Genomic DNA, 229,014 nt, shown 5'->3' on the forward strand with positions numbered 1-229,014 from the left:
GTGCATGATGATGCCGATCGGCCTTGTCGCCATGAGTTCTTCCTCCCGTAAATAACTATATAGTTACATAACTGACATGGCTGAGCAACGCTGTCAACGGCCCATCATCAATGGCCGCAGCGACAGTCGGGCGCGATCGCTGAACTTAAAGCTTCGGAGGTTTAAGGGCGCAGATAGGCGAAGATCACATCGACGATATGCTCGCCCCAGGCGTCGATTTCGGCCTTGTCGGAAAGATTGCGCCGGAAGATCGTCGACAGTGTCCAGCGGTTCGTCAGGAAGAACGAGCCGAGTGCCGCAATGCTCATGTAGATCTTGACCGGATCACAGTCCTTACGGAACACGCCCGTTGCGGCGCCGCGATCGAGCAGGCCGGAAATTTCGGCGACCAGCGGCGAATGGAGCTCGAAAATACGCGCCGAACGCTTCAGAAAGCGCGCCTTGTGCATGTTTTCCGTGCTGAGAATCCCGAGGAATTCGGGATGATCCAGAAAATACTGCCAGGTGAAGACGACCAGCTCGCGCATGCCCTCGGCAGGCGAGCGGTGAGAGAGATCGAGCCTCGCCTCCGCTGAACGAATGGCGATGTAGCTGCCTTCCAAAACAGCGACATAGAGCGCGTCCTTGCCGCCGAAATAGTGGTAGAGCATCCGCTTGTTGATCTTGGCGCGCTCGGCTATCGCATCGACGCGTGCGCCGCCATAGCCGCGCTCGGCAAATTCCTTGGTTGCGGCAGCGAGAATCGCCTTGCTGGTCCGTTCCGCATCCCTGAGACGGGGCCGTTCCGGGGCTGCGCGCGCGGAGGTTTTTTCTGCATTCGCGAGATCTGCACTCTTTGCACTGCGCTTCACGGTTTTGACTTCCGACATCATCGCTCCCGGCGGCATTTCCAAAGGCTTATGCAGCCTTCCCAAAGTCGATAAGTAACCGATCATCGCATAAGTTGACAGCCCCGGGTAAAACGAGGGGCATAGTAACCATATGGTTATATCGATTTAAATGTGGATATGGCAGGATTGGCCCCCCGAAACCCTGCTTGCCGCTCCCGCCGGAAGCCGTTTGGATCGGTAGTCCCAATAGACCGGGACATTGCGCTAACCTTGCTTTCCGACTCGATCCGGCCCTAAAGAGCAATAGGCAAGCGGCACCGGAAAACCATGGCAGAAAAGCAAATTGCAATCATAGGCGGCGGGCCCGCGGGGCTGATGGCGGCAGAGACCTTGTCCCTGCGCGGCCATCGCATCACGGTCTACGACAGCATGCCGACAGTCGCACGCAAATTTCTGCTGGCGGGAAAATCCGGTCTCAACATCACGCATTCGGAAGACTACGGCCTCTTTGCCGGTCGCTTCGGCGCGGCCTCGGCGCGATTGCGCGCGGCGCTTGATGGCTTCAGACCCGACGATGTCAGGGCGTGGGCCGAAGGACTGGGAACCGAAACCTTCGTGGGCTCCTCCGGCCGCGTGTTCCCAAAAGCAATGAAGGCGTCTCCGCTTCTCCGAGCATGGCTTGCGAGGCTGGAGGCGCAAGGCGTCGGCATCCTGACGCGGCATCGCTGGCGCGGCTTCGATGATCGCCGGCTGGTCTTCGAGACACCACAAGGGCGCGAGGTTGCCCGATACGACGCCGTTTTGCTCGCACTCGGCGGTGCAAGCTATGCCCGGCTCGGCTCGGATGCCGCATGGGTAAGCCGGCTTCGCGACAAGGAGATCGATATCGCCGCGTTCCAGCCGGCCAATTGCGGTTTCGATGTCACCTGGAGCGCGGCATTCAGCGAGCGTTTTGCCGGCGAGCCCCTTAAAGCCGTGACGGCGACATCGCCAGCAGGAACCTTCCCCGGCGAATTCGTCGTCTCGAAAACGGGGATCGAGGGTAGCCTCGTCTATTCGCATGCCGCCTCGCTGCGCGACCGTTTGGCGACAAGGGGAGAGGCATCCCTCATTGTCGATCTGGCACCGGGGCGAAGTGTGGAACGCCTGGCAAGCGACCTCGCACGGCAGGATCCCAAGGCCAGCTTTTCCAATCGCCTGCGCAAGGGCGCCGGCATCGAGGGCGTCAAAGCCGGTCTGCTGCGCGAGCTTGCAGATCCCGCCTCTCTCTCGCACCCGGATCGCCTTGCGGGCCTGATCAAAGCCTTGCCCATTCCATTGCTCAGACCAAGGCCGATCGCCGAGGCTATTTCGTCTGCCGGCGGCATCCGTTGGGACGAGCTCGACGACGGATACATGCTGAAGAAGCTCCCCGGCATATTTGCTGCCGGAGAGATGATCGATTGGGAGGCGCCGACCGGCGGCTACCTCCTGACGGCCTGCCTTGCGACGGGGCGCGCCGCAGCCAAGGGCGTGGATAGCTGGCTGAAGGATCGCTGATCTCGGCCCGAAGCTCGGGCGGTCAGCCGATCCGGCCTTGCTCCATCAGCCATGCAACCGATTCCTGAACGGCCTGCAGCGACGTATAGCGGGGCCGGTAACCGAGCAGCCGCTCGGCCTTGGCAATCGAGCAATTCGGACTTCTGGCTATATGTTCCCAGGTTGCCTGCGCGTCCTCCGGCGCCTGGTCTTCCGCCCAGGTCTCATAGGGCATGAATTCCAGCTTAGGCTCATGACCGAACCAGCGCGACATGGCCTCGGCATAGCCTCTGAGCGTCAGCGCACCGCTTGAAACCGCATGGAAAGCCTCCCCCGTCGAAGTCCGCCAGTTGGCAATCGCGCCCGTGAACATTTGTGCGACGTCATCCGCGTGGACATGATGAACCGTCTCCAGACCGAAATTCGGCAGCACGAGCGTTTCACCGCGCGCCAATGTCGAGAAGGCCGACAGATTGAAATGCCCGGCCGGATTAAGGGGTGCCCAGCCCGGACCGACGATATGGCCGGGATGGATGAGGGTTGCCGGAAATCCGCTGCGATGGGCTTCCTCCAGCAGATGCGCTTCGATGTCGGCCTTCTGGATGCCGTATTCGCCAAACGGCCGCTTCGGCGCCTCCTCCAGCGTCGGAACGATGGCGGAAAAGCCATGCGTCCAAATTGTACCCGTGTGCAGGAAATGGCCGACGTGACCGATAAGCGTCTCCGTCAGATGCCGTGCACTGTCGAGCGTGAAGCAGATCATGTCTATGACGATATCCGGCTTCAATGCACGGACGGCCGGACCGAAGCTGCCATCCTTCTCCATCGCGGCGCGATCCATCGCCAATGTCTCGACGTCGTTCCAGGCCTTGTTTGGCAAATAGGGTTTTGCCTGTCCGCGGCTGATTGCCACGACGTCATGTCCCGCCTCGACCAGCCGCGGCACAAGATAGGTGCCGACATGGCCGGTCGCACCGATAACCACTACGCGCGCCATAACATCCTCCCAACGATCGGGATCGAGATCGAACTCGACCGCGAACAAATTTTACGAAATGATCTGACGGTGAGAATAGTAGAGCGAGCGGCTTTGTCACCACCCAACGGGAGGAAGCGTCAACGTCCTCATGGTTGCCCGGCGGCGCGCTACTTCGATGCCGCCGGCTCCTCGGCCTTATCCTCCGAGCGGATATAGACCTGCAGCGTGTAGCCGATATGCTCGGTCATCAGCGCCTTGGCGCGTTCCATGTCACGATCGAGCGCTGCTTCCATCAGGGCGGTGTGATGCTCGATCGCCATGGCATCCTGCAGGGCTGCGGCCGCCTTTTCATAGCCTATGGAAAGGCCCGCCGCGGCGCGCTGCGTCGGCGCCAGGCCGAGAAAGCGATGATGACGCCGGAGCTGGTCGGTGATGGTGGATTGGAAACGCAGGAGCCAGTTCGAGGTTGCCGCGCTCACCAGGGCAGCATGAAAGGCGGTATGCTTCTCGTCCCATTCGTCCGCCATTTCCTCGGAGGCGGAATCGGGCGCGATCTTGCAGCGCGACAGGCGGTAATGCGCCGTTACGACCGCCGATTCCCAATCCGGGCCGCCTTTCTCGATCGATTCCATGAGCAGCGGCAGCTCGACGAACATGCGGGCTCGCGTCAGATCCTCCAGTTCGGCGCGCGATACCGGAGCAACCGCAAAGCCGCGATTGCTGATCGCAGTGACAAGCTTTTCCGCCTCCAATCGCGACAGCGCCTCGCGCAACGGGGTCCAGCCGACACCATAGGCGTCCCGAAGGGCGCTGAGCCGCAAGGACGCGCCGGGCCGCAGCCTGGTATTGAGGATGTCGCGTCGCAAGAGCCAATAAGCTGCTTCCGTTTTACTCAAGGCGTCCTTGTCCTGCATGTGGGCTTCCCAATCCTCCCCGAGCTTAAATTATATATAAAATCGCTGTAGCGGGAAATTATATATTAAAGCTCCTCCCGGTGAATATCATATATCACAAATTGACAGGCTTGCAGTAGTCGCTATGATCCCTCCCCAAGAGAGCCTGGGGAACATGGCTCCTTGTGACATTCGGGAGGAAAACATGCGCAGATCTATGTCTAAATGGCTGTCCGGCCTCGTCGTCGCCAGCGCCTTCGCAGCAAGCGTCGCCACGGCATCGGCCGAGCCCATCAAGATCGCAATCGCCAATTTCGGCGAACATCCGCAGCTCAACGCTTCGATTGCCGGCTTCAAGAAGGCGCTAGCCGACAATGGCTTCGTCGAAGGCAAGGACGTCGTCTACTCGGAAAGCAACACCAGCTTCGACGCCTCGCTCGTCCCGCAGATGATCGCCAAGCTGCAGTCCGAACATCCGAAACTGATGTATACGGTCACGACGCCGGTGTCGCAGATCGCCAAGAAGGCGCTCGCCGGCTCCGGTATCCCGATCGTCTTTACGGCTGTGACCGATCCGGTCGCCGCCAAGCTCGTTCCCTCCTGGGACGCAGGCGACGTCGGCATTACCGGTTCGAGCGATCTGCAGGATATCTCCGCCATCCTGACCTTCACCAAGAAGCTGTTTCCGAACGCCAAGCGCATCGGCGTGCCCTACAATCCAGGCGAGGCCAACGACGTCGCGCTGATCGACAAGGTCAAGGCGGCCGCTCCGGCTGCCGGCTTCGAAGTCGTGCCCGTCGGCGTCGACAACGTCAACGACATCCAGCAGCGCATCGCGTCGCTCGCCGGCAAGGCAGACGTGATCTACACGCCCGCTTCGAACCTGCTGCAGCCGGCGATCCCCGCCGTTGCCGCCGCCGCCCGCCAGGCGCAGATCCCGATCGTCAACTCCGACGACGCTGCCGTTCGCAACGGCGTCGTACCGGCAAGCTTTGCCGTCAACTACGAGCAGGTTGGCGAGAATGCCGGCAAGATCGCCGCGCAGATCCTCAAGGGCGCCGATCCCAAGACGATCAAGCCAGCACTTCCGGCCTATGAGGACCATGCGCCGCTGATCAACAAGACCGTGCTGAAGGCCTTCGGTGCCGAAGTGCCGGCATCGCTTGCCGATTGCAATTGTTTCACAAAGTGATCGGCGGCATCGTCTAGGGATCAATCCGATCCCATGGCGGCGTCAAGGGCGCCGCCATTTCATAACCCTATACTGCAGGGGAGGCACGGATGCTGGATATCAAATCCGCGCGCAAGGTTTTCTACAGAGGCCAGCCCGACGAAAAGATCGCGCTGAACGGCCTGACGCTCTCCCTCAAGACAGGCGAATTCGGCGTCGTCATCGGCTCGAACGGTGCGGGCAAAAGCAGCATGCTCAACGCGATTTCCGGCGCTCTCAGCCTGGATTCAGGCCAGATCCTCATCAACGGCAACGACGTCACGAACATGCCGGTCCACAAGCGCGCCGCGCGCCTGGCCCGCGTGTTCCAGGATCCGATGAAGGGAACCGCCGCCAGCATGACGGTCGGCGAGAACATGCTACTGGCGGAACTGCGCGGCAAGACGCGGGGATTTCGGCCCGGGCTGAACGCCGCCCGTCTCGCCGCCTACAAGGACCGCCTTTCCGTTCTCGGACTGGGTCTCGAGAACCGGCTGGACACCAAGGTGGAACTGCTTTCGGGTGGCCAGCGCCAATCGCTGTCCCTCATCATGGCGGTCGGCGGTTCGCCCGACGTGCTGCTGCTCGATGAACACACGGCCGCGCTCGATCCGCGCACCGCCGATATCGTCATGCAGGCGACGGTTCGCACCGTCGAGGCCCTGAAGCTGACGACATTGATGGTGACGCACAACATGCAGCATGCGGTCGATTTCGGCGACAGCATCATCATGCTCGATGCCGGCCGCGTCCATCTGGAAATTTCCGGCGAAGGCAAGCAGCGCATCACCGTGCCCGAGCTGATCGGCCATTTCTCCGTCAAGACCGACCGAATGCTGCTGGTGAGCTGACATCATGATGGATTTCATTCAGACAACCGTTTCGAGCTTCATCTCGCTGATCCCGGTCACGCTCGCGCAGAGCTTCATTCTGAGCTTCGTCGTCCTCGGCATCATGATTCCCTTCCGGATGCTGAGCTTTCCGGATCTGACCAGCGAAGGCGCCTTTCCACTCGGCGGCTGCGTCTGCGGCATATTGCTCGCCGCCGGGGTCGCCCCGCCGCTCGCCATCATCGCGGCCTTCGTCGTCGGCCTCGCCGCCGGCTGCTGCACCGCCTTCATCCACCTGCGGTTCCGCATCCACACGCTGCTTGCCGGCATTCTGATGTCGACCATGCTTTACAGCATCAATCTCGCCATCATGGGCAAGTCGAACCTGTCCGTCTTCGGCTCTCCGACCGTCTTTGACTGGGTGCCGTTCACAGAGGCCGGCTTTCCCGCCAGCAAGATCGTCATTGCCGGCCTGATCGCCCTTATCGTCCTCATCGCCCTCAACCTCTATTTCAAGACGGAGAAGGGCACGGCCATGCGCGCCGTCGGCTCCAATCCCGACATGGCCGAGGCACAGGGCATCAATGTCTGGGCCGCCACCATCGGCGGCGTCGGTATCGCCAGCGCCTTTTCTGCCGCGGGCGGCGCCCTGATGGTCCAATCGCAGGGTTTTGCCGACGTCAACATGGGCATCGGCATCCTCATCAACGGCCTTGCCGCGCTGATGATCGGTGAAGCCTTCACCGGCAAGCAGACAGTGCTGCGGCAGTTGCTCGCCCCCTTCGTCGGCTCGATCATCTACTATCAGCTTGTGTCGCTCTGCCTTGCCGCCGGCATGCCGCCGCCGAACCTGAAGCTCGCCACCGGCCTTTTCGTGCTCATCATGCTGGCGCTGCCAAGCATCCGCCGCAGCCGTGGCGGAGCAGCGACCAGAGAAACCATTCGCGAATAAGTTCAAGAGGCAAGAACATCATGAATAGCCTACCCGATCTCGCGGCCGTTGAGGCCATGGACGAGACAGATCCTCTGCGCGCTTTCCGCAGCCGCTTTACCCTGCCGTCCGATGTCATCTATCTCGACGGCAATTCGCTCGGCGCAGCCTCGCAGGAGGTTTTTGCCGAAGTGCGCCAGGCCGCCATGGAGGAATGGGGCAACGGCCTGATCCGCAGCTGGAACAGCGCCGGATGGTTCCACCTGCCGGTCGAGCTCGGCGACCGCATCGGCCGCCTGATCGGCGCCGCCGAAGGCCAGACCGTGGTCACCGATTCCACATCGATCAATATCTACAAGACCCTGCATGCGGCTCTTGCGATGAGGCCCGGCCGCAACGTCATCGTCGCCGAGGGCGACAGTTTCCCGACCGACCTCTACATGGCGGAAGGGGTCGTTTCGACGCGCCCCGACCTGACACTCCGCCTTGAGGGCCGCGATGCCGATACCGTGGAGGAGCTGATCGACGACAGCGTTGCCGTCGTTCTCGTCAATCACGTCAACTACAAGAGCGGCGAGCTGCGCGACATGGCCGCGCTGACAAAGCGCATCCAGGCAGCCGGTGCGCTTGTCATCTGGGATCTGTGCCACAGCGCTGGCGCCCTGCCGGTGGATCTCGACGGCGCCGGCGCCGATTTCGCGGTCGGCTGCACCTACAAATATCTGAATGGCGGCCCCGGCGCGCCTGCCTTCATCTATGCGGCAAAGCGCCATCACGCGTCGATCACGCAACCGCTCAGCGGCTGGTGGAGCCATGCCCGTCCCTTCGCTTTCGAACGCAGCTTTGACGGTGAAGCCGGCATCAGGCGCTTCCTTTGCGGCACGCAGCCGATCCTGTCCTTGCGGGCACTGAGAGGCGCCTTGTCCATCTGGGAAGACGTGGACATGAACGCCCTGCGCCAGAAGAGCATCGCGCTCACCGAGCTTTTCATCCGGCTCGTCGAAGCCAAGTGTGGTCAATATGGCGTCGAACTGGAGACGACCCGCGACAGCGAAAAGCGCGGCAGTCAGGTCTCCTTCAAGCACGGCAATGGCTACGAGATCATGCAGGCGCTGATCGAACGCGGCGTCATCGGCGACTTCCGGGCACCTTCGACATTGCGCTTCGGCTTTACGCCGCTCTATGTCGGCTATCGCGACGTCTGGCAAGCCGCAACCGTGCTGGAAGAGATCCTGAGCAGCGGATCGTGGAAGGAGCCACGCTTCGCCGTGCGCTCGGCCGTGACCTGATCCACGGGTATCGGCAGGCAGAAGGAGGGAGCCGGGCATGAGCTATTTCAAAGTCACCGATTGGGAAAGCGCTTATACCAACAGCGCCTATATCGTCGACGGCGATCGTTGGCCGTCGGCCTGGGCGGAGCCGGCCCAGGCCTTCCGCGACAGGATGACGGCGGCCGGACGCGCGCGGCTCGACCTCGCCTACGGCCCGGCCGAACGCAATCGCTTCGATCTTTTTCTGCCCGAAGCACAGCCAAAGGGCCTCGTAGTTTTTATCCATGGCGGCTACTGGCTGCAGCTCGACAAAAGCTACTCGTCTCACTTCGCCGCCGGCTCGATTGCCGCCGGCTATGCGGTGGCGGTCCCGTCCTACACGCTCTGCCCGGAAAACCGCGTCGGCGGAATTGCCCGAGAAATTGCAGCGGCGATCACGGCAGCGGCCGAGCTGGTGGGCGGGCCCATCGTCTTGACGGGACATTCCGCCGGCGGCCAGCTTGCCGCCCGCATGATGACGACAACCTCGCCACTGGGCGAAGTCATCCTCAAGCGCGTCCGTCATGTCCTCGCCATCTCCGGCGTGCATGATCTGCGCCCCATCATGAGGCGCAAGATGAACGAGGATCTTCGCATCGACGCCGAGGAAGCAAGGAGCGAAAGTCCGGTCTTGCTCGAACCGGTCGACAGCATTCGCCTTACCTGCTGGGTCGGCGGCGCGGAGCGTGCCGAATTCGTCCGACAGAACGCGGCGCTCGCCAATATCTGGACCGGGCTCGGCGCCGCGACGGAAGTGGTGGTCGAGCCGGACAAGCATCACTATTCGATTCTGGACGGCCTCGAGGACTCCACGCATTCGCTGACGCGAACCCTGCTCGCGGAATAGAGATTTTGCAATCGCACCAGGAATAGGCCCTCGACGCGTTCCTTGCGCCGAGGGCCTTGTTTCGTCAGGCGTTGACGGGCTCGTTCATCGCCCAGGCGACGCCGAACGGATCGCGAAGCTGGCCCCAGCGATCGCCCCAGAACATCACCTGCGGCTCGACGACGACTTCAGCTCCGGCATCGACCGCACGCTTCCACCAGCCGTCGAGGTCATCGACGACAAGCTGCATGGTGAAGGACTGCGGCTTTTCCAACGCGTGGCCGTACTCCGGAAAAGCATCGCCAAGCATGACCGAGCTGCCATTGATATAGAGGTGGACGTGCATGGTGCGGCCTTTTTCATCGACCGGGAACGTGAAGGCCTCTTCCGCGCCGAAGGCGCGCTTGTAGAATTCGGCCGCCTTCACGGCTCCATCCACCGTCAGATAAGCCACCACCCCACCGTGAACGGGTACACGGGGCTGCTGGGATTGCGACTGTTCTGTTGCATCGGTCATGTTCGTCTCCTTGGGAACGTGTCACGTTTCGCGCCCTTCATGATGGGCTGCCCCAAGGACGTTGGTCGATCATGAATCCCGACAACGGGAACCGAATTTTTCGATTATTTTTGCGCCGCTGCGCGCTCAGCCTTTTGGCGCATCATCCATGCATCGGCTTTCGCGCGCGCAGAGCCTGCGTGGGATAGGCTTCGCTGAGAATGCGGGCCAGAGCGTCCTCGCGCGGCATTGGCCGACCGAGCAGGAAACCCTGTCCCTCGTCATAGCCTTCAGCACGCAATTTCGCCAGCTGCCCCTCCGTCTCGATGCCTTCGGCCAATGTCACGGCCTTGAAACCGGACGCGATGCCGACCACGGCCCGGACGATCGCGAGATTGCCGGGATCCGCGTCCATGCCGGCAACGAAGCTGCGGTCGAGCTTGATCTTGTCGAAGGAAAAGGAGCGCAGATAGCTAAGCGACGAATAGCCGGTGCCGAAATCATCGATGGCGATGCGGATGCCGAGCTCCTTCAGGGCACGCAGCAGCGACAGGCTTTGCTCGACCTCTGAGAGCAGGATGGATTCCGTGACCTCGATCTCAAGACGCCCGGGGCAAAGACCGGTTTCATCCAGCGCCGAGACGACGGTGGAGAGCAGGCTCGCATGACGGAACTGATAGACGGACAGGTTGATCGCGACCTTCAGGTTTCCCGGCCACTCCCGCGCAGTCCGGCAGGCTTCCCGCAGCACCCAGTCGCCGATCGCCACGATCATTCCCGTCTCCTCGGCAACGGGAATGAACTCGGCTGGCGCAATCAGGCCCCGTTTGGGATGGCGCCAGCGGATCAGCGCTTCGAAACCGGAGAGAGCATCTGAGTCCAGCCGGACGATCGGCTGATAGTGGAGTTCGAATTCATTCTTCTGCAGGGCTTCGCGAAGCTCCAGCGTGAGCTGGTGGCGCCGTTCCGCCTCGAGCCGCATTTCGGTCTGGTAGAAACGGTAGGTGGACCGGCCGCTGCCCTTGGCCGCGTAAAGCGCGAGATCCGCATCCCTCATCAGGACATCGGCATCGCTGCCGTGCTCCGGCGCCATGGCGATACCGATGCTGCAGGTCACATGCTCGCGGACGCCATCGAGATCGAAGGGGGCGGAAAGCGACAGCAGCAGCAAATCGGCAAAACGACGGGCTCGCCCGGCATCCGTCATCCGCAGCACAAGCGCGAATTCGTCGCCGCCCAGGCGCGCGACCAGATCGCTCTTCTCCGCAAGCTGCTGAAGGCGCTCGGCGACCTGGCGCAGAAGCGCGTCGCCTGCGGCATGACCCTTGCTGTCATTGATGTGCTTGAAATGATCGACATCGATGTAGAGTAGCGCAATCGGCTTTTCCGGAGTCGCGGCGGCCACCTGCCGCACGATGCTTTCGGAGAAGAAGGCGCGGTTGGGGAGGCCGGTCAGGGAATCGTGCATGGCAAGATGCGCAAGTCTCGCCTCGACGCTGCGCTCCTCGGTCACATCCTGGGAGATACCGAGAACGTAGCGCAGCGCTTGGCCCGTCGGTGCGGGAAGCGCCCGCTTTGCCGTCTTCAGGATACGCGTGGCTCCATCCACCGTCAGGATGGTTTCCTCAAAGTAAACGGTTGCAGCGGTCTCGAAGGCAAGCTTGTCCTGCTCGCGGAAAATCGCCGTCTGCTCGCGGGAGAACACGGCTTTGTCCGACTTGCCGATGACATCCTGCGCCGCCTGCCCGACGATGCCGCCGCATGCCTCGTTGAACAGGATATAGCGGCCATCCTTCTCCATATCCTTGACGAAGACGCCCACGGGGAGGTTGTCGACGATGCTGTCGAGCAGCGACTGGGTTGCATCGACCTGCCGTTGCGCCGCATTGACCTCGGTGCGGTCCTGCACGATCGCGAGGATCGCCACCTTGCCGTCGAAGCGGATCTCGCGCCCGTAGGTCAAGACCTCGATCGTCCGGCCATCGGCCTTCAGATGCGTCCAGCGTTGCGCCGTCTCCATGTCGGTACGGTGATGCAACGCGTCGAGCATGCGTTCACGCTCCCCGGATGGCCGGATGTCGAGCACGGTCATCACATCGAAATCGGCGTGACTGTAGCCATAAAGATCACGCGCGGCGTCATTGACGATCAGAAACCTCAGACTTTGCGGATCATAGACCCACATCGGCGACGGATGTGTTTTGAAAAGCGACCGAAAATCGTCGTTCGGGGCGTCGAGCCAAACGGAATTCATGGACAGGTCGACCTTGCCAATTCGAGTTGAGAGATCAGCGAATTGGACATTGATAGATGAGAAAACTAAATAAAATCAAAATTGTAACAAGGTTAAACTTTAGGCAAAAGCCTACGGAATATGCAGTAGGCTTCATTGTGTCTAAAGGGCCACGATCTTGAACGACAGCGCGCACCACGAGGTTCAAAGCCCGGCCTTGCCGATTGCGTGAAGGACGCCATGCAACTCGCCGAGCCCCTTCAAGCGACCGATGAGGGAATAGCCGGGATTGGTCAGCTTATCGATGTCGTCGCCGATGAGATGTCCGTGGTCTGGCCGCATCGGGATCAGATGATCGCCGCGCCCCTCGTTGCGACGCCGCGCCTCTTCGGCAAGCAATGTGCGCAGGATGGCGTATATGTCGCTTCGCCCCTCCAGATGCGCAGCTTCCACGAACGACCCGTCCGGTTCGATCGCCACGTCGCGCAGATGCGCGAAGTTGATGCGCGAAGCGAATTCGCGCGCCATCGCCAGGACATCATTGTCGGCGCGGGATCCGAGCGAGCCGACGCAGAGCGTCAAGCCGTTGGCCGGATGGTCGATGCTCCCGAGGATGCGGCGAAGATCCGCCGCCGTCGAAACGACGCGCGGCAGGCCGAAAAGCGAAAGGGGCGGATCGTCGGGATGGATCGCGAGCCTGGCGCCAAGCTCCGCCGCCACCGGCACGACCTCCCGCAGGAAGGCATCGAGACTGGCCTGAAGATCGTCTTCGGTCATTCCGTCAAAGAGGGCTATGGCGGATCGGATGGCTTCACGGCCATAGCTGTCCTCGCCGCCGGGAAGGCCGGCGATGATATTGTTCTCCAGCCGCTGCGCGGCCTCCGGCGTCAACCCCGCCAGCCTCGCCTCGGCACGCCGCACCAGCTTAGGTGCATAGTCTTCCTCGGCTCCTTTCCTGCGCAGGACGAAAACATCGTAGGCGACGAACTCCGCCATGTCGAAACGCAGGGCAAGCGCAGTGGTCGGCATTTCGAAGCGCAGATCCGTCCGCGTCCAGTCCACCACGGGCATGAAATTGTAGCAGATGGTCTCGATGCCGGAGCGAGCCAGATTGGCCAGGCTGTCCTTCCAGACGTCGATCGCCGCTTTGGCGCCCGCTCCCCCGAGCTTGATGGCGCTTGGAACCGGGATCGATTCACACACGCTCCAGCGCAATCCCGCCGCCTCCACCAGCGCCTTTCGCGCCTCGATCTCGCCCGGCGTCCAGGCGCGCGCATAGGAAACCTCATGGAGCGCCGTGACGATGCCGGTCGCCCCGGCCTGACGGGCGTGCTGGAGCGGAACGAGATCTTTCGGGCCAAACCAGCGCCAGCAGCTTTCCATGAGAACATCTCCTCTATTTGTCGGTCAAAATATCGCTGAATAGCGAAATGTCTATCCTGTAGCCGCGCTTGACATGCCTTATTGACCAACAATATGCTTTCGACAGTGGAGGAACAATGGTGGTGGAGACCGCTGATATCGACGATAAGGGTTCGGCGGTCGATCAGGTGGTCGATGCGCTGCGGCGGCTGATGCGCGAGCGCAATCTCGGGCTGGGAGACGCCCTGCCCTCGGAAGCGGACCTTGCCTCCATGTTCAATTCAAGCCGAAATACCGTCCGCGAAGCGATCCGTATCCTGAAGGCCTATGGCGTCGTGGAAAGCCGCCAGAAGGTCGGCGCGGTCATCACGGATCGCCGCCAGCAGGCGTTGATGGAGCTCTTCTCCTTCGCCATCGACATCTCGGCCGAGAATTTTCTCGATATCCAGGGATTCCGTCGTCTCATCGAGATCAATCTCAGCGATCTTTTGTTCGAAACTGTCGACGAAGCAGGGATCGCGACACTGAATTCGATCAACGACCAGATGAAATCCGCGCCGGAATTGGCCAAGGCCGCAGAACTTGATTTCAGGTTTCACGCCGCCCTCGTGGGCTTTGCCGGCAATCAGACCCTGTCACAAGTCTATGGCATTCTGCAGCCATTGTTGCAGAGGCTCATGGAGGCGGGAAAACGCTCCCGCGAGGCCGTTGACAGCGCCTATAATGACCATCGCGATATCATCGGGGCGTTGGAACAACGCGATCGAATCGCCTACGCCTATCACATGAACCGTCATCTGCAGGCAGGCCTGCAATTCATCGCGCCAAAGGCTGTTTGAGACATCCATTTCATAACGGACACATGACATGAAAAGACAGACGCTCGACACCGGCTGGACCATTTCGCGCCTTCGTGCGCCCTCCACCGCACCGGCCCTGCCCAATTCGATCCAGGCCGCCGTGCCGGGCAACGTGCATCTCGACCTGATGGCGGCCCAGCTGATTACCGATCCCTATCTCGACGTCAACGAGATCTCGCAGGATTGGATCGGCCGCTCCGCCTGGCGCTATCGCCTGGCCTTCGACTGGGACGGCGAGGACGCCGAGCGCACCGATCTCTCCTGCCTCGGCCTCGATACGGCCGCACGCCTGGAACTGAACGGCACACTCCTTGGCGAAACCCGCAACATGCACCGGAGCTACCGCTTCGCGATCGAAGAGCATCTGAAAAGCGGCCGCAACGAATTGATCGTCGATTTTCAATCGGCCTACGAGCATGGCGAGGACGTGCGCAAACAGCTCGGCACCGCCGCCGATATCCCCCAGAATTATCCCGGCCCGAGCAACCTCATCCGTAAGATGGCCTGCAATTTCGGCTGGGATTGGGGTCCGAGTGTCGTCACCTCGGGCATCTGGAAACCGATCGCCGTCGAGAGCTGGTCGAAGGCACGCCTTGGAACCATCCGCCCGGAAATCACGCTGCAGGGCAGCCAGGGCGTGGCGCGCCTGCATGTCGAGATCGAATGGGCGGAGAAGGGCACGGATAGCGTGGCGCTGGTCTTGTCCGTCGGCGGCAAGCGCGCGGAGGTTCGCGTCGCCCAGGGAGAGACCCATGCGCTGATCGAATGCCGCATCGACAATCCGCAGGTCTGGTGGCCGCATGGCATGGGCGGTCAGCCGCTTTACGATCTCGACCTGCAGCTCCTCGGCTCGGACGGTGCAGCACTCGACGGCTGGAAACGCCGCGTCGGATTCCGTTCCGTACGGCTCGATACGACGCCGGATGAGATCGGCTCGGCCTTCACGCTCGTCGTCAACGACGTGCCGGTCTTTGCCCGCGGCGCCAACTGGATCCCCGACGATTGCTTCCTGCCGCGCGTGACGCGCGAGCGCTATCGCGACAGGATCGCCCAGGCCCGCGATGCCAACATGAACATGCTGCGCGTCTGGGGCGGCGGTATCTACGAGACCGATACGTTCTACGAAGAGTGCGATGCCGCCGGCATCATGGTCTGGCAGGATTTCCTGTTTGCCTGCGCCACCTATCCCGAAGAGGAACCTGTCTACAGCGAGATCGAGGCGGAAGCGCGCGAAGCGATCACGAGGCTCATGCCCTACGCCTCGCTGGTCATCTGGAACGGCAACAACGAGAATATCTGGGGCTATTTCGACTGGGGCTGGCAGGATGTGCTCGGCAATCGACCCTGGGGGGCCGGCTACTATCTCGATCTCCTGCCGAAGCTGGTGGCCGAGATCGATCCGACGCGGCCCTATTGGGCGGGCAGCCCCTATTCCGGCTCCATGGAAATCGCGCCGAACGCGGACGAGCATGGCTGCAAGCATATATGGGATGTCTGGAACGAGGTCGGTTACGAGACCTACCGCAACTATATCCCCCGCTTCTGCTCCGAATTCGGATGGCAGGCGCCGCCGACCTTCGCAACGCTCGCCCAGTCCATTCGCGAGAAGGACCGGGCCGCGGCCTCGCCGGGCGTGCTGCACCATCAGAAGGCAACCAGCGGCAACGACAAGCTGCTGATGGGGCTGGAAGGCTGGTTCCCCCACCCGCAAAATTTCGACGACTGGCTGTTCGTCACGCAGCTCAACCAGGCGCGGGCGATCAGCTTCGGCATCGACCACATGCGCTCGCATCGCCCCACCTGCATGGGAACCATCGTCTGGCAGCTCAACGACTGCTGGCCCGTCACCTCCTGGGCCGCCATCGACGGTGCCGGCAGGAAGAAGCCGCTCTGGTATGCCTTGAAGCATAGCTACGCGCCGCATCTCCTGACCATCCAGCCGCGCGGCGATGGCCTGGCTGCCGTTGCGGTCAATGACGCAACGCTGTTCTGGCGCGTGCCCTTCACCGTCGAACGCTTCGATTTCAACGGCACGCTGCTTGCCCGTCACCACGTCTGGCGCATTCTGTGCGATCGCTTCGAAAATACCGATATCGATATCCCGGCCGATGTCGCGACACCGGCCGATCCGCGCCGGGAATTCCTGCGCGCCCGCCTCGGCGATGCCGAAGCCTGGTGGTTCTTCGAGAAGGATATGAAGCTGCAATATCCGCAGCCTCGCTTCGACGTCGAGAGTGCCCAGACGACGGACGGGATCACGGTCACCATCACGGCGCAGTCTTTCCTGCGCGATCTCTGCCTGTTCGTCGACCGGATCGGCCCGAATGCCGAAGTCGACGACATGCTGGTCAATCTCGCGCCCGGCGAAAGCAGGACCTTCAGGATAAGAGGCATCTCCAAGGAGGCCTTCGACGATGCCGATCTTCGAACCGTCGTGCGAACGGCCAATCAGGTCGCCGAGCCTCCACATCACTGAAAACGAGGATCGCTTCGCACAGGATATCCGGCGCATCGCGCCGGATCGGCCCTCATATCTACAGTAAACCGTTACGAAAGATTGCGGGCGGGAATGGCGTGATGCCTCCTATGATCGGGCGTCGCCTTGTGATCTAGTGCCACTTTATCCGATCCATGAATCAGCGAGACACGGCTTATGTCCTCGGACTCCCATCGCAGCTTTCAGACGCCTCGTCGCGAAGAACTCGGTCTTATCACGCTTGGCAATAGCGTCGGTCTTTCGGCATCGGTGTTGCCGAACGGCACGCTGTTTGCCATCGACTTCGCCGACCAGCAGGGCGGCATCATGATCAATCAGGTGCTCGGCTCGCCTGTTTATGGCGGGATCGGCAGGCTCTACCTGCGCGTCGGCGGGACAAAGCCGACGACGGCCGAAATCGTCGGTCCGAAGGCTGCGGTGCGTTTTGGCCACGGCGATGGCGGTTTCTCCTGGAGCGGAGAGACGGCCGGTATCAAACATACGGTCAGCCTGCGGCTGCATCCGAGCCAGACCGTGTGGTTCTGGCAGGTCTCGCTGGAAAACAGCACCAGTGCGACGCTTTCCGCCGATCTCGTTCTCATCCAGGATGTCGGTCTCGGCGATCGCGGATTCCTGATGAACAGCGAAGCCTACGCCTCGCAATATATCGATCATCACATTGCCGGCCATGCCGCCTTCGGTCCCGTGGTGATGAACCGCCAGAACCTCAAACAGGGTGGCGGGCGAAATCCATGGCTCGCGCAAGGCTGCCTCGAGGGTGCCGCGGCCTATGCGACCGACGCCATCCAGCTCGTCGTGCCGTCCAAGGGCGGCGACGGCGTCATGGTGCCGGCTTTTGGCAACGATCTCCCGAGCTTACGCCGCCAGCACGAGGTCGCCTGCCCGGCTATCCAGTCAAAACCGCTTTCGCTGGCGCCGAGCGCGGCTGCCAGCGCCACTTTCTTCGGCCTTTTCATCGCCGATCATCCGGCGGCCTCCAGCGATGCCGATCTCGCCCGTCTCGATGCCTTGTCGAAGCTTCAGAGCGAGCTGGCGGCAGACACGATATCAGCCGCAGAGCCGGCGCGCAGTCTCGTGCAGGACGCACCTCTTGCCGAGAGCGAAGAGCTCGATAAAGCAACCGTCGCTGCGCTCTACCCCGAGCGCATGCTGGAAGAGCATGCCGATGGAAAACTGCTGTCCTTCTTCGTGCCGGACGGGGCGCACAACAGGCATATTGTGCTCCGCGAAAAGGAGCGGCTGGTGGCCCGCCGTCACGGCGCCATCGTCCGCAGCGGGCAGAATATGCTGCTCGATGACCAGACCCTGGCCGCGACCTGCTGGATGCAAGGCATCTTTGCCGCACAGCTGACCATCGGCAATACATCGTTCCACAAGCTGTTCTCCGTCTCGCGCGACCCCTACAATCTGACGCGGGCAAGCGGCCTGCGCATTCTCGTCGATCTCGGCGATGGCTGGCGCCTGCTCGGCGTGCCCGCGGCATTCGAGATGGGTCTTAACGACACGCGTTGGATTTACCGGCTTTCCGGCCGCACCGTCTCGGTCTCTGCCGTCGCATCCGGCGACGATCCGGCCATGCAGTGGAGCGTGTCGGTCGAAGGAGCCGCCTGCCGCTTTCTCGTGTTCGGGCATATCGTGCTCGGCGAGCGCGACTACGAAGCGGTGGCAAACATTGCAGTCGATACGGCGGCCAAGCGCCTCTCCTTCCGGCCGCAGCCGTCCTGGCTCTGGGACCGCTATCCGAAGGCCGGTTATCACCTGGTCACCTCGACGCCGGATGCGTTCGAGGCCTTTGGCGGCGACGAACTGCTCTATAGCGATGGCATCGCCCGCAACGGCCCGTTCATCGCGCTGAAATCGCATCCGACCAGGGACTTGCGCTTTGCCGTCACCGGCTCGATGACCGATCCGGATGCGGCCGAAGCCTTTGCCTCGCGCTACAGCGCCGGTGTCGAAAGCGAAGAGATGCTCGCGCCGGCGCGACGCTTCTGGAGCCACGTAACGCGCGGCGCGCATGTCGAGGGCGATGGTCGCGATGTCGCGGCACAGGCGGTCATGCTGCCCTGGATCGCACATGACGCCATCGTCCACCTGAGCGTGCCGCATGGGCTGGAGCAATATACGGGGGCCGCGTGGGGAACGCGCGACGTCTGCCAGGGACCGATCGAATTCCTGCTGGCCTACGAACATGACGACGAGGTCCGGCAGATCCTGAGCACGCTCTTTTCCGAGCAGTATCGGGATCGTGGCGACTGGCCGCAATGGTTCATGCTGGAACCCTACGCCAACATCCGCGCCGGCGAGGCGCATGGCGATATCGTCGTCTGGCCGCTCAAGGCACTCTGCGATTACATCGAGGCGACCGGCGACATCACCTTCCTAGCCAAAAGGGTGCCGTGGCGTGCCGACGACACCATGCAGCAGACCTCGGAGCATGCGACGATCTCCGATCACGTCGAAAAGCTGCTGGAGACCGTGCGCAGCCGCTTCGTACCCGGCACGAGCCTGATCCGCTATGGCGAGGGCGACTGGAACGACAGCCTGCAGCCGGCCGATCCGCACCTGCGCGACTGGATGGTCAGCAGCTGGACGGTGTCGCTGCTTTATGAGCAGCTGGTGCGCTACGCCGGCATCCTCACGCTCGCCAGCCGCAATGAAGAGGCACAGTCACTTCAGGCAACCGCCGTTGCCATGCGCGCCGACTTCAACCGGCTCCTGATGCGCGACGGCATCGTCGCCGGCTACGGCGTCTTCGATCCGAGCCATGACGGCGTCGAACTGCTGCTGCATCCCGAGGACACGCGGACCGGCCTGCATTACTCGCTGATTGCGATGACCCAGCCCATGATCGGTGGCCTGTTTACGCCCGATCAGCGCCACGCCCACATGAAGATCATTCGCGAGAACCTGCTGTTCCCGGATGGCGTGCGGCTGATGGAAAAGCCGGCGACCTATTCCGGCGGCCCGGAAAAGCTCTTCCGCCGTGCCGAATCCTCGTCTTTCTTCGGTCGCGAGATCGGGCTCATGTATGTGCATGCGCATCTGCGCTACTGCGAGGCGCTGGCCCTCGACAACGACGCGGAAGCCGTATGGCAGGCCTTGGCGCTCGCCAACCCGATCGCCGTCAGCGGGCGAGTGGAGCATGCGTCGCTTCGTCAGCGCAACACCTATTTCAGCAGCAGCGATGCGGCCTTTGACGACCGTTATCATGCCTCTTCGGACTGGGGACGCGTCAAAGCCGGCGATATTGCCGTCGATGGCGGCTGGCGGATCTATTCAAGCGGCCCCGGCCTCTACACCAAGAGCCTGATCGGCAATATTTTCGGCTTCAAGCGGCAGTTCGGCCAGCGCATCCGCAAGCCGCTGTTGCCGGCCTCGATCGGCGCCTGCGAGGTCAAGCTGGACTTCAAGGCCTGAACCATTCACATGCGCAAGGGAGCCGCCGAAGCGGCTCCCTTGTCTACAGGGTCTATTGGATCGTGAGCGTCAAGCCGCTTCATCCCAGACAGGCGCCAGACCGTCGGGGCTGACTATGCGCCCGCCCGGCTGTGCAAGAGCGTGGGTTGCAGCCATCTCATCCTGCGAAAGCGCGAAGTCGAAGATGGCGGCGTTTTCCGCCGCACGGCTTTCGGATACGGTCTTGGACAGGACGATCAGCCCCTGCTGAACGATCCAGCGCAGAACGACCTGGGCGATCGACTTGCCATGCAGGTTTGCGATCTCCTTCAGCACCGCGTCCGAAAGCACCTTGCCATCGGCCATGGCGTAATAGGCAGTCACCGACATGCCGAGGCTGGCGGCGGTTTCGATGACGACCGACTGGTCGAGATAGGGATGATATTCGACCTGGTTGGTGACCAGGGGCAGATCACTGAGCCGGGCAGCCTCCCGCATCAAGGCCTGGTTGAAATTGGAAACGCCGATGTGGCGGACCTTGCCTGCCTTTGCCACCTCATTCAGAGCGCCGATCTGCTCGGCAAGCGGCACGCCGTCGTTCGGCCAATGCAGAAGCAGGAGATCGACATGGTCGGTCTTCAGCTTCCTGAGGCTTTCATCCACCGACGCGATGAAAGCGCCGTGCCGATAGTTTTCGACCCAGACCTTCGTGGTCAGGAACAGGTCGCCGCGGGCGATGCCCGAACGGATGATGCCGTCACCTACTTCGGCCTCATTGCCATAGATCTGCGCGGTATCGATATGGCGATAGCCGTTGCCGAGAACATGCGCGACCATGCGCTCCGTGTCGGGGCCTGGCATGCGGAACGTGCCGAAGCCGAGCGAGGGAATGGATGCGCCGTTAGCGCTGACGATTTGCATGAATGATCCTTTCGATTGCAAAGGTTGGTCAGGCGGCGCAGGAGACGGCCTGTGCCGCGGAAGACGAGCGGCGGTCGAGAGCGCCGCTCCAGAGGGTTAGCACCAGGGCCGCGACGACCAGGATCGCACCGACCCAGGGCGTGGCGCCAAGGCCAAGAGAGGATTCGACCACCAACCCACCGATCCAGGCGCCTGCGGCGATGCCGAGATTGAAGGCGGCGATGTTCAGTGCCGAGGCGACATCGACGGCGGCGGGGCGAACCTGGCGCGCAAGCTGAACGACATAGAGCTGCAGCCCGGGTACGTTGGCAAAGGACAGGAAGCCGAGGGCGGCGAGCGTCGGGAGGGTCAGCCACGGCGAGACGGCCGTGAAGCTGAACAGTACGAGCACGAGAGCCTGGGCGGCGAACAGCCACGTCAGCGCACGAACCGGATTGCCGTTGGCGAGACGTCCGCCGACGATATTGCCGATGGCAATGGCGATACCGTAGAGCACCAGGATCAGGCTGACGGCGGAGGCGGCAAAGCCGGTCACTTCCTGCAGGATCGACGCCAGGAAAGTGAAGGCGACGAAGGTTCCGCCATAGCCGAGCGCCGTCATGGCAAAGACAATAAGCAAGCGCCCGCTCGCAAGCACGCGGGTCTGCTCACCGATGCTCGCCGGCGGAGCCTTCTTCAGGTTGGAGGGCAGAAGCAGGGCAATTCCGGCAAAGGCAATGATGCCGAGTCCTGCGACGGCTGCGAACGTCGCGCGCCAACCGAAGGTCTGGCCGATAAAGGTGCCGAGGGGAACGCCGGTGACGATAGCGACGGTCAGGCCCATGAACATCATGGCGATCGCGGAAGCACGGCGATTTTCCGGGACGAGATCGGCAGCGATGGTGGAGCCGACCGAGAAGAACACGCCGTGGGCAAAGGCCGAGAGCACGCGCGCGACGAGCAGCGGAGCATAACCCGGGCTGAGGGCCGCCATGCCGTTGCCGACGATGAACAGCGCCATGAGGCCGAGCAACAGCGGCTTGCGCTCGATGCGGCCCGTGAGCGCCGTCAGGATCGGCGCGCCGAAGGTGACGCCCAGCGCATAGACGCTGACGATGAGGCCGGCGAGCGGCAGGTTGATATGAAGATCGTTCGCCACGGTGGGCAGCAGACCGACGATGACGAATTCCGTTGTTCCGATCGCATAGGCCGCGATCGTCAAGGCAAACAAAGCGAGAGGCATGAGATCACCCGATCAAATGGCACCCGGCGGCGCCGGATACACCAGTTCTTGTTCGGAGCAGAATATGGCGCCGCGACATTCAATCGATAATCGGCTATATAAACGCAACACTTGTGAATTGAATTCAAAACGTGAGCTGAAACATGGACAATCGCGCCGGCGAGATGGATGTCTTCGTTCAGGTGGCCACACTGAGGAGCTTCTCGGCGGCCGGCCGCAAGCTGCGCCTTTCGCCCTCGGCCGTCAGCAAACTCGTCACCCGGCTGGAGGAGCGGCTTGGCACCCGTCTTCTGGTCCGCACCACCCGTTCGCTGCAATTGACGCCTGAAGGAGAAATCTATCTCGAAAAGGCGCGGGCGATCCTCGCCGATATTCACGAGGCGGAGCGGATCGTAGCCGCCGGGGGCGCCATGGTGCCGCGCGGCCTGCTGCGCGTCAGCGCCTCCGTCGCCTTCGGAGTCCACTCGATCGTGCCGATCATTCCTGATTTTCTGGAGCGCTATCCCGAGATCCAACTCGACATATCCCTCACCGACAGCGTCATCGATATCGTCGGCGAGCGCGCGGATGTCGCCATCCGCGCCGGCGCCTTGCGGGACAGTTCGCTCAAGGCCCGCAAGCTGATGGAAAGCCGCCGCGTCATCGTCGCGTCCCCTTCCTATGCTGAACGAAACGGCTTGCCGGCAACGCCGGACGAACTGGACCAGCACAATTGCCTGACCTTCAACTTCCGCCCGACCGCGGAGGGCTGGCCCTTTCGCGATCCACAGAGCGGCGCCCATTTCATGAGAACCGTGCAAGGGAACTTCCAGGCCAATAACGGGCCGACGGTTCGCAGCCTCTGTGTCGCGGGCGTGGGCCTTGCCCGTATCGGTCAATTCCACGTCCAGCCGGATATCGACGCCGGCAGGCTCGTGACGGTTCTCGAAGACTTCAACCCGGAAGATATCGAGCACGTTCACGCCGTTTACGCCGGCCATGAGCATCTGGCCGCCCGCATCCGCGCCTTTATCGACTTTCTGGTTAACCGAATCGGATAGAAGTGGCCGGAAATTCAAAGGCCGGAGGCGGATTTGGAAACAGCGCTCTATCTCCCGATCAAGTCATTTCTCGAAGCCGCCGGCTATACCGTGAAGGGCGAGATCGGCGGCTGCGACCTCGTGGGATTGAATGCTGGCGAGCCACCCGTCGTCGTCATTTGCGAGCTGAAGATGAGCTTCAATCTCGAGCTGATCCTGCAGGCCGTGGATCGTGCCGCAGCCAGCGACGAGGTCTGGATTGCCGCTCGCGTCTCGGCAAAAGGCAAGGGACGCGAGGGCGATCGCCGTTTCCGCGACCTCTGCCGCCGGCTGGGCTTCGGCATGCTGGGCGTATCGGACAATGACCTCGTCGACGTCATCGTCAGCCCCGTCTCGCCGATGCCGCGCAAAAATGCACGGCGCCGATCACGCCTTGTTGAAGAACATCGCCGGCGCAAGGGCGACCCGGCGCTGGGCGGCAGTACCCGCAAGCCGATCATGACCGCGTACCGGCAACAGGCGCTTGCATGCGCGGCGGCGATCGAGAATGGTATCCAGCGCCCCAAGGACATGCGGGCCGCAGCGCCGAAGGCCCCGCAAATTCTGAGAGATAACGTCTATGGCTGGTTTGAGCGCATCGACCGCGGCATCTATGCGCTGACGGAGCTCGGCACGGAGGCTCTCAAGAGATGGCCGGCACTGCAAAGCTAAATATGGAAAAATTCCGGCCGATCAACATTAAATTCATGTAATATCTTAATTTTTTGCAATAAAAACATGATCAATATTTAATTTGTAAAAGTCAATTGGCGGATCATATTAACAAACAGCGCCAGTTCGATTTTATACTTTCCTTCCTCCAGTAATGACGGAAAGAAAGGCTCCCGCAACGAATTGACGCGACCCCATTCGACGCCTGTCCCTGAGATGGACAAGACGCCAATTCGCCAACGATCTCGCAAGGGACTTTTGCCATGTCATCTCTTCTCCGCAAACACCGCACTGCCGCCATCGTCGGGGCAGCCATCATTGTCGGCGCGGGCGCATTGCCCTTTGCCTTCAGCACGTCCGCCACCGTCGCCGCTGCCGCCGAACCGGCCGGCATCATAGCGCCCGGCGGCTCCTTCGCCCCCATCGTCGATGCCGACAAACCGGCTGTCGTCACCGTTACCACGACCATGAAGGCAACCGATACGAGCGACGACGGCAGCAATTCGCCGATGGACGAGCAGTTCCGCCAATTCTTCGAAAATCAGGGCATCCCCTTCCCGAAACAGGCGCCGCATCAGCAGCAGAACCAGCGCGCCATGGCGCTCGGCTCCGGCTTCATCATCAGCCCGGATGGCGTGATCGTCACCAACAACCATGTCATCCAGAATGCGGTCGACATCAAGGTAACGCTTGATGACGGCACCGAAGTCCCCGCCAAGCTGCTCGGCGCCGACGCAAAATCCGACCTCGCCGTTCTGAAGATCCAGGCACCAAAGGCGCTTCCGACCATCGCCTGGGGCGACTCCGACAAGCTGAAGCTCGGCGACCAGATCCTGGCGATCGGCAACCCCTTCGGCATCGGCACGACAGTCACCGCCGGCATTGTCTCGGCTCGCGGCCGCGACCTGCATAGTGGCCCCTATGACGACTTCATCCAGATCGACGCCCCGATCAATCACGGCAACTCCGGCGGACCGCTCGTCGATCGTGAAGGCAATGTCGTCGGCATCAACACCGCCATCTATTCGCCGAACGGCGGCAGCGTCGGCGTCGGCTTTGCCATTCCTTCCGACGAGGCCAAGTCCATCGTCGCCAAGCTGGAAAAGAACGGCTCCATCGATCACGGCTATCTCGGCGTCGCGATCCAGCCCGTAACCTCCGATGTCGCCAACGCCGTGGGCCTGTCGCAGGCCGAAGGCGCACTGGTTGCCAGCGTCAACGACGATACGCCGGCCGCCCGGGCCGGTATCAAGAGCGGCGATATCGTGACCGCCGTCGGCAACGAGACGGTCAAGACGCCGAAGGATCTGTCGCGGCTGGTCGCCGATCTCTCTCCCGGCGACAAGCGCTCGGTCACGCTGTGGCGGAACGGCAAGAACGTGGACGTCAGCGTCACCATCGGCGGCAATGACGACAGCAAGCAGGCCGCAAACGACAGCGGCGACGGCAAGGTCCAGCCGTCCAACCAGCCGAGCATCGGCGTCGGTCTCGCCAACCTCACGCCCGATGTCCGCCAACAGCTGAACCTGCCGCACGGCGTCGAGGGTGCCGTCGTTGCCAGCGTCAATCCGGACAAGCCGGCGGCCGCTGCCGGCATCCAGACCGGCGACATCATCGTCTCGGTCAACGATCAGCCGGTACGCAATGCCCATGAGGTCCAGGCGGCCGTCGCCCAGGCCGGCAAGGATGGCCGCAAGTCCGTGCTGCTGCTGATCGAGCGAGATGGCAACAAGACCTTCGTTGCCGTCCCCTTCTCGGCCGCCTAAGAGCCTGAAATGCCCTGCAATCGGCCCGCTTCCTCCGAGGGAGCGGGCCGATTGTCGTTGTATCACCAGCAGGCCCTGCCGCTCGGGCCAACCGCCTTGCCCAGCTCTGCCGGCTCAAACAGGCACGCTCGACCGCCTTCCTCGACAGGGCGATCCGAGGTCACGCATTTCCACAGAAGAGGCAGTTCGCCTTTGACACATGTCGCTTTTTGTCCAAACTCTGCCTTGGTGATGGTACAAATAGCGCCGGAACCGATTGAAACAGGCCGGCGGCACGTTTAAACCCGCCGGCAAGATCAGCGGCAAAAGGCCCTGGAAGCAGGAATAGGCGGCGGCAGGAGTTGGAGTGACTGATCCATACGATATACTCGGCGTTGCGCGCGATGCGAACGAAGAGCAGGTCAAGGCGGCTTATCGCAAGCGCGCGAAAGCAGCCCATCCGGATTCCGGCGGCGATACGGATGCTTTCGCCCGTTTGCAGAAAGCCTACGAGTTGCTTCTCGATCCCGTGCGCCGCAAGGTGTTCGACGATACCGGCTATGACGTCGAATTGACCGATGCCGTTGATCTTCAGGCTCTGGTCGCCATCGAAAAGCTCATTACCGAGATGGTGCTGGACGAGCGCGAGCCCGGAACCTTCGATCCCGTCGCCAAGATGCGCGCGAGCCTTCTCGAAGACATTCGCAAGGCGAATTTCAGCAAGAGCGAACTCGAACGGCATTCCAATCGCATCGGCCTTCACCTCGAGCGACTTGGCAAGCGGCCCGGCAAGGATGTGGTCGGCCACATGCTGCGCGCCCGTATCAAGGCGATCGCTACCGCCATCAGCGAAACGGAAGCAAAGATCGGCGCGAGCGAACGTGCCTGCGACATGCTTGAAGGCTATCTCTATGAACTGAACGAGCTGCAGGATGAGGCGAATGCAGCTGCCGAAATCGAATGGGATGAGCCGCGGATTCGTTCCGCCGCGCAATAGTGACGGCATTTCCGGCCGCATTAAGGACACGGATTTCGCGTCTGCCTTGATCGCGCAATCATTTTCAGCAACGCAATGTTGCAATGCAACAATCCTCCCTAGACAAATCGAAGAGCTGGCCTAGATCAAGCATCCGACAAGCCGTCACGCCCGTCGGGCGAATTGCGGCGCGAGCGGATGCCGGAACTCGGCATACGACGACAATCTGGATGGCGAGGTGTGCGTTTGCTGGTTTCCGAAGCCGATGAAATCGTCTTTGAACATCTGAGCGAAAACCGGTCGCGGGCTGCGCTGAGAGGCGCCTTCTGGTCGGCGCTTGACACGCTGATCCCCACGGCGCTCAACAGCCTGGTCTTCGTCGTCACCTCCCGCTTTCTCCTGCCGCAGGATTTTGGCCTTGTCGCACTCGCCTTCGCCATCGTCAGTTTCGCCGCCGGTTTTGGGCCGACGGCCTTCGGCGAGGCCTTGATCCAGCAGAAATCGATCCGGCGCAGCCATCTCGATACCGTCTTCTGGCTGTCCTTCTTCTCGGCGGCAATTCTCTATGCCGCGCTGTTTGTCCTTTCGCCGACGCTTGCCCATTGGGTGGGCCATGACGAGATCGTCAGCCTGTTGATGATTATCGGGCTGAAAATCTTCTTCGACATGATGATTATCGTCCCCAATGCCCTGATCGGCCGGACGATGTCCTTTCATCTTGCAGCCGTACGCACCGCGATCGCCACCTTCGTCTCGGCGACCATCTGCCTTTCGCTGATTTTCGCCGGCTTCGGACTCTGGGCGCTTGCGATTGCCCAGATCGCCGCGCCAGCCGCGGCCTGCATCGCAGCCTTCTGGGGCGCACGGTGGCTGCCGGGTTTCAGGATCAAGCTCTCCAGCCTGCGGGAGCTTCTGCACTACGGCATCTTCGCCTCGGGCAACCGCTTCCTGCAGACGATGAATCTCGACCAGCTGATTATCGGCACCCTGGTCAGCCCTGCCGCTCTCGGCATCTACAATTTCGCCCGCCGGCTCTATGAGATGCTCAACAACGTGGTGGCTGGCGGCCTGACGTCGGTCAGCCATGTGCTGCTCTCCTCCCTGCAGCACGACCAGAACAAGGTGCGCGAAGCCTTCCTCATGGCGACCTTCGGCTGCTCTCTCGTGTCCTTCCCGGCCTTCATGGGGCTTGCAGCCGTCGCCGACGACGCCATTCCCCTGATCTTCGGACCCCATTGGACGGCAGCCATCTGGCCCGTTCGTTTCTTCTGCGTGATCGGCCTGATGGCCGGCATCGGTGTCATCCAAGCATCGCTGATTACCAGCCAGGGCAAGTCCGACTGGTGGTTCTACTATCAGCTGGTACGCAACATCGTCGCCATCCTCACCGTTCTCCTTCTTCACGAGTACGGCGTCGCAACCGTCGTCTTTGGGCTGATGCTGGGCGTGATCCTGCTATGGCCGGTAACGCTTTGGATGGTCTCGAAACTGATCGGGCTCAGCATCGCGGAATATTTCGGCCAGTTCCTGAGGCCGATCGCCGCTTACCTCGGCATGCTCGTCGCAGTGCTGGCAACATCCTCCGCCCTTGGCGACTGGTCCCTCGCCACGCGCCTGGTCTGCGAAATTCTGGTCGGCGGCCTCACCTATTCGGGCCTTATCCTGCTTCTATGCAGGGAAAGGATCCTCTTCCTCGTGCGGACGACGCTGCAAGGTCGCCGCGCAAAGGCACAGTAGCGGCCGTCGCGACCATGGGATCTGGAGAGAGCAAATCCCCCATTGCCTCCCTGATCCCAGCGACAGCAACACCAAATGTCAGAAAGGCGCATCATGACACTGGTTACGTTTATCATTCCCGTTCGCCATCAGGCCAACTCCAATGACTGGCCCTCGCTGAAAAGGCGCCTGGCTCAGACCATCGCTTCGATTTCCGGGCAGTCGAACGGCAATTGGCGCGGCGTGATCGTTGCCAACGAGGGGGCCGACCTGCCCGAGCTGCCGCCGAATTTCTCGGCCGAGCGCGTGACGTTCCCGCCGAACCAGCTTCACGACATCGATGGCGCCGACCGAGAGAAGGTCTACGACGCATTCCGCCTGGACAAGGGCCGGCGCGTTCTGAGCGGCATGCTTTCCGCGCGCGACACGCGCTTCTTCATGATCGTCGACGACGATGATTTCGTCAGCGCCAATATCGTCGATTTCGCCGCCCGAAACAGCGATGCCAACGGCTGGAAGATCGACCGGGGTTATCTTTGGAACGAAGGCGGCCGGCTGCTGCTGCATCACAACGACTTTGCCAACTACTGCGGCACGTCGCTGATCATCCGGTCCGATCTCTACCGGCTGCCGGCGACCTTCGAACAGGCGGACGTCGACTACATCAAGTCCATGCTCGGCAGCCATGTGCGCATCGGCAAGCTGCTTTCCGAGGCAGGCTCCCCGCTCGGATCGCTTCCCTTCCGCGGCGCGATCTATCGGGTCGGGCATAGCGGCGCCCACAGCAAGTCGTCCAACCTGCTTCGGACCCATTTCCTGAACCGATCGGTGCTGACGCATCCCCGCCAGCTGCTGGGCAACCTTTCGCGGGTACGGCCGCTCGATCGTAATCTGAAAAGCGAGTTCTTCGGAATGCGCGCCGCCGGATAGCTCACGCACACACCCTTTCGCTCAAAGAGGTTTCGATCGATGCCGGCCGATACAACGAGACATAGATATGCCGCCCTCGACGCAATGCGCGGGCTCGCCGCATTCGCCGTCGTCGTCTATCACCTCGACAGGCCGTATGCGCCATCGGCCTACATCGCCGTCGATTTCTTCTTCGTGCTCAGTGGGTTCGTCATCGGCCGGGCCTATGGGGAAAAACTCGCGGGCGGCATGACCGTTCTGGCCTTCATGAAGGCACGCTATGCACGCCTCTATCCGCTCTTCCTCATCGGCAGCGTCTACGGCCTTGTGCAATTGCTGCTGCATTGGAAGGCATCAGGCGTCGGACGGGCCGACCTTGGGGCAAGCATATTATCGACGGCTTTCATGCTGCCCTCGCCGAGTTTTCTCACCCGGTCGGCGGGAGACATCCTGGCGCTCTATCCCTTGAACGGCCCCGCCTGGTCGCTGTTTTGGGAACTGCTCGCCAACCTGGTGTTCGCGCTCGGGCTGTTTCGGCTGAAAACGCGAAGCCTCATTCTTGTCGCCGCGGCGTCTCTCGCGCTTCTCATCGCCTCGGTCTTCTATCACAAATCGCTCGATCTCGGCTGGGAATGGCGTTCGGGGGATGGCGGGTTTGCCCGCGTCTTCTTCTCCTTCACGCTCGGAATGATCCTCTATCGGCTGCGAAGCAATACAGTGTTCGGCCGGACCATGAATAGCTATGCGGCCCTCCTGCCGATCGCGGCAATCTGCGTCCTGCTGCTGCTTCCGACCTATTCGCTGAAATATGCGCTGATCTTCTGCATCCTGATTTCGCCGCTGATCGTGCTGGCCGGCACGATGCTCGAATTGCCGGCCAGGCTGCAGCGGCTCGGCATATTTCTTGGCTATCTCTCCTATCCGATCTATATGTGCCATCGCGGCTTTACCGAGATCTACGCGCAGCTGATGCACAATATCCAGCTGCCGCAGCCGATCTATATCGCAATCTATCTTGCTGTGGTTTCCGTCATCGCGCTCATCTCGGCAAAACTGGCTGCGGTGCTGGTTCGATTTGCCGGCTTATGGAGAAACTCGACCAACAGCGTGGAGGCACGCCAGGGCGGCTAGCCCTCACAGATCACGTATGCACGGCAGCCAAGGCGATGGCATCCGCGACTTCCTCAAGCCGTTCGGAAAGCGTCGCCGTCACGACGCGCAGGTGGCTACTGGGCAGAATGGAAAATTTAGCCCCGGGACTGACCGCTATGCCGCGCGCTGCAAGCGTCACCATCGCGAACGGTTCGGACGAAATCGGTATCCACGCGCATAAGCCGCCGCCATGCTGCGCGGGGACTCCGCGCTCTGCGAGCGCGTCGATCAGGCCGGCGCGGCGCTCCCGATAGATGCTGCGAGCGTGATCCAGGCAGGCCTCCGTCGTGGGATCCCGCAGCAGCCAGGCGACCGCGGACTGCAGAATACGACTGGTCCAGCCGGAGCTGAAACTGCGGTAGGACTGGATTTGATCAACTATGGCGCGGGAGCTCGACAACACCGCCAGACGCAGATCCGGCCCATGCGTCTTCGAATAGGAGAGAATATGGATGACTCGATCGGGGTAGATCCGGCCCAGCGAATGCCGCGGCGCCGTCGAGATAGCGCCAACACCGTCATCCTCCACGATCAGCGTATCCCTGTCCCGCAGGATTTCCGCGATGCGCGCCATGCGGGCCGCACTCACGCTCTGACCGGTGACGGAATGCAAACGCGGCTGGAAAATAAAGGCGACCGGGCGGTATCTCAGTGCCTCTTCCAGCGAAGACGGCAGCGGCCCTTCCTCATCGCATTTGACCGGAATGATGCGAGTGCCGCGATCCTCGAGGATATCCAGAAGCCGCATGCCGGTCGGATCCTCGATCGCGACGGCGGCGCCGGGCATGACGAGGGCGTTGACCAGGGTATAGACGGCATTGTAGCCGCCATTGGTCGCGAGGAACGCCTCCGGCTCGTAGGGCCAGGTCTTCCTGACCGCCGTCTCCAGCTCCGGCAGGATACGGCTGCGCTCATAGCTGTTCAGGTTCTCCGCCGATGCGCCATGCGCCATCGCCGTCTCCAACTTCGGAAGCAGCCGAACATCCGGGCCGGCTGACGTCAGATCAAGGACATGATCGCCATAGTGGCCGGCGCTTGCAAGCCGCGCCGGCTGGCTGATGAAGCGATCGCCGCTGACCCAGGTGCCGTTGCGACCCCGGCCGCTGATGATCTTCTGGCGCCTGAGTTCGCTCCAGGCTTCCGAGAGGGTTGCAGGGCTGATACCGAGCGCAAAAGCGAGATCGCGGATGGGCGGCAATTTGGTGCCGACCGGCAGGGCGCCGGCCCGAATGAGCGCGCTCGTCTCCAATGCGATGCCTCGGATCGACCGATCGTTCAATTTTTCGGCAAACCAGTTCGCGTCTCCAGTTTCGCTCATTTATGCGCCATTTTTAATGTTCAATAACGTAATAACATTTGATCGAGCCATTTTGAACATTTAATCATTTGAAAAACAAGTTATCCCGCGAGTGAATTTCATGCCCCTAACTCTTCGCCTTGCCCTTCGCGATTGGGACTACATCACGCCATTGGTCCTGGGCGATGTCTCCTCCCCGAAACTCGACATCAGGGTGGACCGGGTCGGCACGCTGATTTCCCATGTCGGCAAGAGCGACGCCTACGACGCCGCCGAAACCTCGTTCAGCCGCTATACGCAGATGCGCATCGATGGCGATGAAAGCGTGGTCGGCATCCCGAACTTCATCATGCGCGGCTTTCGCCATCGATGCGTCGTCACCGCCAAGGACAGCCCGATCACGAGCTTTGCGCAGCTGGCCGGCAAGCGCATCGGCGTTACCGGCTGGCGCGATTCCGGCAATACCTGGACACGCGCGGCCCTCCGGCGCGAAGGCGTCGGCGTCGAGGACGCCATGTGGTATGCCGGTCGCCTCACCGAAGCGCATCCGATCGCCGACCGCCTCGACGGGTTCGGTCGGCCCGGCCGCATCGAGGCTGCACCGGGCGAAAGGCCGATGGTGAATCTTCTGAAGGAAGGCCAGCTCGACGCGATCTTTACGCCCTTCATGCCGGACGGCTATTTCGCCGGCAATTCCGGCTTCCGCCAGCTGCTGCCGGATTTCCGCGCCGCCGAGCATCGCTACTTTGCCGATGTGGGCTATGTACCGGGTATGCATCTCATCGGCTTCAAGGCGGAATTCGTCGCCGAGCATCCCTGGGTCATGGCGGAGCTGAATGCCTTGCTCGATGAATCGCAGCGCCTCTGGCTGAACAAGCGGCGCAAATATGCCGACACGACGCCCTTCATGCTCGACGAGCTGCTGAAATCGGCCGCCGAGCTGCCCGAGGGCTGGGATGCGAGCGGCTTTGCCGCCAATCGCAAGATGATCGCCGATTTCGCCGGGGAACTGCATGTGCAGGGCATTTTGCCGCGCTTGATGACGCCGGAAGAACTCTTTCCCTTCGACGTCGACGGCAGCCGGACGAACACACTCTGAGCATCAACCGAAATTCAAGGACGCAAAGCAAAAGGGGAATGAGCATGTCATTGAAAAAACTAACTTATATCGTTGCTGCAAGCCTGATGATTTCAGGCTCGGCCTTTGCTGAGGACGCCGGCCTGCCGAAACTTTCGGTCAATGAGCAGCTGCGCGCCAAGTTGCCGGAAAGCATCCGTACGTCAGGCAAGATGGTGTCCGTCAACAGCGGCTCCTTTCCGCCCTATGAGATCGTCAACGGCGCCTCCGACGTCACCGGGGCAAGCGCGGAATTGACCAAGGCAATCGGGCAGATCCTCGGCGTCGAGATCACCCATGCGACAGTCGGTGGATTGCCGGCGCTGCTCAGCGGCATCAATTCGGGCCGCTTCCAATACGCCGAGGGTCCGGTTGGCGACTTCGCATCGCGCGAGGATGCCAATGACTTCGTCGACTATGTGCAGGAATTCGTCGTCTTCGCTGTCGAAAAGGGCAATCCGAAGGGCATTACCACGCTTGATAGCGCATGCGGTCACCGCATCGCCGTCATGGCGGGCGGATCAGCCGAAAAAGTCATCAAGGCCCAGGCGGAAAAATGCACGAAGGACGGCAAGCCGGCACTGCAGGTCCAGTCCTTCACCGACCAGCCGACATCGATCCTCTCCGTCCGCTCCAAGCGTTCGGACGCGTTCTTCTCGTCACAGGCGCCGCTGACCTATTTCGTATCCCAGGCGAACGGCCAGCTGGAACTTGCAGGCGTCGGTCAGAAGAACGGCTTCGATGATCTGTTCCAGGGCGCCGTATTGCCGAAGAATTCGCCGCTCAGCCCCATCTTGCGTGACGCCATCAAGGAACTGGTCGATAACGGCACCTATGCCGCCATCATGAAGAAATGGGGGCTTGAGAACAACATGATCAAGGAGCCGGGCATCAACCTGGCTACGCAGGCGAACAAATGACGGACGCGAACAAGGAGAATGCACCGCCGCCAGGCGGCGGTGCAAACGCCGCACAGCGCGATGTGGCGAATGCCCATACGCCATTCCCGGCAGGCCGTGTCGCGGCCTGGGCCGTAACGCTGTTGATCGCAGCCTATTTCGCCTGGTCGGTCGCTCACAATGAGAACTTCGGCTGGCATGTCGTCGCCCAGTATTTCTTCGATCCCGTCGTTATCGACGGCCTCTATGTCTCGCTTGGCCTGACGGTCGTCGCCATGGCCTTCGGCATCGTGCTCGGCCTGCTTTTGGCGGTCGCCCGTCTGTCGAAGGATACGCTGGCAAGCACCCTTGCCTCGCTCTACATCTGGTTCTTCCGTGGCACGCCGCTGCTCGTGCAGCTGATCTTCTGGTACAATCTCTCGACGCTCTTCCCGACGCTGTCGATCGGTATTCCCTTCGGGCCGACCTTCGTCAGCTGGGACACGAATTCGGTCATCAGCCCGATGACGGCTGCGATCGCGGGCCTGGCGCTCAACGAAGCCGCCTACATGGCCGAGATCATTCGCGGCGGCCTGCTCTCGGTCGACAAGGGTCAGTTCGAAACGGCGGAAGCCTTCGGCATGACGCGCATTCGCGCGCTGCGCCGCATCATCATTCCGCAGGCCATGCGCTCCATCGTGCCGCCGACGGGCAACCAGCTCATCAGCATGATCAAGGCGACCTCGCTCGTCAGCGTCATCGCCATGGCCGACCTGCTCTACTCCGTGCAGTCGATCTACAACCGCACCTTCGAAGTCATCCCGATGCTGCTCGTGGCCGTCATCTGGTATTTGCTGATTACGTCGGTGCTGAATATCGGCCAGAGCTACATCGAGCGCCACTATAGCCGCGCCGACCGCCGTTCCGGCACGACGAAGGCCGCAAAGGACACTACGCCGGCGCTCGTGCCGGCACAGGAGGCGGGCCAATGAACGCCCCACTGAAAACCAACGCCAACATGCCGCCATTGGTGCATGCGCGCAATGTCCACAAATCCTTCGAAAATCTCGAAGTGCTGAAGGGCATCGACCTCGATGTGGCGCCGGGCGAAGTCGTCGTCATCCTCGGGCCATCCGGTTCCGGCAAATCGACCTTCCTGCGCTGCATCAATCATCTGGAATCGATCAACCGCGGATCGATCGAGGTGGATGGAGAGCAGATCGGCTACCGGCTGAACAAGGGCCGACTGGTGAAACTGTCCAATCATGCGATCGCGCTGCAGCGGCGCAAGATCGGCATGGTCTTCCAGCAGTTCAATCTCTATCCGCATATGACGGCGCTGCAGAACGTCATCGAGGCGCCGATCGGCATCCATGGCGAAAGCAGGAGGCAGGCGACGGAAAATGCGCGTGCACTGCTCGACCGCGTCGGGCTTTCGGCCAAGGCCGACAACTATCCGCGGCAGCTCTCCGGCGGCCAACAGCAGCGTGTGGCGATTGCCAGAGCACTGGCGATCAAGCCGAAGCTGATGCTGTTCGACGAGCCGACCTCGGCGCTCGACCCCGAGCTGGTCGGCGAAGTGCTCGCCACCATGCGCGACCTCGCCAGCCAGGGCCTGACGATGATCGTCGTCACCCACGAGATCGGCTTTGCCCGCGAGGCGGCCGACCGTGTCGTCTTCATGGACGGCGGCAAGATCGTCGAGCAGGGCAAGCCGGAGGATGTGATCGGCAATCCGCAGCACCCCCGCACCAGAAGCTTCCTGTCGCGCTTCATCTAGCGCGGCAGCCCCATCATCAGTGAGGCCTGCACGCTTTATGGCGGATGGCGGCTCAAGCGAACCATTGGAACAGTCATGACCCTCGACAACGATTTCGCCCGCCTGTCGGACTTCGAGCCGATGAAGGCGGAACTGACCGGCATCCGCCAGCACCTGCACGCCAATCCCGAACTTTCCTTCGAGGAGGCGGAAACCGCGCGTTTCGTCGCCGAGAAGCTGGAAGCCTGGGGCTATGAAGTTACCCGCAATGTCGGCGGCCACGGCGTCGTCGCCCGGCTGACGGTCGGGGCCGGCAAGAAGAGCATCGCGATCCGCGCCGACATGGACGCCCTGCCGATCGTCGAGCAGACCGGCCGTCCCTATGCCAGCAAGGTGCCCGGCAAGATGCATGCCTGCGGTCACGACGGCCACACGACCATGTTGCTCGGGGCCGCCGAATATCTTGCCCGCACGCGCCGCTTCAACGGCACAGTGAACCTGATCTTCCAGCCGGCCGAAGAGGCGGGCGTCGTCAGCGGTGCGCAGGCGATGATCAAGGATGGCCTATTCGAGCGCTTCCCCTTCGACGCGATTTTCGGGCTGCACAACCATCCAGGCGCGCCGGAAGGCACCTGGCTGGTGCGCTCAGGGCCGCTGATGGCGGCGGCCGATACCGTTGAAATCACCATAACCGGCAAGGGCGGACATGCCTCGCGGCCACATCTGACCATCGATCCCATCGTCGTCGCCTGCAATCTCGTGGTCAGCCTGCAGACGGTGGTTGCCCGCAGTATCGACCCCACGCAAACGGCCGTCGTGACGGTCGGCACCATCCACGCCGGCGAAGCATCGAACGTGATCCCCGAGAGCGCGAAGATGGCCCTGAGCGTGCGCTCCTTCGATCCGAAGATACGGGAATTCCTCGAGGCAAGAATCCGCAAGCTGGCGCAATCCGTCGCGGAAGGCTATGGCGCCAGTGTCGAGATCGACTACATCCACGGCTATCCGGTCGTCGTCAATTCGGACAAGGAAACCGAATTCGCACGCATGGTGGCAGAAGAACTCGTTGGCGCCGACAAGGTCGGCATATGCAATCTCATTCCAGGCAGCGAGGACTTCTCCTATTTTCTGGAACACAAGCCCGGCAGCTTCCTGCGCCTCGGTAACGGCGTCGATTCTGCGGTCCTGCACAGCGCCAGATATGATTTCGCCGACGAAAGCCTGACCGTCGGTGCCGCCATGTGGGCGCGGCTGACCGAGCGCTATCTCGACGCCTGATGAATGTCGGAGCCAATAGAGCCTTTCCGCTTTTCTTCGAATCGCGAAAACGCTCTTTCCTTTTATTCTTATGCAATTCCGGACGGAAAACCGCCATCCACATTTCCTGGAATTGCTCTGGCTGAGCTTATGCACGGCCAGCCCGCACGACAAGCGACAGCCCCTGGCTGAAGGCAGGGGCTGATCCGTTCTTCGGTGCTGACGGAAACGGGAGGAATGCCGGTGATCATCATTGCCCAGGCGTGACAGCCTCAGAGGGCGGTGCGATCCGGTTTGCCAAAGTGATTACTTTTCGAGCGGGCCAAGGCTGTCGGATGCTGCGGGCCTATCATTTGCAGGAGTATCTGTCCGCAACCCGATCTTCGGCTCGGAGCCCTGATCCTGCATCACGCGCCATTCATTTTCCAGGCGATCAATCACATACGTAGGAATTTCATCTCTTACGTTTTCAAACTCTCGCATCACGACCTCCATTGTCATGCATCAATGGCATGACATGGAAGAGTTTCTTTGTAAATCAAGGCGTTAAACTATTTAAACGATTAAAATAGTTTCAATCGTTTGAATTATTCGCGCCTGTGGAAAAATTTCGGACAGCGTTAATATGAACGGCCGGTGACAATCAGCCCAAGGCAGGATCATCGCCCGCGCCAAACGAAACACTGCTGCCAGTGCGACCGCTTATGGGCCGCAGCAGCCGGGCATTGAACTCCAGATCTTGCGTGCGCCAGATCGAATCATGCTGTTCGCGCATCGCGTCGGCGGCCTCCCGCACAACTTCGGAAATCTGCTGCAGCTGTTTGGCCAGCGGGCTCGTCTTGCGCCAGATCATGCCAATCGTCCGCGAAGGCTGCGGGCTTTGGAAGCGTACCGTCGACACCGAGGCGGAACGGGTTTCCACCGCCACAGCCATCTCCGGTATCAAGGTGACACCAATGCCGGCGCTGACCATCTGTACCAGCGTCGACAGCGAGCTGCCGTCCATCAGCTCGCGCGGAAGCGCCGACTGTATATTGCAGAAAGAAAGCGCCTGATCGCGGAAGCAATGCCCCTCCTCCAACAGCAGCAATCGCATTTCGCGAAGCGCCTCCCGGTTGGGGACCGGCTTGCCTTCATCCTCGCTCGGCCTTACCAGCACGAAGTTTTCGGCAAACAACGGCACTTCCGTCAAGGACGATTCCGAGATGGGCAGGGCGACGATAGCCGTATCCAGGCGCCCTTCCTCCAGTTCTTCGACCAGTTTCGACGTCAAGGTTTCGCGCACATGGATATCCAGCCCGTCATATATGCGGGTCAGATTGCCGATGATGCCCGGCAGCAGGTAGGGCGCGACCGTGGGAATGACACCGATCCGCAACCGGCCAACAGGTTGATTGTGGGATGCGCGTGCGAGGTCGCCGAGCTCGTCAACAGAGCGGAGGATATCGCGGACGCGGATCGCGAACGCCTCTCCGAAATTCGTCAGGCGGACCTGGCGTGCGCTTCTTTCGAAGAGCTCCGTGCCCAGCTGCTCCTCCAGTTCCTTGATTTGCATCGATAGCGCCGGCTGCGAGATAGCGCATACATCGGCGGCACGACCGAAGTGGCCGTGCCGCGCCAATGCTTCGAAATAGCGCAACTGTTTGAGGGTAAGGTTCGTCATAAGTTTATCTTATCGCATCAATCAGGAAATCCAACTTAAATTAATGGATGGCCTTGGCTATAGTGCCGCAGCAGAAATGAGATGCGGCCGCCTGTCACATGCAGCTCCCATCGGGAGTATCGACAGCGCTCAATTCATCCATGCGCGGATCTGCTGGGCAACGAGGCAAAAGCATGCCTTTTCCCGCCGATCCGTTTCGCGCGAGGCCAGAACAACGAGAGATTTCATGCGTCTGACATGCTGCCGTCACGCTCGTCATAGAAACGGACCCGTTCCCGTGGGGCTTGCAAAGCCCCTCCTCCAGCCGTCACAGTTCAAATCATCGTAAGGGAGACAATTATTATGGATACAAAAGTCGAAAATGCCGGCAAGTGTCCGTTTCCGCATGGAAACACAAGCGTTTCGGCCCGTTCGAACCGCGACTGGTGGCCGAACCAGCTGAACCTCAAGATCCTTCATCAGAATTCTGCACTGTCCAGCCCGATGGGCAAGGCATTCAACTATGCCGAAGAATTCAAGAAGCTCGATCTCGATGCCTTGAAGAAGGACCTCTTCGCCCTCATGACGGATTCGCAGGATTGGTGGCCGGCCGACTTCGGTCACTACGGCCCGCTCTTCATCCGCATGGCCTGGCACAGCGCCGGCACCTACCGCACGGGCGACGGCCGCGGCGGCGCCTCTTCCGGCACGCAGCGTTTCGCGCCGCTCAACAGCTGGCCGGATAACGTCAACCTCGACAAGGCACGCCGCCTGCTCTGGCCGGTCAAGCAGAAATACGGCAACAGCATCTCCTGGGCCGATCTGTTGATCCTCACCGGCAACTGCGCGCTGGAATCCATGGGCTTCAAGACCTTCGGCTTCGGCGGCGGCCGTGAAGACGTGTTCGAGCCGGAAGAAGACATCTACTGGGGCGCGGAAAACACCTGGCTCGGCGACAAGCGCTACAGCGGCGACCGCGATCTGGAAAACCCGCTCGCAGCCGTGCAGATGGGCCTCATCTACGTCAACCCGGAAGGTCCGAACGGCAATCCGGACCCGCTCGCCGCAGCGCGCGATATTCGCGAAACCTTCGCCCGCATGGCGATGAACGATGAGGAAACCGTCGCCCTTATCGCCGGTGGCCACACGTTCGGAAAGACGCACGGCGCAGGTGACGCAGCCAATGTCGGCCCTGAACCGGAAGCAGCCGGCATCGAAGAGCAGGGCCTCGGCTGGAAGAACAGCTTCCGCAGCGGCAAGGGTGGCGACACGATCGGCAGCGGTCTCGAAGTCACCTGGACCTCGACGCCGACCAAGTGGAGCAACAACTTCTTCTGGAACCTGTTCGGTTACGACTGGGAGCTGACGAAGAGCCCGGCCGGCGCCCATCAATGGATCCCGACCCATGGTGCCGGCGCAGGCTCGATACCGGATGCGCACGACAAGTCCAAGCGTCACGTTCCGTCGATGCTGACGACGGACCTTGCCCTGCGTTTCGACCCGGCCTACGAGAAGATTTCTCGCCGCTTCTTCGAAAACCCGGACGAATTTGCCGATGCCTTTGCCCGCGCATGGTTCAAGCTGACCCATCGCGACATGGGCCCGCGCGCCCGCTATCTCGGCCCGGAGGTTCCCGCGGAGGAGCTCATCTGGCAGGATCCCATCCCGGCGATCGGCCATTCACAGATCGACGCCAACGATATCGCCGCTCTCAAGGGCGAAATCGCCGCATCGGGCCTCACCATCCCGCAGCTGGTTTCGACTGCCTGGGCTTCGGCTTCCACCTTCCGCGGCTCCGACAAGCGCGGCGGCGCAAACGGTGCCCGCATCCGCCTTGCTCCCCAGAAGGACTGGGAGGCCAATCAGCCGGCACAGCTCGCTTCCGTGCTGCAGACGCTCGAGGGCATTCAGCAGAAGTTCAACGATACGCATAAGGGAGGCCAGACCGTATCGCTTGCCGATCTTATCGTGCTCGGCGGCTCTGTCGCCATCGAGCAGGCCGCCAAGAAGGCCGGCCATGATGTGATCGTGCCCTTCGCTCCCGGCCGCGCCGATGCATCGCAGGAACAGACCGATGTCGAGGCTTTTGCCGTTCTCGAGCCGATCGTGGACGGGTTCCGCAACTATCAGCGGCAAGCCTACACCGTCTCCTCCGAGGAGTTGCTGATCGACAAGGCGCAGTTGCTGACGCTGACGGCCCCGGAAATGACGGTTCTCATCGGCGGCCTGCGTGCGCTGAACGCCAATGTCGGCCAGACCCAGCACGGCGTCTTCACCAAGCGTCCGGAAGCCCTGACCAACGACTTCTTCGTCAACCTGCTCGACATCGGTACGGAGTGGAAGGCGGTTTCGGATGCCAAGGACGTGTTCGAAGGGCGCGACCGCGCAACCGGCGACGTCAAATGGACGGCGACGCGCGTCGATCTCGTCTTCGGCTCCAACTCGCAGTTGCGCGCGATCGCCGAAGTCTATGGCCAGGCCGACGCGGAACAGAAGTTCGTAAACGACTTCGTTGCAGCCTGGACCAAGGTGATGAACGCCGACCGTTACGACATCGCCTGAAATTGAATGACATCGGACGCGACCAATCCAGGTCGCGTCCGTTTTAACCGGCTTTCAACGCGGCGCCTTGCCGCTTTCCCTCATCCATCCATGCGTTCAGTCGCATGCGGGCCGGTTGCTCGATCAAATGGTAACTTAGCAACGCGAAGCCGATCCCCAGAGCCAGTGCGATGAGCCGCGGCAGCAAACCCTGCTGGGCCAGAACCTGAAAGGGCTGTTGCCACAGGTAGAGTGAAAAGGACATCCGCCCCACCCGTTGGATGACAGCGCCTTCGAACAAGGCGGCGGAAAAGCGCACAGCGCGCTCCAGCCCACAAACGGCAACTGCCAGCAGCAGGGTTTTCGCGCCGAAGAACAACCAGGCGGCGTCCGCGAATAGTCGCACGACCAAGCCCAGAGAAAAGGCCAGCGGCACCAGCCACTCCATGGACGACCGCTTGCGATGCTGGCCGACCAGCAGGAAGAATGCGGCCGAAACCAATATCGGGGCGGCGCCCACCTGCGTGGGCCAAAAGACGATGAAGGGGTTCTGCCCGTAAACGTCATACTGCAAAATGCCGTTTACCAATGCCGCGAGACCTAGCGCCAGGATGACAAGTCCGGCGAACCGCATGTCGACTCCGCGAAACGCCAGCGCAAGCAAGCCGAGCAGCAGATAGCTGTGTTCCTCCACACACAATGACCAGATATGATCGAATATCGGTATGAAGGCACGGCCCTCGATAATGACGTAGTTCAACGTGAAGGAGAGCGCGGACAGCGCCCCCAAAGGGCCCGGCGTCACCGGCGTTGGCAGAAAAATGACGGAACTGATCACGACAAAGGCGAACAGGGCCGGATAGACGCGGCTGAAACGACGGAAGAAAAATATCCCGAGAGGCATTTTCCGCACAAACAGGATCTCAGCCATAAGACGTCCGGAAAGAACGAAGAACAGATCGACGCCGGCTGATCCGAGATGCGGGAGGTATTGGTCCCCACCAAAATGGCCAATCAGCACCAACAGGACGGCGAGCCCACGCCAACCGTCGAGCGCAGGTATATGAGGCTGCTTTTCAGCTCCGATATCGATGGCCATAGGTGTACTCTCCCGAAGCCACCATCTTAAGGTGCATTCATTAATGAAGTCGATACTTCTAATGCAATCAATGAGAGAAGTCGCTGAACATGAGGGGCGCCCGCTCAGAGAAGGGTGAAGGGGCCTCATAGGACGCAGCTTGGAGAACAAGCATGTCGTGTGGATGTCCACCCGTGAAGAGCTGAGCCGCTCCCGGGCCGTCGATCAGCTAAATGTCGATCGTCTTGCAGACAATACTACGTAGCCCCCACCGTCTCCGGTGCGGCTGCACTATTGCCGGAAAAGACCCAGTTCGCGGTGGCGGCAAACGGCGTTCCTATGGGCAGTGGCGCCGTCGCCGAGCGACGCGTCAGCTGGCAGGACGCAATTGCAAGCGTGAAACACCGGCTGCGACATTCAGGCCGGTTCCAGCCTCAGCGCTCAACGGCTGCAGGGCGAAATTCTTGGAGTTGCCGCCGACGAGAGCGTTGGCTCCGAGGCCGAGGCCGACGGAAGCACCTGCGGATGCGCCGACATAGGTTCCTGCCAGAGCACCGTCACCGACGCGGGTGGGCGCGGTATTGACGACGACCCAGCTCAGATAGGTCTTGCGGGTGACCCCGATGTCGATCCCGAGCTTGCCGATCGTACCCGTATAGCGCTCGACCCTGCCGGTTCGCTGCTTGAAAGTGCAACTGACCTGCTTGTTGGAGCCGATAATCATGCCGACGCCGCCGGCAACTTCGCAGGAAAGCGTGCCAAGGCGCTGCTTCGGCTCGGACGCGACCTGCGCCGACTGCTTCTTGGGATGCTGATGAGTGCTGGCGGCGGAAGCCGCAGAACCGAAAGCCACGGCAATGGCCGCGGCCGCAATAAGGGTCTTTTTCATGACGTCTCCTTCGGCGGTTTGAGCGCCGCGGTCACTCCGGTCGGCGCAGGGGAGCTCGATAGGTCGATCTCGGGATGGAGGGGCAGCCGATGATCGTCCGGTATAGCGATATTGCTGATGACGCGGGTTCCGGCATATTCGCCGGCAATGGCAATGGCGCGCTGCCGAGCGTCATCGGTCGGCGCGGTCCCCGACAAGAGGATGGCGCCGTCCGCGACGGCGACCTCGATGCGGCAATCTTCGAGGCCTTCGGCGTAGGCAATCAGGCACCGGATCGCGGCACAGGTGGCGCAGCGATCCGGTGATGTCGTCATCGACGAAAGTTTGGCCAGGAAAAGCATCGGAACCTCGAAGATCACAAGAGCAAAGATATCGCCTTATGGCGTCAGCTAAGCGTCTTCTTGATGGCATCCTTGGCCTTGCCGATTTGCGTCTGGATCTTGCCTTCGGCCTTTTCCGCAGCTCCCTCGACCTTGAGCTTGTCGTTGCCCGTCAACTTTCCGGCGGCTTCCTTGAGCGAGCCGCTGGCTTCCTTGACTGCACCTTTGACGCGATTTTTGTCCATGTCTTATCTCCTTGTGTTTCCAGAAGAGGAGGCATCGGCCTTCGACCGAAGCCATGAACAATCAAGTAGGGCGGCAATACGGATGCTTGCAGAGCAGAAACTACTATTTGTGCTGGTAGAAAATAGCCTTTTTTAGGCTGGATGCATATATTTTCCGTTACATGCGGCTGTTCGATCCAAGGAGTGCCGCCGCTATTTCGGTTTCCGGCCTTTCGGTATGGCGGACATGCCGGTAAAGCCGCGCTCGCGAGCCCATATCACGGCAGCGGAACGACGGTTCACGCCGATCTTTGCGTAGAGCGACGCGACATGATTACGGATGGTGTTTCTGGAAAGATGCAGCGTCTCACTCATCTCGGCATCGCTTTGGCCACGGCAGATCAAGGCAAGAATTTCCCTCTCGCGGTCGCTGAGGTCGAGAAGCTGGGCGGACGGCACCTTGCCGTCGGATACCTGCCGCAAGGTCGCAAGCCGGTCGACGATGGAACGACTGAACCACGAGGTATCGGCCATCACGCTCTCGATCGCTTCGACGAGTTCGGCCTCGCTGCGCATGCGCTCCGTGACATCCTGCAGTGACCAGATGACACACTGCTGATCATTGATTTCGACGCGCTCGGCGGAGACGAGGCAATCCGCATTCCCACCGTTCTTCTGCTTCATCCGCATGGTCTCATCGCGAAGCGGCGTATTGTCGATCAGCTTTCGTTCCATCGCTCGCCGGGCGGCGACATCGCCCCACAGCCGCAATTCGCTGGCTGTCTTTCCGACAATTTCTTCAAGGCTGTAGCCCGAAAGTACGACAAAGGCGTCATTGACCTCGGTAAAGACGAAATCATCCAGACGGGAAATGGCGGCTGGCGCCGGCGACAGCCGGAACGACTTGGAGAAGCGTTCCTCGCTTTGCCTGAGCGCATTCTGTGCCTTTCGCCGCGCGTCGAGATCGGCAAAGGTAAAAAGCATACAAGGCTCCTCGCCGACGGCGATCGGCTCACCGGCGATGATGACGAGCCGGTCGCCACCGGCGGGAAGCGGAATCAGCGCCTCGCGCTGACGGATCAACCGACCTTCCGCGAGCTTTGCCAGCGCGTCTTCGCCGCTATCGCAATTGGCGAAAAGTCCTATGTCGTCGACGGTCTTTCCGATCACGTCTTCCTTGGCATAGTTCGTCATCTCGACGAAACCCTGATTGACCCGGATGAAGCGAAGGTCGTCGAGGCGGCAGATCAGACCGGGTGCAGGATTGGCGTTGAACGCCCGCTCGAAGCGCTCCTCGGCCTCAAATAGCGGCGTCTCGTCCCGAATGATGAGCGCAAGCACGTCCAGACGGGCGCCGGCATCGGCGATGATGAGGCTGCGAACGGTATGAACCCAGATGAGATCGAGATCGGCGGCGGGCGATATTTCGACCGTTACCTCATCGACGGTCTCACCCTTCAGCAGGCGTTCGATGGGATACTCCCCTTCGGCGAGCAGATGGTTGTTGCGGTAACGAAGCGTGAAAGCCTGCCGATAGCCGGCGGCATCGCCTCCCAGCTCTTCGATCGTCGAAATCCGGTGCATCCGCAGCGCAGCGCTGTTCGCCCAGGAGATCGTACCGTCCGGATCGAGCAGGACGATACCGTCGCTCAGTCCTGAAACGAGCTCGCGCAAGACATTCCGATTCACATTCAGCGGCTGTAACCCATCACTCATATGCTGCCTCATTCAACCCTGGCAGCTTAGATAGGAGTGCGGGCAGAGAAAAGAAGCCATGCAACCGACAGCGGAGCCGGCATCGGCAGGGATCAGAGGTCGCGGTTCAGTCTACACAGCTCAAAGGCGCGGCGTTCCGCAGAAGCAGCGGCAGGGAAAGAGAAGGGTTGGGTATGGTGAGCGCGTCGAGCGTCTCCGTCTGTTCGGGAGAAAGCTGAACCTGGAGCGCACCGATATCCTCGTCAAGTTGCTCCAGCGTATGCACGCCAATGATCGTTGACGATACCGCCAGCCGCGCCATCGCCCAGGCAAGAGCCACGCGGGCAGTCGTCGTGCCAAGTTCGGCTGCGACGCGGAACAGGGCATCGACGATTTCGAGATCCTGCTCGTCTGGCCGTTGCGCCAGCTGCACCGTATGACCGGCCCTGTTGTTGGCGCGCGTATATTGCCCGCTGATGAGGCCGCCGCTCAACGGCGAATGTGCGACGACGCCAAGCCCCAATCCTCGCGCCATCGGAACGAGTTCAACCTCAAAGAGCCGGGCCGCCAGGGAATATTCGATCTGCAGGCCGATGAACGGAGCCCAGCCATTGCATTGCGCAAGCATGTGCGCATGCGCGACCTTCCAGGCCGGCGTGTCGGCAATGCCGAAATAGCGCAGTTTTCCCGATTGAGTGAGATCGTGAAGGGCGCCCAGCACTTCTTCAAGGGGAGCCTGAATATCCCAGTTGTCCAGCCAGTAGACATCGAGATAATCGGTACGCAGGCGCCGCAGAGTCTGCTCGACACCGGCCGTCAAGGCACTGCGACTGAACTCCTGCCCATGCCGGTCGATGCCGAACTTGGCGGCGATCACAAGCCGATCGCGTTGATGGGACCGCTGCGCAAAATAGTTGCCGACAACCGTCTGCCCACCCGCTTTCAGGTCTCCACTGCCGGTATCGAGATAATTGCCGCCAAGTTCGAAATAGCGGTCCAGAATTGCCGCATGCCTGTTTTCACGCAAATACCAGCTGGAATCCGCATCGAAGGTCATCGTTCCGAGCGCAAGCGGACTGACGCGCAACTCCGAACGTCCGAGTGCGGCATAGTCATCAAGGTGCATGCATGGTCCCCCGACCGGCTTACGTCCACATATATCCTATCTCATATGTAAGTTCGTCAAACAAAGGAATTAGGCGCGGATTCACGATTTTAGAATTCGTGATTTCGGATAATGGTTCCATCACCGGCCAGCCTGACGCTTTCGATCGCATCCTGTCGCATACCATTCATGGTGGACGGAGATGATGACGAACACGATCGCCTGTCTTAACGTTGCAGCCGGCGTCGGATAGATTCTCTCCCGATGATCAATCGGCGTGCAAGAGCGCTCCACGACATAAAAGGCGGACGAAACATGAAGACCATTGGCTATGCGTGCACCTCGGCGGAGACTCCGCTGGAGCCCTACTCTTTCGAACGGCGCGCACCGCGCCCGAACGACGTGGTGATGGAGATCGTCTATGCCGGAATCTGCCACTCGGATGTCCACATGGCGCACAACGATTGGGGCTTTTCGAGCTACCCTCTGGTCCCGGGCCATGAAATCGTCGGCCGCGTGATCGAGGTCGGCAGCGATGTCACCAAATTCAGGATCGGCGACCACGGTGCGGTCGGCTGCATGGTCGACAGCTGCCAGCATTGCGATCAGTGCCGGCGCGGCGAGGAGCAGTTCTGCCGCGAAGGCAATACGGGCACCTACAGCGTTCCCGATCGGATCGACGGATCGATCACGAGAGGCGGCTATTCGAAGCATATCGTCGTGCGCGAGGAGTTCGTCTGCACCGTGCCCGAGGGTATGGATCTCTCGCGCACCGCTCCGATCCTTTGCGCCGGCATCACCACTTATTCGCCGCTTCGCACCTGGAATGTCGGTCCGCATAGCCGCGTCGGCGTCATCGGCATGGGCGGCCTCGGCCACATGGCCGTCAAGCTGGCAGCTGCCATGGGCGCCAAAGTGACGATGATCTCGCGCTCGCCGGACAAGGAAAAGATTGCCCGCGAAATCGGCGCCGACGACTTCCTGATCTCAACCCATGCTGCGGCCATGAATGCCGCTGCCAACGCCTTCGACCTGATCATCGACACAGTTCCCGTCAAGCATGATCTCGATGCTTACATGCCCCTGCTGGATATCGACGGTACGCTGGTCGTGGTCGGGCAGGTCGGCCCCTGGGGTGAAGTGAACGGCCTTCCTTTCCTTATCGGCCGGCGCCGGGTTGCCGGATCGCCGATCGGCGGAATGCGCGAAACGCAGGAAGTGATCGACTTCTGCGCACGCAAGGGCATTCTTCCCGAATGCCGGATCATCCGCCCGGAAGAGATCAACGACGCTTTCGCGACACTGCAGCGCGCGGACATTCCCTATCGCTTCGTGATCGATATGGCCTCGCTTTCGGTGCCGGGCGCAGCTTGAGCGAGCCGGGGCGCGGCTTGTCAAACTGAGCCTTTCACGGCAACTCTTTGCCGCTGGCGGACGAGCAGGTTCGCCGTTCAGACAATTCGGGAGGGCCAGGGATTGCGACCCTCCCGCAGCCATGAAAGCGTATCGGTCCAGAAACTGTCCGTGTAACGGTCGTGGAACAGGCCGAAATGGCCGATCGCACCCTGGCCGAAATCAGCCGGGTGCAGCAATACCGACGTGCACTGCGCACCGGTATAGTAATCGAGCGCGCGACGAATGGCCGGCAGCGTTCCCAGTTCATCGTCGGAAACCGCGACTGCGAGAATGCGTGCCCTGGCAGCCGCCATGCGCCTCAGTGCATCCTTCCTCTCGCTTCTCGGATGGCTGCGTTCAAACCGCGGCCCGCGAAAGCTCCATTCGTTCGCCACGCCGGACGGCAGATCTTCCAGCCAGCCGAGCCGGCGGCCTGGAAAATAGCCACAGGCCGCCGTCAGCGCCGGCATGGCGACGTGCCATTTGAGAAACAAGGCAGCCCGCCGACGCGGCATGTAGTCGCCCCACCAGGCATATTGAGCCCCGACCGTCAGCATCCTGTCGATCTCAGGCGCGCTTTCGGCCAGTCCCGGCAGGAAGCCGCCGATGCTATGGCCCACCACCATGAGCGGACCGCTACGCCGATCGGCCGCCAACCACCGTAACGCCGCCTCGAAATCCTGCTCGCCCCAATCCCGCCAGCGATATCCGGACCCGCGCAGCTGCTGCGGACGCGATCGGCCGATGCCGCGATAATCGAAGGTCAGGACGTCAAATCCATGTCGCGCCAGAAACTGCGCATAACGGTGATAGTAGCGCGCAAGAACGCCCGTAGCGGGATTGATGATCACACTGCCTTCCGGCCTCTTGGTCTCCGCCGGCCAAAGATGGCCGCCGAGAACGACGCCATCCCGGCAACGAATGGAAATCGCCAGGCTGCTTGTGTTCGAAGATGGAAAGGGTTGCTCGCTCATGGCCGACAAGATGAGACGACGGCCTCATTGTGTATACTCACTACCCGGTATACATTGAGCCATGAAAGACAGCCCGCCGCCGACACGCGAACGCATTCTCCAGGCCGCCGGAAAACTCTTCCGGCAGGATGGAATCCGCGCGATCAGCGTCGACGCCATCGCCGAAAAGGCAGGCCTCACCAAGCGCACCCTCTACTATCATTTCCGCAGCAAGGACGACCTGATCGCTGCCCATCTGCAGGCTCGCGACGAACCGAACCTCTCCCTCTTCAAGCGTTGGTTCGATGAGACGGAAGGCGATGCTGCCGAGAAAGTTGCCGGCATCTTTCGCCATCTGGCCCAATCGGCGCGGAACGCCAAATGGAAGGGTTGCGGCTTCCTGCGAACCTCGGTGGAACTCGTCAACCTTCCCGGCCATCCGGCCCTGGTCGCAGCCCGAGCCCACAAGAAGCGTGTGGAAGACTGGCTGGGATCGGTCTTCATGAAAGCAGGAGCGGATGGCGATGCCTCGTTACTTGCGCGCCAGGTCATGCTGCTTCTCGACGGCGCCTTTGCGGTCGTCCTGCTCCATCGCGACCCGAGCTATATGGAAACTGCAGCGGAAGCGGCGGCTGATCTTATCAGAGGCCGCCTCCCCGGCTCAAACGACCCCGGATCGAGAGCCGCACGCCGGACGACCTGATCGCAGACAAGCCCGAATGTTCCCCAACCCACTGCGCATGCGACAGATCGCGAGCTTTCACTCGCGATAGCAAGAGTGTCAGGACAGTTCAGCGTAGACCGGTATCGGCTGCTGATCCCGCCTCGCTGGAAATTGCCTCTCGTACGGCCAACTCGGCCATGGCAAGAGCTGCCTCGCGCGTCCGGGCCGCGGCGATGAAACGGCCGTTGTGGCAAAAGCTTGCGCCCTCCACGCCACAAGCTGCCTCCAGATCGCCATTGGTCAGACCGGCCCAGGCCATTGGCAGATCGGCGCGAAGCTCAAACCCCTCCTCCGCGCGCCGGATGCCGGTCAGGCACCAATCCTTTTCGCGCGGATGGACGACAAACAGCAGGTGATCCGCGCCCGCCTTCATGATGGCGGGACGGAACGGCATTCCCATCGGCAGCTCCAGAACTCGCCCCTTGCCCGTCTCCACGATTGCCTGGTGTACAAGTGCCTCGGCCCGCAATTTTGCAGCGCTTTGGCCTATCCTTGCCTCGACGAAACTACGGGCGATGGCAAGCGCTGCGTGGAAACAGCGATCGTCGGCCTCAGGGTCCGTCTCATCGAAGACCGGTTTTAAGGTTTCCAGCAGCGCCGACAGCGTGAGCCCGGCCAGCGGCCCTGCAATCGAAGGACTAAGCGCACCATTGTCCACCAGATCGATTGGCAGCACAAAACTCGTGTCGAAAGAAACGTGAACCGTATCTATATGGGCTTCCGGAAGACCGAGCGCGGCAAGATAATCACGACCATAATGTCTCCAGATCAATCCGAACGAGCTGTACGGCTGGCCATCGTCCCGTAGCGGCGCCCCGCGCTGATGGTGATCGAATATCCGCTCAGCTGCGTCATATTTCCCGCCGACATCATAGATGATCCGATCTGCGCCGGCCGTGATCCATTCCGGAGCCCTGCTGCGAACGAGGCGGGCCTGCGGGAAAAGCCGGGTCAGGATGACGCTCGACAGCAATTCGTCCGCATGGAAGCCACCGGAATGGGTGACGAGGAAATCTGGAATCATGACGGCATCACCTTTTTGTTCACGAAGAGCCCTCTTGGGCTCGGCACCCAGATAGCGGCTGACCGAACGTATCTCAACCCGCCATTCGTTTTGGGGCGAGTACCCGCAGCCTTATGGACTGGAGATCTTCGACGATCCCGTCGGAACCGTGTAGGAATAGTGGCCGGCTATCCTTGGCCATACTTATACGGTTCGCGGACTGTGCCTTGGGATGAACCTCTGGTCACAGGCTCGGCTTCTTCACCGGCCGCCATTGCGCAATTTGACGACAGCGGACGCATCATTCCAAAGTCCCGGCCAACGTCGTGACGAGCAGCTCTTGCCGAAGCCGGCTTGTCAGAGCAGATTGCAACGACAACGGAGATGAACGCATGACTCAGGACGATACTTCGGGCGTTGGTGCGGGGGGTATCGCTCCTCGCTGGACATCCAGTGCGAAGAGCGGGGTGGGCACGGCGCTCTCGCCGGCGTGCCGCATTTGGTTCACGCTCAGCCACGGCATCCTCAATGAAGTTTATTTTCCGCGCGTCGATTGCGCCTGCACACGCGACCTCGGTTTGATCGTTACCGGTCCGGATGGCTATTTTTCCGAGGAAAAGCGTGATGCCGAAAGCGTCGTCACAACCGTCGAAGATGGCGTTCCGGCCTATCGGCTCGTCAATACGGCAATCGACGGGCGCTACCGCATCATCAAGCGCATTATCGTCGATCCGGCGCGGAACAGCCTGCTTCAGCAAATATCGTTCGAAGCGCTGCACGGGTCGGTTCACGACTATCGGCTATATGTGCTGGCCGCTCCGCATCTGGTCAATGCCGGCAGCGGCAATACGGGCTGGGTCGGGGATTACAAAGGCACGCCGATGCTTTTTGCGACCGGCAAGGGTGGCATCTCGCTGGCGCTCGCCGTCAGCGGCGGATGGCGATCGGCCTCGGCTGGCTATGTCGGCATTTCCGATGGCTGGCGGCAGTTGCAGGATACCGGAGAATTGGACCCGCGCATCACCCATGCCGCCGACGGCAACGTCGCACTGACCGGTGAAATCGACCTTGCGGCCGGAAGCGACACCGTGCTTCTGTCGCTTGGCTTTGGAAACCGTCCCGAGGAGGCGGCCTACAACGCACTCGCCAGTCTGCAAGCCGGATACAAGGATGCCGAGCGCAGCTATGTCGCCGACTGGCGGAGATGGCAGAGCACTCTGCTGCCGCTGGATGAACCAAGGGCGCCGCCGCCCGAACTCAATCGCTATCGGATATCGACGGCCGTTCTTGCAACGCATCGGCCTCTGTCCTTCGAGGGGCCGGCAGTCGCCTCGCTCTCCATTCCCTGGGGCTTTGCCAAGGGCGACGAGGATCTCGGAGGCTATCACCTGGTCTGGCCGCGCGATCTCGTCGAGACGGCTGGCGGATTTCTTGCGGCCGGCGCACCGCAGGACGCACTTCGCATTCTTGCCTATCTACGCGCGATCCAGGAGGCGGACGGACATTGGCCGCAGAACGCCTGGCTCGACGGCGAGCCCTACTGGACCGGCATACAGATGGACGAATGCGCCTTTCCCATCCTGCTTGCCGACGCACTCCGTCGCGAAGGAGCCCTCACCGGGGATGCGCTCTTGTCCTACGTTTCGATGATCGAGAGAGCGGCGTGCTATGTGGTTGTCAACGGCCCCGTCACCGGCGAGGACCGCTGGGAAGAGGATGGCGGCTTTTCTCCCTTCACGCTCGCCGTCGAGATCGCCGCGCTGCTCGCCGCCGCCGATATTCTGGAAATTGCCGGCCACGATCACAATGCCGACTATCTCAGGCAGACGGCGGATGCCTGGAACGACCAGATAGAGCGCTGGACCTATGTCGACGCCGATGCTGCCAGCGCCGACCTTGGGGTCAAGGGCTATTATGTGCGCATCGCCCCGCCCGATATCGCCGATGGCGCATCACCCGCCGACGGTTTCGTGCCGATCAAGAACCGACCGCCTGCGGACTCCTATCTGCCGACAGCCCGCGTCGTCAGCCCCGATGCCCTGGCGCTGGTTCGGTTCGGATTGCGCGCCGCCAACGATCCGCGCATCGTCGACACGGTGAAAATCATCGACGCGCAGCTCAAATGCGACCTGCCGCAGGGGCCGCTCTGGTATCGCTATACGGGCGACGGATATGGCGAACATGAGGACGGCAGCGCATTCGACGGCACCGGCATCGGTCGGCCGTGGCCGCTGCTCGCCGGCGAACGGGCCCATTACGAACTTGCTGCCGGCAGGCCGAAAGCGGCCATGGCATTACTCAATGCTCTTGAAGGATCGGCCGGCCCGGGTGGCCTTTTGCCCGAACAGGTCTGGGATAAGCCCGACATGCCGGAGCGAGGCCTTGTTTTCGGCGAGCCCTCCGGCAGCGCCATGCCGCTTGTCTGGGCCCATGCCGAACATATCAAGCTGCTGCGTTCGCTGAGAGACAATGCCGTTTTCGACATGCCTCCGCAGGGTGTCGAACGCTATATCAAAAACAAGACAACGGCGCCCTTCGTGCTCTGGCGCTTCAACAACAAGACTTCGCAGGTTCTCATCGGCAAGCGTCTCAGGATCGAGGTTATGGCGAAGGCCGTCGTCCGCTGGAGCTCCGACGGGTGGACGAGCGAAAGCGATATCGAAACCCGCAAAAACGGCTTCGGCATCGACGTTGCGGAGCTTGCGACGGAACGGCTGCCCAAGGGGGCCTTGGTCACCTTCACATTTTATTGGCCCGATACCGACCATTGGGAAGGGGTAGACTTCTCCGTGGCCGTGGCCGACGGCGCTCGCTAGACCTTACTGACAACAGACGCACCTGGAGGAGAGATCCATCGTGAATACAAGGCCAAAAACTCCGAAGCAACCGACGTCCAAAGCGTCGAAAGATCTCGTGGTACTGGCAATCGATCTTGGCGGTTCGCACGTCAAAGTCCGCCTGAGTTCGGGCAGCGACCGGAGAGCAGCCGTCTCGGGCGTGGCGATGTCGGCCCAGCAGATGGTCGAAACGGTCAAAAAGCTTGCAGGCGACTGGCAGTACGACGTCATCGGCATGGGGTATCCCGGGCCAGTTGCCGGCAATAAGCCGGCGCTGGAACCGCACAACCTTGGCCCCGGCTGGAAAGACTTCGATTTTTCGGCCGCTTTCGGCAAGCCCGTCAGGCTTGTCAACGATGCCGTCATGCAGGCAATCGGCAGCTATAACGGCGGTAATATGTTGTTTCTCGGGCTCGGCACCGGGCTGGGTTCGGCAATGATCGTCAATCACGTATGTTTGCCGATGGAACTCGCGCATCTGCCCTACAAGAAGAATGAAACCTTCGAGGACTTCGTCGGCGAGCGCGGGCTCGACAAGTACGGGAAAAAGAAATGGCGCAAATCGGTCGAGAAGGTCGTGGGCAGGTTGCAAGCGGCGCTCCTGCCGCATGAAACCGTCATTGGTGGCGGCAACCTCGAAAAACTCGAGACGCTCCCTCAAGGCTGCCGCGCCGGTGACAACGAGAATGCCTTTCTCGGAGGTTTTCGCCTGTGGACGGACGAAAGCTTGAGTTTCTAAAACGTGTCGCAACTGACCGGATTCAGGATTCCCATTTGGCCTGATCTGTGATTCACTTTGCTCATGGAAGGAGATGCACCATGGGCAAGCCGCATCCCATCGAGTTGCGTGAGCGTGTCGTTGCCTTTGTGAATGAAGGACATAGCAATCGCGAAGCGGCTCGGCATTTCCGGGTTTCGCCTCGGTTCGTCAACAACATGATGATGCTGCATCGGTCATCCGGTTCTCTGACCGCCGCCAGGCAGGGCCACCCGCCTGGTGGTGCGAAGCTTCTGGCTCATGCTGATTGGGTCCGCGAGCGGATGTCCGTCCGTGGCGAAACGACTTTGGACGAACTGTGCGTTGCGCTCGCGGAACGCGGCATTGAAGTCCACCGCGTCACGGTCGGACGGTTTCTGCACCGGCTCGGGTTGAGCAATAAAAAAAAGCCTCAAGGCAAGCGAGCAGCGCAGACCGGAGATCGCCAGGGCGCGTGATCTTTGGATCAATCGCCGAAAGCGGTTCTTCAACAAGGCCTTGTCGCGGCTCATCTTTATCGATGAGACCTCAACGAACACACGTCTGACGAAACGCACTGGATGGTCTGCAAAAGGCAGGCGCTTTGCCGCCTATGCTCCCTTCGGGAAATGGAAGACACAGACCTTCATTGCCGGACTGCGCTACCATGGCCTGACCGCGCCATGGATCGTCGATGCTCCGATGAACAACCGCATCTTCGAAACCTGGATCGAGACACAGCTTGTGCCGACACTGTCGGCCGGCGATATCGTCATCCTCGACAATGTCGGCTTCCACAAAAGCCAGAGGGCCGAGCAACTGGTCAAGGCGAAGGGCGCATGGCTCCTCTTCCTGCCGCCCTATTCGCCGGACCTGAACCCCATCGAGATGGCCTTCTCAAAACTCAAAGCGCTTCTGCGAAAGCGAGCCGCACGCAGCTTCGATGCCATCACCAAAGCCCTTGGCGATATCATCAGCCTCTTCTCCATCAACGAATGCCGAAACTTCTTCAAGGCTGCCGGCTATGAGGCTGAATAAATGCGACACGCTTTAGATGCAATGAACGGCCGGGCGATGGCGGCGGCGTGCCGCTCCCATCGCGATCCGGGCCATGTGGAAATTACCGTGGATGCAGCGGCCGATCTTATCGGAGATGGCCTCGCCGGCCTACGCAAGCTTGGGCCAAAAGGCTGCAGCTACTTGACTGCAGAGAGACCATAGAGGCCATCCGGCCCGACAATCGCTTGCTCGATGGTCTTGTTTTCGTCATCCGCTCTATGCGATCAATGATATTTCAAACGCTCCCGCCCCAGGATGGCAGGGGCGTCGACACCGGCGATCGGCTGGGAAAGATCTCGCGAAATGTCGCCGGCAAGCTGCAAGTCGATATAGCGCGCGCAGCAGACACGCAGGAACGACGTGAAATTGCCGAGATCGTGGCCGGCGTCGATCGATTCATGGTGCAGCTTTGTAATCAGCTGCACCACGTTCATGCGGTCGCGCCGTGCGATTTCCTCCAGCTTCGACCAGAAAAAGTTCTCCAGCCTCACACTGGTCACCATGCCGTCGATGCGCAGGGAACGCGTGGTGCTTTCCCAGAGCCTGGCATCGGCCTTGATGAACAATTCGCACATGCGCGTCCCCTTTCTTCTGGTTCAGGCGGCGTTTGCCTGCGACAACGCGTTGGCGTCAAGCACGGCCATGAACTGGCGCAACCATGACGGATGCGCCGGCCAGGCCGGTGCGGTTACGAGCTTGCCGTCCGCGACGGCGTCGTTGATGGCGATATCGGCGTAAGTGCCGCCTGCAAGCTCCACTTCGGGCCGGCAGGCGGGATAGGCCGAGCAGGTGCGTCCCTTGAGAACGCCCGCAGCGGCGAGCAATTGCGCGCCGTGGCAAATAGCGGCAACCGGCTTGTCCGCCTCGAAGAAATGCTGCACCGCCTTGATGACGTCGGGGTTCAGACGGAGATATTCCGGCGCACGGCCGCCCGGAACGACGAGCGCATCGTAATCCTCGGCACGGATGCTGGCAAACGTTGCGTTCAACGCAAAATTATGGCCGCGCTTTTCGGAATAGGTCTGGTCGCCTTCGAAGTCGTGAATGGCCGTCGCCACCGTCTCACCGGCATTCTTGCCGGGGCAAACGGCATGAACCGTATAGCCGCAGGCAAGCAGCGTCTGGAACGGCACCATGGTTTCGTAGTCTTCGGTGAAATCACCGGTAATCATCAGGATCTTTGCTGCTGGCATGTCTTCCTCCCTAAAAACCAACGTCTGCACTTTAGCAAAGCACCGCAGGGCGCGGGTATTAGGCGAATACTACACGCCGTTTACAACGTGATTTATGGCGCCGGCGGCCGGCGAATATCCGGTACGGCACAAGCCTCGCCGCCGCTAAAGAGGCGGGAGCGGGTAAGAAAACGCTTCTCCCGCCCATTGTCGAGGGAAAACATGCCGCCGCGGCCGGGAACGACGTCGATGATAAGCTGGGTATGTTTCCAGGCCTCGAACTGGCTGCCGCTGATATAGACGGGCACGCCGCCGATCTCCCCGAGCTTGACGTCGTTGTCGCCGACCATGAATTCGTTCGTCGGATAGCACATCGGCGAAGAGCCGTCGCAGCAGCCGCCCGACTGGTGGAAAAGGATGTCGGGATGGTCCTGCTGTATCTCGCGGATCAGCTCGAGCGCCTTGTCGGTCGCCAACACCCGCGGCTCTAAGCCATTGTCGTCCATGACCATCCTCCAATCGTCTCAGTGCAAATGCTTGAAGGCCCCCAGCTTCCGCTGGGAGCCTCATTGGCTTTGTTGGGAGGTCTCAGAAGAAACCGAGCGCCTTCGGGCTGTAGCTCACCAGCATGTTCTTGGTCTGCTGGTAGTGATCGAGCATCATCTTGTGGTTCTCGCGACCGATGCCGGATTGCTTGTAGCCGCCGAAGGCCGCATGCGCCGGATAGGCATGGTAGCAATTGGTCCAGACACGGCCGGCCTGGATCTCGCGGCCGAAGCGATAGGCGCGGTTGCCGTCGCGGGTCCACACGCCGGCGCCGAGACCGTAAAGCGTGTCGTTGGCGATTTCGAGCGCTTCCTTCTCATCCTTGAAGGTCGTCACCGACACGACCGGGCCGAAGATCTCCTCCTGGAAGATGCGCATCTTGTTGTGGCCCTTGAAGATGGTCGGCTTGATGTAGTAGCCGCTCGCCAGCTCCCCACCGAGATCGGCGCGTGAGCCGCCCGTCAGGACTTCGGCACCTTCCTGTCTGCCGATATCGAGATAGGAGAGGATCTTTTCCATCTGCTCGCTCGACGCCTGGGCGCCGATCATGGTCGCGGAATCCAGCGGGTTGCCCTGCTTGATCGCTTCCACGCGCTTGATGGCCCTTTCCATGAAGCGGTCGTAGACCGATTCCTGGATCAATGCGCGGCTGGGGCATGTGCAGACTTCGCCCTGGTTCAGCGCGAACATCGCAAAGCCTTCGAGTGCCTTGTCGAAGAAGTCATCGTCTTCGGCCGCGACATCGGCAAAGAAGATGTTCGGCGACTTGCCGCCGAGCTCGAGCGTGACGGGGATAAGGTTCTGGCTGGCATATTGCATGATCAGCCGGCCAGTCGTCGTCTCGCCGGTAAACGCGATCTTGGCGATACGCGGGCTGGTCGCCAGCGGCTTGCCGGCCTCCAGGCCGAAGCCGTTGACGATGTTGAGAACGCCCGGCGGCAGGAGATCGCCAACCAGCTCGGCCCAGACCAGAAGCGAGGCCGGCGTCTGCTCGGCTGGCTTGATGACGACGCAATTGCCGGCCGCGAGTGCCGGGGCAAGTTTCCAAGCCGCCATCAGGATCGGGAAGTTCCACGGAATGATCTGGCCGACGACCCCGAGCGGCTCATGGAAGTGATAGGCGACGGTATCGTGGTCGATCTCGCCGATCGAACCTTCCTGGGCGCGGATGCAGGAAGCGAAATAACGGAAATGATCGATGGCCAGCGGAATGTCGGCAGCCATGGTTTCGCGGATCGGCTTGCCGTTGTCCCAGCTTTCCGCCTGCGCCAGCACCTCGAGCTTGTCTTCCATGCGCTGGGCGATCTTCATCAGGATGTTGGAGCGATCGGTCGTCGACGTCTTGCCCCACTTGTCCTTTGCCGCATGGGCGGCATCGAGAGCGGCATTGATATCCTTCTCGTCGGAGCGCGGAATTTCGCAGATCTTGCCGCCTGTGATCGGCGTCAGGTTGTCGAAATACTTGCCGCCGATCGGGTCGCGCCACTCGCCACCGATATAGTTGCCATATTTCAGCTTGAACGGAGATTCGACGATCTTCTGATGCAGCATGCCATCCTCCCTTGGTCGGCAGGTCCGGTAAATGAACCCAATGAGAGAAGTGTGAGTGCATATGCCTTCGGGCGGTAGGGTCGGCGCCTCATGCTGCAGCGCACAGTGTCGCAACCATGCGACATCTGCCCGACGGAATGTGTCCCTGGCGGCAATTCAGTGCAGATTGAGCCGCTTCATCTTCCGATGCAGCGTCGAACGGCTCATCCCGAGCGCGGTCGCTGCCTGAGAGACATTGCCGTTGGCGCGCGAAAGGGCCCGCAGCAGCGCCGCGCGTTCGACCTCCAGAAGATCCTCGCTCGCAGCCCCCTGCTCGCGCAGAACATCGGAAGCGGGAATTCCAGCGGCAATGCGATGATCGTCGAGCCTCAGCGCAAGACGAGCCGCTCGCGTTGCGCCGAGCACGAGGTCGTTGCGGTCGACTGCCAGCAGCGCGGAAGTGGACGCCGTATCCGTCGGCACCATGACGAAACGGGCACCGGCAAAGGCACTCCGGAACAGATTGAGCTCGATGCGCACCGCCGCGTCACGCACCGTCTGCGACAGGATCATCAATGTCGCGTCGTTGACATCCTCGCGGCAGGTGGAAATGTCGAGCGCGCCGGCAAGCTGGCCGCGATGATCGCGGATCGGGGCCGTGGTGCAGCTCAGGTCGATATTGGAGCTGAAGAAATGCTGGTCGCGAAAGATCGCGACGGCCCGCTCGTCGGCAAGCGCGGTGCCGATACCATTGGTGCCGATGCTGGCTTCGGTCCACACCGAACCCGTCCACAGACCAAGGTCGTGAAACTCCTTGTCGTCGGCGATCGCGCCACGCCGCTCGAGCGCAATGCCGTCACGATCGGTCAGCAACAGGCAGCAGCCGGCCTTCCCGACGGCAAGGAACAGACGATCCAGCTCGTTCGAGGCTTCGGCAACCAGTCGTTGCGACCGATCGAGCGCCGCCTGGAATTCCTGACCCGTCAGCCGCATCGGCAAACGCTTGTCCTCCGGCGCAAGGCGATGCATCGTCATGCAGCGTCTCCACGAGGCGACGACGGGCGAACTTGCCGCCGCAGATTGCGCCGACGCATAGACCTGATCCGCATGCGCGGAATATTCGTGCATTAGGCTCCTCCCACGGAACGCTGCTGCAATTGTCGCTAAAAAAGCCGGCTGTGGCAATCCTCCCAGCGCCTTTCGCCCGAGAATACCGGATTCCGCCATTATCCCATTGGCGATAAAGTCTTTTTCGGCGCCGCCCATCCCACCGCTCCTGCCACAGCCGCAGCATTTCGGAAAATGAATCCGCGCCGACCAATGTCGAACGCCGCGGGCGGTGGAAATTGCGGGCGGGCCAACGCCAAAAATCGCCGGGTTTGCAGCCTTTCAGGCGGCTGTCAGCGAGTCGCTGTAGCAGCCTTGCCTCAAGGAAATGAAGAGAAAATCCGTGTTCGCAAACACCGGCTTCATGGATGAGTGATCGACGGCAACGGAAAGTCGGCTTTATGCGGGCATGGCGGCGAGGCCAAAGGGCTGTGAAAAAAGCGCTGGAGCGATCTGCCGACACCGGTTGCAGACGCGTGGTCGCCGGACTTCGCTGCGTCTTCAACGCGCCTGTGGTTGCGCCTCCGGCAAATCGCGCATTTCTCGAGCGGCCACTGGCCGTCATCGCCATTTTCCTCGTCCTGTCATTGTTCGTCATGTGGGCAGCCGATTATCCGCTGGGCATCTGGATGACGTCGTTTCCTCAGCAGTTGCGTGGCATGGCCAAATGGATCAGCAGTCTCGGCACCGGGCTGCTTGTGCTCTCATTCAGCGGCGCCCTGCTGATATTCGCCATCCTCGCACCGGCGCAAACGTTGCGGAAATCGATACGCACAGGCACGGATCTCATCGCTGCCGCGGCGGCGTTCGTCTTCCTGGCGGTTGCCGGCGGCGGCATTGTCGATTCACTTGCCAAGAACGTCATCGGCCGCGCCAGGCCGGAGCTCCTGCAGACGAACGGCGCATTCTCCTTTCGACCTTTCGCCTTTCACTCCGACTTCGCATCGTTTCCTTCCGGACATTCGGCCACGGCAGGCGCCATGGCCATGTCGCTGGCACTCGTCTTTCCCCGCCTCCGCCCGGTATTCATGCCCGTCGGTGTGTTGATCTGCGTGTCGCGTCAGTGGGTAGGCGCTCATTGGGCAAGCGACACCCTGATGGGCTGGGGCATCGGCGTGGCCTTCGCACTATGGCTGGCGCATATCTTTGCCGGGCGTCGCCTTCTCTTTGCCTATGGCGCCGACGGTCGCCTGTGCCCGGGAGAGCAATACAAAACACTCCTGGCCGTTCTGCGTGCCTTGGCACGGGGCATGCCCAGGATGGGAAAAAAAGTGGTACCCGCCGCCAAGGGATGCCCAGCAAAGGCCGGACACACATCCGGGATTCTCGAAGTTCGGTCCTGAGCTAGCCTGCGAGTGCTGTTTTCGGCTAAGCTTAAGGACGTGAGCGCCGCATAAGCCCGGCCTCCCCGATGTGATTATGATGTGAATGCAAAATTGATCGAGACGCAGCGACGGATTTGCCGATCACGGCCGTTCAATCGCTGAAGGGACAACAGCCTAAGCTCTTCAAGGATGAATGAGGACATCATGAAAAAGATCATATTACTGGCTTTTGCTGCAACTGCTTGCTTTGCGACGATCTCCCCGGTCGAAGCGCGCGAGGGCTGCGGCGTCGGCTTTCATCGTGGTCCCTATGGCCATTGCCGCCCGAACGAAGGACGGCCGGTCGTCGTTGTGCCGGCCGGACCGGCAGTCGGCGTCTTTTATCCGGGACGCGGATACTGGGATGGGCACCGCTATTGGGTGCACCGTGAGCGGTGGCATGGTGGCTGGCGCTACCGCTAAGCCTCTATCCTGATTGGGACGCGACCCGGTCCTGGAGATCGGGTCGCGCGCCGGCCGATAGCTCTGTCGCCTTGCCGGCTTCGATGCCCGTCTGCCTGGTCAAGGCAGAAGAAGCAATTTCCCCGTCGTTCTGCGGCTCTCCATATCCTCATGCGCACGCCGAGCGTCCGCCAGCGGGTAGACCCCGCCTATGGTGGCCGTCAGTTTACCTTGCTCGATCCATTCGAAGAGCTGGGTCGAATGCGCCCTGAACAGCTCCGGCGTGTGAATATGGTCGGAGAAGACGGCGTAGCCGATCTTGATGCTGCGCGGCAGGCTCATGATATCGAGCGGACCGGGGCCGCCCAGCACCGGGCCGAACCAGCAGAAGGTCCCCGACCGACGAAGAGAATCCAGGGAGCCCTGAAACGTCGTCGGACCCGAGCCGTCATAGACCACATGGACACCCCCGCCGCCGGACAAGCGGATGGCCTCTTCGGCGAATTTGCCTTCCGCATCGACGATGACATGGTCGGCACCCGCGGATTTCGCAACATCGACCTTGGCCTGACTGGAGACACGGCCGATCACATGGCCGCCACGCAGTTTGATGATCTGGGTCAGCAGCAGGCCGACACCGCCTGCTGCTGCATGGACGAGCGCGATGTCGCCCGGTTGCACGGGATAGAAATCAGTCGCGAAATGGCTGGCCGTCAGCCCCTGCATCATGATCGCGGCGGCGGTGCGATCATCGATCGCGTCAGGCACCTTGACCAGGGAGGCTTCGGGCATGACGACGCGCTCGGCGTAACTTCCGGGCGCATAGACCCAGGCGACACGATCGCCGATCTTGACGCTTGCGACATCCTTGCCCAACGCAAGCACCCTTCCTGCGCCTTCGACGCCAAGCGTCTTGGGATTGGGCATATGCGTCCAGGCCATTCCCTGCCGGACGCCGATATCCATGAAATTCACACCGGCGGCATGGACCTGCACCAGAACCTCTCCCGCGCCGGGGAGCGGATCCGGTCGGTCGACATACTCCAGGACGTTCGAACCACCGACGGCGGTCATGACGATCGATTTCATCTGCATCTCCTTATTTGAATGATCGTTCCAGAATTAAGCAAAAAAATTCCTAGCGCAGGCCGCGAAGAGCAAGGCGGGCAAGAGCGGAGAGATCCTCGGCCCTCGAACCGGCCCTGGCCGCCACGCGGATTGCGGCGATATTTGCCGTCAAGAACTGTGCTGCCTGCTCAGGGTCGATGACGGAAGCAATACTGCTCTCGCTCTGCGCGCTACGCACCCGTTCAAGGACGGCGGAATGCAGGCGCAAGCCTGCGGCTTCATGGATTTTCGTAAGTTCCGGCTGCGTGGTTCCGAATTCGCAAATCGAACCGACGCCGAGGCAGGTTTCCGAGGCCGTGGCCACGACCCGCATCAGCATGGCCTCGATACCATCGAAAGCCCGCGGCCCAGTTTTCAATGCCGCGAGATGCGCATCGGTCTCCTGTGCCGCATATCGACGCACGGCTTCGAGATACAGGCGCCATTTGTCGCCGAACGTGTCGTAGAGGCTCTGGCGGCCGATATGAAGCGCATCGACGAGCGTGGATGCCGAGGTCGCAGCATATCCCTTATCGCGGAAAACCCCGATCGCAGCATCCAGAGCCGTCATTTCATCGAATTCTTTTGGTCGTGCCATGACCCTAAGATAGGAATTTCAGAACGACCGGTCAAGAACGAGACCATCATCTCACGTCTTTTGCCGGTTTGGCATGGCTGCCCCGGAAAACGTGCAATTGACGGCGGGAACTCAACCGGGCAAGTCTGTGGGGGTAGACCGGATCACAGAAAACGCCAGCATGAGCAAAAGCAACATCAGCGACTATCAAGGGCCGATCATCGTATTCGACGCCATGTGCGTGCTGTGTTCGGCCAATGCCCAGTTCGTATTGCGCCATGACCGCATCGGCCGCTTCCGTCTCGCTTCCATGCAGAATGAGACCGGCGCTGCTCTCTATCGTCGCTGCGGGATAGACCCTGCCAATCCCGACAGCCTGATTATCGTGGATGGTGCAGGCGTGCTGCGGGACAGCGACGCGGTGCTTGCCATCTATGGCGGTCTCGGCTGGCCCTGGAAGGTTATTTCCGCGCTGCGCTTCGTGCCCCGCATGCTGCGCGACCCGATCTATCGCTGGCTTGCCCGCAATCGCTATCGCATTTTCGGCAAGCGGGAGACTTGCTGGCTGCCGACACCCGATCAGGCGAGCCGCATCCTTTGAAGAGGGTTCTGGTTCTCGGCGGCTATGGCGGGTTTGGCGCGCGCCTGTCGCGGCGCCTTGCCGGCGACGGCTTCGAGGTTCTGGTTGCGGGACGCAACCTGGAAGCAGCGAAGACGCTGGCCTCACGATTGCCGAACGCGACTGCGCTGCGGGCCGATCGCAACGGCGATATCGCCGCGACCCTTGACGAACACAGACCCTTTTTGCTCATCGATGCGGCCGGCCCCTTCCAGCAAAGCGACGACCGGGTCGCGCGGGCCTGCATAAAGGCCGGCGTCCACTACATCGATCTTGCCGATGCGCGCGATTTCGTCGGCGCGATCGGTTCGCTCGACGGAGAGGCCAGGGCCGCCGGCGTCGCCGTCATCTCAGGCGCATCGAGCGTGCCGGCCCTGTCGAGCGCCGTCGTAGCGGAGCTTGGCGAGGGCATGCAGGACGTTCGTTCGATAGACATGTCGATCAGCGCTTCCAACCGCGCAACCGCGGGCGCCTCCGTCGCATCGGCGATCCTGAGTTATGTCGGCAAGCCGGTGCGGCTCTGGCGCGGCCGGCGGTGGCGGGACGCGATCGGCTGGCATATGGTGAAGCGTAAAACCTACGCAGTCTCAGGCCACGCTCCTCTGCACCGACTTGTAGCGCTTGCCGATGTGCCGGATCACGACCTGCTGGTCGACACGATTGCCGGACATCCGAGTGTCATCTTCCGGGCCGGACCCGAATTTGCCTTTCAGACGCTGGCTCTGTGGCTGCTATCCTGGCCGGTCGTCTGGGGCTGGCTGGCATCTCTGAAAAAGATAAGCCATCTTCTCCTGCCATTACAGGGCCTGACGGCACGGCTCGGCACCGCCCGATCCGCCGTGGCAATCGTAGTGAAGGGAATCCAACACGGCGAAATGCGATCCCGGCGCTGGACGCTCATTGCCGAAAATGGCGACGGCGTGGAAATCCCGACCCTTCCGGCGCAATTGCTGGCGCGTGCGCTGCGCGAGGGACGATTTTCGTCCGGCGCCCGCCATGCCGGCGGCCTGCTGACCCTTGCGGATTTCCGAACATTGCTCCGCGATCTCACGGTCAGCGAGGAAACGGTGGAAGCAGCCTATGCGCCGCTCTATCAACGTGTGATGGGTTCCACATTCACGCAGTTGTCCAGGCCGGTGCGCGCCATGCACGAGGTCTTTGGCGATGGCGGTGCAAGCGGCGAGGCCGTCGTTACCCGCGGGCAGTCGCCTGCTGCCCGGCTGGTTGCCGGATTATTCGGTTTCCCTGCGGCGGGAAAGCACGAGCTGCATGTCTCCTTTGAGGAGCATGGCGGCATCGAACAATGGATCCGGGATTTTTCCGGCCAGCGCTTCTCCAGCCATTTGAGCGAGGAGCGGGGCCGCCTCGTCGAACGCTTCGGTCCCTTCCGCTTCGCATTCGATCTGCTTGTACGCGATAGTGGGCTCAGCATGGAGATCAGGCAATGGTCGCTCCTGCGCATCCGCCTGCCGCTCGTCCTCGCACCGCGCAGTAACGCCTATGAATGGGCGGAGGATGAACGCTTCCATTTCGACGTGTCGATCGCCCTGCCCGTCATCGGCCCCGTGGTTCATTATCGAGGCTGGCTGCGGCAGCTTGCTTGATGCGGCCGGCCATCTCTGTTCAACGCTCGTCGCTATCGGTCGAGACGCGGCCGATAGCGGGCGATGCGGCTAGCCGTCAATCGTGCGCGCTCGCCGCGCTGAGCACAGCCTTGACGGTTGCTGTCGCAACGTCGTCATCGATGCCGACGCCGAAGACCTGCGTACCGTCCGGCAGGACGCATTGCAGATAGGCGGCGGCTTTCGCATCGCTCCCGCGGCGGAGCGCATGCTCATGATAGTCGATGACGCCGAGCATCACACCGAATGCCTCTTCAATCGCGGCAAGCACGGCGGAGACGAGGCCATTGCCTCGGCCGGTGACGGTAACGTCCCGATCCCGATGACGAATGCGGCCGGTGAAGATGCGCTCCGCAGCCGGTCCCCTGCGCAAGCCGCCATCATAATCGATAAGCGCGAAGCATTCGATATCGCCGACATGATAGGCATGCGCGAACACCGTCCAGATATCCTCGGCCGTCAATTCCCTCTTGGTGCTGTCGGCGAGACGCTGGACGCGCTTGCTGAAATCGATCTGCATGGCGCGCGGCAATTTCAGACCTTTATCCTGCTCGATCACCCAGGCGACGCCACCCTTCCCCGACTGGCTGTTGACGCGGATGACCGCCTCGTAGCTTTCGCCGATATCGGCCGGATCGACCGGCAGGTAGGGCATTTCCCATATGCCGTCGTTGCGGCGCTCATGCGCGGCAAATCCCTTGCGGATGGCGTCCTGATGCGAACCGGAGAAGGCCGTATGCACCAGCTCGCCCGCATAAGGATGGCGCGGATGGATGGGCAGGCCATTGCAATATTCCACCGTCTTGACGACCTCGCGGATCGACGGAAAGGAGAGGCCGGGATCGATGCCCTGCGTGTAGAGGTTCAGGGCCAGTGTCACCAGATCGACATTGCCGGTGCGCTCGCCATTGCCGAAGAGGCAACCCTCGACACGGTCGGCGCCTGCCAGCAGCGCCTGCTCGGCCGAGGCCACGGCCGTGCCGCGATCGTTGTGCGGATGGACGCTGATGATGACGGCTTCGCGACGCGAAATATTGCGGCAGAACCATTCGATCTGGTCGGCATAAATATTCGGCATCGCGACCTCGACCGTCGCCGGCAGGTTGAGGATAGCGGGACGCTCCACGGTCGGCTGCCAGACGTCGAGCACGCGCTCGCAGATCTCGAGCGCAAAATCCGGCTCGGTGAAGCAGAAGGTTTCCGGCGAATATTCGAATGTCCAGTCCGTCTCCGGCCGCTTGACGCTTTCCTCCAGCATTGCCGTGACGCCACTGACGGCAAGATCGACGATCTGATGCCGATCCATGCCGAAGACGACGCGCCGGAAGAGCGGCGCCGTGGCATTGTAGAGATGGACGATCGCCTTGCGGGCGCCCGTCAGGGATTCAAAGGTACGGGCAATGAGATCGGCACGCGACTGGGTCAGCACCTGTATCGCCACATCCTCAGGGATGCGATCCTTCTCGATCAGCGTGCGCACGAAATCGAACTCGATCTGCGAGGCCGATGGAAAGGCGACCTCGATCTCCTTGAAGCCGGAGGCGAGCAGCATGTCGTAGAAGCGCAGTTTTCGCTCGACATCCATGGGATTGGCGAGCGCCTGGTTTCCGTCGCGCAGATCCGTGGAGAGCCACCGCGGCGCCTTGGCAAGTCGCCTGTTCGGCCATTGCCGATCCGGCAACTCGATGGGTGAGACAAAGGGGCGATATTTGGTTTCGGGATTCTTCAGCATGATCCGTTCCGTTGCAATCGGTCTAATCGGGAAAAAAGCGGACAGCAGCCTACGGTCGCCGGGATGCCGTCAGGCCCGACGACCGCCGCTAAGTCGCAGTGCAACGGAAAGCCAAAGAGGAGCGCAGGTGCGGGATGCCGCCCTGGCGTCCGTCAGGACGCGCAACGATGCGACGGCGGCATGATGCGGCCGGTCTGATCGATGCGGATTCTGGAATGGGACAAACACCTGGCGAGCTATCCTGCTTCAAAGGAGTTCTAGGATATTGCCGGAGGTTTTGATATTCTCACGCATATGGATCAATTATCGTCGCAAAAGGATCAAGCCTATCTGCAGCACGGCGCCGACGTCGCCGAGGGTATCGCCGTTATTGCCCATGACGACCGCCGCTTTACCAGCTCCCGGCATAGTCATAAGCAGGCACAGTTGCTCTACGCCGTCGATGGCGTGATATCGTTGACCACGGATAGCGGCACCTGGGTCGTTCCGCCAAGCCGCGCGGTCTGGCTGCCGCCGAACCTCGAGCATGTGACGGCGAGCCACGCGAGCGTTCGATTTCGCTCGCTTCTGATCGATGTCGGGAGCAATGACGCCCTGCCGACGGAATGCATGGTCGTCGAGGTCACGCCGCTTTTGCGCGAGCTTATCCTGAGACTTGCCGGCCTTGTCGACAAACCTGAGCGCACAGAAATGGCAGAGGCGGTCATTCGGCTGCTGCTTCTCGAACTCACCTTCCTGCCGGCACAGCCATTGAACCTGCCGCTGCCGAAGCACCCGGCTCTCTCCGCCTTCTGCGAGACGATGCTCGGCGATCTCGCCCATACGATTTCGATCGAAGAAGCGGCAAGCGCTCTTTATATGAGCCGGGCAACGCTTATGCGGCTGTTTCAACGCGAGACGGGATTGAGCTTCGGCCGCTGGCGGCAGCAGGCACGGATGCTGAAGGCACTGGCCTTGCTTGCGGAGGGCCGGAACATTCTCGATGTCGCACTGGACTGCGGCTATGACAGCCCAAGCGCCTTTTCAGCCATGTTCCGGCGCTCGCTTGGCCGTTCGCCACGGGACTATTTTCAATCAGCGCCGCCGCCCGACGAGACCAGCTAGAGCAATTCCAGGAAAAGTGCATAGCGATTTTCCGTCCGGAATTGTGTAAAAACAAAAGGATAGAGCGTTTTTGCGATTCGAAGAAAAGCGGAAAAGCTCTAGGGTGTTGGCGAGAAACAATCTCTATCGATCACCGGCCAAGCAGCCGAACATCCGAAAATCATGGAAGGCTTCCTTAAACCGGGCTTTCTGTCGAAGCGTGCCCTCATACCGGAAACCCGCCTTTTCCAGAACCCGATCGGAAGCGGTGTTTCCCGGCAGCGTCCAGGCCTCGATGCGGTTCAACGAAAATTCCTCGAAGCCGCATTGGGCGACGGCTCTCGCCGCGTCGCTCATCAGCCCCTTGCCCCAGGCCGAGGGATGCAGTTCATACCCTACCTCGGCACATCTGGCGCGCCGGTCGATCCAGTTGAAGCGGATACCGCCGAGCAACTGGCCGGCGACCCGATCCTCGATGATCCAGGCACAGCCCGTTCCCTTGGAGAAGATTTTGTCCATCCATTTCAAGTAACGCTGCATCTGTGTCTTTTTCGGCGCGTCGGGCCAGTTCGTAAAGCGCGTGACGTCGGGAATAGAAATCAACGCCTGGAAGGCGTCGCAATCATCCATGCTCGCTTCCCGAAGCCGCAGCCGGTCGGTCAAGAGCGCGGGAAACTTGTGTCTTGGCGGCGCCAATTTCAGGCTCTCAGGAAATTGGCAAGGATGATCTCGCGCCAGACGCGGTTGGGCGTTATCCAGGCGTCCCATGAATTGTACTTGCCGGAATAGATGACGGCGGCGATATCCGCATCGGGCATGAGCCAGAGCCTCTGCCCGCCGTTTCCGAACCCGGCATACCACGGACGCGAATTGGCGAATGCCGGTGCCGGCGCATCTCCGCAAAACCACAGCCTGCCATAGCTCAGACCATCCTCAGTCGAAATCGCCGGCGTCAAGGATTGACTGATCCAATCCTCCGAAACGATCCTATGGCCGTTCCACACGCCCTTCCGAAGCAAAAGCATGCCGATCTTCAGCAGGTCGGGAGCAGTCAGTCGCAAGCCGGATGCGGCCGAAGCCACGCCGTCATATCCGGCCGTCCAATGAAACTGTGCGATACCCAGCGGCTCGAAGAGAACATCCCGCGCAAAATCGGGTAGCCGCTTGCCGCTGCCCCGCTCGATGATGGCCCCCACGAGCGCAACGCTGCCACCGGAATAAATCCAGCGCGTCCCAGGCTCGGCGATCACCGGCTGCTCCAGAACGAAGCGATAGCGATCCGGCGCATTCTCCATGGCAATCTCGCTGTTTTGCGGGTCGGTATAGGGACGGTTCTCGTCCCACTCCATCCCCAGCGTCATGGTCAGCGCATGGCCGACGGTGATCTTGGCGCGCTCGGCATCTTTGGCGAGATCGTCGTATTCCGGAAATTGCTCGAAGAGAGGCGCATTCGGCGGAGGGACCAATCCCCGGTCGAGCGCGATGCCATACAGAAGACCGACAATGCTCTTTGTGACCGAGCGAAGATCATGCAGCGTGTGCGCGTCGAAAGCGACCTCGCCGAGCGGAGTGCCCCAGTTTTCATCGATACCGACGGCATAATGCTCCAGGAATACATGCTGGGATCGCGCAGCAAGCACCACATGCAAGTCGCGTAACAGGCCAGCTTCGATACCGGCTTCAAGCTTGCGCCGAAGCGTCGGATCGAAGCCCACAGCCTGCAATGTTTCGCCATCCGGCGACAAGAGGGAAGCGTTCTGTCCGATGCCCATGAAACCTCCGCCTGCGTTAGGTCGCTCTTACCTCAAGCTACAATCAAAGCGCGTACCCGGCAAGGCGATCCAACGGCAATTCCGCCGTCGCGCCCGCCGACTTCAAATCAGGCCTGCCCCATCTTCGCTTCTTCTTCCGCCTCCAAAGCAAACGCGGCTACCGTCCTGTTTCTCCCGTTCAGCTTAGCCTTCAGCAAAGCTCCGTCCGCGCGGTTGATCAAGGTCGTGGTCGGGCCCGAAACCGGAGACGAGGCGATCCCCACGGAAACGGACAGCGGCCCGACGATGCGCGCGCGATAGGAAAATGGTGTGGCGAAGACGCGCATGCGAAGCTTCTCGGCCAGCGCAAAGCCTGCCTCGTCGGCCATGTCGGTGGCAATGACGGTCAGCTCCTCCCCGCCGAAGCGATAGACCGTGCCGGCTTCGCCGACCGTATCGGCGACAATCTGCCCGACATGCCGCAACACCTCGTCGCCGGCGTCATGGCCGAACTCGTCGTTGAAGCGCTTGAAGTGATCGATGTCGATCATCATGCAGATGACCGTGCGGGCGGATTGATCCCTGTGGAGATTGTTGAGCGTCTCGTCCAGGGAGCGCCTGTTGAGCAGACCGGTCAGCGCATCGCGCACGGCAAGATTGATGAGCCTGTCACGCAATTGCAGGTTGGCGATGGCAAGGCCGATATTTTCTGCGATCAGCTCCAGATAGAGCCGTGGCGCATCGGCAGCGGTCGCGTCCTTCGAGCGGTCCTCGAAATAAAGCAGGCCGATGGCCTCGCCGAGCGCTGTCAGGGGAACGCAGAGGCCGGGTACGCCGGAGTCATCCAGATGCTGGCAGGGAATATCGTTGTTCGCCACATGGCTGACATGCGGTCGCCCCCGGCGCAGGCCCCAGCAGGCGGACGCTGCAAAAGAAGGCTCGGTATGGGTGGGATCCAGCCATCGGCTGACTTCCGTCAACGCCGTCCTGCTCTCGTTCATCGTATAAAGACATCCCGCGATGCCGGGAAAGATCTGCGGCACGAAAAGCGCGACCACTTCGGCAAGCTCACCCTGTGCGTAGCAGGCCTGCAGACGGTGCATCATCTGCAGGATGAGATCCTTGGTCTCCAGGTCGCGCTTGCGCTCGGCATCCAGCCGGTTGCGCTCCAGGCCGTTCTCGCGAAAAATCTGTATGGCGTCGTTCATTTCGCCGATCTCGTCGCGACGGCGATCGGTCGGCACTTCGACGGCATAGTCCTGCTTTGCCAGCCGGTTGACGATTCCTGTCATGCGGACCAGCGGCAGCGCAACCCGCCGCCGCAAGATAAAATAGAGCACGCCGAGAAAAATCGCCGCAGTCAATGCGAGCATCACCTTGGCGACATCGGCCCAGAGATCGCTGCGCGCCTGTGCCGAGCGGACGGCGGCCTCGGTGCGAGCCGTCGCCAATGCGCGAAACTGGCTGACGCTGTTGAGAAGCGTCGTCTGCACGCGTTCGTGCTCCGGGCCGAACAGGGCGTCCCGCGCACCGGCCTGATTGCCGCCGGTATAGGCGGCGACCGCGGCTTCTTCCACCTTGTCCAGCGCTTGCGCGTTCACCGCCACGTCTTCGACCACCTCAAGCTCCGCATCCGGTATGCCGATGCCGCGCAGGTTGTTGATCGCCGTATCGCGACGACGCTCTTCGCCTTCATCGACGGTGAAAGCATCGAGATGCCTCTCCTCTCCGCGCATCACGTAGAGACGGGCTTCATCGGTCGTTTCCTCGGCACCGAGGGCAAGCTCCTCGCCCATGCTGTTGAGCAGCAGATGCTGTTCGACGGCCTGCCTTTCCTGCACAGCACTCCGAGCCGACAGAATGAACGCCACGGCGGACAGCACGGTCAGGACCACGGTGATGCCGTAGGCCCAATTCGTAATTGTCGTAATTCTCATATGCCGTCCTCTGCGCCTCGCTCATGCATTTCTGAAGTCCTTGTCAGGCGAGTCTTCAGTTATGACACTTGCTCGTAGGATAAAGCCTGAACAAGCGGCATGGAAAGCTGATTGCCGGCTTATTTGACGCTTATCCTCCGGCGATCGCCACTCCGCGAAGCTCGCACAGCGCCGGATCCCGATATCCCGATGCTTCCAAGCCGCCGCTTGCTTCGTTCGGGGTATAACCCGACGACATCGGTTTTCTCTGACGGGAATCTCAGTTGCAGCTGAAGGGCCGCCGCCGAGACTCCCGGCTGTCGTCAGGGGTGAGTACGACAGCACGGACAACAAATCGATTTTCAAACCAGCAATCCATAGGGTGACTGGAAGCTGGAAAACACAAGCTTAAGTTCCACAAGTGACTGCCCCATTTCGGCACGTCTATCGCTCAAAGTTCAAATTTATCCTGGCTAAGATTAGCGTCACCTGAAGCAATTGCTGTTCAGATCTCGCACAATGCCCACGAGGCCGACTTTCCAACTTCACCAATTTTCCTGAACAGCTGCTCGTGCTCTGCACAGTTTCTGCAAAGCCCGGCGTCAACGTCGCACCATGAGCAACACATCCGAGACACCAAGCACTCCATCCGTTCGCCTGCCACATAGCCTCCTTAGGGAAGGCTGGTGGCTGGCGGACAATCGTCACTCTCAGGCCGATTTGCCGGCTCAGCCTGCCACCATCATACCCTTTGCCGCCATCGAACGCCGCGCGGGGAGCCGATGCCGATGAGCATATCCGATGCCCCTACCCTTCCCGCCAACCCAACAAGCAACTCCAATCGCAAATTCCTGATACTTTTCGCTCTTGTAATATTTGCCGACTTTCTTCTTTTCGACAGGGAGCCCGGCCTCAACCTCTTCGTTTTTGCCAATGCCGTCGCGGCCGGTCTACTGATCTGCTCCAGAAAATCCCTGTCCTTTTCGAAAGCTGCTGGGCTCCTGTTATGCGGTCTCATCGCATCGGTCCCTCTTATCGAGACCCCATCCTGGATGGGCATTACGATCTGCCTGCTCGGCCTTTCCTGCGTCTCGCTTGGCGCCAGCGGACTGTTGCCCCGGCAATGGACCCGCCTGCCGCTCGTGCTTCTCCGCTTCGTCCTGGACTTGCCGACACGGCCTTTCCGACGTGTGAGCTATCGTTGGTTGCAACGCCTGCAAAAGCCATCGGCGCGAGGCGTTCGCCATCACCTTCGCGGCTGGATCATGCCGCTGACGTTTGCCGCCGGCTTTCTTGCGCTCTTCGCAGCGGCCAATCCGCTGATCGACAAGACACTGCGCAGCATCGACCTCACCTTCCTGCTGCAATTGCTGAGCATGTGGCGCATCGGCTTCTGGCTTGTTGTCGCAGCCGTCCTTTCCGTGCTGTTGCGCCCAGGCCTGATGCGGCGCCGCCATCATCGGCGCGGGGCCGCGGAAGTCGTCACGAGAGTTGAGGATGGGCTGTTCGGCCATGCCGCGTTGCTACGTTCGCTGATCGTGTTCAACGCACTGTTCGCCGTGCAGACGCTGCTCGATCTTACCTATCTCTGGGGCGGAGCGAGCCTGCCCGATGGCATGAGCCATGCCGAATATGCTCATCGCGGCGCCTATCCGCTGATGGTCACCGCGCTTCTTGCCGCCATCTTCGTGCTTGTTGCCATGCGCCCCGGCGGTCCGGGAGACAAAAGCGTCCTTGTTCGCGGCCTGGTGCATCTGTGGATCGCCCAGAATATCCTGCTCTGCCTCTCCTCGATTCTACGCCTGGATCTCTACGTCGAAGTCTATTCGCTGACGGAGCTGCGCGTTGCGGCCGGCATATGGATGGGCCTCGTGGCGGTCGGCCTTTTCTTCATCCTGCTGCGCATTCTGCTTCGCCGCTCCAACGAATGGCTGATCGCACTCAGCTCCGCGACGCTGGCCATGACGCTTTACGCCGCCGCACTGGCCGATATCCCCGCCCTCATTGCCCGCTTCAATGTCGCCCACAGTCGCGAAATATCGGGTGAAGGCATCGTGCTTGACCTTGATTATCTCGCAGCGCTCGGCCCATCGGCCATCCCGGCACTCGATACCTATCTGGTATCGCTGCCTGCCGACAGCGACGTCCGCAGGGTGCGGGACGCGCTTCTACGGCAGCATGAGGGCCGCTCGCCCGATTGGCGAAGCTGGACATATCGCGCCGCGCGCCTCGACGACGACCTCAGAAACGAGGCAGCACTTGCAAGATGAGGCCGAAACGAAGAAAACGGGCGGGTGAACCGGGACGCATCTCACATGGCACAGCGCATCCTCGTCGTCGACGACGAGCCCAATATACGCGACGTGATCTGTTTCGCGCTCGATCGCGCCGGCATGAAGACGACGACAGCCCGTAATGGCACCGAGGCCATGATGGCCTTTCACAGGGGCGGCCTCGATCTGCTCGTGCTCGATATCGGCATGCCTGAAATGGATGGGCTGGAAGTCTGCCGGCGCGTCCGGAAGACCTCGAATGTTCCAATCCTCTTCCTCTCGGCCCGCGACGAGGAAATCGACAGGATCGTCGGCCTGGAAATAGGCGGCGACGATTATGTGACAAAACCCTTCAGCCCACGCGAACTGGTCGCGCGGGTTCGGGCCATCCTCAAGCGAAGCGGGCACGATTCGCAGCCGGACACGAACAACCGCTCCATTTCCATGGGATCGTTGCGGCTCAATCGAGGTGGCCGTACCGCCAGTTTCGGCGATATGCCGCTCGCCTTGACGGCGCTGGAATTCGCGATCCTCGACACGCTATTGTCGCGGCCGGAGATCGTGTTCAGCCGCGATCAGCTTATGGAGGCCGCTTACGGCACCGATATGCAGGTCGCCGATCGCACCATCGATAGCCATATCCGCAATATCCGCGCCAAGCTTGCGGCGGCCGGCGGCAAGGGCATCATCGCCACCGTCCACGGTATCGGCTTCAAGCTGACATCGGGCATGGAAGGAAGCGCCTGATGCGCGCGCCACGGGTTAAGCCGAAATGGCGGCCGCCGCTCGCCGTCATCGTCTATGCCGTGCTTCTGACGGTGATGACGCTTCCGGTGCTGACCCTCATCTGGTTTCGCGTCGTGCGCGCCGCCTCCGGCGCCATCGCGCCGGCCGAGATCGCAACCCTTGCCGTCGTCCTCATCCTGACCTTGGGCGTCGCCTATGTACTGACACGCACCCTGACCGTGCCAATCAACGCGTTGATCGCCCGCACGGACGAGATCGCTCGCGGTGGACGCTCTGCGATCCGGCCGCTCGAAATCTATGGTACGCGCGAGGTCGCAAGCCTCTCGCAGAGCTTTCTCGACCTCGCCGGCAAACTGGTCGACCACTCCGACTACGTGCGATCCTTTGCCACCCATGTCTCCCACGAGCTGAAATCGCCGCTCACCTCGATCAAGGGCGCGGCGGAGCTGCTGCGCGACGATGACGACAGCAATCCGATGAGCCCGGAGCAGCGCGAGCGATTCCTTGCCAACATCATCGCCGATACCGAACGGCTGGACCGGCTGTTGTCGCGCCTGCGGGAACTGGCGAAAGCCGAACTGCCGTCCGAGCAGGGTACAAGCAGCCTTAGCGACATTATCGCCCAGCTCAAAATGCAGTTTCGCCAACTGGCTATCAGCAACGAAGGCGCCGACGACGACGTGATGCTGACTCTGCCAGTCGAAGCAGCCGGCATTGTCTTCTCCAATCTTGCGGAAAATGCCTTTCAGAACGGCGCCACAACCCTTGCAATCAAGGCAAGCGACGAAGAGCGGAAAATGACGATCCAAGTGCGCGACAATGGGCGCGGCGTTGCCGATGGCAATCGGGATCACATCTTCGAACCCTTCTTCTCGACACGACGCGAGGACGGCGGCACGGGCATGGGCCTCGGCATCATCAGAGCGATGCTCGCAGCGCATGGCGGCAGCATTGAGCTGCTTGAGAGCAGCAAAGACGGCACGGCCTTTCAGATCGTCTTGCCTTACGCGTCACTGTTTTCCGCTACTGACCAATAGCTCATTTACACTTTGGACCGCAGTTTCTTCCTTCCGGCCAAAGCCAGAGAGCAGGTAATGATGGCTGGCCCGAGAAAAATGAACCCTAAGAATAGGTGCTCCAATTCAGGGAAGCAGCCTTTTTCATGCGTCGAGTTGTCAAAGCCCTCGCAAGCCTCCGCAACAGCGAGTGGAGACATGGTGACACCGATATAGAAATGGTAGATCACAAGGCCAAATAGGCAGAGTGATATTGCAGCGCATATGAGTCGCAACGGCTTCATTTTGATGTCACGCGAGAATCATTCCGAATTTACATAATGTCTTATGCTGCGCTTATCCAAGATAGAAGCGGCCGATGGCTATGACCATCGACCGCTCCAATGTTTAGAGCCGGCCCCTACGCCGCCTGCGATTGCGCCTGAGCTTCCAAAGCCATGGCACGCGCCGTCACGAAGTCGACTTTGCCGGAACCGAGGACAGGAACCTTGCCAACGGTGACTTCGGCGGGAACCATCATTTCCGTGGCGCCCTTCGATTTGGCGAATGCCAGGAAATCGCTTCGCGTGGCCTCGGGTGCGTCGGTCAGGAGCACGAGACGCTCACCTTTCTTGGCATCGGGCACCGCCGAGACGACGCTGAGAGCACCCGGCCAAAGCTGCGCCGCAAGGGTCTCCACCGCGGCCAGCGAAATCATTTCGCCGCCGATCTTGGCGAAGCGCTTGGCGCGGCCGCGGATCTTGACGAAACCGTCTTCGTCGATGGTGACGATGTCACCGGTATCGTGCCAGCCCTCCGGCAGCGGCTCGAGGATACCCGGATTGTCGGCCCGCAGGTAGCCGGCCATGACATTGGCGCCGCGGATGTGAAGACGGCCGCCCTCGTCGATGCCGGGAACCGGCTCGAGTTTCCATTCCATGCCGGGCATGATCTTGCCGACCGTTCCCGTGCGGTTGTACATCGGCGTGTTCAGCGAGATGACCGGGGCTGCCTCGGTAACGCCATAGCCCTCCAGGATGCGCAGACCGAATTTCTCCATATAGACCTCGCGGGTCGAGGCCTTCACCGGCTCTGCGCCGGAGAAGATATAGCGGATCGACCTCAGGTCGTAGGGGTGAGCGCTGCGCGCATAGCCGTTCAGGAACGTATCCGTGCCGAAGACAATGGTCGCGTTCGAGACGTAGATCAGCTCCGGCACGATGCGATAGTGCAATGGCGACGGATAGAGGAAGATTGGCACACCCGAGACCAGCGGCAGGATGGTGCCGGCCGTCAGGCCGAAGGAGTGGAACATCGGCAGGATGTTGAACACCTTGTCGCCGGGATGGAAGTCGATGCGCGAGGCCGCCTGGGCGGCGTTCGACAGGATATTGCGATGGCTCAGCACCACGCCCTTCGGCGCACCTTCGGAACCGGAGGTAAAAAGGATGACTGCCGGATCATCGGCGCTGCGCTTGACCAACGGTCGATATTTACGGATGAGACCGACGATCTTGTCGAGGAAAGTGACCTGCGTGCGCAGCTCGTCCAGCCAGACGAACGCCACCTGCTTTTCGAGTTCCTCGACCACCGGGCCGAGCTTGGCCTGCGTGATGAAGACGCGCGAGCTAAGGACGTGCTTGACCTCGGCGGTCCGGCAGGCGGACAGGATATTGGTCGCACCCGCCGTAAAATTCAGCATGGCCGGAACCTTGCCTGCCGACATGACGCCGAGGACCGTAGCCGCCGTGCCGTTTGCATTCGGCAGCATGACGCCGAGCGTCTTTTCCTCAGGGAACATCTTCCTGAACTTCGCGCCGAGCACCGCGGCGGCGGTCAGAAGCTTGGCATAGGAAAGCTTGCCGGCAATCGGATCCTCGACCGCGAGTTTCTTGCCGCCGTACTCATGGGCGCTTTCGATGACGCGGCCGAGGACCGTGTTGTTCATGTCGGCGGTGCGGAACATCAGCGTCGACATGATCTGATAGAGGGCGGCACCGGCGGCGATGCGGCGCTTCCTGCCCTTCAGCTCCGCCGGGACGTCAAGCTTGACCGGCTCCAGGATCGTGACCTTGACCTTGGGGAAAAGACGGCGGCGAACATGGCTCGACGTCAGATAGGAGGCGTAGCTCTTTTCAAGGCCGTCGATGCGAACGGGCACGATCATCGCACCGGTCTTGTCTGCGACCATGGCGGCGCCGTCGTAGACCTTCATCAGCGTGCCTGTCACGGTCAGCCGCCCCTCGGGAAAGATGCCGACGGGGCTGCCGTCCTGGATCACCTTGATCAGCGAACGCGTCGCCATCGGCTTCGTCGGGTCGAGCGGCAGGAACTTGCACTTTGTCAGCAGCGGCCGCACCCACCATTTCTTGGCGAAGGCATAGTCGATGGCGAAGACGGGCTCTTCCTCGGTGATGGCGAGCGCCAGCGCGCCATCGAGCAGGCTCACATGGTTAAGCGCGATGATCGGCGCGGGACCCGCCTTGCGGATATTTTCCAGTCCCTCGACTTCCAACCGCATGAAGGCGCGGAAAATGATGGAGATGAGGTCGCGGAAGGCGTTGGTGGGCAGCATCTTCAGCATGACCCAGGCGATCGCGATGTTGAGCACGGAGATGCTGAGAATAATGACCGGAACCGACAGGCCGACGGCCTGCAGGACGGCCACAAGCGCCAGGCCGACCGCGATGAAGAGAGCGGACAGCACGTTCGCCGCACCGATGACGCGGGCGCGGCGATCCTCGTTTGCCCAGCTCTGCATGGCCGCAAAGGTCGGAACGGCAAGGAAAGCGCCGCCGATTGCCATGCCGGCAAGATCGATGGCGACGCGGATCGTCTTCGGCCCCTCAAAGAAGGCGAGAATGGTTTCGGCATGGGCGGTCGACTGCAGACCCCAGAGGTTCCAGGCGAGATCGAGACCGAAAAGAGCGACGATCAGCATGCCGACAGGCGCCGGCAGAAGCACGATGCGGCCGGCAGCCATCCAGCCGGCGATAGCCGAGCCGATGGCCACGGACACCGCAAAGATTGCCAGATAGGCGGGAACGACGATTTCCGAGCCGCCAAGAATGTCGGTCACCATGACCGGCAGCATCGACATGATGAAGGCGCCGACGAACCAGAACCAGCAGTTCATCAGCGATGCGCGCCAGATGCGGCTGTCGGCGCGAAGCTCGTTGACCAGCCTGTAGCTTGAACGGCCGACATTGGTATCGACGACGAGATCCGGCGCCTTGGAGCCGGTCGAGGGGATCATGCGGGCGGAAAACCAGCAAAGGATCGAAAGCCCCATCATCATCGGGCCGAAGATCCAGACATTCTCGCCCTCGCGAAAGGCGACCGCGGCGACCATGGTGCCGGTGAGAATGGCGATGAAGGTGCCGCCCTCGATCCAGGCGTTGGCCCTCGGGAGATCCCTGTTTTCCAGGTGATCCGGCAGGATGCCGTATTTGATCGGCCCGAAAAGAGAGGAAATGACGCCGAAGCCGAAGAGGGCGAGCATCAGGATCCAGATCGAGGAGAAGGCGATGCCGACGACGGAAATGGCTGCGACCCCAAGCTCGCAGCGCTTCAGAAGCTCCGCCATCTTGGCCTTGTCGTATTTGTCGGCAAGCTCGCCGGCAATCGCCGACAACAGCAGAAACGGCACAATGAAGATGCCGCCGGCAAGCGTCACCAGCGCCGCACCTTCCGTCGCCATCTGCGCGAGAATGACGAAAACCAGTGTCTGCTTGAGAAAGTTATCGTTGAAGGCGGTGAGGAACTGCGTCCAGAACAGCGGCGCGAATTTCCTCGATTTCATCAGGTGGTTTTGCATGACGTACCCCTCGTTCAGCCAACAAGACGCCACAGAGTTATTACGCAAAGGTTGAGCGCCAATGCAACTCTGCGGCGTCGTTAACAAAGTTTAGTCCTGACCGTCACGATTGAACTTAACGAGCAGCTTCTCCGTGCGGGCATCCTCCACCTTGCGGATCAGCTTGTCAGCCTCGCTGTTGTCGCGGATCGTCTTGGTGACATTGACCGCCGTCTGCACCAACATCAGGATGCCCATGGCGAGATAGCCTTTGCCCCAGAGATCGATCGGCATCATGTAAAGGCCGACGAAGAGCATGAAGGCGGCGGCGCCGAAGGAAATATAGGAAAAGCTGACCCAAGCCTGCGAGTGTTTCTGGAAGCTGTCGTTCATGGTCGTGTCCTCTCTTATGGGTTTGGTGTGTTCGGGTTCAGGCTGCTGAATTCATGCGCGCGCGAAGGCGGGCGAGCACGTCGTCCGCCGAAGGGCCAAGCGGTGCACCAAAGCCGGCATTGGCAAGCTTTTCGACGATGGCCGTCTGCCGGCTCGACGCGTCCATTTCCTTCATGGTCGAGGCCGCAATCTCGCAGCGCCCCTGGTAGGCCCGAAGGCGGGCCAAGGTTTCCTCGGCCTCGTCCAGGGTTGCCAGGCCGGAATTATCGTCACAGGCGGCATTCAGCTTCTGCGTCTGCGCCGTGGCGCGCGCCAGCCGCTCGCCGCGCTGCAACTCCTGCAGACGCGCTTCCGATGCTTGGACCGTGGCCTTGAGCCTGCCGATTGTCTGGGTAAATTGCGCCTGCGCCTTCTCGGAAGCGTCGCGCTCGGCTTCAAGCTGGGCGATTGCCTCGGCCGCCTGTCTGGCAAGTTCGTCGCTGCCCTTCTGCAAGGCGGCAACGGCCCGGCTTTCCAGGTCCGCGATGCGGCCGGCAACCGCCGCGTGCTGGCTCTTTTCCTGTTCGTTCTGCGCGACGGCGATTGCCACCGCGCGGCGCGCCGACTGAATGGCGCTTGCCGCGTCACGGATCTGCTGCGCCAGCAGCGGCACGGCGTTGCGATCGATGAACGCCTGCTCCGCATCGAAGGCCCGACCGCGAATGAGCGTCAGAATTACATTGAACATTTGTCGTCTCCCGTTTATGAACGATGTTCATGAAACGAGATATGCCAGAATCATGAACGTTGTTCAAGAACAATTTTGAACAACGTTCAAAAAATTGGATTGGAATTGACAATGGCGAGAAAAACGCTGGAAAAGCGCGAGGATCTGAAGCTGCGGCTGATCGAGGCGGCGCGCAATCGCATAGCGGCCGATGGGCTTTCCAACCTGCGGGCGCGCGACGTCACGCAGGACGTCGGCTGTGCGCTCGGCGGTCTCTATACGGTCTTTACCGATCTCGACGATCTCGTCATCCACGTCAATTCGGCAACGCTGAAGGCGCTGGAGGCTTCCCTGACACTCGCGGAAGTCAAGAATCACACGCCGGCCGACCAGCTGCGCAACCTCGCACGCGGCTATTTGCGGTTTGCGGTCACCCACCGCAACCTATGGAAGGCGCTCTTCGACCATCGACCGCCGGACGACCGCCCGAGCCCCGAATGGCATCTGGAAGAACACATGTTCCTGATGGGCGTCATTGCCGCGCCGCTCGCCGAGTTGCAGCCCACGATGTCCGAGACGGCACGGGCCATTCGCGCGAGAACCTTGTTTGGTGCCGTGCACGGCGTCGTCAGCATCAGCCTCGAAGGTCGATTCGTCGGCCTGCCGATCGAGAGCCTGGAACTGGAGCTGGATGACTTTATCCTGACGATTGCAGCGGGCGCCGCGGCGAGACAGGCGTAGGCAAGTTCGCGCCCGTCAAGGGGTCGACGAGGCGTAGCTTCTGATATCGCCGAAGGCATAACCGCGTTGCTTCAGCCTGCGGATGAGGGCTTGCAGGTTTTCCTGGCCGTCGAACTGGTCCTGAAACATCTGATCGTGCATCAGCAGGATCATCTTTCCCCGTTGGGTGAAACGGCCATATTGAAAGAGGTGATCGATCTCGTTGACCAGGTGGTCGACCGATTGAACCGGCTTGCCGTCATCGCGATGCACCCATTCGAAATCCCAGCCATAGAGATAGAAGCCTGCTTCGGCGACGAGTTCATAGTCCAGCCACTCGCGCTCCCATTGGGCGACATTGATGGACAGATCCTCTCGCGATACGGTCGGAAGCCGGAAGACGTCCCTGCCCGGCAGCCGCGCATTCACGGTCGGCGTCAACCCAAGCACCTGATTGGCGTGCAGCATGTCCGCCACCACAGCCTGCGTATTGGAGTAATATCGCCTGTAGCGGTTGTTGGCGTGGCTGTAGCTGTGATTGCCGACGGTCACCAGTGGCATTGCCTTGGCTTCCGCCAGCAGGTCCCGTCCCCCAGGGCTGGTTTCCACATGCAACCCGACCATGAACATGACGGCCGGCACATTCTCCTGGCGCAGCACCGAAAGAACATTCTGCGTTCCCGGCAACGGACCATCGTCAAATGTCAGATAGATCGTTCTGTCCGCCGCCTGGCCGGCGATGGTGGAGACCGCAACAAGGATAGCGGTCAACAACAATCTGCCCAGTGCATTCCCCAGACTGTTCAATCCGCCCAAGCCAGCCGCCTCCCGCATGAATAAGGCAAACTGGCATATCGCATCGGACAAGGAAAGCGCCGCGAACGCGACAAAAGCAAAGGGCGCTCCACCCGTTTCCGGGGAGCGCCCTTGCTTTTTAACCCGGAAAGCAAACGCCGGCTCGACACGAAAATGCCGGCCCGGCAGGCCATCGATACAGGTGATGGAGGGCAGATAATAGCGAATCGCACCCTTTGCAAGGGCTAACTTCGAAAAACTTCAAGGCTTCGCCACATGGCAGAGCCATTTGGCATTATTCGCACATATCTGCCGCCCCAATTTGCGTCAGGCGGCCTGCAAGGTCGCATCGCGCGGGATCTCGACATCGATCTCCAGCATGGAGACATCCTTGTCGCGATCCATCTTCACCTGCACCTTGTCACGATCGACCTGGACATGCTTGGCGATGACGGCGAGAATTTCCTCTCTCAGCACGGATACGAGATCCGAACCCACCGAGGCGCGCTCGTGGGCAAGGAGGATCTGCAGGCGCTCGCGCGCCATCGGTGCAGATCTCTGCTTGCGAAACAGTCCGAAAATGCTCATGCGGCCCTCCTTGCGAAGATTTTGCCGAAGATACCCCGCTTCTCGCCGGGGATGGTGATCGGCAGCTGCTCGCCGGCAAGACGGCGTGCTGCTTCGAAATAGGCTACAGACGGCGCGCAACGGGCATCGGCAAGAGTAACCGGCGAACCGAGGTTGGAGGCACGCAGTACGTCCGTGCTCTCCGGGATGATGCCGAGCAGCGGGATGGAGAGGATCTCCAGCACGTCGTCGACCTTCAGCATGTCGCCGCGTTCGGCACGGGCGGCATCGAAGCGGGTCAGCAGGAGGTGCTTTTCCATGCGCTCGCCGCGCTCCGCCTTGAGCGTCTTTGCATCCAGCAGGCCGATGATGCGATCGGAATCGCGCACCGAGGAGACTTCCGGGTTGGTGACGACGACGGCAACGTCGGCATGGCGCATGGCAAGCGTTGCGCCGCGCTCGATGCCGGCCGGGCTGTCGCAGATGACCCAGTCGAAATAGCTCCTGAGCTCATTGATGACGCGCTCGACACCCTCTGGCGTCAGATTGTCCTTGTCACGCGTCTGCGAAGCCGGCAGGAGGAAGAGCGTCTCCAGCCGCTTGTCGCGGATCAGGGCCTGCGGCAGCTTGGCATCGCCATGGATGACGTTGACGAGGTCGTAGACGACGCGGCGTTCCGCACCCATGACCAGATCGAGATTGCGCAGACCGACGTCGAAATCGACCACGACGACCTTCTCGTTTCTCTGCGCCAGAGCCGCCCCCAGTGCGGCCGTGGAAGTTGTCTTTCCAACTCCGCCCTTGCCTGATGTGACGACGATTACCTTGCCCATCTCGCTCTCCTGTTTTGGCCGGCTTCGGCTCAGATTAGTTTCTCGGCCATGATCGTCTCACCATCCAGCCAGAGCTGGACGGCTTGCCCCCGGAGGCCGGGTGATACGTCTTCCGCCATCTTGTAGATTCCATCGATCGCCAGCAGCTCGGCCTCGAGCTTGCGGCAAAAGATTCGCGCCGAGGCGTTGCCGATCGAACCCGCCATGGCACGGCCCCGCAGGGCGCCGTAAATGTGGACGGATCCACCCGCGATCACTTCCGCGCCCGATGCCACCGAACCGATGATGGTGACATCGCCCTCGGGGAAGATCACCGACTGGCCCGAACGCACCGGCTCGCGAATAATCAATGACTGCGTCACCGGCCGGATTTCCGGCGGCGGCGACTTGGGCTCGCTGTTGCGACGCTCCACCACGGGCTCCGCCTCGGCGACTTCGAAGTCGGCAGCCGGACGCCCACCCTTCAGGATTGGCGGCATCCCCGGTCCAGCGATCGACGGACGTCCGCCCTCGATGCCCATGATGCTGACATTGCGGGCCGTAAGTTCGCCGATCAGCTCCTTGAGCTGAGGGCGGTCGATCGGCAGGTCGGTGATGTCAAGCACGACCGGCCGCCCCAGAAAGAAGCCGGCCGAACGGGCTGCCAGATCATCAAGCCGGATCAACCACTGTTCCAGCGGAAGATCCGGCGAAAGTACGACCGCCAGAAAGGAGCGGCCCTTGATACGGATCGAACGAGCGTCTGTTAGCACTTTGGTCATCTATGTAAATAAATCGTTGACCGTTTGTAGCGCTCATATGGTTAACAAGTGGTTAACGCGAGCTCTCGTTGGAGCCGGAACCGCCCCACAAAACGGCAATGCTCGCGAGCGCAGAAGGCTCGTTGGAACCGGGGTCGTAGACGCATGGAGCGGCAAAAATCGCAGCTCCCGCAAGGAAAAGAATGATCGGTCTCATGAGATCCTCCGGGCGCAAGGCGTGCGCCGCCTTGCTGGATATCCGATGCAGAAAAATTAACGATTCTGCGCGCCCCACCCTCAGGTACGGCGCGCAATATCGAGACGTGAACGATTCTCAGGCGAGCTTCAGCTCGACATCGATGTTGCCGCGAGTCGCCTTCGAGTAGGGGCAGGTCTGGTGCGCTTCCTCGACCAGCACCCGCGCTAGCTCAGGCTCGATGCCGGGCATGCTGACGGTGAGACGAGCCTGCAGGAAGTAGGCGCCGTCCGTAGTGCCTAGATCCACTTCGGCATCGACGGCGAGAGCGGCGGGCAGCTTGACCTTGCGCTTGCCGGCGGCCAGACCCATTGCGCCGGTGAAGCAAGCCGACCAGCCGGCCGCGAAGAGCTGCTCGGGATTGGTGCCGGCGTGAGCGCTGCCGGGAGGCGAGAGCTTGACCTCCAGTTGGCCGTCATCGCTGCGGGCGACGCCGTCGCGGCCGCCGATGGTGTGCGTTCTGCCGGTGTAGAGAACCTTGTCGATCTTGGTCATGGAACACTCCGTTGTTGCGTTACCCGCTCTGTTGTGTGGTGAGGGGCGACGTCCGTTGACGGAGCTGTTTTTGCTGGATCGAGGTATCCGGCATGTTTCCGGAATCGCCGGAAGTGTTACAAAACGTAGGCCCGAACAGGTCGGATACAAATGCTTACAAAGATCCTGAGGATCGTAAGCAGGTCAAAATGGGCGGAAAAGCCTCGCATGGAGGCATGTCGGGTTGTTTCCAAGGACGATGCCAAGCGCAGCGCCAGAGAGCGATTCCTGACCTGGCTGGCGCTCGCCCTCGTTCTTTTGCTGCTCGCCTGGCTGCTTGGATGGATTTGACCGCCATCCAGGCGACCAGAAGACCCACTCCTCAAAAATCCTCTCCGAGAGCGCTCAGGAGATGACCACTTCGGCGGCCAGGCCGCCGCCTTCGCGGTTATAGAGCCGGACGGAACCGCCGAGCGTCTGGGCGAGCTGCTGGGCGATCGCGAGCCCAAGTCCGGTGCCGCCGGTGTTGCGGTTGCGCGATTGCTCCAGCCGGAAAAAAGGCTGCATGGCCGCCTCGATCTGGTCCTGGGGAATACCCGGCCCGCGATCCAGAACCGTTATCGCAATCTCGCCCGCGTCCCTGCGTTCCACAGCAATTTCAGCGGCGCCGGCAAATTTCAGGGCATTGTCGATGAAGTTGGTAAGGATGCGGCGAAGGGCATGCGGCTTTGTCGTCGCCGTTCCGCGAATGAGGCCGAGAATCTCGACGGATTTTCCGGTATCCTGATAGTCGTAGCTGATGCTCTCGATGAAGGAAGCAAGGTCGATTCGCGAGCTCTTCTCGCCATTGCTATGGGCGCTGCGCGCATAGGCGATCCCATCCTGCACGAGGCGCTCGATTTCTCCGAGATCCTGCAGCAGCTTGGCCTTCTCGGGTGAATCGTCGGCGATATCGGCGCGCAGGCGCATGCGCGTGATCGGCGTCTGCAGATCGTGCGAAATGGCTGCGAGAATCTGCACCCGCTCCTCGAGATAGTGCGCTATGCGATCCCGCATGGCATTGAAGGCCTTGGCGGCGTGCGCCACCTCGCTCGGGCCCCCGTCGCTCAAAGCTGCCCCCTTCTTGTTGGGATCTAGCGCGTCAGCGGCGGCGGCAAGTTCGGCGAGCGGCCGGATCGCCTGGCGAACCGCAAACCAGGTGCACAGGACAATCACCAGCATCTGGACGACGAAGACGTAAGGCAGCCACGCCGCGATCGGCATGATTCCCCTCGGCGTGACATCGATCGTCAGCGGACTGCCGTCGCTCAAGTTCAGATGCGCCTGCAGTCGCGAGATCGGGCCGGGTATCGATTCCATGCGGATCGGAAAGCGATGACCGACGGCGTCCTCAATCTTGGCGGCGATCTCCGCGCCATGGGTGGAGGTATCGGGCACGCCCGGCAGGCCCGTTCCCAGCTCGAAGTTATAATTGCCACGGCTCAGCCAATCGACCAAATTCGCCCTTTCATCCGCCGGCAGGCGATCGAGCACCGCGATCGAGGTCGCGACGTCGTTTTCCAGCGTACCGAGCATGACGGCCTTTGCCGACATGTAGCGCTCGATGTAGAGCACGCTGAAGGACAGACCGTAGGCAATCGCAAGCCCGGCAAGCAGGATCAGGGAAATCCGCGAGCGCAGCGTACTGGGCCACCAGGGCCATCGGACTGAGAGGCCCGCCATCGTCATGGGCGCAGCTCCGCAATTTCCACCGGCACGGAGAAGACATAGCCTTCGCTGCGAACCGTCTTGATGTAGATCGGCTCACGCGCATCGTCCCCCAGACGCTGGCGCAGCCGGCTGACGAGCAGATCGATGGAGCGGTCGAAAAGATCGGCGTCGCGGCCCTGTGTCAGGTTCAGCAATTGATCGCGATTGAGCACCCGCTGCGGGTGGTCGATGAAGACGCGCAGCAGGCGGTATTCGGCACCGCTGAGCGCGATCTCGGTTCCGTCCCGGTCGAGAAGATGACGTCCGACCGTGTCCAGCCGCCAATCCCCGAAGACCAGTATTTGGCCGGCTTCGCTGATCTGCAGGTTGGGCGGCAACATGCGCGTGCGCCGGAGAACCGCCTTGATGCGGGCAAGCAGCTCACGGGCAGCGAAGGGCTTTGCCAGATAATCGTCGGCGCCCATTTCCAGGCCGAGAATCCGGTCCATCTCGTCGTCGCGCGCCGTCAGCATCAGGACCGGCGTCGCCTTGTGCTTTCCGGCGCGAAGCTCGCGACACAGCACCAGGCCATCGTCGCCCGGCATCATCACGTCGAGCACGATCAGATCGACCGAGTTGGCCTCGAGGAAACTGCGCATCTGTCGGCCATCGGCAGCCGTCGTCGCCCGCAAGCCGTTCTTCTTCAGATAGCTCGACACCAGCTCACGGATTTCCCGATCGTCATCCACGATCAGGATATGGTCGACATGGTCCATTTTGATTTCCCACCCATCATCGTAAGCATCGACCTACGAATATTGATCCTCTTGCCGTGCCAACGGCGGAGGGCGCCAGCATATGCCGGCGCCCGCACGCACACTATCGCCGTGCTAGAATCGATCAACATCTATCACGGCCTGAGCGAAGGCTTGCGGCGCTTCCTGGGGCAGATTGTGCCCGATGCCGCCGGTGACGGTGCGATGCTCGTACTTGCCCGAGAATTTGCCGCGATAGGCCGACGGCTCCGGGTGCGGCGCGCCGTTTGCGTCGCCTTCCATGGTGATCGTCGGTATGGCAACCGCCGGGCCTGCGGCCAGCGTCTTCTCGTAGGCATCGAACTTCGTCTCGCCTTCGACCAGACCGAGGCGCCAGCGGTAATTGTGGATGACGATATCGACATGGTCTGGATTGTCGAATGCCGCGGCCGACCGATCGTAGGTGGCGTCGTCGAAGGCCCATTGCGGCGAGGCGGTGTGCCAGATCAGCTTTGCGAAATCATGCCGATTTTCCTCATAGCCGAGACGGCCGCGCTCGGTGGCGAAATAGAACTGATACCACCAGGCAAGTTCGGCTTTCGGCGGCAAGGGCTTGCGGTTGATCTCCTGGCTGCCGATCAGATAGCCGCTGACCGAAACCATCGCCTTGCAACGCTCGGGCCAGAGCGCCGACATGACGTTGGCGGTGCGGCCGCCCCAGTCGTAACCGGCAACAACGGCCTTTTCGATCTTCAGCGCATCGAGAAGCGCGATCATATCGGCCGCCAGCGCTGCCTGCTGGCCGTTGCGCGGGGTTTCCTTCGAAAGGAAGCGGGTGGTCCCGTATCCGCGCAGATAGGGGATGACGACACGGTAGCCGGCACCGGCCAAGAGCGGCGCGACATCGACGAAGCTATGGATATCGTAGGGCCAGCCGTGCAGCAGCAGCACGACCGGGCCATCGGCCGGACCGGCTTCGGCGTAACCGATGTTGAGCACGCCCGCATCGATCTGCTTCAGCGCGTCGAAGGACGTATGGCTTCCAGCCTTGACGGCAGGCAGGGTCGAAGCGGAAGCCTTCGGTTGGGCGGCGCCGGCCATGGCCGGCAGGCCGAGTTCGGCGGCTGCGACGGCGACGGCGGCAAGACCGAAAAAGCGGCGGCGGCTGTGATTGAGTTCCTCGGACATCTGTCTCTCCTGTCGATTGGATCGTGAGATCGAGAAAACCAGCCGCTTGTATCGTCGATGTGTCGCATGCGGCGGCCTTTTGAATGCCTTTGTAGCTTCAGGCCGTACAGATACAGTCTGATACAATCCGCTTCCTTTGATCGACCAAGGCCTGGCAGCGCCCGAAACGCCGGCAAGATCACACGCGCGTCCGCCAATTTGTATCGCATTGTATCGAGGCCGACGACATCGACGTTTCGGTACATTCTCCCGTCCAGCCCGACACATTCGAGATACGTCGCCAGCGGCAGATGGCCTCACCGCTGAGCACGGCACCTCGCCGTCGGCAGCCGGTCAATCGCTTCCAAAGGAACAAGACGATGACGCTTCTCATCATAGCCTATCTCGGCGGCGCGCTGACGATCCTCAGTCCGTGTATCCTGCCCATCCTCCCCTTCGTCTTCGCCCGCGCCGGACAGCCCTTCGTCAGGAGCACGCTGCCTATGCTTGCGGGCATGGCGCTCACCTTCGCATGTGTCGCAACCCTTGCCGCGATCGGTGGCGCCTGGGCCATCCGCGCCAATGAATACGGCCGCCTCGCGGCAATCGTCCTGCTCGGGCTCTTCGGCCTAAGCCTGATTTCGCCGCGTATCGCCAGCGCCCTGTCCCGGCCGGCCGTCGATCTCGGCAACAATCTCCTGAACGCCGCCGGCGCGCATCGTGCGAGCGCAAGCGTCAGAAGCTCCTTCGTGCTCGGCATTGCGACCGGCCTGCTTTGGGCGCCCTGCGCCGGCCCGATCCTCGGGCTTGTGCTGACGGGCGCGGCATTGAAGGGCGCCAACCTGCAGACGACGTTCCTGCTGCTGGCCTATGGCGCCGGTGCCGCGACCTCGCTCGCCGTCGCGCTGTTTGCCGGCGGCAGGATCTTTGCCGGCATGAAGCGATCTCTGGGCGTCAGCGAACGCATCCGCCAGCTCGCAGGTGCCGCTGTTCTCGCCGGCGTCGCAGCCATCGCCCTTGGCCTCGATACCGGCCTGCTCGCCCGCCTTTCCTATGCAAGCACCGGCTCCTTCGAGCAGGCATTGCTGGAAAAGCTGCACGCGAAAGCGACAGGTCCGGAGACCGAAATTGCCAGCAACGGCGCAATGAAGATTGCCAGCGACGCGACACACCCGTTCCACAGCGATCTTCCGATCGAAGGCCCATCCCCTTCCCTCGACGGCGCCGTCACCTGGCTGAATTCCGAGCCGCTGACGTCAGCCGAGCTTCGCGGCAAGGTCGTGCTCGTCGATTTCTGGACCTATTCCTGCATCAACTGCATCCGCACCATACCCTATGTTCGCGCCTGGGCGGAAAAGTATAGGGATCGGGGCCTTGTCGTGATCGGCGTCCACGCTCCCGAATTCGCCTTCGAGAAGAATGTCGATAACGTCAGGAAGGCGATCGCCGACTTCAAGATCGGCTATCCCGTCGCGATCGACAACGACTATCGCATCTGGCGCGCCTTCGAGAACAACTACTGGCCCGCCCATTGCCTGATCGATGCCAAGGGGCAGGTCCGCTACCAGCATTTCGGCGAAGGCAACTATCGCCAGACCGAACAGGCGATCCAGGATCTTCTGCGCGAGGCAGGCAGCGACATGGCCCAAAGCGGCCCGGTCGTTCCCGATGCAAAGGGTGCCGAAGCGAGCCCCGATCTCGGCCATATCCGCTCGGGCGAGACCTATGTCGGCTACAAACAGGCGACCGGCTTCGTCTCTCCCGAGGGCCTGAAGGCCGATGCCCCTGCCAACTATTCGATTGCCAATCCCGACCTGAACCAATGGGGGCTGGCCGGAACATGGACCGTCGGCCCGGAACAGGCTTCGCTCGACACGGCAGGCGGCGGCATAAGCTATCGTTTCAGCGCCCGCGACCTGCATCTCGTCCTCGGGCCATCCGCCGATGGAAAGCCGATCCGCTTCCAGGTGACGGTGGACGGAAAGGCCCCTGGCTCCAACCATGGCTCCGATACCGATGCCGCCGGAAACGGCACCGTTACGGGAACCAGGCTCTACCAGCTCGTCCGCCAGTCCGGCGATGTCGCCGCACGCAACTTCGAGATCCGTTTCCTCGACCCCGGGGTACAGGCCTACGCCTTCACCTTCGGCTGAAATTCCCCTCTTACCCCACACAAGAACCAAACCCGACAGGAGTCATAGCTATGAACACGCGTTTTCTCTCCACCATCGCCCTTGGCCTTGCTGCAAGCACCATGGCGTTTGCGGCGCACGCCGCCGAGATCAGGAATATCGTCATCGTCCACGGCGCGCTTGCCGATGGTTCGGGATGGCGCAAGACCAGCGAGATCCTCGAGAAGGACGGCTTCAAGGTCTCGATCGTTCAGGAGCCGATCACCTCGCTCGCCGACGATGTCGCCGCGACCAACCGCGTGCTCGACCTGCAGGACGGGCCGAGCCTGCTCGTCGGCCACAGCTACGGCGGCATGGTCATCACCGAGGCGGGAAACAGGCCCGATGTCGCCGGTCTCGTCTATGTCGCCGCGTTTCAGCCCGATAAGGGCGAAAGCCTGATCAGCCTCGCCAGCTCCAAGCCCGCCGGCGGCATGAACATCCGCGAAACAAAGGATGGCCAATACCTCTATCTGGATCCGGCAGCCTTCGCCGCCGACTTTGCCGCCGACCTGCCGAAGGATGAGGCCGATTTCCTGGCCAGATCGCAGGTGTTCGCTTCGAAGGCAGCCTTTACAGCCAAGGTCGGCGATCCGGCATGGCGGACGAAGACGAGCTGGGTCGTCGTTGCAAGCGATGACCGCTCCATCAATCCGGCCCTCGAGCGGGACATGGCAAAGCGCGCCGGCAGCGTCGTGACCGAAATCAAGGCAAGCCACGCCGTCTTCGCCTCGCAGCCGGAAAAGGTCGCGGCCGTTATCGAAAAGGCAGCGAAAGACGCCGGCAAATAAGGGAAAACGGCGGCGGCCGCATGAATGGCCGCCGCCTGTTTCCTACACGGGATCGTAGCGGCTGACTTCGATCCCGGAGCCGACGGGCAACAGAACGGACGTGATGCCCGGCTTGGCGCGAACAGCCTCGCCGTAGCGCTTCACGTCCTCGTTGCCGGGCATGAACATGTTGTCGGCAACGATGATCGCGCCCGGATTGAGCTTCGGATAGAAGGCGTCCAGGCAGGGAATGTAGAGATCCTTCCACAGATCGACGAGGACGAAGTCGACGCCGATCGGAAGCGCCTTGATCATCTCGACAGCATCGCCGATCTGGAAGTCGATATGCTCCGACAACCCCGCCTTCCCGGCCATCTTCCGGGCAAACTCGGTCTTGTAGGCGTGCAGTTCCATGGAGATCAGCCTTCCGCCGCTGGCGCGCGCGGCCTCCGCAAGCCAGATGCCGGAATAGCCGAAGGATGTACCGAGCTCCAGAATGGCGGGAGACGTCAGACTTTTCGCCAGAATATTGAGCAGCCGACCGGTTTCGGGCCCAACAGCCCTCAAGCGACGATCCTGGCCGCCATCGCGCCCGCCGGGCGGCATCTCTTTCGGCTTGCTATGCTCCTCGCGGATAAGTTCGTGATAGGCTTCAAGAACGGCTTCGATCTTCTCGTCCATGGCAAACTCACCTTCCAGGCAATCATCATGGGAATGTCCCAGGCGATATGGCTACATCGCGATATGGCGCGGCTCAAGCGCTATCCGGGAGCATGTCTGAAACTTGATCTTTTACCGGCGTTGTGCGGGACGCATTCTGCTCGCGAATAAGCTCGATCAGCGCGCGCAGCCGCGCGGGCATCTGGCGCCGCTGGGCAAAATAGAGGCTCAGTCCCGGATAGGGCGGGCTCCAATCCTCCAGCACCGAAATCAGATTGCCCGCAGCCATGTGATCGGCAACGGACGCTTCGCTGATATAGGCAAGCCCCGCCCCATCGAGGGCGGCGTTCAGCATCAGGTCGGAGGCATCGAGAATGAGGCTTCCCGGTGCGTCGATGAGGATGGACTGACCATGCCGCTCGAATTCCCAGCGATAAAGCCTGCCGCTCGCCATGCGGGCTCGGATGCAGCGATGCTGCAGGAGATCGCCCGGAACAAGCGGGCGCGGCCTCTGGCGGAAGTAGGCGGGTGAGCCGACCACAAGCGAGCGTATGGTCGGAATGATCGGTACTGCGACCATATCCGTCGGCACGGCCTCGGCGAGGCGCACGCCGGCATCGAAGCCCTTGCCGATGACATCGACGAGGGCGTTATCGGTGACGATCTCGATCTCGACCTCCGGATAGCGCCGGCCATATTCGAGGATGAGCGGCTTGAGAAGCATGCGCGCGGCGCCGGGCGCCATGTTGAGCCGAAGCGTGCCCGACACCGAGCCGGAAGACATGCCGGCATTTTCGATGGCCCTGTCGAGCGCGGCAAGCGCCGGCGCCACGTCCGCCACCAGCCGCTCGCCCGCATCCGAGAGTGTCACGCTGCGCGTCGTCCTGTTGAATATCCGCACGGAGAGGCGCTCCTCCAGCGCCGCAACCGCATGGCTGAGGGCGGACGACGACATGCCGAGCTCTCGTGCGGCCGCGCGAAAGCCGCCGTGACGCGCGACGGCCGCAATCGCCTCCAGCTCAGCCAGGCTTGCTTTCATTGCGCGATTTTCCTCATCAGACTGTGCAAACTTGTCCTTCTAGCCCGCACAGATAGCGCATCTTACCTCTATCCGGAAGACAAAGGAGACGCCCATGCGCACCATAGACACCATCTACATCAACGGCAGCTTCGTTCAGCCCCATGGCAAGGAAGAAGCCGCTCTTTTCAACCCGGCCACCGAAGAGCAGATCGGCATCGTCCGCCTCGGCGACGAGCAGGACGTCGACAAGGCGGTAAGCGCAGCCAAGGCCGCATTAGCAATCCTGTCGCAAAGCTCCAAGGCCGAGCGTATCGCCATGCTGCATAGCCTGCACGATGCCGTGTCGGCCCGAGCCGCGGACCTGACCGACGCCATGCGCGAGGAATATGGCGCACCGGCATCCTTCATCGGCTTCTCGGTGCCGCATGCCGCCACGTCATTTCTCCATATGGCCAGCACGCTTGAAACCTATGAGTTCCGTCGTCGTATCGGCCACGCCGAAGTCGAGATGCGCCCCGCCGGCGTGGCAGCCGCAATCACGCCTTGGAACAGCAATTACGGCTTTATCTGCGGCAAGCTTGCCACCGCGATCGCGGCCGGCACGACCATGGTCGTCAAGCCCTCCGAAATGAGCGCGATCCAGACGCAGCTCCTCACCGAATGCCTGCACGCGGCCGGTCTGCCGAATGGCGTCTTCAACATCGTCAACGGCTATGGCCATGTGGTCGGCGCCGCGCTCAGCACCCACCGCGATATCGCAAAGATCAGTTTTACCGGTTCGACAGTGACGGGACGGGCAATCCTTCAGGCCGCATCGGCGACCTTCAAGCGCGTAACGCTTGAACTCGGCGGCAAGAGCCCGAACGTCATTCTGGACGATGCCGATCTCGATACCGTCATACCCCAGGTCCTGGCGGCCGGCTTTGCCAATAGCGGTCAGGCCTGCATCGCCGGCACCCGCGTTCTCGCGCCCGAAAGCCGGCTGGCGGAAATCCACGATCGCCTTGCCGGCGCGGTAGCCACGCTCAAGGTGGGCGATGCAAGCGATCCCGAAGTCAGCATCGGCCCCATGGTCAGCCAGAAGCAATGGGATCGCGTGCAATCCTATATCCGTCTCGGCCAGGAGGAAGGCGCTCGGCTGATCATCGGCGGGGAAGGACGTCCCGAAGGGCTTAATCGCGGCTGGTTCGTTCGCCCGACGATCTTCTCCGACGTCAGCAACGATATGAGGATCGCCCGCGAGGAGATATTCGGCCCGGTACTGTGCGTCATTCCCTATCGCGATGAGGCGCACGCGCTCGAAATCGCCAATGATACGGCCTACGGCTTGCAGGCTTATGTCTTTTCCTCCGATCTCGCCCGGGCAAAGCGGGTCGCCGAACGGATCGACGCCGGCCGTGTCGTCATCAATGGCGCACCGCACGAGCCGCTGGCTCCCTTCGGCGGGTTCAAGCAATCGGGCATCGGCCGCGAATTCGGGACATATGGCCTGGAATCCTTCCTGGAGCCTCGCGCCGTCCTGAGCTGAGCAGCACCCGAAATTTCTACTATCCTCATTATTGACCAATCATTCCAAAAAATCTAAAGATGCCTTCGCCGGCGGTTGTCGTCCCGACATTCGGATGCCAGCCGCCGGCAAAGTCGCGGTGACGCAATCCGGTCGCCCGGCATCCGTGGTGGTGATCGAATGGAGATGCAGCGATGAGCCTTGGAGAGAGTGAACGTAAAGCCGCCATCGTGTTCGGAGGATCCCGCGGCATCGGCGCGGCTATCGTCAAACGCTTGGCTCAGGATGGGTTTCAGGTTGCCCTGACCTATCTCTCCAGCCCGGACAGGGCGCAGCAGCTCGTCGAAGAGATCGGCGCGCTCGGCGGAAAAAGCATTGCGATCCGTGCCGACAGCGCCGACGCCAAGGAAGTCGACGCGGCCGTGACGCGGACGGTCGAGACCTTCGGCCGGCTCGATGTCGCCGTCGTGAATGCCGGCGTCCTGCGCATAGGCCCGGTCGACGCCGTCAGCATCGAGGATCTCGATCTTTCCCTTTCGATCAATGTGCGCGGCGTTTTCCTGGCCGTGCAGGCGGCGGCAAGACAAATGGCCGACGGAGGTCGTATCATCACCATCGGCAGCAACACCGCAATCAGAACCGGCTCCCCCGGCAGCAGTGTCTATGCGATGACCAAGGCGGCGGTCGCGGCCATGGCAAAGGGCGTTGCCCTCGATCTGGCGCCGCGGAGGATCACGGTGAACAATATCCAGCCCGGCCCGACCGAGACGGACATGACCTCGAGCATGATCGACCGCCTGAAGGACATCGTCCCGCTGCGGCGCGTTGGGCGCCCGGAAGAAATCGCCGGCCTTGCCTCCTATCTCGCAGGCCCGCAATCAGGCTACATGACCGGGTCCAGCCTGACGATCGACGGCGGCTACGTGCTCTAGGTCCGTTGCTTCCCTGCCGGCGGTCACCAATCAACTATGCCATGCGATCAGGCGTAGCGGAAAAGGGCCAGCCGCATTCAGGTTCCCGTTAGGATCATGCTCTAGTTTTAGAGCAATTCTAATATGGGAGCCCTTATGCCCGCGAGATTCCGCTATTCCGTTCCACAACGCATCCTTCACTGGCTCGTGGCAATGCTGGTCTTCTTCAATCTCCTGTTTCCCGACGGGATGAATGCGTGGCGGCATCTGGTCCGTAACGGCCAGACGCCATCGCCGGCCGACATTGCGAGCGCCAACATTCACGCCTATGCCGGCATTGCGATCCTGCTGCTCGCCATCGTGCGCCTCGCCGTCAGGTTTTCATCCGACGCGCCCGCCATGCCGGATGGTCAGCCCGCCTTCCTGCATTATATGGCGCGGGTGACACACGGCCTGCTCTATGTGCTGATCTTCGCGATGCCGCTCACGGGACTGGCGGCCTACTATCTCGGCATCGATACCGCTGCCTTCGTCCATGGCGGACCGATCAAATCCCTGCTCTGGGTCGTCGTCGTCCTTCACATTCTCGGCGCGCTCGTTCAGCACTTCTATTTCCGATCGGACGTATTGCGCCGCATGACGATCGGCTAGAAACGGCCGTGCGTTTGGCGGCTAGGCCGATTGGCGGCCAAAATGCCTTTCGAAGGAGAACAGCGCCGTCGGCAACCGACTTCCCCCTTCAAGAGCCAAATCGGCCAGGATCTCGCCGACAACGCTGGTGAACTTGAAGCCGTGGCCGGAGCAAGCCGAAGACATGACCACGTTCGGCTGGCCCGGCACCGTGTCGATCAGAAAATCCTCGCTCGGCAGCATGGTATAGCGACAGGTCGTCGCCCGCACGCGAAACGACGCCGCATCCGGCAGGCGCTTGCGGGCAAAGCCGTCGAGCAAATCGGTATCCGTGTCGTTGACCGGCGGATTGGGCAGGGTGGGATCGATGGGTTCCCGGAAATGGGCGTGGCGGCCGATTTTCACGCCGTCGACGCCGATTGCCGGAAAGCCGAAATAGGAGCCTTCATCTCCCTCGTCACGCAGGAAGCAGGGCATGCGCTGCGGTTCCGCAACGAAACCGTCCTTCGGCTGATACCAGGCGACCACCTGCCGGATCGGCTGCGCATGCGCCTTCAGCTGCGGTACGAGCTCGGCAATCCATGCGCCGGTAGCAACGATCACCTTGCGGGCACGATATCTGCCCGTGGTCGAAACGACGGTTACGCCCGTTTCGTCCGGATCGATGGAGACGACACGCTCACCGAAATGCAGGACCGCCCCATCTTCCGCCGCAAGCTTCAGATAGCCCATGATCGCAGCTTCGGGACGCACATAGCCACCCTGCGGATCGAGCAGGCCGATTTCGCCCTCTTCCAGCGCAAAAGCGGGGAAACGGCGCTTCATGGCATCCCGGTCGAGGATCTCATGCGGCAATCCATGCATGTCACACGAGGCGCGCGTGCCGCTGACGATCTTGCTATCGGGTGCCCCGATCTGTAGAACGCCTGTCACCGTCAAGATCTCGGCGCGCAGCCTCGCCTCCAGCGAGCGCCAATTGTGATAGGCCCGCTTCAGCAGGGGTACGTAGGATGGATCCTCGAAGTAGCCGAGGCGGATCAGGCGGCTGTCGCCGTGCGAGGAGCTGAGCGCATGCGCCGGGAAATGGGCCTCGATCCCGATTGCCCTTGCGCCGCGAGCCGCGGCAAAGGACACGGCGGCACTTCCCATCGCGCCGAGTCCGATAACGGCAACGTCGAATTCCGCAGACATATTATGCTCCAGTTTCATTGTCGGCCGGCGGCGCGACATCCGCGATCATGGCCCGCAAGGCTTCGATATCCGCATTCAAGGGCCGATCGTCGCCATAAAGGGGCACGCGTGAGCGAACCGCCGCGTAGACGCGTTCCGTTCCCCGCGCCCGCGCTCCCTTGGAGACGAGGAAGTCCTGTGCCTGCGCCGCCGCCATCAGCTCGATTGCCAGGATATATTCGGCATTGTCGAGGATCGCGAGTAGCTTGCCGGCTGCCGCCGTCGGATGGGCGAGAAAATCCTCCTGAAGGCCGGAGGTCAGACCGCCGTCAAGCGATGCGGGAGCGGCGAGCCGCCTGTTGTCATTGCTCAGCGCCGCAGCCGTATACTGCACGATCATGAAGCCGGAATGGCTACCGGCATCGCTTGCCAGGAAAGGCGGCAAGCCGCTGACCAGCGGATTGACGAGACGATCCGTCCGACGCTCGCTCATGGCGGATATCTGGGCAATCGCAATCGCCAGACTGTCGGCCGCCTGGCCAAGAGCAGGTGCAACCGCATGGGCTTCGGAGGAGACGACCGGCTGCTCGGGCGTGCCCGAGACGGCAGGGTTGTCCGTTACCGAGGCCAGCTCCTGATCGACGATGCGAGCCGTCTGCTCGAAGACATCCCACGCCGCGCCATGAGCATGGGGAACCGATCTCAGGCTCAGCGCATCCTGAGTCCGCCGCCCGAGGGCTGCGGCGACAAGACCGCTTCCCTGCAGCCGGCTGCGCAATCTGCGCCCGATCTTGGCGATGCCGGCCGACGGGCGAAGCGCCAATACGCTCTCATCGAATGCCGCCATCTGGCAACCGGCGGCCTCGAGCGTCAACGCGGCGATGGCGTCGGCCCAGTCCAGCAGGCGTTCGGCACGAGAAACCGCAAGCGCCGATAGTCCGGTGGCGCAGGCCGTGCCATTGACGAGGCTCAAGCCTTCCTTGGCGCCGAGCACCAGAGGGGTCAAGCCGATCGCCGCAAGCGCCTCGGCGCCGCTCATGGATACGCCCCTCACGGTCGCCCGTCCCTCGCCGATCAGCACCAGGGCGCTGTGGGCATTGTGGGTGAGATAACCGGCAGACCCCTTGGAGGGGACTTCCGGAATGCAACCATGCTCGAGAAATGCCGCCAGATGCCGGATGATTTCGGGCCGCACACCGGAATGGCCATGGGCGAAATTGGCGATCTGTGCCGCGATGATGGAGCGCACCTCGCGCACCGGCAAAAGCGGGCCGACGCCGCAGGCATGGCTGAGGATGATGTTGCGCGAGAGCCGGCTCTGGGATTGGCGATCGACCACCGTATCGGACAAGGCACCGACGCCGGTATTGACGCCATAGGCGCGCACGCCGGTTTCGACGATACGCTCGACGATGCGGCTTGCTTCGGCAACACGCCCCCACGCCGCATCGGATAGAGCCAAAGGCTCACCGGCACCGATGCGCGCAACCTCGCGCCAGGATAAAGGCCTATCGATCGTGACGGTCATTGCCCGTTTCCGAAATGACCGATGAACTGACGGAAGGCAGGCGAGGCGCCGCCGCCGAACATCTCGTCCGGCGTGCCGGTGCTTTCAACGAGCCCTTCCTTCATGAAGACGACGCGATTGGAGACATTGCGCGCAAAGCTCATTTCGTGAGTAACGACGAGCATGGTCATGCCTTCTTCGGCAAGCGCGCGCATGACACGCAACACTTCGCCGACAAGTTCAGGATCGAGCGCCGAGGTCGGCTCGTCGAACAGCATGACCTTCGGCTTCATGGCAAGGGCGCGGGCAATGGCCGCACGCTGCTGCTGGCCGCCGGAGAGATGCGCGGGATAGGCGTGGCGCTTGTCGGCAATGCCGACCTTTTCCAGAAGCGTCTCGGCCTCGGCGATGCACTCGGCGCGCGGGCGCTTCAGGACATGGACCGGTCCCTCGATCACATTCTGCAGGATCGTCATGTGGGACCAGAGATTGAAGCTCTGGAACACCATGCCGAGTTCGGAGCGGATATGATCCACCTGCTTGTGGCTCGCCGGGCGGCTTTTGCCATTCTTGTGGATCATTCGGATCTGCTCGCCATCCACCCAGATCTCGCCATCCGTGGCGATCTCGAGGAGGTTGATGCAGCGAAGGAACGTCGATTTGCCCGAGCCGGAGGCGCCAAGCAGCGAAATCACATCGCCGTCCTGGGCATCGAGCGATATACCGCGAAGCACTTCATGATTGCCGAAGCTCTTGCGGATGTTGCGGACTGAAAGTCGGGTGACACCTGGCATGATTTGCCTGCTCCAGTAAGCTTTAAGCCTTCAACGCCGGCGGAATGGCGCGGCGATGGCGGGACAAGGAATATTCCAGCAGGGCCATGGCCTGCAGAATGACGAAATTCAGCACGAGGTAAATGATCGCGGCACAGAGAAAGACCTCCATCGTGCGATAGGTCTGCGAGATCAGACGCTGGGCGACGCCGGTGACTTCCCAGACCGTGACGAGGCTCGCAAGCGCGGTCGATTTCATCATCAGGACGATCTCGGTCGAATAGGCCGGCAGGGCGTGCCTGAAGGCGATCGGCGCGATGATGCGGCGCACGAGCAGGAAGCCGGACATGCCGATCGAACGCGCCGCCTCGATCTCCTTCGGCGAAACGGCGCGGATGCCGCCACGGAAGATCTCGGCCGAATAGCCGGCGGTGCAGAGCGCCAGCGACAGGATCGCGCAGACGACCGGCTCTCGCAGGAACGGCCAGAGGAACGAGTAGCGAATGATCGAGAACTGCGCCAATCCATAGAAGATCAGGAACATCTGGATCAACAGCGGAGAGCCGCGGAAGACGAAGATGTAGCCCTTGGCGAAGCCGGACAGGATCGGGTTGCCGCTGACGCGCATGGCGACGATGACGAGCGCCAGAAGGCCGCCGCAGACGATGGACAGGAAGAACAGCAGAAGCGTCGTCGGCACGGCCTTCAGCAAGGTAATCATCGTGCTCGAAAGAAAGTCGATATCCATGTCTTCCTCCTCAAGCCTGGCCGATCGTCGCAGCCGGCATGCTCCGGTTGGCGCGTCGTTCGGCCCTGTTGAACACGCGATCCGACAGGCTGGTCAGGATCAGATAGAGCAAACCGCCGACAATGAAGAAGAGGAAATACTGGCGGGTCGAGCCGGCGGCGACCTGGCTGGTGCGCATCAATTCGGCAAGGCCGGTCACCGAGATCAAAGCCGAATCCTTGAGGCTGAGCTGCCAGACATTGCCGAGGCCGGGAATGGCGAAGCGCAGGACCTGCGGGATGATGATGCGGCGCAGGCGCAGGCCGCGATGCATGCCGATCGCCGACGCGGCTTCAAGCTCGCCCTTGGAAATGGCGAGATAGGCACCGCGGAAGACCTCCGCCTGATAGGCGCCGGAAATAATACCGACGGCGAGCGCACCGGCAGCGAAGGACGGCAGGCCGAGAAAGCCGTCATAGCCGAGCCATTTGCCCACTGACGTCATCGCCGACGAACCGCCGAAATAGATCAGATAGATGATCAGCAGTTCGGGGACGCCCCGAAAAACGGTCGTATAGATATTGCCGATCGTTTTCAGCACCAGACTTCCGGAGAGCTTGGCGAACGCGACGATCGCGCCCAGCACGGCCCCGATGGCCAAAGCCGTTGCCGTGACGGCAAGTGTCATCAAGGTGGCGACGAGCAGAAGCGCGCCCCACCCGTTCGAGCCGAAGCCCAGCAATTGCAAGGTTGCCATAGATCCAATCCCTGTCCGTGGCAGTTTCACGCGTCAGGATATCACACGGTCTCCAGCAGCAAAGCCGGAGACCGGTGACCACGACCTGAAGGTCGCGACAATCATTCAGGGCTGACGTCGACCTTGAACCACTTCATCGACAGGGTCTTGATGGTGCCGTCGGCAAGTGCCGACTTGATCGCCTCGTTGAGCTTGTCGCGCAGATCGGTATCGGCCTGGCGAATGCCGAGACCTTCGCCTTCGCCCCAGATGGAGCCGGCGATTTCCGGACCGGTGAAGGCAAGCGAGTCGTTTGCGCTGGCAAAGGCATTGGTGAAGTAGACGGCATCGTCGAAGCCGAGATCGATACGGCCGTTCTGGAGATCCAGATCGCGGTCTGCACCGGTCTTGTACTCGCGGATCGTGGCGATCGAGCCGAAATTGTCGTAGACGAACTTGGCATAGACCGTGGCGGCCTGGATGCCGATGGTCTTGCCCTTGAAGGCTTCCTTGAGGGCATCGATTTCCTTGACGCCGGTCTGGCCGGGCGTCATCTTGATCGTGGCTCCGGTGCCGGCGGCATTGGCAAGCGGGCTATCCTTGGCGGTTGCGAAGGCGGCCGGCGTGGCGGCGTAAGGAATGGTGAAGCCGATGACCTGCTTGCGCTCGTCGGTGATCGACAGCGCATCCATGATCACATCGAACTTGCCGGCGTTGAGCGCCGGGATCATGCCGTCCCAATCGGAAGCGACAAGCTTGCAGTCGATCTTGGCGCGCTCGCACAGAACCTTGGCGAGTTCCGGTTCGAAGCCGCCGAGAGAGCCGTCGGCATTCGTCATGTTCCAGGGCGCGTAAGCACCTTCCAGGGTGATCGTCGCCGTCTTCCAGTCCTTGGCGACAGCCGGAGCCGCGAAAGCGGCGGTAGCCATGACACCTGACAAGAGAATTGCACTGAATTTCATTGTGTAGAGCTCCTCTGAGGTTGAAACAGGCCTTGCGGCACTTCCTACCGATCTCCGCCGGCTTGCTCGCTTTCCCAATTTATTTTTAGGATTGATTGCGAGGTTGTATAGGGTACCATATGAGATAATTTATGATATGCAAGTGGGAAAGTTGTTTTCGAGGCAGATTCAGTTCGTGCAAAGGGAATAGACAATGAAGCGTTCCGGCGAGATGAAACACGCACTGGCGGAAAATGACGCCGCGCCCCTCTATGCCGGCGTCAAGCAGATGATACTCGACCGCATTCACAGTGGCGAGTGGCCTCCCAAACATAGGGTTCCGTCGGAAAACGAACTGATCGTCGAACTCGGCGTCAGCAAAATGACGGCCAATCGCGCCCTGCGAGAACTCGCCAACGAAGGCGAATTGGTCCGCATCCAGGGCGTCGGCTCCTTCGTTGCCGAGCGCAAGGGCGCGTCGGCCCTGTTTGAGGTGCGCAACATCGCCGAAGAGATCGCCGAGCGCGGTCATTCCCACCAGGCAACGGTGATCGTGCTGGCGCGAGAGGCGGCGGCGCCGGAGGTTGCCGACGCGTTGGAACTCGATATCGGCTCGCCGGTTTTCCATTCGCTGATCGTGCATAGCGAGAATGGCGTTCCCGTGCAGATCGAGGATCGGCATGTGCATCCCGACGCCGCGCCCGACTATCTGGAGCAGGACTTCACGGACATGACCCCGAACGCCTATCTTTCGTCGGTCGCGCCCCTCAGCGGCTCGGAACATGTGGTCGAGGCGGTCATGCCGCAGGCCTGGGAATGCAAGCTGCTGACCATCCTGAAGACCGAACCCTGTCTGACGATCCGGCGGCGCACATGGTCGGCGCGCGGTGTCGTTTCCACGGCCCGGCTGGTCTATCCCGGAAATCGCTATCGCCTGGAAAGCCAAAGCGGCAAGTCTTCTGATCGTTAGTTGTATATGGAAGATCACTCTTCTGAGCGAATGTGCTGAAGAGTGCGTGTTTTGACCACTCCGCGCATTCGCCCCAGGGACGGAAGCTACGACGCCTGATGCATCAGTTCCATGAACACCGCGCCCAAAAGCAGGCCGGAAACGGTGGCCAGAACTTTCAGGATGGCACGCTCGATCCGCAGACACTTCTGTGGCAGGACCAGCGCAAGCGATTCACTCGCCGCGGCGACCGATATGCACACCAGGGCGACGACGCGACGGTCATCCGGGTAAGCCATCACGAACAGGAAACCCAGGAGACCAAACGGAACCACGCTATCGATACTTGCCAGCGCCATGAACTGATACCGCGTCGTGACCGGGACGACGGTGGTCACGACGACCAGTCCGAGGACGGTCCAGGCAAGAGCGTGAGCGAGCAGAGCGAGTTCCATGCGAAATCATAACAACATATGGAACGGGTTTTCAAGCGCGGCACCGCATCCCACCGCGCCCGGGCGGAACAGGAACACAGGCAATGTGGCGAGCCGCGCAGCTCGCCATAGGGACGGTTTTCTTGCGGGAACATGCCGCGAAGAGCACGTCAGACCGCTGCGCCCAGCCATTGGCGCGCCGGTAGCTGCATGCCTAAAGACTGCTCAGCAGCAGACTCGTCTCGCTGTTGGCGACGCCATCGATCATGCGCACCTCGCGCAAGACCCGGTCAAAGTCCGAAAGGCTGGTGGCGCGGATATTGGCGACCAGATCCCAGTTTCCGTTCGTCGTGTGCAGCGAATAGATCTCGGGCAGGCCGCGCAATTTACGGATGACCTGCGTCGTCGACTTTCCGACAACTTCGATCATCATGACCGCATGCACGGTCTGTTCGTCGTAATCCTCGCGCACCCGCACGGTGAAGCCCAGCAGCGTTCCGGTCTCGATCAACCGATCCAGCCTGTTCTGCACCGTACCCCGCGCAACACCCAGGGCGTCGGATAGTTTGGAGAGCGAAGCGCGCCCGTCGGCGCGCAGATGGGCGATGATCCGCCGGTCGAGATCATCGGGGATATATTTGGCAAGCGCCATTACGCAATCCTGATTTTGTCTTTTTGGTCAAAATTTCTGGGCAATTTGTGCAAACCCATACCAGAACTGACACAGTTTTGCGATTTCAGTCAATCGATCCGCTTGGTACCCTATGGGAAATAATCTCATCGAGGATACGAGAATGGCCGCACCGCTCCCATCGGAAAGAGCTTTCATCCCCTTCGTCAGCGTCGAGAACATGATGCGCCTCGTGCATCACGTCGGTATCGAAACCGTGCTGGTCGAACTCACAGATGCCATCGAAGCGGATTTTCGCCGCTGGGATCTTTTCGACAAGACGCCCCGCGTCGCTTCTCACTCCCATGACGGCGTCATAGAATTGATGCCGACCTCGGACGGCGCCGTCTACAGCTTCAAATATGTGAACGGCCACCCGAAGAACATGGCGCAGGGGCTGCAGACGGTCACCGCCTTCGGCCTGCTCGCCGAAGTCTCGACCGGCTACCCGGTGCTGCTGACGGAAATGACGCTGCTGACGGCGCTGCGGACGGCAGCGACCTCGGCCATGGCGGCAAAACACCTGGCGCCGGCCAATTCGCGCCGCCTCACCCTGATCGGCAATGGCGCCCAGGCGGAATTCCAGGCGCTGGCGATGAAGGCGGTTCTCGGCATCGAAGAAGTCCGTCTTTACGACATAGATCCGAGAGCAACGGAAAAGACCGTTCGCAACCTGGAGAAGACCGGCCTGCGGCTGGTGCCCTGCACCTCGGCCCAGGCCGCCATCGAAGGCGCCGACATCATCACCACCTGTACCGCCGACAAGCAGTACGCAACGATCCTCACCGACAACATGGTCGGCGCCGGCGTCCACATCAATGCCATTGGCGGCGACTGCCCGGGCAAGACGGAACTGCATCGCGACATCCTGCTGCGCTCCGACACTTTCGTCGAGTATCCGCCGCAGACCCGCATAGAAGGCGAGATCCAGCAGATGGATGCGGATTATCCGGTCACCGAATTGTGGCAGGTGGTGAGCGGCCGGGCCAAGGGCCGCAGCAGCGAAAGGCAGATCACGCTGTTCGACAGCGTCGGCTTTGCGATCGAAGATTTCTCTGCATTGCGCTACGTCCGCGAGAAGCTGGCGGGCACGGACTACTTCCAGAAGCTCGACATCATCGCCGATCCGGACGATCCGCGCGATCTGTTCGGCATGCTGCTGCGCGCGGCTTAAGAAGAAACGTGGCGGTCGAGTCCGTGATCGGACCTTCCGCCACCTGACGACATCTTTGATCCTTGCGAGGGGTGTTCCGTCGCGACAGCCGAGAAGCGTCACACATTCACTTTTTTCCATTGGGACCATACGGCGCCTTGCGCCGATGGCGCACGTCGCGGTCGGATCGACCGGATGCTCAGGGGCAAGGCTGGCGCCGCCAACCATGACGACCATAAAACGACATAGTAGAACCCACTTATGTTACTTAAAATACATTGAAATCACCATATTTTCCTTCTGCACTTCGCAAATAAAAATATGCTAAGAGTCCTCGCGAAGATGAGCGGAACAGGGCATCCCTTGCGGGCTTGCCGTCGCTCAAGAGAGGATCTTGGCCTGAACATCGTGCCCGAACTGGCAAGTCACACCAACGAGATGGCAGCACTCATTTCTGGCTTCGATTGGGCGACCACCCGTCTTGGCCCGAGATCGGCATGGCCCCCCTGCCTCACGGCCGCCGTCGATATCATGCTGTCCGCGCAAGCACAGATCGTCGTGTTCTGGGGCGAGGATTTCATCGCCCTTTACAATGACGCCTATGCACCCACGATCGGCGACAAGCATCCGCGAGCATTAGGGCATCCGGCAAGGGAAAATTGGGCGGAACTCTGGAACGACCTTGAGCCGCTTCTGCACTCGGTCCTGCAAGACGGCAATACGATCGCCGCCAAGGACCGACCTTTCTATATCGAACGCCACGGCTATCCGGAAACAGCTTATTTCGACATTTCCTACTCACCCGTTCGCGATGCGGACGGTCGCGTGCTGGGTGTCTTCTGCATCGTCAACGAAACGACGGAACGCGTTCGTGCGGACCAGGCCTTGCGCGAAAGCGAAGAGCGTTTTCGCGCTGTCATATCGCAGTCGGCAACGGGCATCGTCCAATGGGAGCTCGATGGCCGCTTCGTCCTGGTCAACGGGCGCTTCTGCGAGATCGTCGGCTACCCGGAAAGCGAACTTCTCGGCATGCGGATGCAGGACATCATCTATCCGGACGATCTGCGCGAGAACATGCGGCTGTTCGAAATGACGATGGCGACCGGAGAAAGCTTCGAGATCGAGAAGCGCTACGTCCGCAAGGATGGCAGCCTCGTCTGGGTCACAGATTCCGTTTCCGGCCTGCGGGACAGTTCGGGACGCATCCAGCGGGTCGCCGGCATCGTCATCGATATCAACGAGCGCAAGCGGGCCCAGGAAGTGGAGCGGCGCCTGGCGGCCATCATCGCCTCGTCCGACGACGCCATCCTCAGCACCGACCTGAAAATGGTGATCACGAGCTGGAACACCGGTGCCGAAAGGCTCTACGGACAATCGGCCGAAGAGGCCATCGGCCAATCGGTCATGATGCTCGTCCCCGACGACCGAAGCGAGGAAGAGCCGGCAATCCTCGCCCGCATCCGCGCGGGCCAAAAGGTCGAACCCTACGAAACCAAGCGGCGGCGGAAGAATGGCGAGCTTGTCGACGTGCTGCTCAGCGTTTCGCCGATCTATGACGCTTATGGCCGGATCATCGGGGCATCGAAGATTGCCCATGATATCAGCGCGAAAAAGGAGGCCGAACGCCTTCAGACGGTGCTTGTCGGCGAACTCAATCATCGCGTCAAGAATGTGCTCGCGACCGTCATGGCCATCGCGCGCCAAACCTTGGGACGAAGCGACGCCGACAAGTTCTCGGTGGAGACGTTCGAGGCCAGGCTCTCTTCGATGGCGCGCGCCCATGATCTCCTGATCCATGGCAAATGGGAGCAGGCGGAGCTGACCACCGTCATCGCGCAGGCATTGTCGCCCTATCCGAAAGACAGGTTTGAAATCTCCGGGCCGGCCATCAATCTTGCGCCGCGAGCCGTCGTCTCCATATCGCTCGCGCTGCATGAGCTTGCAACGAACGCCGCCAAATATGGCGCGCTGTCGGTGCCGGACGGCCGTGTAACGATCGCGTGGTCTCTTGAAGGCGGCAAGTCCGATCGGCTCAAATTGCGCTGGGAGGAATCGCGGGGACCGGTCGTGATGCCACCGACACGCAAGGGCTTCGGTTCACGCTTGATCGAAAGCCTGCTGGCTGCCGAATTGAACGGCAAGGTGCATGTCAGCTACGAACCCAGCGGGTTGATCTGCGAGGTCCATGCCGCCGCCGGCATCGGCTGGGATCAGGCGCTCGATCCAGAGGAATGAGGTCGCTTCCCGCGCAGAAACGGCCCGTTCAGCGCATGCTTTTCGGCCGCGTCGCAAGCACGTTGCGGATCGAAAAGCTTGAATGGATTCGCAGCACTCCCGGCATGGTCGAGAGAATATCCTTGTGAATACGCTCGAAGTCGCCCGGATTAGCGACCTCGACACGCAGCAGATAATCGGAACCACCCGTCATCAGAAAGCACTCCTTGATCTCCGGGTGCTTGCGCACCGCCGCCTCGAAACGATCGAGATGATCCTCCGTCTGCCGCTCAAGCGTTATGTTGATGATGACGGCGATTGCCGCCTCCGCCTGGGAGGTATCCACCAACGCGGTATAGCCGCGGATGACACCCGCCTGCTCCATCAACTTGATGCGTCGCAAACAGGCCGATGGCGACAATCCGACCTCGCTTGCCAGCTTCGCGTTGCTGATGCGCGCATTGAGGCGAAGCAGGCGGAGAATATTGCGGTCGATCGCGTCGAGGGCAGCCATGCGGATTCTTTCAAAAACTCGAAGATAATTTCAATATCAATGCAACTACACAATAATCAATCACTGTTTAACGGGTAATTTCACGATCGTTTCAATATTCTGCCCCTGAAAAACGAGGGCGGACATGGACGGCGGCGTAGCGGATTTCCGGGCGACAAAATTGGCGGTCGACAACGGAGCGTGTGGTTATCTGACGATTGATCTGGCCGCCTTGGGCCGGAACTACGACAAGCTGTCCTCCATCGTCGCGCCGGCGCGCGCAGCCGCCGTGGTGAAGGCCAACTCCTACGGACTTGGCGCAAGCCAGGTCTCCAAAGCGCTCTATGCGCGCGGCTGCCGGCATTTCTTCGTCGCACACTTCATAGAGGCGTTGCGGCTGCGCCCGCAGCTGCCCGACAATGCGACGATTTTCGTGCTGAACGGCCTTCAGCCCGGCAATGAAGCCGCCTGCGCCGAAGGCGGCATCGTGCCCGTGATCAATTCGCTCGATCAGCTGCGGCAATGGTCTGACATTGCCCGCTCTATCCAGCGCAGGCTCCCGGCGGTTCTGCAATTCGATACCGGCATGTCGCGGCTTGGCATCGCGCCGGAAGACAGGGGCGCTGTCGCTGGCCATCTTCAGACATCCGACGACATCGACATCCTGTTCATCATGAGCCACCTCGCTTCCGCCGACGAAGTCGACAGCGGACAGAATGCCGACCAGCTTGCGGAAATGCGCCGCATCGCGGCGGAATTCCCTGATCACGAGGTCTCGTTTGCGAATTCCGGCGGCATCTTCCTCGGCGAAGATTTTCATGGCGTTCTGGCGCGGCCGGGGATCGCCCTTTACGGCGGCGCTCCAAGGGGTGGTGTCGCCAATCCGATGGAAGCCGTCGTGCGGCTCGATATCGCCGTGGTGCAGACCCGCACCGTCCCGGCGGGCACGCATGTTGGCTACGGCGGCGTGCATGTGACGAAGGGCCAGACCCGACTTGCGACCATCGCCGCCGGCTATGCCGATGGCCTGCCGCGCAGTCTCAGCGATCGCGGCGCGGCTTATTACAACGGCGTACGCCTGCCGATCGTCGGGCGCGTGTCGATGGACAGCATGACAATCGATATCAGCGCATTGCCCGAAGGCGCCCTGTCTTTCGGTAGTCTGGTGGAAGTTCTGGGTGATCACCAGACAGTGGACGATCTCGCCCGGGACGCCGGCTTGATTTCCTACGAAATCCTGACCAGTCTCGGCCACCGCTACAACAGGCAATACCGCTGAACTTCCCAATGCTCAATTCTCCGAGGATATCATGAAAGTCGTCGTTCTGGGTGCCGGCATCGTCGGTGTGACGTCCGCTTACCAGCTTGCCAAGGCGGGCCACGAAGTCACGGTCGTCGACCGGCAGCAGGGTCCCGCGTTGGAAACGAGCTTTGCCAATGCAGGCGAAGTCTCCTTCGGTTACTGTTCGCCCTGGGCCGCACCTGGCATTCCTGCGAAAGCGCTCAAGTGGCTGTTCATGAAACATGCCCCGCTCATCCTGCGCCCGAAGGTCGATGGCGCGATGCTCTCCTGGCTCGTCAAGATGCTATCCAACTGCACGTCGGAACGCTATGCGCTCAACAAGAGCCGGATGCTGCGCCTTGCCGATTACAGCCGCGTCTCGCTCGCCCAGGTTCGCGAGGAGACCGGCATCGCCTATGACGAGCGCATGCAGGGCACGCTGCAGCTCTTCCGCACGCAGCAGCAGCTCGACGCATCGGCAAAGGACGTCAAGGCGCTCGCGGCCGACGGCATTCCTTATGAGGTACTCGATCCGGAAGGCTGCATCCGCGTCGAGCCGGCGCTCCGGCATGTCCGCGAGAAGGTCGTCGGCGGTCTGCTGACCCCGAAGGACGAGACCGGCGATTGCTTCAAGTTCACCAATGCGCTTGCCGCAAAGGCAGTCGAGCTCGGCGTCCGGTTCCAGTACGGCACGACGATCAAGGGGCTCGACGTTCAGGGCGGCCAGGCGCGCGGCGTCGTGACCGACCGCGGACGCCTGGACGCCGATGCGATCGTCGTCGCGCTCGGCAGCTACTCGCCGCTGCTGCTGAAGCCGCTCGGCATCAGCCTGTCCGTCTATCCGGTCAAGGGGTACTCGCTGACGATCCCGATCACCGATGTATCGCGCGCGCCGGAATCGACCGTGATGGACGAGACCTACAAGATCGCCATCACGCGTCTCGGCGATCGCATCCGCGTCGGCGGCATGGCGGAAATCTCCGGTTATACGAACGATCTCGGCCTTGCCCGGCGCCAGACGCTCGAGCATTCCGTGACCGATCTTTTCCCCGGCGGCGATGTTGCCAAGGCGTCCTTCTGGTCCGGCCTGCGGCCGATGACGCCGGATGGAACGCCGGTCATCGGGCCGACGAAGATCAAGGGGCTGTACCTCAATACCGGCCACGGCACGCTTGGATGGACCATGAGCTCCGGCTCGGCGCGCGTCATCAGCGATCTCGTCAGCGGCCGCAAGCCCGATATCGACGCAACCGATCTCGCCATCAGCCGCTACGCCTGATCGGCCCGCCACATCCGCAACCGCTTTCAAAAGCCCACGGGTCGACCCGACCCGTGGCGATAAGGCCTGTCCGCCGGGATTCGGTGGGCGCTTCATACCTCAAGACAGGATCGGCGAGCCTCTTGCCCGCCGATATCGATCAATGCCTGGGAATGCGTGGCAGGAAGATCGTAAAGAGCCCGAGCAGCGGCAGATACGAGCAGATCGTGTAGACGAAGGGGATGCCGCGCGCATCGGCGAAATCGCCGAGCCAGGCCGCGCCAAGTCCGCCCGCGCCGAAGGCGAAGCCGAAGAAGATGCCGCCGATCAGTCCGACCCGACCGGGAATCAGCTCCTGGGCAAAGACCACGATCGCCGGGAAGGCTGAAGCCAGCACCAGGCCAATGATGACGGTCAGGACGCAGGTCCAGAACAGGTCGGCATAAGGCATCAGCAGCGCAAACGGGATGACGCCGAGGATCGAGAACCAGATCACGAAGCGCGCGCCCAAACGGTCGCCTACGGGCCCGCCCATGATCGTTCCGACGGCGACCGAGCCGAGAAAGAGGAACAACATCAGCTGTGCGTCGCGGACATCCAGATGGAACTTGTCGATGACGTAGAAGGTGAAATAGCTCGATATGCTCGCCATGTAGACGTTTTTCGTCGCCGTCAGCAGGATGAGGATGGCAAGCGCCCACATTGCCTTGTTGCGCGCGATCGGCAGGGCGCGGCTCGGCGCAGGACGCGCCGAGTGCTGGCGACGGTGGTTGATGAACCAGTTGCCGACCCAGCTGAGAACGATGAATCCGATAACGGCAAGCACGGAAAGCCAGGCCACGCTCTTCTGGCCATGCTGCAGGACGAAAAACGCGGCGATCAACGGCCCGATGGCCGAACCGGCATTGCCGCCGAGCTGAAAGAGCGATTGTGCCAGGCCGTGACGCCCGCCCGAAGCCAGGCGGGCAACACGCGATGCCTCCGGATGAAAGACAGCCGAACCGAAACCGATAAGGCTTGCGGCAACGAGCAGCATGCCGAAACTGCCGGCATAGCCGAGCAGCAGCAGGCCGGAAAACGTGCTCACCATGCCGACCGGCAACGAGTAAGGCATCGGCCATTTGTCGGTGACGATGCCGACCACCGGCTGCAGCAGCGACGCCGTGATCTGGAACATCATCGTCAACAGGCCGATCTGAACGAAATCGAGCGCATAATTCTCTCTGAACATCGGATAGAGCGACGTCAGCAGCGACTGCATCGTATCGTTCAGCAGGTGGCAGGTGCTGACCGCCATGACGATCGACATCGTCGTCTTTTCATATCGGGCCTGCGTACCCGAAAATGCCGCAACCATGGGGGGAATCCTTGCCTCTGTCGGCACAGTTGCCGACCATATTCTTTGATCCGCCTTTTACACGGCTTGCAGATGACCTTCTTTCGTGTTTTGGTCCAGTAGTTTCGCGATCGGGCCAAAATGGAAAAGCTATCGAAACAGTTGCTGGCAACCCTCGACAACGATCATGTACAGAACATGCGCTGGATGGAGGATTCGCCTGCGGATGTGCTCGTGCATAGTGCCGAGCCGCCGCAGGGCTACACCGTTCCGTGGCATCATCATCGCCGCACGCAGCTGCTTTGCATCTTCGCCGGCGTCGCCGTGATCATGACCGCACGAGGCCGCTGGATGGTGCCGCCGGGTCACGCCCTGTTCATCCCCGTCGGGCTGGAGCACTCGATCGAGATCCTGAGCGATGTCAGCATGAAATCCGTATACGTGATGCCGCGCAGTCCGCCGCCGAAAGGCGAAACCCCGCGCGTCGTCGAGGTCACCGATCTTGCCCGCAGCCTGCTGCTTGAGGCCATTCGGCTCGGAGAAGCGCCCGTCAGCCATCGAAAGGCGAAGCTGGTCCTGTCTCTGCTCGTCGAGGAAATCGCGACGCTGCCGGAACGTCCGCTAGGCCTCCCCTTCCCCTCCGACCGTCGGCTGACGGCGCTTTGCCGCGACTATCTCGCCAATCCATCCCCCAACGCCAGGCTGGACGACTGGGCGGAAAAGCTTTCGGTGAGCCGGCGGACTTTCACGCGGCAATTCCGCAAGGAAACAGGCATCAGCTTTACGACGTGGCGCCAGCAGGCGAGCGTCTTTGCCTGCCTCCCACAGCTTGCCGAAGGACAACCGGTCACCAATGTCGCGCTTGAAGCAGGTTATGAGAGCGTGGCAGCCTTCACCACCATGTTCCGGCGCATGCTCGGCACCTCGCCGCGCGCCTACATGGCAAACCGCTGGACCTTCGAACGGCAATCGGCTTGAACCCTTGCTCTTGAAATGATCTGACGCTTCCGGCAAACAGCTGAGAGCGAGGGCAAGCATATGCGGCATATTCACATCGTCGGTATCGGCACGGGAAACCCCGAACATCTGACCGTGCAGGCGATCAATGCGCTGAATGCCGCCAATGTCATCCTCATCCCCAGCAAGGGGGCCGCCAAGACGGAGCTTGCCGACGTCCGCAGGGAGATCTGCCAGCGCTATGTCACCAACCGGGCCACCCGCTTCGTCGACTATGACGTGCCCTCGCGCCAGACGGCGGAGCGCAGCTATGTGCAAAGCGTCGACGAATGGCATGACGCGATTTCCGCGACCTACGAACGGCTGTTTCAGGCGCATCTGGGCGAACATGAAAGTGCCGCCTTCCTCGTCTGGGGCGATCCCGGCCTCTACGACAGCACGTTGCGTATCCTCGAGCGTGTCGTCGCTCGGGGCAATGTCACGCTCGACTACAGCGTCGTTCCCGGCATCACCAGCATCCAGGCGTTGACAGCGAGCCATCGCATCCCCCTCAATCTCGTCGGCAAGCCGGTGCAGATCACGACCGGCCGGCGGCTGACGGAAAGCTTTCCCGGCATTGCCGAAACCGCTGTCGTCATGCTCGATGGCGAGCAGGCCTTCAGCAAGATCGACGATCCCCAAGCCTATATTTACTGGGGAGCCTATCTCGGCACCAGGGACGAGATCACCATCGCGGGCCGGCTGGCGGATGTTTCCGAGCGCATTCTTGCAACGCGCGCCGAAGCGCGCGCCAGGCACGGGTGGATCATGGATATCTATCTGTTGCGCAAAGGGCAGGATTTCGACGATCGCGAATGAGCCGCGTGGCGCCAAATCGTTTGCCCGCCGGTCGGGATTGTGCAAGGAAATGTCCCCTATGAAGGGCAGTTTTGCGGTTGCGGCCGACGGACAGACGGTAAGGGGACAAGCGTGCTTCTCGCAGGAGGAGACCGGGCACCGCAGCGTTGCCTCACCTCTACCCTCCATGGTTCGCGGTGCCTGCCCCTCGCTGAGCGCACCGATGCAGACGGGCGATGGGCTGCTTGTGCGGCTGCGGCCCGCAACGCCAGGACTGACCGTCGCGCAATTTCGCGCTCTGGCCGAAGCCACCGAGAAGCACGGCAACGGACTGATCGAGATCACGGCCCGCGGCAATCTCCAGCTGCGTGGCATGACGCCGGAAAGCATGACCGGGCTGGCTGCCGATATCGATCGGGCCGGCATCGTGCCGGAAAGCGGCGTCGTCATCGAAGTTCCGCCGCTCAGCGGCGTTGATCCGTCGGAAATCGCTGACGCCCGCTCGTTCGCCGAGCGCCTGCGGAGCGCGATCAGTTCGCTTCATCCCAAGCCGGTTCTGGCTGCCAAGCTTGCCATCATCGTCGATGGCGCCGGCCGGCTCGTTCTCGACGAACTCTCGGCGGATATCCGGCTGAAAGCCGCCGACTCCGATGATGACGGCCAGCTATGGACGCTCGCCATCGCGGGAATGGACGCGACGGCTACACCACTTGCCGTCTTACACGGCGAACAGGCGATTGCCGGCGTCGTCATGCTGCTCGGAGCATTGGCCGCAATCGGCCCTCGCGCCCGGGGCCGCGATCTGGACGCCACGTCTCTGCGCGCCCTATTTCCAGCCCCGCCGAACCATAGCCGCGATGCAATCGCTCCCTCGGCCTCCCCCGTCGGCCTCATTCGGCTCGACGATCAGCATTGCGCCGTCGGGCTGCGCCCCTCTTTCGGCCAGATCCACGCCCGGGACCTCATCCGCTTTCTTGCCATGGCGGAAGCCGCGGGCGTGGGTGAAATCCGCACGGGACCGGAACACAGCCTGCTGCTCCTTGGGCCTCCGCACGATCGTATCGAAGGCATCTTGGCTGCGGCGGCGGCTTGCGGCTTTCAGACGCGTGCCGGCGATCCGGCAAATTACGCAATCCCCTGCGCCGGCGCCGGTGCATGTGCCTCGGCCCACTATGCCACGAGACAGGCTGCCGCCGATCTCCTCGAGGTCGGGACCGACTTGCTCGACGGCTCGATCGAGGTGCATCTGTCGGGCTGCGCAAAGGGATGCGCCCATCCGTCTGCGGCGATGCTGACCATCGTCGGTACTGCAACAGGCCATGCTATTGTCGTAAATGGGTCATCATCGGACGAGCCTGTGGCGTACATCGGCAAGGAAAAGCTGAAATCGGCGCTCTCGCAGCTCGGTGAACTGCTACGAAACAACAAAGCTGCTGGCGAATCGGCACGGCAGTGTCTTAAACGGCTCGGCCGGGACGCAATCGCGACGGCTTTACGACAGGGATAGAAATGCCTGACTATGACTATATCCGCGAGGGACAAGCGATCTACGAGCGCTCCTTCGCGATCATCCGCAGCGAAGCCGATCTCCAGCGTTTTCCCGAAGCCGAGGCCGATGTCGCCGTGCGCATGATTCATGCCTGCGGACAGGTGGAAGCAGCACGGCATTTCATGTTCTCCCCCGATTTCGTCGCATCGGCCCGCAAGGCACTCGCCGACGGCGCCCCGATTTTCTGTGATGCGGAGATGGTGGCTCGTGGCGTGACCCGCGCCCGCCTGCCGGCGGCGAACGACGTGATCTGCACGCTGCAGGATCCGCGCACGACGGACATCGCCAAGACCATCGGCAACACGCGCTCCGCCGCAGCCATGCATCTATGGACCGATCGGCTTGCCGGCTCGGTCGTCGCCATCGGCAACGCGCCGACTGCGCTTTTCCATCTTCTGGAAATGCTGCGCGACGGTGCTCCGAGGCCTGCCGCCATCATCGGCATGCCCGTCGGCTTTGTCGGCGCGGCCGAATCGAAGGATGCCCTTGCGGAGAATTCCTACGGCGTTCCCTTTGCCATCGTGCGCGGTCGCCTCGGCGGCAGCGCCATGACGGCGGCGGCCCTCAACGCATTGGCGAGGCCGGGCCTATGAGCGTGCCTTCAAGCGGAAGCCTGATCGGCGTCGGCACAGGTCCCGGCGATCCGGAATTGCTGACGGTCAAGGCCGTCAAGGCTCTGGAGCGTGCCGATGTCGTCGCCTACTTCGCCAAGCAGGGCAGAGGCGGCAACGGAAAGGCGATCGTCGGCGAATTCCTCAAGGCGGACGTGACGCTGCTGCCGCTCTACTATCCCGTTACGACCGAGATCGACAAGGACGCGCCGGACTATATCCGTCAGATCACGGCCTTCTACGACGTCTCGGCCGAGATGGTGGCCGCACGCCTGCGGGAAGGAAAAACGGTTGCCGTCCTCAGCGAAGGCGATCCGCTGTTTTACGGCTCCTACATGCATCTGCATGTGCGCCTTGCCGATCGCTTCCCGACCGAGGTCATACCGGGCGTGACCGCCATGTCCGGCTGCTGGTCTCTCGCCGGATTGCCGATGGTGCAGGGAGACGACGTCCTCTCCGTGCTGCCGGGAACGATGGCGGAAGCCGAGCTTGTCCGCCGTCTCGGTGATACGCAGGCCGCGGTAATCATGAAGGTCGGCCGCAACCTGCCGAAGATCCGGCGTGCGCTGGATGCTGCCGGCCGGCTCAACGAAGCCGTTTATGTCGAGCGCGGCACGATGGCGAACGGTGCGATGACGCCGCTTGCAAGCCGCGACGATGCCGAGGCCCCCTATTTCTCGCTCGTCCTGGTTCCGGGTTGGGAAAACAGGCCATGAGCGGGCGTCTCTATGTCATCGGCACCGGTCCCGGCAATCCCGCGCAGACAACGCCGGAGGCGCTGAGCGCGGTTGCGGATGCTCAAGAATTCTATGGCTACGGCCCTTATCTCGACCGCCTGACGTTGCGCGGCGACCAGATCCGCCATGTCTCGGACAATCGCGAGGAGCTGGACCGCGCCAGGGTGGCGCTGCAAAGGGCGGCGGCCGGCGTTAATGTCTGCGTCGTCTCCGGCGGCGACCCCGGCGTCTTCGCCATGGCGGCGGCCGTCTGCGAGGCGATCGATCACGGCCCTGCGGAATGGCGCGGGGTGGATCTCGTCGTCGTGCCGGGTATCACGGCCATGCTTGCGGTGGCGGCGCGCATCGGCGCTCCCCTCGGGCATGATTTCTGCGCGATCTCGCTGTCGGACAATCTGAAACCCTGGCCCCTCATCGAGCGCCGCCTTCGTACCGTTGCCGAGGCCGGCCTTGTGATCGCGCTCTACAATCCGATCAGCAAGGCGCGGCCCTGGCAGCTCGGCAAGGCCTTCGACATCGTACGGGCCATATTGCCGGCGGATACAGCGATCATCTTCGGCCGGGCCGCCGGCCGGCCGGACGAGCGCATGACGGTTGCGCGGCTTGCCGATGCCCAGGCGTCGCAGGCGGATATGGCGACCTGCGTCATCATCGGCTCGGCCGAGACGCGCGTCATTGCCCGCGAAGGACGGCCTGACCTGGTCTATACGCCGCGTTTCATCCGGGAAGAGGCGAAATGATCGATCTGACCGAGCGCTGCTTTCACTGTTTCGACCACCGGCAGGCCGGCAGTCTCGGCACGCTCGATCATGATTATCCGGATGCCGAGGCGCCGTGCCGCTTCGATTTTCGCATAGGTCGCATCGCCACCGCTGTTCTTGGCGACGACCACGTCGATCCCATGTCTCCGCAACAGATCCAGCTCGTCCTCCAGCCGGAACGGTCCCCTGCCGTGGATGTAGCCGACGTGAGGTACCGTCAGCGGCGGCTCGACGGGATCGACGCTGCGGACCCAGTAGTGGTGATGCGGCGCCGCGTTCGCCTGATGCGCCTCCTGCCGGCCGGTCGCCAGGAAGACGCGCAGGGGCGCGTTGCCAAGGGCGGTCACGGCCTGAGAAACGCTATGCACCGAGAGCCAGTCATCGCCTTCGACCGGCGCCCAAGCCGGGCGGCGCAGCGCAAAGGCCGCCACATCGCATTCCGCAGCGGCCCGGGCCGCGTTGGCGGAGATGCGGGCAGCGAAGGGATGGGTAGCGTCGACCACCAGATCGATGGCTTCATCACGAAGATAGCGGGCAAGCCCCTCGGCGCCACCGAAACCGCCGCTGCGTATCGGAACGGGCTGCGGCGCCGGATCGGCGGTCCTGCCGGCAAGCGACAGGACAACGTCGAGATCGGCGCGCGGGGCAAGGGTTGCCGCCAGCGCACGGGCCTCCGTCGTGCCGCCCAGGATCAGAATACGGGCCTTGCCCATGGCTGAGATACCTTCCGTTCAACCTTGGCTCACTCTTATCGGCATCGGCGAAGACGGTCCAGCCGGCATCGGCGACGCGGCCAGGCGGCTGATCGCCTCGGCCCCGGTCGTCTTCGGCGGCGCGCGCCATATCGAATTGATGAGCCCCGTCATCACTGGCGAGACGTATCAATGGCTCTCTCCATTCGAACGATCCGTCGAGGCGGTCCTCGATCGACGGGGCAAGCCGACGGTGGTTCTCGCCTCCGGCGATCCTTTCTTCTACGGCGTCGGCGCGACGCTTTCGCGACGCATTGCAGCCGCCGAGATGACCGTCATCCCGGCGCCCTCGTCCTTCAGCCTTGCTGCATCCCGGTTGGGCTGGCCTTTGCAAGAGACGACGGTCCTGTCGCTCCACGGACGGCCCATTGATCTCATCCGGCCGCATCTGCATCCCGGCCGCAAGATCCTGGCGCTGACCTCCGACGGCAAGGGACCTGCCGAACTGGCCATCCTGCTGCAAACCTCAGGCTTCGGTCAATCCAAACTGACGGTGCTGGAAGCGCTTGGCGGCCCGCATGAGAAAGTCTCCCGGCAAAACGCGGCCGAGTTCGCCCTTTCCGGCGTCAACGATCTGAACGTCTGCGGCATCGAGGTCAAAGCCGAAGCCGGCGCGCGGATTTTGCCGCTGAGCGCGGGCTTGCCCGACGACCTCTTCGAGCATGACGGCCAGATCACCAAGCGGGAAATCCGCGCGATGACGCTGTCGGCACTCTCGCCGCGTCACGGCGAACTGCTCTGGGATATCGGCGCCGGCTCGGGCTCGATCGGTATCGAATGGATGCTGGCCGATCCCTCGCTTCGCGCCATCGCCATCGAGGCTTCGGCCGAGCGCGCAGCGCGAATCCATCGCAACGCAGCGAATTTTGGCGTCCCCGCCTTGACCATCGTCGAGGGAGAGGCGCCGAATGCCCTTGCAGGGCTGCCGGCACCGGATGCGATCTTCATCGGCGGCGGCGGCAGCGATGCCGGCGTGCTCGATGCCGCCATCGGCCAATTGAAAAGCGGCGGAAGGCTGGTTGCCAATGCCGTTACGACCGAAATGGAAGCCCTTCTGCTTGCCGAACAGGCACGCAGGGGCGGCTCGCTGATCCGCATCGATATCGCGCGCGCCGCGCCCGTCGGCCGCATGACCGGCTGGCGGCCGGCCATGCCGGTGACGCAATGGTGCTGGATCAAGTCATAATCAGGAATGAGGTAGAGCGATGACAGTGCATTTCATTGGCGCAGGCCCCGGCGCCGCCGACCTGATCACGGTGCGCGGCCGCGACCTGATCGGCAAATGCCCGGTCTGCCTCTATGCCGGATCGATCGTTTCGCCGGAATTGCTGCAATATTGCCCGCCCGGCGCCCGCATCATCGACACGGCGCCGATGTCGCTGGACGAGATCGCGGCGGAATATCTGAAAGCGGCGGAAGCCGGCGAGGATGTCGCGCGCCTGCATTCCGGCGATCTCTCGGTCTGGAGCGCGGTCGCCGAGCAGATCCGCCGGCTTCAACAGCATGGCATCGACTATACGCTCACTCCCGGCGTTCCGGCTTTCGCGGCCGCGGCCTCGGCGCTCGGCCGTGAACTGACCATCCCGGCCGTCGCCCAAAGCCTGGTCCTGACGCGGGTTTCCGGCCGCGCCTCGCCGATGCCGAACAGCGAGACGCTGGAAAAATTCGGCGCGACAGGCGCGACGCTGGCGATCCATCTGGCCATTCACGCACTCAGCGAGGTCGTAGAAGACCTGACGCCGCTTTACGGAGCCGATTGCCCGGTTGCGATCGTCGTCAAGGCATCCTGGCCGGATGAGCGGATCGTTCGGGGCACGCTGGCCACGATCGAGGAAAAGGTGCGGGCCGAACCGATCGAACGCACCGCGCTGATCTTCGTCGGTCCATCGCTTGCCGCCAGCGATTTCCGTGAAAGCTCGCTCTACGACCCCACCTATCAGCGTCGGTTCCGCGGCCGTCAATAACGCCTGATACCGTTGCAAATCACGCTGAAATTTCCTCTAGTCAGCGCGGCAGGCCGCCAGACAACAGAGGATCAGGAAATGCAGCGCATTACCATCACCATCGATGACGATCTTCTGGAGACGATCGATACGATCAGCGCGCAACGCGGCTATGCCAGCCGCTCGGAAACCTTGCGCGATCTCGTTCGCGATGCCGTCACCCGCGCGCAGCCGACCATCGACGGCGAAGCCAGATGCTACGCGGCGCTTACCTATGTCTACGAACACGAAACCCGCGACCTGTCGCGGCGGTTGACGACCGCGCAGCACGATCATCACGATCTTTCAGTCTCGACCCTACATGTTCATATCGATGGGCACGAGTGCCTCGAAGTTTCCGTGCTGAAGGGCAAGGCGGACGAGATAAAGACGTTTGCCGACAGCGTCGTGACGCAACGCGGCGTGCGCTTCGGGAACCTGCACATCATCCCATCGGACCATGATGCGGATCATCCCGAAACGCATTCGCACGATTGAGCCGGCGGGCAAGTTGCCCGCGGACTACCGGATCAATCAGAGCCGGGCCGCAATATAGGCCATGCTCTCCTTGAGAGCCGCAACCGGATCCTTCAAGGCATGCACGGCCGGAGCAAAGGGTTCGAAGGATGCCGGACCGGCATAACCGGCGGAAAGCAATGCCCGCAACTGGCCGACATTGTCGAGACGGTCTTCGGCATCGACGAGAACGCGATGCGGATCCCGCATGTCGGCAACCGAAACGCCGGCATCGCTGACGCCGGAAACATGCACGAGCCCGGTCAGATCCGGGAAGATCGCGGATTCGCCGGCGAGGTGATGGTGGAAGGTGTCATGCACCAGGCAGAACGTGGATTTCGCCCCGAGCTCCTCGATCGCGGCCGCCGCTTCGCTCTTCAGGCGCAGCGAGCAGATCTCGAAGCCGAGCGGCTCCACCAACCCCACGATACCGGCAGCCTCCAGCATCGGCTTCAGGGCCGAGAGCGCCTTGCGAAGATTGGCGCGGCGCGCCTCCGGCTCGCGGCCGCTGCCGTCGTTGACCGGCACGAGAACGAGAGCCCTGGCGCCGCTGTCATGGGCGTAACGGATCAGCTCCGCCGCTTCCCGGGCGCGCTCATCATTCCATTCATTGAAGCGCTGCAGCGCATTGATGGAGATGATCGTCAGTCCGTAGCGCGCAGCAAGCTCCTTGACGCTGGTTGCCGGCGTGCCGTCCAGGATCGCGTTGCCGGCAAGATCGTTGCGAATCTCGACGCTGTCGACACCGAGCTCCTTTGCAGCGGCAAAGAACGATTCCAGGCTCAGGGACGGCGCGCACATATGATTGAGCGCGAAACGAATGGAACTCATGATAGGCATTCCTCCTCAAGGCGTCCGGCCGCAAAAGACATCTCGATCCGCCGCGCCTGCTTTGCGAAGGACTAATGAGATTCATGGCCTTGTTCCATCGGCCTTAGACATCATTCCTGATAGATTTATCCCACTTATGATGGAATTCCATCATAGCTGCTAGATGTTTTCCGAAACGAAGATCTCAAACGGCAGGAAGCTCTGGCCGGGTACCGCGGCCTCGCCATTCTCGATCGCCGCGATCATGAGGCCCATCAGCTCCTTGCAGAGCGCCGGCAACGGCGTGCCGATCGCCATGGCAACGACATCGTCGGCGAGCGCCGCCTTCGATTCCGGCGTCAGCTCGTTGACGACAACAATCAGCTTGCCGGCCAGCCGCTCCTCGCGGATAGCGGAAATTGCGCCCTCCATGCCACCGCCGCAGACGTAGAAACCGATAAGGTCGGGGTGCTTCTGAAGCAGATCGAGCGTCGCCTCATGCGTGATTTCCGGCGTGTCGAGATTGATAAGCGTATCGAGCACCTCGAAATCAGGCGCATTCTCGCGAAAATAGGAGCGAAAACCGATCTCGCGCAGCTCATGACCTAGAAAGCGATGGCTGCCGACGAAGCAGGCGACCTTGCCGGGGCGACGGGCCGAACGCGCGATGATCCACGCCGCCGTGCGCCCGACTTTCCGGTTGTCGACGCCGATATAGCCCTGGCGCGCGGTGGTGGAGAAATCCGACAGCAGGGAAAAGACCGGAATGCCTTTTTCCTTCAACTCCTCGATCGCAGCCGTCACGGCCGGATAATCCGGCGCGACGAGCGCAACGGCCTGGCTGCGGGCGGCCATCGCCTTCAGTCTCTCGACGATGGCGGTCGGCGTCGAGGCTGGCACGAAATCCACATGCGCGTTGATCCGTGCCGTCGTCATCGCCTGCGCCGCGACCACCACCTCCTTGGCGAATGCCTGGTAGAAGGCCTGAACCGGCTTCTGCAACACGAAACCCAATCGATATTGCGGCAGGTCTTCGAAGACACGCTGACGCAGGAGGCCGACGGCGTGATAGCCGATTTCCTGCGCCGCCTCATACACCCGTCTGGCCGTTTCTTCCCGAACGCGGTGACGTCCGTTCAGCACGCGATCGATCGTGGCGACGCTGACGCCGGATACCTTGGCGAGATCGGATATGGTGGGGCGACGCATGGCTGCTCCTGAGATATGTCATCATTCATGACATCAGAGTTTGATGTGTTTTGATAGATTCCATCATTCCCGCATTGAGGCAAGCAAAAAGTCGATCTATCGTTTCCGGCATTGAGGCGCGGCGCTGTTGCGCATCGCGGGAGGCAGGGATGACGACGACAATCAAGCGTGACTACGATCTGCTCGGCGCAAGCGGCAGGCTGGCCGTGGAGACCGGACTTGCGGCTGCCGAATGGTATCATACCGATGTTCCGCGCAAGGACATGAAGGCGCTGATGCAGCGTTCCGACATGCCGGCGATCCGCGACACCATTCTCTGGCTCGGCACCATGGTGGTCTTTGCCGGGCTGGGTATCTATTTCTGGGGGTCGTGGATCTCTGTCCCCTTCTTCCTGGCTTACGGCGTGCTCTACGGCTCGGCCTCGGACAGCCGCTGGCATGAATGCGGTCACGGCACGGCGTTCAAGACGCGCTGGATGAACGATGTGGTCTACCAGATCGCCTGCTTCATGATCATGCGCAATCCGGTCACCTGGCGCTGGAGCCATGCGCGCCACCACACCGATACCGTCATCGTCGGCCGTGATCCGGAGATTGCCGTCATGCGGCCGCCGGATCTCTTGCGCCTCGTCCTGAATTTCTTCGGCATTCTCGATGCCTGGTATGCAATCGTCGATATGCTGCGCAACGCCGCCGGCGTCGTCAGCGCCGCGGAAAAGAGCTTCATCCCCGAAATGGAGCAGCCAAAGGCCATTCGCATCGCCCGCATCTGGCTTGCCATCTATGCCGTGACCATTGCGGCGGCGATCGCCATGGGCTCGATCCTGCCGTTGATGCTGATCGGCCTTCCCCGGCTCTATGGTGCCTGGCATCACGTCCTGACCGGCCTGCTGCAGCATGGCGGCCTCGCCGACAACGTCATCGATCACCGGCTGAACAGCCGCACCGTCATGATGAACCCTGTCAGCCGCTTCATCTACTGGAACATGAACTACCATGTCGAACACCACATGTTCCCGATGGTGCCCTATCACGCGCTGCCAAGGCTGCATGCGATGATCAAGCACGATCTGCCGGCCGCCAATCCGTCCATGTGGTCCGGCTATCGCGAAATGATACCGGCGTTCCTGCGGCAATTGCGCAACGAGGATTACTTCCTGAAGCGCGAGCTGCCGCCGACTGCCAGGCCTTATCGCGAGGAGTTCCACGGCGAGCTACCGTCCGCAGCCGCCCAGTAAGACTGAAATCGCAAAGGGAGGAAGACATGAACAACTGGATCGAAGTCTGCGCCGCTGACGCAATTGACGAAGAAGATGTGATCCGCTTCGATCACGACGGGAAAACCTTCGCCGTCTATCGCAGTCCCGAGGACGATTATTTTGCCACCGACGGCCTGTGCACGCACGAGAAGATCCATCTCGCCGACGGCCTCGTCATGGACAACATCATCGAATGTCCCAAGCACAATGGCCGCTTCGACTATCGCACGGGCGAAGCCAAGGGGGCTCCGGTCTGCGTCAATCTGCAGACCTATCCCGTCAAGGTCGAAAATGGCACCGTTTTCATCGGGCTCTGAGGGGGCAAGCGTGGCTCATTTCGTCATCGTCGGCGCCGGAGAATGCGGCGCACGCGCAGCCTTTGCGCTTCGTGAAAAGGGATTTGACGGCGACGTCACCCTGATCGGCAGCGAGCCGCTCGCGCCATACGAACGCCCCCCGCTTTCGAAGGGCGGGGCGGATGAGGCACCGGAGCCGAAATTCATCGCCACGCCGGAGCGTTACCGAGAACAATCGATCGACCTGAGGCTCAATGCGACGGTGACAGCGATCGATCCTTTCACAAAGACGATCGGGCTCGCGGACGGACAAACGCTCGGCTACGACAAGCTCCTGCTCACGACCGGCGCCTCGGCACGCGGTTTTCCCGGTGCCCGCGGCGCATCCGGGCGCATCCGGGTGCTGCGCACCCATGCGGATGCGATGGCCTTGCATGCCGCTCTCCGCGCCGGGCAGCACATCGCCATCATCGGCGGCGGCTTCATCGGCCTGGAGTTGGTGGCAACGGCGCGTATGCGCGGCGCGAACGTCACCCTCATCGAAGGCCTGTCGCGGGTGTTGAAGCGCGGCGTGCCGGAGGCGATCGCCGAGGCCGTGACGGAACGTCATCGCCGGGAAGGCGTGGATATTCGTTGCAGCCAGGTAATCGAATCCGTTGAGGAACAGGCCGACAAGGCGGTCATTCGCCTCGCCGGCGGCGGCATGATTTCCGCCGATCTGCTGCTCGTCGGCATCGGCGCCCTGCCGAATGTCGCGCTTGCTGCGGAAGCGGGTCTTGCGATCGACAACGGTATTGCCGTCAACGAACGGCTTGAGACCTCTGTTTCCGGCATCTATGCGGCGGGCGATTGCTGCTCCTTTCCGCTGGCACTTTATGGCGGACGGCGCGTTCGCCTGGAATCCTGGCGCAATGCGCAGGAACAGGCAAACCTGGCCGCCGCCAACATGCTGGGGGAAGACGCGGAAATATCCGCCGTCCCATGGTTCTGGTCGGACCAGTATGACCTGACATTGCAGATCGCCGGCCTGGCCGACGAGGCGGTCACCCATGTACGGCGCGATCTTGGCGACGGAGCGTTCATCCTCTTCCACCTCGGCGCGGATGGACGGCTGCTCGCCGCCAGCGGTATCGGCCGTGGCAATGCCATCGCACGCGACATCCGCCTTGCCGAAATGCTGATCGCCGCCCGCGCCTGTCCGGATTGCGCCGCTCTGGCGGCAAATTCGGTCAAGCTGAAGTCGCTGCTCGCCGCATAAGATCGCTCCTAGACCTTGACGACGGGCGATGAAGCATAAATGTCTTCCTGTAACCGCAAACGGGGGAAGCAATGAAGATACTCGGCATATCGGGCAGCCTGCGCAAAGGCTCTTTCAACACCGCCCTGCTTCACGCCGCCGCCGAACTGGCGCCAAGCGGTGTCGAGCTGATTGCACGCACCATTCATGGCGTGCCGCTCTATGACGCAGACCTCGAGGCTGCGGAGGGCATTCCCGAAAAAGTACGCGAACTCAAGGATTTGGCCATCGCTGCCGATGGGCTGATCCTGTTTACGCCGGAATATAACAACTCGCTTCCCGGGGTGTTCAAGAACGCCATCGACTGGATGAGCCGGCCGTCCAGCGATATCGCCCAGGTCTTCGGCGCAAAGCCGATCGCCGTTCTCGGGGCTTCGCCCGGCAATTTCGGCACCATCCTCAGCCAGAACGCCTGGCTGACGGTGTTGCGCACGCTCGGGGCCGATCCATGGTTCGGCGGCCGGCTGATGGTGTCGCGCGCCGGCAGCGTCTTCGATGAAAATGGCCAGATGGTCGATGAAAAAGTGAAACACAATCTCACGGTTTTCATCGAAGGCTTCAGCGCCTTCGTCTCGGACCGCAAAAAGGGCTGACACGCCGCTCGCCGCTGGGCCGAAGGGCAAATATGAAGCCTATGATTGAACCGACGAATAGCCTAATGTGACTGTGGCGCCGGGTCCCGACGCCTCCGGGGCCCCGCACATCGTCTTCCTTCGAAAACCATGAAATCCAATAGTATCGGTTACGTCTTCACGCTGTTGGCGATCACCATATTCGCCATACAGGACGGCATATCCAAGCATCTCGTCAGCGCCTATCCGCCGCTTCTGGTGGCGATGATCCGTTATTGGGCTTTCATGCTGTTCGCCATCGCGATGGCCTCGCGCGCGCCGGGCGGCCTGCGACGCAATGTCATTACCAAGCGCCCCTTCCTACAGATCGCCCGCGGCCTGCTGCTGGCCGCACAGATCGTCGTCGCCATCTCATCCTTCGTCATCGTCGGACTGGCCCATTCGCAGGCGATTTTCTCCTCCGGCCCGCTCATGGTGGCGCTGCTTTCCATACCGATCCTCGGCGAGAAGGTCGGCTGGCGGCGATGGCTGGCGATCTGCTTCGGTTTCGTCGGCGTGCTGCTGATCCTGAAGCCCGAAAGCGGTGTTTTCGATGCGCGCTTTCTGGTGCCGCTTTTCGGCGCACTGCTGTTTTCGCTCTATGTCGTTCTTACCCGTTACGTCAGCCGCGAGGACGGGGCCATGACCAGCTTTTTCTATACAGGCGTGGTGGGCGCCGTCGCCATGAGCTGCATCGGGCCTTTCTTCTGGACGCAGCTTGCGCCGCATGACTGGATCTTCATGGGCATTCTCTGCCTCACGGGCGTTTCGAGCCACTATTTCCTCATTCGCGCCTACGACATGCTCGACGCGGTGGTCATCCAGCCCCTGACCTATTTGCAGCTCGTGTTCTCCGCCATCATCGGCGTCACCATCTTCGGTGAAAAGCTGAGCGCGCCCATGATCCTGGGCGCGCTCATCGTCGTTGCGGCGGGCATATTCACGATCTGGCGTGAACATGCCCTGGCAAGAGCAAGGGTCAAGGCCTGCAGGGCATAAACAGATTATGCATCCACCTGGGCACGCGGCTGCGCCTCCGTGTAGTAGCTCACATATTTCTGGCGATAACGCTCCGTTCCGCCAAAGTCGCTGTAGCGCGGCAATTCCGACATGTCGGTCTTGTTGAGGATGACGCCGAGGATACGCGAATTGATCTGCGGCTCCTGCTCCAGGACATCACGAACAAGGTTAGTGGGTGTCGCGCCCCATTCCGTGACGAGCAGGAAGGCATCGACTTGCGGGGCGAAGGCCTTGGCATCGATGACCGGTCCCAGAGGCGCAAGATCGACGATGATATAGTCGAACATCTTGCGGGCATTTTCCATGAGGTGTTGCATGCCCTGCGACGACAAGAGCTCGCTGGTGTGCAGCAGCTGATCGCGCACGACCACTGGCAGGATGGCAAGTTTGGTGCGCGGATCGACCTTCACGGCATTGGTCCATGGAACTTCACCGAGCACGACCTCGATCAAGCCGGCCTGCGGCGGCGACTTCAGCGTCCGGCTGAGGCCCGGATTGCGCAAGTCGGCATCGATGAGCAGCGTGCGCTTGCCGCTGCTGGCGAGCAGTGCGGCAAAATTGGCTGCCGTCGTCGACTTGCCCTCGCCCGGCAGTGCCGAGACGACGCCGATCACGCGATCGGCGCGACCTTGCAGCATGACGTCGCTGGCAAGCTTGGCGTTCCTCAATGTCTCGGCGAAGATCGAACGCGGCGCCTCGACCGAAATGCGCATCATGCGCTCGAACGCGACACCATTCTCGGCCTCGCCCGCCGTTGCCGGTTCGGCTCCGGCATTGGCCTTGCGGGCCTTCTTCCTGGTCTTGCCCTGCTGGCCGAGCAGGGGCAGATAACCGAGGAATTTCAGCCCGAGCGCCGAGCGCACGTCGGCCTCGACGCGGAAAAAGCGGTCTCGGAATTCCTGGAAGGCGGCCAGGCCGGCACCGGCCATCAGGCCGAGGATCACGGAAAGCGCCATCACGAGCGTCTTCTTCGGGCTCGACGGCGCGGTTGGCACGCCCGCAACCGAGATGACGCGCGCCTTGGCGATCGGGAAGGAACGCTGCTGCGTCGCCTCCTCGAAGCGGCCGAGATAGGATTCGTAGAGCGTCTTCAGGGCCGTCGCCTTCTGGTTCAGCTCATTCAGGTGAACCAGCGACTTGTTGGCTTCGGAATTCTTGCCGACGACCTTGTCGATGCTCTCGCGCAGCGATTCCGCCCGCGATTGCGCAACGTCAAGCTCGTTCTTGTAGCTGGCGGTAAGCTGCTGAAGCTCCTGGTAGATCTGCCGCGTGATGTCCTGGCGTTCTGCGCGAAGCGCGACGGCCTGCGGATGGTCGGCGCCAAAATTCTGTGTGACATCCTGCTCGCGCTTCTCGACGGCGAGATAACGCGTCTTCAGATCCTGCAGTACCGAGTTGTCGGTCTGGCTCGACGAGATGGTGGCGTTCCTGACGGCGTTGTCCGGACCTTGGTCGATGATCGATTTATACTGGTTGTAGCGCGCGGATGCGCTCGCCGTATCGGCCTGGGCGATGATCAGCTGCTTGTTCAAATCGGAAATCTGCTGCTCCGACATCAACTCGCCGCCGGTCGAGGTCAGCCCATTGTCGGCCTTGTACTTCTCGACTTCGAGCGACGCTTCCTGCGCACGCTGGCGCAGGTCGTTCAAGCGCTCCTGCAGCCAGACGGAGGCGCGCTCGGTCGCGTCGAAATTGGCGTTCAGCTGGTCGGTCAGATAGGCGTCGGCATAGGCGCGCGTGACTTTGGCGGCCAGCAGCTTGTCGGTCGAGCTGAAGGACACGGCAACGACCGAGCTTCGCGTGACCCGCTCGACCTTGAGACCGTCCTGCAGGACGGCCGCTACCTTCTGCCGCTGTGCTTCGCGCTGCTCTTCCGGCGTCATCGGCGGGCGTCCAGGCGTAAAGATGCTGGCGATCAGGCCGGCACCGGACTTGAGCAGGGCCGCCGGCGACTGCGGGGGATTAAGGAGCTTGGCGTTGTCGGAAAGGCCGGCCTGATCGACGACACGCAAAGCCATCTCGTTCGATTTCAGGATTTCGACGGCGCTGGCGATCTCCATGTCCGCCTGTTGGCTGCTGGCGGCAGGCGGCTGATCCTCAGCATATTTCGTCATGCTTTCATCGAGCAGGATCTGCGTCATCGACGTATAGCTCGACGTGGCGGTCAGCAGATAGGCGACGGCCAGAATGACAAAAGCGGCAACGGCGAAAATGATGGTACGGATGCGACGGACCACGACGGCCATCAGCCGATCGAGATCGATAAAGCTATCCTGCGACTCCGCTTGCGGAAGAGCGCTCTGGAAAGTGAAGTTCTTTTGATGCATGGCGACCACCTTGTCGGAGAAGCCTGAATGAACAATAGCCATGGCCTGCGGCCTTCCCGGCCGCAGGCCATGATGTGAACAGGCTTAAGCGGCGGTCATCTGCGCTTCGTGCGAGACGACCAGATTGCGGATCGAGTCATAGACCAGGCCGCCGATATCGGCGCGGGCGAGCGCGAAGGCCACGTTTGCTTCGATGAAGCCGTGCTTGGACCCGCAGTCGAACGTGCGTCCGTTGTAGACCTGGGCATGGAACGATTGCGTCTCGGAGAGGCGCAGCATGCCGTCGGTCAGCTGGATCTCGTTGCCGGCGCCGCGCTCCTGGCGGGCCAGAATATCGAAGATCTCAGGCTGCAGAATATAGCGGCCATTGAGGTAAAAGTTTGAAGGCGCCTCCGACGGATGCGGCTTTTCGACCATTTTGGTCACGGCAAAGCCATGACGTACCGCCGAGCCCTTGCCGATGATGCCGTATTTCGACGTCTCTTCCGGAGCGCACTCCTCGACCGCGACGATATTGCCGCCGACCTCATTATAGAGATCCATCAGGCCGGCCATGCAGCCGCGCATGCCGTAGCAGAGCATATCGGGCAAAAGCAGCGCGAAGGGTTCGTTGCCGATCAGATCGCGGGCACACCAAACGGCGTGGCCGAGACCGAGCGGAGCCTGCTGCCGGGTGAAACTGACCGAACCCGGCCGGGGCAGAAGGCGTTCCAGCTCGCTGACCTGATGGCTCTTGCCAGCGCGCTGCAGCGAGGAAATCAGCTCCGGCGTATCGTCGAAGTGATCTTCGATCGCCGACTTGTTGCGGCTGGTGACGAAGACGATATGCTCAATGCCGGCTTCGATGGCTTCATCGACGGCATATTGCACGACCGGACGATCGACGATCGTCAGCATCTCCTTCGGCATGGCCTTTGTGGCGGGCAGGAAACGTGTTCCGTTGCCGGCAACCGGAATGACTGCTTTTCTCACACGATGCTTGGGGTCCATGGCTCTATCCTTTGTTAGAGTGAGGGCCTGCGCTCATATTTGGCAGGGGCGAGGAGAGTTGAGAGGTCGGCGCCGGCTGGCGACTGCCCCACAGGGCAGTGGCAAGACGACGAAAGCGGGCAGCAACCGGCATGCTGAGATGGCGCACCGCGCGCGGGTTGAGGCAGGCGATCTTCAGCATGGTCTGCAGTTCGCGCTCCTTGATGCTGTCGACCAGCTTCAGGAATGCGATGACCTCTTTCAGGTTGCGCGTGCGCCGCCTTTGCGCGGCAAGGGCCGCGGCGCCGAAGGGATGTTCGGCGAAAAATTTGGCATCGGCCGCGATCATCGCCTCGACGTGCTCTTTCTTGAGAACCCTCGAGATCGATCCTTCGCGAATGTAATAAAGATAGCCTACGCTTGGCTCGACAACGCAGATACCGCCTCGGGCGAGTGCCGACGCCAGAAAAATATAGTCCTCACCGATCCGCAGTGCCTCGTCGAAGCGCAGATGGTGCTTCTCGATGAAGGCGCGCTCGAAGACCGGCTTCATGTAGCCGAAATTGTGCTCCGATTGGAAAATCATGTTCGAGGCGATGAATTTGGCCAGCGAGAGCAGCGGCATGCGCGCCAACATCGGCTCGGGGAACATCGGCAGCATGGTCCCCACGTCCTCGCGAATGACGTCGAGATTATCGACCGCGATCTGCGCATCGGCTTTTTCCGCTCGGGCGATCAGACGCGCCATTCGGTCCGGGCGCAGGGCGTCGTCGGAATCGAGCACGGCAACCCAGCGGCCGCGGGCCGCATCAAGCCCGGCGTTGCGGGCCGCCCCCGGCCCGCCATTGCGGGCCATGGCGACGAGACGCACGCGCGGATCGGGATGATTGCCGGCAATGTCGCGCGTACCGTCCGTCGAGCAATCGTCGATGACGATCACTTCCATGCTGACGGCGCCTTGCGCCAGCGCGCTGTCGATGGCGCGAGCGAGCGTCTCCTGCGCATTGTAGGCAGCGATGACGAAACTGACATCGGGGATGAAATCCGTCATTGCGGTGCTTTCTCCAGACTTCCGTATTGCTCGATTTCGCGAACTCCGAAGAGACCGCTGACAACGCCGGCATGCATGATGCCGCGCAAGCCATAGCGATGCCGCTTGATCGGAGACGCGAAGAGCAGCGCCGCTGCAACAAAACAGAAGGCGGATTTGGTGGCTGCGAGCGCAATCGCGCGCCAGCGTCCGAGCCCGCTCGTGGCCTCCAGCAGCATGCGGCCGTGTGTCTGACCCATGCGATACCGGCGCTTCGAGAGCCAGGACACCGACGCCCGCCCGTTGGGAACGGGTTCGTAGACCAGCGCGTCCTCGGCATAGGCGATCCTGCCGCCCGCCTTGTGCATGTGGGTGAAAAATTCGGTATCCTCGCCGCCGCTGCGGCCAAGAGCGATATTGAAGCGCCGACCGGCAAGCGAAGGCGCAGCTCGACGCAGCAACACGTTGCAGGTGTAGCCGGTCAGAATTTCGCCCGCGACCCAGACGGGCAAGGTCGAGTGAAAATCGCCGCGCTGCATCCAGGCCGGAGCGACATTTGCATAGACCGCCTGGACCGGGCCGAGGACGGCATCCGCGCCGGTCGTATCGGCCATGACGAGCATTTCCGTCAGCCAGTCTTCCGAAGCCGTCTCGTCGTCGTCGATGAAAGCAAGGAAATCGCCGCTCGCATGATCGAGGCAGGCATTGCGGGCAATCGAGATGTTCGACGCCGGGCAATGGACATAGAGGATTTCGAAAGGCACGGCCGAACGCATGGCGTCGACACGGCTCCGGGCGCTCGGTGTCACATCATTGTCCGCAACGATGATCCGGACCACAGCGCCCGTGGGAACGCTGAGCACGGCAAGCGACAGCAACGTCTGATCGAGCTCCGCCCGCCGATAGGTGCAGACCGCTATGTCGATCCTTATGGGGCGTCGATGGACTTGTGTCATGACGCGATCCTGCGGTTGCGGAAGCTGAAGACCTCCATCCAGAACCCCATCGACCAGGCGAAATGCATGACCATGGCGGAGATGGCGGCCAGCGGCCCATAGGGGTTCTTCTGGCCAAGCGCGATCCAGAAGCCGTAGGCGATGCACGCCACGGCCCAGAGGCCGACCGGAATAACCGCAATCCAGTTAAGGATGGCGAGAAACGCGCCAATGAAGATCGGCACGACCGCGAGCGGCAGCATCTGGCGCAGGCTCGGCATGCTGCGGTGCTTGAGAATGTTGCGGGCGCGACCGCGGCCGTAGCCGAGATATTGCTTGAAGAGCGTCGGAATGCTGGCACGCGGATAATAGGTCATGGCCGTCTTGTCCGTGAGCCAGATCCGATACCCCGCCTTGTTGAGCCGGAAATCCAGCTCCGCATCCTCGTTGTGGCTGAAAGTCTCGTCATAGCCATCGACCGCGCGGAAGGCTGCGACACGCATCAACGCATGATGCCCATGTTCGGCCCAATGGCCCTTGGCGCCTTCGCGATGTTTCGAGCCGCCATTGCCCAGCTTGGAGTTCTGCGCCACGGCCGTCGCCTTCTGGAAAGCGCTGAAGCCCATGGTGCGCATGGCAACGACAACGGAATCGGCTCCGGTCGCGCCGGCTTCCTGAACCAGCGTCTGGCAATAGTCGTCCGGATATTCACCATGCGCGTCAATGCGGATGAAGTAGTCGTAGTCATCGCCAAAGGTTTCTATGGCGAGATTGATCGCGGCACTTTGCAGGCGCTTCGGATTGTCGAGTAGAAGAACGCGCGGATCGCTGGCTGCGATATCTCTCACGATCTCGCGCGTGCGATCGGTGCTGCCACCATCAGCCACCACGATCCTTGCGTCGAGCTCATCGAGAGCCTGACCGAGCTTGCGGATCAGCGGCTCGATGTGCTTTTCCTCGTTGAGGCAAGGAATAACGATTATGCAGCGCATATCCCCTGAACGTCCGTTCGTCATTGCAATCCACCTCTATTGCGATGCAGTTGTGGGAGGGCCTGTACTTCGGCGATCTGCTCGTTGGCGCGCGTCAGCGACGCCAGCCGTTGCACCAATCCATGGCAGTCGGCCCGATCGATCATCCACTGCTTGCGATCCTGAGAGGCGACGGCCTCGAAAGCGGCGAGATAACGCTGCTCGTCCATCTCGCCCAGCAGTGCGGCCAGATGCGTGGCATCGGCCGTATCGAGCATAAGCCCGATCCTTCGGCTGGCCAGAAACCGTGCCGTCTCGGTGCCATCGATCGCGATCGGTACGGCGCCATGGAGGCCGCCCTCATAGAGGCGGTTCGGCAGCAGCCAGCTCGAATTCAACCCTTCTTCGAAGAAGTCGATCGCCCAGGAGAACTGGACGTCGTTGTAGATCCCCGCAAGATCCTCGGGATTCTTGTAGGGGCCGGCAAAATGAATGAAGGGCGCATCGCGCACGACGCGGTCAAAGTCATCGAATTGCGAATAGGCCGGACGGCCCCGCAGCACGATCTCGAAACGACCTCCCATCTGGCGGGAGAAATCGTCGAGCAAAGCCAGCGACTTGCGGCAGCGAAGCGCGCCGAACCAGCCGATCTTCCACGGTTCGCCTGCAGCCGGCGGCCGCGCGACCGGGGCAACGATGCTGGCCGCGGGTTCAAGCGCAAGGACCTTGTTTTCAAGCAGCATGATCGGCAGCTCCAGGCCGGAGCGCGGACGGAAGTAACGCTCCACGAAGGCCGGCGAGCTGGTCATCAGCAGGGATGCCTGCGAGCCGAAATGGCGTTCCGCAGCACGCAGCGCGCCGCCCACCATGTCGTCCCGCAACAGCAGCCGATGGACATCGAGGCATTCGTAGACGACCGGCATATCGCCCCCGAATATGGATTTGGCGCGATTGGCCAGCACCAGCATTTCCAGATTGCGCCCGATGATGACATCCGGCCTTGCAACCGACTGCAACGCGCCGCGCAATTTTACCGCCGACCGGGTCACGGCGGCCACACGCTGGGCGAACTGGGCGTCCTGCGTCCTGCCAAGCTCGATCGGCTCGATGCCGTCAATGGCGGCAAGCGCGTTGTCATCGCGCCGGAAACCCGCCAGCGTCACGAGCGCGCCGCCGGCCTGCAGCATCAGCACCCGCCGGCGCACGGCGGGATCCGCAAGATCGTGAACGAAGTAAAGGATATGCAGCATCAAGATTTTCGCTTCCGCGCCCGGCCCGAACCGGGCGCTCCGTGTGGTTGGTGTTGCATCGTGGCATTGCAGCCGATCGCAGGGGACGCCGCGCGATCGGCCGGGTTCAGTCGATCTTGCAGGTGATCGATTCCGGAAACAGGCACTTCTCGCCTGCCGCGGTGAAGGCGACGCGCTTGATCTGCATGGTCGCAGGCTCGCCGCCATAGGCGAACTTGCCCATCCAGCCGCTCAGCGTATCGGTGCCCCACAGGCTGAAGAAGATCTTCTGCGCATTCGTCGGTATTTTTGAGGGATCCGTTACGTCCTGGACGAGCTTGCCGTTCACATAGTAGCGCAGGCGATCCTTTTCCCAGACGAAGGCGTAATCGTTGAAACCCTGGTCGGCACCGCCGGCAACCGGCGCCAATTTCTCATTGCCGCCCTTGGCTGAGATATATTGGTTGACCTGGACCTGGCCGGAATTCTTGCCGAGCACCTCGAAATCGATTTCGTCATGCGGCTTTTTGTCGGCCGGACCGATATAGGTGAAGAATGCGGAATTCAGGCCGGGACCCGTGGCTGTGCGATAGCGCGCCTCATAGGTGCCGTAGCCATACCGCTTCGTCGTCTGGATTTCGCCGCAGGCGTAGTTGCGCTCACCTGCCTTGGACTGGATAAACTGCAGCTGCAGCATTCCGTCCTCGATGCTCACCTGCTTCTTCGACCAGGTGCAATTCTGGTGCGGCCCGTTGTTCCAGCCGTCGGAGACATACCAGCGGCCGGTGTCCAGCCGCGCGAAATTGTCGACGAAGGATCCGCCCGTCGATTGATTGTCCTGCGCGGACGCGGCCTGCGGCAGCAAGAACGCACCCAAAAGAGCGATTGAGACAAGGGCAAGTCTCGATATGCAGTTTTTCGATGTCGTCATGGCATCACCTTTGCTCGGATCGCGCATGCCGATCATCTTCGGCGGCGCGGTTCTGGGCAGCTTGGACTTCGGCCAGCGGGCGCGTCCGGCTGCCGGTCAGCAGGTTGTAGAGGCTCGGCATGGCGTAGCGCGCCATGCCATTCGTCAGAGGCAGCAGCAGCAAGGCAAGCGCCGCCGCCAGGAGATAGAAAACCGGATAAAGATCGCTGCCGCCGCGGTTCCAGAGAACCCAGAGACAGAAAAGCAACGGATAGTGGGCGCAGAAGATCCAGAAGCTCAGGCCGCCGGTTCCCGCCAGCCTCTGTCCGAAACGGCTGCGGATGAAGATTGCCGACAAGGCCCAGAAGCCGGGAATGCCGACAATCACCATCAGGTTGCGGCAAACCTCGAGCCACAAGGGCAAACCGGGGCCGGTGATATAGGCGGCCGTTGCCAGAAGCGCCGCAAGCAGGATGAAGGCAGGCCCGATCAAGGCAGCATAGCGATCCATGATCGTGACATCGATGCGATAGAGCCTGAGGTAGATGCCGAAACTGAAGCTGAAAAGGATCGAATTGCGCAGCACGAGGCCGATCGATATCGGCCAGGCAGCAAGCAGAAGCAGAAAGGCCAAGGTCAAGAACGGTGCGCGACGGATCAGAACGGCAAGAAGCGGTGACAACAGAATACAGACGAAGAGATCCCGCAGGAAGTAAAGCGGTAGATTGACCGGAGTTCCGTCGATCGCGAATAGAAGTGTCGAGAGCGTATGCGGAGTAGCTTCCGAGAGATCCGGCAAATATCCATCGCCGATCCCATAGTACTGGAGGAGCAATACGAACAGGAAGAACGCGCTGTTCCACAGCAGGAACGGCAGAATGATTGTCTTTGTCTTTCTACGAATGGTCTTGCCATAATCCAGAGATGCCGTGCCCTGGCGAAACAGCAGATAACCTGAAATCGCACTCAGGCAGGGAACGCCGACGCGAAACAGGCTGTCGCGAAGGAACACTCTCAGCCAATCGAAAAGCCCGTAGGTGCCGTTGAACGGGCTGGTATGCGTATCGAACGGTATGTGGACAAAGATGATGCCCGAGATAAGCACGATACGCATGAGGTTTATCCGCGAAGACACGTTGGCAGTCATATTCACGATGTCTGTCACCCCTTCTTCGGGCTGCATCCCCCCTCGCAGCCATTTCAAACAGAGCACAGCAGAGCTCGCAGACGTAACCTAGGGCGCTCTTCGGAAAGGGAATATGGCACCGCAGCAAAAATGAGCGAAAAGTGATATGGTGACGGAGGCCGAAAACATCGTTTCCCGGCCGTCAGCGATAGAAAAATCGATTTAGATCGATGAAAAGCGTTGCCGTGATAGGAACTTAGGCGTCGCTCGATATTTGCATGCCGGCGCTGGACGACGCATCCGGGACGCTGTTATTTTTCTGCTGGAAGGTGAAGATTTTTGCAGCGCAGCAGATTTTGGCGCGCGAAGCTTGACCAAAATGCGACAGGCATTCAATCGCTATAAGAAAATCAATTCGCCCCGCTCCTCCCATGGCTGTACTCCCCGTGATCCCGAGCGGCCATGCGTCATAAAAGTGCACAGACGCGGAATTCGACGATCCCCGCCTTGCATGGATGAACTTCGATAAAATCTCATTCCCGACATTGCTCCGCATCGAATGGACGCTACCTGTTGGCGTCACGGCGCGATCCGCCAGCGGATACGCAGCCGGGGAGTGGCGGCTCGCGCCGCTGCAATACTGATGGTCGCGTTCCCAGGAAATGAGAACGCAAGCTCTTGAATCGAAAAACGTAAAGGCGGGAAAATGGCGTCTATCACGATTGTTATTCCCTTCTATCAGAAGCATACGGGCGTTCTGCAGCGTGCATTGACGTCGATAGCCCGGCAGACGTTTCAGGATTTCGATGTACTCATCATCGACGATGAATCGCCGCTTCCGGCGGAAAACGAACTGCAATCGCTGAGCAGCGAGGAAAGAAGGCGCATCCGGGTGATCCGCCAGACCAATGCAGGCCCGGGAGGGGCGCGCAACACCGGCCTTGAAAGCGTACCGGCCGACAGCCGGTTCGTGGCATTTCTGGACTCGGATGACGAATGGGCACCGGAGCATCTGAGCAATGCATTCGGAACACTCACCCACCATCATGCCGATTGCTATTGGGACTCCATCGAGGGCGGCGATGAGTTCCATTATCATTTCAGCATCGCTGAACTTGGCAAATCCGCCGATACGGTCCGGCTTTCGGATAGGCCCGCGGTCATCGAAATCCCGAATGTCGCCAGCGTCATGCTGAAGGACTGGAGCTTCCTGCATATGTCCTGCATGGTGATCGGGAGATCTCTTTTCGAGAAAGTCCGTTTCGAGCCGACATTGCGGCTGGCGGCCGAGGATATCCTCTTTTTCTGCGATTGCATCCTGGCGGCCAAGCGTGTGGTGTTATGTGAAAACGTGGGTGCGCTACGCGGCGAGGGCGTGAACATCTTTCACAGCATAGACAATGATTCACCCCAGTTTCTGCGTCAGCAATTCAACACATGGACCGCGCTGAACACACTCGAGCAGAGATTCTCGCGCCGGCCGCAGGATGTCGAAGCCATTCGCGGCTACAAGAATCGCGCCCGCCGGCAGGCGCTCTGGAGCCAGGCGCGGCAGATGCGGCAACGGCGCCTGCCGCAATTCGGATTGCTGGCGAAATGGGCGCTGCGCGACCCCGCCATCTTACAAAGCGCCATGCGCCTTGCCGTGGGTAAACTCGCGCCCTAGATTTTGCACCGCAGCATAGACTGCGCATGCCGCACCCAAGAGCCACGGCATGTTCCCGTTATCGCTTGGATCAGCAAGGAGTCCTGCATGAAGCCGTTCCACTGGGAATCGACCCATGGCAATTTCGGTGACGATCTCAATCTCTGGCTCTGGGATTTCCTGCTTCCCGGCCTTCGCGACGTCCATGCGCAGACATTGCTGGTCGGCGTCGGAACTGTCCTCAACACGGAAATCCTGCCCGCCGACGGACACAAGCTCGTCATCGGCAGCGGCTTCGGCTATGGCTCCCTGCCCGACATGCGCGACAGCTCGCAATGGGATGTCCGCAGCGTCCGCGGCCCGCTCACCGCGGAAAAAGCCGGCCTGCCGATCGAAATGGGCATCGTCGACCCCGCCGTCCTGGTGACGGAAATGCCGGAATTCCAGAATGTTTCGAAGAATGGCAAACGCACCTTCATACCGCATTGGGAGTCGGCCGCCGCCGGCCTCTGGCCCGAGATCTGCAAGACCGTCGGCCTTTCCTACCTCGATCCTCGCGGCGAGGCGAAGGCCGTGATCCGCGAGATCGCTGCGTCCGAGCTGATCGTGGCGGAATCCATGCATGGCGCAATTCTTGCCGATGCCTTCCGCGTTCCGTGGATTGCGGTCAGCTCCTCGCGTTCCATCAACAGTTTCAAGTGGAACGACTGGGCCCGTTCGCTCGGCGTCACCTACCAGCCGAGGCACATCCCCGTTTCCACCCGTGCCGAGGCGATCGCCAAAGGAGCCCGGTTCTGGGGCGTCGGCTTCGAACGCAGCAAGCAGGCCGCGGCCGAACTCGAAAAGCAGCGGTACGGCGAAAATGTCATGCTGGCCGATCCCGAGCAGACCACGCTGCGGGTGATGGCGAAACAGGCATTGGCCATGCCCTCGGCCCTCGCCCTCTGGCAGGCAAGCAAGGCAAAGCCGCAGCTGAGCAAGGACGCCGCGCTCGCAAGCTGCAAGGAGCGCCTCCTGACGGTGATCGACGGCGTGCGGCGCGACTACCTGTAGTCCGCGAAATGCTTATTCCGGCGCGGCCTGCAAAAGATAGCGCAGGCCGTTGGCGCCGGCATGGGCGATAGGCGCGCCGCCGTGCTTGCGGAAGCGCTCCGTCTTGTCCGCCAGGATGCCGCCGGCGATCGCCGGAGCGGCGAAGGGGTGCGCAAGCGCGTAGCTTGCGGCGGACAAGAGCCCGGACTGCGACTTGATATCGAGGAAGTGCCGTAGCTCGTAGCGATCACGAATATGACGTTCGTGGCGGCGGATCGCCGCGGCGTCGGTAGAGGAAAGGCCGCCCTTTGCAAGGACCGCCCGGTCGGCCTCATAAAGCCGTCGCAGATCCTCCGTCCTGTGCCGGCCGCTCAGCGAATCGCTGCGCACGACCGCGCCGTAACCGCAGCTATGGATGATCTTGTAGCGCGCGTGCCTGGCCAGCGCGCGGACATAGAGGTCATAGTCTTCGCCGAGGCGCAGCGCCTCGTTGTAGCGCAGGCCATGCGCATCCAGGAACGAGCGGCGCATCAAGGGCTTCAGGAAGCCGATCTCGCCCCGGCGCACGCCGCGCCTGGAAATATTGCCTTCAACGAACGCTACGAGATCGAGAAAGCGCGGCTTCGCATCGAAATGATCCAGCCTCGCATACGCATCCGGAACGGTGTCGGCGCTGACGAAGGCAATGTTATCTGCAACGAAATCCCAATCGTCATCGTCAAGCAGCGAGGCGAAACGCCCTGGAAAGAAGAAATCATCGGCATCGAGAATACCGATCAGCGGCGCCTTGGATATCTCGATAGCATGATTGCGCGCAGCCGCCGGGCCACGGTTCTTTTCGAATTCCCGGATCGTCAACCTGGCGCTGCCGTCATCGGCGCAGGCTGCCGCGGCGGCGGTTCCATCCGTCGAGCCATCGTCGATGACGACAACTTCCGCCACTTCGGGTTCATGGAGAGCTGAGGCGACAGCCAGCCCGATGGTGTCGCTGGCGTTCTTTGCGGCAATGATTACGCAGACGCTGTTTTCTGCACGGTCGGTCACGTCAGCCTCCAATGGTTCTGCCGGAGACTTAGGACAAGGCTTGGATCCGGCAACCGCCGGACGGGCAAAAGATCGGATTGGCGACCCTGCTTAAGGGTTGAACGGCTCGGACCGCTTGAGATTGGACGCGGCAAGACCACCGACCTTGGTGTCTTCCTGGCCCGATACAGGTATCTTCTCTTCGCTGAGCAAGGCATCGCGCGACTTGCGTTCCTTCCAGACGAGATAAAGGACGCCCAGGAAATAGCCGATCTGCAGGAGGACGGCGCAAATGATCGTCTCGATAAAGGTCGTCCAAAGAGAATTCGTCAAAAAGTATGTTGCGATGGCAAATACGACCAGCGTGCCCAGCATGCTGATAAAGACGCGCGGCGCATACATAATGTTACCTCGCCCGCTCAGCCGTCATGTCAAAAACGATCAAGGTCTTTCCTCCCTTATCAGACCTGAACCTCAAATATATTTTATGATTCATTGAGATTCAACCAAGTCACGGCGATCCGTTGCGAATTGATACGATCCTTACGCCGCGCAGGTTAAAACTACACGTCAATTATAATTACAATTGAATTTGTTCATTTTTCTTATCTGCAATCATTTGGCGATATGTCAAAAATACACACCCATTAAGACGCATTCGCTCGTCCGCCCGTCGCTCACTTCACCGCCAATTCAATCAACTTTTATTACAAAGTCCTGAAAAAGCGGGCCTGAGTATGTGCATCGCAAAACATTGCTGCAATGCAATATATCCTGCAGGAGAACCAAGATGGCCCGCAGCTAACGGGAAAGCGATCCGAGGCTATCGAAGCCAATGATTATGAACAACTTACCTTGAACTCCCTATAACGTGCTTGAAAACCGTCTTCCGCAACGCGGCAGAGCTATCAACGCCGCGGCTATACGAAGCTTGATACAGTACATCTCATCTATAACCGATCACTGATTTAAACCAAGTCACCATCGATGCGGTAAATATATACCGCCATGCCATATCGCTACAAAAGTTTGGCTTAAAAAGTCAAAATCCCAACCTACACTCCGGTCATCGCGGCTCTAATTACGCGTCCGAGAATTTCCGACCAATCGTCAACATGAATGGAGTTTTCTCTATGAAGTCTGCGACGAGATCGGCCACATCGGCTTTTTTCAGCGCTGCGGAAAGCGACGTCTTTCCGCCCACTGGTGGAGTATTGAAGCGCGTTTTCGACGTCTCTGCCGCAATGACCGCACTGGTTCTCATCAGCCCGCTTTTCGTGATGCTGATGTTGCTGGTGAAGCTTACGGACCGCGGTCCCGCATTTTACGGTCATCGCCGCATCGGCCATAATGGCAAGAGCTTCCGCTGCCTGAAGTTCCGCACCATGATGGTCGACGGCGACAAGATTCTGCATGCCCATCTGCAGGCCGACCCAAGGGCAATGGAGGAGTGGCGCGCAACCCGCAAGCTGCAGAACGACCCCCGCGTCACCGTCGTCGGGGCCGTGCTTCGCAAGCTCAGCCTTGATGAACTGCCGCAATTGATCAACATCATCCGCGGCGAAATGAGCGTCGTCGGTCCGCGCCCGGTCGTGGAGGACGAACTCGAACTCTATGAGACCGCGGCGATCTACTACCTGCAGTCCCGCCCCGGCCTCACCGGTCTGTGGCAGGTGAGCGGCCGCAACGACGTCTCCTATGAAAGCCGTGTCGCCTTCGATACGCACTATGTGAAGAACTGGTCGCTCAGCAGCGACATGATGATCATCGCCAAAACCATTCCTGCGGTCTGCCTCTCGCGCGGCAGCTATTGATGATGACTGGCAGATACCGTGGGATCCGTCCTGCGGTTTTCCCGCATCTTGCGGGCTGCCGACCAGTAACAGGGAAGATCCTGCATGATTGAATTTCGGCCTTCCAAGAGGCTCGTTCGCGTCAACACATCGCTTCGGTGCGCAGCTTTCGTTGCTCTTAGCCTTTGCGCAGCTTCAGTCTCGGCCGTGGCCGATAATCTGCCCGGCTACCATCTGGGGGTCATGGACAAGCTGCATGTACGCGTTGCCGAATGGCAGACCGCCGAAGGCACTATCCGCGATTGGTCGGTGGTTTCGGGCGATTACACGGTCGGCCCTTCCGGTTCGATTTCCATTCCGTTCATCGGCGAAATGCCTGCCATGGGCAAGACGACGGATGAGATCGCCGAAGCCATCGGCATCGGCCTGCAAAAGCAGTTCGGCCTGCGCGATCGGCCCTCGGCTTCCGTCGAAATGTCGCAGTTCCGGCCGATCTACCTCTCCGGAGAGGTCCAGAACCCCGGGGAATATCCGTTCGCGCCCAACCTGACCGTGCTCAAGGCCGTGAGCCTTGGCGGCGGCATGCGGCGCGCCGACGCCGGACAGCGCTTTGCCCGCGACTTCATCAATGCCAAGGGCGATGCCGTCGTCTATATGGCTGAGCGCGGACGCCTGTTGATGCGCAAGGCCCGCCTGCTGGCCGAACTGGCCGGCAAGGACGAGATCGATGTCCCGGCTGAACTCAAGCAGCTGCCCCAGGCGCCAAACCTGCTCGCAAGCGAGAAGGCGCTGATGGATACGCGCAGCCAGCGCATGAAGACGCAGCTGCAATCGCTGGAAGATCTGAAGACGCTGCTGCAGAACGAAGTCGAGGCGCTTTCGAAGAAGAACGACACGCAGAGCCGTCAGCTGGACCTGGCCAAGGCCGACCGTGACAAGGTCGAAAGCCTTGCCGAAAGAGGGCTGGAACTTGCCTCTCGCCGGATTTCCGCCGAGCAGCGTGCGTCCGATCTGGAGGCCACGCTTCTGGATACCGAGACGGCCTCGCTGAAAGCCAAGCAGGATATCAACAAGGCCAATCAGGACGAGATTACCCTGCACAACGACTGGCAGAGCTCGCTGGCACAGGATATGCAGGATACCGATACGCAGCTGGAAACGCTGCAGCTGAAGCTTTCCACGAGCCAGTCGCTCATGCAGGAAGCGGTCGCTCAATCGGCGGATGCCAGCAATCTCGATGCCAACGGGCAGGGCGTCAGCATCGTCTATACGATCATTCGCGACGACAAAGGCCAGACGAAGGAAATTCCCGCCCAGGAGAACACCCAGGTGCTGCCCGGTGACCTCATCAAGGTCAGCACCGGTCTTGCCATGCGATAAGGAAAATCGATGCGGATTGCCAAATCGGTCTTCGTTCGTCCAGGCAGCAACGCCACCTACGGCATGGTGGCGGTTGCGCTGTCTTTCTTCGTCTTTGCCTATTCCTCCCGCTTCGGCCAGGCCTCCATCCTGCTCTACTACATCCTGTGGTTTCCGCTGGTGCTGATGGACTATCGCACAGTGCTCGGCAGCTATCAGAAGCAGCTTTGGCTGTTCGCCTTCGGCGTCTTCACCTGTCTGTCGATCTTCTGGTCTGTCGTCCCGTCGGTGACGGCGCGCGCGGCAATCCAGTACATGACGCACATTTTCTGCGCCCTGATCGCCATGCGTGCGCTCGATATCCGCACGCTTGCGCGCGGTGCAATCGCCGGCACCGGCATCGTGCTCATCTATTCGATATTGTTCGGCTATTATGCCTATGACCCCATCGACGGGACATACAGCTTCGTCGGCGCCTTCGATTCCAAGAACCAGCTCGGCTTCTATGCTTCGCTCGGCATCTATTTCGCCTTCGCCGCCGTTTTCGTCCTTGGCGAGCGGCGGATCTGGATGCTTGGCGGGGGAATTGCCGGCCTGTTGTCAGCCTATTGCCTGCTGGCGTCGCAATCGGCAACCTCGGTGCTGACGACCGGACTGGTGGTCATGCTGTGCATCAGCCTGCGCCTCATTCTTTTCCTGTCACCAAAGCAGCGCAAGAAGCTGTTCGCCACCGTGGCCATTTCCGGCGTCATCCTTGCAGTCGCCGGCGTCTATCTCGGCGCCGTGGATCTCGTGCTCGGCGCCTTCGGCAAGGATTCCACGCTCACGGGCCGCACCTATCTCTGGCAACAGGGCATCGCGGCCGCGACGCAGAATCCCTTTTTCGGCGTCGGCTATCAGGCTTACTGGGTCCAGGGCTTCTCGGAACCCGAGCGGCTATGGCAGGAATTCTACATCGCCTCGCGCGCCGGGTTCCATTTCCATAACACCTATATCGAGACGACGGTCGAAACCGGCCTCATCGGCGTGTTCCTGCTCGCCTCGATCCTGCTGACGGCCTTCGTCGGTCATATCAACCGGTTCCTGAGCGACGTCAGAAACGACGAATCCTATGTGCTTCTGGGCGTCGCCACGCTGCTCCTGATCCGCTCCTTCGTGGAGATCGACATTCTGAACCCGTACCATGTCGGCTCCTTCCTGTTCTATTTCACGGCTGGAAAGCTCTCCATGCGGATGCGTACGCCTGCAAAAGCGGCGCTGACGGCAAGCGAGCGAACGCCATTCACGCCAACGGTAAACTGGGAGGCGCGAACCGGTCGATGAAAACGCTTTACGGAATTCAGTATCTGCGCGCCTTTGCCGCTCTGGCGGTGGTACTCTTTCATGCCGCCGAGCGCAGCGGCGGCCATTTCCGCGTCGGGGCTGCCGGCGTCGACGTCTTCTTCGTCATCAGCGGCTTCATCATGTGGACCATGAGCGAACGCCGCCCCGTGACGCCGCTGCGCTTCGTGCTCGACCGCCTGCAGCGTATCGCACCATCCTACTGGATCGTCACGGCGATCATGATCGGCGGGGCGGCTGCCGGCCTGTTTCCGAACATGAGACTGACCGCAAGCCATATCCTCGGTTCACTGCTGTTCATTCCGGTCCGATCGCCGAGCAATGGCGAGATCTGGCCGGTGCTGGTGCAGGGATGGACGTTGAATTTCGAGATGTTCTTTTATGTCGTCTTCGCGGCCTGCCTGTTCCTGCCGCGACGCCTGCGTCTCGGCAGCCTGATCGGCGTCTTTGCTGCCTTCGTCATCGCCGGTGCAGCCCTTCACCCGCAGTCGCCCTTGCTCGTCACCTATACCAGGCCGATCATTCTCGAATTCGCGGCGGGTGCGGTTTTGGGGCTGCTTTGGCTGAAGGGAAGCGTTCCGGGCGCCAGCCTTGGCATTGCCCTCGTCATCGCGTCGCTCTCAGGTTTCGCAGCCATTGAGATATTCGGCCTCGAATTCAACGAGATCATCTGCGGTCCCCTTGCCATAGCATTGGTGCTTGGCATGGTTTCGATAGAACGCGGCGGCAAGCTGCCGGAAATTCCGCCCCTCACCTATCTCGGCAACAGCTCCTATTCCATCTATCTCTGGCATACGCTCGCGATCTCCGTGATCGCAAAACTCGTGATCTCCACGCCGATTCCATCCGATGTCGCAGCCTTCATCGGCGCAATAGCGGGAACCCTTCTCGGTATCTTTGCATATGAGCTGGTCGAAAAGCCGCTGCGCAATCTGCTGCGAAACGCCAGCTGGCTAAGAGCGCGCCCCTCGCCAGCCTGAGTTTCTGAACCGGCCCTCTCCCGGCCAGCGGGAAGCACATCAAGGGCTCCGCCGGCGGCGCAACTGGTCGAAATAGACGATCACAATGATGAGCACGCCGGTGATGATGCGCTGCCAGAAGGAGTTCAGGTTCAGAAGATTAGCGCCGTTGTTGATGGTCGCCAAAATGAAGGCGCCGATTAGCGGGCCATAGACAGACCCGATCGCGCCAAAGAGACTGGTGCCACCGATAACCGACGATGCGATCGCCTGCAGTTCCCAACCATCGCCCTGGGTCGCATTGCCGATGGCTATGCGCGAGGCAAGCAGAACACCCACCAAGGCGGCGCAGGTTCCAGACAGTATATAGGCGAAATAGATCATCCTGTTGACATTGACGCCGGACAGACGCGCAGCCTCGCGATTGGAACCGACAGCAAAAAGATAACGGCCCCAACGGCTGAGATGCAGGAAGACGACGGCCGGAATCGCCACCACGATCACCATCCAGAACAGGCTCGGAATACCGAGAAAATCGGCGACCGCGAAATTGGTGAAAGCGTCATTGACGATGTTGATGCTCGAACCATTGGTGATCAGCAGGCCGATGCCGCGCAGGGACGTCAGCGTCGCCAACGTGATGATGAAAGGTGGCAAACCCATGCGCACGATGCCGAAGCCATGGAATGCCCCGATAAGAACCCCGAACAGCAAAGTGATGAGGATAGCGGCCCAGACCGGTACTCCGGCCTGGAGCAGCCAGGCGACGACGACGGTGCAAAAGCCAACGATAGCGCCGACGGAAAGATCGATGCCCCCGGTAATGATGACGAAGGTTTGTCCAAGCGCAAGAATGGCCGTCATCGACCCTTGCCGCGCCAGGTTGGTGATGTTGAGCTGCGTCCAGAACACATCTGTCGAGAAGCCGAGCACGATCCATAGCGCAATCAAAAGCAGGATCAGCGTCAGGCTGAAGAGGATATTCATCTTACGCCGCGGTGCAACGGCGGGCCCTTCTGTTGTGTTCGCGGCCATTCTTGTTCTCCCTCTTTCGATTTTTTCGTTCAGACGCCGATCGCTTCGCCGAGGACTTCCTCATGCGTGGCAGCGTGAAAATCATGACTGGCGACCAGCTGGCCGTGCCGGAACACATGCAGACGATCGGCAAGCTCGTAAACCTCGGGCAGGTAGGAAGATATGACGATAATCCCCGCCCCCTCGCGAAGCAACTTGGCAAACAGCCGATAGATTTCCGCCTTGGTGCCGACATCGACACCCACCGTCGGCTCGTCGAAGATGAAAAGCTTGGCGCCGTGGCTCAGCCATTTGCCGATGACCACCTTCTGCTGATTGCCGCCAGACATGGAGGAAACAAGGACCCGCCGGCTGGGCGTCTTGATGCTGAGATCGCGGATCTGCTTGTCGGCATTCGCGGCCTCACTCTTGTTGTTGATGATCGGACCTCGGCTCAGCCGTCCGAACACTGGCAAATTGATATTGAGGCCGATCGGCAGGTTGAGGCAGAGCCCCTGATCGCGGCGGCTTTCCGGCGCAAGCGCAATGCCGAGTTCCATCGCGTCGCGTTCGTTGCGGATCTGAACCTTGCGCCCCTCCCAGTATATTTCGCCCGCCGAAACCGGTTGACGACCATAGAGGCCGAGCGCGAATTCGCTGCGACCCGCCCCGATCAGCCCATACAGTCCGACGATTTCCCCGGCGCGCACAGTCAGCGAGACATTTTCGAAACCGGGACCAGAAAGGCTGCGCGTCTCCAGGATAGGCCCACCGATCTCAATCTCTTCCTTGTGATAGATCTGTTCGATGGAACGATTGATCATCAGCTTGATCAGTTCGTCATCATCAGTCTCGGCAATCAGGCGGGTGCCGACATGCGTGCCGTCGCGCAGCACGGACACGCGATCGGCCAGCTCGAAGACCTCTTCCATGCGGTGACTGATGTAGACGATCGTCACGCCTTCGCTCTGCAGGCGCCGGATCAGCTTGAACAGCTGCGCCGATTCCTTGCGCGTCAGATAGGCGGTCGGCTCATCGAAGATGAGGAATTGCGTGCCGCGCATGGCGGCTCTTGCGGTCGCGACCAGCTGCTGCTGACCAATGGTGAGCGAACTCAGAAGATCGGCCGCCGGTAGTCCGAAGCCGAGATCGTCAAGCACCGTCTGGGCCATGGCGACCATCTGCTTCTTGCGCATCAGCCCGAAGCGATTGACCTCGTCGCCAAGAAAGAGATTGGCCGCAACCGTCAGATGCGGGCAAAGGACGACCTCCTGATGCACGGCGTTGATGCCGCGTGCAATCGCCTCATTGGGATTGGCAAGTGCTACGGGATGGCCGCACCAGAATATCTCGCCGGCCGTCCTGGTGATGACGCCGGTAAGGAGCTTGATCAGCGTCGACTTGCCGGCTCCGTTTTCGCCGACAATGGCATGAATTTCACCCGCCAGAAATGTGATCGTCGCCGGCTTTAGTGCCTCGACATACCCATACCGCTTCTGCAACCCTTTGAGCTCGAGGATGGGCGAGCCGGCCTGAACCCGACTTGCTTCCGTCTTGGTCGTGTCATCGTGCCGATGGCTGATTTCTTCGAGGCTCGTCATGGTCTCCTCCCTCTGGCATCGCCGCGCAACCGCCCGAGAGGCGGACAGACAGAAAGGCTGCGGCCGACGAATCGGCCGCAGCCTCCAAGCTTTACTTGACCTTCGGGTTGATCAAGGCTTCGATCTTCGGCTCGCTCATGTTGGCCTTGGTTACGAGGTTGGCGCCGGTATCGACATTGGCTTCAACCTTTTCACCCTTGGAGACGGCGAGAGCGGTCTTGATGCCGTCGTAACCCATGCGGTACGGGTCCTGAACGACGAGACCGGCAATGGCACCGCTCTTGAGAAAGCCGAGGGTCTTATCGTCGCTGTCGAAGCCGATGACCTTGACCTTGTCACTGAGCTTGTTTTCAGCAATGGCCTGGCCGACACCCTGCGCCATGATCAGATTGGAGGCAAAGACGCCAACGATCTTCGGATTGGCAGTGATCAGATCGGTCATGATGTTGAGGCCGGTCGTTGCCTGACCGTCCGCATACTTGTCGGCGACAACCTTCAGGCCCGGATACTTGGTCTTGACCTGATCCAGGAAGCCTTCGCGGCGCTGTTCGAGGGAACCGGCACCGGGCGTATTGGTGATGATGACGACATCGCCTTCATCCTTGCCCGTCATTTGCTTGATCGCGGCGGCCAGGCCATCGGCGGCAATACGGCCGCCCTGAACGTTGTCCGTGGTCAGAAATGACTTGAAAGCCTTGGAGTCGGCGCCGGAGTCGATACCGATAATCGGAACGGACTTCGCTGCTTCGTCCACCGGCTTGCCGAGCGCCTTGAACTCGGTCGGCGAGATGACGATTGCGGCCGGCTTGCCGGCAACAGCGTTTTCGAGAATGCTGATCTGACCGTTGACGTCGGTTTCAGCCTGCGCGCCGAGTTCCGGCACCTTGACGCCGAGATCCTTGCCCGCCTGGCGTGCGCCGGCAAGAACGATCTGCCAGTAGAAGGATGTGGTGTCCTTGACGATGATCGGAATGGTCACGTCGGCCGCAAAGGACTGCACCGGCATCGCAACTGCGATGATGGCAGCGCCGGCAAGGCCGGCAAAGCTGCGGCGGGACAGAAGTGACTTGGCAATATTCATCTGCTTCTCCTCTCAACGCGCTCTGCTTTCCTGCACACCCGCCGGTGAACGCTTACGGCCGGTATCGTGACGCCTTGGAGCATCACGCATCGCGCCGCGACAAAAGCCACCGGCGCCAAAACAGGCTTTCCTCCTCTTCGAAGCCGCCTCTCCCGACGGCTCGATAGCTCGCTGTCTTCTAAACCCGAACCGCCTCATCTCCCAACGGAGACGCGACCAGGGTCAATCCTTCGAATTCCGCATAGAAACTGTCGGGAAGCCGTGGCTCCACGAGCTGCATGTTGCGGTCAAGACTTGCTGCCTTTGCCGTGCCGATCAGAACCGAAGCCACGCAAGGACTGCGCAACGGGAACTGCAGCGCCGGCTGGGCGAGCGGAACGCCATGCTTGCGGGCGATCTCCTCCATCGCCCCGACCTTGGCCAGGACATCGGGCGTTGCCGGCAGATAGTCGAAATGCGCGCCAGGCACGGGCCCGGTGGCCAGAATGCCGGAATTGAAGACGCCACCCACGACCAGCGACGTTCCCTTCTTCTCGCAAAGCGGCAACAGCTCGGCAACGGCCGAGCGGTCGAGCAGCGTATAGCGCCCCGCCAGCAGAATGCAGTCGATATCGGCCGCATGCATCACGTCCAGACAGACCGGCACCTCGTTGACGCCGAGGCCATAGGCCTTGATCGCCCCGGACGACTTCAGCTCCTCCAGAGCCTTCAACCCCGATCCCAGGAGCTGGCCGAGATAACGCTCGTTGAGAGCCTTGCCGTGGGTATAGCCGCCGATATCATGAACGTAGAGAATATCGATGCGGTTGAGCCCGAGACGCGCATAGCTGAACTCGACCGACCGCATGATGCCGTCGTAGGAATAATCGTAGTCGGCATCGAAAGGCAGCGGATCGACATAGCCGTAATTCGGCACCTTGTCGCTCGGCACCGGCCGCATGAGGCGACCGACCTTGGTCGACAAGACGTAGCTGTCCTCCGGCTGATCGCGCAGGAAATCGCCGACGCGGCGCTCGCCAAGGCCGAAGCCATACCAGGGCGCGACATCGAAATAACGAATGCCGTTATCCCAGGCGGCCTGCAGGGTCTCCATCGCCTGGTCGCGCGGGCAGGCACGATAGAGACCGCCCAACGCCGCAGCGCCGAAGCTGATCTCCGTGACCTCAAGGTCCGTCCTGCCGATCGTTCTAGTCTTCATCACCTCTCCCTTGTGATGACGGTCACTTCAATTCCCGTCGCATATGGCTCGACGCAGTCGCCATCGTCACGGTGCGTAATTATCTATCGCTGGCGTGGGGCGACGTGGCCGCATCTCGGAATGACGATTGCACGCCGGCTGCAGGATGCAAGCATTGCCATTCTCACTCTCTCCCTGCTCATCGGCGTTATCGAAAGCGCTCGCCCTTCATCGCCAATTGATTTTGTTTTTTATCTACAATAAACATTTTGGAGTCAACGAGGAAATCATGGGACCGCCCGGGGATGGCGGAAACGCCGGTTTCGATACTACTCCTGCAATTGACTGCCATTGATACATGGTTCAGACAGCGCCGCCGGCAAAGAGCGGCGACGATACGCGAGGGGGAAATGGCAAGGCAAAACACGCTCTTCAAGGAGGCATTCAATCGCTATACGGCTCGCCTGAAGCCCGATACCGAGCTGCCGAGCGAGCCTGAAATCGCAGCCGAGCTCGGCGTCAGCCGCAGCACGGCGCGCGCGATCCTCATGCGTCTCAGTGACGCCGGCATCATTCTCTGGAACAAGCGGCAGAAGACGGTCCTGCGCCCGCCGATACCCGCCGATTTCTTCCCCAAGGAAGAAACCGATTCCCTGCACGATATCATCGAGCGCAGCTTCATGATGCGCATCATGTCGGACGAAGCCCAGCCCGGCATGCAGATCAACGAGCTGGAACTGGCGCGTGAAATCGGCACAGGCACCTCCGTCGTCCGTGAATTTCTTATTCGTTTCAGTCGTTTCGGCCTGATCGAGAAACGGCCGAACAGCCATTGGATCCTGAAAGGCTTCACCAGCGAATTCGCGCTGGAGCTCGCAGACGTGCGGGAAATGTTCGAGCTGCATTCCGCAGCCGAATTCGGCCGCCTGCCCGCCCATCACCACGCCTGGGACGACCTGAAGGCGATCGAGCAGGAACATCACGAGCTGCTCAGGGATTTCGACGCACATTATCGCGATTTCTCGCGCCTCGACGAGAAGTTTCATCTTCTCATCCACCGTGCCTCCAAGAACCGCTTCATCGCCGATTTCTACGACGCCATCGCCATCATTTTCCACTATCACTACCAGTGGAACAAGGCCTTCGCCCGCGAGCGCAATGCCCGCGCCATAGCCGAACACCTCGACTATATCGAAGCGCTGCAATCACGCGACCAGCGAAGGATCGACGCGGCCTGCCGCCAGCATCTCGCCTCGGCACGTCAGACGCTGCTGCAGTCGATCCCGCAAGGTGCGAGCGAAATCGCCGGCTCCGCCGCCTGACGGCGGGAGCCGGCCGGCCACTCACGTCGCAGTCAAGCGCAGGCTTTGGCTGGCAAAGCGCGGGGAAGCGACTTCGAGCCTGATCGCGCCCACCTCTCCGGTTGCCTGCAACCAGAAGCCCGTTGTTCCACCCTGGAATGCGACCGTTTCCGGACCGATGAGCTTCGCCGGACCATCGACCTTGATCGTGATGGCTTCATTGAGGAAAGCCAGTCGCGAGCCGGCCTGATCGAGCGCGCGCACGATGACGCGCACCGTGTCGCGCTCGCCTGCGCGCAAGGTGTCGGCATCGGCTTCGACCTGAAGCGTCGTCGGCAGCGGATTGGCGACCATGCGCTGCTCCACCGCGGGCTTGCCGCCGATATAGCCGGTGAACTGCACGTCCTCCCATTCCATTCCCCATACGCCAAGCTCGTCCTGGGTGAAGGAACGGTGATCGAAAACGACGGGCGGATGCGGCAGGTGCGGGAACGTCTCCCGGTCCGGACCGAGGCGCTTGGTGAGCGACCCGTATCGCAGCTCGACCTCGTCGCAGTTCGTCAGCACCATAAGCGGCAGGGCCCCGCCGATATTGCGCTCGCCGCGCGCCCAGATCGTCACCGGCTTCATGACAACCTCGTCGGCGGGGTCGCACTGGCTGGCGTAGGCGTAAGCGGCAAATTTCGGCTCGCGGAACATGTCCATCACGCCGTGATAGCAGATCCGGTCGCCCGAGCCGAAATCGCTATGGGTGTTGTAGTCGAACATGCACCAGCCGATGGCGCCGGAAATCGACGGATCGCCGTAGGCCGCGTTCAGGACCTCCAGATGCCGGCGCACATGCTCGGCCTGCCGCTGCTCCTGATCGTAGATCTTCGTCGGATACATATGGCCGCCGAATTCGGTGATAAGATAGGGCACATCCTTGGAAAGACCGGTGTTTTCCTGCTGTGGCCTCAGCGGTGTGCGTGGCCGGTTGGCGCCCGGCAGTTCCTCGTTGCCGAGGATGAAATCGTTCATCGTATAGACGTCTTCGAGCATTTCGCTCTCGGTGATGTAGCGAACGCCGCCGGTCTGGCGCGTCGGATCGAGCGCCCGTGCCAGCCGATTGGTCTCGGCGTAGAAATCGTGGGAATCCTGCGATTCGTTGATGCGGACACCCCAGATGACGATCGAGGGATGGTTCCAGTCGCGCTCGATCATGCGCCGCACGTTGCGGATCGACTCCTGCTGCCACTCCTCGTCGCCAATATGCTGCCAGCCGGGAATTTCCTCGAAAACCAGCAGGCCGATGCGGTCGCAATGGTCGAGGAACCATTTCGACTGCGGATAATGCGAGGTACGCACGATATTGCACTTCAGCGTACGCTTCATGATCTCGGCATCGCGCTCCTGCGCCGAGCGGCCCATCGCATAGCCGACATAGGGGAAAGCCTGATGACGGTTTAGGCCGCGCAGCTTCAGCTTCCTGCCGTTCAGCAGAAAACCCTCGGCGGTAAAGCTTGCGTTACGGAAGCCGAAACGCGTCGCGTGACGATCCGGCCCATGATCGGTCACAAGCTCGACCTCGGCCGAATAGAGCACGGGATTGTCGAGGTCCCAAAGCGAAATGCCCGCAAGGCCATCGAAGCTGAGCGTCACGCTCCCGCCCGCCGTTTCCGCCTGTCCCGAGGCTATGACCGCGCCATCGGCAGACCGCAGCGCGACCTTCGCCGTACCCTTGAAAGCGAGATCTTGCGGGTTGGAGATGTCGCAGCGGACCGTCACGGATTTACGGTCGGAAAGGACATCCGTCGTTTCGACCTTGATGTTGGCGATCGAGACGGGGGCGGCCAGCTTCAGCCAGACATCGCGATAGATCCCGGCATAGGTCAGATAGTCGATGCGGCCGCCGAAAGGCGGGATTTCGGGATTCTCGCTGCCGTCAATCTTGACCGTGATCAGGTTCTCGCCCTGGAGCAGATGACCGGTCAGGCGTGCCTCGAATGGCGTATAGCCATCCTTGTGGGCGACGATCTCCTGGCCGTTCAAGTAGACCACGGCATCAGCCATGGCGGCATCGAAGACCAGCGATACTTCGCGCCCGGCAAACCTGTCGTCCCAGTTCAAAATCTTCTGATAGGTGAAGGCCCGCTGATATGATTTTTCGTCGAAATAATTGAAGGGCAGTTCGACGGCCGTATGCGGCAGCGTCACGCGCTGCCCTTCCTGCCGGCGTTCGGCGTCCTCGAATGAGAACCCTTCATGAAACGTCCAGGATTCGTTGAAGGCGACAACAGAACGCATATTCAATCCTATCGAGTAAGCCCGTCGCATCGGGTGACGAACAGATGTTGCTTGGAAAATCAGGCGCGCGGCGAGGCAGGCGCAGATGCCGCGGGGCGATATCTATACTGGCTCGTCGCGGGCGCGCAATGCGACCGGTTGGCGGATTCCGATTTTCCCGCCATGTAACCCACTGCCGATCAGGCCGCTTCGCAAGACCTACCGGCTGCGTCCGTTCTTCGCCTCCTCAACCGGGCTGCGCACTGCGGCATACATGCCGGTGGTGCGGAATTCCGTCGGATTGATGCCATAGATACGGCGAAACACCTTGGAAAAATAGTTGGCATCGTCGAAGCCGGACATGATCGCCACTTCCTTGACCGGAATGAACGCAGCCTTCGTCAGCAGTTTGGCGGCACGCTGCATGCGCTGCTGCAGCACGAATTCCGCCGGCGGCACGCCTTCGCTTTCGGCAAAGACACGCGAAAAATGCGCGCGGCTGAGACCGCTGACCCTGGCAAGCTCGTCGACAGGAAGTGGTTTGTCGAGATTGGCATGGATATGGTCGATGACGATCTGCATGGCGGAGCGATCGGCAGCAAAGGCGTGCGAGCCGAAGACATCGTCATAGAGCGCCATCGCCGCTTCATAGGCGACGGCCGAAGCCGAGGCGGGCGTCTCCGCGCCCTTGACCAGCCGGAGGCTGCAATCGGCAAGATGATCGATGGTCGCCTGCTGCAGTTTCAGCACTGGGCCGGCCGCAGCCAGGATCAGGCGATGGATGCGCAAGGCTTCCTCGCCGTTCATCGAGATCCAGAAATATTCCCAGCGCTCGCCTTTCTGCAGCCAGTAGCGATGATTGTGCGGCACGAGAACGAGCAGCGTTTCGCCGGCATTCACACGATAGCTGCGGCTTTCGTAGCGCAGACGCCCGGTGCCGCTGATGGTATGCTGAAGCACGGTAAACGGTGTCTGGCCGCGGCGGCGCCCGTCCCAATCATAGGGCTCGTCATGCCTGATTTCATAGCCGGCGCTGGTCGGCATGGCATGCAGCCGGTGACGTCCGCGCGGCAGCGAAACCGTCCGCATGACCTGTCCGTTATCGATCAATTCCTGCAGCACAAAATTACCCTTGAAAGCATAATAGTTCTCTGTTCGGCTCAGCCATTATAGGCATAATCCCGCCAGAAAACAGCGCTTGACCGCCGACGAGGATCGGCGATTGGAGGAAAAACCACGATTTCGGCCCGTTTCGCAACCGGTGCGATCATGGGACGAAAATGCTGCTGTCTCCCCTGCCGCTGCGCGTTCGATCGACTTGAAGGTGAGGATCATGAGTTTCAAAATCGCTATTATCGGCGCCGGCAGCGTCGGCTTCACGAAAAAGCTGTTCACCGACATTCTCTGCGTGCCGGAATTCCGCGACGTCGAATTTGCGCTGACGGACATGAGTGAGCACAATCTGACGATGATCAAGGCGATCCTCGACCGGATCGTCGAGGCCAACAAGCTGCCGACGCGCGTCACCGCCACCACGGATCGCCGCAAGGCGCTGGACGGCGCGCGCTATATCATCAGCTGCGTGCGGGTCGGTGGTCTGGAAGCCTATGCCGAGGATATCCGCATCCCGCTGAAATACGGGATCGACCAATGCGTCGGCGACACGATCTGCGCCGGCGGCATTCTCTACGGCCAGCGCAACATTCCGGTCATTCTCGATTTCTGCAAGGATATCCGCGAGGTCTCAGAGAGCGGCGCCAAGTTCCTGAACTATGCCAACCCGATGGCGATGAACACCTGGGCGGCCATCGAATACGGCAAGGTCGACACGATCGGCCTGTGCCACGGCGTCCAGCACGGCGCCGAACAGATCGCCGAAGTGCTCGGAGCGAAGGACAAGAGCGAACTCGACTATATCTGCTCCGGCATCAACCACCAGACCTGGTTCGTCGACCTGCGCCTCAATGGCCGCAAGATCGGCAAGGACGAGCTGATCGCGGCCTTCGAAGCCCATCCGGTGTTCTCGCAGCAGGAGAAGCTGCGCATCGACGTGCTGAAGCGTTTCGGCGTCTATTCCACCGAGAGCAACGGCCATCTGTCCGAATATCTGCCCTGGTATCGCAAGCGCCCCGACGAGATCAACAAATGGATCGACATGTCGGACTGGATCCATGGCGAGACCGGCGGCTATCTGCGCCACTCTACCGAAACGCGCAACTGGTTCGAGACGGAATTCCAGCAGATCCTCGACAGCGCCTCGCAGCCGATCGATGCCAGCAGGCGTTCCAACGAACATGCCAGCCATATTCTCGAGGCGCTGGAAACCAACCGTGTCTATCGCGGCCATTTCAACGTCAAGAACAACGGCGTCATTACCAACCTGCCCGCCGATGCCATCATCGAATCCCCCGGCTTCGTCGATCGGTTCGGTATCAACATGGTCGCCGGCATCACGCTGCCTGAGGCATGTGCCGCCACCTGCATGTCCTCCATCAACGTCCAGCGCATGTCGGTCCATGCCGCCGTCAGCGGCGACATCGACCTCCTGAAGCTCGCCGTCCTGCACGACCCGCTGGTTGGCGCCGTCGCCACGCCGGAGGAGGTCTGGCAGATGGTCGACGAAATGGTCGTCGCCGAAGCCCGCTGGCTGCCGCAATACGCCCATGCTGTAGACGAGGCGAAGGAGCGCCTGTCGCGCGGCAAGGTCAAGACGCGGGACTGGAAGGGTGCCGCAAGCCGCAACGTGCGCTCGATCGAGGAATTGCGCGCGGAAAAAGCCGCCCTGAAGCAGGCCGGTTAATGAGCATGCAGATCGGAAGATAAGGATTGTGGCGGGATTTCAGGGGATATCCCGCCACAACCGGCCGTCTTCCGTTTCGATGGAGGAACGCGAGGCCTCGAACGGAACGCTCGCGATTTAGGGAGAGAGAACAAGATGAGACATTTTCGACCGATCGGCCTTCTCGCCGCGTTGACGATTGCCACATCCGCAATCGCCATCAGCGCCTATGCAGCCGAGCCGACAGTGCCGCCCGTGCCACCTGTCTTCCCGGCGGAAGGCAAGATCAAGTATGTCGAGCGCAGCTCCATCCTGGAGTTCAAGGCGCTGCCGGAATATCACGAGCCCGCCTGGGTCACGGATAATTTCGTCAAGACCGGCAAGCTGCCGCCCGTCAAGGATCGCCTGCCGAAAGAGCCGCTCGTCTACAAGACCGGCAACATGCCTGACGGCATCGGCGTCTATGGCGACACGCTGCGCCACGTCATCGGCGGCCGGCCGGAAGGCTGGAACTACGGTGCCGGCCAGACCCAGGGCTGGGGCGGCATCGACATCGGCCTGTCCGAGTGCCTGACGCGCACGGCACCCCTCTTCCAGGTCGAGGCAAAGGATACCGAGCCGCTGCCGAACCTCGCCAAGGGCTGGGAATGGTCGCCGGACGGTCACAAGCTCACCATGCACCTGATCGAAGGCGCAAAATGGTCCGACGGCGTGCCGTTCAATGCCGACGACATCATGTTCTACTGGGAAGACGAAGTCATCGACCCGAACGTCTCGCCGCTCGGCGGCGGCGCCTCCCCGGAAGCCTTCGGCGAAGGAACCACGCTGAAGAAAATCGACGATTACACCATCGAATGGACCTTCAAGGACGCCTTCCCGAAGCAATATCTCTATACGATGGCCTATCCGAACTTCTGCCCGGGCCCGTCGCACATCCTCAAGCCGCAGCACCCGAAATATTCCAAGAACACCTACGACCAGTTCAAGAACGCCTTCCCACCGGAATATATGAACATTCCGGTCATGGGCGCCTGGGTGCCGGTCGAATATCGCTCCGACGACATCATCGTCATGCGCCGCAATCCCTACTACTGGAAGGTCGACGAGAAGGGCAACCAGCTGCCTTACCTCAACGAGCTGCACTACAAGCTGTCCACCTGGGCAGACCGCGACGTGCAGGCTGTTGCCGGCTCCGCGGATCTTTCGAACCTCGAGCAGCCGGAAAACTTCGTCGCTTCGCTGAAGCGCGCCGCACAGCCGGATGCTCCGGCTCGCCTCGCCTTCGGCCCCCGCCTCATCGGCTATAACCTGCAGATGAATTTCTCGGCCAACGGTTGGGGCAGCCCGGATCCGCGCGCTCAGGCCGTACGCGAGCTGAACCGCAACGAGGACTTCCGCAAGGCAGTCACCATGGCCCTCGACCGCAAGGCGCTCGGCGATTCGCTGGTCAAGGGACCCTTCACGGCGATCTATCCGGGCGGCCTTTCCTCCGGCAGCACCTTCTATGACCGCAACTCCACGGTATACTATCCGTTCGACCTCGCCGGCGCCAAGGCCGAGCTTGCGAAGGCCGGCCTCAAGGACACCGATGGCGACGGCGTCGTCAACTTCCCTGCCGACGTCAACGGCGGCAAGGACGTCGAAATCACGCTTCTGGTCAGCAACGACTACACCACCGACAAGAGCCTTGCCGAGGGCGTCGTCGCCCAGATGGAAAAGCTCGGATTGCGCGTCATCATCAATGCGCTGGATGGTCCCAAGCGCGACGATGCCAACTATAGCGGTCGTTTCGACTGGATGGTCCGTCGCAACAGCACGGAACTGGCTTCCGTCGTGCAGAACACCGAGCAGCTTGCTCCGGTCGGCCCGCGCACAAGCTGGAACCACCGCGCTCCGGAAAGCGGTCAGCTGGACCTGATGCCCTTCGAAAAGGATATGGCCGATATCGTCAACAAGTTCGCCACGTCGAAGGACAATGACGAGCGCGTGGCCTTGATGAAGCAGTTCCAGAAGATCTCGACCGGGCATCTCTACAATATCGGCCTGACCGAATATCCGGGCGCGCTGATCATCAACAAGCGCTTCTCGAACGTTCCCCCGGGCACGCCGATCTTCCTGTTCAACTGGGCGGAAGACTCCATCATCCGCGAACGCCTTTGGGTAGCTGCTGACAAGCAGGGTAAATTCGAGCTGTTCCCCGAGCAGCTTCCGGGTGCCCCGGGCAGCGCCGGTCCGATCAAATAAGGTCGCATGAAGCCCCCATGGCAGCCGGCATGATGCCGGCTGCCATGGACCTCCGAAGCATTCCAGCGATCAGCCATCGCCGGAGAAGAATGAACCGCTGGCGCATATCGTCCCGATGGGCAGAGACTGCAGACAGCATCAAGAGAAGCGAACCGTCCGATGTTACGATTCCTGCTCGTTCGCATAGCCTCCGCAATTCCCGTGCTCTTCATCCTGAGCGTGGTGACCTTCGCCATCATCCAGGCGCCGCCGGGCGACTATGCGGATTATATCCGCTCGCAATTGATGAACCAGGGCGGTGCATCCTTTGCGCAAGCCGATGAACAAGCGCAGATCTATCGCCGCGAGCACGGGCTCGACAAGCCGATGGTCATTCAATACGTCAACTGGATCGGCGGTATCGTCACCAGAGGCGATTTCGGCTACAGCATGTTCTATAACAAGCCCGTCGCCGATGTCGTCGGCGAGCGCTTGCCGCGGACGCTCGCTCTGGCGCTCGTATGCCATATACTGGCGTCCATTCTCGGCATCGGCTTCGGCATATGGGCGGCGACGCGGCAATATAGCTGGATCGACACCCTGCTCTCGGGCATCTCCTTCCTCGGCATGACGGTGCCGCGCTTCCTGATGGCGCTGATCATCGTTTACATCCTCGTCTTCCAGCTCAACGTCTCTGAAATCGGCAGCTTCTTCTCGCCGCAATATGGCGGCGCGCCCTGGTCCTGGGCGAAGTTCGTCGATCTCGTCAAACATGTCTGGCCGGTCGTCGCCATCGCCACCTTCGGCGGGCTCGCCTACAATATGCGCGTCATGCGCGGCAACCTGCTCGACACGCTGAACGCCCAATACGTCGAGACCGCACGCGCCAAGGGCCTTTCCGGCGGCGCTGTCGTCATGCGTCATGCCGTGCCGAACGCACTGCATCCCCTCGTCATGTATCAGGGCGTGGTTCTGCCCTACATGCTGACCGGCGAGATCGAAACAGCCATCATCTTCACGCTGCCGACCGTTGGGCCGGCCATCGTCGGCTCGATGGCGGTCGGTGACGTCTATGTCACGGCAACCTTCATGATGGTGCTTTCGGCAACCCTCATCATCGGCAACATCATCGCCGACATGCTGCTTGCCCTGCTCGATCCGCGCGTGCGTCAACAGGGAGGGATCCACTAATGCTCGCCTTCAGCAATTCCCCGCCCCCGCAGGAAGAGAAAATCAAGCGAAAGAGCGGCAACGAGAGCTACACCGCACTGGTCTGGCGGCGCCTGAAGCGCTCCTGGACGGGCATGAGCGGCCTGACCCTTGTTGTCCTGCTCCTCCTGATGGCCGCCTTCGCCGAATTCATCGCGCCGCTCGATCCAAAGGCAACCGACACCGGCTTCGCACCGCCGCAAGTCATCAGCTTTCATGACAAGGACGGCAATTTCGTCTTTCAGCCGCGGGTCTACGCGCTCGTCGAAACCAGCGATCTCGACCCTGTGACGTTCCAGCCGATCGTCGGGCCGGATTACGATAATCCGCGTCTGCTCGGCTTCTTCGTCAAGGGCGATCCCTACTATCTTTTCGGCCTGATCCCCGGCGACCGGCATCTCTTCGCGACCACCGACGGCGGGCCGGTTCATTTCCTCGGCACGGACAAGTTTGGCCGGGACGTGCTGTCGCGCGCCATCTACGGCTCGCGCATCTCGCTGATGATCGCCCTGACCGTCGTTACAATCGTCACCATCGTCGGCACCACGGTCGGCATGATCTCGGGCTATTTCGGCGGCACGGTCGATGCCTGGATCCAGCGCTTCGTCGAAGTGGTTCTGGCCTTTCCGCAATTGCCGCTCTATCTGGCGCTGACCTCGCTGATCCCCGTGACCGCCCCAACCAACGTGTTCCTTGCCTTCGTCATCGTCGTCATGTCTGCGCTCGGCTGGGCGCAGATGTCACGCGAGGTGCGCGGCAAGACGCTGGCATTGGCAAGGATCGATTATGTGCGGGCGGCGATGGCAGTGGGCGCGACCGACCGGCGCATCATTCTCCAGCACATTTTTCCGAACGTCATGAGCCATGTCATCGTGGCGGTGACGCTGGCGATCCCGAGCGTGGTGCTGCTGGAATCCTTCCTCGGTTTTCTCGGCTTTGCCGTCAAGCCGCCGTTGATCTCCTGGGGCCTGATGCTGCAGGATACGTCGACCTATTCGGTCATCGGTTCCTATCCCTGGATTCTCTCGCCCGTCGGCTTCGTTCTGATCACCGTTTTCGCCTTCAACGCGCTTGGTGACGGCCTGCGCGACGCGATAGATCCATATTGAGAGGAGACCGGACATGGCTCTTGCACTCGTCAACTCCTTCGCTCCCGAACTTCGCCTCGACGCCGGAGAAAAAGCGGTCGCCCCTGTCATCGACGCCCGCAGTATCGCCGTCAAATTCAAGGTCGAGGATGGCATGGTCGATGCCGTCAAGGATATCTCGTTCCAGCTCTATCGTGGTGAAACCATCGCGATTGTCGGAGAGTCCGGCTCGGGAAAATCGGTAACCGCCCGCACGGTGATGGGGCTGCTGACCAAGCGCGCCGTGGTTTCGGACAAGTCCTCCATCCACTACGACGGCAAGAATGTGCTGAAGTTTTCGGAGAGGGCTCGCCGGCAGCTGCGCGGCGACCGCATCTCGATGATCTTCCAGGAGCCGATGAGCTCGCTCAATCCGATCTACACGGTCGGCAGCCAGATCATCGAGGCGATCCGCGTGCATCGCAAGGTCAGCCGCCGCGATGCGGAAAAGCGGGCTCTCGAATTGCTGAAACAGGTGCAGATCCCCGATCCGGAAGCGCGGCTGAAGCAATATCCGCATCAGCTTTCCGGCGGGCAGCGCCAGCGCGTGATGATCGCGATGGCGCTCGCCAACGATCCGGACGTCCTGATCGCCGACGAGCCGACGACCGCGCTCGACGTCACCGTGCAGGCGCAGATCCTGAACCTCATCCGCAACCTGCAGAAGCAGCTGGGCATGGCGGTGATTCTCATCACCCACGACCTGACGGTCGTGCGCCAGTTTTCCGACTATGTCTATGTGATGCAGCATGGCGAGATGCGCGAGCACAACACGACCGAGGCCCTTTTCGCGCATCCGCAGCATCCCTATACGCAGCATCTGCTGACGTCGGAACCGCGCGGGCAGGCAAAGCCGCTGCCGCCGAACTGCGACATCGTCCTCGAGGGCAAGGCCGTCAAAGTCGCCTTCATGCTGCGTCACGGCAGCTTCTTCAAGCCTGACATGCGTGAGCTCGTTGCCGTCGGCGGCCTCAATATCGAGCTGCGCCGTCACGAGACGCTGGGTCTGGTCGGTGAATCCGGCTCCGGCAAGACCACCTTCGGCCAGGCGCTTCTGCGCCTCATCGATGCCGATGGCGGCGAGATCTATTTCGACGGGCAGCCGATCCATGGCCGGTCGCGCGCCGAAATGCGGCCATTGCGTTCGCGCATGCAGATCGTCTTTCAGGACCCGTTCTCATCGCTCAATCCGCGCATGACCATCGGCCAGATCATTTCCGAGGGGCTGGTGGTCAACAATCTCGGCGCCAACAGGGCCGAACGCCTGGAACGCGTCAAGGAAGCGCTCGTCAGCGCCGGCATGCCGGCCAACATTCTCTCGCGCTTCCCGCACGAGTTTTCCGGCGGCCAGCGCCAGCGCATTGCGATTGCCCGCGCCATAGCGCTCGAACCGGAGTTCATTCTGCTCGACGAGCCGACCTCCGCGCTCGATCTTTCCGTTCAAGCCCAGATCATCGACCTCCTGCGCAAGCTGCAGGACGAAAGGGGCTTGAGCTACCTTTTCATATCACACGACCTCAAGGTCGTCCGCGCCCTTTGTCATCGCGTCATCGTCATGCAGCATGGCAAGATCATGGAGGAAGGGCCGGTCGACGAGGTTCTGTCTCATCCCAAGACCGCTTACACCGAACGCCTTGTCAGAGCGGCGTTCGAGGTAGCCTCATAGCATCCAGGAGATTTTCACATGACAGGCACTCCCAAGATCACGTTCATCGGAGCCGGCTCGACCGTCTTCATGAAGAATATCATCGGCGACGTCTTGCAGCGCCCGGCCCTTGCCGGCGCCAGGATCGCGCTCATGGACATCAATCCCCAACGGCTGGACGAAAGCGCCATCGTGGCCCGCAAGCTGGCCTCGACCCTCGGCACATCCGCCACGGTCGAGACCTTCACCGATCAGCGCAAGGCGCTTGATGGCGCCCACTTCGTCGTCGTCGCCTTCCAGATCGGCGGTTACGAGCCCTGCACCGTCACCGATTTCGAGGTGCCGAAGAAATACGGCCTGCGCCAGACGATCGCCGACACGCTCGGCGTCGGCGGCATCATGCGCGGCCTGCGCACGGTTCCGCATCTCTGGAAGATCTGCGAGGACATCCTGGCCGTCTGCCCGAACGCGATCATGCTGCAATATGTGAACCCGATGGCGATCAACACCTGGGCGATCGGCGAGAAGTATCCGACGATCAGGCAGGTCGGGCTTTGCCATTCGGTGCAGGGCACGGCGATGGAGCTGGCGCACGATCTCGACATTCCCTACCACGAAATCCGCTATCGTTCGGCGGGTATCAACCACATGGCGTTCTATCTCGAATTCGAGCACCGCCAGCCGGACGGTTCCTATCGCAACCTCTATCCCGATCTCGTCCGTGCCTATCGCGAGGGGCGCGCGCCGAAGCCCGGCTGGAATCCGCGCTGCCCGAACAAGGTGCGTTATGAGATGCTCACCCGCCTTGGCTATTTCGTTACCGAAAGTTCGGAACATTTCGCCGAGTACACGCCCTACTTCATCAAGGAAGGTCGCGAGGACCTGATCGAGAAGTTCGGCATTCCGCTCGACGAATATCCGAAGCGCTGCATCGAGCAGGTCGCGCGCTGGAAGAACCAGGCGGAGGAATATCGCACGACCGAGAAGATCGAGGTCAAGCAATCGAAGGAATATGCTTCCTCGATCATCAATTCGGTCTGGACCGGCGAACCTTCCGTCATCTACGGCAACGTCCGCAACAATGGCTGCATCACGTCATTGCCCTCCAACTGCGCGGCGGAAGTCGCCTGCCTCGTCGATGCGTCGGGCATCCAGCCGACCTATGTCGGCGATCTGCCGCCACAGCTGACGGCCCTCATCCGCACGAACATCAACGTGCAGGAACTGACGGTCAAGGCTCTAATGACCGAAAATCGCGAGCATATCTACCATGCAGCGATGATGGATCCGCATACGGCAGCCGAGCTCGATCTCGACCAGATCTGGTCGCTGGTCGACGAGCTGCTGGTCGCCCATGGCGATTGGCTGCCGGAATGGGCCCGCGGCAATCGCAAGGTTCAGGCCGCATAAAGCCACTCTCTCCCGGCTTGCGACCCAAAGGCCTCGCGGCGTTGCCGCGGGGTCTTACGCGTTTGGTCGGTCCGGAGAAAGTGAAAGTCCAGGACGCGGCAAATGGCGCATCGATAACCGATGGCAAAGCACGAACGACTGCGTTAGAAACACTCGCAGTTTGGAGGAGATGAACGATATGGCCAGCTCGGAAACATTCACAACCGGAACATTCGTCGGCCGCGTCTGGCGCCCCGACGTGGATGGCCCTGCCCTCATCACCGTCCGGGATGGCACCGTTTACGACATTACGTCGAAGGAGGCGCCGACCATGCGCGACCTTCTGGAGAAGGACGATCCGGTCGCTTTCGTTCGCGCTCAGAAGGGCGAGGCCGTCGCCAAACTCGATACCTTGCTGGCCGCCGAGCCCGACCTCGCGGCCGTCCATCTTCTCGCTCCCGTCGATCTGCAGGCGATCAAGGCCTGCGGCGTCACCTTTGCCCGCTCGATGCTGGAACGCGTCATCGAGGAGCGCGCGGCCGGCAATCCGGACCTCGCCGAAGCGATCCGCGGCAAGGTGACCGCGCTGATCGGCGACAGCCTGCGCAACCTCAAGGCCGGATCTCCCGAGGCAGCCAAGGTCAAGGCGGCGCTGATCGAGGAGGGCGTCTGGTCGCAATATCTCGAAGTCGGCATCGGTCCGGACGCTGAGGTCTTTTCCAAGTCGCAGGTGATGTCGTCGGTCGGCCCCGGGGCCGATGTCGGCCTGCATCCGATCTCCAAGTGGAACAATCCAGAGCCGGAAATCGTGCTTGCCGTCGACAGCAGCGGCCGGGTCAGGGGTGCCACCCTTGGCAACGACGTCAACCTGCGCGATGTCGAGGGCCGGTCGGCCCTGTTGCTCGGCAAGGCGAAGGACAACAACGCCTCCTGCTCGATCGGGCCGTTCATCCGTCTCTTCGATGAAACCTACAGCCTGGATGACGTGCGCAATGCCGATCTCGACCTGAAGGTCGAAGGCGAGGACGGCTATGTGCTGCATGGTCGCTCGTCGATGAAGGAAATCAGCCGAGATCCTCTCGACCTCGTCTCCCAGACCATCGGCCGCCACCATCAATACCCGGATGGCTTCGTACTGTTCATGGGAACGCTTTTTGCGCCTGTCGAGGACCGTGATACGCCCGGACAGGGCTTTACCCACAAGTCCGGCGATATCGTCACCATCTCCAACGACCGGTTGGGATCGCTGCGAAACCGCGTGCTGCTATCGACCGAGTGTGCTCCCTGGACGTTCGGAACGTCGCATCTCATGCGCAACCTGGCGCGACGCGGATTGATCTGAGGGTTTTTATTCTCGTCGAGTATGATCGTCCTCGACAAGGTCGCGCTCAGCCCTCAGATGCGACCATGAAGGAACCGCCGGCGAATGCGGAGCAATCACCGGCGAAACAAACGCAATCAAGCCGCGCTTTGGCGGCTGTCCCGCGCGAAGATCTCGACGACCTTCGCGGCGATCGCTCTTCCGAGCCTGACGTTCGTCTCGGCGGAAAGATGAATGCCATCGACCCCGTCCGTGGTGACGACTTCGCCGGCGTCGAGAAAATCGACCTTCAGGAACGACGCCAGGGCGCGATAGTGCTTCGCCAGCTCAAGCGACTTCTCGTATCCGCCCGCGAACATGCCCTCGAACCACGGATCGGGCATGGGCGCCAATGGCGGCGGCGCGACGATGAGCAGCTTGGGAGCCGGATAAGGCGTGCCGACGCCGCCAGCACAGGTCAGCACCTGCCCCGCAAGCTTGCCCATCCCAATGGCGATTTCATAAGGGGTTCTGCGGAAATACGACTTGGTGTCGTTCGTGCCGAGGAGAAGGATGGCCAGATCGAGAGGAAGGTGGCTCGCAAGCGCGGATGGGAGATAGGCGCTTCCGTTCAGCCGCGGATCGCTCGGATCGTCGATGCTCGTCGTGCGTGCGCTCAGACCCTCCTCTATGATGGAGTAGCGGTCGCCGAGTTCGGCCGCCATGGCACCGGTCCACCGCTGCTCGAAAGGGTATCTGAGCGTCGGTGACGACTGTTCGACTGGAATCCAGCCCCAGGTGAGCGAGTCTCCAAAACACAGGATGGATCGTTTTTCTGCCATTGCTTCCTCTTTCGATAGTCTAGGATTTGGTTCCGCTCGCCTTGAGACCATAGAAGATGGCCGCAAGCAGAATGATGAGACCTTGAGCGACCAGTTTGCCGGGCTCGCCGACGCCGAACATGGTCATGACGACGAACAGGAACGCGAAGCACAGGACCCCGAAGAAGGGACCCCAGACGCCGCCCTCGCCCCTGCCGAAGACCACACCGCCGAGAATTGTGGCTGCCACCGACAGAATCGGCAGATCCAATCCGACGCGCACGCTTCCGACCGCGATCGACGCTGTCTGGACCAGGGCGGCGATCCCCGCGATCAGGCCGGCGATCGCATGCGCCGCGATGACTGTTCTCTCGACCGGTACGCCGGAGAAGTGCGCCGCCTCGATGCTTTCCCCCGCGGATGCCACGAACCGTCCGAATACCGTCCGCGCCAGAGCCAGGGACATGATCGCCGTGATGCCTATCCAGAAGAGGACCGGCGTCGGAATGGAGAGAAAGCGGGTGTTGAAAAGCTCCCCGAACACCGGCGGCACGTCGCCCGGCGGCTTGCCGCTCGAAAGATACTGAACAAGGCCTATCATGACGATGTTCAGCGCGAGGGTCACGATGACTGCCGAGACGCGCCGGATCGCGATCATGAAGCCGTTGAACAGTCCGATCACGAGTCCCACAGCAAGCGCCAGCGCGACGAAGAAAGACAACGACGCTCCGGGAAACATGCCCGACGAGATGCAATAGTTGACGAGCAGAATGACGCCACCGCCCGATAGGTCGATCGACTTCACGCGCATCACCAGGAGCTGGCCGAGCACCAGTATCCCGAGCGGAACCACCTGGCGGACGAAGACACCCATGACATTGACGTTCAACATCTGCGGTCTCGTTATCCAGAGGATCGCGATGAGGATGACGAATAGATAATAGGCCGGAGGAATCCTTGCGAACCTCTGTGCCAGCGGGGTTTGAACAAGAGCCGGCATCAGAGCCCAATCCTTCTGCGAGACTGGAGAGCGACGACAAACATGAGCAGGCATCCCTTGATCGCGGTCTGGACAAATGGGGTGACGTTCAGAAGGTTCATGCCGTTGGAGAGAAGTGCGAGGATCGCAACGCCCACGACTGTTCCCTGCAGGCTGCCGACCCCGCCTGAAAGCTGCGTTCCGCCGATCGCCACGGCCGTAACCGCGTCGAGCTCGAACAACAGGCCGACATTGGGATCGCCGGATACGATGCGTCCCGCGAGAAAAATACCGGCCGCGCAGGCAAACAGGGAGCTGCCGACATAGGCAAGCATGATGTTCCGCCTCGCAGGAATGCCGAAGTTGCGCGCGGCGTCATCCATCCCAGCGGCGCTACCGCCGCCGATGGCAAAGAGATGAACGCCGTAGCGGGTGCCATAGAGAAGTTTCCAGGCAACGACGAGGGTGATTGCTCCCCATATGAGCGGCATCTGGATGCCGAAAACATGTCCCTCGACGGACCATCGCACGATGTCCGGCACCGTTCCGCCGGAAACCGGCCGCAGCACGCGTGTGATGCCAAGCACGATGTACTGCATCGACAGCGTCGCGATGATCGGATGGACATGGAGGCGGGTCACGCACACGCCATTCACGAAGCCGATCACTGCTGCCAGCAGCAGCACGCTGGGGACAATCACATAGGCCGGCCCCCCGAGCGCCAGGACTGCAGTCGTGAAGCTGATCACGGAGCCGACGGAAAGGTCGAGACCGCCGATCAGCACGACGAGCATCTGGCCGACTGCGGTGATCAGCAGCGGCATCGCCTGCGCCACAAGGTTCAGCGCGTTCTCGCTGGTGGCGAATTGATCGGTAGCGAAGGCGAGCCAGCAGGCGATCGCCAATGCCAGCGCCGCCGGCAGGAGCCAGAGCCCCTGGCGATGGCCACGATTGCCCATATATCTGAAAAGAGGCGAGTTGCCTGTGAGGTTCATTTCAATCTCCTCCCGTTCACGCGCCGAGCGCAGCGTCAAGAATGCCGTGTTCAGTGGCGTCCGCGGCCGGCATCTCGGCGACGACGGTATTGCCGTGCACGACGCAGATGCGGTCGCAAAGCCCGATGAGTTCAAGCGTCTCGCGCGACAGCACGAGCACTGCGCCGCCGCGATCGGCGAATTCGCGCAACAACTTGTAGATTTCCGATTTCGCGCCGATATCGACGCCGCGCGTCGGTTCTTCGATCAAAAGGACATCCATCCTGGCAGCCAGATACCGCCCGAGGAGAACCTTCTGCTGGTTGCCGCCCGACAGGGAACCGGCAGCGGCGCTGGGGCCTGAAGACTTGATGTTCATGCCGCGCATCGTCGCGGCAACGATGTCCCGGTAGGATCGCGCGATCGAAAACTCCTTGCGGGCGGCATGGAGCGATATCGACAGATTGTGCTCGATGGACAGTCCGAGAAAGAGACCTTCATCCTTTCTGTCCTCAGGAACGAAGCCCACTGCGATCCTCTGCATCGCCCTTATGCCGTGCTTTGCACGCATCGGCAGGCGAATGCTGTGCCCGCAGATAACGGCCGTTCCGCTGAAAGGTTGGAATTCCCCCACCAGCGACCGCAGGATCTTCTGCTGCCCCTGGCCTTCGAGACCGGCAAGCGCGACGATCTCTCCCTTGCGGACCGACAGGGAAAACGGCTTTGCACGCACATCGATCTTGACGTTGACGAGCTCGATTGCGTCGTCGCCGGCGCGCTGCGAGCGGAGCGGAAACAGATCGCTCAGCTCTCGTCCGACCATCATCGCGATCAGCGACGACGGCGTCATGTCCGGCAGGGGCCTTGTGCCGACTAGCCGGCCATCCTTGAGAACCGTGACCGTGTCGCAGATGTTGAAAATTTCGTCCATGCGATGGGAGATGTAGACGATCGCCTTTCCCTGATCGCGAAGGTCACGAATGTGCCTGTTGAGGATCTCCACGTCTGCCGCGTTCAGCGCTGCGGTCGGCTCGTCAAGAATGAAGATGGCGGCATCGGCGTCGATGCCATGGGCGATCTCGACGAATTGCCGCTGCGCGATGGAAAGTTCGGAGACGAGCATGCCGGGATCGAGATTGAGTCCGAGCCGCTCAAGCGCCGCCCTGGTCTCTTGCCTCATGCGCCGTCGATCGAGGCCGCCAAAGCGGGTTCGCGGCTCGCGACCCAGGAACATGTTCTCGGCGATCGACATGTTCGGCAACAGCGAGAGCTCCTGGAAGACCGTCGATATTCCGAATTCGAGCGCGTCGCGCGGGTTCGAAAATGAAATCCGGTGGCCGTTCTTGAAGATTTCTCCGCTGTCCGGCTGATGGACGCCGGCGAGGATCTTCATCAACGTGGACTTGCCGGCCCCGTTCTCGCCCATCAGCGCATGGACGGTTCCGGGCATCAGCGTCAGCGAGACTTCGCGAAGAGCATGGCTTCCGCCAAACGACTTCGAAATCCGCGACATTTCAATAAGATTTTGCATGGTTCGCATCCGGGTATGCTGTCGCCGGGAGCTGTGGGAGGCTCCCGGCGAACAGGCTCACTTCTTTCCGTAGAACTGCTTCAGCTGCTCTTCCGAAAGCTCGGACGGCCACCAGACATTGGCGGAAAGATCGTCGCGGTAGTATTTTTTGGCCTTGTCGATATCCCAGCCCGGCGGGTTGTAGGCGTAGTGCTTCTTGAGTTCCTTGCCCTCCAGAAGGGCGACGGCGGCTCTGACACCCGCGGCACCCTGAGCGGGGCTGTACACGGAGGATACCGACTTGAATCCGTCCTTTATCCACTGGCCGAAGAAGCCGTTGTTGCCTTCGCCGGTGATCGGCGGGATCGGCGCGCCGAACTGCTTGAAGACATCGACGCACGCGCGCGTCATGTCGGCGCCGGAAGACCAGATCCCATCGACATTGGGATCGCTGAGGTAGAGGGTCTCACAGAGCTTCTTTGCCTTGTCGTATTGCCAGTCGCCGTTTTCTTCGGCTGTGATCTTGATATCCGTTCCCTTCAAGGATTGCAGGAGGCCGTTGTAGCGATTGGTGTCTTCCGGATGACCGGCGAGGCCGCGAAGAACCCAGATGTTGCCCTTGCCCTTCAGTTCCTTCACCAGAAAGTCGCCCATGACCTTGCCGAAGTGTTCCGCGCCACCCTGGATTTCGGTGGTATAGGCGTCGCTTTCGATGCGGCCGGTGTGGAGAATGACCGGAATGCCAGCCTTTACCGCCTTCTCAATACTGGCATCCGCCGATGTCGACGTGACCGGCTGCACGATGATGGCGTCGACCTTCTGTGCGATGAGATCCTCGATGTCGGCCACCTGTTTCTTTTGGTCGAAACCGGCGTCGAGAAGGATGAACTTGGCAATGCGCTTGTCCCTCGCAGCCGCCGCCTCGGCCTCATGCGCCACCTGAACGGTCCAGGTGTTGGCGTTGACGCCGAAGCTGCTCATCCCGATGACCCAGGGGGCATCCTTCTTGTACTTGCCCGCTTCGACCGTTGGGTTGTTTTCGGCAGGCGTCGTGACGCCGTCGAGCAGGTTCACCTCCTGTGCCCGCAGCGGCATGGCGCTTAGGGACGACGCGATCATCAGGGCAAGGGTAAGTCTCTTCAACAAGCTGCTCATTAGCTCCTCCATGGCAGATATCGGCGAGCGCCAGACAAGGATCCTCCATCGCGGACAAGGTCTGCCCGCGCCAATTATTCATCTTGTCTGATCAATTCCTCCGTGGCCGCAACAAACACCGAGATTTTCGCGCTGTCAATAGTTATTCAAGTTGAATGAATAATTGACCCGATGTTGCCAATCCGCTCGACTAGGTGCAAAAGAGGCCATGTCGGCAGGCATGGAGGAGCGATAGATGCGCACTGTTCTCTGCTTCGGAGATTCGAATACGCATGGGCAGATACCAGGCGGAACGCCGCTCGATCGCTATCCGGTTCATGAGCGTTGGCCGGGGGTCATGAAGGCTGCGCTCGGCGACGGGTGGCATGTCGTCGAGGAGGGTTTGAGTGGCAGGACCACGGTTCACAGCGACCCCATCGAGGGCGCGCACAAGAATGGCAGAACCTATCTGAAACCGTGTCTCCAGAGCCATGCGCCAGTGGATCTCGTGATCCTCATGCTGGGCACCAACGACCTCAAGGCGCGCTTTCACATGCCTCCATCCGAAGTCGCGATGGGAATGGGCTGTCTGGTGCACGACATCAGGGAGTTGGCGCCGGGACCGAATGGCCACGATCCCGAAATCATGATCGTATCGCCTCCCCCGATGCTGGACGACATCAAGGAGTGGGAGGCGATCTTTTACGGCGCGCAGGCCAAATCGAGAAAACTGGCCCTTGAATTCGAAGTCATGGCCGATTCTCTTGAGGTTCATTTTTTCGATGCCGGAACGGTTTGCAGGTGCGCACCGCAAGACGGCTTCCATATCGACGGCGAGGCACATCGCCAACTGGGCGAAGCCCTTGCCGTGGAAGTGCTGTCCATCGGCTGGGCCGAACTGCAGTCCGCGCCCAAGTCCTTCAAAGGAAGATAATCTTGCCCGACATGCGCTTTGCTCCTCCCAACCCCTTGCGTATCGCCGATCGCGCGAGCGGCCTCAACGCGCTCAGCGTGCGGAGCTACAATGAGCGGCTTGTGCTCTCGCTGCTCTTGCAGAACGAGACAACCACCCGCCTCGAAATCGGCGAAAAAACCGGGCTGTCGGCGCAGACGATCTCCGTCATCGTAAGATCCCTCGAGCAGGAGGGGCTTGTGATGAAAGGCGAGGCGCAGAAAGGGCGCGTCGGCCCTCCCACGACACCCTTGATGCTCAACCCGGATGGCGCCTATTCAGTCGGCATCAGCGTCGGACACCGGAATACGCATGTGGTCCTGGTCGATTTCGTCGGAAACATCAGGTTCAGCTCGTCCCTGCCCCATAGAAAAATCGGCGAGTTCGACGATCTGGAAGGCGCGACCCATGAGGTCAAAAAGGCGATCGACAGCCTGTCGCCCCCGCTGCGAGAACGAATAACAGGTATCGGCGTCGCCATTCCCGCACCGACCGAGAGCCGCATATCCACCAACGAGGAACTGCACAAGCGGTTGGAGGCGGAACTGGATCTTCCCGTGTTCGTGCAGAATGACATCGCGGCGGCGGCGGCGGGCGAAAGTCTCTTTGGCGTTGCCAGGCGACTGCAGGACTTCCTGTTCTTTTACCTGGGGGCACGCCTTCATAGCCGCCTGGTTCTGAACCATCAAATCTACAACGGCAACTCGCCCATCAGCCAGGATGTGGGAATTTCCGCCCTTGAACGCGATCTGGCCTCTCGTCCCGACCTGGCGCAATCCATCTGGTCGTCACAGGCAAAATGGCAGGAACTGGGAAGCGTCGGCACGGCATGGCATGAAGCTTTTGCCGGAGCCGCCGCCGGCTCCATCCAGGCTCTGTCGCAGTTTATCGAGATAAGGACCGTCGTGCTGTCCTCGTTCATTGCCGAGGACATATGCCGGGAACTGGCGGCTACGATCGAAGCACGGCTTCCCTACGTTCGAGTGTTGACGGACTGTGCGTCCGGCGTGCCGAAAGCTGTCGGCGCGGCGAGCCTCCCATTCAGTTCGAGATTCATGGTCGAATGATCTATCGGACGCCTGAACCGAATGACTGGACGGTTTGATCCTGGCGGCGACGGCGGCGGTATTGTGCTGCCCGAACGGATTTCAATTCCCGGCCCCCTCGACCACGTAGCCGCCTTTCATTGCGCTTATCCGCGCGCCTGCAATTGGGCGACCGGTTCTTCCGTGTCTTCGATGTGAGCGGCGATGCCGGTTTTGCCCGGGGCGACGTCATCGGCCATGACGTGACGGTCCGGAAAGTCACCGTCGTTCTGACGGCGATAGCGAATGGGATCCTCTTGAAACAGGCGAGCCAGGCGGCCGCGCCACGCCTTCTCGGCCGCGGCGACGCCATCCGTGTCGAGACGGCCTGTCCCGTAGAGGGCGAAGGTCGGCAGCACGTCCATGCCCGTATAGAAAAGGCTGCCATGGGTGATCGGGAATAGAAGCTCGTCAAGCGGACCGTTGATCCCGCGTGGCAGGTAGTCTTCCCGAGGGCCGCCGCACATGACCGACAGCATCGCCCGCTTACCCCTCAAGATTCCCTCGCCGTAGCGATAGGAATTGCCGGCATCCTTGTAACCATAGGCAAAGTTATAGGCATAGACCCGCTCGATCCATCCCTTCATGATCGCAGGCATGCTGAACCACCAGAGCGGGAACTTCAAGATGACGGCGTCCGCAGCCAGCAGCTTCTCCTGCTCGGCAACGACGTCCGGTGTCTGGAGCCCTTGCTTGTAGGCGTGCCGGGATTCATCGATGAACGAAAGGCGGCGTGTGTCGGTCCGATCGGGAAAATCATCGGCGTCGAACACCGCCTTCCATTTCATGCCGTAGAGGTCGGATGTCAGGACCTCATGCCCCTGCTCCCGAAGTGCCCCGACGCCGATATCGACAAGGTGACGCGTCAACGACGTCGGTTCCGGCTGCGCATGAACGATGAGGATCGTCTTTTTCATAGTTTCACTTCCTTCGAGGCTGGATGGCCGAGAGACACCGCATCGGTCTCCTCGGATCTGTCGAGGCTGAAACTAGCGCCTCCCCCTGCTATATTTGAAATCGGATTATTGCTGCGCTAGTATAATCCTCATGGATAGCAGACGTTTCGATCTCAATCTCCTGGTGACCTTGGAAGCGCTGCTCGCCGAGCAGAACGTCACCCGCGCCGCAGCGCGGCTCAATCTCAGCCAGCCGGCCGTCAGCGCCCAGTTGAACAGGCTGCGCGATCTCTTCGACGACCAATTGTTCGTCCCGGCCCAGAGAGGCATGATCCCGACGCCCAAGGCGATCGAGCTTCGCGAGCCGATCCGCAACGCGCTCGAACTGGCGCGCGTCACCGTGACCTCCTACCGCAACTTCGATCCGGCAAGCGCTGATCTTTCAATCGCCATCGCATGTACGGATTATCTGCAAGCGGCATTGGCCGGCCCCTTCATCGCAGGCCTCAGGCAAAAAGCGCCGGGAATACGGGTCGCGCTCCGCAACCTCGATCTCGCCAGGCTCGAGGAACAGATGATCCACGGCGAAATCGACCTTGCGCTCATGACCCCTGGCGATGCGCCGGCCAATCTCAGGTCGCGGCACCTGTTCGATGAACGTTACGTGTTGATCGGGCGGCATGGCCATCCCCGCCTGAAGGCCGGGCTTGGCACATCCGACTATGCGGAACTCGACCATGTCATCGTCTCGCTCCGCGGCGGTGACTTCATGACGCCTGTCGACATGGCCTTGAAGGCGCTGGGTTACCAGCGCAAGGTGATGCTGTCTGCCAGTTCCTTCCTGTTTGTCATCAGCATCGTGTCGACGACCGACTTCGTTGCGCTGGTGCCGAGAAGGTTGGCCGCGGCACATAGAGACCGGCTGATGATCGTTGAGCCGCCCTTCCCGGTGGAAGGCTTCGCCGTCGGAATGGTTTGGCACGAACGCACCCAGGACCATATCGGCCAACGGTGGGTCCGCGCGGAAATCGTGAAATCCAGCGAAAACTGACGCCGTGACAGGCCGTGGGGGCGACAGACTTGCTCAATAGCGGTTGACCGCAAAGAACGCGGCCCCTCGATGAGATATCCGGGAAGAACCAGCCGCGTCAGGAACCGGTGCAGCGAGAACGTTCATCATCCCCGCCGTCGCGCCACGAAGCCTCGCCTTCCCCAAGATTCTCGGTGGACTGAGGCCTCAGTCGCGCAAAGCCGAGTGCCTGTGCAGCATCTGCAGCCGATATCGGCGCATGGTCGGCAGCGGCCAGGGCTTGCCGACGCGCATGGATCTGCCCGGCACCGTTCAGGCTTTCGGATCCCCGACGACCAGCTTTGTGCCGGCGCGCTGAATTCGTTTAACGGCTGTCGCGCGACATGTTACATTCGAGGCGTCGGTACGCTGGAATGTGGGAGGGGAAGCCTTGACCAGCTTGTTTCGCGACGAATTGCATAAAGATTTCGGCGGATGGCCGATTGCCTATATTCCTTATGGCGGCGCTGACTTCGGCGAGATCCGGGCGGTCGCCGAAGCCATAGGGGATGGCGACGACGCTGCCTTCTACGAAGCATGGATCGACGCCGGCAACCGGCTGAGCGCGGAAGCCGAAGCGGCTCTCGCCAAGGGCCATCGCGTCAGCGCCCGAGAATCCTATCTCCGAGCGGGCGTATTCTACGCCGCCTCCTTCCACCCGCTGTTCGGCGCGCCCGTCGATCCGCGCCTGCTCTCCGCATTTCGCAAGCAGGTCGAAGCCTTCGACAGGGGCCTGGCAATCGGCCCCCATCCGGTCCGGCCCCTCAGCATCCCGTTCGCGACAACGCCGATGCCTGGCTATTTCATTCCAGCAGAGGGCTTCGAAAACGAAGTCCGGCCGCTTATCATCCTGAACAACGGCTATGACGCCACCATCATCGACACCTACTTCGCCTCCGCGGTGGCGGCATCGCGGCGTGGCTATCACACTCTGTTGTTCGACGGCCCCGGCCAGGGGGGAATGCTCTATGAGAACGGCGTCCCGTTACGGCACGACTGGGAGGTTGTCATCAAGGCGGTAGTGGACTTTGCGGAGACCCTGCCTCTTGTCGATGCGAAGCGCATCGCGCTTTACGGCTGGAGCCTCGGCGGCCATCTCGCCCCGCGCGGCGCCTCGGGCGAGCCGCGCATAGCAGCGCTCATCGCCGATCCCGGCACCTGGAGCATCGCGGATGGGTTTCGCGACGTCATCATGCGTATGTTCGGCGTGTCGGCAGAATCGGCCGCCGACCTTGGTCTGCTGGACCAGCCGCTGCTGGACAAAATTGATGCTGCTATCCGCGGCAATCGACAGCTGTATTGGAAAATCGTTCAACGCGGTTTCTGGGTGCATGGCGTCGACAACCTGCGCGCTTTCTTCGCCTCGGCCGAGCTTTTCACCATGAAAGGTCATGCCGAATTCATTCGATGCCCGACTTTGATGACCCAGGCCGAGAACGACATCCTCTCGGCGAGCGCAGGCGCCTTTTTTGACGCGCTCACCTGCCCGAAGACGCTGATGCGTTTTACGGCTGCGGAAGGTGCGGATGGGCATTGCGAGATGCAGAACCGCTCCCTCTTGAATCGGCGGGTGCTGGACTGGCTCGACGAACAGTTCGACGTCCATGACTGAATTCCGCCCGAGGATTCCTGACATGGCCAGCCTGATGCAACCCGCGCCATCGCTGGCCTATCATCATCTGAACCGCCGAAATTGACCAGCATGCCCGGCATTTCGCGAGAGGCACCTCTTCAATTGCCTTATCGAAAAACCGATCGGCTGAAGAGTTTCAATCCATATTGAGCGAATCCGTTTCAGCTCCGCTCCTCTTGCGAAACTGGCTCGGTGGCGCGCCGATAATACGCTTGAAGGCCCGGCTGAAGGACGCCTCGGCGTCGTAGCCCAATCTCTGCGCGACGACCGACACGCGCATCCCGTTGCGGAGCCACTGGAGAGCTTGGTGCATGCGCACCTTGGCCACGTAGCGAGCCGGCGTTTCGCCGACAACCTTCAAGAATCGGTCCGCAAAGCCCGACCGTGAAGTGCCCATCAGGCTGGCAAGCGCCGCCAGGCTCCAGTCGCGGTCCGGCTCGAGATGAATTGCGGCCAGGACGCGGCCGACTTCGGGATTGCGTACAGCGGCAATCCAGCCGGTGGTCTCGCCACAGCCGTGTTCGACCCATGTCCTGATCAAGGTCGCGGTCAGCACGTCCGCGAGCCGCGCGAGTATACCCCCGGCACCGACGCGATCCATCTCCACTTCGCGCGCCATGGCATCGAGCAGATGGGGGATCGCCGGGTCGTTCTTTGCCAGATCGCTGGTGAGCATGGTGTCAGGCATCAACTGCAGCAGCGGATGGAGATTGTCGATATTGAAGCGCATCGACGCGGTCAAAGCCACCGTTGCCCAGCAAGCATCGGGGCACTGCACATCGAAGATATCCTGGCAGACCTCCTTGCGATCGAATTGCTCGAAAGGCAGAGGTGGAATGCCCGGCGTGCTCGCAATCACATGCGCGTTGCCGCGAGGCAGAAGCGCTGCGTCGCCCGACCTCAGCTCAAGCCAATCTCCTGACGGCTTCTGAAGCCACGCGGACCCGGACGAAATGAAATGCAATCGTGCAGACGTCTGCGATGCAAAATAGGTCGACCACGGCTCCGAGAGACGACAGCGACCGTATTCAACGCCGTCGAGCCGCAGGCCCCTCAGCATCTCGCTTAGGGCATCATGGGGCTTGCCGGCTTTTTCTTTGGACGAATAGTCAAGCATCTCGGATTTCCTAGCATGGAAAGTACAAGCTGTCACCGCTACCTCTTTATTCAATGGCAACAACACGCCAAAACATCTTCGTACAGGACCTTCCCATGGCAAACAGCCATCTTGAACCAGATCCTTCCCCCCGAGATCAGTCGCCCGCAGGGACGCTCGGCAGACCGAAATGGGATGCCGTGATCGCATTGGCATTTGGTGTCTTCGGTCTGGTAACGGCCGAATTCCTGCCGGCGAGCCTGCTCACGCCAATTTCAGCCGATCTCGGCCTCTCCTCCGGGGCGGCCGGCCAAACGGTCACGGTAACGGCCGTCGTCGCTGCATTTGCCGGACCCGGTGTCGTCATAGCCACCCGAAATTTCAATCGGCGCTGGGTGCTGTTTGGGCTGACGGCTCTCCTCGTCCTTTCCTGCGCACTGGCGGCGACGGCCAACGGATTGATTTTGCTTCTCTTGTCCCGAATACTGCTGGGCGTCGGGCTTGGCGGTTTCTGGGCGATGGCCGGCGCGCTCGCAATGCGGCTGGTGCCGATTGAGCATCTCCCCCGCGCAATGGCGATGATCTTTACCGGCGTCTCGGTTGCCACCGTCACCGCCGCACCGCTCGGCTCCTATATTGGATCCACCCTTGGCTGGAGAGCCTCCTTTGTTCTTGCCGGGGCTGTCGGCGTGCTTGCATTCGTTGCGCAGGCCGTCACCGTGCCGTCGCTGCCACCGGCAGGTCACGCGGGTCTGGCAACCCTCGGCGCCGTCCTGAAGCTGCCAAAGATGCGGATCGGGCTGATCACGACGCTTCTCATCGTTGCAGGCCATTTTGCCGGCTTCACTTATATCCGCCCCTACCTGGAAGGCGTCGCCCACCTTGATGTCGAGATGGTGTCGCTGGTGCTCCTCGCCTACGGCGTCAGCGGCTTCTTCGGCAATATTGTCGGCGGCATGATCGCCGAGCGCAGCGCCACCGCGGGCATTGTCTTCTCATCAAGCCTGATTACCGTTGTCGCCGCGGTCTTCGTAACCGCGGGTGCTTCGAATCTCGCCGCAGCCGTCGGAGTAGCCATTTGGGGCTTCGCCTTTGGCGCCTTTCCAGTCAGCATCCAAAGCTACATCACGCGTGCCGCCCCGGATGAAGCGGAGAGCGCAGGCGCATTGCTCCTTACCGCTTTTCAGGTCGCAATTTCCAGCGGAGCGGTCCTGGGCGGAATACTGGTCGACTTGCAGGGGCCGCTGGGCGTCATGTCGTTCCTCGGGGTCGCATGCCTGGCTGGAACTGTCGTCATGGCCGCTCGCGGCGGCAAGCAGGCATCTCTGGTCCAAGGCTGACGGGGGGATCGCAGAGCCGGCACCGGTTGCCGAATCTCGCCTTCGGATTGGCCTGGCGGAGAATCAGTCGGCAACATCATCGCTGCGGTAGGGCTAGAAACAGGAAATCCGCAAGATGCCGGAAAATAAATGGCCCAAGCCTTCAATTTCCAGCGCAAGTTCACCACCCGGCATCGGAAAGTTCAATCTCCGCCCGCCCCAATTCGAGGACAAGCCTATGTTTTCTCGCAAGGAAATCTTGTCCAAAGATTGCGAGATTGGGCTCACTGCACAACAACTGACAATCCTTCGGCGCGAACGTGCAAAGGCCGAGCCGTCCCCGTCACCAACCATAAAATGCGGAAAACCCGATCGTCCTCGCCTTATTTAGATCAAGAACAACGTTACTTCTTCATGCCCTTTGCGATACAGGGTTTGGAATGAAGTTTACGTCAGCCATCGTCCTTGCCACCATTCTACTGCTGCCCTCCATAACGGCTGCTCGCGATTTCGAGCCGATCCTATATGAGAAAGGGAATTGGCGGGTGGTAAGAGGCGACAACGGCCCACTTGAGATCTGCCTTGCTCAGTATGTGCTGAATGGCAAAGTCCCGCTGATGTTCTCGAAATTCAAACGGTTTGAAGAAATCTATTTCGGCGCACCGATGACGACCAAGGACGATACCGTAACGATTCAGTTCGAGGGGCTTCCCGACGATCAGAACACGATATCGGTGAATGTGCGAAGCCGTTCGAGCACCACCGTTCTCGCAACGACCGATTCAATTCCGATGCTGGACATGGCAATGGCGGCAACGGCAATGACCGTCAGCTTCGGAACCTATTCGATCAAAGTGCCTCTGAACGGTGGATCGAAGGTCTTTTCGACGCTTGATGACTGTGTGGATTCCTCCAATCTCGCTCACTAGAAGAGAGAATGGCGGCAAAACGCGCAAATGCCCAGCTTGAGCGCTGCTTGCGGACCGAAATCGATCCTGCGACCGCCACGACCCCACGGCCGTGCTACCGATGCCGCCTTCCTTGCACTCCTCCGGCCTATGGCTGAAAACTGAGGAACAGGAAGGTCGCAAAAATGACGAGGTGCACGAGGCCGTGCAGCACATGGGTGCGGCCGGTGGCAAAGGTCAGCGTGCTGACGAGCATCGTAAGCGCCAGCAACACCATGCTGGAAGCATCCAGGCCGAGCGCGAGCGGCGTGCCCAGATAAAGCGTGACGATTGCGACCGCCGGAAATGTCATGCCGATGGTGGCAAGCGCCGAACCCAGCGCGAGGTTGAGGGCCTTCTGCAACACATCGTTGCGGGCGGCCTGGAACGCCGCGATGCCTTCCGGCAGCAGGATCAGGATGGCGACGACGAGGCCCGTCGCCTGCTGCGGAGCGCCGATGGCATTGCGACCGAGCTCGACAATGATCGCGAACTTCTTGGAGAGGAGCACGATGGCGACGAGCGCCAGCAGAAGCATTGCGCCGCTGATTGCGAGCCGTGTTGCCGAAGGCGCAAAGTGCCAGTCGTGGCGGGCGGCCGGTGCGATGAAATAATCCCGGTGGCGGACCGTCTGGATATAGAGAAAGGCGCCGTAAAGCAGCAGCGTCGCGACCGCCACGAAGACAAGCTGGGCTGACGAATAGGATGGCTCGGCCGCATGGCGCGTATAGTTTGGAAGGATCAGCGTCAACGTTGCCAGGACCATCAGCACGGTGAGATAGGCGCTCGCGCCCGATATGCGAAAGCTTTGCTCGCGATAGCGCAGGCCACCGACCAGGATGCACAGGCCGGTAATTCCGGTGCAGACCGTCATCACGACTGCGTAGACCGTGTCACGCGCCAGTGTCGGTCCGCTCTCGGCGTCGGACATCATGACCGAAGCGATCAACGCGACCTCGATGATGGTCACCGCCCCCGTGAGGATGAGCGTGCCGTAGGGTTCACCGGTGCGGTGGGCGATGACCTCGGCGTGATAGACCGCGGCGAAGATGGCCCCGAACATCACGGGAAGGAGCAGGCACGCAAGCAGGATGCCGATCGCGCCCGGCGCCACCTGGTTGCCGAAGCCGAGCACGGAGGCGGCGACGTAGAACAGCGCCGCCAGCAGCGGATAGATCCAGGCCGTTTGCGGCATCCGGACGAAACGATCAGCCTTCATGGCGCATCTCCGTCACTGCGATCAGACCAGGCATGAACCGGCGGCAAGCCGCGCAGGGCCTTCCGGATCGTGGGCCGGCAACAGGATGGTCGGCTCCGCGGCGGCGAAGCGACGAATTGCCCGCAATGTCGCCAGCGCCGTTGCGGGATCGTTCGTCACGCCATCCGTTTTCTCCGCCAACAGGTTGGCCTGCGAATAAGTGGCATCTCCGGCCAGGAAATAGGTGACGCCTTCCGCGCGGACGACGACAGAGACGTGACCGTCAACATGACCCGGCGTCGGGACGAGCAGGATACGCCCGTCCCGCGTGATGGCGTGCGAGGTCGGAAACGGCCCCACCGCCGGCCCATCCATCTCGACCAGGTCCGGCCGCAACCAGATCGGCCACCGTTGCGGCAGGCACCCCGTCATCATGCCGCGCAAGCCCGTCGAGATGGCGAAGTTTGTGCGCGGACCGATAATCCGGCTGCGCGGGAAATGATCGAGCCCTCCGGTGTGATCGTGATGGAAATGGGTCAGGATCACCGTGCCGATATCCTCGGCCGGATCGATACCCATTGCGAGCAGGCGGCTACCCACCTCCTCGTGCGGCGCCACGCGAATCTGCACCTGCTTGTAGAAGGGGTTCCATCCCGGCAGGTAGCCCGGCACCGAATTGCGCCAGGTGTCTCCCGTATCGACCAGGAAACGCCCCTCGGGGTGCTCGATCAGGAAGCACAGGATCGGCAGCGGCTCGACCCATTTGGGATCCCGGAAGATATCGACCTTGCGGCCAAAACCGCCGCGTCCATCGCGGCCGGTGCGCTGGGCGGTCTTCATGCGCGCTTTTCCGGTCTCGATCGCCGTAACCCTGATCATGGCCTTTACCTCCAATAAAGAACGGTCATTCGTTTTTTATTATGGAAGAGGCAGGCTTGTAAAGAGGGAGCGTTCGTTTTATTTCGAGAGCATGCCAAAGATATCGGACGAAAAGCGCGCCGCCCGCAGGGCACAAATTCTGGAAGCCGCCTGGGGCTGCTTTCAAAAGGAAGGGCTGCATGCCACCACGATGGATGACATCATCCGCGCCTCCGGCCTTTCGGCCGGCGCCGTCTATTCCTACTTTCCGAGCAAGGATCAGCTCATCATGGCTGCTGTCACGGCATCCCTGTCCGGGCTGACCTCGTTGGTCGAACCCTTGTTGCGCGCCGAACCGGCCCTGGCTCCGCCCGAACTCGTGCGCAGGATTACCGATACCATCGATCGCTTCACGACCAGGGACGGCTATGACCTCAAGCGCATCGCGCTGCTCGGCTGGAGCGAGGCACAACGCAGCGAGCCACTCAAGGCGACGATGAAGAGTTTCTACTTCGATTTTCGCAGCGAGCTTGCAAGCGCTGTCGCCCGGTGGCGGCGCCATAAATCCGATATGCCCGGCAACCCGGAGTCGGACGTGGCGGCGACTTTGCTGTCGCTTGTGCTGGGTTACGTCGTCCAGTCAGCAATCCTGGACGACGTCGAGCCCGAGGGGGTGACACGCGGGCTTGAGCGACTAACCCAACCGAAGGGTTAAGCGATAGCCGATCCCCGCCATACGAACGGAGCAGATCCAGACCCGCGACGGCAGGAGAACCGGCGGGCCTTAGTCTTCCTGCAGTCGAGATGGCGCGTGACCGCTCCATCCCTTTGTTTTTACGCGATTCCGGATGGAAGGCCGCCCCGCACTTTTCCTCGGGTTACTCTCCTCGCGATCACGCGCGTCGTTCCGCCGATGCTCAGGGAATTACGCCCGATCCCTGGATGGGACAGTCAATCGACAGAGGATGGGCCGTGCAAAGTTTGAGTTGACCGTTTTCGATGACGAGGCGACACTTGCAACCTGCAGCAAGGCAGGAGGAAAAACGATGGACGAGGCAGACCGTTGGCGCCACATGGCAAGCGCACCGAAAGACGGTAGTCGGATTCTTGTAACGATCCGCTCGTCCGAACAGGGACCGGCGGAAGTTGACCTCGCCTATTGGTCGAACGGCGACCAGTTCGGTGCGGAAGGCTGGCGCGCCTCCGATTCCTCGCCCGGACACATCATCGAATACGCCGAGCCGGAATTGAAATGCTGGATGCCGATGCCCTTGGCCAATCTCAATCGCACCTCGATGCCCGCGCCTTGGAAAGGCGACGACGCCCAGCAGCTCGACGGGTCGGGGATTTAGGAACTCACGCCGGCATGTCGCTATGGTTCGATAGGCAGGCGCGTGGCGAAATCCACTTGAGCAACCACAACCATCCGTCCCGAAAATGGATGGCGTCGCTTTCCCTTTGATTGGGCTCTTCCTCAATTGCCGTGGCGATTGGGATATGTGGACGATCGCATGTGCGCCCTGAGAAGGCGCCTGATTGGTTGCCATCCGGCACACTTGCGGCAAAGCGGCCGCGAGAGACACACGATCTCCTTAACAGGGCTGCGCCCTTCCGATGCGGCGTCATAGCCGCTCAGGGATGATCGCGGCCGTTGCTCTCGAGCATTCGGCTGAAGCGCTCCTGTTCAATGGGCCGGCTATAGAGGTAACCCTGCGCCTCTTTGCAACCGCTTTCGACAAGGAACCGAGCCTGCTCCTCCGTCTCGACACCTTCGGCAACCACCTCGAGGCCCATCTTCTGGGCAAGCGAGATGATCGCCGAGGTTATAGCCATATCATCGGCGTCGTGCGGAATATCAGCGATGAATGACCGGTCGATCTTGAGACGCGACAATGGAAACCTCTTGAGCGCGCTGAGGCTTGAATAGCCTGTTCCAAAATCATCGACCGCGAGCTTTACGCCCAGCTTTTCCAATTCGTGCATTCTGGCAATCGAACCGGCAAGATCCTTCATGATCAGACTCTCGGTGATCTCAAGCTCAAGCCATGAGGAATCGAGCCCGGTCTCATTCAACGCGGCCGCCACGGTCTCGATCAGGCGCCTTTCCTGGAACTGTCTCGCGGAAACATTGACGCTGATTCTGATTGATCCGAGCCCTTGCTCCTGCCATGTCCTGGCCTGCCTGCATGCCGTGCGCAGTACCCACTCGCCGATCGGCACGATTAGGCCGGTTTCTTCGGCAAGCGCAATGAAATCATCCGGAAAGACGAGGCCTTCGCACGGATGGTTCCAGCGGACCAGCGCTTCGGCCGCGATGATCCTGCCCGTTTGGACATCGACCTGCGGCTGGTAGTGAAGCACGAACTCGTCGCGAAGAATCGCCTGGCGGAGCTCGTCGGTCCGGGAGAGCTTTCTTCGGACGGTTGCAGTCATTTCAGCCGTGAACAAAGCGATGCCATCGCGGCCCAGCTCCTTCGCGCGATACATGGCCATATCGGCGGATGCGAGCAGGTCTCCCGCAGACTTGCCGTGGCTCGGATAAGTGGCGACGCCGATGCTGCAGGTTATTCTGAGTTCGATCTCGTGGAGTGCAATCGGGCGCGCGACGGCTTCTCTTATCGCTGACAATAGCCCCAGACAGCTCTTGATATCCATGGACTCAAGAATAATCACAAACTCGTCTCCCCCGATTCTGGCGAGAGAGCCGTGATCGCCTATGAGCTCGTAGATCCTGTCGGCTACGATCTTCAGGAGTTGATCTCCCACCGAGTGGCCGAGGCTATCGTTGACGAGCTTGAAGTTGTCGAGATCAAGGAATGCCAGCGCGACCTCCCCTCCTCGCAAATCGGCTTTTTGCATTGCAAGGGTGAGCTTTCGATCTAGCAACGCGCGATTGGCCATCCCCGTCAGAGGATCATGATCGGCAAGAAACCGAATCCGTGCCTCGGCGCGATGGCGGCTGATTGCGATCCCGGCCATGTGTACGGCAATCGAAACGAAGTCGGAAAAACCCGGCTGATACCGGGAGGCCTCAGACGAGTAGAGTGCGAGCACGCCTTCGATCTGACCGTCTGCATCGGAGATTGCCAAGCAATGGCACTGATGGTCGAGTTCAGAGATACCCGCCTGATCAAAGGCAAGCTTGAGGGCCGCCTCGATCATCGCGAGATTAGCGGTAACGGGAAGGATAGATACCCCATTGACGCGCCTTTGATATTCCTCGTTCAAGGTGGGCGCGGCAACCATGCGCAGCTGGCCTGAATTTGGCCTGATCGTCAGGAGTGCCGCATGCACATCCTCCGAGAATCCTGTGATCATTCGCGCGAGTTCATCGAGGAAATCGGCAAGCGGCGTCCCACGCGCTATCATTTCGAGGAGATACGACTGGGAGCGCATCCGTCGTTCCGCCGATTTTTGCGCCGTGATATCGCGGGAAGCCCCGACAACGCCCACGATCGTTCCGGACGCGTCCCGCAACGGAACGCGCGTGAACATCAGCCATCGTTCGCCTCCGCCCCGAAACGCCAGTTCCTCGCTGCCGAAATGCGGCAACCCGGTTTCGGTTACACGACGTTCGACATCCGCTGCGGTTTCCGCCACATGGCGCGGCAGGAAATCGAAATCCGTCCGCCCCACCAAATCCGCCAGATGGGACAATCCGTTATTGGCGACGACTGCCTGGTTCGCAAACAAAAAACGCCCTTCGAGGTCCTTCGCATATATGTAGTCGGGGATTTGGTTGATCACGTTCTCGAGCCAATATTGTCGCTCGACCATGTCGATATCACGCTGAAGGCTCTCAGGCCTCCCGTGCAGAATTGCCGCGTGCGAGGCTAGCTCGACCTCTGACAATGAGATTGGCAATTCGCCATCCGCAATAACGCCTTTAGTCAACGGGATTCCTCGGAACAGATGTGAAGGACCATTCTGCGGTCCTGAGGTTATCCTCAGGTGAACGTCGATTCGCTGCCGGGCCCAAGCTGCAGTCATGGTGAACGAGTGCTTACCCGCGGATGTCAAATGAATGTCATCTAAAGCACACCTTTGGGAGAATGCTGGTCCGGCGGCGGGGGATACGCCCGCCCGCGCAACGCCTCGATCAGGAGATTGAAGGCGGGTGAGTTCTGTCGGCGGCTTGGATAGTAGAGATGATAGCCGGGGAACGGAGGGCACCAGTCCTCGAGCACCCGCACCAGCCTCCCGTTTTCGAGTTCGACGCGTACCGTGTCATCGGGGAGGCAGGCCAGTCCGAGCCCATTGCGGGCAACGTCGATGATCGTCAGCACGTCATTGCAGGTAAACTGTCCCTGGACCCTGACGTTCAGCGGTCTGCCCTTCTTTTCGAACTCCCAGGCATAGAGGCCGCCCAGGGTGGGCAGCCGCAAATTGATGCAGTTATGGACCGTCAGGTCGTGCGGTGTTTTCGGTTTAGGATGTTTTTGGAAATAGGCGGGAGATCCGACGACCGCCATGCGCATGTCGCGAGAAATGCGAACCGCGATCATATCCTTCTCGACCTGCTCTCCCAATCGTATGCCGGCGTCAAATCCCTCGCCCACGATATCCGTCAGTTTCGCATCGACCGAGAGTTCGACGTTGAGATCGGGATATTGAGCCATCAGCTCGCGGGCAACTGGCATGAGGATAGCATCGGCCGCGCTGCGGCTTGACGTGATGCGGATGGTGCCGGATGGCGTCTCGCGCAATTCGTCCAACGAGGCGAGACTGCCGCGAATATCGTCGAAAGCGGGTTTCAGTGTCGCGAGCAATTTCGCGCCGGCCTCGGTCAAAGCGATATTGCGCGTGGTCCGGCTGAGGAGCCGAAGCCCGAGCCGTTCTTCAAGCCGCCTGAGCGTATAGCTAAGGGCGGATTGTGACGTGCCCATCCGTGCTGCCGCCCTTGTGAAGCTGCGGTCTTCTGCAACAGCGAGGAAAGCTGCGAGGTCACCAAATTCGTTCCGATGCATTCATGAATTTCCAAGATAGAGCCATGCGTGATTTTCCCGCTAATAGATAAACTGTTTGCGCTCTATTTTGAATGCCGACGGCAATCGAATGCGTCCTGTGTTGCGGCGCGAGCGCCGCTGGACACCGGAATGTCCGCTCGGTCGGGCGGATCGCCGGGCGCTGAAAGGAGATCAGAATGGAAAAACGTGTGCTCGGTGCGAGCGGCCTCGAAGTGTCCGCCCTCGGCTATGGCTGCATGGGGCTAAGCTATGGCTATGGTTCCGGCGTTTCCAGGGACGACGGCATAAGGATGATCCGCGCGGCACACGAGCGCGGTGTCACCTTCTTCGATACCGCCGAAGCCTATGGCCCGTTTGTCAACGAAGAGCTGGTCGGCGAGGCGCTGGCGCCCGTCCGGGATGAGGTGGTCATCGCCACCAAGTTCGGATTTCGGAACGGAGATAGCACCGCGGGCATGGACTCCCGCCCCGAACGCATCCGGCAGGTTTGCGACGAGGCGTTGAAGCGGCTCCGCACAGACCGGATCGATCTGTTCTATCAGCATCGTGTCGATCCGAACGTGGCAATCGAGGAGGTGGCCGGGACGGTCGGGGACCTGATCGCCGCCGGAAAGGTCAGGCATTTCGGCCTGTCGGAGGCGGGTGTCGCCGTGATCCGCCGCGCCCATGCCGTGCTGCCGGTGACAGCGTTGCAAAGCGAATATTCGCTATGGTGGCGTGAGCCTGAAGCCGGGATCCTGCCGGCTCTTGAGGAACTCGGCATCGGCTTCGTGCCCTTCAGCCCCCTCGGCAAGGGCTTCCTTACCGGCAGCATCGACGACAGTACCGCGTTCAGCGAGACGGATTTCCGCCGTCAAGTTCCGCGCTTCTCCGAGGAAAACCGCCGCGCCAACCAGCAGCTCGTCGACGAGCTGGGCCGCATTGCCGACGCCAAAGGCTGCACGCGAGCCCAGATCGCGCTTGCGTGGCTGCTGTCGCAAAAGCCGTGGATCGCCCCCATTCCCGGAACCACCAGGCTGGAACGGCTCGAGGAAAATCTGGGCGCTGCCGCGGTCCCGCTGAGCGCCGAAGACCTCGCGGCCATAGAAACACAGCTCAAGACCATCAAGATCGCCGGCGATCGCTATTCCGGGGCGGCTGCGGCCCGGATCAGCCGTTGAAAGAACAAGGAAAGAAGGATCATCTCGTGGAAAACATTGCAGGCAAAGTCGTCGTCATCACCGGCGCATCGAGCGGCCTCGGCGCCGAAACCGCCCGTTATCTCACCAACGAAGGCGCAAAGGTCGTGCTTGGCGCGCGCCGCCTGGACCGCCTGGAAGCGCTGGTCGACGCGCTGAAACTGCCGGAAGGCGCGGCAGTACGCACGGATGTCACAGACAGGAACCAGGTGAAGCGCTTGGTCGACCGCGCCGTCGAATTGCATGGCCGCATCGACGTCGTCCTCAACAACGCGGGCCTGATGCCTCACTCTCCGCTGGAGCGCGGCAAGGTGGAGGACTGGGATCGGATGATCGATGTCAACCTCAAGGGTGTGCTCTACGGCATTGCCGCCGCCTTGCCTCACATGAAAGCGCAGAAGAGCGGCCACATCATCAACGTCTCGTCGGTGGCCGGTCACAAGGTCCGCCCCGGCAGCGCTGTCTATGCCGCGACGAAAGCCGCCGTGCGCATGCTCTCGGAAGGGCTGCGTCAGGAGGTGACGCCTTACAATATCCGCACCACCATCATCTCGCCTGGCGCGGTTCAGTCCGAACTGCCAGGGAGCATCACCGAGGCGGACGTCGCCAAGGGCATCCAGGATTTCTATGAAGCCGTTGCCATTCCGGCCGACAATTTCGCCCGCATCGTCGCCTTCGCCATCAGCCAGCCGGAAGAACTCGACATCAATGAGATCCTGTTCCGTCCGACCGCGCAGGAATTGTGAGAAACGGATCAGAAGGAACGGCCATGACAAGAACCACGCCTCAGACGCTATCCCACAATCCCGGCGGACGCGTCGCTCCGGCCGCCGTATATGAGATCGCTCCCGGCCTCGGCCATTTTACGGATGACGTGCTTTTCGGCGAAGTCTGGAAGCGCGGCGAACTGTGCGCTCGCGACCGCAGCTTCGTGACGGTTGCCGCGCTTGTCTCGACCGGCAAGTTCGCGCAGATCCGCAGCCATGTCCGCCGCGCGCTCGACAATGGCATCAAGGCGGAAGAAATCGGTGAAGTCATTACCCATCTCGCCTTCTATTCTGGTTGGCCGAACGCCATGTCAGCCGTCGCTGAGGTAAAGACGGTGTTCGACGAGCTCGAGATAGGTCCCATTGCCTGCAGCGAGGCGGCGCGGATCGAACTCGAGGCGACTGCGGAAGCGGCACGGGTGGGCGCTGTCAATGCACACGTCGCACCGACCTCTCCGCTACTTGCCGAACTCACCAATCGGGTCCTCTTCGGCGACCTGTGGCAGCGTCCCGAATTGGCGCCGCGAGATCGCAGCCTTGTCACAATGGCGGCACTTATCGCCATCGGCCAGCCGGAACAGCTTCCCTTCCACGCCAACCGGGCCATGGACAACGGCCTCACTCGTGCCGAAATCGGCGAGGCGGCGGCGCATCTCGGCTTCTATGTCGGCTGGCCTCGCTCCATGTCCGCCGTTCCGGTACTGGAAAAGGTCTTTGCCGCACGCGGGGAACAAACCGGCGCGCAGCAGCCGGCCGAATGCGATCTCCGGATCGTTCGTTGCCAACCGGATGACGGCGTTGCGGGTCCGGACGCTTATTTCACCGGACAGGTCCGCATTTCCACGCGCTTTCAGGCGGACGCGCCCGCGAGGATCGGCGGAGCGACCGTTTCCTTCTCCGCCGGAGCACGCACGGCCTGGCATACGCACCCGCTTGGCCAGACGCTCTACATCGTTTCCGGCAAGGGCTGGGTCCAGAAGGAGGGCGGATCGATCGAAGAGGTCGGTCCCGGCGATATCGTCTCGATTCCTCCGCATCTGCGTCACTGGCACGGCGCCAGCGCCACGGAACCCATGGTCCATTTCGCGGTTGCCGAAGCGCTCGACGGGAGTTCCGTCATATGGATGGAGAAGGTTACGGACAGAGAATACCGCGCTGGGCTTGCCTCCCGGCAATGATATTCATGGGAGCGGCGGCCCAGCATCCTGGCAAGATCGCAGTCCGGCATATCGCCAGCCGATGAATGTCAGGAGGCTGCCGACAGCAAGGACATTGATATTCAACAGGGTGGCAAGCTGGCCGGTGTCCCAGGGAAATATCGGCGTCCCGACGAAATGCCAGGCGACAACAAAGCAGATGAAGATGAAGCCGACGAGGCAACGCTGCCATCGCGCCTCGGATGGATGAAAGGAGATAATCCCAAGAACCATGCATGGCGCCAGAAACGACAGCGTCGCGGACGCCCTTCCGAAAACGAAGCTTTCGAAAACCGTGTCGAGCGTGCCTATCAAAGGGAGGAGAAGCCGTGCACCGAAGGGAAATCGGCCGGCGAGAAGCGGTATCATCAGGAAGAATGGAACGGAAACAAGCGTGGCCAGCGAGGTCCCGACCCCACTTCCGACGAGCCACCATACGTATAGGGGATAAAAGGGCTTGTTCGCCAGGATAACCCAGGCGACGGTTAGGCTTGCCCGGGTCAAGGGATCCGGGTCATGCTCGCGCCTTGCGCTCACGCGGATGACCTCAACAGATAGTGACCGACGCCCCAGACGTTGCCGTCGTCATGGCCAAAAAGTCCGGCCGTTGCCAGAAAGAACAGACGCCAGCGGCGTTGCCATAACTTGGCATCACCGCCGTAGACTGTTGAAAAAATCGACTGGATGCGATCGACGTCGCCGTCGAAATTGGCAAGCCAATCGAGTGCGGTCCGACGATAGTTGGTTCCAGACCAGAACCATTCTCGTTCGACGGAGAACAGATCGCTGAAGCGATGCGGCAAGTCTCTGGCCGGCATGACGCCGCCGGTAAAGAAATGTTGCGCAATCCAGTCCGCCGGATCTTCGTGGTCAAACCGATAAGACCGGTTCCTGTGCGTAAAGATATGGAGGAAGAGCTTGCCGTCCGGCATCACCCAACCATGGACGCGCTCCAGCAAAGCACGCCAGTTCGACATGTGCTCGAACATCTCCACCGAGACCACGCGATCGTAGCACTCGCTCGTGGCAAAATCATTCATGTCGGCGGTAATGACAGTAAGATTGGTGAGCCCGCGCTCGACTGCGAGGTCGACAATATATTGCCGCTGCGAGATCGAATTTGACACCGAGGTGATGCGAGCCTTGGGGAACCGTTGCGCCATGTAGAGCGACAGGGAGCCCCAGCCGCATCCAAGCTCGAGAATGCTCATGCCATCCTCTATTTCGGCGTGAGCCACAGTCGCGGCAAGTGCATGAATTTCCGCTTCCGCCAGCGTCGTGTCGGCGGATGGGTAAAGGCAGCAGGAATATTTCCGATGCGGCCCCAGAACGGTGGCAAAGAACTCCGCCGGAACCTCGTAATGCTGACGATTTGCCATTTCCGTATGGGTCGCGACCGGAAAACGGTCCATCGTCTCGACGAAGCGGCGCTCCACCTCTTCCGGCATCGCAGCCAGACGGCGCTTCGTGCGACCGCAAAGGAGATCGATCCCTGCAAGCGTCATCCCGTCACTGAGCGGCGCGCGCTCGACCGTATTGATGGCAAAGGCCAGCATGTTCATGGAAAGTCTCCTGATGTGCGGACGCCGCCCTTGCGAGGTCCCGGGAAAAAGGCGTTGACGCGACGCTGCAGCGCGCGAAATTTCTCGCCGCGGGAGTGCAACATATGCTCCTCAAGGGGCGGGATGCCGGAAACATGCACCAACAACCAGTACATCATGATCGGCGCCAGTGCCGACAGCCAGCTCCAGTGCGAGGCGGAAACGGCAAAGAGCGGCCAGCAGCACCAGAACAGCCATTCGAAAAAGTAGTTCGGATGGCGGGAGTATCGCCATAGACCAGTCTCGCACACCTCGGTCGCGCTCTGCTGCGACCTGCGAAAACGCGCCAGTTGCGCATCCGATACGGCCTCCCCGACAAGAGCCGCCATGGCGACGAGCATCGCGACTATGTCCAGGAGACGCGGATAGCCGGCGCCATTGGCTGCAGCCAGATGAACGGAGAGGACAAGGACGAAGGCGGCCGCGGCCTGAAGCTGCAGGAAAAGGAAAAGCCGCAAGGCGGCATTGTCTCCCCATTGCTCCATCAGGCTTGCATAGCGCGGATCTTCCATGCCCACCCTGGTGCGCAAGCCAATATGGCTTGCAAGCCGCGCTCCCCAGGCGACGATGATGATCAATACGCAAAGGCGGCGCTGAAAAGGTCCGGCGGAATACATCGCCGTGGCCGCCCCGCCGAATCCGACGGCGCAAGACCAGGCGGTGTCGATCCAGCCGCTGCGGCGGGTCACACGCTGCACGTACCACGCTGCGGCCATCGCCAAGGACAATCCGATGGCTATGACAACAAGAAGACGACCGTCCATCCGTTTGCTCGCTTTGGGCTGCTTGCCGTTCTGACATTGTATTTACGGCGGCGATCCCGGCCTGGTTTCGTCCCGTCGAAAAAAAACGCGCAAAAAGCGAAACCAGCCGCCGCTTCCCTTCGTATCTCTCAAACAAGCCAACATAAAACGGCCGGACCAGAGGATCTGATGGACCAAAATGAGCGAACGACGGACAAAGGGCGATTGAGCATCGCCGTGATCGGAAGCGGCATTTCCGGGCTTTCGGCGGCATGGCTTCTATCGCAGCGCCACGACGTCACGATCTTCGAGGCGGCTGACCGTCTGGGTGGTCACAGCAACACCGTGGAATTCGAAAGCGCGAACGGCCGGGTTGCGGTCGACACCGGCTTCATCGTTTACAACGAGGTCACGTATCCCAACCTGACGGCCCTGTTCCGCGCCCTGGATGTGCCGACGGTCGCCTCGAACATGTCTTTCGCCGTCTCGCTTGACGATGGCGCCTTCGAATATGCCGGCGGGACCGCAGGTGGGCTTCTTGCGCAGAAATCGAACCTCGTCAGCCCTCGCTTCTGGTCGATGTTGCGCGATATCCTGCGCTTCTACCGCAATGCGCCACGCGAACTGCGAACGATGAGCGGCATGTCTCTTGACGAATATCTCGCGCGCAACGGTTACGGCCGCGCCTTTCGTGAGGACCATCTCTATCCGATGGCCGCTGCAATCTGGTCCACGCCGGCCATGCAGGTGGGCGATTATCCGGCAGCCAGCTTTGTGAAATTCTGCCGCAACCATGGTCTGCTCAACCTGTGGGACCGGCCGGTCTGGCGCACGGTCAAGGGCGGCAGCCGCGAATATGTGGCCCGCATGACAGCAGGCTTCAAGGGTCGCATCAGGTTGTCGACACCCGTGAAAACAATTCATCGCAAGCCCGGTGGCGTTGTGATCGAGGATATGCGCGGAGGCCGTCATGTTTTCGATCATGTCGTCGTCGGCACCCACGCAAACGATGCGCTGGGCATGCTCCCGGATGCAAATGTCAACGAGAGGCGCATTCTCGGCGCCTTTCGCTATTCCCGAAACGAAGCTGTTTTGCATGGCGACACCAGCCTCATGCCCAAGCGTCGCGCGGCATGGTCGAGTTGGAACTATGTGGCGGAAAGACACGGGAGTTGCGAAGGCCCCTCGATCACCTACTGGATGAACCGACTGCAATCCCTGGGAGATGCGCCGCCGACTTTCGTGACCTTGAATCCGCAGCGCGCTCCAAAAGAGCAAGCCGTGATCCACCGAGAGGTTTACGAACATCCGGTTTTCGACATGGCGACCGACGAGGCTCAACGGGAGCTTTGGTCGCTGCAGGGCGTTCGGCGAACATGGTTCTGCGGGGCGCATTTCGGCGCGGGCTTCCATGAGGACGGCATCCAGGCGGGATTGGCGGTCGCCGAGGATTTGGGCGGCGCGCGCCGTCCGTGGGAGGTGATGCATGAGAGTGCCCGCATCGTGCGCAAGCCACTGCATTCGCCGATCAACCCGCAGGAGGCGCTGGCATGAGCAAGGAATTGTGTTCGGCCCTCTATCCGGGATCTGTCACGCATGCACGCCTTCGGCCGAAATCGCACAGGCTGAACTATCGCATCTATTCCCTATTGCTTGACCTGGATGAACTCGACGAGATGGATGCGTCGCTCCGCCTGCTTTCAATCGACCGCTTCAACCTGTTTTCCTTTTATCGCAGGGATCGCGGTGATGGATCGGGCTCCGATCTGAAGGCGCAAGTGGAGCTCAGGATGCGGGGCGCCGGACTGGAGCCGGATGGCGGCTCGATAAGGTTGCTCACCATGCCTCGTATCCTCGGCTGGGCTTTCAATCCGCTCAGCGTCTTCTTCTGTTATGGACGAGATGACGTTTTGAAGGCGATCCTTTGGGAAGTGGACAATACCTTTGGCGAACGCCACGGCTACATGATCCCGGTCGAAGCGGCTTCATCTTCGAAAATCGTGCAGCATTGCGACAAGGCATTCTATGTCTCTCCATTCATGGACATGGATCTGCGCTACGCCTTTCATGTCCTGCCCCCTGCCGATCATCTTTCCATCCGTATCGATACGCTCGACAAAGACGGGCTCGTCATGACGGCGCGACACCTGGCGCGGCGCAAAAGGCTGACCGATGCTGCCCTCCTCGGAGCATTCGTCGCCATTCCTTTCCTGACGCTGCGTGTCGTCGGCGGCATTCATTGGGAGGCGTTGAAGATCTGGCTGAAGGGAATGCGCCTGCGCGCCCGCCCAGCACCGCCGAAAGAGCCCGTTTCGTTCGTTCGTCCGTCCTCCACGAAGGGAGAAGAGTCCCGCAGCAAGGTCGATGCCCATGAGCCCGCTTGATGATTTTTCCTCTATCCCTGCTGACCGGGCTTACGATGCACGAAGGCTCGGCATCGGTGCTCGACTGCTTCTGCGCTTGCTGCGCAATGTCCGTTATGGACGGCTGACGATCGTGTCGCCTTCCGGCGGCGCGATCGAAAAAATCGGCTTACAGCCAGGGCCGGAAGCGACGATCATCATAAGGCGCTGGCGCATGCTGGCTCGCCTCGTTTTCGCCGGAGATATCGGCTTTGCCGAAAGCTACATGGACGAGGATTGGACGACGCCCGACCTTCGCGAAGTCATCCGCTTCGCCGCGCGAAACAGCGAGGCGCTGACGCCCGTGGTCGAAGGAAGCGTGCCGATGCGATTTTTCAATCGCATCAAGCATCTCCTCAATGCCAACACGAAACGCGGTAGCCGGCGAAATATCGAGGCGCATTACGACCTCGGCAATGACTTCTACAAGGAATGGCTCGACGCCTCGATGCTCTATTCCTCCGGAATATTCGACCCGGCCGGCGGCGATACGCTGGAGACTGCTCAGCAGAGGAAACTTGACCGCATTCGGCAAAAGCTCGCCTTGAACGGCGGCGAACATATCCTGGAGATCGGCTGCGGCTGGGGCTCTCTTGCGATCGATCTGGCAAGCCGAGCCGATGCCAGAATGACAGGCGTTACGCTCTCACCATCGCAGCTGGTCTGGGCCAGGGAGATGGCCATGGCGGCCGGGCGCTCGGAGCAAGTTGATCTGCGCCTGCAGGACTATCGCGACATCGAAGGGCAGTTCGACCGCATCGTTTCCGTCGAAATGTTCGAAGCGGTCGGCAGAACCTATTGGCAGACCTATTTCGCGGCACTGAAGCGCTGCCTGAAACCGGGCGGGCGTGCAGTGTTGCAAATCATCTCGATCGAGGACAAGCGTTTCGCCTCCTATCGCGACGGCACGGATTTCATCCAGCAATATATTTTCCCGGGCGGGTTCCTTCCCTCGGTTTCCGCGCTCGAAGCGGCGGTGTCGCAGGCAGGCCTCGCGCTTACGGACAAGGAGCATTTCGGAAAGTCCTACGCCCTGACGCTTGGCGAATGGCGAGCGCGTTTTCACGCGCGCTGGCAGGCGATTGCGGCGCTTGGCTTCGATGAGCGATTCCGACGCCTCTGGCACTACTATCTCTGCTACTGCGAGGCCGGCTTCGAGGAAGGCAGTATCGATGTCGGCCTCTATACGATCGAACATCGCTAATTCGGTGAAAAACAGGAGAGCGGAACATGAGGTCGATGCTCTGGATACCGATAATCATGGCATGTGGAATTGCGGCCGTCGCTGAAGCCGCCGATATCGATGGACAATGGTCCCGTGGCGACGGCAATGCGAAGATCCGCATCGCTCCTTGTGGCGCGGATATTTGTGCGGTGAATACCTGGATCAAACCGGGCACGCCCAGCGAGAAAGCCGGCGACAGGCTGGTGATGACGATAAAGCGCGACAGCGACGATATGTACTCGGGAACCGCCTTCGACCCGCAACGCAACCTTACCTACAGGATCACGCTGTCGGTCAAGGGCAATGAGATGACGACCCGCGGCTGCATCGTCGCGGGTCTGATATGCAGGGGTGTCCATTGGGCGCGTCTGAACTGACCAAGAGAATGCGCATCCGCCAGGGAGCTTCCGGTGAAATCCTATATTGTCGCCTATGTCGCCACGCTGATCGTCTTTGTCGCCATCGATTTTATCTGGCTGAGCAGCATGGCGGATCGGCTCTACCGACCCGTGCTTGGCGATATGCTGGCGCCCGGTTTTCGCATGGCGCCGGCCCTCGTCTTCTACCTGGTCTATGCCTGCGGCCTGACGATCCTGGCCGTTCGGCCGGGCCTGACATCCGGCTCTCTGGCGGTGGCATCGCTCTACGGCGCCGTGCTTGGGTTCACGGCATACGCCACCTATGACCTGACCAACCAGGCGACGCTCAGAAACTGGTCGACTGCGCTCACCATCGCCGATCTGATATGGGGCACATTGCTTTCGAGCATTGCTGCCGGGAGTGGTCAGTGGATCACCGAACGCCTCGTCGGACCTGCCGGAGGGCATGGTTGAGCCGCCGCTGCAGCGCTCCGAGGCGACGCAAGGCCATTCAGCCGTTCAGCCTCCAGATCTCGAAATTGAGCGCAATGGCAAAGGCGACCCATATTGCGAGCGGAACGAGGTTATAGGCTGCGGACGTATCAAGGCGATGGAAGCCGCGTATTGTCGCAAGGATCAGGATCCATTGCGGAATGACGTCGATGAGACCGAGCATCGGGTTGTTGAGCCCAAAGAAAGCCCAGGACCAGGCGGCGTTGAACGCGAGTTGCGTGTAGAAAAGAAAGAGCGCCGACGACCGTCCCTGCAGGTCTGCGGGCAGCATCCATATGCGCCAGCTCGCATAGGCCATCTGCGCATAAAGGCAGGTCCACACCGGCCCGAAAATCCAGTTGGGTGGATTGAAGTCCGGTTTGATCAAGCTCGCATACCAGCCCTCGATGTTCGGGAAGGTTGCCCATTGCCCAAGCAGCAGAACAATTACGACGGGTACGATCGCCAGCGCTGCATTCACCCAGGGCCTTGGCTTTTCCATAACGTCCTGTGACATTGTCATTCCTTCATCGGCTCTTGCCCGTCGGCAGCGAGTGCCGACCGTTTGGGAAGCCGCATTCCCGAAGCGGTCCCCACTTCAACGATGCAGCTCTTGAATACGAACACTTCATAAGGGGAGCTCTTTCTTTCTCCTCTCGAAAGCTGATACGAGTTTTCTCCTGCAGTGGATCCCGGGATCCAAACGGCATTGCCTCTCGTATAAGGAACATGAATGTTTCAGCGCTGCAGAACGATAACCTTGATAAGCCTCTGCGCCTCGCCCTTGTTGGAGGAGGATTTTCGGTGACGACCGTGTCCGACCGCGAAGGCATATCTGCGGAGGAGGTGAACCGGCTGGTACTGGCTATCGCCACGACACGCGAACGCGACGCCTTCGCCGAGCTTTTCAATTTCGCAGCCCCCAGGATCAAGGCGTTCATGATGCGTACAGGATCTTCGCCCGAGCTTGCAGAAGAGATCGCCCAGGAAGCGATGCTGATCGTCTGGCGGAAGGCTTCCTATTTCGATCCCGCCCGCGCCAGCGCCATGACGTGGATCTTCACCATCGCACGCAACTTGCGCATCGATTTCCAGCGCAAGGCAAAGTCGTCGCAGAAACCTCCCGAATATGACCCAAGCAGCATCCCGGCGATGGAGCGCACTCCAGAGGAAATCATCTTCGTCAGGGCGGATGAAGACAGGGTTCACGCAGCGCTGCAGGCGCTCGGCCCCGAGCAGGAAGAAATCCTAAGATTGTCCTTTTTCCGAGATTGTCCCCATGCTGAAATCGCCAAGGAGCTGGATCTGCCTTTGGGCACCGTGAAGTCACGGATAAGACGCGCGCTCGCCAGGCTGAAGACCATGCTGGAAGAGACGTTATGACAGCGAACCATCACCCCAGCGACCAGACGCTCCTGCGCTTTTCAGCCGGGACCTTGCCCGCGGGTCCCGCCCTCGTGGTTGCGGCACATCTGAGCGGATGTCCCGTCTGCCGGAGACGGGCGGCGACGTTTGAAGCGGTCGGAGGGGAAATCCTAACCCAGATGCAACCCGAGGCGCTTTCTTCGAAGGCTCTCGACCATGCCCTTTCCCGTTTGGATGCGAGCGAGATCGGGAACCGGTCGCAAGCGGCCATGCGACCGGTACGGACCTCGATTGACAATCTGGTGCTTCCGGCTGCGCTGGACGGCTGCAGCATAGGCCCGTGGCGCATGGTGGGACCTGGCGTCAGGCTGAGCCGTGTCGGCTTGCCGTACGCGCCGGAAGCCAATGTCATTCTCCTCAAGGTCAAGGCAAACAAGCGCATGCCGGCGCACGGACACTCCGACCTGGAGGTGACGCAGGTCCTGACGGGGTCGTTTTCCGATGGCGACAATCACTATTTTCCGGGTGACTTCGTCGAAGGCGATGACGAAACGGAGCATAGCCCGGTCATCGACAGCGGCGGCGAATGCATATCGCTCGCGGCGATCGAAGGACATGTTCGCTTTCACGGCTTTCTCGGACGATTGCTCCAACCTTTCGTTGGCCTCTAGCTCAGCCCGAGGAAGTGGAAGGCCGGAGCCTCCTTGAAAGACGAGGTCGCATCGCCGGCATAGGTGTGGTCCTGGTTCTCGCCGAGATCCAGCTTCTTGACCTTGCTGCTCCCGGAAAAATCGATCTTCTTGAGATCGACCCAGAACGTATTGGGTGTCAGGGCGGATTCGAAGAAATAGAGCTCGCGCTTGTGATCGAAAACCGTGCGCCACCGGGTCGACGAGATGTTCGGCTCCTCGGGCGTATTGAGCCCGTAGGGCACGGAGACGTTGCGGATCACGCTGAAGACGCTGGCAAGGGCCTGGTTCGGATCCTCGCCTTTCGGTATCGCGTTGACGTAGAAGGACGCCCGCGCGAAACGATCGGAGGCGCGATTGGTGCCCGGCAGGAAGACGGTGCCGCCGATCTGCTTCCAATAGGCGTTCAACGCCAGCTGTTCGTCGAATGTCGGCGAATTCGTCATCACCTGATAGTCACGGCTGTGATGGATGACCTGCTTGCCGTGGATATATTCGACGATCGCACTGTCCCCCGACGCATCGGACATCGACAGATGCAGCGTCGTCAGGCGGTTCTCGCCGGGAACATTGGCGGTGACGATCGTGAACGGCTCCTTCTCGAGAGCTGCGACCGCTTCGTCGACGGTCGCGAAATTGTCGAGCACATACTGGGCCCAGGCGGCGATCGTCAGACCCGGCTTGCTACCTTTGTCGAACTTCGGATAATCGGACTCCACCAGCCAGAGCAGATTGGCCTCCAGGCCCTTTTCGTTGACGCCGTCCGTCGTGGAGACATCATAGCCGGTGGCAACGACGCTCCCGTACTTCGCGGTCCATTTGATGGAATTCGGCCCGGCCTCGCCGCTGCGGGAAATACCGCGCGGCAGGATCCACAGATTGGTCGCGACATCGCTCTTCCAATCCATCGAGCGGGCAGTGATCACATTGCCGTTCGGACCGAGGTAGACCAATCGGGTACACGCACCCGCCCCAACCTCGGAAAAGACGAGCGAAAGGCAGGCCAGGCATGACAGGAGGAATTTCATCTTGATCCGGCGAAGACGCATCATGAACTCCTTGGCAGGAAACGTTGCGGGAAGAGTAGAATGCCCGGCGACACGGCTCCGCCGGCCGGGATATCCCGACACGGTTTGTTGCCTCCGGTGAAGTCGTCGTTCTCGTAGCTCCGATAGCACAATCGATGGCGAATGCGCGCAGCCGATCACAACCGGGCCCGCATTGCCATCCATTCACGTCACGCACCATAGCGCACGGAAACGCCGCCGCAACCGAAAGTCTCGGCGATCGATTCCATGCGCTATCGCAAAATGCAGCGGATTGCCGCAGCCTGTGTTGTCGATACGGGCGACCGTCGCGCTTATGCCGAGCCCGGAAAAGCCGAAAGTGTCACATGAACGCTCTTCAGCTCCGAATATTCATCGAAGCCGTGCCGCCCGAGTTCGCGCCCGACGCCGCTCTGCTTGTAGCCGCCGATCGCCAGCTGCGGGGCGCCGTCCCCCATGCCGTTGATCCACGTCCGGCCCGCCTTGATGCGCCGAATGGCCTGGAAAGCCGTCGACAGGTTCGTCGACCAGACGCAGGCCGACAGCCCGTACGGGGTGTCGTTCGCCATCCGGATCGCCTCTTCGGGGGTCTTGAAGCGAAACGTCGTCAGAACCGGGCCGAAGATCTCGTCCTGCGCGATGGTCATCCTTGGGCTGACATCGGTGAAGATGGTCGGCGCGTAGAAAGCGCCTGCTGCACCGAGCCTTTCGCCGCCCATCAGCACCTTTGCGCCGTCGGCCTTTCCTTCCGCCACATAGCCGGCAACCTTGTCGAGATGCGGCTGATGGATCAGCGCGCCGACATTTACCCGATCGTCGAGAGGATCGCCGGTGACGATCTGAGCCGCCACGGTTCGGACCTTCTCCAGGAGCGCATCGGCAATGCTCTCGTGCACGATCAAGCGGCTGCCGGAGATGCATACCTGGCCGGAGCAATGGAAGACACCGCCTGAAATCTTTGCCGCGGCGGCATCGAGATCGGCATCGGCAAAAACCACCTGCGGACCTTTGCCCCCGAGCTCGAGCCCGACCTTCTTGATATTCTGCCCGGCGAGCGCGCCGATCACGCGGCCGACACGCTGCGAGCCGGTGAAATTGACGACATCCACGTCCGGATGTTCGGCCAGGATCTGGCCGACATCGGCGCCGTAGCCGGTCACGACATTCAGCACGCCTGCGGGCAGGCCGGCTTCAAGCGCAAGCTCCGCCATGCGGATGGTCGATCCCGAGGTAAATTCACTCGGCTTGATGACGACGGTGCAGCCGGCGCCAATGGCCCAGGGGATACGCTCCGAGCCGATCAGGAGGGGAAAGTTCCACGGCGTAATCAGGCCGACGACGCCGACAGGCTCGCGCAGTATCAGGCCGAGCGTATTCGCACCGAGATCATTGTGCGCCTCTCCCTCCAACCCCTGGGCATGTCCTGCCGCATAGCGCCAGAGGCTGACGGAAAAACCCATCTCGCCCCGCGCCTGGTTGATAGCCTTGCCGACCTCGAGCGCTTCGATCGTCGCCAGCTCTTCGAGATTTGCCTCTATCAGATCGGCGACGCGATTCATGATGCGGGCGCGCTCGCCGCCGGTCATTCTCGGCCAGGGGCCATTGTCGAATGCGCGGCGTGCAGCGGCAATCGCTCCTTCGGCATCCTCACGCCGGCCTTTTGGAATAAGGCTGACAATGCGTCCGGGATGCGCCGGGCTTTCCCGGACGATCGTCTCTCCCGAAAGGGCTGGAACCGATTTGCCGTCGATAACCATGCCGTAGCGGCGCTGCTGCAGAAGTCGCGGATCATCCGGACGGGGTGCGATGAAGGGGAATGCGGTCATGCGGCTGTCCTCACTCTCAAAATTCAGGGTCTTGCGCACTATCCGGCAGCTCAGGCCTGATGGTGCAGGCTTTCCAAAGTCAGGCCGTGTTGCAACGGCTTGCCAGCGACAAATCGTTCGATCTCGTCGACGACGAGCCGGCCGAGACGTTGGCGCTCGTTGCCGATCGCGCCGGCAATATGCGGCGTCAGAACGACGTTCGGCAGATCGTAAAGCGGTGAAGTCTCCGGCAGGGTCTCCGGCTCCGTAACGTCGAGAAAGGCGGAAAGCCGGCCGCTCACCAGCTCGGCCTCCAGCGCGGCCTGATCGATCAGGCCGCCGCGCGCGGTATTGATCAGCGTCGCACCGTCGCGCATGCGGGCGAGCATGCCGGCGTCGATCATGTGCCGCGTCGTCGGCAGCAAAGGCGCATGCAGGGAGACCGTCTGGCACCCTTCCATCAACTCCGGCAGGGAGACCAGTTCCGCGCCCAACTGCCTGGCCTCCGCAACGCTCACCAGCGGATCGAAAAGCAGGATGTCCATATCGTGCGACCTCAGGAGATCGAGGACGCGGCGACCGATACGCGAGGCGCCGACAATGCCGACCTTCTTGTGCCAGCTGCCGCTATCGCCATCGAAGGATTGGTGCATCTCCAGGGGGCGTCGCTGCTGCGCATAAAGCCGCTGGAAGCGCAGGACATCCTTGTTGGCGAAGAGGATGGCGGCCAATGCAAACTCCGCCACCGGAATGGCGTTGGCGGCTGCCGCATTCGTTACCTCGATCTTCCGTTCGAAGACGGCCGGCCCGATCAGATGCTTTACCGATCCCGCGGCATGCGCAACAAGTTTGAGTGAAGGGGCCGCTTCCAATGCCGCCACATCGATGGACGGAGAGCCCCAGCCGGTGATCAATATGTCCGTATCGGCAAGCTGGGCCTGCGCAGCCCTGCTTTCAAACTCGAGCAGCGGCTCCCGGGAGATGATGCTGCAGTGGCTCTCGAGCCGCTTCTGATCCTTCATGGAAAACAGCTTGTCGATGCCGAGCGGGCCGAAAGCGAAGCTGAGCCTCAGAGGCCTGGTAACTGGGGGCGATGACAACAACGAACTCCTGGCGGAACGCTGTCCGCAAATGCTGAATGGCATCGATGCCATTCCCGCGAGAGATCGCACATAAACGCAAATCACGCAACAAGATTACGCACATCCCGAAAATTTACGCAATTTGCGCGATCGTTGCTCCCGACTGCAGTGTAACAGCGCATTCGAGCTGGACCGGCATGGCGCCTGGCTCTGCACTGCGGCGCTGGGCAAGCAGAATGGCCTGATGCGCCATCTCGAAGCAATTGACCCGCATTGTCGTCAATCTCGGATGCATCATCGCGGCATAGGGAAGATCGTCGAAGCCGATCACCGAAATTTCGCCGGGCACGCCGAGACCCGCGGTCTCCAGCGCATTCATCAGCCGGAACGCGGCCATGTCGTTGGCGCAAAAGACGCCGGTCCAACCCACCTCGTCCTTCGTGCGGCGCTCCACCTCCGCAAGCAAGGCGGCATCGACACCGTTGGCAACGCCGATTGCAGTGCAGGATGCGTCGGGGAAATCTTCGAGGGCGGCGTAAAACCCACGACGGCGCTGCGTCGTCGTCCACCGCGTATGGTCATGAATATAAAGAAGTTTTCTGTGTCCGGCCTGCAGCAGGGCCCGGCCTGCCATGCGCGCGCCGTAAAAATTGTTCGGCGCGACGCAATCGAAACGCATATCGGGATCATAGCCGTTCACCAGAATCGCGCGTTGGCTACCGTTCAGAAAATAGTCGGCAAGATTGTCAGCCAGATCGATGCCGACGAAAATCGTCACGCTGGCCTCCTCCTTTTCCTGGTCGCGAACCATGCGCTCCGGGCCGAGCGACGTTTCGTCCACCATGCGGATCGAGAGGCTGAAGCCGGCGTCGCGCGCATTGTCGCGCAAGCCGCCGATCACGGCCTCATAGAAGGGAGCCAAGCCGCCGGTGGCAAGGCTACCCGTCACATAGGCGCGCAAATGCTTGGTCGGCTCGGCGGCGCCCCGATTACGGCCGAAATAGCCGGCATCCTCCGCAATTTTTCGAATTTGCGTACGCCGCTCGTCGCTGATGCCGCGAGCGTCCGATAGCGCGCGGGAAACGGTACTGACCGAAACGCCCGCCGCCTTGGCAATTTCGAGCTGATTTGCGTTGGACTTAGGTGAACGAGTCAAATTCCCTACCCTTCAGATTTCCCTGATAATCATGGGATTCCTGTGAGAAATCCATCCCTGCGCGCCGATATCAACGGCTCTGTCACCGCCGAATACACGAAAATTGCGACAGATTTTGCATAATCTCGCAAATTGCGCAATTGACAATGCAAATTGCGCGTGATGAATTGCGGCTCATCACGAAAGAACCGGTTTCCAAGGGAGTGCTTTCGTCGGATGTGGGAGGACATGCAATGACCAACGACATAAAAAGAGACAGCAGCCTGATAGCCTTGAGCCGGCGCCAATTGCTGCAGGCCGCCGGCGCGGGCGCTGCTGCGGCCGCATTTTCGGGCATCGGCACAGCGGCCGTCGCACAGGAAAAGGTCGAGCTGACGATGTGGGCCTGGACGCCCAACACGCAGGCCGAGATCGATTTGTTCACCAAGGCTTTTCCGCATATCAGCGTCAAGCTGGAGAATGCAGGCCAGGGACCGGACGAATACGTCAAGCTGCGCAATGCGATCCAGGCGGGCACGGGCCTGCCTGACGTCGGCCAGGTCGAATTCACCAATATTCCGGGCTTCCGGCAGCTGCAGGCACTGCTCGACATGGGGCAGTACGGCGCCAACGACGTCAAGGACAAGTTCATAGACTGGACCTGGGCATCCGCCTCCGACGGCAACGCCGTATACGGCATCCCGTGGGATTCCGGCCCGATGGGCATTCTCTACCGCGCCGATGTGCTGGAACAGCACAAGATCGAAGTGCCGAAGACCTGGGCCGCCTTTGCCGAAAGCTCGAAGGCACTCAGCAAGGCATCGCCGGATACCTTCCTCACCAATTTCGGTGGCACCGCCGACGGCGGCTGGGTCATCGCGCTTCTGGCGCAGGCCGGCTGGAAGCCGTTCGAGCTCAAGGGCACCGATCTCAAGCTCAACCTCAACGACGCCGTCGCCAAGAAATGGGCCGCCTACTGGCAGGACCTGATCGACGCGAAAGCCGTCGGCGTCAAAACCCCCGTCTGGACCACCGACTGGTTCACCGGTCTTGACGAAGGAACGTATGCTTCCTGGATGACCGGTGCCTGGGGCGCTGTATTCATTCCGCAGTTCGCCAAGAAGAGCAATGGTCACTGGCGGGCGGCACCGCTGCCGCAGTGGGACGAAGGAAAATATGTGTCCGCGAACCTCGGCGGCTCCACATTCGCGGTGTTCAACACCTCGAAGCACCCGAAGGAGGCAACCCAGCTTGCCATGTTCCTCGGTGCCGATCCGCAGGCGGCACGGCTCTGGAATACCAAACAGTTCCTCTTCCCCGTCCTCAAGGAACTGGTCTCGGATCCCGAGCTGATCAACCACAAATACGATCTGTACGGCGGCCAGGCCGTCAACGAGGTCTTTGTCGAGGCCGCCAAGCACGTCGACTCCTCGTTCCAGTACGCACCGTTCCAGGACTATCTCGCCGGCCAGGTCCAGCAGGAGCTTTCCGCCTCGATCGGCGGCAAGGGATCGCTCGGCGATGCCTTCGACCGCCTGCAGGCAGGCGTCAGCGCCTACTGCTCCGATCAGGGCTACACCGTTTCCAACGGTTGAATCATCGGCGTGCGGGCTGCAGGCCCCCGCACGCCCTTTTCGCATGACCCGCGCTTCGGCGCGGGTACATTTCGCAGCCGGAGACAAAGCTAATGGCCGGTCCTATCAGCCGCAAACGCCGCCGCCGCGTAGGCAAGAGACTGGCGCCTCTTCTCTTTCTCGCACCTTTCGCACTGCTGTTCATCGCCTTCCTGATTGCGCCGATGCTCTATGCGCTCAATCTCGCGGTCTACAAAACGACCGTGGTCGCCGGCACCAAGTTCGTCGGCGCGGATAACTTCGTGCGTGCGCTGGGCGATCCGAAATTCTGGCAGGGCGTCGTCGTGCTTCTGAAGTTTGCCGTCATCCAGATCCCCGGAATGGTGGCTATCGCGCTGCTCATCGCGCTCATCCTCGACAGCGGCACGGTCTATGCCAAGAGCTTCTTCCGCATCAGCCTGTTTCTGCCTTATGCAGTGCCTGCCGTCATCGCCACGCTCATCTGGGGCTATCTCTACGGCCCGGCCTTCGGTCCCTTTACGCAGCTCGCCAATGCGCTCGGTCTTCCGGCCCCGAACTTCCTCGGGCCGAATACAATTCTTCCATCGATCGCCAACATCGCCAACTGGGAATATACCGGCTATCAGATGATCATCTATTACGCCGCGCTCCAGGCTATCCCGATGGATCTGGAAGAGGCTGCATCCATGGATGGGGCCAGCAGCTTCATCTATGCGCTGCGTGTCAAGCTGCCGCTGATTGCGCCCATGGTCGTCGTTACGATCATCTTTTCCATCATCGGCTCGCTGCAGTTATTCTCGGAGCCCTATCTGTTGCGCAATCTCGCGCCGCTCAGCATCACCAATTCCTATACGCCGAACTACTATGCCTATACGCTCGCCTTCGCCAACCAGCAGTATAACTATTCCGCCGCCATGTCTTTCGTTCTTGGTGCAGTGACAGCCGTGATTTCCTACGCTTTCATGCTGCTCGTCAACCGCAGGGGCAACGCATGACCATCGTCGGCAAATCGAAGCGCTCCCCCTCATTCCGTCGTAACCGCTGGATGCTGTCGGCAATCCTGCTGGTTATATGGCTCTATACGGCATTGCCTCTCTTCTATGTTCTCGTATCGGCATCGAAATCGAACAACGATCTGTTCACGACCTTCGGCCTCTGGTTCGCAAGCGATTTCAGGTTGTTTGAGAATATAGGACAGGTCTTCAGCTTCCAGGGTGGCATTTTTGCCCGCTGGCTGCTCAACACCATCATCTATGCAACGACCTCCGGTATCGGTGCCGCCCTGTTTTCCACGATGGCCGGATATGCGCTTGCGAAGTACGATTTCACAGGCAAGCGGCTGATCTTCGCGGTCATTCTCGGCGCCGTCATGATCCCGCAGACAGCGCTTGTGGTACCGCTGTTCCTGCTGATGTCGAAAGTTGGCATCGTGAACACGCCCTGGGCCGTCATCCTGCCGTCACTGGTCTATCCGCCCGGCGTCTTCCTGATGCGCGTCTATGCCGACGACGCCATACCGAACGAGCTGATCGATGCCGGCCGCGTCGATGGCGCCGGCGAGTTGCACATCTTTTTCTCGCTGGCTTTGCGGCTGCTCATGCCGGGCTTTGCCACCGTGCTCATCCTGTCTTTCGTCGCGACCTGGAACAACTACTTCCTGCCTCTGGTCGTCTTGAGTTCGGCCGAGTATTTCCCGGTCACCGTCGGCCTCGCGCAATGGTATGCGACGGCCACGGTCGGCTCCGGCGGCGGTGCCGCGCTCTTTACCCTCGTATTGGCGGGTGCGCTGATCAGCATCGTTCCCGTCATCATAGCATTCATCGTCATGCAGCGTTTCTGGCAAGGCGGCCTCGGTGCCGGCGGCGTCAAGGCTTGAAACTGCGGAGAAACCGACATGGCCGTTATCGAACTAAAGAATGTCAGAAAATCCTTCGGTGCATTGGACATCATCCGCGGGCTCGACCTGCGGATCGAGGACGGCGAGTTCGTCGTTTTCGTCGGTCCATCCGGCAGCGGTAAATCAACGCTGCTGCGCCTCGTCGCCGGTCTGGAGGAAGTCACCTCCGGCCAAATCCTGATCGGCGGCGAGGATGTGACCGATCTCGGCCCGGCCGATCGGGCCTTGTCCATGGTCTTCCAGTCCTATGCCCTTTATCCGCACAAGACGGTGCGCGCCAACATGGCTTTCGGCCTGGAGGTTGCCCGCACGCCCCGCGCCGAAATCGAACGGCGCGTCCAGGCCGCGGCGGCATCCCTGCGGCTGGAGAACTATCTCGACCGCAAGCCGAAAGAACTGTCCGGCGGGCAGCGCCAGCGCGTCGCGATCGGCCGCGCCATCGTCCGCGATCCGGTAGCGTTTCTCTTCGACGAGCCCCTGTCCAATCTCGATGCCGCCCTGCGTGCGGAAATGCGCATCGAGATCGCCAGACTGCACCAGCGCCTCGGCGCGACGATGATCTATGTCACCCATGACCAGGTCGAAGCGATGACGCTTGCCGACAAGATTGTCGTGCTCAAGGATGGCGCGATCCAGCAGATCGGCTCGCCGATCGAGCTCTACGAAAAGCCCGCCAACCTCTTCGTCGCACAGTTTCTCGGCTCGCCGAAGATGAATGTCTACGATGTTGCACCGGTCGCGGAAGGGCTGAAAATTGCCTCCGGCGGCGTGCTGGCGCGGCCCTCCGCGCCTTCGGACACCGCCAAGCTTGGCGCCCGCCCGGAACATATCGCCGTGCGGGAGCCGGGTCAGGGTCATCTCGAAGGCAGGATCGATGTCGTCGAGCGCCTGGGATCGGACACCTACGCCTATATCGCCCATGATGGCGGCCAGCTGACGACGGTCCGCCTGCCCGGCAACGTCCATCTCCACGTTGGACAGCCGGTCAGCCTCGCTCTCGACAGCGAGCAGCTGCACCTGTTCGATAGGGATGCCCGGTCCATTGCCTGAGGCCACTCCGAGCCTGTTTCCTGTTCAGCGCTCAGCCAGGGCAGCCGGTTCGCCGGTCGGCCGGCAGCGAAGCTCCGATGCTCAAGGCATCGAACCCAAAGTGATTGTTGCATCGATGCTCAAATTGACTAGTCTTCAAGCCAGCTAGCAATGACGTGACGGATGCCAGGTTTCCGGGCCACCGGGACCTTGCGACAAAGCCCAACCTCAGAGGGATCGATGGTCAGCCTTGGTGTTTTGACGACTTACATATTGGTGGTGCTTGGGTTGATGGCCATTCCCGGGCCTGCGACGCTGCTAACCCTGGCCAGGGCAATCAGCGGCGGCAGGCGCACCGGGCTGGCGACCGGCCTCGGTATCGCCACCGGCGATCTTTTCCATACGATGATGGCGACCTTCGGGTTGTCGGCGCTCCTCGCCACATCTGCGCTCGCCTTCGAGATCGTCAAATATGCCGGCGTCATCTATCTGATCTATCTCGGCTTCAAGGCTTTCTTCGAGAAGAGCGGCAGCATCGACGTGCCGACCGCGCAGGCCATCACACCCATGCGCGCCTTTCGGCAGGGGTTTTTTACCGAGATACTCAACCCGAAGACGGCCCTGTTCTTCCTCGCCTTCCTGCCGCAGTTCATCCATCCGGAAAGCGGGTCCGTCATCGCGCAGTTCGCGCTGCTCGGAGCCATCTTCGTCGCCCTCAGCATTGGCGTAACCTCGCTTCTGGCGATCGGAGCCGGATCGATCGGCGGCTGGCTGCGCCGCAACCGCACCATCGGCCGATGGCAGGGAAAGTTCATCGGTACGATCTATATGGCCCTGGGCTTGAGGCTTGCCCTGCAGCAGCAGTGATACGGGTTTGCGGTAGCCGGTTGAAGATCAGGCCGACTGCCGTTTGACGACACAAAGGCTCATGTCCGAGCGCAGGCGAAAACCCATCGCTTCATACAGCGCAATGGCAGGCTTATTTGCCGCATAGGCGTGCAGGTAGGCCGTTTCGTCGCGTGCCGAAATCTCGCCTGCCACGAAGCGAAAGAGCAGAGAGCCAAGGCCCCGTCCCTGAAAATCCGGATGGGTACAAAGACCGCTGAGCTCGGCAAACCCTGGCTGCCGCATCCGCTGGCCGGCCATGGCGACGAGGCGCCCTTCTATTTTCACACCCCAGAAGGCACCGAGGCTTTGGGCGCGCAGCGTGAACGGGCCGGGTTTCGTCTGCGTGGCGAGGGCCAGCATATCCGCGGCATCGTCTTCCGTCAGCAGTTCGATCCTGCTGTCCGACACTCGCTCGAAAGGGTGCCCGGCCATCATCTGCACGAGGCTGGCGCTGGAGAGCACCGTCAATCCTTGGGAAACGGTGATCGGGGCGGCCTCGACGATCGCCATGACATCCTCTCCCACGGGTAGCTCTGCCAGGGCTTCAAGGCTCTCGGCCGAGTTGTCGGCGGCAGCCGCAAAAGGCACGATCGAAGGCGGATAGCGGCGGGCACGTTCGCTGCCCTCCGCCAATGAGGCATGGGCAGTACGAAGTGCGTTCCAGACCGGGCGGTCGAGAATATGGTTCACGACGTCTTTTCCTTTCCAATGTTGGCGCGGCGCGCAAGCGGCGCTTCGGCGAGCCCGTCTTCGATTGCGGCCAGTTGTTCCAGCATCGGGCCGGAAAGCTCGCCACAAAGCTCGCGGACCGCCTGCTCTATCCGCGGCCAGACCGATCGCTTCGAATAGTCGACAAGCTCCTGCCCCTTTGGGGCCAGCGATATCAAGCGCCGCCGCTGGTCTTCGGCCGACGCCTGCATATCGACATATCCCAGCTCCAGAAGCTGAGAGACGGTACGCGTTGCGCCCGGCTGGGTAATGCCGACCGCCTGGGCAAGTTCGCCAATCGTCAAGGGACCAGCGCGGTCGATGGCGGCGAGAAACGGATACTGGGCGGCCTGCAGCGTGACGCCAAGCTCTTCGATGATCTGCTGCGTGTCTGCCTGCAGGCGTTCGCCGATACGGCGAAACCGGCTGCCGAGACAGAGGAAGCCCAGCGATCTCACGATATCTTCAACCAAGCGAGGCCCCCCAATCAGTTACATAACTAGTTATATAAATCCTTATGCAATTGAGGTCAACAGAATTGCCCCCGCATTGCAAGTATTGGAATTCGACTCGGGATGGTCGCGACCCCAGCGGCACCATCGTTGCGCATGCCCGCATCCCCGCCACCGCAGCAAGGCCATAGGCCGCCCCACCATTGACACCCGCGCTGGATTTTCGCGCGCCTGGACAATGGACCCGACGCATGTCGGTCTCGCGCTGCCGGATGGTTTGCTGATCGAGCCAAGTCATCTATCGCTATGTCATGCAGGCACATTGACTTTTGTCAGCGATGATGAATTATGTCAGAACAACCCATCTTGAGAGAGCAGCATGCCGATCCGCTCCAACGACCAAATCATCCACAAGGCCGCCTGGCTCTATTATACACACGGCCTGCGGCAGGACGAAGTTGCCCAGCGCCTGGAAATTTCGCGCGCATCGATTGCCATGTATCTGCGCCGGGCGCGCGAGATGGGTATTGTCACGATCACCACGTCGTCAGAGCTTTTCTCGGACGACGTTCTTGCCCGGGAGCTGGAGGACGCGACCGGCCTGACGACGGCCTGGATCGTGCCCGAAGACCGGCAGGCCATGGATCCCGCCGCGGAGATGCCGGTCGTCGCAGCCTCGGTGTTCCTCGAACTCATCAACAAGGGCGACCGGATCGGAGTGGCCTGGGGCCGCACCGTCTATCACATCGCCGACGTCATGCCCTTTGCGGACCTGCGCGGCGTGACCGTGGTTCAGCTCTGCGGCAATCTGGGTGCGCCCTATTCCTATCGCCCCGACCAATGCACGACGGAAATCGCCCGGCGGCTCAACGCCGAAGGCATCAATCTTTATGCCCCCCTCGTTCTCTCGTCGGAACGGCTGGCCGACGAACTGCGCGCCGAGCCGGTCATCCGCGAGCAGCTCGCGACCATTTCCGATTGCCAGCTTGCGCTTTATTCGGTGGGCGGCATCGAGGAAGACAGCCATCTTGTCAAATGCGGCGCCCTCTCGGCAGAGGAAATGCACGCCATGGGCGACAAGGGCGCGGCCGGCGTCATCGCCGGGCAGCTCATCGACCGCGACGGCCAATGGATGGATTGCGCGCATAACCGGCGCTGCATGTCCGCCGATCTCGCTTCCATCCGCTCGATTAGGAAGCGGATGCTCGTCGTGCAGGAAGACAACAAGTTCGAGTCCCTGATTGCCGCATTGAAGGGCGGCTTCGCCTCGCACCTCATCGTCACGGCATCGATGGCGCGGCGTGTTCTGGATCGCTGGAGCAAAGAAGGGCTCGACAAGAACAGCTCGGGCAAGACCTGAGCCTGTCACATGGCCCGCCGGGACGGGAAGGGCCAAATCATCGGGAGGCAAACAAGAATGGAAAATCTCTGGCGCGCGGATGTCGCGGAAAAAGTCGTGGCCGGCTATCTGGCCAAAGGCGTCAATCGCGATCTTGCGCTACGCACCTATACGACCCGTCTTTTGGGAGGCGAGCCGCGGCTTGTGCTGCACGGGGGCGGCAATACCTCCGTAAAGACGGAGATGACGGATCTCGTCGGCGACACCCATGCCGTCCTTTGTGTCAAAGGCAGTGGCTGGGACATGGGCGTGATCGAGCCACCGGGCTTGCCAGCCGTGCGGATCGACGCGCTCCTGAAGAGCCGGAAGCTCGCGAAGCTGTCGGACGAGGACATGGTGACTTTGTTGCGGGCCAACCTCATCGATCCCGCCGCACCGAACCCGTCCGTCGAGGCGCTTTTGCATGCTTTTCTTCCGCACAAATTCGTCGATCACACCCATTCGACAGCCATCCTTGCCATCGCCGATCAGGCGAGAAGCCGGGACATGTGCATGGAACTCTTCGGCAGGAAGATGGGATTCGTGCCGTATATCATGCCGGGATTTGCCCTTGCCAAGGCAGCAGCCGAGGTGTTCGAACAGGATCCGACGGTCGACGGACTGATCCTCGACAAGCACGGCATCTTCACCTTCGGCGAGACGGCGAAGGAATCCTACGACCGGATGATCCACTACGTGACGCTGGCGGAAGACCATGTGAAGCGGAACGGCCGCCATCCCTTTTCGGCCGCCGTCCTGCCTGGCGATCTCGCCAGCCCCGGCGACATCGCGCCGATGCTGCGCGGCGCCGTTGCCGTCGATAGGGGCGAAGGTCGTTTCGACCGCATGGTCAGCGTGTTCCGCACCTCGCCGGCCATCCTCGAATTCGTCAGCGCCGCTGAAGTCGCCGACATGGCCTCCCGCGGCGTTTCGACGCCCGATCTTTCCATACGCATCAAGACCGGACCGATGGTGCTGCCCGCGCCGACAAGGGGCGATCTGACCGGTTATCGCGGCATCATCGACGAGCGTGTTGCCGCCTTTGCCGCCGATTACACCGAATATTTCCGCAGCAACGACGCCCGCGACGACGTCAAGCGCGTCATGCTCGATCCGATACCGCGGCTCACCCTGGTTCCGGGCCTTGGCATGTACGGCCACGGCCGCACCTATAAGGATGCGGCAATCGCCGCCGATGTCGGCGAGATGTGGATCGAGGCTGCGCGCGATGCGGAATCGATCGGGCGGTTCGAGCCGGTCAGCCGGCCCGATCTGTTCGACCTCGAATACTGGTCGCTGGAACAGGCGAAGCTCGCCGGGGCAAAACCCAAACCCTTCACCGGTCAGGTCGTGCTGGTGACCGGCGGCGGCGGCGCCATCGGCGCAGCGATCGTCAGGGCATTTGCATCCGAGGGCGCCCATGCGGTCGTGGTCGATCTCGATGGCGAGAAGGCGAAGGCGGTCGCCAAGTCTGCCGGGAACAATTCGATAGGCGTTGCTTGCGACATTACCGACCCGGCCTCGGTCCGCGCCGCCTTCGATGCCGCCATTGCCACCTTCGGCGGTGTCGATATCGTCGTATCGAATGCGGGTGCCGCCTGGGAAAGCCCCATCGCGACGATGGACGACGCCCTGCTGCGCCGCAGCTTCGAGCTGAACTTCTTTGCCCACCAGAGCGTGGCGCAAAATGCGGTGCGCATCATGAAGGCGCAGGGAACCGGCGGGGTGCTGCTCTTCAATGCCTCCAAACAGGCGGTCAATCCGGGCGCGAAATTCGGTGCGTATGGCCTTCCGAAAGCGGCAACCCTTTTCCTTTCCCGCCAGTACGCATTGGAGCATGGCGCGGACCGGATCCGGGTCAATGCCGTCAACGCTGACCGCATCCGATCGGGCCTGCTCAATGACGAGATGATCGCCAACCGTGCGGCGGCACGCGGCGTCACGATTTCCGAATATATGGGCGGCAATCTTCTCGGCCTGGAGGTCACGGCCGACGACGTCGCCCGCGCTTTCGTACACCACGCCCTGGCCGAAAGAACGACGGCGGATGTGACCACCGTCGATGGCGGCAATATCGCGGCCGCGCTGCGCTGAGGCCACGCTGATCTCGCAAGGAAAATTGCCCCTATCCGGGGCAATTTTTTACCGGCATGTCCGAGGAGGCCGTTGCCGCCGGACAACAAAAAAGGCGGTGCCGAGGCACCGCCAGCTGGTGGGGAAGAGTTTGATTACTTGGCTGCAGCCTTCGGCATCCAGCCGGGCATGGCGACATCTGCATGCGCGAACTGCGGCAGCTTGGCTCCGAGTTCCTCCATGTTCTTGATGTCCTGATCGTTCAGCTCTTTCTGGGTAATCAGCGTCGGCGGAACGATGACCTGGTGGCCGGGATCCTCGCCGGCAAGCAGCATGGCAAGCGTGCGGACCGAAACCTGGCCGACCACAGCCGGGTTTGTTGCCGCCGTCGCCGCCCAGGCGGAACCGGATTCACGCATCGCGGCGATATCCGACGTCGAAATATCGGCCGAATAGATCTTCACGCTGGAAGAAAGCCCGGCTTCGTCGACGGCGATCTTCACGCCCTTGGCGAACTCGTCATAGGGCGCGAACATCACGGTAATGTCGGGATTGGCCGAGACCACCGAACGGGCTTGGTTGGCGACCGAGTTGGCGATCGGGTTGTCCATGGTGCCGAACTGCGCGGCCTCCTTGATACCCGCGTACTTCTTCTTGAATTCCTTCCAGGTCTCGTCGCGTCGGTCGAGCGGCGCGATACCGGCGACGTAGACGTAGCCGGCCTTGAAGCTTTCGCCATTGTCCTTGATGGCCTGCTCCAGCGAGAGGCGAGCAAGATCGCGGTCGGATTGTTCGATCTGGGGAATCTTCGGGTTCTCGACGTTCACGTCGAAGGCAACGACCTTGATGCCCGCGTCAACGGCGCGTTGGGCGGCGTCCTTCATCGATTCCGTCAGGCCGTGCTGGATGATGATCCCCTGCACGCCGAGCGCGATCGCCTGGTCCACCATGTCAGCTTGAAGCGCCGCATCCTGGCGGCTGTCGAACACCTGCAGCTGGACGCCCAGCGCCTTTGCCTGCGCCTCGACACCGGACAGGTAGGACTGGAAGAAGTCACCCGTCGAGAGATATCGCACCAGCGCGATCTTCACATCGCCCGGCTTGTCGAATGGCTTCGGCATGTCCGCGGCAAAGGATGGCGCGCCAAACGCCGCCGCCCCCATCAGCCCGAGCGTCAATAGCCCCAGCGTTCTGCGTGTTATGTTCATGTCAGTCTCCTCCTCCGGTGAAATTATGATTGTCCGCCAAGAGACTCAGCCCTTAGCGTTTGCTCCTCTTCGAGAATGCAAAGGTGAAGATCAGGGCGATGACGAGAACCGCGCCCTTGACGAAATCCTGGGTGTAGTAGGGCGCATTCATCATCGTCAGACCCTGCAGCAGGATCCCGACGAAGAGAGCACCGATCGCTGTGCCGAAGGCATTGGGCTTGGCCGCGCCAAGAACCGCAAAGCCAATCAGCGCGGCGGCGACGGCATCGAGCAGCAGGTTGTTGCCCGATGCGATGTCGCCACGGCCGAGACGGGCTGCCAGCAAGATGCCGCCGATCGAGGCGAAGATGCCCGAGATGATGTAGGCGGAGATCTTGTAGGCATTGACAGGTGCGCCGGCGAGGCCGGCCGCGCGTTCATTCGAACCGACGGCATACATCATGCGTCCGAACCGGGTATATTCGAGAAAGAACCAGATCAGGATCGCCAGCACGATCAGCACCACGACCGAAACGGGCACGAGATTGGGCAGGATGAAGTCGAAGCGGTGACGGCCAAGGGCGAGAAAGCCGGGGCTGAATGCGCCGTTTGCAACCGAACCATCGGGCAGCGTCATTCCGGTGGCAATAGAGCGCCCCTCGGTCGGAATTCGCTGAAGGCCGAGCAAGAGGAACATCATGCCGAGCGTCGCCAAAAGGTCCGGCACGCGCATGTAGACGATGATGATGCCATTGATGAGCCCGACGAGCACGCCGACGGCAAGGCAGACGAGCGTCGCCGTGACAGCATCGCCACCCATGACGACCATCACATAGGAAGAAGCCATCATCGCGGTCGTGGCGACCGACCCAATGGAAAGATCGAAACCGCCGACCACCAATGTCGCGGTGACGCCGAGCGCAAGGATGCCGGTGATCGATACCGACTGCAGGATGAAGACGGCGCTCTGCGGCGAAGCGAAACCGCCCGTGACAATCGAAAAATACAGGATCATGCCGAAAAGCAGCACGAGGAAACCGTATTTTATCGCAATATCCCTGAAGCTCACGGCCGGTTGGGGCAACGGGGCCGCAGCCGTGGATTTGCTCTGTTCACTGCTCATAATGGACTGACCTGTTGAGAGGATTGACCTGCGATCTCGGACAGCAGGCGCTCGACATCGATGCCGGAATTGCGATGCTCGCCAACGATCGTCTGTTCGGACATGACGAGAATGCGGTCGGCGACTTCGAAGGCTTCGTCGAGTTCGGTTAGAAAGAGGATTGTGGCTCTGCCACCGGACGAGGCGCGCAGCTTCTCGCCAATGTCGCGCCGGGCCACGATGTCGACACCCTGGAACGGCTCGTCGAGGACGAGAAGCCGCGACGGCTCCGAAAGCCACCGGCCGACCATGACCTTCTGCTGGTTGCCGCCGGACAGTGTCTGCATCTCATCCCGCTCGCTGCGGCAGACGACGCCGAGCGAGGAAATCTGCTGGCGGGCCCTTACCCGCTCGGTCCCGCGGCTCGATATTCCAAACCGCGACAAGCGCCGAAGGAACGGCAGGCTGATATTCTCATAGATGTTGAAATCGGGCACGATGCCGCTGATCGCCCTGTCCTTGGCGATGAGGAACACGCCGCGAGCAATGGCTTGGCCGGTTGTTTTCGGAGCGTAGCGGGCGTCGTCCAGCATCATCTGACCGGCAGCTGGCATGCGCGCTCCGGCCAGCGTCTCGGCGAGCGCCGACTTGCCGACGCCGACGAGACCGGTTACCGCGACAATCTCGCCTTCGCCGAGCTGGAAATCGAAAGGTTTCGATTGCTCGGACAGCTTCAGGCCCTGCGCGCGGAAAACGGCAACGCTTGCCTCGCGCACGGAGATTGCGTCTGCGGAGACTTTCCTGCCGAGCATGGCATTGACGGCACCTTCATAGTCGAGGTCCGGCCCTTCGAAATGACCGGTGATGCGGCCATCCCGCAGCGCCAGGATACTGTCCGCAAGGCGGCGGATATCCGACATGCGGTGCGAAATATAAAGAATGGCAACGCCCCGGGCCTTCAACCGGTCGACGAGATCGAACAGCCGATCGGCTTCAGCGCTCGACAGGGACGAGGTCGGCTCGTCGAGGATCAAGACCCTCGGTTCATGCGCCATCGCACGCGCGATCGCCACCATCTGGCGGTCGGCAAGGCTCAGATCGTTGATGCTGGCCTTGAGGTCGATCGCCAGCCCCATGCGTGAGGCAACCAGGGCGGCTTCACGCCGAACCCGGCGCGGATTGAAGAAAAGCCGAGCACCGCGGCCATTCAGCCGGTCAAGCGTCAAATTGGTTGCCACATCGAGATCGGCAACGACGCCGTCATTGATATTCTGGTGCACCGTCACGACGCCGGCACGGATCGCCTCCGCCGGTGTCGAGGGTTCGAATGGGGCGCCTGCAAGGGTGATCGTGCCGGCGTCCCGCGGATAGACCCCGCTCAAGATGCGCACGAGCGTCGATTTGCCTGCGCCATTGGCACCCATCAAAGCCGTAACGGAGCCGCCTTTGAGGTCGAGATGCACACCCTGGAGCACCGCCACTGCACCAAAGGATTTGCGCACGCCCTCGATGCGAAACACTGCATGTTCGCTCATTCTCTCCTCCCAATGGACACAGGTTAAGATTGCTTTTCGTCAAATGTCAAGGCCATTGACATTTGACAGAATGCTGCCTTAGTTGTGCCCGTGACGGCATGTCGACACGCGGTGGAGGCCGCGACATGCGCAGGAGGAGAACACTATGGACACGCAAGTCTTTGCGGCGCTCAGCGCCGAAACCTTGCCGGCCCGGCTTGGCGGAAACACCATTCTCAAGGAAAAGATCGGCGGCGATTCGGCGCGGTGGCAGGTCACGGAGGTCGGCGACGGCAACCTCAATCTCGTTTTCATCGTCACGGGCGACAAGGGAGCTGCCATCGTCAAGCAGGCGCTTCCCTATGTGCGCCTCGTCGGCGAGAGCTGGCCGCTTCCCCTGAAACGGTCCTATTTCGAGTATCACGCGCTCGTGCGCCAGTCCGCGCGCGATCCGGGCATGGTGCCGGAGATCTTCTTCTTCGATGCCGTCCAGGCCATCATCGTCATGGAATATCTGACGCCGCACGTCATCCTGCGGCGGGCGTTGATCGATGGTCGCGCTCTTCCGAAGATCGGGCGCGATCTCGGCCTCTTCTGCGCGCGAACGCTCTTCCGCGGCTCGGATCTCTCCATGGTCACGCGTGAAAAGAAGGCCGACATGGCTCTCTTCGCCGATAATGTCGAGCTCTGCGATATCACAGAGAACCTGGTGTTCTCGGATCCCTATTTCGGGGCCAAGCTCAACCGCCACACCTCGCCTCAGCTCGACCCGCTCGTTGCGGAATTGCGAGCAGACCGCGACCTCAAGGTCGAGGCGCAGCGGCTGAAACATCTCTTTTCCGCCAAGGCCGAGACGCTCTGCCATGGTGACCTGCACACCGGCTCGGTGATGGTCACCGACGAGGAAACGCGGGTGATCGACCCGGAATTCGCGTTCTACGGGCCGATCAGTTTCGATGTCGGCATGCTGCTTGCCAATTTCTGGATGAGCTACTTCGCGCAAAGCGGTCACGACAGCGGCAGTGCCGGACGCGACGACATGCGCGCCTATTTGCTCGATACGATCGAAACCATCTGGGAGACCTTCCGCGCCGAATTCGCCCATCTCTGGCGCAGCGAGAGAGCGGGGATCCTCTACCCGGCAAGCCTCTTCGAGGATCGAGGCGATCTCCTCGGCGCGGAACAGGCGCTGAATATCGTCCTCGACGAGATCTATCGCGAAATGCTGGGGTTTGCCGGCATAGAGATGCATCGCCGCATCCTCGGCCTTGCCCACAATGCCGATTTCGAGACCATCGCCGACCCCGACCGTCGTGCCACCTGTGAGCGGAAGGCACTGAAACTCGGGCGTCATCTCGCCGTCAACCGGCATCGCATCCATAGCCTCAAGGATGTCCGCGCCACGGCGGAGCGGCTTGAAAAGGAGACACTCGCTTGAAAGTCGGGGAACGCCACTACCATACCATCTGGCTCAACGAGGACGGCCGCTCCGTCGACATTATCGATCAGCGCTGGCTGCCGCATGAGTTCAGGGTCGTCACGCTGAAAACCGTGGGCGAAGTCGCCGTTGCGATCCGCGACATGTGGGTGCGCGGCGCGCCGCTGATCGGCGTCACGGCTGCCTATGGCATTGCGATCGCCATGGCCGAAGACCCCTCCGACGCCCATCTCGACGCCGTTTGGGAAGAGCTCAACGAAACGCGGCCGACCGCCATCAACCTGCGCTGGGCGCTGAACGCGATGCGCGATCACCTGCGCGGGCTTTCGCAAAGCGCACGCGCCGCCGCCGCTTACAAGCGCGCCGCCGAGATTGCCGAGGAGGACGTCGAGCTCAACCGCGCGATCGGCGCAAACGGCCTCAAGGTCATCCGCGAAATCGCCGCGAAAAAGCAGCCGGGCGAACCCGTGCGCATCCTCACGCATTGCAACGCCGGCTGGCTTGCGACCGTCGACTATGGAACCGCGACCGCGCCGATCTACATGGCGATCGAGGACGGCATTCCCGTTCATGTCTATGTCGACGAAACACGCCCGCGCAACCAGGGAGCCTATCTGACCGCCTGGGAGATGAATGGCCATGGCGTGCCGCACACGCTGATCGTCGATAACGCCGGCGGCCACCTGATGCAGCACGGCGATATCGATATGGTGATCGTCGGGACCGATCGCACCACTGCAAACGGCGATGTCTGCAACAAGATCGGAACCTATCTCAAGGCGCTTGCCGCCCGCGACAACGGCGTGCCCTTCTACGTCGCCTTGCCCTCACCGACGATCGACTGGACGGTTCACGACGGCATCAAGGAAATTCCGATCGAGGAGCGGTCCGCCGACGAGGTGAGCTTCGTGCAGGGCAGAGCGCGGGACGGCTCGATTGCGAGCGTGCGCATCTCCCCGGAAGGAAGCCCTGCGGCAAATCCGGCCTTCGACGTCACGCCTGCCCGCCTGATCACCGGCCTGATAACGGAGCGCGGCATCGCGACGCCGTCGCCGGAAGGCCTCAAGGCACTTTTCCCCGAACGGAGCTGAGACGATGACCCTCTCCAATCAGAAATCCACCGAAGGCATCGCGCTCGGAATCCGGCGTCGCGTCTTCTTCCACACGATGAAACACAATGGCGGCTATCTGAGCCAGGCCTGCTCCGCCGCCGAAAGCCTTGCGCTGCTCTACAACGAATTCCTCAAGCTCGGCGAGCCCACGCTTCCGAAAGTGCCGCTGCCCTTCCGCGGCGTACCGTCGGCACACAATCCCGATGCCTTCACCGGCGCCGGCTACCACGGTCCGTTCGCGCCTGAGTTCGACCGGTTCTTCATTTCCCCCGCGCACTACGCCCTGGTCATCTACTCCGCCCTGATCGAGACGGGACGGATGGACGAGCATGCGCTGGATCATTTCAACAAGGACGGCGGTTCGGTCGAGATGATCGGCGCCGAACACAGCCCCGGCATGGAAGTGACGACCGGGTCGCTGGCGCAAGGCCTTTCCATGGCGTCGGGCGTCGCCTGGGCGCGACGGAAGAAAGGCGAGCCGGGCAAGGTCTGGGTCTATATGTCCGACGGAGAGTTCCAGGAGGGCCAGACCTGGGAATGCCTTGCAGCCATGGCCTATCACCAAATCGACAATGTCCGCGTGATCGTTGACGTGAACCGCCAGCAATGCGACGGTGCCATGTCGTCCGTGCTCGATCTCGGCGATCTCGCCGCGCGTGTCAGCGCGTTCGGCGTGACATGCCGCTCGGTCGACGGTCATGATCTGGATGCCCTGAGAGAGGCGGCCGGCAGCGCGGAAGCGGGCAAGCCGCTGGTAATCCTCGCCAATACCTCGCCCTATCAGGGCATGAATTTCCTCAAGAAGCGGTTCCCGCGGCTGCACTACGTCCGCTTCAAGAGCGCCGACGAGCGGCAGGAAATGCAGGCGGCGCTCGCAGCCGAACTTGGCGTCGACATGAACGCAGTGGAAAGGGCCTGAACATGGTCGAGATCGTCAACCGTCCCTATGCCAAGGCGTTCGAGGCTTTTGCCGTAGCGCGACCCGAAGTGCTCTGCCTCTCGGCGGATCTCACCTCCTCCTGCGAGGTCGATGGCTTCCGCGATCGGCATCCGGACCAGTTTCTTTCGCTCGGCATGGCGGAGCAGAACATGCTCTCCTTTGCCGGCGGCCTCGCGATGCAGGGCTATCGTCCCTTCCTCCACACGTTTTCGGTGTTTCTGTATCGCCGGCCCTACGACCAGCTGATCAATTCCATCGCCTATTCCAATCGCAAGGTGCGGCTCATGGGCTTTCTGCCGGGGATCACCACGCCCGGGGGCATTACGCATCAGGCAATCGAAGACATCGCCGTGATGCGTGCGGTGCCGAACATGACGGTGCTCGAAACGGGCGATGCGACGGAGGTCGAGACCGTCCTCGAAGTCGCGGATTCAATCGATGGCCCCGTTTACGTCCGCGTCCTGCGTGGCGAGGTGCCGCGCCTGTTCTCCACGCCTTTTGAATTCAACAGGCTGCGCACGCTGTCGGAAGGCGACGATATCCTCGTGGTCAGTTCAGGTGTCTGTACCGAAGAGGCGCTGCGCGCGAGCGGGCCGCTGACCGCACGGGGGATCGGCGTCCATCACCTGCACGCCTCGACGCTGAAGCCCTTCGATCGCGATGGCCTGCTCAAAGCCGCGCGCGGAAAGAAAGGCATCGTCACCCTGGAAAACCACACGATCGTCGGCGGCCTCGGCTCGCTGGTGGCGGAGATCCTCGCCGAGGAGGGCCTCGGCATCCGGCTGAAGCGGCTTGGCCTCAACGACACGTTTGCGCACGGCGCCTCCAAGCCATACCTCATGAAGAAATATGGGCTCGACGCGGGCGCCCTGGTGAAAGCCATCGAAGGTCTCCTCGGCAAACCGCTTTCCATCGGCGAAGAGGAATTGTCAGAAGTGCGTCTCGACCACGTCCATTCGGCGCAGAAGGCAGAGGCGCTCTGATGGCTCCGCGCTTTAGCGTCACCTATTTCGTCCGGGCCGCCGATGCCGGGGAGGCAAAGGCCCGTGCGCTCGATATCGCACTCGAGCAAACCGTCGAGATCCCGCGCGATGTCGTTCCCAAAGGCTATGTCGAGGAAGAGATTCTCGGCAGGCTGGAATCCCTGGAGAAGTCTCCTGACGGCCGGCCGGGCTTTCTCGCAACCATCTCCTATTCAGACGACGATATCGGCGGCGATTTTCCGCAATTTCTCAACATCGTCTTCGGCAACAGCTCCATAAAGCCCGGGCTGAAGGTCGAAGACATCGGGCTGTCGCCCGGCATCCTCGCTCTCTGCAAGGGGCCGCGACACGGAATAGCCGGCCTTCGCGCCCGCGCCGGCATCGGAGAAAGCCCCTTGCTCATGTCGGCGATCAAGCCGGTCGGCCTGTCGACGAAGGAACTTGCCGGTCTTGCCCATGATTTTGCGCTCGGCGGCATGCACTTCGTCAAGGACGACCATGGTCTTGTCGACCAGAAGACCTCACGCTTCGATGAGCGCCTGAGGGCTTGCGTCGAGGCCGTCGGCGAAGCCAACGCCAAGAGTGGCGGCAAGACGAGCTTCGTGCCCAATGTGACAGGACCTGCCAATGCCGTTATCGAGCGGGCAAAACAGGCTCAGGAGGTCGGCGCCGGCGGCGTGATGATCGCGCCTGCCCTTGCCGGCTACGATGTGATACGCACGCTCGCCGCCGATCCGGATTTCACCCTGCCCATCATCTCGCATCCGGCCTTCTCCGGGGCGAACGTCGTCTCGCCCGACTGTGGATTCAGCCATCGCGCCTTCTTCGGGGCACTGCACCGGCTGATGGGAGCGGATGCGGTCATCTATCCGAATTTCGGCGGTCGCTTCGGCTTCACCCGCGAGGAATGCCTGTCGATCGCCCGCGCCTGTTCAGCCGAGCTCGGTGGGCTGAAGGCGATCGTGCCCGCCCCGGGCGGCGGCATGACCTTGAACCGGGTGGCGGAGATGCGCGAAGCCTATGGCAACGATATCATGTATCTCGTCGGCGGGGCGCTGCTGCAGGAAACCAGCCTTGTCGAGGCCTGCCGACGTCTGTTTGCGGCTGTGCATGCGTGACGGACGAGCGCGCGGCATGAAGCGCCGCTTGTATTGCCGCCGCGAACGATATTCGGATTGCACAAGGTTTTCGCCCGCGCGATCGGCATGCCCGATGCGCATGAAGACCCGGCAGATCTCCGGCAAGCCATAGCCACTTTCCGGCGTTGCCGGCCTGCGGGTCTACAGTGGCCGGCCAGGCCGCGTGGCCCTCTCCCCTGTGCCATATTGGCGTCTGTCCAAGCCGGATCATCCATTCGTTTAGCAATTGCAGATACAATCTCCATGGTTGCACCTGAAGGCTCACGGCGAAAAATAAGAGCGCAGACGCACCCAAAGCCGCACCCGCGCCAAGGTCGTATACTGTTTGAATCTAGCACGCCTCCGTCATCGTATTTCGTGAAGCCGAGTTGGTGGCCGAGCCTCCCGCCGACGAGGCGAATTCTGCCCCGACTGCGAACAGCGTCAGGACAGATCAAATCCACGAAATTTAAGTAATTGAAATTACTTATAAATTATCCGACCCCTCTCGACCTGTCACCGTCCTCCCTCTTTAAGTCCATGCGTATATTATTTCTTTAGAAATTTACATATTAACCGAATACTAATAAACGACTTAACTTTCCGGATCATATTAGCTACCCATTACGCAATCGGAAGTAATGGCTTGCACGATATTGATACAGGCTCTCGACGATATTCAGAGAGAGCTTACTCAATCAAAAATGGCGGTTCAATACCAGCCTCGAGAGGGGCTGGCGCCGCCGGTGCTTGCCTTGCTTTCGAGGGGTAGATTTCGAACCAGGAGAGCCAAATGCAGCCGGTAGATGCATCCGAGCATGGATCCACCATTCCGACGCAAGACCATCCTCTTGCGCTCCCAAGCGTATTGATCGGAGGATTGCCCATCACCGTGGTCAATCGGCGAAATGCCGCTTCATTCATGATCGCCGTGGCGCGAAAACGCCGCCGCGACAGCCGCCCCTACTACTTCACCTCGGCCAATGGCGAGGTCGTCGCCCGCGTTCATGCCGACGCCAACATCGCCAGGCTCTTTCAGGAGGCCGACCAGATCCTAGCCGACGGCCAGCCGCTCGTCATGGCCTCACGCCTGCTATGCAGGGTGCAGCTCCCGGAGCGCGTGGCGACGACGGACCTTTTTCACGACGTGGCGGAACTTGCCGCGAGGGAAGGCATAAGCTTCTACCTGCTCGGAGCAACCGAGGCGACAAACTCCAAAGCCGTCGCGACCGTGCAGGCACGCTATCCCGATCTGCGCATCGTCGGGCACTGCCACGGCTATCTCGCAGGGGAGGCCCTGGAAGCAAGGCTTGACGAGATTAACGCGCTGGCGCCCGACATCCTGTGGATCGGTCTCGGCGTTCCCCGCGAGCAGATCTTCGTTCACGACTTTGCCGCACGGCTTGCCAATGTCGGCGTCATCAAGACATCGGGCGGGCTGTTCGACCATCTGGCCGAAAGGACGACGAGGGCCCCGATCTGGATCCAGAGGGCCGGCTTCGAGTGGTTCTGGCGGATGCTGATGGAACCTCGCCGGCTGTTCTGGCGATATCTGACGACCAATCCCTACGCCATCTACGCAATCCTGAGGTATTCGAAATGATGAACGGACGACACATCGAACCACCGGCAGTCGAAACAGATAGCGACATAGCCATCGTCGGGGGCGGGCTTTCAGGCACACTTGCCGCCTGCATGCTCGGCCGAGCCGGCTATCGGGTGACGCTCATCGACCGCCATCGCGTCTTTCCTCAGGAGTTCCGCGTCGAGCGGATCGGCGGCGAGGCGATCGAAAAACTTCAGCGGCTTCAGCTGCTCGCGCCCCTGTCGGCCGCCGGCATCCCCTTCGACGACATCGTCAACATGCACAAGGGGCGGATGCTGGACCGGACGCAGGACCGGCACTACGGCTTCTTCTACAACAGGCTCGTCACCGCGATGCGAGCCACATTGCCGGACACGGTGAAGTTCGTCGTCGGCCAGGTCAGTGGCTTACGCACCAGCGCAACGCAACAGCGAATATCGATTCTCGGCCGGGACGAGATCACCGCGCGGCTGCTGGTGCTCGCAACGGGAATGGGCGACATATTGCGCCGCGACATCGGCATTGCGCACAAGTCGATCGGTGAGAGGCGTCCGCTCGCAATCGGATTCAACATTCGCCCGCTGCGATCGAATAAATTTCGCCATACGGCCCTCACCTACCACGGTGCCGGCGACGGCATCGACCATCTCGATCTGTTCCCGGTTCCCGGCGCAACGCGGGCCAATCTCTTCTTGTTCCGAGATCCGCGCGACCCCTGGGTAAGATCGCTGCATGAGCATCCGAAGCAGGTGCTCACAGCCGCCTTTCCGTCGCTCGTCGATATCCTTGGCGACTTTGAGATCAGCAGCCGGATCGACAGCTGGCTCACCGACATCGCCGTGGCCGAAAACCACCGGCAGGACGGCGTGGTGTTGATCGGAGATGCCTTTCTGACTTCCTCCCCTGCAACCGGCCTCGGTGTCAGCCGGCTTCTGACCGACGTCGAGCGCCTGTGCGGCGACTATATCCCGCAGTGGATAGCAGAGGCTTCCGTCGACGGCACCAGGATCGCCGCCTATTATGACGACCCGGACAAGCGCGATATGGACGCTCGCGCCCTTCGCATGGGCGATCATCACCTCAGCCTCGCAACCAGCACCGATATGCGGTGGCGCGTGCGCCGTCAGTGGCATTTCATGGGGCGGCGCATACTGCATGGCATGGCAAGCCTGAGCCCAACCGTTGCGGCAAAGCTTCATCAACTCAGGACATTGCGCGCCAAATCGGCCGCGCCATCACCGGCGCTGGACTTGAAATCGACGATGTAGGAGCGAAGCGAAGGGAGGAGCCTTGCGCTCGCCCGAAGCCCCGGCATCTTCGTCCCGCCGCGATCAGAAGCCGAAGATGACCAATTCGGTGAATGTCAGATCGCCAAGCGAAGGCGGCTTCGGACCTTTGAAATATTTCGTCCCGCTTCCGGCAAAATATCGCCCCACGAGGCCGGCGACAGGTCCATTCGCATCGACGACGCTGAGGAATATGCCCTTGCGCAGGAGATAACGGCCGAAAGCGCCGGCGCACTGGCTCAACTCCTCCGGCGATCGGCAATAGATGACCTGGCAGCTTGGAACGAGACCATGAAAGATGCGGCGTGTCTTGAATACGAAGGGAAATGCCTTCCCCCCGTCGACACAGATCAATGACAGACAATCGAGCGCTGCATGCTGGAGAAGAATCTCCCGTTCTCCTTCGGAAAGCAGGGACATTTCAGGAAGATCGGGGCGCGCCTCGAGCACGCGATACGGCCGGCGCGACGAACTCAGCATGGGTAGGAAAGCAAGCTGCCCGTCGGCATAGCGGCGGAAGCCCAGCGCCTCGTTGACCTTTATGGTTCCCGGCGCTGGCGAGACATTGATGAAGGTGACGTTCTTCTTCCTCAATGCCGCAATCACCATCTTGCCGGCAAAGGCGCGATATTCCGGATCGACGGACCAGCTCGACAGATTGCAGCGGAGTTCTTCGCCCTCCTGCCCCTGATGCCGAAAATAGAGCGCCAGCAAGACACCGACGATGCGGCCGGACATATCGAGGACAAAGCCGTATTTCGGCAGATCCGGCACGAATGGCCGCTTCTCCATGCGCGTGACGGCGCGTTCCCAATAATCCCGCTCGCGTGTCGGAAAATTCCGCCGAAGGCAATCGATGATGCCACTCCAATCGCCCTCCTCGATCGGCCGGCAAGTAAGTCCAGGGGGAAACGCACCTAAAACTGCCATGATCAACTCCGCAATATTACCGACACGGCGACGCATGCTTCACATTTTAGAAACATACTATATTTCTATTAATGAATATTTGCCGATCACCCTGTCGCGGGCACTTTTGCGGAGGACATCCATCCCGCCACGGAAGTCACGCAACCGGCGCCTCGAGGACAGCTATTCGGATGCAGGCGCCGGCGCCGGTTTGCCCGGATGCGTGAGCAGGCCCCTCGAAATGCCGAGCGAACGCCATCGCGTTCCGAAGGAGATGCCGACAAGCAGGAGGCAAAAACCGAGGGCGAGAGGCGAGAAGAAGGCTTCCTCCTGCAATACCGCGTTGGATGCGATCGTGACGACCGCAACGAAGGCGAAGAGGAAATCCGGGTCTCCGGTCGCAATCAATTGCCTGCGTGCCGATACAGCGAGCGCGGCGAGAAAGCTGAAAAAGACGATGCTCCCCACGCCCATCTGATAGAGCATCACACCGACGGCGCTTTCGACCGGAACCGAGGCAACGCCCTCGTCCTGCGCACGGTCCCAATCCAGATTGAGACTTGTGCTCGACAGGTTCCCTCCGATCCCCAGGCCTTGCCCGAATGGATTGTGCAAGAATTCGCGAACGCCGGCGATCAGGCCCAGAACATGGTAATCGCCGTGCGTGGCGCCGAAGACAATGGCGGCGAGCGTCCATACGATCGCCAGCGCAACGACGGCCAGCAGCGTCAGCTCCGCCCGGGCCGGGCGATAGATCAGCCGCGCACCCAGCGCCACGATCAACATGAAGGTCGCACCCTTGGAGCCGATGACGAGCAACAGCGGCAACGCGGCCATAGGCAGCAGCCAGCGCCCTCTGAAGAGAAGCCAGGCTGACATGATGCTCAGGCCGTAGGCATAGCTGATGGGATGAAAATTCGGACCGCCGTTGCGGAAGATCGGGGGAAACAGGTCGCTCAGGAGCTTGGTGTTGAAGAACGTCGTCATCATCGTATCTTCGATGCCGCGAAGCACGAAACCGGTTTCCCTCAGCTTCTTTTCCCACACGCCAGCCTCGATCTGCGCCTTGAGGCCACGATGAATATAGAGATCACCGTGAAACAGGCTGAGAAAGTCCATCCGGAAGATCTGCTCCAGGTAGCCGTAGACGATGGCGCCGGCGCAGAGCCAAAAGATGCCCTTGCGCAGATCGACGGGATACAGACTGGCCGCCAGGATGGCGATGTGGAAACATGCAAGCGGCGTAATCGTGTTGCGGAAATAGATGACGGCGTCCTTCGGTCCGCCATGCACGACACCGACGGCAAAATAGAAGCAAACGGTTCCACACAGCACGAAACTGAAGATCAGCCAGGGTCGCAGTTCGGTTAAAGCGCGCACGCGATACTGAAAGGAAGCCATGGCGAAGGCGCCGTACGCAGTCATCAGGATGACGAAGTTGGCACCACGCAACGCATCGAAGGTATTGTGATCGGGCACGAATGGGGTGAACCAGGCCACCACGAGGTTCTGATAGAGAAAGGAACAGGCGATGA

Annotated in this window: 208 protein-coding genes (1 of these 208 only partly in view); 108 read left to right on the plus strand and 100 right to left on the minus strand. The window is 61.1% G+C overall.

The annotated features are described in order from the left end of the window. Positions 1-161 precede the first annotated feature (161 nt). Positions 162-869 carry a TetR/AcrR family transcriptional regulator gene (locus ACQZ6J_RS17235; RefSeq protein ID WP_163990495.1) on the minus strand — a complete coding sequence of 236 codons (708 nt, stop codon included), beginning with the start codon at positions 867-869 and terminating at the stop codon, positions 162-164. Positions 870-1,157: 288 nt separating this feature from the next. Between ACQZ6J_RS17235 and ACQZ6J_RS17240 the strand changes: the two genes are divergently transcribed. Next, complete coding sequence (locus ACQZ6J_RS17240) at positions 1,158-2,369, plus strand: TIGR03862 family flavoprotein (protein ID WP_449084972.1); 1,212 nt, start codon at positions 1,158-1,160, stop codon at positions 2,367-2,369. Positions 2,370-2,391: 22 nt separating this feature from the next. On the opposite strand, the gene ACQZ6J_RS17245 is transcribed toward ACQZ6J_RS17240, so the two are convergent. Both ACQZ6J_RS17245 and ACQZ6J_RS17250 read right to left on the minus strand, forming a co-directional pair. After that, complete coding sequence (locus ACQZ6J_RS17245; protein WP_449084973.1) at positions 2,392-3,345, minus strand: NAD-dependent epimerase/dehydratase family protein; 954 nt, start codon at positions 3,343-3,345, stop codon at positions 2,392-2,394. Positions 3,346-3,494: 149 nt separating this feature from the next. Further along, positions 3,495-4,241 (minus strand): GntR family transcriptional regulator, encoded by a 747-nt coding sequence (locus tag ACQZ6J_RS17250; RefSeq protein WP_163990489.1) that lies wholly within the window; start codon positions 4,239-4,241, stop codon positions 3,495-3,497. 184 nt (positions 4,242-4,425) lie between these two features. On the opposite strand from ACQZ6J_RS17250, the gene ACQZ6J_RS17255 reads away from it, so the two are divergent. From ACQZ6J_RS17255 to ACQZ6J_RS17275, 5 genes are all read left to right on the plus strand, one after another. Then, positions 4,426-5,412 (plus strand): ABC transporter substrate-binding protein, encoded by a 987-nt coding sequence (locus ACQZ6J_RS17255; protein ID WP_163990487.1) that lies wholly within the window; start codon positions 4,426-4,428, stop codon positions 5,410-5,412. 89 nt (positions 5,413-5,501) lie between these two features. Further along, a complete protein-coding gene (locus ACQZ6J_RS17260; RefSeq protein ID WP_163990485.1) occupies positions 5,502-6,281 on the plus strand; it encodes an ABC transporter ATP-binding protein in 780 nt (259 codons plus the stop codon). A gap of 7 nt (positions 6,282-6,288) precedes the next feature. Next, entirely contained in the window at positions 6,289-7,212 is a 924-nt protein-coding gene (locus ACQZ6J_RS17265; RefSeq protein WP_449085180.1) for an ABC transporter permease, read from the plus strand. Between the two features lie 20 nt (positions 7,213-7,232). Then, complete coding sequence (gene kynU, locus ACQZ6J_RS17270) at positions 7,233-8,480, plus strand: kynureninase (RefSeq protein ID WP_449084974.1); 1,248 nt, start codon at positions 7,233-7,235, stop codon at positions 8,478-8,480. A gap of 37 nt (positions 8,481-8,517) precedes the next feature. After that, a complete protein-coding gene (locus ACQZ6J_RS17275; RefSeq protein ID WP_449084975.1) occupies positions 8,518-9,348 on the plus strand; it encodes an alpha/beta hydrolase in 831 nt (276 codons plus the stop codon). A 64-nt stretch (positions 9,349-9,412) separates the two neighbouring features. Here the strand turns inward: ACQZ6J_RS17275 and ACQZ6J_RS17280 are convergent, their stop codons facing one another. From ACQZ6J_RS17280 to uxuA, 3 genes are all read right to left on the minus strand, one after another. Beyond that, positions 9,413-9,844 carry a VOC family protein gene (locus ACQZ6J_RS17280; protein WP_449084976.1) on the minus strand — a complete coding sequence of 144 codons (432 nt, stop codon included), beginning with the start codon at positions 9,842-9,844 and terminating at the stop codon, positions 9,413-9,415. Between the two features lie 142 nt (positions 9,845-9,986). Beyond that, the gene (locus ACQZ6J_RS17285; protein WP_449084977.1) at positions 9,987-12,077 is read right to left on the minus strand and encodes a putative bifunctional diguanylate cyclase/phosphodiesterase; all 2,091 of its coding nucleotides are present in this window, start codon (positions 12,075-12,077) and stop codon (positions 9,987-9,989) included. Between the two features lie 183 nt (positions 12,078-12,260). Beyond that, on the minus strand, positions 12,261-13,439 hold the full coding sequence (gene uxuA / locus ACQZ6J_RS17290; RefSeq protein ID WP_449084978.1) for a mannonate dehydratase: 1,179 nt from the start codon (positions 13,437-13,439) through the stop codon (positions 12,261-12,263). 116 nt (positions 13,440-13,555) lie between these two features. Between uxuA and ACQZ6J_RS17295 the strand changes: the two genes are divergently transcribed. The 3 genes from ACQZ6J_RS17295 to ACQZ6J_RS17305 all read left to right on the plus strand — a co-directional run bounded on the left by ACQZ6J_RS17295 (position 13,556) and on the right by ACQZ6J_RS17305 (position 20,192). Further along, positions 13,556-14,257, plus strand: coding sequence for a FadR/GntR family transcriptional regulator (locus tag ACQZ6J_RS17295; RefSeq protein ID WP_449084979.1), 702 nt, complete (start codon positions 13,556-13,558; stop codon positions 14,255-14,257). Positions 14,258-14,285: 28 nt separating this feature from the next. Continuing rightward, a complete protein-coding gene (locus ACQZ6J_RS17300) occupies positions 14,286-16,754 on the plus strand; it encodes a glycoside hydrolase family 2 protein (RefSeq protein ID WP_449084980.1) in 2,469 nt (822 codons plus the stop codon). 177 nt (positions 16,755-16,931) lie between these two features. After that, positions 16,932-20,192, plus strand: coding sequence for a GH36-type glycosyl hydrolase domain-containing protein (locus tag ACQZ6J_RS17305; RefSeq protein WP_449084981.1), 3,261 nt, complete (start codon positions 16,932-16,934; stop codon positions 20,190-20,192). 69 nt (positions 20,193-20,261) lie between these two features. Here the strand turns inward: ACQZ6J_RS17305 and ACQZ6J_RS17310 are convergent, their stop codons facing one another. Both ACQZ6J_RS17310 and ACQZ6J_RS17315 read right to left on the minus strand, forming a co-directional pair. Then, the gene (locus ACQZ6J_RS17310) at positions 20,262-21,092 is read right to left on the minus strand and encodes an aldo/keto reductase (RefSeq protein WP_449084982.1); all 831 of its coding nucleotides are present in this window, start codon (positions 21,090-21,092) and stop codon (positions 20,262-20,264) included. A 28-nt stretch (positions 21,093-21,120) separates the two neighbouring features. Continuing rightward, complete coding sequence (locus ACQZ6J_RS17315) at positions 21,121-22,314, minus strand: MFS transporter (protein WP_449084983.1); 1,194 nt, start codon at positions 22,312-22,314, stop codon at positions 21,121-21,123. Between the two features lie 143 nt (positions 22,315-22,457). Between ACQZ6J_RS17315 and ACQZ6J_RS17320 the strand changes: the two genes are divergently transcribed. The 7 genes from ACQZ6J_RS17320 to ACQZ6J_RS17350 all read left to right on the plus strand — a co-directional run bounded on the left by ACQZ6J_RS17320 (position 22,458) and on the right by ACQZ6J_RS17350 (position 30,521). Next, positions 22,458-23,354 (plus strand): LysR family transcriptional regulator, encoded by an 897-nt coding sequence (locus ACQZ6J_RS17320; RefSeq protein WP_449084984.1) that lies wholly within the window; start codon positions 22,458-22,460, stop codon positions 23,352-23,354. Between the two features lie 33 nt (positions 23,355-23,387). Further along, the gene (locus ACQZ6J_RS17325; protein WP_449084985.1) at positions 23,388-24,044 is read left to right on the plus strand and encodes a DUF2161 domain-containing phosphodiesterase; all 657 of its coding nucleotides are present in this window, start codon (positions 23,388-23,390) and stop codon (positions 24,042-24,044) included. A gap of 263 nt (positions 24,045-24,307) precedes the next feature. Next, positions 24,308-25,810 carry a DegQ family serine endoprotease gene (locus tag ACQZ6J_RS17330; protein WP_449084986.1) on the plus strand — a complete coding sequence of 501 codons (1,503 nt, stop codon included), beginning with the start codon at positions 24,308-24,310 and terminating at the stop codon, positions 25,808-25,810. Positions 25,811-26,156: 346 nt separating this feature from the next. Beyond that, on the plus strand, positions 26,157-26,786 hold the full coding sequence (locus ACQZ6J_RS17335; protein WP_449084987.1) for a DnaJ domain-containing protein: 630 nt from the start codon (positions 26,157-26,159) through the stop codon (positions 26,784-26,786). Positions 26,787-27,011: 225 nt separating this feature from the next. Further along, positions 27,012-28,502 (plus strand): lipopolysaccharide biosynthesis protein, encoded by a 1,491-nt coding sequence (locus ACQZ6J_RS17340; protein WP_163990527.1) that lies wholly within the window; start codon positions 27,012-27,014, stop codon positions 28,500-28,502. A 93-nt stretch (positions 28,503-28,595) separates the two neighbouring features. Beyond that, positions 28,596-29,411 (plus strand): galactosyl transferase, encoded by an 816-nt coding sequence (locus ACQZ6J_RS17345; RefSeq protein ID WP_163990458.1) that lies wholly within the window; start codon positions 28,596-28,598, stop codon positions 29,409-29,411. A gap of 39 nt (positions 29,412-29,450) precedes the next feature. Then, the gene (locus tag ACQZ6J_RS17350; RefSeq protein ID WP_449084988.1) at positions 29,451-30,521 is read left to right on the plus strand and encodes an acyltransferase family protein; all 1,071 of its coding nucleotides are present in this window, start codon (positions 29,451-29,453) and stop codon (positions 30,519-30,521) included. A gap of 10 nt (positions 30,522-30,531) precedes the next feature. On the opposite strand, the gene ACQZ6J_RS17355 is transcribed toward ACQZ6J_RS17350, so the two are convergent. After that, positions 30,532-31,860 (minus strand): aminotransferase-like domain-containing protein, encoded by a 1,329-nt coding sequence (locus ACQZ6J_RS17355; protein ID WP_449084989.1) that lies wholly within the window; start codon positions 31,858-31,860, stop codon positions 30,532-30,534. A gap of 100 nt (positions 31,861-31,960) precedes the next feature. On the opposite strand from ACQZ6J_RS17355, the gene ACQZ6J_RS17360 reads away from it, so the two are divergent. From ACQZ6J_RS17360 to ACQZ6J_RS17380, 5 genes are all read left to right on the plus strand, one after another. Then, the gene (locus tag ACQZ6J_RS17360) at positions 31,961-32,938 is read left to right on the plus strand and encodes an ABC transporter substrate-binding protein (RefSeq protein WP_449084990.1); all 978 of its coding nucleotides are present in this window, start codon (positions 31,961-31,963) and stop codon (positions 32,936-32,938) included. A 44-nt stretch (positions 32,939-32,982) separates the two neighbouring features. Then, positions 32,983-33,876 (plus strand): ABC transporter substrate-binding protein, encoded by an 894-nt coding sequence (locus ACQZ6J_RS17365; RefSeq protein WP_163990449.1) that lies wholly within the window; start codon positions 32,983-32,985, stop codon positions 33,874-33,876. Further along, positions 33,873-34,826, plus strand: coding sequence for an amino acid ABC transporter permease (locus tag ACQZ6J_RS17370; RefSeq protein WP_449084991.1), 954 nt, complete (start codon positions 33,873-33,875; stop codon positions 34,824-34,826). Before ACQZ6J_RS17365 ends, ACQZ6J_RS17370 begins: the two co-directional genes overlap by 4 nt. Beyond that, positions 34,823-35,614, plus strand: coding sequence for an amino acid ABC transporter ATP-binding protein (locus ACQZ6J_RS17375; protein WP_281411074.1), 792 nt, complete (start codon positions 34,823-34,825; stop codon positions 35,612-35,614). The genes ACQZ6J_RS17370 and ACQZ6J_RS17375 overlap by 4 nt, the downstream gene beginning before the upstream one ends. A 75-nt stretch (positions 35,615-35,689) precedes the next feature. Beyond that, positions 35,690-36,871, plus strand: coding sequence for a M20 aminoacylase family protein (locus tag ACQZ6J_RS17380; protein WP_449084992.1), 1,182 nt, complete (start codon positions 35,690-35,692; stop codon positions 36,869-36,871). A gap of 285 nt (positions 36,872-37,156) precedes the next feature. On the opposite strand, the gene ACQZ6J_RS17385 is transcribed toward ACQZ6J_RS17380, so the two are convergent. Together ACQZ6J_RS17385 and ACQZ6J_RS17390 are read right to left on the minus strand one after the other, a co-directional pair. After that, positions 37,157-37,333, minus strand: a complete 177-nt coding sequence (locus ACQZ6J_RS17385; protein WP_204326738.1) for a hypothetical protein — start codon at positions 37,331-37,333, stop codon at positions 37,157-37,159. 160 nt (positions 37,334-37,493) lie between these two features. Continuing rightward, positions 37,494-38,513, minus strand: coding sequence for a LysR substrate-binding domain-containing protein (locus tag ACQZ6J_RS17390; RefSeq protein WP_246725934.1), 1,020 nt, complete (start codon positions 38,511-38,513; stop codon positions 37,494-37,496). A gap of 342 nt (positions 38,514-38,855) precedes the next feature. Between ACQZ6J_RS17390 and katG the strand changes: the two genes are divergently transcribed. Then, a complete protein-coding gene (katG, locus tag ACQZ6J_RS17395; protein WP_449084993.1) occupies positions 38,856-41,054 on the plus strand; it encodes a catalase/peroxidase HPI in 2,199 nt (732 codons plus the stop codon). Positions 41,055-41,097: 43 nt separating this feature from the next. On the opposite strand, the gene ACQZ6J_RS17400 is transcribed toward katG, so the two are convergent. From ACQZ6J_RS17400 to ACQZ6J_RS17425, 6 genes are all read right to left on the minus strand, one after another. Beyond that, a complete protein-coding gene (locus tag ACQZ6J_RS17400) occupies positions 41,098-42,132 on the minus strand; it encodes an acyltransferase family protein (protein ID WP_449084994.1) in 1,035 nt (344 codons plus the stop codon). A 349-nt stretch (positions 42,133-42,481) separates the two neighbouring features. Then, complete coding sequence (locus tag ACQZ6J_RS17405) at positions 42,482-43,000, minus strand: DUF992 domain-containing protein (protein ID WP_449084995.1); 519 nt, start codon at positions 42,998-43,000, stop codon at positions 42,482-42,484. Next, complete coding sequence (locus ACQZ6J_RS17410; protein ID WP_449084996.1) at positions 42,997-43,341, minus strand: BON domain-containing protein; 345 nt, start codon at positions 43,339-43,341, stop codon at positions 42,997-42,999. Before ACQZ6J_RS17410 ends, ACQZ6J_RS17405 begins: the two co-directional genes overlap by 4 nt. Positions 43,342-43,385: 44 nt before the next feature. Continuing rightward, the gene (locus ACQZ6J_RS17415; RefSeq protein ID WP_449084997.1) at positions 43,386-43,565 is read right to left on the minus strand and encodes a CsbD family protein; all 180 of its coding nucleotides are present in this window, start codon (positions 43,563-43,565) and stop codon (positions 43,386-43,388) included. Positions 43,566-43,757: 192 nt separating this feature from the next. After that, on the minus strand, positions 43,758-45,260 hold the full coding sequence (locus ACQZ6J_RS17420) for a PAS domain S-box protein (RefSeq protein ID WP_449084998.1): 1,503 nt from the start codon (positions 45,258-45,260) through the stop codon (positions 43,758-43,760). 106 nt (positions 45,261-45,366) lie between these two features. Beyond that, the gene (locus ACQZ6J_RS17425; RefSeq protein WP_449084999.1) at positions 45,367-46,365 is read right to left on the minus strand and encodes an aldo/keto reductase; all 999 of its coding nucleotides are present in this window, start codon (positions 46,363-46,365) and stop codon (positions 45,367-45,369) included. Between the two features lie 294 nt (positions 46,366-46,659). On the opposite strand from ACQZ6J_RS17425, the gene ACQZ6J_RS17430 reads away from it, so the two are divergent. After that, a complete protein-coding gene (locus ACQZ6J_RS17430) occupies positions 46,660-47,718 on the plus strand; it encodes an NAD(P)-dependent alcohol dehydrogenase (RefSeq protein WP_449085000.1) in 1,059 nt (352 codons plus the stop codon). A gap of 77 nt (positions 47,719-47,795) precedes the next feature. Here the strand turns inward: ACQZ6J_RS17430 and ACQZ6J_RS17435 are convergent, their stop codons facing one another. Continuing rightward, positions 47,796-48,713: an alpha/beta hydrolase family protein gene (locus ACQZ6J_RS17435; protein ID WP_449085001.1), complete on the minus strand. Its 918-nt coding sequence runs from the start codon at positions 48,711-48,713 to the stop codon at positions 47,796-47,798. Positions 48,714-48,774: 61 nt separating this feature from the next. Here ACQZ6J_RS17435 and ACQZ6J_RS17440 point away from each other — a divergent pair, with 61 nt between their 5' ends. After that, positions 48,775-49,395: a TetR/AcrR family transcriptional regulator gene (locus tag ACQZ6J_RS17440; RefSeq protein WP_449085002.1), complete on the plus strand. Its 621-nt coding sequence runs from the start codon at positions 48,775-48,777 to the stop codon at positions 49,393-49,395. 88 nt (positions 49,396-49,483) lie between these two features. On the opposite strand, the gene ACQZ6J_RS17445 is transcribed toward ACQZ6J_RS17440, so the two are convergent. Next, complete coding sequence (locus ACQZ6J_RS17445) at positions 49,484-50,440, minus strand: MYG1 family protein (protein WP_449085003.1); 957 nt, start codon at positions 50,438-50,440, stop codon at positions 49,484-49,486. A 371-nt stretch (positions 50,441-50,811) separates the two neighbouring features. On the opposite strand from ACQZ6J_RS17445, the gene ACQZ6J_RS17450 reads away from it, so the two are divergent. From ACQZ6J_RS17450 to ACQZ6J_RS17465, 4 genes are all read left to right on the plus strand, one after another. Further along, positions 50,812-53,235: a glucan 1,4-alpha-glucosidase gene (locus ACQZ6J_RS17450; RefSeq protein ID WP_449085004.1), complete on the plus strand. Its 2,424-nt coding sequence runs from the start codon at positions 50,812-50,814 to the stop codon at positions 53,233-53,235. A gap of 40 nt (positions 53,236-53,275) precedes the next feature. Then, a complete protein-coding gene (locus ACQZ6J_RS17455) occupies positions 53,276-53,995 on the plus strand; it encodes an ROK family protein (protein WP_163990421.1) in 720 nt (239 codons plus the stop codon). Between the two features lie 80 nt (positions 53,996-54,075). Then, positions 54,076-54,471, plus strand: a complete 396-nt coding sequence (locus ACQZ6J_RS17460) for a hypothetical protein (protein WP_449085005.1) — start codon at positions 54,076-54,078, stop codon at positions 54,469-54,471. Positions 54,472-54,511: 40 nt separating this feature from the next. Continuing rightward, positions 54,512-55,030 carry an IS630 family transposase gene (locus ACQZ6J_RS17465; RefSeq protein WP_449085006.1) on the plus strand — a complete coding sequence of 173 codons (519 nt, stop codon included), beginning with the start codon at positions 54,512-54,514 and terminating at the stop codon, positions 55,028-55,030. A gap of 245 nt (positions 55,031-55,275) precedes the next feature. Here ACQZ6J_RS17465 and ACQZ6J_RS17470 read toward each other — a convergent pair whose 3' ends face one another. The 5 genes from ACQZ6J_RS17470 to ACQZ6J_RS17490 form a co-directional block, all read right to left on the minus strand. Continuing rightward, complete coding sequence (locus ACQZ6J_RS17470; protein WP_163990417.1) at positions 55,276-55,626, minus strand: ribbon-helix-helix domain-containing protein; 351 nt, start codon at positions 55,624-55,626, stop codon at positions 55,276-55,278. A gap of 21 nt (positions 55,627-55,647) precedes the next feature. After that, on the minus strand, positions 55,648-56,244 hold the full coding sequence (locus ACQZ6J_RS17475; RefSeq protein ID WP_163990415.1) for a DJ-1/PfpI family protein: 597 nt from the start codon (positions 56,242-56,244) through the stop codon (positions 55,648-55,650). A 92-nt stretch (positions 56,245-56,336) separates the two neighbouring features. Next, complete coding sequence (locus ACQZ6J_RS17480) at positions 56,337-56,729, minus strand: DUF779 domain-containing protein (protein WP_449085007.1); 393 nt, start codon at positions 56,727-56,729, stop codon at positions 56,337-56,339. A gap of 82 nt (positions 56,730-56,811) precedes the next feature. Next, entirely contained in the window at positions 56,812-58,320 is a 1,509-nt protein-coding gene (gene adh, locus ACQZ6J_RS17485) for an aldehyde dehydrogenase (protein WP_449085008.1), read from the minus strand. A 156-nt stretch (positions 58,321-58,476) separates the two neighbouring features. Further along, the gene (locus tag ACQZ6J_RS17490) at positions 58,477-59,427 is read right to left on the minus strand and encodes a helix-turn-helix domain-containing protein (RefSeq protein WP_449085009.1); all 951 of its coding nucleotides are present in this window, start codon (positions 59,425-59,427) and stop codon (positions 58,477-58,479) included. A gap of 410 nt (positions 59,428-59,837) precedes the next feature. Here ACQZ6J_RS17490 and ACQZ6J_RS17495 point away from each other — a divergent pair, with 410 nt between their 5' ends. After that, a complete protein-coding gene (locus ACQZ6J_RS17495) occupies positions 59,838-60,749 on the plus strand; it encodes a phosphatase PAP2 family protein (protein ID WP_449085010.1) in 912 nt (303 codons plus the stop codon). A 186-nt stretch (positions 60,750-60,935) separates the two neighbouring features. Continuing rightward, on the plus strand, positions 60,936-61,193 hold the full coding sequence (locus tag ACQZ6J_RS17500) for a GCG_CRPN prefix-to-repeats domain-containing protein (protein WP_163990405.1): 258 nt from the start codon (positions 60,936-60,938) through the stop codon (positions 61,191-61,193). Positions 61,194-61,292: 99 nt separating this feature from the next. Here the strand turns inward: ACQZ6J_RS17500 and ACQZ6J_RS17505 are convergent, their stop codons facing one another. Next, positions 61,293-62,261 carry a quinone oxidoreductase family protein gene (locus ACQZ6J_RS17505; protein WP_449085011.1) on the minus strand — a complete coding sequence of 323 codons (969 nt, stop codon included), beginning with the start codon at positions 62,259-62,261 and terminating at the stop codon, positions 61,293-61,295. Positions 62,262-62,310: 49 nt separating this feature from the next. Continuing rightward, positions 62,311-62,877, minus strand: a complete 567-nt coding sequence (locus ACQZ6J_RS17510; protein WP_449085012.1) for a TetR/AcrR family transcriptional regulator — start codon at positions 62,875-62,877, stop codon at positions 62,311-62,313. A 160-nt stretch (positions 62,878-63,037) separates the two neighbouring features. On the opposite strand from ACQZ6J_RS17510, the gene ACQZ6J_RS17515 reads away from it, so the two are divergent. Beyond that, on the plus strand, positions 63,038-63,457 hold the full coding sequence (locus ACQZ6J_RS17515; RefSeq protein ID WP_163990400.1) for a thiol-disulfide oxidoreductase DCC family protein: 420 nt from the start codon (positions 63,038-63,040) through the stop codon (positions 63,455-63,457). Beyond that, positions 63,454-65,079: a DUF4166 domain-containing protein gene (locus ACQZ6J_RS17520; RefSeq protein WP_449085013.1), complete on the plus strand. Its 1,626-nt coding sequence runs from the start codon at positions 63,454-63,456 to the stop codon at positions 65,077-65,079. Before ACQZ6J_RS17515 ends, ACQZ6J_RS17520 begins: the two co-directional genes overlap by 4 nt. Before the next feature lie 76 nt (positions 65,080-65,155). On the opposite strand, the gene leuA is transcribed toward ACQZ6J_RS17520, so the two are convergent. After that, positions 65,156-66,829, minus strand: a complete 1,674-nt coding sequence (leuA, locus tag ACQZ6J_RS17525) for a 2-isopropylmalate synthase (RefSeq protein WP_449085014.1) — start codon at positions 66,827-66,829, stop codon at positions 65,156-65,158. 294 nt (positions 66,830-67,123) lie between these two features. Between leuA and ACQZ6J_RS17530 the strand changes: the two genes are divergently transcribed. Further along, positions 67,124-67,933: an AraC family transcriptional regulator gene (locus ACQZ6J_RS17530; RefSeq protein ID WP_449085015.1), complete on the plus strand. Its 810-nt coding sequence runs from the start codon at positions 67,124-67,126 to the stop codon at positions 67,931-67,933. 123 nt (positions 67,934-68,056) lie between these two features. Here the strand turns inward: ACQZ6J_RS17530 and ACQZ6J_RS17535 are convergent, their stop codons facing one another. The 3 genes from ACQZ6J_RS17535 to ACQZ6J_RS17545 form a co-directional block, all read right to left on the minus strand. Further along, positions 68,057-68,608: a GNAT family N-acetyltransferase gene (locus ACQZ6J_RS17535; RefSeq protein WP_449085016.1), complete on the minus strand. Its 552-nt coding sequence runs from the start codon at positions 68,606-68,608 to the stop codon at positions 68,057-68,059. A 2-nt stretch (positions 68,609-68,610) separates the two neighbouring features. After that, positions 68,611-69,684 carry a serine hydrolase domain-containing protein gene (locus ACQZ6J_RS17540; RefSeq protein WP_449085017.1) on the minus strand — a complete coding sequence of 358 codons (1,074 nt, stop codon included), beginning with the start codon at positions 69,682-69,684 and terminating at the stop codon, positions 68,611-68,613. Between the two features lie 107 nt (positions 69,685-69,791). Next, on the minus strand, positions 69,792-71,600 hold the full coding sequence (locus ACQZ6J_RS17545; protein ID WP_449085018.1) for a diguanylate cyclase: 1,809 nt from the start codon (positions 71,598-71,600) through the stop codon (positions 69,792-69,794). Between the two features lie 767 nt (positions 71,601-72,367). On the opposite strand from ACQZ6J_RS17545, the gene ACQZ6J_RS17550 reads away from it, so the two are divergent. Genes ACQZ6J_RS17550 through ACQZ6J_RS17560 form a run of 3 tightly spaced genes read left to right on the plus strand, consistent with a single transcriptional unit; the run spans position 72,368 to position 75,636 of the window. Continuing rightward, complete coding sequence (locus ACQZ6J_RS17550) at positions 72,368-73,849, plus strand: DUF4153 domain-containing protein (protein ID WP_449085019.1); 1,482 nt, start codon at positions 72,368-72,370, stop codon at positions 73,847-73,849. Positions 73,850-73,894: 45 nt separating this feature from the next. After that, on the plus strand, positions 73,895-74,599 hold the full coding sequence (locus ACQZ6J_RS17555; RefSeq protein WP_449085020.1) for a response regulator: 705 nt from the start codon (positions 73,895-73,897) through the stop codon (positions 74,597-74,599). Next, positions 74,599-75,636, plus strand: coding sequence for an ATP-binding protein (locus ACQZ6J_RS17560; RefSeq protein WP_449085021.1), 1,038 nt, complete (start codon positions 74,599-74,601; stop codon positions 75,634-75,636). Before ACQZ6J_RS17555 ends, ACQZ6J_RS17560 begins: the two co-directional genes overlap by 1 nt. Positions 75,637-76,015: 379 nt before the next feature. On the opposite strand, the gene ACQZ6J_RS17565 is transcribed toward ACQZ6J_RS17560, so the two are convergent. From ACQZ6J_RS17565 to ACQZ6J_RS17575, 3 genes are all read right to left on the minus strand, one after another. Beyond that, a complete protein-coding gene (locus ACQZ6J_RS17565; RefSeq protein WP_449085022.1) occupies positions 76,016-79,411 on the minus strand; it encodes an acyl-[ACP]--phospholipid O-acyltransferase in 3,396 nt (1,131 codons plus the stop codon). Between the two features lie 90 nt (positions 79,412-79,501). Next, positions 79,502-79,783: a YiaA/YiaB family inner membrane protein gene (locus ACQZ6J_RS17570; RefSeq protein ID WP_112798622.1), complete on the minus strand. Its 282-nt coding sequence runs from the start codon at positions 79,781-79,783 to the stop codon at positions 79,502-79,504. Between the two features lie 37 nt (positions 79,784-79,820). Further along, entirely contained in the window at positions 79,821-80,510 is a 690-nt protein-coding gene (locus ACQZ6J_RS17575) for a PspA/IM30 family protein (protein ID WP_449085023.1), read from the minus strand. A gap of 111 nt (positions 80,511-80,621) precedes the next feature. Between ACQZ6J_RS17575 and ACQZ6J_RS17580 the strand changes: the two genes are divergently transcribed. Further along, positions 80,622-81,230 carry a TetR/AcrR family transcriptional regulator gene (locus ACQZ6J_RS17580; RefSeq protein ID WP_449085024.1) on the plus strand — a complete coding sequence of 203 codons (609 nt, stop codon included), beginning with the start codon at positions 80,622-80,624 and terminating at the stop codon, positions 81,228-81,230. Between the two features lie 15 nt (positions 81,231-81,245). Here the strand turns inward: ACQZ6J_RS17580 and ACQZ6J_RS17585 are convergent, their stop codons facing one another. The 6 genes from ACQZ6J_RS17585 to ACQZ6J_RS17610 form a co-directional block, all read right to left on the minus strand. After that, complete coding sequence (locus ACQZ6J_RS17585; RefSeq protein WP_449085025.1) at positions 81,246-81,980, minus strand: polysaccharide deacetylase family protein; 735 nt, start codon at positions 81,978-81,980, stop codon at positions 81,246-81,248. A 351-nt stretch (positions 81,981-82,331) separates the two neighbouring features. After that, positions 82,332-82,592 (minus strand): cell division topological specificity factor MinE, encoded by a 261-nt coding sequence (gene minE, locus ACQZ6J_RS17590; RefSeq protein WP_163990369.1) that lies wholly within the window; start codon positions 82,590-82,592, stop codon positions 82,332-82,334. Continuing rightward, positions 82,589-83,404, minus strand: coding sequence for a septum site-determining protein MinD (gene minD, locus ACQZ6J_RS17595; RefSeq protein WP_163990367.1), 816 nt, complete (start codon positions 83,402-83,404; stop codon positions 82,589-82,591). Before minD ends, minE begins: the two co-directional genes overlap by 4 nt. A gap of 29 nt (positions 83,405-83,433) precedes the next feature. Next, positions 83,434-84,165, minus strand: coding sequence for a septum site-determining protein MinC (minC, locus tag ACQZ6J_RS17600; RefSeq protein ID WP_163990364.1), 732 nt, complete (start codon positions 84,163-84,165; stop codon positions 83,434-83,436). 52 nt (positions 84,166-84,217) lie between these two features. Further along, a complete protein-coding gene (locus ACQZ6J_RS17605) occupies positions 84,218-84,361 on the minus strand; it encodes a hypothetical protein (protein ID WP_204326735.1) in 144 nt (47 codons plus the stop codon). Between the two features lie 117 nt (positions 84,362-84,478). After that, positions 84,479-84,895, minus strand: coding sequence for an organic hydroperoxide resistance protein (locus ACQZ6J_RS17610; RefSeq protein ID WP_449085026.1), 417 nt, complete (start codon positions 84,893-84,895; stop codon positions 84,479-84,481). 207 nt (positions 84,896-85,102) lie between these two features. Between ACQZ6J_RS17610 and ACQZ6J_RS17615 the strand changes: the two genes are divergently transcribed. Beyond that, positions 85,103-85,225 carry a hypothetical protein gene (locus tag ACQZ6J_RS17615; protein WP_449085027.1) on the plus strand — a complete coding sequence of 41 codons (123 nt, stop codon included), beginning with the start codon at positions 85,103-85,105 and terminating at the stop codon, positions 85,223-85,225. A gap of 54 nt (positions 85,226-85,279) precedes the next feature. Here ACQZ6J_RS17615 and ACQZ6J_RS17620 read toward each other — a convergent pair whose 3' ends face one another. The 3 genes from ACQZ6J_RS17620 to ACQZ6J_RS17630 form a co-directional block, all read right to left on the minus strand. After that, complete coding sequence (locus ACQZ6J_RS17620; RefSeq protein WP_449085028.1) at positions 85,280-86,602, minus strand: sensor histidine kinase; 1,323 nt, start codon at positions 86,600-86,602, stop codon at positions 85,280-85,282. Next, entirely contained in the window at positions 86,599-87,339 is a 741-nt protein-coding gene (locus tag ACQZ6J_RS17625) for a response regulator (protein WP_163990358.1), read from the minus strand. Before ACQZ6J_RS17625 ends, ACQZ6J_RS17620 begins: the two co-directional genes overlap by 4 nt. Before the next feature lie 114 nt (positions 87,340-87,453). Beyond that, on the minus strand, positions 87,454-88,506 hold the full coding sequence (locus tag ACQZ6J_RS17630; RefSeq protein WP_449085029.1) for an alpha/beta fold hydrolase: 1,053 nt from the start codon (positions 88,504-88,506) through the stop codon (positions 87,454-87,456). A gap of 359 nt (positions 88,507-88,865) precedes the next feature. Between ACQZ6J_RS17630 and ACQZ6J_RS17635 the strand changes: the two genes are divergently transcribed. After that, a complete protein-coding gene (locus ACQZ6J_RS17635) occupies positions 88,866-90,638 on the plus strand; it encodes a cytochrome c biogenesis protein DipZ (protein ID WP_449085030.1) in 1,773 nt (590 codons plus the stop codon). Between the two features lie 50 nt (positions 90,639-90,688). Then, positions 90,689-91,447 carry an alpha/beta fold hydrolase gene (locus ACQZ6J_RS17640; RefSeq protein WP_449085031.1) on the plus strand — a complete coding sequence of 253 codons (759 nt, stop codon included), beginning with the start codon at positions 90,689-90,691 and terminating at the stop codon, positions 91,445-91,447. Positions 91,448-91,489: 42 nt separating this feature from the next. On the opposite strand, the gene ACQZ6J_RS17645 is transcribed toward ACQZ6J_RS17640, so the two are convergent. Both ACQZ6J_RS17645 and ACQZ6J_RS17650 read right to left on the minus strand, forming a co-directional pair. Then, complete coding sequence (locus tag ACQZ6J_RS17645) at positions 91,490-92,107, minus strand: O-methyltransferase (protein WP_449085032.1); 618 nt, start codon at positions 92,105-92,107, stop codon at positions 91,490-91,492. A 73-nt stretch (positions 92,108-92,180) separates the two neighbouring features. Then, positions 92,181-93,125, minus strand: a complete 945-nt coding sequence (locus ACQZ6J_RS17650) for a LysR family transcriptional regulator (RefSeq protein WP_449085033.1) — start codon at positions 93,123-93,125, stop codon at positions 92,181-92,183. A 94-nt stretch (positions 93,126-93,219) separates the two neighbouring features. Here ACQZ6J_RS17650 and ACQZ6J_RS17655 point away from each other — a divergent pair, with 94 nt between their 5' ends. From ACQZ6J_RS17655 to ACQZ6J_RS17665, 3 genes are all read left to right on the plus strand, one after another. Next, positions 93,220-94,635 (plus strand): aldehyde dehydrogenase family protein, encoded by a 1,416-nt coding sequence (locus ACQZ6J_RS17655; protein WP_449085034.1) that lies wholly within the window; start codon positions 93,220-93,222, stop codon positions 94,633-94,635. A gap of 173 nt (positions 94,636-94,808) precedes the next feature. Continuing rightward, complete coding sequence (locus tag ACQZ6J_RS17660; protein ID WP_449085035.1) at positions 94,809-95,546, plus strand: 3-oxoacyl-ACP reductase family protein; 738 nt, start codon at positions 94,809-94,811, stop codon at positions 95,544-95,546. A gap of 135 nt (positions 95,547-95,681) precedes the next feature. Continuing rightward, positions 95,682-96,176 (plus strand): cytochrome b, encoded by a 495-nt coding sequence (locus ACQZ6J_RS17665; protein ID WP_449085036.1) that lies wholly within the window; start codon positions 95,682-95,684, stop codon positions 96,174-96,176. A gap of 21 nt (positions 96,177-96,197) precedes the next feature. On the opposite strand, the gene solA is transcribed toward ACQZ6J_RS17665, so the two are convergent. The 6 genes from solA to ACQZ6J_RS17695 all read right to left on the minus strand — a co-directional run bounded on the left by solA (position 96,198) and on the right by ACQZ6J_RS17695 (position 102,030). Continuing rightward, the gene (solA, locus tag ACQZ6J_RS17670) at positions 96,198-97,346 is read right to left on the minus strand and encodes an N-methyl-L-tryptophan oxidase (protein ID WP_449085037.1); all 1,149 of its coding nucleotides are present in this window, start codon (positions 97,344-97,346) and stop codon (positions 96,198-96,200) included. Between the two features lies 1 nt (position 97,347). Beyond that, positions 97,348-98,853 carry an HAL/PAL/TAL family ammonia-lyase gene (locus ACQZ6J_RS17675; RefSeq protein ID WP_449085038.1) on the minus strand — a complete coding sequence of 502 codons (1,506 nt, stop codon included), beginning with the start codon at positions 98,851-98,853 and terminating at the stop codon, positions 97,348-97,350. Next, complete coding sequence (locus ACQZ6J_RS17680; protein WP_163990338.1) at positions 98,850-99,626, minus strand: ABC transporter ATP-binding protein; 777 nt, start codon at positions 99,624-99,626, stop codon at positions 98,850-98,852. Before ACQZ6J_RS17680 ends, ACQZ6J_RS17675 begins: the two co-directional genes overlap by 4 nt. 22 nt (positions 99,627-99,648) lie before the next feature. Then, positions 99,649-100,353 carry an ABC transporter permease gene (locus tag ACQZ6J_RS17685; protein WP_163990336.1) on the minus strand — a complete coding sequence of 235 codons (705 nt, stop codon included), beginning with the start codon at positions 100,351-100,353 and terminating at the stop codon, positions 99,649-99,651. A gap of 10 nt (positions 100,354-100,363) precedes the next feature. Next, a complete protein-coding gene (locus ACQZ6J_RS17690; protein ID WP_163990334.1) occupies positions 100,364-101,089 on the minus strand; it encodes an ABC transporter permease in 726 nt (241 codons plus the stop codon). Positions 101,090-101,190: 101 nt separating this feature from the next. Further along, positions 101,191-102,030: a transporter substrate-binding domain-containing protein gene (locus tag ACQZ6J_RS17695; RefSeq protein ID WP_163990332.1), complete on the minus strand. Its 840-nt coding sequence runs from the start codon at positions 102,028-102,030 to the stop codon at positions 101,191-101,193. A gap of 193 nt (positions 102,031-102,223) precedes the next feature. Here ACQZ6J_RS17695 and hutC point away from each other — a divergent pair, with 193 nt between their 5' ends. After that, on the plus strand, positions 102,224-102,979 hold the full coding sequence (gene hutC, locus ACQZ6J_RS17700) for a histidine utilization repressor (protein ID WP_449085039.1): 756 nt from the start codon (positions 102,224-102,226) through the stop codon (positions 102,977-102,979). An 86-nt stretch (positions 102,980-103,065) separates the two neighbouring features. Here the strand turns inward: hutC and ACQZ6J_RS17705 are convergent, their stop codons facing one another. Continuing rightward, entirely contained in the window at positions 103,066-103,413 is a 348-nt protein-coding gene (locus ACQZ6J_RS17705; RefSeq protein ID WP_163990327.1) for a hypothetical protein, read from the minus strand. A gap of 193 nt (positions 103,414-103,606) precedes the next feature. Then, positions 103,607-104,044 carry an Lrp/AsnC family transcriptional regulator gene (locus tag ACQZ6J_RS17710; RefSeq protein WP_112798668.1) on the minus strand — a complete coding sequence of 146 codons (438 nt, stop codon included), beginning with the start codon at positions 104,042-104,044 and terminating at the stop codon, positions 103,607-103,609. Between the two features lie 142 nt (positions 104,045-104,186). On the opposite strand from ACQZ6J_RS17710, the gene ACQZ6J_RS17715 reads away from it, so the two are divergent. Together ACQZ6J_RS17715 and ACQZ6J_RS17720 are read left to right on the plus strand one after the other, a co-directional pair. After that, positions 104,187-105,236, plus strand: a complete 1,050-nt coding sequence (locus ACQZ6J_RS17715; RefSeq protein WP_163990325.1) for an ornithine cyclodeaminase — start codon at positions 104,187-104,189, stop codon at positions 105,234-105,236. 417 nt (positions 105,237-105,653) lie between these two features. Beyond that, entirely contained in the window at positions 105,654-107,450 is a 1,797-nt protein-coding gene (locus ACQZ6J_RS17720; RefSeq protein WP_449085181.1) for a PAS domain S-box protein, read from the plus strand. A 28-nt stretch (positions 107,451-107,478) separates the two neighbouring features. Here ACQZ6J_RS17720 and ACQZ6J_RS17725 read toward each other — a convergent pair whose 3' ends face one another. Further along, the gene (locus ACQZ6J_RS17725) at positions 107,479-107,943 is read right to left on the minus strand and encodes an Lrp/AsnC family transcriptional regulator (RefSeq protein ID WP_163990323.1); all 465 of its coding nucleotides are present in this window, start codon (positions 107,941-107,943) and stop codon (positions 107,479-107,481) included. Between the two features lie 124 nt (positions 107,944-108,067). Here ACQZ6J_RS17725 and alr point away from each other — a divergent pair, with 124 nt between their 5' ends. Next, entirely contained in the window at positions 108,068-109,201 is a 1,134-nt protein-coding gene (gene alr, locus ACQZ6J_RS17730; RefSeq protein WP_449085040.1) for an alanine racemase, read from the plus strand. A gap of 31 nt (positions 109,202-109,232) precedes the next feature. Beyond that, positions 109,233-110,483 (plus strand): D-amino acid dehydrogenase, encoded by a 1,251-nt coding sequence (locus ACQZ6J_RS17735; RefSeq protein WP_449085041.1) that lies wholly within the window; start codon positions 109,233-109,235, stop codon positions 110,481-110,483. Between the two features lie 139 nt (positions 110,484-110,622). Here the strand turns inward: ACQZ6J_RS17735 and ACQZ6J_RS17740 are convergent, their stop codons facing one another. Further along, on the minus strand, positions 110,623-111,819 hold the full coding sequence (locus tag ACQZ6J_RS17740) for an MFS transporter (RefSeq protein WP_449085042.1): 1,197 nt from the start codon (positions 111,817-111,819) through the stop codon (positions 110,623-110,625). Between the two features lie 120 nt (positions 111,820-111,939). On the opposite strand from ACQZ6J_RS17740, the gene ACQZ6J_RS17745 reads away from it, so the two are divergent. The 6 genes from ACQZ6J_RS17745 to ACQZ6J_RS17770 are packed head-to-tail and all read left to right on the plus strand — an operon-like array spanning position 111,940 to position 117,229. Further along, the gene (locus ACQZ6J_RS17745; protein ID WP_163990316.1) at positions 111,940-112,776 is read left to right on the plus strand and encodes an AraC family transcriptional regulator; all 837 of its coding nucleotides are present in this window, start codon (positions 111,940-111,942) and stop codon (positions 112,774-112,776) included. A gap of 60 nt (positions 112,777-112,836) precedes the next feature. Continuing rightward, positions 112,837-113,613 (plus strand): precorrin-6A synthase (deacetylating), encoded by a 777-nt coding sequence (gene cobF, locus ACQZ6J_RS17750; protein WP_449085043.1) that lies wholly within the window; start codon positions 112,837-112,839, stop codon positions 113,611-113,613. Between the two features lie 58 nt (positions 113,614-113,671). Beyond that, positions 113,672-115,099, plus strand: coding sequence for a precorrin-3B synthase (gene cobG, locus ACQZ6J_RS17755; protein WP_449085044.1), 1,428 nt, complete (start codon positions 113,672-113,674; stop codon positions 115,097-115,099). Positions 115,100-115,101: 2 nt separating this feature from the next. After that, the gene (locus ACQZ6J_RS17760; protein ID WP_449085045.1) at positions 115,102-115,734 is read left to right on the plus strand and encodes a precorrin-8X methylmutase; all 633 of its coding nucleotides are present in this window, start codon (positions 115,102-115,104) and stop codon (positions 115,732-115,734) included. Then, positions 115,731-116,468: a precorrin-2 C(20)-methyltransferase gene (locus ACQZ6J_RS17765; RefSeq protein WP_449085046.1), complete on the plus strand. Its 738-nt coding sequence runs from the start codon at positions 115,731-115,733 to the stop codon at positions 116,466-116,468. Before ACQZ6J_RS17760 ends, ACQZ6J_RS17765 begins: the two co-directional genes overlap by 4 nt. Then, complete coding sequence (locus tag ACQZ6J_RS17770) at positions 116,465-117,229, plus strand: precorrin-3B C(17)-methyltransferase (protein WP_449085047.1); 765 nt, start codon at positions 116,465-116,467, stop codon at positions 117,227-117,229. Before ACQZ6J_RS17765 ends, ACQZ6J_RS17770 begins: the two co-directional genes overlap by 4 nt. Here ACQZ6J_RS17770 and ACQZ6J_RS17775 read toward each other — a convergent pair. Then, on the minus strand, positions 117,193-117,963 hold the full coding sequence (locus tag ACQZ6J_RS17775) for a cobalt-precorrin-6A reductase (protein ID WP_449085048.1): 771 nt from the start codon (positions 117,961-117,963) through the stop codon (positions 117,193-117,195). The two genes, ACQZ6J_RS17770 and ACQZ6J_RS17775, sit on opposite strands and share 37 nt — an antisense overlap. On the opposite strand from ACQZ6J_RS17775, the gene cbiE reads away from it, so the two are divergent. From cbiE to nikR, 3 genes are all read left to right on the plus strand, one after another. After that, positions 117,962-119,188: a precorrin-6y C5,15-methyltransferase (decarboxylating) subunit CbiE gene (cbiE, locus tag ACQZ6J_RS17780; RefSeq protein ID WP_449085049.1), complete on the plus strand. Its 1,227-nt coding sequence runs from the start codon at positions 117,962-117,964 to the stop codon at positions 119,186-119,188. The genes ACQZ6J_RS17775 and cbiE overlap by 2 nt on opposite strands. A 19-nt stretch (positions 119,189-119,207) precedes the next feature. Further along, entirely contained in the window at positions 119,208-119,966 is a 759-nt protein-coding gene (gene cobM, locus ACQZ6J_RS17785) for a precorrin-4 C(11)-methyltransferase (RefSeq protein ID WP_449085050.1), read from the plus strand. A gap of 78 nt (positions 119,967-120,044) precedes the next feature. Then, complete coding sequence (gene nikR / locus ACQZ6J_RS17790) at positions 120,045-120,482, plus strand: nickel-responsive transcriptional regulator NikR (RefSeq protein WP_163990299.1); 438 nt, start codon at positions 120,045-120,047, stop codon at positions 120,480-120,482. Positions 120,483-120,518: 36 nt separating this feature from the next. On the opposite strand, the gene ACQZ6J_RS17795 is transcribed toward nikR, so the two are convergent. Continuing rightward, entirely contained in the window at positions 120,519-121,331 is an 813-nt protein-coding gene (locus ACQZ6J_RS17795; protein WP_449085051.1) for a TIM barrel protein, read from the minus strand. A 159-nt stretch (positions 121,332-121,490) separates the two neighbouring features. After that, entirely contained in the window at positions 121,491-122,519 is a 1,029-nt protein-coding gene (locus ACQZ6J_RS17800) for a LacI family DNA-binding transcriptional regulator (RefSeq protein ID WP_449085052.1), read from the minus strand. A 149-nt stretch (positions 122,520-122,668) separates the two neighbouring features. On the opposite strand from ACQZ6J_RS17800, the gene ACQZ6J_RS17805 reads away from it, so the two are divergent. The 5 genes from ACQZ6J_RS17805 (at position 122,669) to ACQZ6J_RS17825 (ending at position 126,981) form a co-directional block, all read left to right on the plus strand. Beyond that, a complete protein-coding gene (locus tag ACQZ6J_RS17805) occupies positions 122,669-123,757 on the plus strand; it encodes a fatty acid desaturase family protein (protein ID WP_449085053.1) in 1,089 nt (362 codons plus the stop codon). 26 nt (positions 123,758-123,783) lie between these two features. Continuing rightward, complete coding sequence (locus ACQZ6J_RS17810; RefSeq protein ID WP_449085054.1) at positions 123,784-124,095, plus strand: MocE family 2Fe-2S type ferredoxin; 312 nt, start codon at positions 123,784-123,786, stop codon at positions 124,093-124,095. 10 nt (positions 124,096-124,105) lie between these two features. Further along, the gene (locus ACQZ6J_RS17815; protein ID WP_449085055.1) at positions 124,106-125,332 is read left to right on the plus strand and encodes an NAD(P)/FAD-dependent oxidoreductase; all 1,227 of its coding nucleotides are present in this window, start codon (positions 124,106-124,108) and stop codon (positions 125,330-125,332) included. 71 nt (positions 125,333-125,403) lie between these two features. Further along, complete coding sequence (locus ACQZ6J_RS17820) at positions 125,404-125,964, plus strand: NADPH-dependent FMN reductase (protein ID WP_449085056.1); 561 nt, start codon at positions 125,404-125,406, stop codon at positions 125,962-125,964. 129 nt (positions 125,965-126,093) lie between these two features. Then, positions 126,094-126,981, plus strand: coding sequence for a DMT family transporter (locus tag ACQZ6J_RS17825; RefSeq protein ID WP_449085057.1), 888 nt, complete (start codon positions 126,094-126,096; stop codon positions 126,979-126,981). A 5-nt stretch (positions 126,982-126,986) separates the two neighbouring features. Here the strand turns inward: ACQZ6J_RS17825 and ACQZ6J_RS17830 are convergent, their stop codons facing one another. The 9 genes from ACQZ6J_RS17830 to ACQZ6J_RS17870 all read right to left on the minus strand — a co-directional run bounded on the left by ACQZ6J_RS17830 (position 126,987) and on the right by ACQZ6J_RS17870 (position 136,932). Next, a complete protein-coding gene (locus tag ACQZ6J_RS17830; RefSeq protein WP_163990515.1) occupies positions 126,987-129,329 on the minus strand; it encodes a polysaccharide biosynthesis tyrosine autokinase in 2,343 nt (780 codons plus the stop codon). 84 nt (positions 129,330-129,413) lie between these two features. After that, on the minus strand, positions 129,414-130,319 hold the full coding sequence (locus ACQZ6J_RS17835) for a UTP--glucose-1-phosphate uridylyltransferase (protein ID WP_163990282.1): 906 nt from the start codon (positions 130,317-130,319) through the stop codon (positions 129,414-129,416). A 4-nt stretch (positions 130,320-130,323) separates the two neighbouring features. Beyond that, positions 130,324-131,349: a glycosyltransferase family 2 protein gene (locus tag ACQZ6J_RS17840; RefSeq protein ID WP_449085058.1), complete on the minus strand. Its 1,026-nt coding sequence runs from the start codon at positions 131,347-131,349 to the stop codon at positions 130,324-130,326. Next, complete coding sequence (locus tag ACQZ6J_RS17845; protein ID WP_449085059.1) at positions 131,346-132,284, minus strand: glycosyltransferase; 939 nt, start codon at positions 132,282-132,284, stop codon at positions 131,346-131,348. The genes ACQZ6J_RS17840 and ACQZ6J_RS17845 overlap by 4 nt, the downstream gene beginning before the upstream one ends. Next, positions 132,281-133,279, minus strand: coding sequence for a glycosyltransferase family 2 protein (locus ACQZ6J_RS17850; protein ID WP_449085060.1), 999 nt, complete (start codon positions 133,277-133,279; stop codon positions 132,281-132,283). Before ACQZ6J_RS17850 ends, ACQZ6J_RS17845 begins: the two co-directional genes overlap by 4 nt. After that, a complete protein-coding gene (locus ACQZ6J_RS17855; protein WP_449085061.1) occupies positions 133,276-134,484 on the minus strand; it encodes a glycosyl transferase family 1 in 1,209 nt (402 codons plus the stop codon). Before ACQZ6J_RS17855 ends, ACQZ6J_RS17850 begins: the two co-directional genes overlap by 4 nt. Before the next feature lie 106 nt (positions 134,485-134,590). After that, complete coding sequence (gene exoK, locus ACQZ6J_RS17860; RefSeq protein ID WP_163990272.1) at positions 134,591-135,394, minus strand: endo-1,3-1,4-beta-glycanase ExoK; 804 nt, start codon at positions 135,392-135,394, stop codon at positions 134,591-134,593. Positions 135,395-135,398: 4 nt separating this feature from the next. Next, on the minus strand, positions 135,399-136,487 hold the full coding sequence (locus ACQZ6J_RS17865; protein WP_449085062.1) for an acyltransferase family protein: 1,089 nt from the start codon (positions 136,485-136,487) through the stop codon (positions 135,399-135,401). 268 nt (positions 136,488-136,755) lie between these two features. Next, positions 136,756-136,932, minus strand: coding sequence for a hypothetical protein (locus ACQZ6J_RS17870; protein WP_449085063.1), 177 nt, complete (start codon positions 136,930-136,932; stop codon positions 136,756-136,758). A gap of 273 nt (positions 136,933-137,205) precedes the next feature. Between ACQZ6J_RS17870 and ACQZ6J_RS17875 the strand changes: the two genes are divergently transcribed. Both ACQZ6J_RS17875 and ACQZ6J_RS17880 read left to right on the plus strand, forming a co-directional pair. Continuing rightward, positions 137,206-138,165, plus strand: coding sequence for a glycosyltransferase family 2 protein (locus ACQZ6J_RS17875; RefSeq protein ID WP_163990270.1), 960 nt, complete (start codon positions 137,206-137,208; stop codon positions 138,163-138,165). An 87-nt stretch (positions 138,166-138,252) separates the two neighbouring features. Continuing rightward, a complete protein-coding gene (locus tag ACQZ6J_RS17880) occupies positions 138,253-139,197 on the plus strand; it encodes a polysaccharide pyruvyl transferase family protein (protein ID WP_449085064.1) in 945 nt (314 codons plus the stop codon). A gap of 12 nt (positions 139,198-139,209) precedes the next feature. On the opposite strand, the gene ACQZ6J_RS17885 is transcribed toward ACQZ6J_RS17880, so the two are convergent. Then, positions 139,210-140,220 (minus strand): glycosyltransferase family 2 protein, encoded by a 1,011-nt coding sequence (locus ACQZ6J_RS17885; RefSeq protein ID WP_449085065.1) that lies wholly within the window; start codon positions 140,218-140,220, stop codon positions 139,210-139,212. A gap of 90 nt (positions 140,221-140,310) precedes the next feature. After that, positions 140,311-140,601 carry an exopolysaccharide production repressor protein gene (locus ACQZ6J_RS17890; RefSeq protein WP_449085066.1) on the minus strand — a complete coding sequence of 97 codons (291 nt, stop codon included), beginning with the start codon at positions 140,599-140,601 and terminating at the stop codon, positions 140,311-140,313. A 731-nt stretch (positions 140,602-141,332) separates the two neighbouring features. Between ACQZ6J_RS17890 and ACQZ6J_RS17895 the strand changes: the two genes are divergently transcribed. The 4 genes from ACQZ6J_RS17895 (at position 141,333) to ACQZ6J_RS17910 (ending at position 145,672) form a co-directional block, all read left to right on the plus strand. Continuing rightward, a complete protein-coding gene (locus ACQZ6J_RS17895) occupies positions 141,333-142,013 on the plus strand; it encodes a sugar transferase (RefSeq protein ID WP_163990262.1) in 681 nt (226 codons plus the stop codon). Positions 142,014-142,097: 84 nt separating this feature from the next. Further along, complete coding sequence (locus ACQZ6J_RS17900) at positions 142,098-143,372, plus strand: polysaccharide biosynthesis/export family protein (protein ID WP_163990260.1); 1,275 nt, start codon at positions 142,098-142,100, stop codon at positions 143,370-143,372. A gap of 9 nt (positions 143,373-143,381) precedes the next feature. After that, on the plus strand, positions 143,382-144,674 hold the full coding sequence (locus ACQZ6J_RS17905; RefSeq protein WP_449085067.1) for an O-antigen ligase family protein: 1,293 nt from the start codon (positions 143,382-143,384) through the stop codon (positions 144,672-144,674). Next, the gene (locus ACQZ6J_RS17910; RefSeq protein ID WP_449085068.1) at positions 144,671-145,672 is read left to right on the plus strand and encodes an acyltransferase family protein; all 1,002 of its coding nucleotides are present in this window, start codon (positions 144,671-144,673) and stop codon (positions 145,670-145,672) included. The genes ACQZ6J_RS17905 and ACQZ6J_RS17910 overlap by 4 nt, the downstream gene beginning before the upstream one ends. Before the next feature lie 39 nt (positions 145,673-145,711). Here ACQZ6J_RS17910 and ACQZ6J_RS17915 read toward each other — a convergent pair whose 3' ends face one another. The 4 genes from ACQZ6J_RS17915 to ACQZ6J_RS17930 all read right to left on the minus strand — a co-directional run bounded on the left by ACQZ6J_RS17915 (position 145,712) and on the right by ACQZ6J_RS17930 (position 150,545). Then, the gene (locus ACQZ6J_RS17915; RefSeq protein WP_163990255.1) at positions 145,712-146,686 is read right to left on the minus strand and encodes an ABC transporter permease; all 975 of its coding nucleotides are present in this window, start codon (positions 146,684-146,686) and stop codon (positions 145,712-145,714) included. A gap of 29 nt (positions 146,687-146,715) precedes the next feature. Beyond that, positions 146,716-148,266 (minus strand): sugar ABC transporter ATP-binding protein, encoded by a 1,551-nt coding sequence (locus ACQZ6J_RS17920; RefSeq protein WP_163990253.1) that lies wholly within the window; start codon positions 148,264-148,266, stop codon positions 146,716-146,718. Positions 148,267-148,357: 91 nt separating this feature from the next. Then, positions 148,358-149,347 carry an ABC transporter substrate-binding protein gene (locus ACQZ6J_RS17925; protein ID WP_163990251.1) on the minus strand — a complete coding sequence of 330 codons (990 nt, stop codon included), beginning with the start codon at positions 149,345-149,347 and terminating at the stop codon, positions 148,358-148,360. Between the two features lie 178 nt (positions 149,348-149,525). Continuing rightward, positions 149,526-150,545: an aldo/keto reductase gene (locus ACQZ6J_RS17930; RefSeq protein WP_449085069.1), complete on the minus strand. Its 1,020-nt coding sequence runs from the start codon at positions 150,543-150,545 to the stop codon at positions 149,526-149,528. Between the two features lie 389 nt (positions 150,546-150,934). On the opposite strand from ACQZ6J_RS17930, the gene ACQZ6J_RS17935 reads away from it, so the two are divergent. Then, complete coding sequence (locus ACQZ6J_RS17935; RefSeq protein ID WP_163990247.1) at positions 150,935-151,846, plus strand: GntR family transcriptional regulator; 912 nt, start codon at positions 150,935-150,937, stop codon at positions 151,844-151,846. Positions 151,847-151,867: 21 nt separating this feature from the next. On the opposite strand, the gene ACQZ6J_RS17940 is transcribed toward ACQZ6J_RS17935, so the two are convergent. Together ACQZ6J_RS17940 and ACQZ6J_RS17945 are read right to left on the minus strand one after the other, a co-directional pair. Continuing rightward, positions 151,868-154,111, minus strand: coding sequence for a glycoside hydrolase family 2 protein (locus tag ACQZ6J_RS17940; protein ID WP_449085070.1), 2,244 nt, complete (start codon positions 154,109-154,111; stop codon positions 151,868-151,870). 198 nt (positions 154,112-154,309) lie between these two features. Then, positions 154,310-155,179, minus strand: coding sequence for a helix-turn-helix domain-containing protein (locus tag ACQZ6J_RS17945; protein ID WP_204326742.1), 870 nt, complete (start codon positions 155,177-155,179; stop codon positions 154,310-154,312). A gap of 244 nt (positions 155,180-155,423) precedes the next feature. Here ACQZ6J_RS17945 and melA (ACQZ6J_RS17950) point away from each other — a divergent pair, with 244 nt between their 5' ends. The 7 genes from melA (ACQZ6J_RS17950) to ACQZ6J_RS17980 all read left to right on the plus strand — a co-directional run bounded on the left by melA (ACQZ6J_RS17950) (position 155,424) and on the right by ACQZ6J_RS17980 (position 165,804). Beyond that, positions 155,424-156,890, plus strand: a complete 1,467-nt coding sequence (gene melA / locus ACQZ6J_RS17950) for an alpha-galactosidase (RefSeq protein ID WP_449085071.1) — start codon at positions 155,424-155,426, stop codon at positions 156,888-156,890. A gap of 135 nt (positions 156,891-157,025) precedes the next feature. Further along, complete coding sequence (locus tag ACQZ6J_RS17955; RefSeq protein ID WP_449085072.1) at positions 157,026-159,113, plus strand: ABC transporter substrate-binding protein; 2,088 nt, start codon at positions 157,026-157,028, stop codon at positions 159,111-159,113. Between the two features lie 159 nt (positions 159,114-159,272). Continuing rightward, positions 159,273-160,283, plus strand: a complete 1,011-nt coding sequence (locus tag ACQZ6J_RS17960; protein ID WP_163990238.1) for an ABC transporter permease — start codon at positions 159,273-159,275, stop codon at positions 160,281-160,283. Then, entirely contained in the window at positions 160,283-161,410 is a 1,128-nt protein-coding gene (locus ACQZ6J_RS17965; protein WP_449085073.1) for an ABC transporter permease, read from the plus strand. The genes ACQZ6J_RS17960 and ACQZ6J_RS17965 overlap by 1 nt, the downstream gene beginning before the upstream one ends. A 13-nt stretch (positions 161,411-161,423) precedes the next feature. After that, positions 161,424-163,094 carry an ABC transporter ATP-binding protein gene (locus ACQZ6J_RS17970; protein ID WP_449085074.1) on the plus strand — a complete coding sequence of 557 codons (1,671 nt, stop codon included), beginning with the start codon at positions 161,424-161,426 and terminating at the stop codon, positions 163,092-163,094. An 18-nt stretch (positions 163,095-163,112) separates the two neighbouring features. Next, on the plus strand, positions 163,113-164,483 hold the full coding sequence (gene melA, locus ACQZ6J_RS17975) for an alpha-galactosidase (protein ID WP_449085075.1): 1,371 nt from the start codon (positions 163,113-163,115) through the stop codon (positions 164,481-164,483). 178 nt (positions 164,484-164,661) lie between these two features. Next, positions 164,662-165,804, plus strand: a complete 1,143-nt coding sequence (locus tag ACQZ6J_RS17980) for a fumarylacetoacetate hydrolase family protein (protein WP_449085076.1) — start codon at positions 164,662-164,664, stop codon at positions 165,802-165,804. Positions 165,805-165,920: 116 nt separating this feature from the next. Here the strand turns inward: ACQZ6J_RS17980 and ACQZ6J_RS17985 are convergent, their stop codons facing one another. From ACQZ6J_RS17985 to ACQZ6J_RS18005, 5 genes are read right to left on the minus strand one after another with little or no spacing between them, the layout of a single operon-like run. Continuing rightward, entirely contained in the window at positions 165,921-166,604 is a 684-nt protein-coding gene (locus ACQZ6J_RS17985) for an SGNH/GDSL hydrolase family protein (protein WP_449085077.1), read from the minus strand. Positions 166,605-166,623: 19 nt separating this feature from the next. Next, positions 166,624-167,583 (minus strand): ABC transporter permease subunit, encoded by a 960-nt coding sequence (locus tag ACQZ6J_RS17990; protein ID WP_163990226.1) that lies wholly within the window; start codon positions 167,581-167,583, stop codon positions 166,624-166,626. Next, positions 167,583-168,557 carry an ABC transporter permease gene (locus ACQZ6J_RS17995; RefSeq protein WP_449085078.1) on the minus strand — a complete coding sequence of 325 codons (975 nt, stop codon included), beginning with the start codon at positions 168,555-168,557 and terminating at the stop codon, positions 167,583-167,585. The genes ACQZ6J_RS17990 and ACQZ6J_RS17995 overlap by 1 nt, the downstream gene beginning before the upstream one ends. Before the next feature lie 16 nt (positions 168,558-168,573). Continuing rightward, positions 168,574-170,067, minus strand: coding sequence for a sugar ABC transporter ATP-binding protein (locus tag ACQZ6J_RS18000; RefSeq protein ID WP_449085079.1), 1,494 nt, complete (start codon positions 170,065-170,067; stop codon positions 168,574-168,576). Positions 170,068-170,124: 57 nt separating this feature from the next. Then, a complete protein-coding gene (locus ACQZ6J_RS18005) occupies positions 170,125-171,165 on the minus strand; it encodes a substrate-binding domain-containing protein (RefSeq protein WP_449085182.1) in 1,041 nt (346 codons plus the stop codon). 271 nt (positions 171,166-171,436) lie between these two features. Here ACQZ6J_RS18005 and ACQZ6J_RS18010 point away from each other — a divergent pair, with 271 nt between their 5' ends. Together ACQZ6J_RS18010 and ACQZ6J_RS18015 are read left to right on the plus strand one after the other, a co-directional pair. Next, entirely contained in the window at positions 171,437-172,114 is a 678-nt protein-coding gene (locus tag ACQZ6J_RS18010; protein WP_449085080.1) for an SGNH/GDSL hydrolase family protein, read from the plus strand. An 11-nt stretch (positions 172,115-172,125) separates the two neighbouring features. Further along, entirely contained in the window at positions 172,126-173,199 is a 1,074-nt protein-coding gene (locus tag ACQZ6J_RS18015; protein ID WP_449085183.1) for an ROK family transcriptional regulator, read from the plus strand. Between the two features lie 125 nt (positions 173,200-173,324). On the opposite strand, the gene ACQZ6J_RS18020 is transcribed toward ACQZ6J_RS18015, so the two are convergent. Further along, positions 173,325-174,134 carry an NAD(P)H-dependent oxidoreductase gene (locus ACQZ6J_RS18020; protein ID WP_449085081.1) on the minus strand — a complete coding sequence of 270 codons (810 nt, stop codon included), beginning with the start codon at positions 174,132-174,134 and terminating at the stop codon, positions 173,325-173,327. 130 nt (positions 174,135-174,264) lie between these two features. Between ACQZ6J_RS18020 and ACQZ6J_RS18025 the strand changes: the two genes are divergently transcribed. Together ACQZ6J_RS18025 and ACQZ6J_RS18030 are read left to right on the plus strand one after the other, a co-directional pair. Continuing rightward, positions 174,265-175,164, plus strand: coding sequence for a LysR family transcriptional regulator (locus tag ACQZ6J_RS18025; RefSeq protein WP_449085082.1), 900 nt, complete (start codon positions 174,265-174,267; stop codon positions 175,162-175,164). Between the two features lie 409 nt (positions 175,165-175,573). Next, a complete protein-coding gene (locus ACQZ6J_RS18030; protein ID WP_449085083.1) occupies positions 175,574-176,794 on the plus strand; it encodes an alpha/beta hydrolase family protein in 1,221 nt (406 codons plus the stop codon). 157 nt (positions 176,795-176,951) lie between these two features. On the opposite strand, the gene ACQZ6J_RS18035 is transcribed toward ACQZ6J_RS18030, so the two are convergent. Beyond that, a complete protein-coding gene (locus ACQZ6J_RS18035; RefSeq protein WP_163990510.1) occupies positions 176,952-177,932 on the minus strand; it encodes an AraC family transcriptional regulator in 981 nt (326 codons plus the stop codon). A 95-nt stretch (positions 177,933-178,027) separates the two neighbouring features. Here ACQZ6J_RS18035 and ACQZ6J_RS18040 point away from each other — a divergent pair, with 95 nt between their 5' ends. Then, a complete protein-coding gene (locus ACQZ6J_RS18040) occupies positions 178,028-179,251 on the plus strand; it encodes an MFS transporter (RefSeq protein WP_163990212.1) in 1,224 nt (407 codons plus the stop codon). Between the two features lie 419 nt (positions 179,252-179,670). Then, a complete protein-coding gene (locus ACQZ6J_RS18045) occupies positions 179,671-180,159 on the plus strand; it encodes a hypothetical protein (RefSeq protein WP_163990211.1) in 489 nt (162 codons plus the stop codon). 127 nt (positions 180,160-180,286) lie between these two features. On the opposite strand, the gene ACQZ6J_RS18050 is transcribed toward ACQZ6J_RS18045, so the two are convergent. Together ACQZ6J_RS18050 and ACQZ6J_RS18055 are read right to left on the minus strand one after the other, a co-directional pair. Then, a complete protein-coding gene (locus tag ACQZ6J_RS18050; RefSeq protein ID WP_449085084.1) occupies positions 180,287-181,396 on the minus strand; it encodes a calcium:proton antiporter in 1,110 nt (369 codons plus the stop codon). Between the two features lie 21 nt (positions 181,397-181,417). Beyond that, positions 181,418-182,254 (minus strand): N-acyl homoserine lactonase family protein, encoded by an 837-nt coding sequence (locus ACQZ6J_RS18055; RefSeq protein WP_163990210.1) that lies wholly within the window; start codon positions 182,252-182,254, stop codon positions 181,418-181,420. 91 nt (positions 182,255-182,345) lie between these two features. Between ACQZ6J_RS18055 and ACQZ6J_RS18060 the strand changes: the two genes are divergently transcribed. Next, positions 182,346-182,948 (plus strand): TetR/AcrR family transcriptional regulator, encoded by a 603-nt coding sequence (locus ACQZ6J_RS18060; protein WP_449085085.1) that lies wholly within the window; start codon positions 182,346-182,348, stop codon positions 182,946-182,948. 331 nt (positions 182,949-183,279) lie between these two features. After that, complete coding sequence (locus ACQZ6J_RS18065) at positions 183,280-183,585, plus strand: hypothetical protein (RefSeq protein ID WP_163990206.1); 306 nt, start codon at positions 183,280-183,282, stop codon at positions 183,583-183,585. 280 nt (positions 183,586-183,865) lie between these two features. Here ACQZ6J_RS18065 and ACQZ6J_RS18070 read toward each other — a convergent pair whose 3' ends face one another. Then, the gene (locus tag ACQZ6J_RS18070) at positions 183,866-186,127 is read right to left on the minus strand and encodes a sensor domain-containing protein (protein ID WP_449085086.1); all 2,262 of its coding nucleotides are present in this window, start codon (positions 186,125-186,127) and stop codon (positions 183,866-183,868) included. Positions 186,128-186,264: 137 nt separating this feature from the next. Continuing rightward, positions 186,265-187,200: a LysR family transcriptional regulator gene (locus ACQZ6J_RS18075; RefSeq protein WP_163990204.1), complete on the minus strand. Its 936-nt coding sequence runs from the start codon at positions 187,198-187,200 to the stop codon at positions 186,265-186,267. Positions 187,201-187,376: 176 nt separating this feature from the next. On the opposite strand from ACQZ6J_RS18075, the gene ACQZ6J_RS18080 reads away from it, so the two are divergent. The 3 genes from ACQZ6J_RS18080 to ACQZ6J_RS18090 are packed head-to-tail and all read left to right on the plus strand — an operon-like array spanning position 187,377 to position 190,323. Continuing rightward, entirely contained in the window at positions 187,377-188,360 is a 984-nt protein-coding gene (locus tag ACQZ6J_RS18080) for an aldo/keto reductase (protein ID WP_163990202.1), read from the plus strand. Between the two features lie 26 nt (positions 188,361-188,386). Further along, positions 188,387-189,124 carry an SDR family oxidoreductase gene (locus tag ACQZ6J_RS18085; RefSeq protein WP_348643514.1) on the plus strand — a complete coding sequence of 246 codons (738 nt, stop codon included), beginning with the start codon at positions 188,387-188,389 and terminating at the stop codon, positions 189,122-189,124. A 23-nt stretch (positions 189,125-189,147) separates the two neighbouring features. Beyond that, positions 189,148-190,323, plus strand: a complete 1,176-nt coding sequence (locus ACQZ6J_RS18090; protein ID WP_449085087.1) for a (R)-mandelonitrile lyase — start codon at positions 189,148-189,150, stop codon at positions 190,321-190,323. A 3-nt stretch (positions 190,324-190,326) separates the two neighbouring features. Here the strand turns inward: ACQZ6J_RS18090 and ACQZ6J_RS18095 are convergent, their stop codons facing one another. From ACQZ6J_RS18095 to ACQZ6J_RS18105, 3 genes are all read right to left on the minus strand, one after another. Beyond that, positions 190,327-190,575, minus strand: coding sequence for a hypothetical protein (locus tag ACQZ6J_RS18095; RefSeq protein WP_246725924.1), 249 nt, complete (start codon positions 190,573-190,575; stop codon positions 190,327-190,329). 299 nt (positions 190,576-190,874) lie between these two features. Further along, entirely contained in the window at positions 190,875-191,903 is a 1,029-nt protein-coding gene (locus tag ACQZ6J_RS18100; protein WP_449085088.1) for an SAM-dependent methyltransferase, read from the minus strand. Further along, complete coding sequence (locus ACQZ6J_RS18105; protein WP_449085089.1) at positions 191,900-192,706, minus strand: DUF1295 domain-containing protein; 807 nt, start codon at positions 192,704-192,706, stop codon at positions 191,900-191,902. Before ACQZ6J_RS18105 ends, ACQZ6J_RS18100 begins: the two co-directional genes overlap by 4 nt. Positions 192,707-192,874: 168 nt before the next feature. Between ACQZ6J_RS18105 and ACQZ6J_RS18110 the strand changes: the two genes are divergently transcribed. The 5 genes from ACQZ6J_RS18110 to ACQZ6J_RS18130 are packed head-to-tail and all read left to right on the plus strand — an operon-like array spanning position 192,875 to position 197,145. After that, positions 192,875-194,239 (plus strand): NAD(P)/FAD-dependent oxidoreductase, encoded by a 1,365-nt coding sequence (locus tag ACQZ6J_RS18110; RefSeq protein WP_449085090.1) that lies wholly within the window; start codon positions 192,875-192,877, stop codon positions 194,237-194,239. Continuing rightward, the gene (locus ACQZ6J_RS18115) at positions 194,236-195,069 is read left to right on the plus strand and encodes a DUF1365 domain-containing protein (RefSeq protein WP_449085091.1); all 834 of its coding nucleotides are present in this window, start codon (positions 194,236-194,238) and stop codon (positions 195,067-195,069) included. The genes ACQZ6J_RS18110 and ACQZ6J_RS18115 overlap by 4 nt, the downstream gene beginning before the upstream one ends. Continuing rightward, positions 195,056-196,291, plus strand: a complete 1,236-nt coding sequence (locus tag ACQZ6J_RS18120) for a class I SAM-dependent methyltransferase (RefSeq protein WP_449085092.1) — start codon at positions 195,056-195,058, stop codon at positions 196,289-196,291. Before ACQZ6J_RS18115 ends, ACQZ6J_RS18120 begins: the two co-directional genes overlap by 14 nt. Positions 196,292-196,347: 56 nt before the next feature. Beyond that, complete coding sequence (locus tag ACQZ6J_RS18125; RefSeq protein ID WP_449085093.1) at positions 196,348-196,689, plus strand: DUF2147 domain-containing protein; 342 nt, start codon at positions 196,348-196,350, stop codon at positions 196,687-196,689. Positions 196,690-196,722: 33 nt separating this feature from the next. Next, positions 196,723-197,145, plus strand: coding sequence for a DUF2177 family protein (locus ACQZ6J_RS18130; RefSeq protein ID WP_163990184.1), 423 nt, complete (start codon positions 196,723-196,725; stop codon positions 197,143-197,145). A gap of 37 nt (positions 197,146-197,182) precedes the next feature. Here the strand turns inward: ACQZ6J_RS18130 and ACQZ6J_RS18135 are convergent, their stop codons facing one another. Beyond that, the gene (locus ACQZ6J_RS18135; protein ID WP_449085094.1) at positions 197,183-197,680 is read right to left on the minus strand and encodes a TspO/MBR family protein; all 498 of its coding nucleotides are present in this window, start codon (positions 197,678-197,680) and stop codon (positions 197,183-197,185) included. A 287-nt stretch (positions 197,681-197,967) separates the two neighbouring features. Here ACQZ6J_RS18135 and ACQZ6J_RS18140 point away from each other — a divergent pair, with 287 nt between their 5' ends. Then, positions 197,968-198,546, plus strand: a complete 579-nt coding sequence (locus tag ACQZ6J_RS18140; protein ID WP_449085095.1) for a sigma-70 family RNA polymerase sigma factor — start codon at positions 197,968-197,970, stop codon at positions 198,544-198,546. Then, entirely contained in the window at positions 198,543-199,199 is a 657-nt protein-coding gene (locus tag ACQZ6J_RS18145) for a ChrR family anti-sigma-E factor (protein ID WP_449085096.1), read from the plus strand. Before ACQZ6J_RS18140 ends, ACQZ6J_RS18145 begins: the two co-directional genes overlap by 4 nt. Here the strand turns inward: ACQZ6J_RS18145 and ACQZ6J_RS18150 are convergent. The 4 genes from ACQZ6J_RS18150 to ACQZ6J_RS18165 form a co-directional block, all read right to left on the minus strand. Further along, the gene (locus tag ACQZ6J_RS18150) at positions 199,196-200,245 is read right to left on the minus strand and encodes a linear amide C-N hydrolase (protein WP_449085184.1); all 1,050 of its coding nucleotides are present in this window, start codon (positions 200,243-200,245) and stop codon (positions 199,196-199,198) included. The two genes, ACQZ6J_RS18145 and ACQZ6J_RS18150, sit on opposite strands and share 4 nt — an antisense overlap. A gap of 332 nt (positions 200,246-200,577) precedes the next feature. Further along, positions 200,578-202,089, minus strand: a complete 1,512-nt coding sequence (locus ACQZ6J_RS18155) for an aldehyde dehydrogenase family protein (protein WP_449085097.1) — start codon at positions 202,087-202,089, stop codon at positions 200,578-200,580. Positions 202,090-202,139: 50 nt separating this feature from the next. Then, positions 202,140-203,168, minus strand: coding sequence for a hydroxyacid dehydrogenase (locus tag ACQZ6J_RS18160; RefSeq protein WP_449085098.1), 1,029 nt, complete (start codon positions 203,166-203,168; stop codon positions 202,140-202,142). A 115-nt stretch (positions 203,169-203,283) separates the two neighbouring features. After that, the gene (locus ACQZ6J_RS18165) at positions 203,284-204,306 is read right to left on the minus strand and encodes a LacI family DNA-binding transcriptional regulator (RefSeq protein ID WP_449085099.1); all 1,023 of its coding nucleotides are present in this window, start codon (positions 204,304-204,306) and stop codon (positions 203,284-203,286) included. 233 nt (positions 204,307-204,539) lie between these two features. On the opposite strand from ACQZ6J_RS18165, the gene ACQZ6J_RS18170 reads away from it, so the two are divergent. The 5 genes from ACQZ6J_RS18170 to ACQZ6J_RS18190 all read left to right on the plus strand — a co-directional run bounded on the left by ACQZ6J_RS18170 (position 204,540) and on the right by ACQZ6J_RS18190 (position 209,673). After that, positions 204,540-205,880, plus strand: a complete 1,341-nt coding sequence (locus ACQZ6J_RS18170; RefSeq protein ID WP_449085100.1) for an ABC transporter substrate-binding protein — start codon at positions 204,540-204,542, stop codon at positions 205,878-205,880. 92 nt (positions 205,881-205,972) lie between these two features. Beyond that, complete coding sequence (locus ACQZ6J_RS18175) at positions 205,973-206,875, plus strand: carbohydrate ABC transporter permease (RefSeq protein ID WP_449085101.1); 903 nt, start codon at positions 205,973-205,975, stop codon at positions 206,873-206,875. Then, positions 206,872-207,756 (plus strand): carbohydrate ABC transporter permease, encoded by an 885-nt coding sequence (locus ACQZ6J_RS18180; RefSeq protein WP_204326730.1) that lies wholly within the window; start codon positions 206,872-206,874, stop codon positions 207,754-207,756. The genes ACQZ6J_RS18175 and ACQZ6J_RS18180 overlap by 4 nt, the downstream gene beginning before the upstream one ends. Before the next feature lie 18 nt (positions 207,757-207,774). Further along, positions 207,775-208,827, plus strand: coding sequence for an ABC transporter ATP-binding protein (locus ACQZ6J_RS18185; RefSeq protein WP_449085102.1), 1,053 nt, complete (start codon positions 207,775-207,777; stop codon positions 208,825-208,827). A 219-nt stretch (positions 208,828-209,046) separates the two neighbouring features. Beyond that, positions 209,047-209,673, plus strand: coding sequence for a LysE family translocator (locus ACQZ6J_RS18190; protein WP_163990167.1), 627 nt, complete (start codon positions 209,047-209,049; stop codon positions 209,671-209,673). 27 nt (positions 209,674-209,700) lie between these two features. Here ACQZ6J_RS18190 and ACQZ6J_RS18195 read toward each other — a convergent pair whose 3' ends face one another. Next, a complete protein-coding gene (locus tag ACQZ6J_RS18195; RefSeq protein WP_449085103.1) occupies positions 209,701-210,384 on the minus strand; it encodes a GNAT family N-acetyltransferase in 684 nt (227 codons plus the stop codon). Further along, positions 210,381-210,875 carry a MarR family winged helix-turn-helix transcriptional regulator gene (locus ACQZ6J_RS18200; protein ID WP_163990164.1) on the minus strand — a complete coding sequence of 165 codons (495 nt, stop codon included), beginning with the start codon at positions 210,873-210,875 and terminating at the stop codon, positions 210,381-210,383. The genes ACQZ6J_RS18195 and ACQZ6J_RS18200 overlap by 4 nt, the downstream gene beginning before the upstream one ends. Before the next feature lie 358 nt (positions 210,876-211,233). On the opposite strand from ACQZ6J_RS18200, the gene ACQZ6J_RS18205 reads away from it, so the two are divergent. Next, positions 211,234-212,214 (plus strand): sugar-binding transcriptional regulator, encoded by a 981-nt coding sequence (locus ACQZ6J_RS18205; RefSeq protein ID WP_449085104.1) that lies wholly within the window; start codon positions 211,234-211,236, stop codon positions 212,212-212,214. Positions 212,215-212,271: 57 nt separating this feature from the next. After that, positions 212,272-214,326, plus strand: a complete 2,055-nt coding sequence (locus ACQZ6J_RS18210; protein ID WP_449085105.1) for a bifunctional aldolase/short-chain dehydrogenase — start codon at positions 212,272-212,274, stop codon at positions 214,324-214,326. A gap of 134 nt (positions 214,327-214,460) precedes the next feature. Here ACQZ6J_RS18210 and ACQZ6J_RS18215 read toward each other — a convergent pair whose 3' ends face one another. From ACQZ6J_RS18215 to ACQZ6J_RS18225, 3 genes are read right to left on the minus strand one after another with little or no spacing between them, the layout of a single operon-like run. Further along, positions 214,461-215,513: a substrate-binding domain-containing protein gene (locus ACQZ6J_RS18215; RefSeq protein ID WP_449085106.1), complete on the minus strand. Its 1,053-nt coding sequence runs from the start codon at positions 215,511-215,513 to the stop codon at positions 214,461-214,463. Between the two features lie 52 nt (positions 215,514-215,565). Continuing rightward, on the minus strand, positions 215,566-216,615 hold the full coding sequence (locus ACQZ6J_RS18220) for an ABC transporter permease (protein WP_204326822.1): 1,050 nt from the start codon (positions 216,613-216,615) through the stop codon (positions 215,566-215,568). Further along, positions 216,612-218,129: a sugar ABC transporter ATP-binding protein gene (locus ACQZ6J_RS18225; RefSeq protein WP_163992424.1), complete on the minus strand. Its 1,518-nt coding sequence runs from the start codon at positions 218,127-218,129 to the stop codon at positions 216,612-216,614. The genes ACQZ6J_RS18220 and ACQZ6J_RS18225 overlap by 4 nt, the downstream gene beginning before the upstream one ends. 145 nt (positions 218,130-218,274) lie before the next feature. Between ACQZ6J_RS18225 and mtnK the strand changes: the two genes are divergently transcribed. The 7 genes from mtnK to ACQZ6J_RS18260 all read left to right on the plus strand — a co-directional run bounded on the left by mtnK (position 218,275) and on the right by ACQZ6J_RS18260 (position 226,552). Next, entirely contained in the window at positions 218,275-219,546 is a 1,272-nt protein-coding gene (mtnK, locus tag ACQZ6J_RS18230; protein ID WP_449085107.1) for an S-methyl-5-thioribose kinase, read from the plus strand. Continuing rightward, positions 219,543-220,637: an S-methyl-5-thioribose-1-phosphate isomerase gene (gene mtnA, locus ACQZ6J_RS18235; RefSeq protein WP_449085108.1), complete on the plus strand. Its 1,095-nt coding sequence runs from the start codon at positions 219,543-219,545 to the stop codon at positions 220,635-220,637. Before mtnK ends, mtnA begins: the two co-directional genes overlap by 4 nt. 4 nt (positions 220,638-220,641) lie before the next feature. Then, positions 220,642-221,577 carry a transketolase gene (locus ACQZ6J_RS18240; protein WP_449085109.1) on the plus strand — a complete coding sequence of 312 codons (936 nt, stop codon included), beginning with the start codon at positions 220,642-220,644 and terminating at the stop codon, positions 221,575-221,577. 2 nt (positions 221,578-221,579) lie between these two features. Beyond that, positions 221,580-222,581 (plus strand): transketolase family protein, encoded by a 1,002-nt coding sequence (locus tag ACQZ6J_RS18245; RefSeq protein WP_449085110.1) that lies wholly within the window; start codon positions 221,580-221,582, stop codon positions 222,579-222,581. Then, positions 222,581-223,699, plus strand: coding sequence for a RuBisCO large subunit C-terminal-like domain-containing protein (locus ACQZ6J_RS18250; protein ID WP_449085111.1), 1,119 nt, complete (start codon positions 222,581-222,583; stop codon positions 223,697-223,699). Before ACQZ6J_RS18245 ends, ACQZ6J_RS18250 begins: the two co-directional genes overlap by 1 nt. 793 nt (positions 223,700-224,492) lie before the next feature. Then, a complete protein-coding gene (locus ACQZ6J_RS18255) occupies positions 224,493-225,302 on the plus strand; it encodes a WecB/TagA/CpsF family glycosyltransferase (RefSeq protein ID WP_449085112.1) in 810 nt (269 codons plus the stop codon). After that, the gene (locus ACQZ6J_RS18260; protein WP_449085113.1) at positions 225,299-226,552 is read left to right on the plus strand and encodes an FAD-dependent oxidoreductase; all 1,254 of its coding nucleotides are present in this window, start codon (positions 225,299-225,301) and stop codon (positions 226,550-226,552) included. The genes ACQZ6J_RS18255 and ACQZ6J_RS18260 overlap by 4 nt, the downstream gene beginning before the upstream one ends. Positions 226,553-226,615: 63 nt before the next feature. Here the strand turns inward: ACQZ6J_RS18260 and ACQZ6J_RS18265 are convergent, their stop codons facing one another. Further along, positions 226,616-227,500 (minus strand): hypothetical protein, encoded by an 885-nt coding sequence (locus ACQZ6J_RS18265; protein WP_449085114.1) that lies wholly within the window; start codon positions 227,498-227,500, stop codon positions 226,616-226,618. A 162-nt stretch (positions 227,501-227,662) separates the two neighbouring features. Then, on the minus strand, positions 227,663-229,014 hold the 3' portion of the coding sequence (locus tag ACQZ6J_RS18270; protein ID WP_449085115.1) for a hypothetical protein. 205 nt of this gene lie beyond the right edge of the window; 1,352 of the gene's 1,557 nt are visible here — the last part of the coding sequence; the start codon falls outside the window, past its right edge; the stop codon is at positions 227,663-227,665.

It is taken from the genome of Rhizobium sp. A37_96, from assembly GCF_053521765.1.

Bases quoted from the DNA above. Each gene is read 5' to 3' on its own strand.
- katG (WP_449084993.1), top strand. From the start codon at position 38,856: ATGGATACAAAAGTCGAAAATGCCGGCAAGTGTCCGTTTCCGCATGGA.
- ACQZ6J_RS17760 (WP_449085045.1), top strand. From the start codon at position 115,102: ATGCCTGACTATGACTATATCCGCGAGGGACAAGCGATCTACGAGCGC.
- ACQZ6J_RS17240 (WP_449084972.1), top strand. From the start codon at position 1,158: ATGGCAGAAAAGCAAATTGCAATCATAGGCGGCGGGCCCGCGGGGCTG.
- ACQZ6J_RS17895 (WP_163990262.1), top strand. From the start codon at position 141,333: ATGAAGTCTGCGACGAGATCGGCCACATCGGCTTTTTTCAGCGCTGCG.
- ACQZ6J_RS18005 (WP_449085182.1), bottom strand. From the start codon at position 171,165: ATGATCGCGTCGTCCCTAAGCGCCATGCCGCTGCGGGCACAGGAGGTG.
- ACQZ6J_RS17690 (WP_163990334.1), bottom strand. From the start codon at position 101,089: ATGGCAACCTTGCAATTGCTGGGCTTCGGCTCGAACGGGTGGGGCGCG.
- ACQZ6J_RS17605 (WP_204326735.1), bottom strand. From the start codon at position 84,361: ATGAGACCGATCATTCTTTTCCTTGCGGGAGCTGCGATTTTTGCCGCT.
- ACQZ6J_RS18010 (WP_449085080.1), top strand. From the start codon at position 171,437: ATGCGCACTGTTCTCTGCTTCGGAGATTCGAATACGCATGGGCAGATA.
- ACQZ6J_RS18205 (WP_449085104.1), top strand. From the start codon at position 211,234: ATGCCGATCCGCTCCAACGACCAAATCATCCACAAGGCCGCCTGGCTC.
- ACQZ6J_RS17440 (WP_449085002.1), top strand. From the start codon at position 48,775: ATGAAAGACAGCCCGCCGCCGACACGCGAACGCATTCTCCAGGCCGCC.
- ACQZ6J_RS17620 (WP_449085028.1), bottom strand. From the start codon at position 86,602: ATGACGATGGCGGGCCTCTCAGTCCGATGGCCCTGGTGGCCCAGTACG.
- minE (WP_163990369.1), bottom strand. From the start codon at position 82,592: ATGAGCATTTTCGGACTGTTTCGCAAGCAGAGATCTGCACCGATGGCG.
- ACQZ6J_RS17460 (WP_449085005.1), top strand. From the start codon at position 54,076: ATGGGCAAGCCGCATCCCATCGAGTTGCGTGAGCGTGTCGTTGCCTTT.
- ACQZ6J_RS17550 (WP_449085019.1), top strand. From the start codon at position 72,368: ATGAGCATATCCGATGCCCCTACCCTTCCCGCCAACCCAACAAGCAAC.
- ACQZ6J_RS17330 (WP_449084986.1), top strand. From the start codon at position 24,308: ATGTCATCTCTTCTCCGCAAACACCGCACTGCCGCCATCGTCGGGGCA.
- ACQZ6J_RS17310 (WP_449084982.1), bottom strand. From the start codon at position 21,092: ATGCAAATCGTCAGCGCTAACGGCGCATCCATTCCCTCGCTCGGCTTC.
- cobF (WP_449085043.1), top strand. From the start codon at position 112,837: ATGCGGCATATTCACATCGTCGGTATCGGCACGGGAAACCCCGAACAT.
- ACQZ6J_RS18225 (WP_163992424.1), bottom strand. From the start codon at position 218,129: ATGAGCGAACATGCAGTGTTTCGCATCGAGGGCGTGCGCAAATCCTTT.
- ACQZ6J_RS18075 (WP_163990204.1), bottom strand. From the start codon at position 187,200: ATGCATCGGAACGAATTTGGTGACCTCGCAGCTTTCCTCGCTGTTGCA.
- ACQZ6J_RS17355 (WP_449084989.1), bottom strand. From the start codon at position 31,860: ATGAGCGAAACTGGAGACGCGAACTGGTTTGCCGAAAAATTGAACGAT.
- ACQZ6J_RS17505 (WP_449085011.1), bottom strand. From the start codon at position 62,261: ATGAAATCGATCGTCATGACCGCCGTCGGTGGTTCGAACGTCCTGGAG.
- ACQZ6J_RS17380 (WP_449084992.1), top strand. From the start codon at position 35,690: ATGACCCTCGACAACGATTTCGCCCGCCTGTCGGACTTCGAGCCGATG.
- ACQZ6J_RS17480 (WP_449085007.1), bottom strand. From the start codon at position 56,729: ATGGACGACAATGGCTTAGAGCCGCGGGTGTTGGCGACCGACAAGGCG.
- ACQZ6J_RS18245 (WP_449085110.1), top strand. From the start codon at position 221,580: ATGGTCGAGATCGTCAACCGTCCCTATGCCAAGGCGTTCGAGGCTTTT.
- ACQZ6J_RS17705 (WP_163990327.1), bottom strand. From the start codon at position 103,413: ATGGAACTCGCTCTGCTCGCTCACGCTCTTGCCTGGACCGTCCTCGGA.
- ACQZ6J_RS17630 (WP_449085029.1), bottom strand. From the start codon at position 88,506: ATGTCCGAGGAACTCAATCACAGCCGCCGCCGCTTTTTCGGTCTTGCC.
- ACQZ6J_RS17545 (WP_449085018.1), bottom strand. From the start codon at position 71,600: ATGAGAATTACGACAATTACGAATTGGGCCTACGGCATCACCGTGGTC.
- ACQZ6J_RS17795 (WP_449085051.1), bottom strand. From the start codon at position 121,331: ATGAGTTCCATTCGTTTCGCGCTCAATCATATGTGCGCGCCGTCCCTG.
- ACQZ6J_RS18020 (WP_449085081.1), bottom strand. From the start codon at position 174,134: ATGAAAAAGACGATCCTCATCGTTCATGCGCAGCCGGAACCGACGTCG.
- ACQZ6J_RS18055 (WP_163990210.1), bottom strand. From the start codon at position 182,254: ATGATCAGGGTTACGGCGATCGAGACCGGAAAAGCGCGCATGAAGACC.
- ACQZ6J_RS17970 (WP_449085074.1), top strand. From the start codon at position 161,424: ATGGCTCTTGCACTCGTCAACTCCTTCGCTCCCGAACTTCGCCTCGAC.
- ACQZ6J_RS17615 (WP_449085027.1), top strand. From the start codon at position 85,103: ATGGAGGCATGTCGGGTTGTTTCCAAGGACGATGCCAAGCGCAGCGCC.
- ACQZ6J_RS17565 (WP_449085022.1), bottom strand. From the start codon at position 79,411: ATGCAAAACCACCTGATGAAATCGAGGAAATTCGCGCCGCTGTTCTGG.
- ACQZ6J_RS17390 (WP_246725934.1), bottom strand. From the start codon at position 38,513: ATGACGAACCTTACCCTCAAACAGTTGCGCTATTTCGAAGCATTGGCG.
- ACQZ6J_RS17870 (WP_449085063.1), bottom strand. From the start codon at position 136,932: ATGGGAGGAGCGGGGCGAATTGATTTTCTTATAGCGATTGAATGCCTG.
- ACQZ6J_RS17515 (WP_163990400.1), top strand. From the start codon at position 63,038: ATGAGCAAAAGCAACATCAGCGACTATCAAGGGCCGATCATCGTATTC.
- ACQZ6J_RS17540 (WP_449085017.1), bottom strand. From the start codon at position 69,684: ATGGGCATCGGACAGAACGCTTCCCTCTTGTCGCCGGATGGCGAAACA.
- ACQZ6J_RS17890 (WP_449085066.1), bottom strand. From the start codon at position 140,601: ATGTATGCGCCGCGCGTCTTTATCAGCATGCTGGGCACGCTGGTCGTA.
- ACQZ6J_RS18145 (WP_449085096.1), top strand. From the start codon at position 198,543: ATGACAGCGAACCATCACCCCAGCGACCAGACGCTCCTGCGCTTTTCA.
- ACQZ6J_RS17650 (WP_449085033.1), bottom strand. From the start codon at position 93,125: ATGAAAGCAAGCCTGGCTGAGCTGGAGGCGATTGCGGCCGTCGCGCGT.
- ACQZ6J_RS17685 (WP_163990336.1), bottom strand. From the start codon at position 100,353: ATGGATATCGACTTTCTTTCGAGCACGATGATTACCTTGCTGAAGGCC.
- ACQZ6J_RS17490 (WP_449085009.1), bottom strand. From the start codon at position 59,427: ATGCACGAATATTCCGCGCATGCGGATCAGGTCTATGCGTCGGCGCAA.
- ACQZ6J_RS18135 (WP_449085094.1), bottom strand. From the start codon at position 197,680: ATGTCACAGGACGTTATGGAAAAGCCAAGGCCCTGGGTGAATGCAGCG.
- ACQZ6J_RS18170 (WP_449085100.1), top strand. From the start codon at position 204,540: ATGACCAACGACATAAAAAGAGACAGCAGCCTGATAGCCTTGAGCCGG.
- ACQZ6J_RS18190 (WP_163990167.1), top strand. From the start codon at position 209,047: ATGGTCAGCCTTGGTGTTTTGACGACTTACATATTGGTGGTGCTTGGG.
- ACQZ6J_RS18185 (WP_449085102.1), top strand. From the start codon at position 207,775: ATGGCCGTTATCGAACTAAAGAATGTCAGAAAATCCTTCGGTGCATTG.
- ACQZ6J_RS17830 (WP_163990515.1), bottom strand. From the start codon at position 129,329: ATGCATCAAAAGAACTTCACTTTCCAGAGCGCTCTTCCGCAAGCGGAG.
- ACQZ6J_RS18215 (WP_449085106.1), bottom strand. From the start codon at position 215,513: ATGAACATAACACGCAGAACGCTGGGGCTATTGACGCTCGGGCTGATG.
- ACQZ6J_RS18220 (WP_204326822.1), bottom strand. From the start codon at position 216,615: ATGAGCAGTGAACAGAGCAAATCCACGGCTGCGGCCCCGTTGCCCCAA.
- ACQZ6J_RS17835 (WP_163990282.1), bottom strand. From the start codon at position 130,319: ATGGACCCCAAGCATCGTGTGAGAAAAGCAGTCATTCCGGTTGCCGGC.
- ACQZ6J_RS17985 (WP_449085077.1), bottom strand. From the start codon at position 166,604: ATGGCAGAAAAACGATCCATCCTGTGTTTTGGAGACTCGCTCACCTGG.
- ACQZ6J_RS18000 (WP_449085079.1), bottom strand. From the start codon at position 170,067: ATGCAAAATCTTATTGAAATGTCGCGGATTTCGAAGTCGTTTGGCGGA.
- ACQZ6J_RS17530 (WP_449085015.1), top strand. From the start codon at position 67,124: ATGGATCAATTATCGTCGCAAAAGGATCAAGCCTATCTGCAGCACGGC.
- ACQZ6J_RS17660 (WP_449085035.1), top strand. From the start codon at position 94,809: ATGAGCCTTGGAGAGAGTGAACGTAAAGCCGCCATCGTGTTCGGAGGA.
- ACQZ6J_RS18025 (WP_449085082.1), top strand. From the start codon at position 174,265: ATGGATAGCAGACGTTTCGATCTCAATCTCCTGGTGACCTTGGAAGCG.
- ACQZ6J_RS17945 (WP_204326742.1), bottom strand. From the start codon at position 155,179: ATGCGGACGGTTTCGCTGCCGCGCGGACGTCACCGGCTGCATGCCATG.
- ACQZ6J_RS18120 (WP_449085092.1), top strand. From the start codon at position 195,056: ATGAGCCCGCTTGATGATTTTTCCTCTATCCCTGCTGACCGGGCTTAC.
- exoK (WP_163990272.1), bottom strand. From the start codon at position 135,394: ATGACGACATCGAAAAACTGCATATCGAGACTTGCCCTTGTCTCAATC.
- ACQZ6J_RS17265 (WP_449085180.1), top strand. From the start codon at position 6,289: ATGGATTTCATTCAGACAACCGTTTCGAGCTTCATCTCGCTGATCCCG.
- melA (WP_449085075.1), top strand. From the start codon at position 163,113: ATGACAGGCACTCCCAAGATCACGTTCATCGGAGCCGGCTCGACCGTC.
- ACQZ6J_RS17320 (WP_449084984.1), top strand. From the start codon at position 22,458: ATGGACAATCGCGCCGGCGAGATGGATGTCTTCGTTCAGGTGGCCACA.
- ACQZ6J_RS17260 (WP_163990485.1), top strand. From the start codon at position 5,502: ATGCTGGATATCAAATCCGCGCGCAAGGTTTTCTACAGAGGCCAGCCC.
- ACQZ6J_RS17825 (WP_449085057.1), top strand. From the start codon at position 126,094: ATGAAATCCAATAGTATCGGTTACGTCTTCACGCTGTTGGCGATCACC.
- ACQZ6J_RS17435 (WP_449085001.1), bottom strand. From the start codon at position 48,713: ATGAGCGAGCAACCCTTTCCATCTTCGAACACAAGCAGCCTGGCGATT.
- ACQZ6J_RS17280 (WP_449084976.1), bottom strand. From the start codon at position 9,844: ATGACCGATGCAACAGAACAGTCGCAATCCCAGCAGCCCCGTGTACCC.
- ACQZ6J_RS17710 (WP_112798668.1), bottom strand. From the start codon at position 104,044: ATGGCGCTTGCCAAATATATCCCCGATGATCTCGACCGGCGGATCATC.
- ACQZ6J_RS17255 (WP_163990487.1), top strand. From the start codon at position 4,426: ATGCGCAGATCTATGTCTAAATGGCTGTCCGGCCTCGTCGTCGCCAGC.
- ACQZ6J_RS17575 (WP_449085023.1), bottom strand. From the start codon at position 80,510: ATGTTCAATGTAATTCTGACGCTCATTCGCGGTCGGGCCTTCGATGCG.
- ACQZ6J_RS17430 (WP_449085000.1), top strand. From the start codon at position 46,660: ATGAAGACCATTGGCTATGCGTGCACCTCGGCGGAGACTCCGCTGGAG.
- ACQZ6J_RS17305 (WP_449084981.1), top strand. From the start codon at position 16,932: ATGTCCTCGGACTCCCATCGCAGCTTTCAGACGCCTCGTCGCGAAGAA.
- ACQZ6J_RS17960 (WP_163990238.1), top strand. From the start codon at position 159,273: ATGTTACGATTCCTGCTCGTTCGCATAGCCTCCGCAATTCCCGTGCTC.
- ACQZ6J_RS18250 (WP_449085111.1), top strand. From the start codon at position 222,581: ATGGCTCCGCGCTTTAGCGTCACCTATTTCGTCCGGGCCGCCGATGCC.
- alr (WP_449085040.1), top strand. From the start codon at position 108,068: ATGGACGGCGGCGTAGCGGATTTCCGGGCGACAAAATTGGCGGTCGAC.
- ACQZ6J_RS18255 (WP_449085112.1), top strand. From the start codon at position 224,493: ATGCAGCCGGTAGATGCATCCGAGCATGGATCCACCATTCCGACGCAA.
- ACQZ6J_RS17275 (WP_449084975.1), top strand. From the start codon at position 8,518: ATGAGCTATTTCAAAGTCACCGATTGGGAAAGCGCTTATACCAACAGC.
- ACQZ6J_RS18095 (WP_246725924.1), bottom strand. From the start codon at position 190,575: ATGGTTCTTGGGATTATCTCCTTTCATCCATCCGAGGCGCGATGGCAG.
- ACQZ6J_RS17400 (WP_449084994.1), bottom strand. From the start codon at position 42,132: ATGGCCATCGATATCGGAGCTGAAAAGCAGCCTCATATACCTGCGCTC.
- ACQZ6J_RS17285 (WP_449084977.1), bottom strand. From the start codon at position 12,077: ATGAATTCCGTTTGGCTCGACGCCCCGAACGACGATTTTCGGTCGCTT.
- ACQZ6J_RS17930 (WP_449085069.1), bottom strand. From the start codon at position 150,545: ATGAAGACTAGAACGATCGGCAGGACGGACCTTGAGGTCACGGAGATC.
- ACQZ6J_RS18100 (WP_449085088.1), bottom strand. From the start codon at position 191,903: ATGAACATGCTGGCCTTTGCCATCAATACGGTCGAGCGCGCGCCGCTC.
- mtnK (WP_449085107.1), top strand. From the start codon at position 218,275: ATGGACACGCAAGTCTTTGCGGCGCTCAGCGCCGAAACCTTGCCGGCC.
- cobG (WP_449085044.1), top strand. From the start codon at position 113,672: ATGAAGGGCAGTTTTGCGGTTGCGGCCGACGGACAGACGGTAAGGGGA.
- kynU (WP_449084974.1), top strand. From the start codon at position 7,233: ATGAATAGCCTACCCGATCTCGCGGCCGTTGAGGCCATGGACGAGACA.
- ACQZ6J_RS17245 (WP_449084973.1), bottom strand. From the start codon at position 3,345: ATGGCGCGCGTAGTGGTTATCGGTGCGACCGGCCATGTCGGCACCTAT.
- ACQZ6J_RS17920 (WP_163990253.1), bottom strand. From the start codon at position 148,266: ATGACGAGCCTCGAAGAAATCAGCCATCGGCACGATGACACGACCAAG.
- ACQZ6J_RS18105 (WP_449085089.1), bottom strand. From the start codon at position 192,706: ATGGACGGTCGTCTTCTTGTTGTCATAGCCATCGGATTGTCCTTGGCG.
- ACQZ6J_RS18240 (WP_449085109.1), top strand. From the start codon at position 220,642: ATGACCCTCTCCAATCAGAAATCCACCGAAGGCATCGCGCTCGGAATC.
- ACQZ6J_RS17855 (WP_449085061.1), bottom strand. From the start codon at position 134,484: ATGCTGCATATCCTTTACTTCGTTCACGATCTTGCGGATCCCGCCGTG.
- ACQZ6J_RS17370 (WP_449084991.1), top strand. From the start codon at position 33,873: ATGACGGACGCGAACAAGGAGAATGCACCGCCGCCAGGCGGCGGTGCA.
- ACQZ6J_RS17350 (WP_449084988.1), top strand. From the start codon at position 29,451: ATGCCGGCCGATACAACGAGACATAGATATGCCGCCCTCGACGCAATG.
- ACQZ6J_RS17820 (WP_449085056.1), top strand. From the start codon at position 125,404: ATGAAGATACTCGGCATATCGGGCAGCCTGCGCAAAGGCTCTTTCAAC.
- ACQZ6J_RS18065 (WP_163990206.1), top strand. From the start codon at position 183,280: ATGGACGAGGCAGACCGTTGGCGCCACATGGCAAGCGCACCGAAAGAC.
- ACQZ6J_RS17235 (WP_163990495.1), bottom strand. From the start codon at position 869: ATGTCGGAAGTCAAAACCGTGAAGCGCAGTGCAAAGAGTGCAGATCTC.
- ACQZ6J_RS17410 (WP_449084996.1), bottom strand. From the start codon at position 43,341: ATGCTTTTCCTGGCCAAACTTTCGTCGATGACGACATCACCGGATCGC.
- ACQZ6J_RS17725 (WP_163990323.1), bottom strand. From the start codon at position 107,943: ATGGCTGCCCTCGACGCGATCGACCGCAATATTCTCCGCCTGCTTCGC.
- ACQZ6J_RS17955 (WP_449085072.1), top strand. From the start codon at position 157,026: ATGAGACATTTTCGACCGATCGGCCTTCTCGCCGCGTTGACGATTGCC.
- ACQZ6J_RS17385 (WP_204326738.1), bottom strand. From the start codon at position 37,333: ATGCGAGAGTTTGAAAACGTAAGAGATGAAATTCCTACGTATGTGATT.
- ACQZ6J_RS18040 (WP_163990212.1), top strand. From the start codon at position 178,028: ATGGCAAACAGCCATCTTGAACCAGATCCTTCCCCCCGAGATCAGTCG.
- ACQZ6J_RS17625 (WP_163990358.1), bottom strand. From the start codon at position 87,339: ATGGACCATGTCGACCATATCCTGATCGTGGATGACGATCGGGAAATC.
- ACQZ6J_RS18155 (WP_449085097.1), bottom strand. From the start codon at position 202,089: ATGACCGCATTCCCCTTCATCGCACCCCGTCCGGATGATCCGCGACTT.
- ACQZ6J_RS17840 (WP_449085058.1), bottom strand. From the start codon at position 131,349: ATGACGGATTTCATCCCCGATGTCAGTTTCGTCATCGCTGCCTACAAT.
- ACQZ6J_RS18015 (WP_449085183.1), top strand. From the start codon at position 172,126: ATGCGCTTTGCTCCTCCCAACCCCTTGCGTATCGCCGATCGCGCGAGC.
- ACQZ6J_RS18080 (WP_163990202.1), top strand. From the start codon at position 187,377: ATGGAAAAACGTGTGCTCGGTGCGAGCGGCCTCGAAGTGTCCGCCCTC.
- ACQZ6J_RS17470 (WP_163990417.1), bottom strand. From the start codon at position 55,626: ATGTGCGAATTGTTCATCAAGGCCGATGCCAGGCTCTGGGAAAGCACC.
- melA (WP_449085071.1), top strand. From the start codon at position 155,424: ATGAGTTTCAAAATCGCTATTATCGGCGCCGGCAGCGTCGGCTTCACG.
- ACQZ6J_RS17295 (WP_449084979.1), top strand. From the start codon at position 13,556: ATGGTGGTGGAGACCGCTGATATCGACGATAAGGGTTCGGCGGTCGAT.
- ACQZ6J_RS18210 (WP_449085105.1), top strand. From the start codon at position 212,272: ATGGAAAATCTCTGGCGCGCGGATGTCGCGGAAAAAGTCGTGGCCGGC.
- ACQZ6J_RS17875 (WP_163990270.1), top strand. From the start codon at position 137,206: ATGGCGTCTATCACGATTGTTATTCCCTTCTATCAGAAGCATACGGGC.
- ACQZ6J_RS18035 (WP_163990510.1), bottom strand. From the start codon at position 177,932: ATGCTTGACTATTCGTCCAAAGAAAAAGCCGGCAAGCCCCATGATGCC.
- ACQZ6J_RS17695 (WP_163990332.1), bottom strand. From the start codon at position 102,030: ATGAAATTCAGTGCAATTCTCTTGTCAGGTGTCATGGCTACCGCCGCT.
- ACQZ6J_RS18180 (WP_204326730.1), top strand. From the start codon at position 206,872: ATGACCATCGTCGGCAAATCGAAGCGCTCCCCCTCATTCCGTCGTAAC.
- ACQZ6J_RS17925 (WP_163990251.1), bottom strand. From the start codon at position 149,347: ATGAATATTGCCAAGTCACTTCTGTCCCGCCGCAGCTTTGCCGGCCTT.
- ACQZ6J_RS17810 (WP_449085054.1), top strand. From the start codon at position 123,784: ATGAACAACTGGATCGAAGTCTGCGCCGCTGACGCAATTGACGAAGAA.
- ACQZ6J_RS17910 (WP_449085068.1), top strand. From the start codon at position 144,671: ATGAAAACGCTTTACGGAATTCAGTATCTGCGCGCCTTTGCCGCTCTG.
- ACQZ6J_RS17965 (WP_449085073.1), top strand. From the start codon at position 160,283: ATGCTCGCCTTCAGCAATTCCCCGCCCCCGCAGGAAGAGAAAATCAAG.
- ACQZ6J_RS17675 (WP_449085038.1), bottom strand. From the start codon at position 98,853: ATGACCGTCACGATCGATAGGCCTTTATCCTGGCGCGAGGTTGCGCGC.
- adh (WP_449085008.1), bottom strand. From the start codon at position 58,320: ATGCTGCATCAGAAGATCGTCGAATCTCCGTTCAAGCTGAAATATGGC.
- ACQZ6J_RS17995 (WP_449085078.1), bottom strand. From the start codon at position 168,557: ATGAACCTCACAGGCAACTCGCCTCTTTTCAGATATATGGGCAATCGT.
- ACQZ6J_RS17880 (WP_449085064.1), top strand. From the start codon at position 138,253: ATGAAGCCGTTCCACTGGGAATCGACCCATGGCAATTTCGGTGACGAT.
- ACQZ6J_RS17450 (WP_449085004.1), top strand. From the start codon at position 50,812: ATGACTCAGGACGATACTTCGGGCGTTGGTGCGGGGGGTATCGCTCCT.
- ACQZ6J_RS17940 (WP_449085070.1), bottom strand. From the start codon at position 154,111: ATGCGTTCTGTTGTCGCCTTCAACGAATCCTGGACGTTTCATGAAGGG.
- ACQZ6J_RS18060 (WP_449085085.1), top strand. From the start codon at position 182,346: ATGCCAAAGATATCGGACGAAAAGCGCGCCGCCCGCAGGGCACAAATT.
- ACQZ6J_RS17510 (WP_449085012.1), bottom strand. From the start codon at position 62,877: ATGGCACGACCAAAAGAATTCGATGAAATGACGGCTCTGGATGCTGCG.
- ACQZ6J_RS17770 (WP_449085047.1), top strand. From the start codon at position 116,465: ATGAGCGGGCGTCTCTATGTCATCGGCACCGGTCCCGGCAATCCCGCG.
- cobM (WP_449085050.1), top strand. From the start codon at position 119,208: ATGACAGTGCATTTCATTGGCGCAGGCCCCGGCGCCGCCGACCTGATC.
- ACQZ6J_RS17635 (WP_449085030.1), top strand. From the start codon at position 88,866: ATGACGCTTCTCATCATAGCCTATCTCGGCGGCGCGCTGACGATCCTC.
- ACQZ6J_RS17655 (WP_449085034.1), top strand. From the start codon at position 93,220: ATGCGCACCATAGACACCATCTACATCAACGGCAGCTTCGTTCAGCCC.
- ACQZ6J_RS17250 (WP_163990489.1), bottom strand. From the start codon at position 4,241: ATGCAGGACAAGGACGCCTTGAGTAAAACGGAAGCAGCTTATTGGCTC.
- ACQZ6J_RS17375 (WP_281411074.1), top strand. From the start codon at position 34,823: ATGAACGCCCCACTGAAAACCAACGCCAACATGCCGCCATTGGTGCAT.
- ACQZ6J_RS17640 (WP_449085031.1), top strand. From the start codon at position 90,689: ATGAACACGCGTTTTCTCTCCACCATCGCCCTTGGCCTTGCTGCAAGC.
- ACQZ6J_RS17845 (WP_449085059.1), bottom strand. From the start codon at position 132,284: ATGACACAAGTCCATCGACGCCCCATAAGGATCGACATAGCGGTCTGC.
- ACQZ6J_RS17765 (WP_449085046.1), top strand. From the start codon at position 115,731: ATGAGCGTGCCTTCAAGCGGAAGCCTGATCGGCGTCGGCACAGGTCCC.
- ACQZ6J_RS17850 (WP_449085060.1), bottom strand. From the start codon at position 133,279: ATGACGAACGGACGTTCAGGGGATATGCGCTGCATAATCGTTATTCCT.
- ACQZ6J_RS17915 (WP_163990255.1), bottom strand. From the start codon at position 146,686: ATGGCCGCGAACACAACAGAAGGGCCCGCCGTTGCACCGCGGCGTAAG.
- ACQZ6J_RS18260 (WP_449085113.1), top strand. From the start codon at position 225,299: ATGATGAACGGACGACACATCGAACCACCGGCAGTCGAAACAGATAGC.
- solA (WP_449085037.1), bottom strand. From the start codon at position 97,346: ATGTCTGCGGAATTCGACGTTGCCGTTATCGGACTCGGCGCGATGGGA.
- ACQZ6J_RS17905 (WP_449085067.1), top strand. From the start codon at position 143,382: ATGCGGATTGCCAAATCGGTCTTCGTTCGTCCAGGCAGCAACGCCACC.
- minC (WP_163990364.1), bottom strand. From the start codon at position 84,165: ATGACCAAAGTGCTAACAGACGCTCGTTCGATCCGTATCAAGGGCCGC.
- ACQZ6J_RS17735 (WP_449085041.1), top strand. From the start codon at position 109,233: ATGAAAGTCGTCGTTCTGGGTGCCGGCATCGTCGGTGTGACGTCCGCT.
- ACQZ6J_RS17425 (WP_449084999.1), bottom strand. From the start codon at position 46,365: ATGCACCTTGATGACTATGCCGCACTCGGACGTTCGGAGTTGCGCGTC.
- ACQZ6J_RS17500 (WP_163990405.1), top strand. From the start codon at position 60,936: ATGAAAAAGATCATATTACTGGCTTTTGCTGCAACTGCTTGCTTTGCG.
- ACQZ6J_RS17345 (WP_163990458.1), top strand. From the start codon at position 28,596: ATGACACTGGTTACGTTTATCATTCCCGTTCGCCATCAGGCCAACTCC.
- ACQZ6J_RS17805 (WP_449085053.1), top strand. From the start codon at position 122,669: ATGACGACGACAATCAAGCGTGACTACGATCTGCTCGGCGCAAGCGGC.
- ACQZ6J_RS17740 (WP_449085042.1), bottom strand. From the start codon at position 111,819: ATGGTTGCGGCATTTTCGGGTACGCAGGCCCGATATGAAAAGACGACG.
- ACQZ6J_RS17745 (WP_163990316.1), top strand. From the start codon at position 111,940: ATGGAAAAGCTATCGAAACAGTTGCTGGCAACCCTCGACAACGATCAT.
- ACQZ6J_RS17680 (WP_163990338.1), bottom strand. From the start codon at position 99,626: ATGCCAGGTGTCACCCGACTTTCAGTCCGCAACATCCGCAAGAGCTTC.
- ACQZ6J_RS18110 (WP_449085090.1), top strand. From the start codon at position 192,875: ATGGACCAAAATGAGCGAACGACGGACAAAGGGCGATTGAGCATCGCC.
- leuA (WP_449085014.1), bottom strand. From the start codon at position 66,829: ATGCTGAAGAATCCCGAAACCAAATATCGCCCCTTTGTCTCACCCATC.
- ACQZ6J_RS18050 (WP_449085084.1), bottom strand. From the start codon at position 181,396: ATGAAGGCTGATCGTTTCGTCCGGATGCCGCAAACGGCCTGGATCTAT.
- uxuA (WP_449084978.1), bottom strand. From the start codon at position 13,439: ATGGAAAGCTGCTGGCGCTGGTTTGGCCCGAAAGATCTCGTTCCGCTC.
- ACQZ6J_RS18115 (WP_449085091.1), top strand. From the start codon at position 194,236: ATGAGCAAGGAATTGTGTTCGGCCCTCTATCCGGGATCTGTCACGCAT.
- ACQZ6J_RS17300 (WP_449084980.1), top strand. From the start codon at position 14,286: ATGAAAAGACAGACGCTCGACACCGGCTGGACCATTTCGCGCCTTCGT.
- ACQZ6J_RS17365 (WP_163990449.1), top strand. From the start codon at position 32,983: ATGTCATTGAAAAAACTAACTTATATCGTTGCTGCAAGCCTGATGATT.
- ACQZ6J_RS17415 (WP_449084997.1), bottom strand. From the start codon at position 43,565: ATGGACAAAAATCGCGTCAAAGGTGCAGTCAAGGAAGCCAGCGGCTCG.
- ACQZ6J_RS17560 (WP_449085021.1), top strand. From the start codon at position 74,599: ATGCGCGCGCCACGGGTTAAGCCGAAATGGCGGCCGCCGCTCGCCGTC.
- ACQZ6J_RS17980 (WP_449085076.1), top strand. From the start codon at position 164,662: ATGGCCAGCTCGGAAACATTCACAACCGGAACATTCGTCGGCCGCGTC.
- ACQZ6J_RS17645 (WP_449085032.1), bottom strand. From the start codon at position 92,107: ATGGACGAGAAGATCGAAGCCGTTCTTGAAGCCTATCACGAACTTATC.
- ACQZ6J_RS17935 (WP_163990247.1), top strand. From the start codon at position 150,935: ATGGCAAGGCAAAACACGCTCTTCAAGGAGGCATTCAATCGCTATACG.
- ACQZ6J_RS17445 (WP_449085003.1), bottom strand. From the start codon at position 50,440: ATGATTCCAGATTTCCTCGTCACCCATTCCGGTGGCTTCCATGCGGAC.
- ACQZ6J_RS17360 (WP_449084990.1), top strand. From the start codon at position 31,961: ATGCCCCTAACTCTTCGCCTTGCCCTTCGCGATTGGGACTACATCACG.
- ACQZ6J_RS17405 (WP_449084995.1), bottom strand. From the start codon at position 43,000: ATGAAAAAGACCCTTATTGCGGCCGCGGCCATTGCCGTGGCTTTCGGT.
- ACQZ6J_RS18150 (WP_449085184.1), bottom strand. From the start codon at position 200,245: ATGAAATTCCTCCTGTCATGCCTGGCCTGCCTTTCGCTCGTCTTTTCC.
- ACQZ6J_RS18175 (WP_449085101.1), top strand. From the start codon at position 205,973: ATGGCCGGTCCTATCAGCCGCAAACGCCGCCGCCGCGTAGGCAAGAGA.
- ACQZ6J_RS18090 (WP_449085087.1), top strand. From the start codon at position 189,148: ATGACAAGAACCACGCCTCAGACGCTATCCCACAATCCCGGCGGACGC.
- ACQZ6J_RS17775 (WP_449085048.1), bottom strand. From the start codon at position 117,963: ATGGGCAAGGCCCGTATTCTGATCCTGGGCGGCACGACGGAGGCCCGT.
- ACQZ6J_RS18125 (WP_449085093.1), top strand. From the start codon at position 196,348: ATGGCATGTGGAATTGCGGCCGTCGCTGAAGCCGCCGATATCGATGGA.
- ACQZ6J_RS17715 (WP_163990325.1), top strand. From the start codon at position 104,187: ATGGCCGCACCGCTCCCATCGGAAAGAGCTTTCATCCCCTTCGTCAGC.
- ACQZ6J_RS17900 (WP_163990260.1), top strand. From the start codon at position 142,098: ATGATTGAATTTCGGCCTTCCAAGAGGCTCGTTCGCGTCAACACATCG.
- minD (WP_163990367.1), bottom strand. From the start codon at position 83,404: ATGGGCAAGGTAATCGTCGTCACATCAGGCAAGGGCGGAGTTGGAAAG.
- ACQZ6J_RS17865 (WP_449085062.1), bottom strand. From the start codon at position 136,487: ATGCGTATCGTGCTTATCTCGGGCATCATCTTTGTCCACATACCGTTC.
- hutC (WP_449085039.1), top strand. From the start codon at position 102,224: ATGAAGCGTTCCGGCGAGATGAAACACGCACTGGCGGAAAATGACGCC.
- cbiE (WP_449085049.1), top strand. From the start codon at position 117,962: ATGGCTGAGATACCTTCCGTTCAACCTTGGCTCACTCTTATCGGCATC.
- ACQZ6J_RS17610 (WP_449085026.1), bottom strand. From the start codon at position 84,895: ATGACCAAGATCGACAAGGTTCTCTACACCGGCAGAACGCACACCATC.
- ACQZ6J_RS17580 (WP_449085024.1), top strand. From the start codon at position 80,622: ATGGCGAGAAAAACGCTGGAAAAGCGCGAGGATCTGAAGCTGCGGCTG.
- ACQZ6J_RS17555 (WP_449085020.1), top strand. From the start codon at position 73,895: ATGGCACAGCGCATCCTCGTCGTCGACGACGAGCCCAATATACGCGAC.
- ACQZ6J_RS18045 (WP_163990211.1), top strand. From the start codon at position 179,671: ATGAAGTTTACGTCAGCCATCGTCCTTGCCACCATTCTACTGCTGCCC.
- ACQZ6J_RS17420 (WP_449084998.1), bottom strand. From the start codon at position 45,260: ATGAGTGATGGGTTACAGCCGCTGAATGTGAATCGGAATGTCTTGCGC.
- ACQZ6J_RS18265 (WP_449085114.1), bottom strand. From the start codon at position 227,500: ATGGCAGTTTTAGGTGCGTTTCCCCCTGGACTTACTTGCCGGCCGATC.
- nikR (WP_163990299.1), top strand. From the start codon at position 120,045: ATGCAGCGCATTACCATCACCATCGATGACGATCTTCTGGAGACGATC.
- ACQZ6J_RS17720 (WP_449085181.1), top strand. From the start codon at position 105,654: ATGGCAGCACTCATTTCTGGCTTCGATTGGGCGACCACCCGTCTTGGC.
- ACQZ6J_RS17665 (WP_449085036.1), top strand. From the start codon at position 95,682: ATGCCCGCGAGATTCCGCTATTCCGTTCCACAACGCATCCTTCACTGG.
- ACQZ6J_RS17315 (WP_449084983.1), bottom strand. From the start codon at position 22,314: ATGCCTCTCGCTTTGTTTGCCTTGACGATCGCGGCCTATGCGATCGGA.
- ACQZ6J_RS17475 (WP_163990415.1), bottom strand. From the start codon at position 56,244: ATGCCAGCAGCAAAGATCCTGATGATTACCGGTGATTTCACCGAAGAC.
- ACQZ6J_RS17990 (WP_163990226.1), bottom strand. From the start codon at position 167,583: ATGCCGGCTCTTGTTCAAACCCCGCTGGCACAGAGGTTCGCAAGGATT.
- ACQZ6J_RS17800 (WP_449085052.1), bottom strand. From the start codon at position 122,519: ATGCGTCGCCCCACCATATCCGATCTCGCCAAGGTATCCGGCGTCAGC.
- ACQZ6J_RS17570 (WP_112798622.1), bottom strand. From the start codon at position 79,783: ATGAACGACAGCTTCCAGAAACACTCGCAGGCTTGGGTCAGCTTTTCC.